General features: G+C 62.4%; 190 protein-coding genes and 2 tRNA genes (1 of these 192 running past the window's edge). 81 read left to right on the top strand and 111 right to left on the bottom strand.

Annotated features, from left to right (window positions below; translation table 11 throughout):
- Positions 1-44 precede the first annotated feature (44 nt).
- Positions 45-629 carry an outer membrane beta-barrel protein gene (locus WKV53_RS12595; RefSeq protein ID WP_341404951.1) on the top strand — a complete coding sequence of 195 codons (585 nt, stop codon included), beginning with the start codon at positions 45-47 and terminating at the stop codon, positions 627-629.
- A gap of 109 nt (positions 630-738) precedes the next feature.
- Here WKV53_RS12595 and WKV53_RS12590 read toward each other — a convergent pair whose 3' ends face one another.
- From WKV53_RS12590 to WKV53_RS12580, 3 genes are all read right to left on the bottom strand, one after another.
- Complete coding sequence (locus WKV53_RS12590; RefSeq protein ID WP_341404950.1) at positions 739-3168, bottom strand: serine/threonine-protein kinase; 2430 nt, start codon at positions 3166-3168, stop codon at positions 739-741.
- A gap of 21 nt (positions 3169-3189) precedes the next feature.
- Complete coding sequence (locus WKV53_RS12585; RefSeq protein WP_341404949.1) at positions 3190-3924, bottom strand: RNA polymerase sigma factor; 735 nt, start codon at positions 3922-3924, stop codon at positions 3190-3192.
- A 450-nt stretch (positions 3925-4374) separates the two neighbouring features.
- Positions 4375-5106, bottom strand: coding sequence for an HAD-IB family hydrolase (locus tag WKV53_RS12580; RefSeq protein WP_341404948.1), 732 nt, complete (start codon positions 5104-5106; stop codon positions 4375-4377).
- Between the two features lie 118 nt (positions 5107-5224).
- Here WKV53_RS12580 and WKV53_RS12575 point away from each other — a divergent pair, with 118 nt between their 5' ends.
- A complete protein-coding gene (locus tag WKV53_RS12575; RefSeq protein WP_341404947.1) occupies positions 5225-6586 on the top strand; it encodes a hypothetical protein in 1362 nt (453 codons plus the stop codon).
- 6 nt (positions 6587-6592) lie between these two features.
- Here WKV53_RS12575 and WKV53_RS12570 read toward each other — a convergent pair whose 3' ends face one another.
- Positions 6593-7531, bottom strand: coding sequence for a DUF6807 domain-containing protein (locus tag WKV53_RS12570; RefSeq protein ID WP_341404946.1), 939 nt, complete (start codon positions 7529-7531; stop codon positions 6593-6595).
- A gap of 141 nt (positions 7532-7672) precedes the next feature.
- Here WKV53_RS12570 and WKV53_RS12565 point away from each other — a divergent pair, with 141 nt between their 5' ends.
- Positions 7673-8008, top strand: coding sequence for a hypothetical protein (locus WKV53_RS12565; RefSeq protein WP_341404945.1), 336 nt, complete (start codon positions 7673-7675; stop codon positions 8006-8008).
- 303 nt (positions 8009-8311) lie between these two features.
- The gene (gene secA / locus WKV53_RS12560) at positions 8312-11230 is read left to right on the top strand and encodes a preprotein translocase subunit SecA (protein WP_341404944.1); all 2919 of its coding nucleotides are present in this window, start codon (positions 8312-8314) and stop codon (positions 11228-11230) included.
- A 185-nt stretch (positions 11231-11415) separates the two neighbouring features.
- On the opposite strand, the gene WKV53_RS12555 is transcribed toward secA, so the two are convergent.
- Together WKV53_RS12555 and WKV53_RS12550 are read right to left on the bottom strand one after the other, a co-directional pair.
- Positions 11416-12720, bottom strand: a complete 1305-nt coding sequence (locus WKV53_RS12555) for a DUF1501 domain-containing protein (protein WP_341404943.1) — start codon at positions 12718-12720, stop codon at positions 11416-11418.
- Between the two features lie 22 nt (positions 12721-12742).
- Positions 12743-14287: a DUF1800 domain-containing protein gene (locus tag WKV53_RS12550; RefSeq protein ID WP_341404942.1), complete on the bottom strand. Its 1545-nt coding sequence runs from the start codon at positions 14285-14287 to the stop codon at positions 12743-12745.
- Between the two features lie 122 nt (positions 14288-14409).
- Between WKV53_RS12550 and WKV53_RS12545 the strand changes: the two genes are divergently transcribed.
- Positions 14410-15870, top strand: coding sequence for a sulfatase (locus WKV53_RS12545; RefSeq protein ID WP_341404941.1), 1461 nt, complete (start codon positions 14410-14412; stop codon positions 15868-15870).
- A gap of 266 nt (positions 15871-16136) precedes the next feature.
- Complete coding sequence (locus WKV53_RS12540; protein WP_341404940.1) at positions 16137-16565, top strand: hypothetical protein; 429 nt, start codon at positions 16137-16139, stop codon at positions 16563-16565.
- Position 16566: 1 nt separating this feature from the next.
- Here WKV53_RS12540 and WKV53_RS12535 read toward each other — a convergent pair whose 3' ends face one another.
- The 5 genes from WKV53_RS12535 to WKV53_RS12515 all read right to left on the bottom strand — a co-directional run bounded on the left by WKV53_RS12535 (position 16567) and on the right by WKV53_RS12515 (position 22643).
- Positions 16567-17154 carry a SprT family zinc-dependent metalloprotease gene (locus tag WKV53_RS12535; RefSeq protein WP_341404939.1) on the bottom strand — a complete coding sequence of 196 codons (588 nt, stop codon included), beginning with the start codon at positions 17152-17154 and terminating at the stop codon, positions 16567-16569.
- A 66-nt stretch (positions 17155-17220) separates the two neighbouring features.
- On the bottom strand, positions 17221-17475 hold the full coding sequence (locus WKV53_RS12530; protein WP_341404938.1) for a DUF167 domain-containing protein: 255 nt from the start codon (positions 17473-17475) through the stop codon (positions 17221-17223).
- 9 nt (positions 17476-17484) lie between these two features.
- The gene (locus WKV53_RS12525) at positions 17485-18171 is read right to left on the bottom strand and encodes a hypothetical protein (protein WP_341404937.1); all 687 of its coding nucleotides are present in this window, start codon (positions 18169-18171) and stop codon (positions 17485-17487) included.
- Between the two features lie 64 nt (positions 18172-18235).
- The gene (locus WKV53_RS12520; protein WP_341404936.1) at positions 18236-19003 is read right to left on the bottom strand and encodes a hypothetical protein; all 768 of its coding nucleotides are present in this window, start codon (positions 19001-19003) and stop codon (positions 18236-18238) included.
- Positions 19004-19025: 22 nt separating this feature from the next.
- The gene (locus WKV53_RS12515; protein ID WP_341404935.1) at positions 19026-22643 is read right to left on the bottom strand and encodes a hypothetical protein; all 3618 of its coding nucleotides are present in this window, start codon (positions 22641-22643) and stop codon (positions 19026-19028) included.
- Positions 22644-23195: 552 nt separating this feature from the next.
- Between WKV53_RS12515 and WKV53_RS12510 the strand changes: the two genes are divergently transcribed.
- On the top strand, positions 23196-25634 hold the full coding sequence (locus WKV53_RS12510; RefSeq protein WP_341404934.1) for an MFS transporter: 2439 nt from the start codon (positions 23196-23198) through the stop codon (positions 25632-25634).
- A gap of 103 nt (positions 25635-25737) precedes the next feature.
- On the opposite strand, the gene WKV53_RS12505 is transcribed toward WKV53_RS12510, so the two are convergent.
- Positions 25738-27288 (bottom strand): hypothetical protein, encoded by a 1551-nt coding sequence (locus WKV53_RS12505; protein WP_341404933.1) that lies wholly within the window; start codon positions 27286-27288, stop codon positions 25738-25740.
- Positions 27289-27538: 250 nt separating this feature from the next.
- Here WKV53_RS12505 and WKV53_RS12500 point away from each other — a divergent pair, with 250 nt between their 5' ends.
- From WKV53_RS12500 to WKV53_RS12475, 6 genes are all read left to right on the top strand, one after another.
- Positions 27539-28144, top strand: coding sequence for a CDP-alcohol phosphatidyltransferase family protein (locus WKV53_RS12500; RefSeq protein WP_341404932.1), 606 nt, complete (start codon positions 27539-27541; stop codon positions 28142-28144).
- A 207-nt stretch (positions 28145-28351) separates the two neighbouring features.
- A complete protein-coding gene (locus WKV53_RS12495) occupies positions 28352-28564 on the top strand; it encodes a hypothetical protein (protein WP_341404931.1) in 213 nt (70 codons plus the stop codon).
- Between the two features lie 125 nt (positions 28565-28689).
- On the top strand, positions 28690-29235 hold the full coding sequence (locus tag WKV53_RS12490; protein ID WP_341404930.1) for a helix-turn-helix domain-containing protein: 546 nt from the start codon (positions 28690-28692) through the stop codon (positions 29233-29235).
- Positions 29214-29948, top strand: coding sequence for an AzlC family ABC transporter permease (locus WKV53_RS12485; RefSeq protein ID WP_345789654.1), 735 nt, complete (start codon positions 29214-29216; stop codon positions 29946-29948). Before WKV53_RS12490 ends, WKV53_RS12485 begins: the two co-directional genes overlap by 22 nt.
- On the top strand, positions 29941-30285 hold the full coding sequence (locus WKV53_RS12480; protein ID WP_341404928.1) for an AzlD domain-containing protein: 345 nt from the start codon (positions 29941-29943) through the stop codon (positions 30283-30285). Before WKV53_RS12485 ends, WKV53_RS12480 begins: the two co-directional genes overlap by 8 nt.
- A gap of 103 nt (positions 30286-30388) precedes the next feature.
- Entirely contained in the window at positions 30389-31537 is a 1149-nt protein-coding gene (locus tag WKV53_RS12475; protein ID WP_341404927.1) for a DUF4062 domain-containing protein, read from the top strand.
- A 338-nt stretch (positions 31538-31875) separates the two neighbouring features.
- Here WKV53_RS12475 and WKV53_RS12470 read toward each other — a convergent pair.
- From WKV53_RS12470 to WKV53_RS12450, 5 genes are all read right to left on the bottom strand, one after another.
- Positions 31876-31962 (bottom strand) — tRNA-Ser (locus tag WKV53_RS12470).
- Positions 31963-32002: 40 nt separating this feature from the next.
- Entirely contained in the window at positions 32003-32872 is an 870-nt protein-coding gene (locus WKV53_RS12465; RefSeq protein ID WP_341404926.1) for an HvfC/BufC N-terminal domain-containing protein, read from the bottom strand.
- Position 32873: 1 nt separating this feature from the next.
- Entirely contained in the window at positions 32874-33719 is an 846-nt protein-coding gene (bufB, locus tag WKV53_RS12460; RefSeq protein WP_341404925.1) for an MNIO family bufferin maturase, read from the bottom strand.
- Between the two features lie 81 nt (positions 33720-33800).
- Positions 33801-34100, bottom strand: coding sequence for a hypothetical protein (locus WKV53_RS12455; protein ID WP_341404924.1), 300 nt, complete (start codon positions 34098-34100; stop codon positions 33801-33803).
- A gap of 89 nt (positions 34101-34189) precedes the next feature.
- A complete protein-coding gene (locus tag WKV53_RS12450; RefSeq protein ID WP_341404923.1) occupies positions 34190-34696 on the bottom strand; it encodes a DoxX family protein in 507 nt (168 codons plus the stop codon).
- Positions 34697-34850: 154 nt separating this feature from the next.
- Here WKV53_RS12450 and WKV53_RS12445 point away from each other — a divergent pair, with 154 nt between their 5' ends.
- Positions 34851-35399, top strand: coding sequence for an RNA polymerase sigma factor (locus WKV53_RS12445; protein WP_341404922.1), 549 nt, complete (start codon positions 34851-34853; stop codon positions 35397-35399).
- A 6-nt stretch (positions 35400-35405) separates the two neighbouring features.
- Entirely contained in the window at positions 35406-36149 is a 744-nt protein-coding gene (locus WKV53_RS12440) for a hypothetical protein (RefSeq protein WP_341404921.1), read from the top strand.
- A 5-nt stretch (positions 36150-36154) separates the two neighbouring features.
- Here the strand turns inward: WKV53_RS12440 and WKV53_RS12435 are convergent, their stop codons facing one another.
- A complete protein-coding gene (locus tag WKV53_RS12435; protein WP_341404920.1) occupies positions 36155-36703 on the bottom strand; it encodes a GNAT family N-acetyltransferase in 549 nt (182 codons plus the stop codon).
- 260 nt (positions 36704-36963) lie between these two features.
- On the opposite strand from WKV53_RS12435, the gene WKV53_RS12430 reads away from it, so the two are divergent.
- Positions 36964-41079: a beta strand repeat-containing protein gene (locus tag WKV53_RS12430; RefSeq protein ID WP_341404919.1), complete on the top strand. Its 4116-nt coding sequence runs from the start codon at positions 36964-36966 to the stop codon at positions 41077-41079.
- Positions 41080-41291: 212 nt separating this feature from the next.
- Here the strand turns inward: WKV53_RS12430 and WKV53_RS12425 are convergent.
- Positions 41292-41381 (bottom strand) — tRNA-Ser (locus WKV53_RS12425).
- A gap of 324 nt (positions 41382-41705) precedes the next feature.
- Here WKV53_RS12425 and dnaK point away from each other — a divergent pair.
- The 3 genes from dnaK (at position 41706) to groL (ending at position 45740) form a co-directional block, all read left to right on the top strand.
- A complete protein-coding gene (dnaK, locus tag WKV53_RS12420; RefSeq protein ID WP_341404918.1) occupies positions 41706-43637 on the top strand; it encodes a molecular chaperone DnaK in 1932 nt (643 codons plus the stop codon).
- Between the two features lie 143 nt (positions 43638-43780).
- Positions 43781-44071, top strand: coding sequence for a co-chaperone GroES (locus WKV53_RS12415; RefSeq protein ID WP_341404917.1), 291 nt, complete (start codon positions 43781-43783; stop codon positions 44069-44071).
- A 40-nt stretch (positions 44072-44111) separates the two neighbouring features.
- Entirely contained in the window at positions 44112-45740 is a 1629-nt protein-coding gene (gene groL, locus WKV53_RS12410; protein ID WP_341404916.1) for a chaperonin GroEL, read from the top strand.
- 292 nt (positions 45741-46032) lie between these two features.
- Here groL and WKV53_RS12405 read toward each other — a convergent pair whose 3' ends face one another.
- The 5 genes from WKV53_RS12405 to WKV53_RS12385 all read right to left on the bottom strand — a co-directional run bounded on the left by WKV53_RS12405 (position 46033) and on the right by WKV53_RS12385 (position 62428).
- On the bottom strand, positions 46033-46713 hold the full coding sequence (locus WKV53_RS12405; protein ID WP_341404915.1) for a hypothetical protein: 681 nt from the start codon (positions 46711-46713) through the stop codon (positions 46033-46035).
- Positions 46714-46725: 12 nt separating this feature from the next.
- Positions 46726-50271, bottom strand: a complete 3546-nt coding sequence (locus tag WKV53_RS12400) for a helix-hairpin-helix domain-containing protein (protein WP_341404914.1) — start codon at positions 50269-50271, stop codon at positions 46726-46728.
- 302 nt (positions 50272-50573) lie between these two features.
- The gene (gene asnS / locus WKV53_RS12395; protein WP_345789660.1) at positions 50574-51947 is read right to left on the bottom strand and encodes an asparagine--tRNA ligase; all 1374 of its coding nucleotides are present in this window, start codon (positions 51945-51947) and stop codon (positions 50574-50576) included.
- A 54-nt stretch (positions 51948-52001) separates the two neighbouring features.
- The gene (locus WKV53_RS12390; protein WP_341404912.1) at positions 52002-53417 is read right to left on the bottom strand and encodes a hypothetical protein; all 1416 of its coding nucleotides are present in this window, start codon (positions 53415-53417) and stop codon (positions 52002-52004) included.
- 185 nt (positions 53418-53602) lie between these two features.
- Positions 53603-62428: an InlB B-repeat-containing protein gene (locus tag WKV53_RS12385; protein ID WP_341404911.1), complete on the bottom strand. Its 8826-nt coding sequence runs from the start codon at positions 62426-62428 to the stop codon at positions 53603-53605.
- A gap of 292 nt (positions 62429-62720) precedes the next feature.
- Here WKV53_RS12385 and WKV53_RS12380 point away from each other — a divergent pair, with 292 nt between their 5' ends.
- Positions 62721-63293, top strand: a complete 573-nt coding sequence (locus WKV53_RS12380; RefSeq protein ID WP_341404910.1) for a hypothetical protein — start codon at positions 62721-62723, stop codon at positions 63291-63293.
- Here WKV53_RS12380 and WKV53_RS12375 read toward each other — a convergent pair.
- The 4 genes from WKV53_RS12375 to WKV53_RS12360 all read right to left on the bottom strand — a co-directional run bounded on the left by WKV53_RS12375 (position 63250) and on the right by WKV53_RS12360 (position 66648).
- Positions 63250-64194, bottom strand: coding sequence for a glycoside hydrolase family 43 protein (locus tag WKV53_RS12375; RefSeq protein ID WP_345789659.1), 945 nt, complete (start codon positions 64192-64194; stop codon positions 63250-63252). The two genes, WKV53_RS12380 and WKV53_RS12375, sit on opposite strands and share 44 nt — an antisense overlap.
- Before the next feature lie 119 nt (positions 64195-64313).
- A complete protein-coding gene (locus WKV53_RS12370) occupies positions 64314-65336 on the bottom strand; it encodes a hypothetical protein (RefSeq protein ID WP_341404908.1) in 1023 nt (340 codons plus the stop codon).
- Between the two features lie 20 nt (positions 65337-65356).
- Entirely contained in the window at positions 65357-65899 is a 543-nt protein-coding gene (locus WKV53_RS12365) for a hypothetical protein (RefSeq protein ID WP_341404907.1), read from the bottom strand.
- A gap of 26 nt (positions 65900-65925) precedes the next feature.
- Positions 65926-66648: a hypothetical protein gene (locus tag WKV53_RS12360; protein ID WP_341404906.1), complete on the bottom strand. Its 723-nt coding sequence runs from the start codon at positions 66646-66648 to the stop codon at positions 65926-65928.
- A 430-nt stretch (positions 66649-67078) separates the two neighbouring features.
- Here WKV53_RS12360 and WKV53_RS12355 point away from each other — a divergent pair, with 430 nt between their 5' ends.
- Entirely contained in the window at positions 67079-67630 is a 552-nt protein-coding gene (locus WKV53_RS12355) for a hypothetical protein (protein ID WP_341404905.1), read from the top strand.
- A 4-nt stretch (positions 67631-67634) separates the two neighbouring features.
- On the opposite strand, the gene WKV53_RS12350 is transcribed toward WKV53_RS12355, so the two are convergent.
- The gene (locus WKV53_RS12350; RefSeq protein WP_341404904.1) at positions 67635-69635 is read right to left on the bottom strand and encodes an ATP-dependent helicase; all 2001 of its coding nucleotides are present in this window, start codon (positions 69633-69635) and stop codon (positions 67635-67637) included.
- Positions 69636-69788: 153 nt separating this feature from the next.
- Here WKV53_RS12350 and WKV53_RS12345 point away from each other — a divergent pair, with 153 nt between their 5' ends.
- Positions 69789-70595 (top strand): glycoside hydrolase family 16 protein, encoded by an 807-nt coding sequence (locus tag WKV53_RS12345; RefSeq protein ID WP_341404903.1) that lies wholly within the window; start codon positions 69789-69791, stop codon positions 70593-70595.
- An 8-nt stretch (positions 70596-70603) separates the two neighbouring features.
- On the opposite strand, the gene WKV53_RS12340 is transcribed toward WKV53_RS12345, so the two are convergent.
- Positions 70604-71353 (bottom strand): zinc metallopeptidase, encoded by a 750-nt coding sequence (locus WKV53_RS12340; protein WP_341404902.1) that lies wholly within the window; start codon positions 71351-71353, stop codon positions 70604-70606.
- A 92-nt stretch (positions 71354-71445) separates the two neighbouring features.
- Between WKV53_RS12340 and WKV53_RS12335 the strand changes: the two genes are divergently transcribed.
- Positions 71446-72123, top strand: a complete 678-nt coding sequence (locus WKV53_RS12335) for an SDR family oxidoreductase (RefSeq protein ID WP_341404901.1) — start codon at positions 71446-71448, stop codon at positions 72121-72123.
- An 18-nt stretch (positions 72124-72141) separates the two neighbouring features.
- On the top strand, positions 72142-72630 hold the full coding sequence (locus WKV53_RS12330) for a hypothetical protein (protein ID WP_341404900.1): 489 nt from the start codon (positions 72142-72144) through the stop codon (positions 72628-72630).
- A gap of 1340 nt (positions 72631-73970) precedes the next feature.
- Here the strand turns inward: WKV53_RS12330 and WKV53_RS12325 are convergent.
- The gene (locus WKV53_RS12325) at positions 73971-75176 is read right to left on the bottom strand and encodes a hypothetical protein (RefSeq protein ID WP_341404899.1); all 1206 of its coding nucleotides are present in this window, start codon (positions 75174-75176) and stop codon (positions 73971-73973) included.
- Between the two features lie 93 nt (positions 75177-75269).
- Here WKV53_RS12325 and WKV53_RS12320 point away from each other — a divergent pair, with 93 nt between their 5' ends.
- Complete coding sequence (locus WKV53_RS12320; RefSeq protein ID WP_341404898.1) at positions 75270-77978, top strand: ATP-dependent DNA ligase; 2709 nt, start codon at positions 75270-75272, stop codon at positions 77976-77978.
- Between the two features lie 569 nt (positions 77979-78547).
- Positions 78548-79255 (top strand): hypothetical protein, encoded by a 708-nt coding sequence (locus tag WKV53_RS12315; protein ID WP_341404897.1) that lies wholly within the window; start codon positions 78548-78550, stop codon positions 79253-79255.
- Positions 79256-79401: 146 nt separating this feature from the next.
- Here the strand turns inward: WKV53_RS12315 and WKV53_RS12310 are convergent, their stop codons facing one another.
- Entirely contained in the window at positions 79402-81141 is a 1740-nt protein-coding gene (locus tag WKV53_RS12310; RefSeq protein ID WP_341404896.1) for a putative Ig domain-containing protein, read from the bottom strand.
- Positions 81142-81357: 216 nt separating this feature from the next.
- Here WKV53_RS12310 and WKV53_RS12305 point away from each other — a divergent pair, with 216 nt between their 5' ends.
- The 3 genes from WKV53_RS12305 to WKV53_RS12295 all read left to right on the top strand — a co-directional run bounded on the left by WKV53_RS12305 (position 81358) and on the right by WKV53_RS12295 (position 84999).
- Entirely contained in the window at positions 81358-82737 is a 1380-nt protein-coding gene (locus tag WKV53_RS12305; protein WP_341404895.1) for a class II fumarate hydratase, read from the top strand.
- Positions 82738-82801: 64 nt separating this feature from the next.
- Complete coding sequence (locus tag WKV53_RS12300) at positions 82802-83806, top strand: hypothetical protein (RefSeq protein ID WP_341404894.1); 1005 nt, start codon at positions 82802-82804, stop codon at positions 83804-83806.
- Positions 83806-84999, top strand: coding sequence for an OmpP1/FadL family transporter (locus tag WKV53_RS12295; protein ID WP_341404893.1), 1194 nt, complete (start codon positions 83806-83808; stop codon positions 84997-84999). Before WKV53_RS12300 ends, WKV53_RS12295 begins: the two co-directional genes overlap by 1 nt.
- A 116-nt stretch (positions 85000-85115) precedes the next feature.
- Here WKV53_RS12295 and WKV53_RS12290 read toward each other — a convergent pair whose 3' ends face one another.
- From WKV53_RS12290 to WKV53_RS12270, 5 genes are all read right to left on the bottom strand, one after another.
- Complete coding sequence (locus WKV53_RS12290) at positions 85116-85508, bottom strand: helix-turn-helix domain-containing protein (protein ID WP_341404892.1); 393 nt, start codon at positions 85506-85508, stop codon at positions 85116-85118.
- Positions 85509-85583: 75 nt separating this feature from the next.
- Positions 85584-86627, bottom strand: a complete 1044-nt coding sequence (locus tag WKV53_RS12285) for a response regulator (RefSeq protein ID WP_341404891.1) — start codon at positions 86625-86627, stop codon at positions 85584-85586.
- Positions 86624-89338 (bottom strand): ATP-binding protein, encoded by a 2715-nt coding sequence (locus tag WKV53_RS12280; protein WP_341404890.1) that lies wholly within the window; start codon positions 89336-89338, stop codon positions 86624-86626. Before WKV53_RS12280 ends, WKV53_RS12285 begins: the two co-directional genes overlap by 4 nt.
- Entirely contained in the window at positions 89331-90749 is a 1419-nt protein-coding gene (locus tag WKV53_RS12275; protein ID WP_341404889.1) for a class I SAM-dependent methyltransferase, read from the bottom strand. The genes WKV53_RS12280 and WKV53_RS12275 overlap by 8 nt, the downstream gene beginning before the upstream one ends.
- An 85-nt stretch (positions 90750-90834) precedes the next feature.
- On the bottom strand, positions 90835-91299 hold the full coding sequence (locus tag WKV53_RS12270; RefSeq protein ID WP_341404888.1) for an NUDIX domain-containing protein: 465 nt from the start codon (positions 91297-91299) through the stop codon (positions 90835-90837).
- Positions 91300-91404: 105 nt separating this feature from the next.
- Here WKV53_RS12270 and WKV53_RS12265 point away from each other — a divergent pair, with 105 nt between their 5' ends.
- Together WKV53_RS12265 and WKV53_RS12260 are read left to right on the top strand one after the other, a co-directional pair.
- The gene (locus tag WKV53_RS12265) at positions 91405-91977 is read left to right on the top strand and encodes a hypothetical protein (protein ID WP_341404887.1); all 573 of its coding nucleotides are present in this window, start codon (positions 91405-91407) and stop codon (positions 91975-91977) included.
- Positions 91978-92213: 236 nt separating this feature from the next.
- Complete coding sequence (locus WKV53_RS12260) at positions 92214-92627, top strand: hypothetical protein (protein WP_341404886.1); 414 nt, start codon at positions 92214-92216, stop codon at positions 92625-92627.
- 60 nt (positions 92628-92687) lie between these two features.
- Here the strand turns inward: WKV53_RS12260 and WKV53_RS12255 are convergent, their stop codons facing one another.
- Positions 92688-93428, bottom strand: a complete 741-nt coding sequence (locus WKV53_RS12255; protein ID WP_341404885.1) for an SDR family NAD(P)-dependent oxidoreductase — start codon at positions 93426-93428, stop codon at positions 92688-92690.
- Between the two features lie 90 nt (positions 93429-93518).
- Between WKV53_RS12255 and WKV53_RS12250 the strand changes: the two genes are divergently transcribed.
- The 4 genes from WKV53_RS12250 (at position 93519) to WKV53_RS12235 (ending at position 97776) form a co-directional block, all read left to right on the top strand.
- Positions 93519-94124, top strand: a complete 606-nt coding sequence (locus WKV53_RS12250; protein WP_341404884.1) for a TetR/AcrR family transcriptional regulator — start codon at positions 93519-93521, stop codon at positions 94122-94124.
- A 215-nt stretch (positions 94125-94339) separates the two neighbouring features.
- The gene (locus tag WKV53_RS12245) at positions 94340-95023 is read left to right on the top strand and encodes a vWA domain-containing protein (protein WP_341404883.1); all 684 of its coding nucleotides are present in this window, start codon (positions 94340-94342) and stop codon (positions 95021-95023) included.
- A complete protein-coding gene (locus WKV53_RS12240) occupies positions 95020-95844 on the top strand; it encodes a PP2C family serine/threonine-protein phosphatase (protein WP_341404882.1) in 825 nt (274 codons plus the stop codon). Before WKV53_RS12245 ends, WKV53_RS12240 begins: the two co-directional genes overlap by 4 nt.
- Positions 95845-95859: 15 nt before the next feature.
- The gene (locus WKV53_RS12235) at positions 95860-97776 is read left to right on the top strand and encodes a hypothetical protein (RefSeq protein WP_341404881.1); all 1917 of its coding nucleotides are present in this window, start codon (positions 95860-95862) and stop codon (positions 97774-97776) included.
- A 120-nt stretch (positions 97777-97896) separates the two neighbouring features.
- Here the strand turns inward: WKV53_RS12235 and WKV53_RS12230 are convergent, their stop codons facing one another.
- From WKV53_RS12230 to WKV53_RS12220, 3 genes are read right to left on the bottom strand one after another with little or no spacing between them, the layout of a single operon-like run.
- The gene (locus tag WKV53_RS12230) at positions 97897-98400 is read right to left on the bottom strand and encodes a hypothetical protein (RefSeq protein WP_341404880.1); all 504 of its coding nucleotides are present in this window, start codon (positions 98398-98400) and stop codon (positions 97897-97899) included.
- A gap of 47 nt (positions 98401-98447) precedes the next feature.
- Entirely contained in the window at positions 98448-99095 is a 648-nt protein-coding gene (locus WKV53_RS12225) for a phosphopantothenoylcysteine decarboxylase domain-containing protein (RefSeq protein ID WP_341404879.1), read from the bottom strand.
- A gap of 48 nt (positions 99096-99143) precedes the next feature.
- Positions 99144-100763 (bottom strand): tetratricopeptide repeat protein, encoded by a 1620-nt coding sequence (locus WKV53_RS12220; RefSeq protein WP_341404878.1) that lies wholly within the window; start codon positions 100761-100763, stop codon positions 99144-99146.
- 195 nt (positions 100764-100958) lie between these two features.
- On the opposite strand from WKV53_RS12220, the gene WKV53_RS12215 reads away from it, so the two are divergent.
- From WKV53_RS12215 to WKV53_RS12185, 7 genes are all read left to right on the top strand, one after another.
- Positions 100959-101711, top strand: a complete 753-nt coding sequence (locus WKV53_RS12215; RefSeq protein ID WP_341404877.1) for an ABC transporter permease — start codon at positions 100959-100961, stop codon at positions 101709-101711.
- A gap of 5 nt (positions 101712-101716) precedes the next feature.
- Positions 101717-103300: a DUF7088 domain-containing protein gene (locus WKV53_RS12210; protein ID WP_341404876.1), complete on the top strand. Its 1584-nt coding sequence runs from the start codon at positions 101717-101719 to the stop codon at positions 103298-103300.
- 14 nt (positions 103301-103314) lie between these two features.
- Positions 103315-105246 (top strand): DUF4340 domain-containing protein, encoded by a 1932-nt coding sequence (locus tag WKV53_RS12205; protein ID WP_341404875.1) that lies wholly within the window; start codon positions 103315-103317, stop codon positions 105244-105246.
- A 126-nt stretch (positions 105247-105372) separates the two neighbouring features.
- A complete protein-coding gene (locus WKV53_RS12200; RefSeq protein WP_341404874.1) occupies positions 105373-105645 on the top strand; it encodes a BrnT family toxin in 273 nt (90 codons plus the stop codon).
- 12 nt (positions 105646-105657) lie between these two features.
- Complete coding sequence (locus WKV53_RS12195) at positions 105658-105930, top strand: CopG family antitoxin (protein ID WP_341404873.1); 273 nt, start codon at positions 105658-105660, stop codon at positions 105928-105930.
- 14 nt (positions 105931-105944) lie between these two features.
- Entirely contained in the window at positions 105945-106334 is a 390-nt protein-coding gene (locus WKV53_RS12190; RefSeq protein WP_341404872.1) for a VanZ family protein, read from the top strand.
- An 82-nt stretch (positions 106335-106416) separates the two neighbouring features.
- Complete coding sequence (locus WKV53_RS12185) at positions 106417-111429, top strand: hypothetical protein (protein WP_341404871.1); 5013 nt, start codon at positions 106417-106419, stop codon at positions 111427-111429.
- Positions 111430-111491: 62 nt separating this feature from the next.
- Here the strand turns inward: WKV53_RS12185 and WKV53_RS12180 are convergent, their stop codons facing one another.
- From WKV53_RS12180 to WKV53_RS12165, 4 genes are all read right to left on the bottom strand, one after another.
- Positions 111492-111722, bottom strand: coding sequence for a hypothetical protein (locus tag WKV53_RS12180; RefSeq protein ID WP_341404870.1), 231 nt, complete (start codon positions 111720-111722; stop codon positions 111492-111494).
- A gap of 80 nt (positions 111723-111802) precedes the next feature.
- Positions 111803-112108, bottom strand: a complete 306-nt coding sequence (locus WKV53_RS12175) for a chaperone modulator CbpM (RefSeq protein WP_341404869.1) — start codon at positions 112106-112108, stop codon at positions 111803-111805.
- 4 nt (positions 112109-112112) lie between these two features.
- Positions 112113-113075: a DnaJ C-terminal domain-containing protein gene (locus WKV53_RS12170; protein WP_341404868.1), complete on the bottom strand. Its 963-nt coding sequence runs from the start codon at positions 113073-113075 to the stop codon at positions 112113-112115.
- A 112-nt stretch (positions 113076-113187) separates the two neighbouring features.
- On the bottom strand, positions 113188-114438 hold the full coding sequence (locus WKV53_RS12165; protein ID WP_341404867.1) for an autotransporter domain-containing protein: 1251 nt from the start codon (positions 114436-114438) through the stop codon (positions 113188-113190).
- 193 nt (positions 114439-114631) lie between these two features.
- Here WKV53_RS12165 and WKV53_RS12160 point away from each other — a divergent pair, with 193 nt between their 5' ends.
- Positions 114632-116143, top strand: coding sequence for a hypothetical protein (locus WKV53_RS12160; RefSeq protein ID WP_341404866.1), 1512 nt, complete (start codon positions 114632-114634; stop codon positions 116141-116143).
- A 4-nt stretch (positions 116144-116147) separates the two neighbouring features.
- Here the strand turns inward: WKV53_RS12160 and WKV53_RS12155 are convergent, their stop codons facing one another.
- Positions 116148-118715: a c-type cytochrome gene (locus WKV53_RS12155; protein WP_341404865.1), complete on the bottom strand. Its 2568-nt coding sequence runs from the start codon at positions 118713-118715 to the stop codon at positions 116148-116150.
- Positions 118716-118848: 133 nt separating this feature from the next.
- On the opposite strand from WKV53_RS12155, the gene WKV53_RS12150 reads away from it, so the two are divergent.
- Positions 118849-119898 carry a Ca2+-dependent phosphoinositide-specific phospholipase C gene (locus WKV53_RS12150; protein WP_341404864.1) on the top strand — a complete coding sequence of 350 codons (1050 nt, stop codon included), beginning with the start codon at positions 118849-118851 and terminating at the stop codon, positions 119896-119898.
- Positions 119899-119908: 10 nt separating this feature from the next.
- Here WKV53_RS12150 and WKV53_RS12145 read toward each other — a convergent pair whose 3' ends face one another.
- Together WKV53_RS12145 and WKV53_RS12140 are read right to left on the bottom strand one after the other, a co-directional pair.
- The gene (locus WKV53_RS12145) at positions 119909-120352 is read right to left on the bottom strand and encodes a CBS domain-containing protein (RefSeq protein ID WP_341404863.1); all 444 of its coding nucleotides are present in this window, start codon (positions 120350-120352) and stop codon (positions 119909-119911) included.
- Positions 120353-120384: 32 nt separating this feature from the next.
- Positions 120385-120738, bottom strand: coding sequence for an arsenate reductase family protein (locus WKV53_RS12140; RefSeq protein WP_341404862.1), 354 nt, complete (start codon positions 120736-120738; stop codon positions 120385-120387).
- A gap of 52 nt (positions 120739-120790) precedes the next feature.
- Here WKV53_RS12140 and WKV53_RS12135 point away from each other — a divergent pair, with 52 nt between their 5' ends.
- Positions 120791-121249 (top strand): hypothetical protein, encoded by a 459-nt coding sequence (locus WKV53_RS12135; protein WP_341404861.1) that lies wholly within the window; start codon positions 120791-120793, stop codon positions 121247-121249.
- A gap of 2 nt (positions 121250-121251) precedes the next feature.
- Here the strand turns inward: WKV53_RS12135 and WKV53_RS12130 are convergent, their stop codons facing one another.
- Positions 121252-122811: a thiamine pyrophosphate-binding protein gene (locus WKV53_RS12130; RefSeq protein ID WP_341404860.1), complete on the bottom strand. Its 1560-nt coding sequence runs from the start codon at positions 122809-122811 to the stop codon at positions 121252-121254.
- Positions 122812-122959: 148 nt separating this feature from the next.
- On the opposite strand from WKV53_RS12130, the gene WKV53_RS12125 reads away from it, so the two are divergent.
- Positions 122960-123406 carry an NfeD family protein gene (locus WKV53_RS12125; protein ID WP_341404859.1) on the top strand — a complete coding sequence of 149 codons (447 nt, stop codon included), beginning with the start codon at positions 122960-122962 and terminating at the stop codon, positions 123404-123406.
- An 81-nt stretch (positions 123407-123487) separates the two neighbouring features.
- Positions 123488-124429, top strand: coding sequence for an SPFH domain-containing protein (locus WKV53_RS12120; RefSeq protein WP_345789658.1), 942 nt, complete (start codon positions 123488-123490; stop codon positions 124427-124429).
- 61 nt (positions 124430-124490) lie between these two features.
- Here WKV53_RS12120 and WKV53_RS12115 read toward each other — a convergent pair whose 3' ends face one another.
- Positions 124491-125141, bottom strand: coding sequence for a dioxygenase family protein (locus tag WKV53_RS12115; protein WP_341404857.1), 651 nt, complete (start codon positions 125139-125141; stop codon positions 124491-124493).
- A gap of 111 nt (positions 125142-125252) precedes the next feature.
- Between WKV53_RS12115 and WKV53_RS12110 the strand changes: the two genes are divergently transcribed.
- Positions 125253-125717, top strand: coding sequence for a very short patch repair endonuclease (locus WKV53_RS12110; RefSeq protein WP_341404856.1), 465 nt, complete (start codon positions 125253-125255; stop codon positions 125715-125717).
- A 4-nt stretch (positions 125718-125721) separates the two neighbouring features.
- Here the strand turns inward: WKV53_RS12110 and WKV53_RS12105 are convergent, their stop codons facing one another.
- The 5 genes from WKV53_RS12105 to WKV53_RS12085 form a co-directional block, all read right to left on the bottom strand.
- A complete protein-coding gene (locus WKV53_RS12105) occupies positions 125722-126189 on the bottom strand; it encodes a hypothetical protein (protein ID WP_341404855.1) in 468 nt (155 codons plus the stop codon).
- Between the two features lie 63 nt (positions 126190-126252).
- Positions 126253-127020 carry a rhomboid family intramembrane serine protease gene (locus tag WKV53_RS12100; protein WP_341404854.1) on the bottom strand — a complete coding sequence of 256 codons (768 nt, stop codon included), beginning with the start codon at positions 127018-127020 and terminating at the stop codon, positions 126253-126255.
- Positions 127021-127079: 59 nt separating this feature from the next.
- Positions 127080-127940, bottom strand: a complete 861-nt coding sequence (gene purU, locus WKV53_RS12095; protein WP_341404853.1) for a formyltetrahydrofolate deformylase — start codon at positions 127938-127940, stop codon at positions 127080-127082.
- A gap of 134 nt (positions 127941-128074) precedes the next feature.
- Positions 128075-128395 carry a thioredoxin gene (trxA, locus tag WKV53_RS12090; protein WP_341404852.1) on the bottom strand — a complete coding sequence of 107 codons (321 nt, stop codon included), beginning with the start codon at positions 128393-128395 and terminating at the stop codon, positions 128075-128077.
- Between the two features lie 197 nt (positions 128396-128592).
- Positions 128593-129264, bottom strand: coding sequence for a hypothetical protein (locus WKV53_RS12085; protein WP_341404851.1), 672 nt, complete (start codon positions 129262-129264; stop codon positions 128593-128595).
- Between the two features lie 181 nt (positions 129265-129445).
- On the opposite strand from WKV53_RS12085, the gene WKV53_RS12080 reads away from it, so the two are divergent.
- The 3 genes from WKV53_RS12080 to WKV53_RS12070 all read left to right on the top strand — a co-directional run bounded on the left by WKV53_RS12080 (position 129446) and on the right by WKV53_RS12070 (position 132821).
- A complete protein-coding gene (locus WKV53_RS12080) occupies positions 129446-130804 on the top strand; it encodes an alkaline phosphatase PhoX (protein WP_341404850.1) in 1359 nt (452 codons plus the stop codon).
- 13 nt (positions 130805-130817) lie between these two features.
- Positions 130818-131699 (top strand): DUF1444 family protein, encoded by an 882-nt coding sequence (locus WKV53_RS12075; protein WP_341404849.1) that lies wholly within the window; start codon positions 130818-130820, stop codon positions 131697-131699.
- 78 nt (positions 131700-131777) lie between these two features.
- Positions 131778-132821 carry a 3-deoxy-7-phosphoheptulonate synthase gene (locus WKV53_RS12070; protein WP_341404848.1) on the top strand — a complete coding sequence of 348 codons (1044 nt, stop codon included), beginning with the start codon at positions 131778-131780 and terminating at the stop codon, positions 132819-132821.
- A 26-nt stretch (positions 132822-132847) separates the two neighbouring features.
- On the opposite strand, the gene WKV53_RS12065 is transcribed toward WKV53_RS12070, so the two are convergent.
- Together WKV53_RS12065 and WKV53_RS12060 are read right to left on the bottom strand one after the other, a co-directional pair.
- On the bottom strand, positions 132848-133729 hold the full coding sequence (locus WKV53_RS12065; RefSeq protein ID WP_341404847.1) for a hypothetical protein: 882 nt from the start codon (positions 133727-133729) through the stop codon (positions 132848-132850).
- A 365-nt stretch (positions 133730-134094) separates the two neighbouring features.
- The gene (locus WKV53_RS12060; RefSeq protein ID WP_341404846.1) at positions 134095-134796 is read right to left on the bottom strand and encodes a hypothetical protein; all 702 of its coding nucleotides are present in this window, start codon (positions 134794-134796) and stop codon (positions 134095-134097) included.
- A 221-nt stretch (positions 134797-135017) separates the two neighbouring features.
- On the opposite strand from WKV53_RS12060, the gene proS reads away from it, so the two are divergent.
- The 3 genes from proS (at position 135018) to WKV53_RS12045 (ending at position 138054) form a co-directional block, all read left to right on the top strand.
- Positions 135018-136535 (top strand): proline--tRNA ligase, encoded by a 1518-nt coding sequence (proS, locus tag WKV53_RS12055; RefSeq protein ID WP_341404845.1) that lies wholly within the window; start codon positions 135018-135020, stop codon positions 136533-136535.
- Between the two features lie 76 nt (positions 136536-136611).
- Positions 136612-137325 (top strand): hypothetical protein, encoded by a 714-nt coding sequence (locus tag WKV53_RS12050; protein WP_341404844.1) that lies wholly within the window; start codon positions 136612-136614, stop codon positions 137323-137325.
- A 12-nt stretch (positions 137326-137337) separates the two neighbouring features.
- A complete protein-coding gene (locus WKV53_RS12045) occupies positions 137338-138054 on the top strand; it encodes a hypothetical protein (RefSeq protein ID WP_341404843.1) in 717 nt (238 codons plus the stop codon).
- Here WKV53_RS12045 and WKV53_RS12040 read toward each other — a convergent pair.
- Positions 138038-138925 (bottom strand): transglutaminase family protein, encoded by an 888-nt coding sequence (locus tag WKV53_RS12040; RefSeq protein WP_341404842.1) that lies wholly within the window; start codon positions 138923-138925, stop codon positions 138038-138040. The genes WKV53_RS12045 and WKV53_RS12040 overlap by 17 nt on opposite strands.
- A complete protein-coding gene (locus WKV53_RS12035; RefSeq protein WP_341404841.1) occupies positions 138922-139767 on the bottom strand; it encodes a transglutaminase-like domain-containing protein in 846 nt (281 codons plus the stop codon). Before WKV53_RS12035 ends, WKV53_RS12040 begins: the two co-directional genes overlap by 4 nt.
- Before the next feature lie 94 nt (positions 139768-139861).
- Between WKV53_RS12035 and WKV53_RS12030 the strand changes: the two genes are divergently transcribed.
- From WKV53_RS12030 to WKV53_RS12020, 3 genes are read left to right on the top strand one after another with little or no spacing between them, the layout of a single operon-like run.
- Positions 139862-140578 (top strand): hypothetical protein, encoded by a 717-nt coding sequence (locus WKV53_RS12030; RefSeq protein ID WP_341404840.1) that lies wholly within the window; start codon positions 139862-139864, stop codon positions 140576-140578.
- A gap of 17 nt (positions 140579-140595) precedes the next feature.
- On the top strand, positions 140596-141312 hold the full coding sequence (locus WKV53_RS12025; protein ID WP_341404839.1) for a hypothetical protein: 717 nt from the start codon (positions 140596-140598) through the stop codon (positions 141310-141312).
- Positions 141313-141329: 17 nt separating this feature from the next.
- On the top strand, positions 141330-142049 hold the full coding sequence (locus WKV53_RS12020) for a hypothetical protein (protein ID WP_341404838.1): 720 nt from the start codon (positions 141330-141332) through the stop codon (positions 142047-142049).
- Positions 142050-142067: 18 nt separating this feature from the next.
- On the opposite strand, the gene WKV53_RS12015 is transcribed toward WKV53_RS12020, so the two are convergent.
- The 4 genes from WKV53_RS12015 to WKV53_RS12000 all read right to left on the bottom strand — a co-directional run bounded on the left by WKV53_RS12015 (position 142068) and on the right by WKV53_RS12000 (position 149936).
- Positions 142068-144446, bottom strand: coding sequence for a PQQ-dependent sugar dehydrogenase (locus WKV53_RS12015; protein ID WP_341404837.1), 2379 nt, complete (start codon positions 144444-144446; stop codon positions 142068-142070).
- Between the two features lie 268 nt (positions 144447-144714).
- Complete coding sequence (gene pheT, locus WKV53_RS12010) at positions 144715-147090, bottom strand: phenylalanine--tRNA ligase subunit beta (protein WP_341404836.1); 2376 nt, start codon at positions 147088-147090, stop codon at positions 144715-144717.
- Positions 147091-147141: 51 nt separating this feature from the next.
- Positions 147142-148158: a phenylalanine--tRNA ligase subunit alpha gene (gene pheS / locus WKV53_RS12005; protein ID WP_341404835.1), complete on the bottom strand. Its 1017-nt coding sequence runs from the start codon at positions 148156-148158 to the stop codon at positions 147142-147144.
- Between the two features lie 59 nt (positions 148159-148217).
- The gene (locus WKV53_RS12000; protein WP_341404834.1) at positions 148218-149936 is read right to left on the bottom strand and encodes a cation:proton antiporter; all 1719 of its coding nucleotides are present in this window, start codon (positions 149934-149936) and stop codon (positions 148218-148220) included.
- A gap of 218 nt (positions 149937-150154) precedes the next feature.
- Here WKV53_RS12000 and WKV53_RS11995 point away from each other — a divergent pair, with 218 nt between their 5' ends.
- Both WKV53_RS11995 and WKV53_RS11990 read left to right on the top strand, forming a co-directional pair.
- A complete protein-coding gene (locus WKV53_RS11995) occupies positions 150155-150685 on the top strand; it encodes a GNAT family N-acetyltransferase (RefSeq protein WP_341404833.1) in 531 nt (176 codons plus the stop codon).
- Positions 150682-151119 (top strand): GNAT family N-acetyltransferase, encoded by a 438-nt coding sequence (locus WKV53_RS11990; RefSeq protein WP_341404832.1) that lies wholly within the window; start codon positions 150682-150684, stop codon positions 151117-151119. The genes WKV53_RS11995 and WKV53_RS11990 overlap by 4 nt, the downstream gene beginning before the upstream one ends.
- Here WKV53_RS11990 and WKV53_RS11985 read toward each other — a convergent pair.
- Entirely contained in the window at positions 151082-152296 is a 1215-nt protein-coding gene (locus tag WKV53_RS11985; protein WP_341404831.1) for an MFS transporter, read from the bottom strand. The genes WKV53_RS11990 and WKV53_RS11985 overlap by 38 nt on opposite strands.
- Before the next feature lie 76 nt (positions 152297-152372).
- Here WKV53_RS11985 and WKV53_RS11980 point away from each other — a divergent pair, with 76 nt between their 5' ends.
- Complete coding sequence (locus WKV53_RS11980; protein WP_341404830.1) at positions 152373-153242, top strand: LysR family transcriptional regulator; 870 nt, start codon at positions 152373-152375, stop codon at positions 153240-153242.
- Positions 153243-153244: 2 nt separating this feature from the next.
- Here the strand turns inward: WKV53_RS11980 and WKV53_RS11975 are convergent, their stop codons facing one another.
- Entirely contained in the window at positions 153245-154024 is a 780-nt protein-coding gene (locus tag WKV53_RS11975) for a thiamine pyrophosphate-dependent dehydrogenase E1 component subunit alpha (RefSeq protein WP_341404829.1), read from the bottom strand.
- 306 nt (positions 154025-154330) lie between these two features.
- On the opposite strand from WKV53_RS11975, the gene WKV53_RS11970 reads away from it, so the two are divergent.
- The 7 genes from WKV53_RS11970 to WKV53_RS11940 all read left to right on the top strand — a co-directional run bounded on the left by WKV53_RS11970 (position 154331) and on the right by WKV53_RS11940 (position 160581).
- Entirely contained in the window at positions 154331-154693 is a 363-nt protein-coding gene (locus WKV53_RS11970) for a winged helix-turn-helix domain-containing protein (protein WP_341404828.1), read from the top strand.
- 82 nt (positions 154694-154775) lie between these two features.
- Positions 154776-155270, top strand: a complete 495-nt coding sequence (locus WKV53_RS11965; RefSeq protein ID WP_341404827.1) for a molybdopterin-dependent oxidoreductase — start codon at positions 154776-154778, stop codon at positions 155268-155270.
- A gap of 9 nt (positions 155271-155279) precedes the next feature.
- Positions 155280-156530 (top strand): hypothetical protein, encoded by a 1251-nt coding sequence (locus tag WKV53_RS11960; RefSeq protein WP_341404826.1) that lies wholly within the window; start codon positions 155280-155282, stop codon positions 156528-156530.
- 95 nt (positions 156531-156625) lie between these two features.
- Positions 156626-158572: a TonB-dependent receptor plug domain-containing protein gene (locus WKV53_RS11955; protein WP_341404825.1), complete on the top strand. Its 1947-nt coding sequence runs from the start codon at positions 156626-156628 to the stop codon at positions 158570-158572.
- Positions 158573-158657: 85 nt separating this feature from the next.
- The gene (modA, locus tag WKV53_RS11950) at positions 158658-159386 is read left to right on the top strand and encodes a molybdate ABC transporter substrate-binding protein (RefSeq protein WP_341404824.1); all 729 of its coding nucleotides are present in this window, start codon (positions 158658-158660) and stop codon (positions 159384-159386) included.
- Positions 159387-160055: a molybdate ABC transporter permease subunit gene (modB, locus tag WKV53_RS11945; protein ID WP_341404823.1), complete on the top strand. Its 669-nt coding sequence runs from the start codon at positions 159387-159389 to the stop codon at positions 160053-160055.
- Positions 160056-160065: 10 nt separating this feature from the next.
- Positions 160066-160581 carry a hypothetical protein gene (locus WKV53_RS11940; protein WP_341404822.1) on the top strand — a complete coding sequence of 172 codons (516 nt, stop codon included), beginning with the start codon at positions 160066-160068 and terminating at the stop codon, positions 160579-160581.
- Here the strand turns inward: WKV53_RS11940 and WKV53_RS11935 are convergent.
- The 6 genes from WKV53_RS11935 to menA all read right to left on the bottom strand — a co-directional run bounded on the left by WKV53_RS11935 (position 160544) and on the right by menA (position 166107).
- The gene (locus WKV53_RS11935; RefSeq protein ID WP_341404821.1) at positions 160544-160828 is read right to left on the bottom strand and encodes a ribonuclease III domain-containing protein; all 285 of its coding nucleotides are present in this window, start codon (positions 160826-160828) and stop codon (positions 160544-160546) included. The genes WKV53_RS11940 and WKV53_RS11935 overlap by 38 nt on opposite strands.
- An 18-nt stretch (positions 160829-160846) precedes the next feature.
- Entirely contained in the window at positions 160847-161428 is a 582-nt protein-coding gene (locus tag WKV53_RS11930; protein WP_341404820.1) for a hypothetical protein, read from the bottom strand.
- A 73-nt stretch (positions 161429-161501) separates the two neighbouring features.
- Positions 161502-163034, bottom strand: coding sequence for a PhoH family protein (locus WKV53_RS11925; RefSeq protein WP_341404819.1), 1533 nt, complete (start codon positions 163032-163034; stop codon positions 161502-161504).
- Positions 163035-163186: 152 nt separating this feature from the next.
- A complete protein-coding gene (locus tag WKV53_RS11920; protein ID WP_341404818.1) occupies positions 163187-164278 on the bottom strand; it encodes an AMP-binding protein in 1092 nt (363 codons plus the stop codon).
- On the bottom strand, positions 164260-165222 hold the full coding sequence (locus WKV53_RS11915; protein ID WP_341404817.1) for an enolase C-terminal domain-like protein: 963 nt from the start codon (positions 165220-165222) through the stop codon (positions 164260-164262). The genes WKV53_RS11920 and WKV53_RS11915 overlap by 19 nt, the downstream gene beginning before the upstream one ends.
- 9 nt (positions 165223-165231) lie before the next feature.
- The gene (gene menA / locus WKV53_RS11910; protein WP_341404816.1) at positions 165232-166107 is read right to left on the bottom strand and encodes a 1,4-dihydroxy-2-naphthoate octaprenyltransferase; all 876 of its coding nucleotides are present in this window, start codon (positions 166105-166107) and stop codon (positions 165232-165234) included.
- 297 nt (positions 166108-166404) lie between these two features.
- Here menA and WKV53_RS11905 point away from each other — a divergent pair, with 297 nt between their 5' ends.
- Positions 166405-171513, top strand: coding sequence for a glycosyl hydrolase (locus tag WKV53_RS11905; RefSeq protein ID WP_341404815.1), 5109 nt, complete (start codon positions 166405-166407; stop codon positions 171511-171513).
- Between the two features lie 215 nt (positions 171514-171728).
- Positions 171729-172868, top strand: coding sequence for an SGNH/GDSL hydrolase family protein (locus WKV53_RS11900; RefSeq protein ID WP_341404814.1), 1140 nt, complete (start codon positions 171729-171731; stop codon positions 172866-172868).
- Positions 172869-173036: 168 nt separating this feature from the next.
- Here WKV53_RS11900 and WKV53_RS11895 read toward each other — a convergent pair whose 3' ends face one another.
- The 3 genes from WKV53_RS11895 to WKV53_RS11885 all read right to left on the bottom strand — a co-directional run bounded on the left by WKV53_RS11895 (position 173037) and on the right by WKV53_RS11885 (position 175898).
- Positions 173037-174188 (bottom strand): autotransporter outer membrane beta-barrel domain-containing protein, encoded by a 1152-nt coding sequence (locus WKV53_RS11895; protein WP_341404813.1) that lies wholly within the window; start codon positions 174186-174188, stop codon positions 173037-173039.
- Between the two features lie 169 nt (positions 174189-174357).
- The gene (gene menB, locus WKV53_RS11890; RefSeq protein WP_341404812.1) at positions 174358-175173 is read right to left on the bottom strand and encodes a 1,4-dihydroxy-2-naphthoyl-CoA synthase; all 816 of its coding nucleotides are present in this window, start codon (positions 175171-175173) and stop codon (positions 174358-174360) included.
- Between the two features lie 17 nt (positions 175174-175190).
- Positions 175191-175898 (bottom strand): alpha/beta fold hydrolase, encoded by a 708-nt coding sequence (locus tag WKV53_RS11885; RefSeq protein ID WP_341404811.1) that lies wholly within the window; start codon positions 175896-175898, stop codon positions 175191-175193.
- Between the two features lie 86 nt (positions 175899-175984).
- On the opposite strand from WKV53_RS11885, the gene WKV53_RS11880 reads away from it, so the two are divergent.
- Entirely contained in the window at positions 175985-176374 is a 390-nt protein-coding gene (locus WKV53_RS11880) for a hypothetical protein (RefSeq protein ID WP_341404810.1), read from the top strand.
- Positions 176375-176382: 8 nt separating this feature from the next.
- Here the strand turns inward: WKV53_RS11880 and WKV53_RS11875 are convergent, their stop codons facing one another.
- The 9 genes from WKV53_RS11875 to WKV53_RS11835 all read right to left on the bottom strand — a co-directional run bounded on the left by WKV53_RS11875 (position 176383) and on the right by WKV53_RS11835 (position 180631).
- Positions 176383-176826 (bottom strand): hypothetical protein, encoded by a 444-nt coding sequence (locus WKV53_RS11875; RefSeq protein ID WP_341404809.1) that lies wholly within the window; start codon positions 176824-176826, stop codon positions 176383-176385.
- 87 nt (positions 176827-176913) lie between these two features.
- Positions 176914-177330 carry a hypothetical protein gene (locus WKV53_RS11870; RefSeq protein WP_341404808.1) on the bottom strand — a complete coding sequence of 139 codons (417 nt, stop codon included), beginning with the start codon at positions 177328-177330 and terminating at the stop codon, positions 176914-176916.
- Positions 177331-177388: 58 nt separating this feature from the next.
- Positions 177389-177748: a nuclear transport factor 2 family protein gene (locus WKV53_RS28620; protein WP_345789657.1), complete on the bottom strand. Its 360-nt coding sequence runs from the start codon at positions 177746-177748 to the stop codon at positions 177389-177391.
- 357 nt (positions 177749-178105) lie between these two features.
- Positions 178106-178537: a DUF1330 domain-containing protein gene (locus WKV53_RS11860; RefSeq protein ID WP_341404806.1), complete on the bottom strand. Its 432-nt coding sequence runs from the start codon at positions 178535-178537 to the stop codon at positions 178106-178108.
- A gap of 87 nt (positions 178538-178624) precedes the next feature.
- Positions 178625-179401 carry a C1 family peptidase gene (locus WKV53_RS11855; RefSeq protein ID WP_341404805.1) on the bottom strand — a complete coding sequence of 259 codons (777 nt, stop codon included), beginning with the start codon at positions 179399-179401 and terminating at the stop codon, positions 178625-178627.
- 122 nt (positions 179402-179523) lie between these two features.
- Positions 179524-179718: a KOW motif-containing protein gene (locus WKV53_RS11850; protein ID WP_341404804.1), complete on the bottom strand. Its 195-nt coding sequence runs from the start codon at positions 179716-179718 to the stop codon at positions 179524-179526.
- 29 nt (positions 179719-179747) lie between these two features.
- Positions 179748-179999 carry a YdeI/OmpD-associated family protein gene (locus tag WKV53_RS11845; protein ID WP_341404803.1) on the bottom strand — a complete coding sequence of 84 codons (252 nt, stop codon included), beginning with the start codon at positions 179997-179999 and terminating at the stop codon, positions 179748-179750.
- A gap of 20 nt (positions 180000-180019) precedes the next feature.
- Entirely contained in the window at positions 180020-180358 is a 339-nt protein-coding gene (locus tag WKV53_RS11840) for an MmcQ/YjbR family DNA-binding protein (protein ID WP_341404802.1), read from the bottom strand.
- Positions 180359-180370: 12 nt separating this feature from the next.
- Positions 180371-180631, bottom strand: coding sequence for a hypothetical protein (locus tag WKV53_RS11835; protein ID WP_341404801.1), 261 nt, complete (start codon positions 180629-180631; stop codon positions 180371-180373).
- Positions 180632-180955: 324 nt separating this feature from the next.
- Here WKV53_RS11835 and WKV53_RS11830 point away from each other — a divergent pair, with 324 nt between their 5' ends.
- Positions 180956-181462 carry a DUF1801 domain-containing protein gene (locus WKV53_RS11830; RefSeq protein ID WP_341404800.1) on the top strand — a complete coding sequence of 169 codons (507 nt, stop codon included), beginning with the start codon at positions 180956-180958 and terminating at the stop codon, positions 181460-181462.
- A gap of 93 nt (positions 181463-181555) precedes the next feature.
- Here WKV53_RS11830 and WKV53_RS11825 read toward each other — a convergent pair whose 3' ends face one another.
- The 3 genes from WKV53_RS11825 to WKV53_RS11815 all read right to left on the bottom strand — a co-directional run bounded on the left by WKV53_RS11825 (position 181556) and on the right by WKV53_RS11815 (position 183792).
- Positions 181556-182050, bottom strand: a complete 495-nt coding sequence (locus WKV53_RS11825) for a hypothetical protein (RefSeq protein WP_341404799.1) — start codon at positions 182048-182050, stop codon at positions 181556-181558.
- A gap of 131 nt (positions 182051-182181) precedes the next feature.
- On the bottom strand, positions 182182-182688 hold the full coding sequence (rplQ, locus tag WKV53_RS11820) for a 50S ribosomal protein L17 (RefSeq protein ID WP_341404798.1): 507 nt from the start codon (positions 182686-182688) through the stop codon (positions 182182-182184).
- 21 nt (positions 182689-182709) lie between these two features.
- Positions 182710-183792: a DNA-directed RNA polymerase subunit alpha gene (locus tag WKV53_RS11815; protein ID WP_341404797.1), complete on the bottom strand. Its 1083-nt coding sequence runs from the start codon at positions 183790-183792 to the stop codon at positions 182710-182712.
- 254 nt (positions 183793-184046) lie between these two features.
- Here WKV53_RS11815 and WKV53_RS11810 point away from each other — a divergent pair, with 254 nt between their 5' ends.
- The 3 genes from WKV53_RS11810 to WKV53_RS11800 are packed head-to-tail and all read left to right on the top strand — an operon-like array spanning position 184047 to position 186742.
- Positions 184047-184334, top strand: coding sequence for a hypothetical protein (locus WKV53_RS11810; protein WP_341404796.1), 288 nt, complete (start codon positions 184047-184049; stop codon positions 184332-184334).
- A gap of 47 nt (positions 184335-184381) precedes the next feature.
- Positions 184382-185797 carry a cryptochrome/photolyase family protein gene (locus tag WKV53_RS11805; RefSeq protein ID WP_341404795.1) on the top strand — a complete coding sequence of 472 codons (1416 nt, stop codon included), beginning with the start codon at positions 184382-184384 and terminating at the stop codon, positions 185795-185797.
- A gap of 21 nt (positions 185798-185818) precedes the next feature.
- Positions 185819-186742 (top strand): ATP-grasp domain-containing protein, encoded by a 924-nt coding sequence (locus tag WKV53_RS11800; protein WP_341404794.1) that lies wholly within the window; start codon positions 185819-185821, stop codon positions 186740-186742.
- 7 nt (positions 186743-186749) lie between these two features.
- Here WKV53_RS11800 and WKV53_RS11795 read toward each other — a convergent pair whose 3' ends face one another.
- From WKV53_RS11795 to WKV53_RS11760, 8 genes are all read right to left on the bottom strand, one after another.
- A complete protein-coding gene (locus tag WKV53_RS11795; RefSeq protein WP_341404793.1) occupies positions 186750-187757 on the bottom strand; it encodes a S1C family serine protease in 1008 nt (335 codons plus the stop codon).
- Complete coding sequence (locus WKV53_RS11790) at positions 187747-188742, bottom strand: S1C family serine protease (RefSeq protein WP_341404792.1); 996 nt, start codon at positions 188740-188742, stop codon at positions 187747-187749. The genes WKV53_RS11795 and WKV53_RS11790 overlap by 11 nt, the downstream gene beginning before the upstream one ends.
- A 20-nt stretch (positions 188743-188762) precedes the next feature.
- Positions 188763-189395, bottom strand: coding sequence for a methyltransferase domain-containing protein (locus WKV53_RS11785; RefSeq protein WP_341404791.1), 633 nt, complete (start codon positions 189393-189395; stop codon positions 188763-188765).
- Between the two features lie 4 nt (positions 189396-189399).
- Positions 189400-190404, bottom strand: coding sequence for a hypothetical protein (locus tag WKV53_RS11780; protein ID WP_341404790.1), 1005 nt, complete (start codon positions 190402-190404; stop codon positions 189400-189402).
- A 2-nt stretch (positions 190405-190406) separates the two neighbouring features.
- The gene (locus tag WKV53_RS11775) at positions 190407-191060 is read right to left on the bottom strand and encodes a TPM domain-containing protein (RefSeq protein ID WP_341404789.1); all 654 of its coding nucleotides are present in this window, start codon (positions 191058-191060) and stop codon (positions 190407-190409) included.
- A gap of 81 nt (positions 191061-191141) precedes the next feature.
- A complete protein-coding gene (locus WKV53_RS11770) occupies positions 191142-191531 on the bottom strand; it encodes an RNA-binding S4 domain-containing protein (RefSeq protein WP_341404788.1) in 390 nt (129 codons plus the stop codon).
- 64 nt (positions 191532-191595) lie between these two features.
- Positions 191596-192069 (bottom strand): type II secretion system protein GspG, encoded by a 474-nt coding sequence (locus tag WKV53_RS11765; RefSeq protein WP_341404787.1) that lies wholly within the window; start codon positions 192067-192069, stop codon positions 191596-191598.
- A 61-nt stretch (positions 192070-192130) separates the two neighbouring features.
- On the bottom strand, positions 192131-192520 hold the full coding sequence (locus WKV53_RS11760) for a type II secretion system protein GspG (protein ID WP_341404786.1): 390 nt from the start codon (positions 192518-192520) through the stop codon (positions 192131-192133).
- A gap of 171 nt (positions 192521-192691) precedes the next feature.
- Here WKV53_RS11760 and WKV53_RS11755 point away from each other — a divergent pair, with 171 nt between their 5' ends.
- Complete coding sequence (locus tag WKV53_RS11755; RefSeq protein ID WP_341404785.1) at positions 192692-195145, top strand: peptidase U32 family protein; 2454 nt, start codon at positions 192692-192694, stop codon at positions 195143-195145.
- An 18-nt stretch (positions 195146-195163) separates the two neighbouring features.
- On the opposite strand, the gene WKV53_RS11750 is transcribed toward WKV53_RS11755, so the two are convergent.
- The gene (locus WKV53_RS11750) at positions 195164-195736 is read right to left on the bottom strand and encodes a nuclear transport factor 2 family protein (protein ID WP_341404784.1); all 573 of its coding nucleotides are present in this window, start codon (positions 195734-195736) and stop codon (positions 195164-195166) included.
- A 228-nt stretch (positions 195737-195964) separates the two neighbouring features.
- Here WKV53_RS11750 and WKV53_RS11745 point away from each other — a divergent pair, with 228 nt between their 5' ends.
- On the top strand, positions 195965-197509 hold the full coding sequence (locus WKV53_RS11745; protein WP_341404783.1) for a type II secretion system protein GspG: 1545 nt from the start codon (positions 195965-195967) through the stop codon (positions 197507-197509).
- A gap of 214 nt (positions 197510-197723) precedes the next feature.
- On the opposite strand, the gene WKV53_RS11740 is transcribed toward WKV53_RS11745, so the two are convergent.
- The 3 genes from WKV53_RS11740 to WKV53_RS11730 all read right to left on the bottom strand — a co-directional run bounded on the left by WKV53_RS11740 (position 197724) and on the right by WKV53_RS11730 (position 205201).
- On the bottom strand, positions 197724-203744 hold the full coding sequence (locus WKV53_RS11740) for an alpha-2-macroglobulin family protein (RefSeq protein WP_341404782.1): 6021 nt from the start codon (positions 203742-203744) through the stop codon (positions 197724-197726).
- A gap of 124 nt (positions 203745-203868) precedes the next feature.
- Entirely contained in the window at positions 203869-204543 is a 675-nt protein-coding gene (locus WKV53_RS11735) for a dicarboxylate/amino acid:cation symporter (protein ID WP_341405172.1), read from the bottom strand.
- Positions 204544-204559: 16 nt separating this feature from the next.
- On the bottom strand, positions 204560-205201 hold the full coding sequence (locus tag WKV53_RS11730) for a dicarboxylate/amino acid:cation symporter (RefSeq protein WP_341404781.1): 642 nt from the start codon (positions 205199-205201) through the stop codon (positions 204560-204562).
- A gap of 127 nt (positions 205202-205328) precedes the next feature.
- Here WKV53_RS11730 and dusB point away from each other — a divergent pair, with 127 nt between their 5' ends.
- From dusB to WKV53_RS11715, 3 genes are read left to right on the top strand one after another with little or no spacing between them, the layout of a single operon-like run.
- Complete coding sequence (dusB, locus tag WKV53_RS11725) at positions 205329-206336, top strand: tRNA dihydrouridine synthase DusB (RefSeq protein ID WP_341404780.1); 1008 nt, start codon at positions 205329-205331, stop codon at positions 206334-206336.
- Positions 206337-206378: 42 nt separating this feature from the next.
- Positions 206379-206879: a phage regulatory CII family protein gene (locus WKV53_RS11720; RefSeq protein ID WP_341404779.1), complete on the top strand. Its 501-nt coding sequence runs from the start codon at positions 206379-206381 to the stop codon at positions 206877-206879.
- A 29-nt stretch (positions 206880-206908) separates the two neighbouring features.
- Positions 206909-207217: a hypothetical protein gene (locus tag WKV53_RS11715; RefSeq protein ID WP_341404778.1), complete on the top strand. Its 309-nt coding sequence runs from the start codon at positions 206909-206911 to the stop codon at positions 207215-207217.
- Between the two features lie 22 nt (positions 207218-207239).
- On the opposite strand, the gene queC is transcribed toward WKV53_RS11715, so the two are convergent.
- The 7 genes from queC to WKV53_RS11680 all read right to left on the bottom strand — a co-directional run bounded on the left by queC (position 207240) and on the right by WKV53_RS11680 (position 222407).
- Complete coding sequence (queC, locus tag WKV53_RS11710) at positions 207240-207920, bottom strand: 7-cyano-7-deazaguanine synthase QueC (protein ID WP_341404777.1); 681 nt, start codon at positions 207918-207920, stop codon at positions 207240-207242.
- The gene (queF, locus tag WKV53_RS11705; RefSeq protein ID WP_375341830.1) at positions 207917-208276 is read right to left on the bottom strand and encodes a preQ(1) synthase; all 360 of its coding nucleotides are present in this window, start codon (positions 208274-208276) and stop codon (positions 207917-207919) included. Before queF ends, queC begins: the two co-directional genes overlap by 4 nt.
- 156 nt (positions 208277-208432) lie before the next feature.
- Positions 208433-211540 carry a beta strand repeat-containing protein gene (locus WKV53_RS11700; RefSeq protein ID WP_341404775.1) on the bottom strand — a complete coding sequence of 1036 codons (3108 nt, stop codon included), beginning with the start codon at positions 211538-211540 and terminating at the stop codon, positions 208433-208435.
- Positions 211541-211742: 202 nt separating this feature from the next.
- The gene (locus WKV53_RS11695) at positions 211743-216530 is read right to left on the bottom strand and encodes a beta strand repeat-containing protein (protein WP_341404774.1); all 4788 of its coding nucleotides are present in this window, start codon (positions 216528-216530) and stop codon (positions 211743-211745) included.
- Between the two features lie 172 nt (positions 216531-216702).
- Complete coding sequence (locus tag WKV53_RS11690) at positions 216703-218880, bottom strand: serine/threonine protein kinase (RefSeq protein ID WP_341404773.1); 2178 nt, start codon at positions 218878-218880, stop codon at positions 216703-216705.
- Positions 218858-219436, bottom strand: coding sequence for an ECF-type sigma factor (locus tag WKV53_RS11685; RefSeq protein ID WP_341404772.1), 579 nt, complete (start codon positions 219434-219436; stop codon positions 218858-218860). Before WKV53_RS11685 ends, WKV53_RS11690 begins: the two co-directional genes overlap by 23 nt.
- Positions 219437-219503: 67 nt before the next feature.
- Positions 219504-222407, bottom strand: a complete 2904-nt coding sequence (locus tag WKV53_RS11680; protein ID WP_341404771.1) for a BNR-4 repeat-containing protein — start codon at positions 222405-222407, stop codon at positions 219504-219506.
- Positions 222408-222543: 136 nt separating this feature from the next.
- Here WKV53_RS11680 and WKV53_RS11675 point away from each other — a divergent pair, with 136 nt between their 5' ends.
- Positions 222544-223644, top strand: coding sequence for a DUF6607 family protein (locus WKV53_RS11675; RefSeq protein WP_341404770.1), 1101 nt, complete (start codon positions 222544-222546; stop codon positions 223642-223644).
- 183 nt (positions 223645-223827) lie between these two features.
- Here WKV53_RS11675 and WKV53_RS11670 read toward each other — a convergent pair whose 3' ends face one another.
- Together WKV53_RS11670 and WKV53_RS11665 are read right to left on the bottom strand one after the other, a co-directional pair.
- Positions 223828-224097: a type B 50S ribosomal protein L31 gene (locus WKV53_RS11670; RefSeq protein ID WP_341404769.1), complete on the bottom strand. Its 270-nt coding sequence runs from the start codon at positions 224095-224097 to the stop codon at positions 223828-223830.
- A 91-nt stretch (positions 224098-224188) separates the two neighbouring features.
- On the bottom strand, positions 224189-225166 hold the full coding sequence (locus WKV53_RS11665; RefSeq protein ID WP_341404768.1) for a metallophosphoesterase: 978 nt from the start codon (positions 225164-225166) through the stop codon (positions 224189-224191).
- Between the two features lie 124 nt (positions 225167-225290).
- Here WKV53_RS11665 and WKV53_RS11660 point away from each other — a divergent pair, with 124 nt between their 5' ends.
- A complete protein-coding gene (locus WKV53_RS11660) occupies positions 225291-225752 on the top strand; it encodes a bifunctional nuclease family protein (protein WP_341404767.1) in 462 nt (153 codons plus the stop codon).
- 20 nt (positions 225753-225772) lie between these two features.
- On the opposite strand, the gene WKV53_RS11655 is transcribed toward WKV53_RS11660, so the two are convergent.
- The 4 genes in view from WKV53_RS11655 to WKV53_RS11640 are tightly spaced (at most 47 nt apart) and all read right to left on the bottom strand, a layout consistent with a single transcriptional unit that may run on beyond the window.
- Positions 225773-226267 (bottom strand): hypothetical protein, encoded by a 495-nt coding sequence (locus WKV53_RS11655; protein WP_341404766.1) that lies wholly within the window; start codon positions 226265-226267, stop codon positions 225773-225775.
- Between the two features lie 29 nt (positions 226268-226296).
- Positions 226297-227619 (bottom strand): DUF1552 domain-containing protein, encoded by a 1323-nt coding sequence (locus WKV53_RS11650; protein WP_341404765.1) that lies wholly within the window; start codon positions 227617-227619, stop codon positions 226297-226299.
- 17 nt (positions 227620-227636) lie between these two features.
- Positions 227637-229541, bottom strand: coding sequence for a DUF1588 domain-containing protein (locus tag WKV53_RS11645; protein WP_341404764.1), 1905 nt, complete (start codon positions 229539-229541; stop codon positions 227637-227639).
- Between the two features lie 47 nt (positions 229542-229588).
- On the bottom strand, positions 229589-230686 hold the 3' portion of the coding sequence (locus tag WKV53_RS11640) for a FecR domain-containing protein (RefSeq protein ID WP_341404763.1). Its footprint extends 243 nt past the window's final position; 1098 of the gene's 1341 nt are visible here — the last part of the coding sequence; its start codon lies off the right edge, out of view — the gene reads right to left on this strand; the stop codon is at positions 229589-229591.

Below are 230686 nucleotides of genomic sequence, written 5' to 3'. Positions count from 1 at the left end.
TTTCCCTTGATTATAGATTCGGCTCATTGAACTCTCCGGGTGACATGAAGCACTCTACTTCACTTGCAATCGCACTCTGCCTGTTCTCCGCCGCTGCCGCTCAGGCCGGCGAGCCGGCAGCAGCTCCGACCTCCTACACCCAGACCGCCAGCAGCCCGCTCTATCGCTGGTTCGTCGGTGGCTCGGCGGGTTACTTCTTCGACAACGAGGAAGCCTACTACACCCTCCACTTCGGCGCCAAGATCGCCGAAACCGGTTCGGTGACCCACTCGCTCTTCGTGGAAGGCCTCTACACCCAGACGGAAAGCTTCGGCGGCATCGTCGAAAGCGACGTCATCCCGGTGACCCTGAACTACAAGGCTGACTTCGCCCTCAACAGCAAGCTCTCCGCTTACGTCGGCCTCGGCGTTGGCGCTGGATTTGTTGATTCCGATGCCGGTGTCTTCGACGACAGCTCCGTCGAACTCGCTGCCCAAGTCTTCGCGGGCCTCGGCTACAATGTGACCGACAACTTCGAGATCTACGGCGGTGCCCGCTGGCTCTGGGTGGACGACAGCTCCATCGGACCGGTCTCCGTCAAAGTCGGCGATGACGTGGGTGCCGAGCTCGGCCTCCGCTTCAAGTTCTAATCCGCTTTCATAAGAAGCACACGCCTAGGCCTTCCGGTTCACGCCGGAAGGCCTTTTCTTTTCAAGGGCTATCGACCTCCGGACGACGCGGCCGGCAGCACTTGAGCAACTAATGGGTATTCTGGGCGCGGGAATATTCATCCAGGGCACGGATCGAATCGCGGAAAGCGTCCTCGGACTGATGTTCAGTTCGCCACGCTTGGAACCCCGACGCGTCAGACTGCTGCCACCCGTCGAACGCGTCCAAGAGGGTGCGGCTGCGTGCTGCCTCGGGAAGCCCCACTGCCCAGTTCACGGCCTCGGTGCCATTCTGCTGTGCCCACTGGCGCGCGACCCGCGCAGGGAATCCTGAAGCCTGCATCCATGGCTCATCCGAGAACCGGTCGATGTACTGGGATTTCTTGTCGGGTGAGAGATTGACGATCGCATTCAGAAGCGAATCGAATCCCGCTTGTTTCAAGTTCGCGACATCGCCGCCATCCTGCGACTTCAATCCTTGCAGCCATTGCGCGGCGGACTCCGCGCCTTGGTCGCTGATCTTTTGGCGAACGAGGTCCCCCATGAACTGCGCCCGTTCCTCCTGCGGGAAGACGTCGAGGCTGACCCACGCGTGATCGCTATCCTTGGCCGCGATGCCGCTGATGAGGGATCTCGCGAGCTCGTTCTTTACCACGCTTTCCGGCATCGCGTTCCACCACTCGGTCGCCTTCTGCGGGTCTTCCGTGGCGAAGGCGGTCATCGCCGAGTGCTGTGCGCCGAAGGGCGAATGATCAAGGGGATCACCGGGCTTGAAGATCTTGTTCATCGCCTCCTCCCCGCCGAGGGTGGCGGCGGTCGAAAGGAAAAGATCATACTCCTGCGGGAACAGCCGTCCCTGTTGGTCATGCTCGGCGAAACTGGCGGCGATCGCTTCGAAATCGAATGTCTCGAACTTCTCGATGAACTCGGCGAACAACTGCAGCCGGCGCGCGGGATTCTTTTCGTTCAGGAGAGTGGTAGCCTTGCCGGTCACGGCGGCAGTGCGTTCCGGCCCCTGCGCAAGATTCTCCCACGCTTCCTTGGCACCCCGGCTCTCGCGCCCGGGAGAGGCACCCGCAGATGCAGGCCTGCGGCGATGGCGGGTGGAGTCCTCAGCCTGCGCTACGGCGGCTCCCGAAGTGTCCCGCTTGGAGATGTTCTTCGTGACAGGACTTTTCCCCGCCGCGATATCCGACGCCGAGCCTTGAGTGTAGCGACCAAGCGTGAAGCCGCCAACCAGCACCAGCAGTGAGGAGCCGACGATTGAAAGAGAGAGGTTTTTCATGATGTGCAAATAAGGGCTTTCGAGATCCCTGCGACGGGTGAACCAAGCGAAGACGACCAGCGCGAAAAGGAGTGCAACCTCGGCAAGCCGGAAGCCGCCGCGAGGATCCTGAAAGGGATGGAATCCTCCGCCGGACTTCAGGATCATGAGAATTTCCAACAGCCAGCGCCCGAGAAACGCGGCGGCAAGGAGCGCGGCAACGAACCACAACAGCCGCTTTGCACGATCGCCGGACCCCGGCGACTGCTTCATCTCAGCCGCGGCTGATGGAGGGGCGTAGACCGCCAGGGTCTCGATGCGGGTGCGCATTTCGCCGGCGGTCTGCCAACGCTGCTCCGGTGAGCTTTCGAGTGCGCGCATCACAATCTCGTCCAGCCTCACATCCACCGCGGCCTTCCGTGACGGTGCCAGCAACTGCGGCCCCGGCAGCTCACCGGTGAGCATCTCGTAAAGCACCACACCGAGGCTGAAGATGTCCGCCCGGTGATCCGCCGCGAGCGGCGTGTCCCGCTGCTCGGGAGCCATGTAATGGGGCGTGCCGACGGTCTGACCCTCCGGCTCGGCGAAATTGCCCGGGTGCACATCGAGCATCTTCGCGATGCCGAAGTCGGCAATCTTCACATGCCCTTCCCGATCTAACAAAAGGTTCTCCGGCTTGATGTCGCGATGCACGATGCCGCGGTCGTGCGCGTACTGCAGGGCATCGCAAACCGGCGGGACGAGCGCGAGCGCCACCTCCGGTGTGAAGCGGCCTGCGCCGAGCGCCTGGCGGAGATTCACGCCGTCCACATACTCCATGAGGAGAAAGAAAAAATTCCCCGTGTGGCCGAAGTCATGGACCGTGACGATGTGCGGATGGGAAAGCCTTGCGAGCGCCTGGGCCTCACGGGTGAAACGCGCCGCGAACTCCGCATCCTTTTCGCGCTCCGGGGAAAGCAGCTTGAGGGCGACGAGACGATTGAGCGTTTTCTGACGGGCCTTGTAGACCACTCCCATGCCGCCGCGGCCAAGACACTCGATGATTTCAAGCTGCGGAAAATGCGGTGCCAGATCCTCCGGCGGAATGGAAGGGCCGGCACGCACGTCATCGTCGTCAGCCAAGGTATCCGCGCAGAGATTCATCTGTCCCAGACAGCCGGGGCAGAGGCCCAGCGGGGCATCGCCCGGCAGTGGCCTGCCACATTTCGGGCATGCTATGGGATTGCGGACCTCCATCGCAGTGGGATTACCCTTCATGGGCCCTCTGTTACGAAAAAATCACGCCTTGCTCAAGATCGCCACGAGATGGCGCAGCTCTTCGTCGATGTCCTCGCCCTCAGCGAGTGTGTGGGAGACGGCTTCGCGGAAGATGGCGCGGAAGCGTTTCCTCATGCGGTGGACGGACTGGCGCACCGCGCCTTCGCTGGCACCGAGGCTGGCGGAGAGTTCGTGGTAAGGAATCGTGCCGCGCTCGGCCCCGAGCCAGTGCTTCATGACCGCAAACTCACCCGCCTTTCCCGCTGCGGTGAATTCCGTCTCCAGTCGCACCAGGGCTTGGTCGAGTAGCGTCATGGCCCATCGGCGCTCGTAGATCTCGTCCGGCGCGAGCGAGGAAACCGGTTCGCCGGCGTAGCGCTTCTCGGCGTCCGTGGTGTCGAGCGGTAGCAGGGCCTTGGGGCCGCCCCGTTTCAAGGCGGAGAGGCGACGCCATTCTTTCGCCATGAAATGCTTCATCGCCACCAAGAGGAAACTGCGGAACCGCCCCTTTTCCGCAGAGGCGGCTTCCAGCCAATTCTTCTCCAGCAGCCGCGCGAAGAATTCCTGGGTCAGATCCCGCGCATCATCCGGCGAGCGGCCAACACCTCGCACGTAGAGGTACAGGGGATACCAGTAGGTGCGGCAGAGAAACTCCAGTGCCTCCATCGATCCCTTGGAACTGTCTTCCCGTGCCTTCAGCACCATCGACCAGCGGGTGGTAAGGAAAAGCGGTGAGCGCGGGTCGGGTAGGGGCACGGGCGACGGCAGAGGGTTATCCGAGGATAATACCGGAAAGTCCCGGCTTGTGACAGGCTCGCGAGTGCGAAGCGATTTTTGAAAAGTTCGGGACGAAGAACACCCGGGCGGAGCCCGCCATTTTGAGATCCCTCGAGAAAACCGGAAACAAACTCCGCGTGGCCGGTAAGTGGAAAGCAAACCGACGTCGGTCCTCACTGAAGGCCCGACGTCAAAGCCGGAGAACAACATCAACCATGAATCCATCAACGAAACAGCAATGGGTCGTTCTCGCTGCGACCGTGCTGACACTTGTGCTTGGAGCGAGTTTCGGATTCGCCCATGCATCGGGGAATCCCCCGATTTGGTTGCTAACAATGATACTGGGTTCGCTGTGGGGCACGATTGCCATCTGGATCATTGGGAGGTCCCGCCGGAAGGGGTGAAAAGGCCGGGCAAAGATCCCTCCTCTCAGATCCCGGTGATCCTTCTCAGCACCTCCCCCACGTGCCCCGCCTTCCCGCTCCACGGCTTCTCCGGCCGCTGAATCTCCCATCCCCTCGCCTCCCCGATCGCCGTCAGCTTCGCCGAAGGATTCACCAGCGTATTCTCCTCACAGCAATTCAGCATCGGCAGATCCGCCGAGCTATCCGAGTACCCATGGCTCTTCGGCCACGTCCCATCCGGCGCCCCGATGATCTCCGAGAGTCGTCGTACTTTCTCCGCCCCCTTGTGATTCCGCAGCTCCGGCAATAGCGGCATCCCGCCCTTCCATTCCACCAGCGTGCCCAGCCCGAGATCGAATCCCAGCACGCGCCCCACCTCCTTCGCATAAAATTCCGGGCTCGCCGACGCCAGCACCGTGAGGTGCCCCGCATCGCGATGGCGCTGCAGCTTCTCCAGCATCACCCCATAGCAGCGCGCCGGAAAGAACTCTGCCACGAAGTCCCGCGCCCAGCCCTCGATCTTCGCGTGATCCGCCCGCCACAGATAGCTGAGGAACACGCGCTTCATCCCCTCGTCCCCGAGGATCTTCGCCGCCGGTAGGAACGCCGCGAAGAACGCCAGGTAGGCCCGCCGCCAGCCCTCGCGCCGGATCACATGATCGGCGAATAGCATCTGCGTGTCCCACGCGATCAGCGTCCCATCCAGGTCGAAGAGCCCCAGCCCCCGCTCCATCTTCGCCCGCAGTTCCTCCGTCACGCGCGCAGCTTCCCCTCGCCCTCTCGCCACCGTCAAGCGCGCCCACCGGCAGGTATTTTCCGCGGGCATTGAATAAAACATCCGGCCATCCCGACCAACATCGGTCCCGCTCCCGGCCATGAAATCCCTTCCCCTCCTCCTGCTGCTGTCTGCCTCGCTGCCTTCGATTTTTGAAGCGAAGGAAAAGCCAGGCCCCTCTGGCGATCACGAGATCGTGATCGAGAAGGAGCTGCTGATCACCGCGCTGGAAGTCGTGAACGGGCCGGAAGCGACCTACCCGGGACCTTGGTCGTTCGGCCACCTGATGGATGAAGCTCTTGGAGAAAAGATCTCGCGCAAAACCGTCGCCACCTGGCTGGACTCGTGGGCGAAGGGTTCGCCGGAAAATGCGACATTCCGCCTGCCGCCTAGGGAAGCGCTCGAAGAACGCCTGATCGCCCCATGGCGACAGCGCGATCAACTTGTCGACTGCGGCGATTGGCTGCCTGATTTCGCGCACGCGCCCTTCCGGCTGCTGGCGATCGTCAACCGCATGGATCTCGGCGAACACGCCCTTCCCACCACGCCTGTTCCCACATCCACCTTCAACGACAGCTCGGGCTATGGGCCGGCCGCTGGCAATCTGGTCGGGCGCGAAGCCGGGGAAGCCCGGTTCGTCTTCGCCGCCGTCGACTTAAGCGGCCAACCCTTGCCCGGCGGCACCACCATCATCCTCGAATACGGCCTCGATGCCCCAACCTCCTCTCCCGGGAAGCTCGCCGACTGGGCCAAGTCGTGGCACGCCCTCGGAGCCCAGCCAGCCTTCGACGATACCTACCGCGCCAAGCTCGTTGAAGTCACCCGTCGTTTCACCAAGCAACTCCTGCGCATCCGCGTGAACGATGGCGCCTTTGGCGATGTCCGCGAATTCCGCGAGTTCCACCTTCAGGATGGCAAGCTCGTCCCCGCCCAGCTGCCCGGCACTCCGAACGATTCCTACTTCGTGAAGGGCAGCGCCGATAACCGCTCGCTCACCGAGTGGGTCGCCAAGCAACGCGTCCCGCGCGAATCTGAAATCGATAACCCGCGCGCCGCGAAGACGGAGATCCCGGCCTCATTCCCACTGCCGGCTAGTTTCCAGGCCACCATCGCCCGGGTCCCGGACAATGACGCCAGTTTCCACTGGGACGGCTGGGGCATGCGCGATGAAGGATTGCGGCGGGCCTTCTCGATGCAGACCTGCTGCGGCTGCCACTGCGGAGATACCTCCACCGCCTTCTTTCACATCGCGCCCACCCCGGCCGAAACGGAAGCGACGCTTTCAAAATTCATGCGAACCGACGGCAGCCGTTGGCGTCCGAAGGACCCCTCGAATGGCCGGGGCTTCCTGTCTTCGGAAATGGAAGACCGCAAAATGCTCCTCGAAAGAGTTCTGAAACCGAACCCGACGAACCGCGAGCTCAACCGCATTCGCGAGGTCCGCAACGGCCGCTTCCATTGAGATTCTTTACTTCACCGCCGCATACTCCGTCGCTGCCTTCTTGAGTGCCTCCGCATCCGGCTCACCATCGGCAACGATCAGTCGGTAGCGCGCGACATACGGTTTCCCCGGCTCGATCGCCATGTCACCACCCTGCTGCGGCGCGTAGCAAAAGAACGGCTCCGTCGGATGCACCCGGATCGGCTGCGGCGCACGGAAGTTGGAAGGATGGCAAAGGATCGCCACCCCGCAGGTCTCGCCGTCCACCTTCCCGCCTACCCAGCACCACGGCTCCTTCGCCGTGTTCACCTTCAGCCGGTCGGTGAGCCCGGACGCGGTGAGACACTTGAGGTTCTCCGCACCATCCCATGCGCGATTCCCGCGCAGGCCCAGACCTCCGTAGTGATACTCCGGCAGCTTCAGCGGCGAATCGGTCGCGCAGGTCTGGGTGATCGTCATGTCGATCACGTAGCGCTTGTCCGCGCTCGAAACGGCCACCTCCCACGTCTCCAAAAGCGCCACCTTCTCCGGCTTCGCCATCATGTCGATGAAGCGGTGGCTTGCCTTGAATCCCGCCCGGCCATCCTTGCTCCACATCTGGTCCATCTTCACGAATTCCACCCGCCCCTTGCCGTCGCCCATGTTCCAGAAGTCCGGCGTCCGGCCCTCGAACTCGGTATGCGTCCACGGGCTCCACACCCCGTGATGGTGGATGTGATTCGGCGGAAAATCGTCCGTCACCAGCTTCCCGGACGGCGTGTGAATGGACTGGATGTAGCCGCCCCGCCTGTAGATCTCCTTGATGTCGGGCCGAGGAAATTCACCGGCTTCGCCCTGATAACGGAGGATCTCCTTGTCCCCCGCGACGATCACCACCTGATCACCATCCAGGGCGGCAGAGACGTTTTCCGCGGCAACCGGCAGGACCGTGGCGGCCAGCACGACAAGAAAAGACAAGGGCTTCATCGCAGCTACGCTCTACGTAATAAGACCCGCTGGCATCTCAAAATGCGCGGCGGCCCGTGTCATGCAATCGTTTGACAAATCCCGATTCCCCGCGACCCTCTCCCGGCCGCGCCGCCCCGGTCGCGGCCAGCAACTCTCCCGATGACCACCAGCGAGGACAAGATCGTCCCAAGCGCATGGATCCCATGGATCATGGCGCTCGCCGTTGTATTCGGGTGGAGCATCTTCACGCCGGACGAACTGGCGATCCGCAAGGAGAAGCTGCAGGACGGCATCGGGCTGATCCACCAGTCGGACGATCTCCCGGCCACGAACGTCACGCCTTATCCCCTCGTCGGCTTGGTGCCGGAGGTAGTCGGGCGTCATGTCTGGGGTGCCCCTGCCGTGCTCTTGAGCGTGGAAGCCGTTCACGAGCTTCCCGTCATCGCTTTGCTCCGGGAAGGAGTTCAGGGACGGGCCCCGCCGGCGCGGGCTTGATGGAATCCGGCACGCGAACCTTTCGCGAGAGTCGCCCCCCTGCGGGCAGACCCCAAGCCGGCATGACAATCCAATCGCACGACCGCTGATCCCATTGAGATCGCGGCGTTTCAACCGCCTCCCATGGCGGTGCCTCTCATTCCAAGAGGCATGGCACATGACACCGGGTCCCTGATGGGCCCGTGCATTCCATTCCATCCAAGTCCATTTCATGACTCTTTTCCCGATCCTTTCCCTTTCACTCGTCGCGCTGGCCTCGCCACGCCGGGTCCGCTTCACCTCCAACCTCAACTTCCGCCGTCCATGATCCAGTGGCTCTTCCCAAAACTTCTCGGCGGCAAGGATGAGCGCGAGCTCCATCGCCTGCGCCCCATCGTTTCCCGCATCAATGAGATCGAGGAAAAGCTCCAGCGCGAGCCGGCCGGGAAACTCCTCGAACTCACGAACTCCTGGCGCGAGCACCTCTCCCGCTACCATCCGCTCGAAGTCCCGACCCGGGTCCAACTCGATCTGATGACCAAGGCGGAACTCGAGACCGTCGCCGACTCCATCGGCAAGCGCTTCGAGCGTCTCGCCCGCGAGTTCTCCGTCCCATCGGTGGTCAACGCGAGCGTCCAGGGAATCGAAAGCGCCAAGGCCGCCTTCCTCGACGTCGAGGAAAACTTCGCCAAGCCACGCGCCAAGTATCTCGACAAGATCCTGCCCGAGGCCTGCGCCGTGGTAAAGAACGCTGCCCGCCGCCTCGTCGGCACCGAGGTCCCCGTCAATGGCCACCCGCAGCGCTGGAACATGGTGCACTTCGATGTGCAGCTGCTCGGCGGCGTCGCCATCCACCGCGGCATGATCGCGGAAATGCAGACGGGCGAGGGCAAGACGCTCGTCGGCACCATCCCCGTTTTCCTCAATGCCCTCACTGGCCTCGGCGTCCACCTCGTCACGGTCAATGACTACCTCGCCCAGCGCGACTCGGAGTGGATGGGCGCGCTCTATCGCTCGCTCGGCCTGACCGTCGGCTGCCTCCTGAACCAAATGCCGCCGTGGCAGCGCCGCGAGCAGTACAACTGCGACATCACCTACGGCACCAATTCCGAGTTCGGCTTCGACTACCTGCGCGACAATGGCATGGCCTCCACCAAGGACGAGCAGGTCCAGCGCGGCCACTACTTCGCCGTCATCGACGAAGTCGACTCCGTGCTCATCGACGAAGCGCGCACGCCGCTCATCATCACCGGCCCCGCGCCGGACTCGTCGCAGATCTTCGAGCAGCAGAACAACGACGTCGAACGCCTGGTGAAGCGCCAGACCGAACTCTGCAACCAGCTCGCCACCGAGGCGAAGAAGCTGCTGGAGGAAGGCAAGAACAAGGAAGCCGGCCTTGTGATCTACAAGCTTCACCTCGGCCAACCGCGCAACCGCCAGTTCCTCCGCCTGATGGAGAATCCGGAACTGCGCCGCTTGCTGGAAAGCACCGAGCTCCTCTTCCACCGGCAGATGTTCAAGAAGGATCTCCTGACCCTGAAGGAGGAGCTCTTCTTCGCCGTGGACGAGAAGTCCCGCGAGGCCGATCTCATGGAAAAGGGCCGCCGCTTCCTCGACCCCGAGAACCCCGACTCCTTCACCATCCCGGACTCGGGCGCCGAGCTCAGTGCCATCGAGGCCAACCCGGACCTCAATGCGGAGCAGAAGGCCATCGCCACCACCGCCGTGCTGAAGCGCCGCGAGGAGCAGGCCCTCCGCGTCCACGCCATCAACCAGCTCCTCAAGGCTCACTGCCTCCACGAGCGCGACGTCCACTACGTCATCCGCGATGGCAAGATCACCATCGTCGATGAAAGCACCGGCCGTGAAATGGAAGGCCGCCGCTGGTCGGATGGACTCCACCAGGCGGTCGAGGCGAAGGAACGCGTGAAGATCGAGCGTGAGAACCGCACCTACGCGACCATCACCATCCAGAACTACTTCCGCCTTTATAAGAAGCTGGCGGGCATGACCGGCACCGCTTCCACCGAAGCCGCCGAGTTCCACGACATCTACAAGCTCGACGTCCTGCCGATCCCGACCAACGCCAAGAACCTCCGGGTGGACGAGAACGACCAGATCTTCAAAACCCGCCGCGAGAAGTACAACGCGGTGGTCGCGAAGATCGAGGCCGCCCATGCCAAGGGCCAGCCAATCCTCGTCGGCACGGCCTCCGTGGAAGCATCCGAAACCGTCTCGCGCATGCTGAAGCGGTCGAAAATCCCGCACACGGTCCTCAACGCGAAGTTCCACGAGCAGGAAGCCGAGATCGTCTCCCGCGCCGGCGAAAAAGGCGCCGTCACCGTCGCCACCAACATGGCCGGCCGCGGCACCGACATCAAACTCGGCGAAGGCGTCGCCGAACTCGGCGGCCTCTTCATCATTGGCACCGAGCGCCACTTCACCCGTCGCGTGGATCGTCAGCTTCGCGGTCGTTGCTCCCGCCAGGGCGACCCCGGCCGAGCCCAGTTCTACGTCTCACTTGAAGACGACCTCATGCGGAATCACGCCGAGCCGGCGCAGATGGCCGCGATGATTGAACGCGATGGCAAAGGCTCATCCCTCGGCAAGCTCGTCGAGACTGCCCAGCGCACGCTCGAGCAGCGCGACTACAAGGGCCGCAAGCGCGTCCTCGACTTCGACGACGTGATGAATCTCCAGCGCGAGATCGTTTACGAATACCGCAACGACGTCCTCGGCACCGGCGACATGCGCCGCCTCGTTCACGAGGTCATCTCGGAATGCGTCACTGCCAAGGTGCAGGAGCACCTTGCCGAAAGCGACTCACAGGAGCCAGATCTCCGGCCGCTCCTCGGTTGGCTGCGCCAAGGGCTGAACCTGGAAGTCTCCGAAGAAGAGCTCGCCGCCGCCGGCACCGCACGCATCGCCCCACTCATCGAAAAGAAGGTCCGCGACGCCTACGACAGCAGCCTGGCAGCCCTGCCCGGCGAACGCGTGGACCGCGAGGAGCGCAATCTCGTTATCTCCGCGATCGACGGCTACTGGCAGGAACACCTCCGCGACATGGATGAACTCCGCGAAGGCGTCTACCTTCGCGCCCAAGGCCAGAAGGACCCGCTCATCGAGTACAAGATCGAAGGCTTCGAACTCTTCGCCACCCTGATGGGCTCCATCAAACAGCAAGCCCTCCTCAGCCTACTGCGCTTCTCCAGCGCCGTCGCTGCCCACCGCGCACAAGGATAAGACCACCTTTCATGGTAGCGCGGAATTCATCCGCCCGAGCCGCCCACGGGCGTCCGGCGCGGATGGGTTCCGCGCATCTTCTTTGGATCCGAGCGCAGCGAGTTAAGGAGTGTCGACGTTCCGTCGACACGGTGTGGACGGAACGTCCACACTCCTTACTTCCTCCCGCCGGCTTACGCCGCCCCTCACCCGATCATCCCCAGCTTCGCAAAGTCCCCGCGCAGAATCGGCTTGGACGATGTCTTCAGCCAGCCCTCAAGCACCGACGCATACACGCCCCGGAAATCCACATTGTGCTTCAGGTCACCCTGATCGAGTTCGGTAAGGCTCGGATAGGCACCAAAGAGCCCGCCCTTCACCGCATCACCGGCGAGGAACATGCACGAGGCACGACCATGGTCGGTGCCGGCGCTCGCGTTCTCCGAAACACGGCGGCCGAACTCCGAGAACGTCATCAGCACCACCCGCTTGTCATTCCCCTGCTCCTTCAGGTCCGCGAAGAATGACTTCAGCGCGCGATCCAACTGCCCAAGCAAGCGGTCATGCGAGTTCACCTGCTGGTTGTGGGTATCGAAGCCACCGTGGCTCACATAATACACCCGCGTCGGCATGCCACCGGCGATGAGACGTGACACCATGTTCAGGCTCCGCGAAATCGGCGTGCCTTCATAGTTCACCTTGGACTTGTACTTCGACGCGAGCTCCAGGATCTTCGCGGAGCTGACCCGCGCATCCATCGCCACGCGTTCCAAGAAGGCCAGATTGCTCTCACCCTCGATGCCACCCACCTTGCCGCCCGCGGGCATGTCGATCGAGGCGCCATCCACGGGATTGTCATCATCCTCCGGCGAATTGAGCGAGGCAAAGAACTCCTCCGCCTGCGCCTTCTCGCCACCGCCGTGAATCCACCGGTAAAGCTCGGGCGAACTCAAGCACACGCCCGGATTCTTCGCCGCCCCGAAGGACTCCGGCTGCGTTTTGTTCAAGCTGATGCCCACCGTCGGATCGGCACCATCGCACGCATTGTCGAAGTAGCGGCCGATCCACCCCGTGCTGGAGCGGTTCTGAATGTCCGCCGTCTCCCAAATCGAAGTCGACACGAAGTGCGAGCGGTTCGGATTCGGATAGCCGACCCCTTGCACCACGCCCAGGTTGCCCTCCTTGAACAGGCTCCCCATGAAGGGCATCGCGCCATTGAGGCCGACGTGATCGCTCAGCTTGATGATTTCCTTCTCCTTCTTCCCCAAACTTGGGCGGGCACTGTGATAGGCATCGTCGGCATAGGGCACCAGCGTGTTGAGCCCGTCATTGCCGCCCGCGAGCTGAAGTACGACGAGGATCGTACCATCTTTCCCGGTCACCGGCTGGGTCGCCAGATCCCTGGCACCCATGTGAAGGTCGGCGAAGGTTCGCTCGACAAACATCGGCACGGTCCACGTCGCCGAAGCACCGAGAATCGTGGAGCGGAGGAAGTCACGTCGCGTTTTCATCGGAGGAGAAGAGTCAAAGGTTTCAGTCGAGCTGATAATGCGGGGTGCTCAGCATGAGGTGGCAGAGCTCGCCGACCTCCTTGTTGGTGAAGATCGCGCCCTTCTTGGACACGGCGTATTCGATGAAGGCGCCGCGCTCCTTCCCGCCAAGCGGGGCCTGGAAAAACCGCTGCACCAGCGAGTCCACCAGCTTCTCGGGATCCTCCCGCAGAGGACGCGGGGCAATCTTCTCGTAATCGGGACCAGCCCAGGTTCGTTGCGCACGATCCAGAAGGTTGGCCACGCGCATCTGCTTCTTGTCCATTTCCTGGTCCATCATCGCGTCGCCATTGTCGGCGAGCTGTGAGGACTCCTGCGCGCCCTTGGTGATGAAGCCGGCCACGTTGTATCGGGTCAGCAGCGTGTTGGTATTGATCCACGCCTTGCCCCAGTCCCATCCCGCCACGTTCGGCGGCATGAAGAGCACCTGCCCGAGCTGGAGCTGCGCATTCACCGTATAGCCCTGCGGCGGGCTCTCCAGTTCCAGCTCCTTGAACATCTGCACCAGGAACTGGATCGGGCTCTTGATCTGGTTGCGGACGATCTTGTCCGAATAGAAAGCCTTCGAGCGGAAAATCTCCCGCAGCAGCGGCTCCACCTTGAAATCCGCGGCCTTGAATGACTTCGCCAGCGCATCCACGCCTTCTTCCGGCGGATCCTCCGCGGCAAAGTATTCCCAAAGCTTCTTCGGCACATAACGCGCCGCGGCCTCTTGCGCGAACAGCAGGTCGATCACATCGTCACCGTCAAACTTGCCCGACTTCCCGAAGATCTTCTTCTCACCCTCATCCCACTGCCGCTTGTTGTGCACCACCGTGCCATTCAGGCGATTGAGACTGTAGCCGGTGAACGCACGCGCCGCTTCCTTGATGTCCGGCTCGGTGTAATTCCCCTCACCCAGCGTGAAGAGCTCCATCACCTCACGCGCGAAGTTCTCGTTCGGCTGTCCCTTCTTCGAGGTCTGCGTGTCCAGGTAGAGCATCATCGCCGGATCCTTCAGGATCGAGTGCGTGAGCTCTTTGAACGAGCCCGTGGCGTTGCGGCGGAATAGCTCGTTCTGCATCACCATCAGCACCGGCTGCTTCACCTTCTGGAGCGAGGTGGCGAAATGATCGTGCCAGAACAGCACCATCTTCTCCCGCAGCGGCGCCTCCGTCTTCAGCATCCGACGGAACCACCAGCCCTGCGCCTCAATCCCGTGCTGCCGCTCGGTGCGCTGCTGCTTCTGTCGATACTCCTTGCGAACCTTCTCCGCTTCTTCCGGGGAAAGGTCGCGCGTCGCACGGCGGATTTCCTGGAATTGCTCCTGCCGCTCCTTCATGTCGGCCAGCGCCTGGTCGTGGGTCGCCCACGCCGGCAGGTTGAAAGCGTCCACGGGCTCGGTCGGCGCGAGCAGGCTTTCGACAGCCTTGTATCGGCCGAGCGCGTGGAAGCTCTCGATGTCCTTGGGGGATCCCCCGAAGCCAGCCCGTCGCAGCAAGTGCGCGGCTTCTTGGATTGTCCATTCGTCAGGTGCAGCAGGTAACATGGTCGGAGGAAAGACGGGTTACGTGGGAAGGAACCATCCCCACGTGGTCCGGGTTGCGGACCATCGCGAAGGTTTGGATTTTTCCCAAAGGTTTCCTGAGCCAAGTGCGTATCGCCCGGCCCATGACGCGCCTCTTCCTGTTCCTCGCCCTGTGCGGCATCGCCACCGCCGCGGATCGGCCTAACGTGTTGGTTTTCCTCGTCGATGACATGGGCTGGCAGGACACCTCCGTCCCCTTTCATCACGATACAGCAGGCAAGCCGGTCCCTTCCGACCTCAATCACCGCTACCGTACGCCGAACATGGAAAAACTCGCGGCGCAGGGCATGAAATTCACCCGCGCCTACGCCCACCCGGTCTGCACGCCCTCCCGCATCACCCTCATGACCGGGAAAAACGCCGCCCGCCACCGCGTCACCAATTGGACCAGCCCCGACGGCACCGAAACCGGCGACAACGACGTGAAAAACCTCCGCTCGCCTGATGGGTGGGGCAAGACCGGCATCTCGCCCGATGAAAAAGCACTGCCCGCCCTCCTCAAGCAAGCCGGCTACCGCACCATCCACTGCGGCAAGGCCCACTTCGGCAGCAAGGGCGCCTTCGGCCAATACCCCCAGGCACTTGGCTTCGAAATCAACATCGCCGGCAACGAAATCGGCCACCCCGCCTCGTATCTCGCCAAGCAGGACTTCGGCAAAGGCTCGAACCACGTCACCGGCCTCGACAAGTGGCAAGGCAAGGACGGCTTTCTAACAGACATCCTCACGCAGGAGATGAGCGCCGCCATCGAAGCTTCCGTGAAGGACAAGAAGCCATTCTTCGCCTACATGGCGCACTACGCCGTCCACGCCCCGTTTATGGAAGACCCGCGCTTCGCCGCGAACTACCCCGACCTCCCACCCGCCCAACGCGCCTACGCCACCTTGATCGAAGGCATGGACCGCTCGCTCGGCGACTTGCTCGCGAAACTGGACTCACTCGGCATCGCGGAGAATACCTTCGTGCTCTTCCTCTCCGACAACGGAGGCGATGGCCCGATCCCGAACAACAACGACAAGCCCATCATCTCCGGCAATGCCCCGCTGCGTGGCAAGAAGGGCATGCGTTACGAAGGCGGCATCCGCGTGCCGATGATCGCCTCATGGGCAAAACCCGGACCCGCCAACGCCTTCACCATCGCCCCCGCCTCTCACGAAGACGACCTCGTCGCCCTCGCCGATGTCTTCCCCACCCTCGCCGATCTCGCCGGCATCACCGACGCCAAGCCCTGGGACGGCCACGACCTGCTGCCCTACCTGAAAGGCGACACTACCTATCATCGCCCGCAGTGGCTCGTGACCCACTTCCCCCACGGCCACAACAACGACCACTTCTCCATCCTCCACGAAGGCCAATGGAAGTTGATCCGCAATTGGGCCGACGACTCCTCCGAACTCTACGACCTGGCCAACGATCTCTCCGAGTCCAAGAACCTCGCCACCGAACAGCCCGGGCGCGCGAAAGCCATGGCCGAAGAGCTCGACCGGCGGCTGGATGAATACGGCGCACTACGGTCCAAGGTCGTCGGAAAGGCCGATCAATAACAGCCCGTGGAAGCCCCAGACCCCCAGGGGCCACGTAAGTGACCGGATCGTCACAATGTAGGGGCCGCCCCCTTGACGTCCGTGGGAGGAATCCCTAGCGTTTCAATTGATTGTGAATACGGCCCTAACGTCCTCCCCGACTGGTCAAACCCAAGTATCAGGCATGTGCGTGGAGGTTGGGAAAATGTTCCCGACGAATGCGACCCGGTTGTCACCATCATCGGCTGGCCGATGGCGATGAAAACCGGTTCAAAACCCAACAAAACATGACCTCCCCGTCTTCCCGGAACCTGTCCATCGACAAGGCCTTCCTGCTTCGCAAGTTCCCCGAGCTCGCCCGCCTGCTCCGCCAAGGTTACGACCCTGACGAAGTGGGTCAGGCGTGGCTGAACCGCGCGCGGCAAGCCGCCTCCCGCCAGCAGTCCCAGCGCCGCCACATCGGCGTCGAGGAAGATTGGGAGCAAGCAAAGGAAGTGCTCCACCAAGTGCTGCACACCACCAATCCCGACTTCAATGTCATCCGCGGCCTCCTGTTTGCCCGCCCCGGCATCACGACTCCGGTCTTGGTTTCCACGCTCAGCCTCTGGCTGGCCGGCCACCTCGGCCTGTCGCTCACCATGGTCACGCCACTCGTCGCCGTGATCCTCTACGAGATCGCCACCGGAGAAGAAAGGTCGCTGGAAGCGACGGTCTGACTCACAGCTTCTCCTCCAGCAGTTGGAAGCGGCGGTCGTAAAGGCCGCCGCTGTATTTTCTACAGCAGGCGTAGCACGCAACGACCCGGGTGATGCGCTTCACCCGCCGGATGGTCGTCAGGCACTGCGGACAGACGTAGCCGAAGTTCCGCTTCATCCGCTTGCGCTTGAAGGGAAGCGTGTGGAAAGGCTGCTCGTTGGGAATGCCAAGCTCGGCACACGCCGCGCGCCACTCGGCGCCGTGGACCTCGATGCGGCGGCGGCCCGCACGTTCATAGGCCACCAGATGGGCCAGCTCATGGCGGAGCGTCCGCCACATTTCTTCCGGCGGCTGATCCTTGAGCTTGGGATTGAGTTCGATCAGGCGATCCGGCCACCACGCACGACCGGCGGTCGTTTGCATGCGCGCGTTCCACGTCACGTTCACCTTCCGCGCGAGTTCCGGAAGACCCAGGAATTCCGCCTTCTCACGGCACCACTCCGTCAAGCCACCATCAACCTTTGCGGGCTGCCGGCGAAGACCGGACGGAGGCGCGACCCGGGGATTGCTTCCCCAGTTGATTGACCATTGACGGAACAGCCACGCCATCCAACCGGCATCTAGCAAGTCGCTTGCCGACTGGCAATAGGACAGCAGTAAAACATCAGGAAATTTTCATGATCCATCACCAGCGCCATCCGGCAGCGTGAATACCTTCACCCGTGAGGTGCTGCCCTTCGCGAGGATCACCTGCGATTTCGCCACGCCGAAATGCTTCGCCAACACTTCGCGCAGCGCGGCATTCGCCTTCCCCTCGCTCGGCGGTGCGGCGACTTTCACTCGCAGCACTCGCCCGGCACGCGGATCATCTTCCCATCCGATGACCTCGCCGGCACGGGCGTTCGGCACGGCGAGGACGCGGATCTCCACGACTCTTGCTTACGGAGGCGTCGCGACATCGCGGAAGCCGCGGATATCCACGAGCTTGGTTTCCGGATTGTCGGTAATGACTTGCAGCACGCGCTTCCCTCCGGGATTCGGCCACGCTCCGGACGAGAACAATTCCCATTGGCCAGCGACCTCACAGGTCCCCTTCAGGGCGGAGGACTGGGCCTCGTTCACCGGTGGATTCTCGATGTTCCTGATCTCGCCCGGCTTGAAAGCGAATTCCTTCTTCTCAAGCTCCAGCTTCACCGGCAGCGAACTCAGGTTCGCGATCTTGAACGAGCCCGGCGGGAACGCCTTCTTGCTATCGTCGATCACCAGGATCTTCGAAGTCGGGCTGCCGGCCTTCTCGGGCACGAACAGCAGGATCACCGTGCCGCCCTTCGCGGGCAGCGTGCAGGAACCGATCAGCTGCGCCGGATCCTTCACACTGGCGGCACCCGCCTGCGTGGTGATCACGAGCTTCGGCCCCTTGAGCTTCAGCGCCACCCCGTCCTCGTTGAGGAAGGACTTCACTTCCAGCACTCCGGCATCGGGAGCGCCGCCATCCTGATGGATGTGGACTTCCGGACCGGGATTGTCCTGGCCCAGGGTGATGCCACGGACTTGGTACTCCTGGCCGTAGGCGACGGTGGCCGAAAAAAGTGCCGCGGCCACGGCGGCGAAAGAACGAGCATTCATGGGTTGCTTGGGTTGGGAATGAAAAACGCCGCCGTTCCCGAAGGAAGGCGGCGCGTGAGGCCGGTCAGAACTCGTCGCCGGCAACATCGCGGATACCGCGTATCTCAACCTGCCCGCTCGCTGGATTCAAGAACAGAAGCTGTAGCGACCGCTTCGTGCCGGGATGCGGCCAGATCCCGGAGGCGATACGCACCACCTGCCCGTTGGCCGAGGTGTATGCATTCATGGCGGAGGCATTGTTCACTCCCACCGGCGGATCTTCGATGAGCTTGGTCTCCCCGCTCGCGAAGTCGTAGTTCTTCGTCTCGAGCTGGATGCGGACACCGTGCGGGCTCAGGTTCAGCACCTTGAAGGAACCCGGCGGGAAGGCGCGCTTGGAGTCATCCACGACCAGCACCCGGAACGGCGTGTCGCCTGGCTTGCCGGTGCCGGGCAGGAACATGAAGATACCGCTCTTGATATTGGGTGGCACCTTCGCCTTCGCGACGATGTTAGCCGGGTCCTTGAGGCTGGCCGGGTCCGCGCTCTTCGAGAAGATGAGGCTCTCCGCCTGGGTCGGCTGCAAGTTGAACTCGTGGTTCAGATAGCTCTTCATGTCGATCTTCACCGCCGGGACCTTGCCACCGGTGGCGGGATCGTGGGCGTAGACCTCCGTCGGCGGGGTATCCAGTTGGAAGGACAGGCTGCGGATCTTGATGCCCGGCGCCTCGGGCTTGGGCTGGGCTTCGCCACCCGGGGCTGGGGCCGGGGCCGGCGCGGGTGCCGGCGGCTGCTGGGCATGAAGCGGAAGGACGCAGGCAGCAACGGCCAAACAAACGTGATGGATTTTCATGACGGGTCGATTCCTCAGAGCATCACACCTCCTCCGGAGAAAGCCAGCGGAACGATGTGATGACGAAACGACGGCCAAAGCGGATGTTCGACTCCTTGGTAAGCTGGGAAGTCTTCAGCTCCGGGTTGTCCTTGGTATCGAGATACTCCGGCACGCGCTGCACGATCGCCTCGCACCATGCCTTCGCCTCCACGGCGCCATCCTTCGACTTCGACTCGCCATAGGAGCGGATCCGGAAGGTATCGCCGCGGACAGTGATCACCGGCGCCAGCGCCATCAACAGGTCGCCCTGCGTGAGGATCGACGGTGCGCCTTCGGCCGACTTGCCCTGGCGGGCCGCAGCATTCGCGATGCCGGTGAGCGCCGCTGGGTTCGGAGGCGAGACCACGGAGAGATCCTTCGAGTCCTGATTGTGGTAGCTGTCGTTGATCTTCGACTTGTCGATCGCGGTCTGGAGCAAACCGGCAAGCACCTGCATGCCACTGGCGGCACCGAGACGGCGGTTGACGAATTCGGCCACCGAAAGCGACGGTGCATGGTCTTGCTCACCGCGGGCGCGGATCTCGTCCACGATCTTGTTGGCCAGCGTGTCGATCTGATCGTCGTCCAGGGCCCGGAAGCCAGCCCAGCGGACCGCTCTACCGGCGACGTCGAGGCCGGCGGTCTTCGAGGTCGCATCCGGGTTGCCGGCGATCGGCAGGCCGAAGCGCGAGAAGCCGGTCTTCTTCTCCTCGGACATGTCGACCAGCGACCAGCCCTTGAGGTCGGAACCCCGCAGCGAACTGAGCATGGCCTTCCATGCCGGCACCGAGTCGGAGTTCACGTTGAAGGGACCTTCGATTCCGAGCACGCTGCCGATCCGCTTGGAAAGCTCCTCGTCGGAAAGCGAATCGAGCTGGCTGGACTTGTCCTTGGCGGAGCCGTCGCCCTGGAGCATCGGCATCAGGCGCGGATTGAGCAGCTTGCGGGTTCCACCCAGGAACTCTTCCAGCATGCTCTTGCGGTTCGGGCCCTGCACCATCGAGTTGGAGAAGGTCGCCACCGTGGAGAAGTAAGAGGTATCCCACAGCGCGTCGTTGATCAGGAACGAGTGGTCCAGCATGTCATACGCCGTGCGGGTCGTAAGGCCGAAGCTATCCGTCGGAGCCTTGCGGCTCACCGCATTGGCCGGGATCAGCGGATGGGCGCGCGAGTTTCCGAGGGCGTGGGTCACACGTGGCAGGTTCGAGCTGGAAACTAGGTTCGCGGAAATCAGGTCACCCAGGCTGGAGGCCGGCAACAGCGGCACGCGGAACATCGGCACGTTCGAGACGCCGCCTTGTGAGTATGGAGTCGAGCCGTAGAAGCCGCGCTTGGTGGCGGGATCGAATTCGATGCCGCCCGGGTTGCTGTTGAAGTCCTGCACTTCCTCGAAGCGAAGGTCATAGGAGTCCAGGGCGTTGCCCACGCGGGTGGAGATCTGCTCGGCACCTTCCACCACCGGGTGGTTGTGAAGCCACGGCATCGAGAAATCCAAACTGGACTTGGTGGTCTTCGCCGTCATCGAGAGGATGGCGAAGGGCGACTTGCCGCCCACCGTCTTGTCCTTCGGGATTTGAAGGATGCTGCCGACGCGGAAGGTCCGCTTGATGGTCGGGTTGCTCGGGTTGGAACTGATCTCGGTGGTCGGATTGCCCAGCTTGAAGCGGTAGGACCGCAGCATGTCACCCGAGACGTCCTCGGTCGAGCTGGCAACCTGACCGGCGAGCAAGTCGACCTCGAAGTCGGGCAGGGTCGGGAGCGCCGTCGGGCGGCCCGGGCGGGCTTCCACGCTGAAGGTGTCCGTCAGCTTGATCAGGACAAAGCCATCACCCTTTCGTGCCGGATTTTCGAAATCATAGAGAGTGCTCAGCGGGCGCCGGTTGTCCGAGTAGCTCAGGTGGTCCACCTGCAAGCCCGCGCGCGGGTCCCAGCCGGGAACGGTTTCCAAGCCGAAGTTGTTGCCGGTCCGGTTGTCGCGGTTGCCGAAGTTGTTGCCCGCATTCCAGTCGAAGAAGGCGCGCGGGGTGTAGCCGCCGGCGGTTTCCTTTTCCCAGTTCCAGTCAGCCTCGACCCATGGCGAGAAGACCTTCACTTCGCCCGGCTGCAGCACGATCTTGTTGCCGGGCTGCGGATTGGTGGCGGCCCCTCTCGTGTCCGTCAGCAGGAAGGAGAAGTAGCGGCGGGCATTTGCGTCGAACTGGTTGCTGATCTGAAGTCTGCCCAGCCCATGGTAGTTTCCGGTAGCGTAGTCGTCCCGGAGCCAGGCGGCATTCTTCTTCATCCCGAAGAGCACCGGCGGATCCCAGATGCGCACCCGCAGCTTGGTCAGGTCCAGCGCCACGTCGTAGGGATTGTAGAGCGTGATGACCGGGTCATACGCCAGGTGCGGCACACCATAGTTGGTGTTGCCCTTCGGGTTGCCATTCGCGTTCCACCAGTCCACGCGATCCTGGATGTGATTGTAGTGCGAGACCATCGAGAACATGATCTGCAGCTTCGCGATCACCGGCATCATGCGCTCCACCGAGGGATTGGTCCGCAAGCCCGCGAAAGGGGTCTTCTGAATCGCCAGGTCCGTCGAGTTCAGCGTGATCTTCGGCTGTCCCGTGGCCGTGGCAGTAACCCGCTTGTTCAGCTGGTAGTGATACTTGAGATAGTCCCAGCGCGGGGCTCCGTCGTTCACCGTGTTGTAAAGTGTGACCTGGTTGTTGACCAAGTTTGGCGAGGCGGTCGAAGATTCGAAAACCGTCGTCAGGTCGGTCTTCAGGCCACCGTCGATCGTGTTCGTCAGAAGTCCCACCGAGCGCGAGGTGAGATCGGCCTGATACTTCAGGATGTCCTCACCCTGCTCCTTGCCGACCGCCACCACGGCGCTGTCGAGCGAGACGATCTTGGCCGGATCGCCAAGCTTTGCGGGCGCGAGCGCCGGCACGATATCCTCCGGACGGGCACGGCCGGGCGCGGTGCGCCGGGCAATCTTCTGGCCATCGGTCGTTGGATGGGTGTCAGGAAGCTGGATCGGAGCCTTCTGGCTCTCGTCCATCACCGCCCATGCGAAGGTTCCCAGTTGGCTGTCCGAGGTCTCGACCGGCACCTTGGAGGCGCGCAGGGCGGGTCCGGTGGCACCGTTGCCCTGCGGCTGGCCCACCGTATCCGGATTAACCATCCACACCGGGTCGGAAAGCGTGTTGCCCGGCAGCGAGGTATCCATCGCGCTCTTCGGATCCTTGGTGGAAACCAGCCAGCCGCGGAACTTGTCCGCCTTCTCACCATAGTTGGGGGAATTCGATCCCGGCGTCCAATGCCAGCTGTGCCAGGCACCCACCAGATTCGGCTCGGCGGAATTCTTGCTGATCGAGGAGGCGCGCGCCGAAATTGCCTGGTCCGGGCCAAGCGAAGTCTGCAGCTCGCCGATCGCCAGCATCAGGGCGAGCCGCGCATTCGACTGGGCCTCGGCACGTGCTTGGCCGTTGCCGCTGGCACGCAGGGAAATCGAGGACAGTCCCAACAGTCCAACCGCGAGCACGGTCAGTAGCACCATCAGGGTAAGGGAAATGACCAGGGCAAATCCCCGGTCTCTCGGGCGAAGACGGCGACGTTGGGCTACGTTGGGTTTCACGGGGAAAATCATGTACTTACTTTGAGCATACATCAAACCCGTTTTTCTGTCAGCGGGGGTTTTCCCGAAATCGCTGCGTGGGTTCGGACGGAATCAGAAATAAAGTGGGGCCACGTGACTGACGTGTTCCCTTGAAAGTTTTGACAAGGTACCACCGTTTCGCGCGGCCGCTTGTATCCTTGCGTGTTACGGGTGTATGAAATCACCAAACCCGGTTTTTCAGCAGCCTCGTCAACCGGATATTTGAACCTGCGGGCGGCAGACGGCTTCACGGGATTGCCAGATGGTGGCGAAAGGAGGCAACCGCCCCCCGGAATTCTCTCAACAGCGCGGCTCGCACCCGTTTTCTCGGTGCATTGAGACTCTAACTGCGCCTGCCAAAAAGTAATCAAGACGACCACCCTCCACCTCATTCCTAACCGCGTCCACTCGGGAAGCTACGCAGCCGGGAATTTGCACGATTTTACAGATATCGCTGCTTTTTCCCGCTCTGACACGGCGATGAATATCACGCTTCCCGCCCGCGGGGTATCTTCCTAACGTCCCGCCCGAATGGAAGAAGCGCCGGAAGTGGAAAAAGAGCCGACGCGGCGTGAATGGACGGGATTCTGGAGCTTGATCGCCCAGCAGACGCAGAGCGCCTTCAACGAGAAGGCCGCCCAGTTCCTGCTGATCCCGCTTGGCGGCTGGCTGATGGGGAAGGACTCCAAGATGGAGCTGATCGCCCCGCTCCTCCTGTCCCTGCCCTTCCTGCTCTTTGCCCCGCTGGCCGGCTGGCTGAGCGATCGATTCCCCAAGCGGAACGTGCTGGTGGCCTGCGCCGTCACCCAGTTGGTCATCCTCGTCGGACTCTGCGGAGCCATGGCGGCCCAGAGCTTCCAGGCGGCCATGGTGTGCTTCTTCACGCTGGCGGTGCTCACGGCTTTTTTCAATCCGGCCAAGACCGGCATCGTGAAGGAACTGGTGGGTTCCCGCCATCTCGGCTTCGCCAGCTCGATCCAACAGATGACCGGCATGCTGGCGATTCTGGCCGGGCAAATCCTGGCCGGTCTCGCCTTCGACCACCGCCTGCACGGCAGCAGCGATGGCTGGCAGGCCGCTCGCGGTCCCCTGTGGGTGATCACCGTCCTCGCCTTGCCCCCCTTATTCTTCAGCCTGCTGATTCCCCGCACACCCCGCGGAGAAGCCGACCGGCTCAGCCCCAGGCTGGCCTTCCAGCATTTCCACCAGATGAAGGATCTGTGGCGGAATCCCGAGCTGCGACGCAGCTCGGTGGGCATCGCCTTCTTCGTCGGCTTCGCCACCTTCATCCATGTCTGGTCGCTCGGCGTGGCCAAGGAACTCACCAGCGGCACCACCGGCTTCGGCACCGCCGCGTCGAAATACATGATCGCGAACTCGCTCGGCATGGCGAGTGGCTTCGGCGTGGCCTCGGTACTGATGCGGCGGCGCATTGAACTCGGCTGGGTGCCGCTCGCGGGCATCGCCATGACCATCGGCACCTTGTTGCTGGCGGTGCCGGATCCCTCCGGCCGCGGCTTTCTGCTGGTGCTCGGCTTCACCGCATTTTCGGCCGCCGTGTTCCTCGCTCCGCTGAATGCATTCTTCCAGGATCGCTGCCCGGCCGAGCACCGCGGCGAGCTTCTTGCAGCAGCCTACTTGCAGGAATGCGTGGGTGCCATCATCGCGGCCCTGGGGCTCACCGCCATCAGCTACATCCGCCCGCTTGCGGGGAACCCGTGGTGGCTCGGCATTCACTTCGCGCTCATCCCCACGGCGCTGATCTGCGGCGCCGTCACCGTCCACAGCGCCCGCCTGGTCCCGGCGGAATTGGTCCGCGTCGTTGGCCTGACCATCCTCCGCCTGATCTACCGGATCCGCAGCTCCGGCACGGAGCACTTCCCGCAAAAGGGCGGCGTGCTCCTGCTGCCGAATCACATCACCTGGGCGGACGCCTTCTTCCTCACCGCCGCCTGCCCCCGCCCGGTGCGCTTCGTCATGGAAGCCGGCTTCACCGGCAATACCGCCGTCCGGCTCTTCAGCCAGCTCTTCGACACCGTCCCCATCACCTCCTCCAAGCCTCGTGAAGCCCTCCGCGCCTCCGCCGAAGCGCTGAAGGAAGGACACGTGGTCTGCATCTTCCCGGAAGGCCAGCTCACCCGCACCGGCACTCTCCGGGAACTCAAGCGCGGCTTCGAAATCATCGCCCGCCAGGCCGGCTGCCCGCTCGTCCCAACATGGACCGATGGTGCCTGGGGCTCCATCTTCTCGTTCGAAGGCAATCGCTTCTTCACGAAATTCCCGCAGCGCCTGCGTTACGGCATCAGCGTCGGCTTCGCCCCGCCGGTGGACCCGAAGGACGCGGACCTGGAAGGCATCCGCCAGGGAATGATGAAGGCCTCGGCCATCGCTCTCGCCGAACGCGCCGGCGACCCCGCCCAGGCCAATGCCCTCCAGCTCTCCCACATCAACGCTCTCCAGCGCGGCGCCGACTTCGGAACCCTGGACTCCGATCCACTTCCCGACGCCCTCCCCGGCCTCGCGATCTTCGAGAAACAATTCGACGCGATCCGTCGCGAGTCACCCTATCCCGACCCCAGCTCGGAAAACCACTGGCTCGGGGGCAATGCCCTGCGCGAAAAGATCGAGTCCTCGAAGCTCCAGCCCGGCGGCGTGTTCTTCGACTTCAGCGACCGCGCCACCGAACCGCTCGCCCACCCCGGCTGGCTTCATTGTCCCTGCCTCGCCATCGGCGGCGTGATCGTCGCCATGTCCATGCCCGATCCCCCGAAAGCCCACCCCGGCAGCCAGGAACAACCGGGCCGCAAGCCCGGCTCCCACGGCATCCTCCTCCCCGGCTTCTGGCTCGACGGCACCACCCTCCAAGGACCCGCCGTTCCCAATGGCCTGCCCCTGCCCGATGGCACCACCGTCGATGAAGAAGGCTTCGTTTTTCTAACACGGGACCAGCGAAGCGCAGCCCCGGCCTAAGGGGTGTCGACGTTCCGTCGACGCGGATCTACTACGCGCACCGTAACTCGGCCAGCGCCTCCGCTGCACTGATTCACCATACATCCCGGCCCCTATTTTCGCCTCACGGCCCCACCGTATTCACCCGGAAAAAATCCTTCGCCCCCGCACTTCCCCCCGCATCAATCACCGGCCCGAACGTCGCCTGCCCCGAAGCATTCAGCGTGATCACGGCAATCGTCTGCCACGCATCCGAAACACCCAGATTGGATGACGCCTGAAGATACACGACACCCAGCGGCACCCCGCCATTGATCGTCCCGCTGACCGTGTAGTTCGCCCCAACCTTCCCAATCACCACGTTCTGCAACCGCAGCGTATCCCCTGGCGGAGCTATCACCCTCTGCAGCGCCAGCGAACCGGCACCACGATTCGACGCCCACAGAATCCCACCATTCGGCAAGGACGCGATATCATAAACGGCCGGCAGCCTCACCGCCGCATCGGAAACCGTCCGCTGCGCCGTCGCATCCGCCTCCGCCGTCCCGACCAACTTCGAGCGCACCGCCACCACCGCGCCCCCTTTCACCTCTTCCCAGAAAATCGCGGCGGCGTCCCCATAACGCGCGATCCGCGGAAAAATCGCGAAGGTAGTCGCCGGATAACTCGTCAACCACACCGGCGTTCCCGCCACGCCTGACGGCGTGATCTCCACATAGCGGACGTCGAAGTTATTCCGGGTGAGCTTGGTGCTATAGACCACACCGAAGTTCCCGTTCGCCAGCTTCACCATGCCGCCGGTCTGCGTGCTCGTGGTGTTGTTGCCCACCGTCCCGCTGATTGGGAAATACTCGGTGTTCCCCACGAACGAAGTCGCAGCCCCGTCCAGCCATCGCCCGAACACCAGCGCTCGCGGGAAAGCATCGCCATGAGCCAGCGTGTAGAAATTATTCCCGTCCACCAGCAACCGCTGCTCGAAGTTGTGGCTGCAGTACCACTCCGACGTTAGCGCGGGTGTGACCGTGCCCAACACCCCGCTCAGGCTACAAGTCACCACATGGCCACCCTGATGCCGCACGCCGTCGCTGTACTTTTGGGTGTGACCCGTATACGCGATCAGTCGTTGCGTCGCGGGATTGAAAACCATCCGGCCACTCGAAAACGTGCCCGGTTCGCCCTTCGCTCCCACCTGGTTCTTGTCCACCGTTCCGAACACGAGGGTGGAAAAAATCGTCGCCCCCGCGGAACTGACCCGCGCGATCCAATACTCGAAGTCAGCCCCGTTCGTCGCATTGTTCTTCGCATACGAGATCGCGAAACTTCCATCGCTCGGGATCCGCGTGAACCCCACCAGCTTCGTCGCCGACTGCAACACCACCGGATCGGTCCGCCCTGTTAGATTGCCCGCCGCATCCAACGACAGGATCGAGATCCCCGTTCCCGACGAGTTCAGGAAAGCGACGTTGCTCGTGTTGTCCGCATTCGCGGCCAGGATCACGGATGGCCTGAATCCATAATCGGAAACGACCGTATGCGAAGGCTCGGCACCGGGAAACCCGGTGACGGAGATCACCTTCGTCTCCACCGTGGTGATGGGTGTCAGTGCGGCCAAGCCCGCGCGCAGGGGCAGCAACAGAAGCGCGGCAAGCAGACCGGGATAGTGCAAGGGTTTCATGGCTTCAGCTGGGTGCTTCACCTTTCCCGCCCCTTGGCCGATGCGCTTTCACCGATGTTCCGATTGCCCATCTTCCAAGATGTAGGTTTGGCAATCTTGAAGTTCACGGGAAGTTCCGGAAAACGCAAACGACGATGATCTCCCGCCGTTTGTAACGACGGCCCGGCCTTCATCGAAAATCCCGATCCAGCCGCTCTCTCAATCGATACCCTCCTCGGATCGTCACCGGGATACAAGAGGGATCACCATCATGGCTCCCGATCTTCCCCGACGAAATCGCCTCCTGCTGAAAACCCCGCTGCTGCTCACCTTGCTCCGCGCTCTCCTCGCACCGGTCGTGGCGGCTCTCGCAATGCATGGTCCCCATCCCGCGGCCTTCGGCCTCTGCCTCACGCTCGCCTTTTTCTCGGACATCTTCGACGGCGTCATCGCCCGCCGCTTGCAGGTGGCGACACCCGGCCTGCGCCGGCTGGATAGCGCCGTGGACACGCTGTTCTACACCGCCGTCACCTTCGCCGCCTGGCATCTCTATCCGGAGGCCATTCGCGCCCACTTCCCCGCCCTGCTCACCCTCGCCGCCCTGGAACTCACCCGCTACGCCTTCGATTTCGCCAAGTTCGGCCGCGAGGCCAGCTATCACATGTGGTCCTCCAAGCTCTGGGGCATTTCCCTCTTCGCCGCCTTCTTCGCCCTGCTGGCCCTGCGCCAGACCGGGGCATGGCTGGCAGTGCCCGTCTACCTCGGCATCATCGCCGATCTGGAAGGGCTCGCCATTTCCTGTGTCCTGAGAAAATGGCGGTCGGACGTCCCCTCGCTCTTCCACGCCCTGCGCTGGCGGGAACCCGATCCCACCTGACCATTTTCCCGCATCGCGAGCACAGAACCCAAGCTCTTCAACACATCATTTCCTACGCGATAGCGTAACCTCGGAGGGCTTGAAATTCCGGAATTCTTTGCAAATCTTGCAGCCTATTCAGCAGGTCACGCAGCCCCCACTACCGTGCCAATCGAAAGCCTGATCAACTCCGGAAGACCCCTCGAGGCTTGGGAAGCAATCCAAGGATTGCCCCCGAGGCTCAAGTTCACCACCCAGACGATGCGCCAGCGCCTCCGCTGCGCCACGCTTCTGGGGTGGACCCGGCGCGCGGAGATGCTGGAGAAGGTGATCTCTTCGCCGCCCGCCGTTGATGGTGAGTTTTCGCTCTTGGAGAATTTCCCGGGCCGGGCCTCCAGCGCACGAGAGTCGACGACCCTGCAGCCAGCCGGCAGATCGTAAGCTGGCGGTTCTCTCCACTTTTCGCGGATCGGCTCCGCGTCCGGACCCATCCACTCGATGAGGGTTGACGGCCCCGATCGTTCCTTTTATCGAACGTTCCATAAATCGAACGCCACGCGTTTCCTATGGACCAATCGACTCGCGACATTCTCGGACGGCACCTTCAGGGACTCCGCCTTGAAAGCGGCTTGTCCCTGTCCCAGCTCGCCGCCGACGCCGGAATCGCCAAATCGAACCTCTCGCGCCTCGAACAAGGCCGCGGCAACCCGACCCTCGATACCATCTGGCGGCTCGCCATCCGCCTGAACGTCCCCTTCGGAACCCTCATTGGCCCCATCAGTGTGCCGATCGGCAGCGATGGCGTCCAGGTGAGGCTGCTCGATCAGGGAAAGGACGATCCGCACGTCGATGCCTACTGGATGTCCTGCGCCCCGAATACCCTCCGGGAGGCCGAAGCCCACCTGCCCGGGTCTTCCGAAGTCATCACCATCGTCAGCGGCCAACTCGAAGTCGGCACCATCGGGGACACGAAAATGCTCTCCGCCGGCGAGACCCACACCTTCCGGGCCGACGAACCTCACCTTTACCGCACCGGCGACACTTGGGCGACTTTGCTGTTGGCGATCATCTACGAGAAGCGAGGCAAGTCATGCCCAGCGCCGAAACAGTGACGCCAAGGACAGCTCCTTGGTTAGTGGGAGCGCGCGAAGCGGTCCCTCTGTTAGGCGGCTACATTCCGGTCGCGATTTCCTTCGGCCTGATCGCCGCACAAGCAGGCTTCAATGTCTGGGAAGCCGGTGCCGTCTCCGTCCTCGTCTACGCCGGTGCCTCCCAGTTCCTCTTCGTCGCCATGGTCGCATCCGGTGCTCCTCTCTGGCTCGTGGTCGTGATGAGCCTCCTCATCAATGCCCGCCACCTCGTCTACGGGCCCAACATTGCCCAATGGCTTCCCCGCAGCCGCTGGTGGCCGTGGCTGATGCATGGCCTCACCGATCAGATCTTCGCCCTCTCCCACACCCGCTTGCCGCTGCTGCCCGAAAGCGAAAGGATGGGCTGGTTCACCGGTGCCATGGTCGTGGCGTGGTTCAGCTGGATCGGCGGCACCATACTTGGAGTCGTCGCAGGTGCCGAACTCACCCACCGTTGGCCGCTGCTTGGAGAAGTCATGCCCTTCGCCCTCCCCGCCCTCTTCCTCGTCCTGTTGGCTCCGCGCTTCAACTCACGGATCTGGGCCATCGCCCTCGGCACCACCATTCTCTCAGCACTCCTTCTCAAGCTCTCCGGACTGCCTAATGCCGCGATCCCGATCGCCGCAGCATGCGGAGCCCTGCTTTATCTCGCGGTCGATGCGAAAACCCGGAAAGGAAAAGCAAGCCATGGATAAAGGACTCTGGATCGCCTTGATCGCAGTAGCCGTCGGCACCTTCCTCATGCGTACGCTGCCCCTCGTCTACATGCAGCGACATCTCCAACGGTCTGACAAAGACACTGCGGAGAATATGCCCGCGTGGCTCGGCGTCCTCGGCCCTTCCATGATCGCCGCCATGTTTGGAACGTCGCTGGTTCCACACACAAGCAACACAGCCTCCTGGTCCGCAACCGCCCTCGGCCTCATCGCCACCTTCCTCACCTGGAAGCAAACCAAGTCCCTCGGCTGGCCGATCATCGCCGGTGTTGCAGCCTATGGGATCGTGAAGACCTTGGTGACAGCCACTACTTGAGCCGTTGCGAAAGCCAGTCGGCGATCAGATCGAGCGTATCCTTATTCATCACCAAGGGTAAAGACAGCTTCTTCGCACCGTGCTGGGCCAAAAATGATCCATCTTGAATTTGCCTCATTTTGAATTCATTATCGGTCAACCCCCACCGCATCCAATGGCAATCCCGCGCGTCTTCGTTAGTTCGACCTACTACGACCTCAGGCATATCAGAAAAGGAATCGAACTCTTCATCGATAATTTAGGCTACGACAGCATTCTATTTGAAAGTGGAGACATCCCATTTTCACACGAACAGCCGCTGGATATTTCCTGCTACAAAGAAATCGGAACCTCTCACATGTTGGTTCTGATAATCGGAGGAAGATCCGGATCGAAGTCTTCGGACTCGACCGAGACGCCAGAGCCTGAGGTTGTCGCGGAACAATATCGCCACTACAATTCCATCACCCAACGAGAATTGGAGACTGCCCTGCAAGAGGACATTCCCGTCTATATTTTCGTCGAGCGGGGCGTCGCCGCGGAATATCTCACCTATAAGGAAAATCGCGAAAACGACACCATTCGGTATGCCCACGTCGACAATATACACATCTTCAAACTTTTGGACTTCATTTACTCAAGGGCTCGAAACAATCTAACCAAAGATTTTGAGCACTTAGAAGACATCACTAGCTGGCTAAGATCCCAGTGGGCTGGACTGCTCGGCGACTTCCTAACAAAGCGATCCAAGGAAAGCTCTTTTCAGACTCTCCGGCACCAATTGAAAGATCTCCACCGAATCACCGAAACCTTGAAAGGTTACTCGGAGAATATCATGAGAGGCGTTTCACGAGCAGAGGCGGAGGAGATCATTATAGAAAGCACTGCAAAACTCAGAGACTCCGCGATCCAGGAAGCAATCAAGGACAATCGCGTGGGCAAGCACCTCGTCAGTGACCATGGGGCCGACCCGACAGTTATTGCGAAGATTATCAGTGAGGCGGAAAATTCATTAGATCTTGTCAGAAAGTTCCGGGCATATCCCAACACGAAGCGTTGCAGTTACATTCATTCAGCACTTTCTCATCAAAGTGGAGTCGAGGAGATCAATCTTCTTCGATCAATGCTCGGAGTCCCTCTCTTGGAAGTTCTGCCTGAATCGCGGCGTTATAGGGAAACTGCGCCACCCGCAACGGCAGGGCCATCCCAATCCTCGAAAGCCAACACCAGAAATGGCGAGTCGGGGGGCGAAGCGAAACCCGCGAATGGCTAGAGAATATCAATAATTCCATTCACCAGCTAGCGAGTCGGCACATCGTCAGTCTTCTTCTCACTATCCCGGGTGGCATCTTTGATCGACTCTACGCGCCCGATCTGCATCTGCGACAAGGTCCGCGTCCAGAGCAAGGGCATCGTGAAAATTGTTTCTTAGACCCGCCCAGAGTAGTGACTTCGGCTTACGACCATTTAGCACCTCAATTCAAGTGGCTCAAAATCGACCTCCAAACCCCTCTGTCATTCGTGCCACTCCAAGAACCGCCAGTTACGGATGAATCACCGTCGGGAGTTCCGTTGGGAGCGAACCCAGTTTTCCTTGATAGATCAAGGAAGCGGACAGGGAGGGATTCGAACCCCCGGTACTATTGCTAGCACACACGCTTTCCAAGCGTGCTCATTCGACCGCTCTGACGCCTGCCCCTAAGCGAAAGATCGAGAAGCGGATCATGGAGGAAGCCCTTCACTCCTGATTGGTCCGCGCGCAAAGCCAGCCGAACGACATCCAGGCAGAGAACCACGTCTGCACCTTACCCGGGATTTCCTCCACGGCTTCAGCGGATCCGGCAAAAGCGATCTCGCACGCAGCCCCGAGATTTTCTCCCGCCTGCAATGCCGCGAGCAATCGAAACGCCTCGGGCTCCAGCCGCTTGTAATAGACCCGCAGCTCCGACCGGTGAACCACCAGATGAATCGGCGAAGAAGCTATCTTGGCCTTCAGCCGCACCGGCCTTGTCCTTGGTGATCCGGCCGCCGCTTGCCTCGATGAGTGACCCTCGGCGTGCTTGAGCCGCTTCAGCAGATGATCCACCGGATACTGCAACTCCAGTAGTGAAAGATGCGGCTGCAATCCCAGCACCATCCGCTCCGGACTCCGCGCCGAAAACTCCATCGGATCAATCGCCCGCCGCTGCTCACCATCGAATGCCAGCACCCGCGCCCACTCCACGCTCGCCATCTCAATCGCCAGCGAACCGTAAGGCTCGATCAGCTCCGGATGCTCACGAAGATACTTCACCAGGCCCTGACCGAGATCCCGCAGGTTCCACGAGGTCGATCCCATTTCCGTAAGGTACGCCATCGCCACCCGCTGAAACTTCCTTTCCCCCACCACCGCACGCAGCCCGCTGAAATCTTCCCCGAAGGAACCCAACAGCCGCCACCAGTACTGCTGGTTGTAAATCTGCAAGCGATCCGCGGCGGCAAGCCGGTCGTTCGGCTTCACCAGTTCATCGGCCACGCGCCGGTTCTCCCGGCGCATCGCATCGCCCGGCCCCAGCGGCCTCATCACGGCTTCCGCCATCGAGGCTTGGAATGATGCCAGCGTCTTCATTTCAAGCAGCGGCAGCAGCCTCGGGAAGAAAACGGTTCGCCTTCAGTGCTTCGTGATGCACTTCGTTGAAGCTCGGGATCTTGTCGTCCCACTCCAGCAGCGTCGCCACTCTCCCACAGCGTTGGATCGTCCGCTCGTAGAGCTTCCACACCGGGTCGATGACCGGGTGGTCATGGGTATCCAGGATGTATTTCTTGAACTCGGTGTGACCCGCCAGGTGCGTTTGCGCGACGCGCTCCGCCGGCACAGCATTGACGTAGTCCATCGGATCGAAGCCGTGGTTGCGCGAGGACACGTAGATGTTGTTCACGTCGAGCAGGATTCCGCAATCGGCGGCTTCCACCACCTCGTTGAGGAACTCCCACTCGGTCATCTCGGAAAGATGGAACTCGGCGTAGCTGCTGACATTCTCGACCGCCACCGGGAGCTCCAGGTAATCCTGCACCTCGCGGATATTCCGCGCCGTGGTCTTCACCGCCTCCCACGTGTACGGCATCGGTAGTAGATCGTGGGTGAAGCGCCCGTCGACGCTGCCCCAGCACAGATGATCACTCACCCACGGCGTCCTGGTGCGTTTGGTCAGCGCCTTCAGCTTCTTGAGGTGATCACGGTTCGGGCGCTCGCTGTTGCCGAAGTACATCGAGACGCCGTGCTGCACCACGCGGTACTGCTCCAGGATCTGGTCGAGCACCGCCAGCGGCCGTCCACCTTCCCCCATGTAGTTCTCGGAGATGATCTCGAACCAATCCACCACCGGCTTCTTCTCGAGGATGTGCTGGTAGTGGGGGATGCGCAGGCCGATGCCCACGCCGTAGTCGCAGTGGTTGGTGAATCGTGATCCTTTCATGGCAGTGAGTCCCGTGGTGAAATGAAAAAAAGAAGGAATGGCTCCGGCCACGGATGGCCGGAGCCTTGGACAGGCGTCGGATTACTTGTCCTTCTTCGTCGCCTTGCCATCCTTCATGGCGCAGCCACCCTTGCCCTTGCAGGAGTTCTTGCCGGCGCAGCCATTGTCGCCGCCCTTGCAACCGCCCTTGCCCTTGCAGGAGTTCTGGCCCTTGCAATCATGGGTCTCGCCCTTCTCGTCAGCGGCCTGGACGCCAGCGCTGAAAGCGGAGCCATCCTTGTGCGAACCGGTCGGCACCGAGGGCTTGGCGGCGAAGGCATAGCCTCCGCTCAGGATTCCTGCGATGGCTGCACCGGCGATGATGTTCTTGTTGGTCTTCATGTCTTTGTTCTGTGGTTTCCGGCAATCGCCGGGATGGTTCCGTCCGCGACGTGCAGCCCCCATGGCCGCATCGGGCGGTCGAAAGGGGTTCAAGTGGTCGCAGCTTTCAAAGCCGGCGACGCCAAGCCCGATTTCCGGGCGATAAGATGATCGAGGGAAAAGACCCCGGGTCCGAATACGAGGACCAGCAGCGAGGCCAGCAGGAAGAGGAAAGGCGCGGCGGAGACGAAGGAGTCCGGATCACTGAAGATCCCCTTCACCGCTTCCATGTCCGCCGTCAGGTAGGCCACGACCATCGTGAAGATCAGCGGCACCGCGACGACCCGCGAGGCAAGCCCGGCCAGCAACAGCAGCCCGCCGGCACATTCCGTCGTGCCAGCAAGTACGGCATTCATCGTAGGAAACGGGATCGACAGCCCTTTGAAAAAATCCGCGGTCTGCTCCAGGTTCGCCAGCTTGCCCTTGCCGGTCAGGAAAAACTCCCAGCCCCAATACAAACGGATGGCCAGCAGCAGCGGCGATTGGGCACGGCCTGCGAGAGCGGTGAATTTTTCATGACCACACCGGCCAAGGGAGAGAAGGGAAGTCGCATTCATCTATGGGAGGCGACGAACCAGCCCCGAGTTTGATTGCATCGTCGGAAAAAAAAATTTCCGGACCCGTTCACCACAGCGCCGGATTTGGGATTTGCGTCGCCGGAACCGCAGCGTTAGCCATCGTTGGCTCCCGGACCGGCAATCGCCTCCCCCTTTGGAAAATTCCGCCCCAGCTCCTGACTCCAGCGACGCCGAATTGCTCCAGGCGGGATACCGCTATGCCCTGGCCCTCTCGCATCATCACGAGGAAGCCGAGGACCTCGTTCAGGAAACCTGGCTGAATCTCTGCCGCCGCTATGGCCGCGTGGAAAACCGCGCCATCCTCTTCTCCTCGATCCGGAATCTCCACATCGACCAATGCCGGCGACGGAAGCTAGTCCACTTCGAGTCCATGGATCATCCCGATGTCCCCGAGCTCGCCGACATCCCCACCGATGAGCCCTGCATGAAGGGCGAGCTCGCCGCCATGCTTGGCCGACTGAAACCAACCGAGCGCGAGGTCATCTTCCTCCACTACTACGAAGGCCAGACCGCCGAGGAGATCTCCCAACTCCACGGCCAGAGCCGCGGCACTGTCCTCAGCCTGATCCACCGCTCGATCGCCAAGCTCCGCAAGCTCGGCGAAGCCGCCGCCGAAACGATTTCCCGCAATCAAATCCTCTTCCTGCTCGTCCTGCCCATGGTGTGGGCACTCTCCTACTGAAAAAAGATGTCCGATTTCCGCAAACAAGTCCGCGACCACTACGACGAGCAATCGCTCCCGGCCGACAAGGTCGAAGCGATCCTCGCCCGTGGCCGTGAGGCAGCACGCGATGCGGAAAAGATCGTCCCCCTGCCCGCTCGCAAGCCTTGGGGCCGCCTCCTCGCCATCGCCGCCGCCGTCGTCCTCGCGGTCACCGGCACCTGGTGGATGAATCGCGATATCGGCGATGTCTCCTACGCCGCCATCGCGCCCCGGGTCATCGACTTCTTCAAAACCAAGTCCGCCCTCCTGCCTCCCGTTCAAGACAAGTCGGCCCTGAAGACCTGGCTCGTCTCGCAAGGCGCACCCGCGGACATGCAGATCCCCGCCAGCCTCCAACCGCTCGAAAGCGCCGCCTGCCAGGTGCTGGATGTCCAGGGCCGCAATGCCTACCTCTCCTGCTACTGGCGCGAGAACAAGGCCGACCGCGATGGCACCGATCTCATCCACCTGCTCGTCGCCCGCACCGAGGATTTCCGCGACCAGCCGAAATCCGCCACCCCTGTCGTCAGTGAGCTGGACGGCTGGAGCTTCGCCTCATGGACCAAGGGCGAGACTATCTACACCCTCGCCACCGCCACGCCAAAGGACAAGCTCATGCCCTTCCTCTCGAAGGCCGATCTCCTGAACGACAAATCCCGCTTCACCGCTTCCGTGGACACCGGCCTCCACGCCGCATTCGTCGCGGCGATCATCGAGCAGAAGAAGTAGGCAGCTTAGCCGTCCTGCGGCTGCACCGGCGTTTCCAAGTTGAGCTGGTAAAACGCCACGTCCAGCCACTGCCCGAACTTGAAACCAACCTGGGGAAACGTGCCCGAGTGCGTGAATCCCAACCGCTGGTGCAGCTGAATGCTCGCGGTATTCGCCGCATCGATACATCCCACCAGCACGTGCAACTGCGCCTCGCGCGCACGCCGGATCAATTCGAGGAGCAGGGCTTTACCAAGTCCTCTCCCGCGTGCATCGGCATGCACATACACACTGTGCTCCACCGTGTACTTATAAGCCGGAAACGCTCGGAACGTCCCCCAACTCGCGAAGCCCAACAACCTGCCAGCAGCATCCACCGCTCCCACCACGGGGAAACCATGGGCCCGCTTGGTGGCGAACCAGCTCACCATCGCTTCCGGTGCCCGCGGCACATAATCATACAGCGCCGTCGAATGGAGAATCGCCTCATTCAGGATCTCCAGAATCGCAGTGGCATGCTCAGCCTCGCTGCAATCGATCAGGCGCACCTCGTCGTTCGGCTCGGGGGAAGTCATGGAAGTTCTCGGCCCAGAGGAGCCATATTGGGATTTCAACTATGGCGTATTTGGTGCCCCGGCTGCCGTCCAAGTATTCCAGCTACTGAAGACCATGGATCATCCGTGTGGAAGAAGAGACTGCTCTCAAATCAAGTGGACACCTTCCGGCTTTCTGGTTAGGAGAGGGGCTCGCTGTGGGTTTCCATTCTGCGTGACGCCGCAGCGGTGCATGCCGGGCAGGGTCTGATTCGCATCGTCATCGATAACGAATCTACTCCATGAGAATTCTGTCCTCCCTCGCGGCACTCGCATTTGCCGCAATACTGCTTCCCGCTGCTCTTCACGCGGAAACGCCTGCGACACCTGCCTCTCCCGCTCCCGGCATCATTCCGTGGAGTGAAATTGGAGCCAAGGCCGGAGCGCAATACCAAGGGAAGGCGTTGAGCGTGACAGCGGAGGGCGAGGGGGCGCTTCTGACCTGCGGATTTCAGAAGATGGAGGGCACGGCCACTCACGAGGGGCTCTGGCTCACTTCAAGCGCGGATGGCTCACACGGGGAACGATTCCGGGTCGCAGCCACCGTGCTGGGACGCGGTGAAGTACCTGGAACCGCGTTGCCGTTGACTGGCCCGGTGCGCGTTCTGGACTCGGTGGTGCGGTGGGAGCGCGCTGGCCTGGCGGAGGAATATTCCGTGAGCGTGGACGGCGTGCGCCAGGATTTCGTCGTCGCCCAGCGCCCCGCGGGTGAGGGCTCGTTGCGGGTAGATCTGGCTCTAACCGGGGCGCAAGCGGAGGCCACTCCATATGGGGCGAAGCTCACGCTGGAGGGATCGAATCGCGCCCTGGCCTACAGCCGGTTGCGCGTGGTGGATGCGAATGGCAAGGAACTCACCGCAACGATGCAAGTGCTGGCCTTGGACTGCCTGGCGATTTGCGTGGAGGATGCGGACGCCGCCTACCCCGTGCGCATTGATCCCACGATCAGCGATGCCAACTGGGTGAGCATCGACAACGCCAGCATCCCGGGCGTCAGCGGTTTCGTGAATGCCGCTGTCCTGGACGACAGTGGCAATCTCTACATCGGCGGTAGATTCGGTTTAGTCGTCACGACGTTTGCCAACAACATCGCGAAATGGAACGGCAGTTCGTGGTCGGCCCTCGGCTCGGGGGTAAGCCACCCAACGTTCAACGCCGAAGTCACTTCCCTGGCAGTGAGCGGCACGACGCTCTACGCCGGGGGAAATTTCAGCCTGGCGGGCGGGTTGCCGGTGAACGGAATGGCGAAATGGGACGGCAGCGCGTGGTCTTCCCTCGGCGCGGGGTCGGTGAATGGCTACATCAATGCGCTGGCGGTGAATGGCACGACGCTCTACGCCGCAGGCAATGTCTCGCAGACGGGCGGCTTGCCGGGGATCACCGGCTACATCGCGCAAATGGACCTGGCCACCGGCGTTTGGTCGGGCCTCGGCACGCCGGGACCCTCGGGCAGCAGGGGGGTGAACCTCCCGATCCGTGCGCTGGCGTTGCGAGGCACGAAGCTCTACGTCGGGGGGTATTTCTCCAAAGTGCTCGCGGGTGCTGAGATGCCAGCAAGCAGCATCGCGCTATGGGACATCAGCACCAGCACCTGGTCCGCCCTCGGCTCTGGGATCAATAATCAGAACCTCGGCGTCGCAGCGCTGGCAGTGAACGACACGACAGTCTATGCCGGTGGTATTTTCGGCACAGCGGGCGGAGTGTTCGCCGGCAACATCGCGCAATGGGACATCGCCACCAGCACTTGGTCGGCGATGGGCTCGCAGATGGCCATGGGCTACGGAGTGAAGGCGCTGGCGCTGAGCGGCACGACGCTCTACGCGGCGGGAGCGGGCCCGACGGCGGTCACTCGCGCCGCGAAGTGGGACGCCAGCACCAGCACCTGGTCGGCCCTCGGCTCGGCTACGACAGGCAACAGCCCGAATGTCAACGCGCTGGCAGTGAGTGGCACGACGGTTTTCGCCGGGGGAGAGTTTAGCAAGGCAGGAGGGATTGAGTCTCGCGGCATCGCGAAGTGGGAAGACAGCACCAGCACGTGGTCGGGGTTCGGGGCGGGAATGAACGGCCAGGTCACTGCGCTGGCGGTGAGCGACACGAAGCTGTACGCCGGGGGAGCTTTCAGCGCGGCGGGTTCGGTGTCTGCAAGCGCCATCGCGCAATGGGACGGGACCGCGTGGTCGGCGCTCGGAACGGGGATCTATGGGCAGGTGCTTGCGCTGGCGATTGATGGCTCGACGCTGTATGCCGGGGGAATTTTCACCGAGGCGGGAGGGACGCCAGCCAACCGCATCGCGAAATGGGACGGCAGTGCCTGGTCAGCCCTGGGCTCGGGGATGGACCAGCAAGTCAATGTGCTGGCCATGAGCGGCAGCACGCTCTACGCCGGGGGGCCTTTTACCACGGCAGGTGGGATTGCCGTCAATCGCATCGCGAAATGGGACGGCAGTGCCTGGTCGGCCTTGGGCGCGGGACTCGGCACGGGCCCGTTCGACTTCAGCATCCAAGTCACTTCGCTGGCATTCAGCGGCACGACGCTGTACGCGGGGGGATGGTTTGGCACACAGTTCTCGGTGGCTGCTGGCTCCGTGGCGAAATGGGACGGCAGTACTTGGACCCCTCTCGGCTCGGGGATGAACCGCCTGGTTACTTCGCTGGCGGTGAGCGGCACGACGCTGTATGCCGGGGGAAATTTCACCTTCGCGGATAATGCGCCGGCCAACTACATCGCCCGATGGAATGGCAGTAGCTGGTTGCCCCTCGGCCAGGGGATGAACGACCAGATCTCGGTGCTGAAAATGAGCGGCACGACGCTTTACGCCGGGGGATATTTCACCACGGCGGACGGGGCTCCTGCCAACCACATTGCACAATGGAACGGCAGTGCTTGGTCGGCTCTGGGTTCGGGCACGAACGGCCGCGTCTATGCAATGGCATTGACCGGCTCGATGCTCTACGCCGGGGGAACGTTTGGCACGGTCGGAGCCAATGCCTTATCGCCTTACATCGGGGCCGTGGACCTTGCGCCACCCACCGTCGCCGCCAGCACCGCAAACCTGGCGGCCACCGCTAACAGCATCGTCATCCATGGCACGGGCTTCGACTGGCAGGCCAGCCACAATACAGTGGTCTTCACCCCTTCAGGTTCGGGCGTGATCACGTCGGCCACCTCCACCTCGCTCACCGTTACCGGACTCACCGGACTGACGGTTGGCCCATTGAACGCCGTGGTCGGTACGGACGGCTATACCAGCGGTGCCGCGGTTCAAGTCGCCACCGTCATTCCCGTCGCTCCGGTGGTGACGACGCCCACCAGCTCTGACATTTATGCGACGAGCGCCACTCTCGGCGGCAAGATCGTCACCAACGGCGGGGCTGTGGTCACGGCCAGCGGCGTGGTTTACTCGGTGACTTCAACCAATGCCAACCCTCAGATCGGCGGCGCAGGCGTGGCCAATGTAACCGGAACCGGCTCCTCCGGCGTGTTCACGGTGGATGCCACAGGATTGGCGCCCAGTGTTCAGTATTCCTTTGCCGCCTACGCGACCAACAGTGTGGGCACCACTTACACCAGCCCGGTTTCGACGTTCACCACTCCCAACAATGTGGCGACGCTCTCCAATCTCATGTTGAGCAGCGGCACCCTGAGTCCCGTCTTCGCCAGCGGCACACTGGAATACACCGCGTATGTGACCAGTTCGACGAGTTCCATCACCTTTACTCCCACGACGACAGACAGCCATGCCTACGTGGTGATCGACGGGTGGGATCTGGTGACCTCCGGGAGCACGAGCGAAGAACTCGACCTCAGTCCCGGCAGCACCACCTTTCACATCGACGTGATCGCGCAGGACGAAACCACGGTGCAGACCTACACGGTCACCGTGACCCAACTGACTGGATACCCCGATTGGCGTCTCTCCCATTTCGGAACCCTTGAGAATAGCGGAAACACGGCGGACACCGCCTCCTACGCTAACGACGGAATCTCGAACCTCATGAAGTACGCGCTTGGCCTCGATCCACTCGTGGCCGCGAATCCCCCTGCTCTGACGGCGGCCGTCAGTGGTTCGAGCGATCCCTTGCTCAATGACCGCCTGGCGATCCGTTTCACCCTCCCCAATCCTGCGCCCGGTGATGTGACTTATACCGTGCAAGCCAGCCCGGACCTGATCACTTGGACCGACGTGGCGACGAATGTGCACGCCGGAGGATGGACGTGGGTGGCGGATGAAGGATTATCCGAATCCCACATCTTGGAAAACGATGGAGGCAACACTTCCACCCTCCAGGTGGGCGATCTCGTGCCCTCCAGCGGCAACCCTTCGCGGATGATGCGTTTGAAGGTGGATATTCCGTAGAGCGTGAGAAAACGAAGGCCGCAGCAGCCTCCGAAGCCCTGAATTGAAGGGTTTTCACGATTCCACGGCCGGAAATCGACCGGGACGGCGCCTCCAAAGGCCCGAAAGGGTTCAAACGGGGTTCAAACGGGGTTCAAACGGGGTTCAAAATCCCCGGAGCCCCCTCAAAACCACTTGTTATAACCATCTTCAACTCACTGGAAGTGAGAAGATGGCGGACAGGGAGGGATTCGAACCCTCGGTACTATTGCTAGCACACACGCTTTCCAAGCGTGCTCATTCGACCACTCTGACACCTGCCCTTCAGTGGAAGGGCGCGGACCCTAGGGACCACCCGCCGACTTGGCAACCCGATTTTGTGGGAGAAAAATGACCGCCGCACCCAGCGGCGGGCAGACGTGTCACACCGGGACAATTTGTCGCCCCATGGCGCGCCATCGTGACCAACTTTGACGCACCGAGCCGTACGCGTGCGGCGCATGACACAGCTGCTAACAGCTGGTTTTCAGCGCCCAAGGAAACCCACCGGCGGGCTGGCACCCGGCTTGCGAAAGGGGCGGCACGAAAATGCGCCCGTCACCAAGGACGGGGCTCGATCCATTCCACCTCAACCCACCCTACTTCTTATGTCCAAGATTCTCGGCATCGACCTCGGCACCACCAACTCCTGCATGGCCGTCATGGAAGGCGGCGAGCCGGTCGTGCTCGAAAACTCCGAAGGCGCCCGCACCACCCCGTCGGTGGTTGCGTTCACGAAATCCGGCGAGCGTGTGATCGGCCAGGCAGCCAAGCGCCAGGCCGTCACCAACCCCAAGAACACCATCTTCTCCGCCAAGCGCCTGATCGGTCGCAAATTCTCCGAGCTCTCGGAGGCCGACAAGAAGATGCCCTACAAGATCGTCGCGGCCGCCAATGGCGATGCCCACATCCAGGTCGAAGTCGGCGGCGAGACCAAGACCTACTCGCCGCAGGAAATCGCGGCCATGGTCCTCGGCAAGCTCAAGGCCGATGCCGAAGCCAAGCTCGGTGAAACCATCACCGACGCGGTGATCACCGTCCCTGCCTATTTCAACGACTCCCAGCGCAATGCCACCAAGGCCGCAGGCGAAATCGCCGGCCTCAACGTGCGCCGCATCATCAATGAGCCGACCGCCGCGGCCCTAGCCTACGGCCTCGATAAGAAGTCCGACGAGAAGATCGCCGTCTATGACCTTGGCGGTGGCACCTTCGATATCTCGGTCCTCGAGATCGGCGATGGCGTCTTCGAAGTGCTCGCCACCGATGGCGACACCCAGCTCGGTGGTGACGACTGGGACAATGCGCTGATCGCTTGGATCGTCGGCGAATTCAAAAAGGACCAGGGCATCGACCTCTCCAGCCAGCCGGACGCGCTCCAGCGCATCAAGGAAGAGGCGGAAAAGGCCAAGATCGCCCTCTCCTCCAGCCAGTCCTACGATATCTCGCTGCCCTTCATCACCGCCGACCAGACCGGCCCGAAGCACATCCAGCTCACGCTCACCCGCGCCAAGCTGGAGCAGCTCACTGATTCCCTCTTCGAGCGCACCAAGAAGCCCGTCCGCGATTGCCTCAAGGAAGCCGGCGTCGACGCCTCGCACGTGGATGAGCTCGTCCTCGTCGGCGGCATGACCCGCATGCCAAAGGTCATCGAGGTCGCCAAGGAACTCGCTGGCAAGGAGCCGCACCGCGGCGTGAACCCGGACGAAGTCGTCGCCATCGGCGCCTCCATCCAGGGCGGCGTGCTCAAGGGCGACGTGAAGGACGTGCTCCTCCTCGACGTGACCCCGCTCACGCTTTCGATCGAAACCGAAGGCTCGCGCGCCACGCCGATGATCGACCGCAATACCACCATCCCGGCCAAGAAGTCGCAGGTCTTCTCGACCGCTTCCGACAACCAGCCGGCCGTGGACATCCGCATCTGCCAAGGCGAGCGCCCGATGTTCTCCGACAACAAGCTGCTCGGAAACTTCAAGCTCGATGGCATCGCGCCGAAGCGCCGCGGCGAGCCGCAGATCGAAGTGACCTTCGACATCGACGCCAACGGCATCCTCCACGTCTCCGCCAAGGACAAGGAATCCGGCAAGGAGCAGAAGATCTCGATCCAGGGTTCCTCCGGTCTCTCCAAGGACGAGATCGAGAAGGCCAAGGCCGAGGCCGAGTCGCACGCCGAGGAAGACCGCAAGCGCGTCGAAATCGTCGACACCAAGAACAAGGCTGAGGGCCTCGTGTTCCAGGTCGAGAAGCAACTCGAAGAACTGCCCGCCGAAGCCCCTGCCGAACTCAAGTCCGGCATCCAGGCCAAGGTCGATGCCGTGAAGGACGCGCTCAAGAGCGACAACATCGACGCCATCAAGAGCAGCGTCTCCGCTCTCGAAAGCGCACTCCAGGACCTCTACAACGCCGCCCAGCAAGCCCAAGCCGCTGCCGGTGGTGGAGCCGGTCCGGCACCTGACGTGGACGTCGAGTCCCCCGAGTCCGGCCCATCCGAACCCCGCCAAGCCAAGGGCAAGGTCGTGGAAGCCGAAGTCGTCGATAAATAACCAATTCCCGCGTGATTGACGCCCGGTCTTCCGGGCGTCAATCACGCGTCTCCGCAACAAGCCCTTTTCGATTTTTTCTACCCCTTTCCGGGCCACCCACACGGTCCGGCATTCCAACCAACCGAAACCAAACCAAAGAACACATGGCTACCATCAAACCACTCGGTCAACGCGTGCTCGTGAAGCGCATCGACGCCGAAGCGATCTCCGCCGGCGGCATCGTGCTGCCTGACACCGCCAAGGAAAAGCCGCAGGAAGCGGAAGTCCTCAGCCTCGGCACCGGCGGCAAGGATGAAGATGGCAAGACCATCGAGTTCACCGTGAAGGTGGGCGACAAGGTCCTTATCTCCAAGTACGGCGGCACCGAAGTCAAAGTCGACGGCCAGGAAGTGCTGATCATTTCCGAGTCCGACATCCTTGGCATCGTCGCCTGATCCCGCTCCCAGAACTCAACTTTCTACTTTCAACCACACCATGGCCAAACAACTCCAATTCGACGAATCCGCCCGCCAGGCCCTTCTGCGCGGTGTCGAGAAGCTCGCCCGCGCCGTCAAGGCAACCCTCGGACCTGCCGGTCGCAATGTCATCCTCGACAAGAAGTTCGGCTCCCCGACTATCACCAAGGACGGTGTCTCCGTCGCCAAGGAGATCGAGCTTGAGTGCCCCTATGAAAACATGGGCGCCCAGCTGATCCGCGAAGTCTCCAGCCGCACCTCCGACATCGCCGGTGACGGCACCACCACCGCCACCGTGCTTGCCGAAGCCATCTACAAGGAAGGCCTCCGCAACGTCACCGCCGGTGCCAACCCGATCAGCCTGCAGCGCGGCATCATGAAGGCCACCGAGGCCATCGTCGCCCAGCTCAAGGTCATCTCCAAGGAAGTCAACGACACCAAGGAAATCGCCCAGGTCGCCACCGTCTCCGCCAACTGGGACACCACCATCGGCAACATCATCGCCGATGCCATGGACAAGGTCGGCAAGGACGGCACCATCACCGTGGAAGAAGCCAAGGGCATCGAGACCACCCTCGACGTGGTCGAAGGCATGCAGTTCGACAAGGGCTACCTCAGCCCCTACTTCGTGACCGATGCGGAGAGCATGGAAGTCGTGCTCGATAACGCTTACCTCCTCATCAACGAGAAGAAGATCTCGTCCCTCAAGGACATGCTTCCTCTCCTCGAGAAGGTCGCCAAGACCGGCCGCCCGCTCCTCATCATCGCCGAAGACGTCGAAGGTGAAGCCCTTGCCACCCTCGTGGTGAACAAGCTCCGCGGCATCCTCAACATCGCTGCCGTCAAGGCTCCTGGCTTCGGCGACCGCCGCAAGGCCATGCTCGAAGACCTCGCCATCCTCACCGGCGGCAAGGTCATCACCGAAGACCTCGGCATCAAGCTCGAGTCCGTCGAGCTCGCCGACCTCGGCACCGCCAAGCGCATCACCATCTCGAAGGAAGCCACCACCATCGTTGAAGGTGCCGGCACCAGCGAAAGCATCACCGGCCGCGTCAATCAGATCCGCCGCCAGATCGAAGACACCACCAGCGACTACGACCGCGAGAAGCTCCAGGAGCGCCTCGCCAAGCTCGCCGGCGGCGTCGCCGTCATCAACGTCGGTGCTGCCACCGAGACCGAGATGAAGGAAAAGAAGGCCCGCGTGGAAGACGCCCTGCACGCCACCCGCGCTGCGGTGGAAGAAGGCATCGTCGCAGGCGGTGGTACCGCCCTGATCCGCGCCCAGGCCGCCGTGGGTGACCTCGGCCTCGCCGGTGACGAGAAGACCGGTGCCGGCATCGTGGCTCGCGCCATCGAAGCCCCGCTCCGCCAGCTCGCCGCCAATGCCGGCCGCGAAGGCGCTCTCATCGTCGAGAACGTCAAGACCAACAAGGAAGGCCACGGCTACAACGTCGCCACCGACAAGTATGAGGACCTCATCGCCTCCGGCGTTGTCGACCCGACCAAGGTGACCCGTTCCGCCCTGCAGAACGCTGCCTCGATCGCCGGCCTGCTCCTCACCACTGAGGCGCTCATCACCGAGATCAAGGAAGAGAAGCCCGCCGGCGGCGGTGGCCACGGCCACGACCACGGCATGGGCGACTACTAAGATGGCCGCGGCCCCAAAGCCGCAAGCCATTCGCCAAATTCAAAAGCCGGACGGGAAACCGTCCGGCTTTTCTTTTACCGGGACCGCGGGATTCATCCCGCCCGATTCCTCCGAGGAACGCCATCACCGCTTGAGCCGCTCCTGCAATCCTACCCCAGCCAAAACCAAAACGACGAAGTCGCATCCGCTACAAAGCCACGAACGCACCCTTCCACAAAAGAAAAGCCAGACGGTTTCCCGTCCGGCTCTGAAATGAAATGATGGTTTGCAGCAGAAGGCCGCAGTGGGCGAATCAAGCCCCCGGCTTCTTCTCCGGATCCACGAATTCCTCCACCGCCCGGAAATCGAGCCGCTTGGTCGTCGGATTGATGAAGAAGAAAACATACGAGCGGTTCTTTGGCTCCAGCGGCCAGCGGGTCGTGCTCAGCGCGCGGTCGCCTTCCTTCTCACGGACGCCGAAGCCCACGTCGTAGTACTTGATCTCATCCTCGCCCTTCGCGCCCTTCGGCTTCAGCGATTTGCCATTGCCAGGCGGCAGGATGAAGGTCGCGGTGCCCACGTAGCCCACGATCGGCTTGTCGGCGTGATTGTAGAAGTAGACGTCGCCAGCTCCGAACGATGGATCACTGGCGGGCATCACGACCGCACTGTAGCCGGTCGCGGCGGGGAACAGCAGCACCACGAATTCCTTGCCCTCCGCAGGCAGGGTCACCGTGGCGAGCGAGACGGCCTTGCCCGTCGCCTGCTTCAGGCTGAAGGCCCGGGCAGGCGCCGCCTGCGGTTCGGAGACGAAGTTGACCGGCAGGTCGAAGGGCGAGGACTTCGCTTCCGCCGTGGCCATCACCACTTGGCCGAGATCGGCGGGCGCGCGTTCGGCCAGGAAGCGGACTTTGACATCGCCGCCTTTGGAGGACTCCTGGGCCGGAGCCACGGCAGCGAACAGCAGGGCGAATAGGGTTACGAGACGCATCATGGAAACGGGTTATCAAACTTCGTCCGGGTGAAGCCAGCGGAATGCCGTCATTTCGTAGCGGCGGCCGAAGCTCTTGTTGATTGCCTTCAGGCTGGCGATGGTAGCCTCGGGGGCATCGGCAGAACTCACGAAGTCCCTGCTGCGCTCCACGGTCGCTTCGCACCACGCCCGGGCCAGCACCTTGCCATCCTTGTCCACGCTCTCGCCATAGGCACGAATGATGAAGCTGTCGGAGCGGGCAGACAGGATCGGCGCGATCGGCGTCAGGATATCGGCTTGCTTGACGATTCCCGGCATCCCGTAGCCCGCAGTACCTTGCTCGGCTTCCGGGAAAGCAAAGCGTGACGTGACCGTCGTCGACATGCCGCGGTTGCCTTCTTTCCAACCGGAGTTGATGTCCACGTCGTTCGAGTCCAGCGCACTCTGGATCGCACCGGCACGGGCCAGCGCCTTGTCGCTTCCCGGACGGCGGTTCACAAAATCGGAGAGCGAAAGGAACGGGCCGCGCTTGCGGACTTCCTTCACGATCGCCTTGGCGAGTTGCTCGATCTCCCCTTCGGTGAGCACCCGGCGACCATTCCACTGCTTGCTATCGGCCAGGTTGGCGGCGTCGCCTTTCGGATCCGCGATCTCGGACGTCGGCGAAAACAGGCCGGTCACCGGAATCCCGTTTTCATCGGCACCCGAGACGGACTCCTTGCCATCCTGGGTGCGGACCACGATGCCGCGACCCTTTAGACCACCCAGCAAGGCCTTCCACGCTTCTACCGAGGTGGAATTTACGTTGAACATGCCATCCACCCGGATCAGCGAGGCTGCCAGCTGGATTGCCGTTTCAGTGGGGGTAGAGCCGGAGAAAAGCTTGGTCAGCAGACCATTGACCTCGGCACCACCGGTCTCCGGCAGATAGCGCACCGTCGGCAGCTTCGCGGTGCTTTCGAGGAATTCCTGGGCCACCTGGCGCTGGTTGCGCTTCTTGGTAGTGTAGGTGGCCCGATCCTGCGGCGAAATCCCGGAGAAGAACCAATCATCCCACAGGTTGAGATTCGCCAGGTAGGAGTGGTCGGCCAGCGGACGTCCGCCGGTGAGCGAGCTTTCGGTCTGGCCTGGTGCCAGCACTGATGGAGCCATCGAGTTGCCGATCGCGTGGGAGATCTGCGGCAGCATCGGCTCCCGGGCGCTGAGGGACGCGTAGCCGTCCTTCGGCTTGAGGATCTCGAAGCCATTGGCGCAGGAATGCTGCAAGGCGGCCAGCGAAACGGCCGGCTCCCTCGGGATCGAGTGGGTGGTCACAAAGGGGCTGCCGGTGTCTTGGTTCAGACCACCGCCGAAGAACCCGTGGACACCGTCACTGGAATCCAGGAAGCGGTTTTTCCATCCAAGCAGCGGCTCCACCACGAATTCGTAGGGCAGCATGTCGCGCTCCTTCTGGCTCAGGTCGTAGAAATCGGTGTGATGGGCGCGAGGATTGAAGCGGCTGAGATAGCGGGTGCGCGCCGCCGGATCGGTACTGGCCTCGGTCTTGGCATTGTACGAGATCATCATGATCGGCGCCTTGCTGGTGAGCGCTCCTGCAGCCAGCGGACGGCCCATCGCCTCGGTGATCTCCTTGAAGACCTCGGGACGCTGCGTGGCATTCAGCCGCTGATTGGTCGGCTTGGTTCCCGGGTCCGTCTTCTGCCGCGGCGCATCGCTCGGCTTGATCCGCTTGTTGCCGTAGTCGAAGTCCACATACAGGCCGCCATAGCCTAGGCTCGGACCATCTTCCTTCCGATCGTAGCCGATGTAGAGTTCGTTGTGCGTGGTCGAGAAGTGCCGGGAATGGTCAGTCCAGCCCTTGGGCACACTGCCGCTGCCATTGGCGGTGCCCGCGGTGAGCGTATTGGCCTTGGCGCGGTATTTGACCGTGGAACCGGACGGGACGTTGATGGTCATCAGCACATCCTTCCCGGAGGCGTCGGTCGCACCCGTCTTGGCTTTCAGCGGGTAGCGCAGCCCCTTGGCGGGGTTGAATCCCGCCTTGAGCTTCAGCTGGTGAGTGACCTTGCCCTGGGTGAGCGTGGTGGTTTCCTGGGACAGCTTGATCACCTCGCCCGGCTTGAAAACCAGCTGCTGGGTCTCTCCTGCATTCACCGAAAGGTAATTGCTGTCGCTGTCGGAGAACGACTGGATGATGGGACACGTATAGGTCTGCGTCCCGACAGTGACGATGAGATCGTAGGGAATCCCGAAGTACTTCATCGTGAAGAAGGACGAGGTCGGGATCACCACCGGCACATCAAGTGGATTCCACAAGGTGATAAGGGGATCCGCCACGATCTGGAGCTGGTTTTCAGCCTGGCCCGCTGCATTGGTCGCGCCCACGGTCATCAGCGAAAGGATCATCTGTGAGCTGACGACAACCGGCATCTTGTAGTGGAACTCGTCGTCCGCCGCACAGGCTGCCGCGCCGCTGTCGAGCGTGAGGTAGGGAGTGGTGGTGCTGCCGGTCAGGGTGCCACCGCTGGTATACTTGAAGCTGCCGCTGGTCTTCAGTTCCTTGCAGAGGTTGTAGTAGCACCACAGCTCATAGAGGTTGATGCCATTCTCCGAACCGACCTTGTAGAGGACGTTGGCCGCGTTGGTGGTGGCGAGACGGCTGCTCGCGGTGGTAGCGGGCAGCTCGAGCCTCATCGAGAGATCCTTGCGGAAGCCACCGCTGCGCTGGTTCGTCAGCAGGCCAGTCGAGAAAGGCGCGATGTCGTGGAAGAGACCGCGCGGAGCATGGGGATCCGACGCGAGGAACCCGGACTGCTGCCAATCCGTCATCATCGCCACCTTGGGATCCTTCAGATCCAGCTTGGCGAAAGGCTTCTTGGTGCCGTCGGAAGCGAATTCCACCGCATTCCGCGGTGCTCCGTGCAGCGTCGAGCGGGTCGCCGCAATCGAGGCGTCCTCGGAAACCGGCGGCGTGGCCATTGCGGCCTTGGTCCCCTGGTCACCAGTCCACCATCCCAAGCGCGCACTGCCGCCCGAAGAGGAACTCACCCGCAGGGCAGGCACCCGGACGGACCCGTTGGTGCTATCTCCCACGGTCCCGGTCCCCACCAATTCCACATCGTCCTTGCCGACGCTGCCCTTGGCCGTGTCGACCTCCTTCACATCATCGTACTCACCCGAAACCAGCCACGACCGGAACTGCGGCGTCGGTCGCGCAGTCGCGGTGGAACCCCACGAATTGTAAACCCCCGTCCAGTGGCTCTTGCCGGACCCGGCGGCAGTTTCCTCTCCACTGCCCGAGCTCAACTGATCCGCAGTCATCGTCACCCGCTGGTCCGGACCGGTGTGCTTCTGGAGCTGGGCAATCGCCAGCTCCAGCGACATCCGCGCGTTCGCACGCGCTTCGGCCAGATCCGTCTCACGCGTCGAGGTCCGCAGCGAGAGGCTGGAAAGACCGAGCAGGCCCACGGCCAGCACGGTCAGCAGGACCATCAGCGAGAGCGAGATGACGAGGGCGAAGCCACGGGGCTTGCGCCAGGGAATGGGAAGCAGGGATGCGCCTGCACGCGGATTCTTCATGGGTTTTACGCAGCGTGGGTTTTCAGATGTAAATACACATGAAAACCTGTCTGACAACTCCACAATTGGGTGATGGGCGAAAAAATTCCGCGCCACTCCAACAATCGTAAGCGATTTGCCATACAGATTTGGCATTAAAACCCCTACACCCACCCCCTCAATTGTGCAAAAATCCTCAGGCCGGATGAAATCACCCCGCTAAATCCAACCTCAGATCCTCCCCCAGTGGACAAAAATGACCATCCACGATCCTCGTGGCTTTCATTTCTGTGACAGAAAAACGCTTTTTACCCCTCCGTCCCTCAAAACTCGCAGTGCCCCGGCGTCCTCGCGAAGGGAATCACGTCACGGATATTCTGCATGCCGGTCACGAACATCAGCATCCGCTCGAAGCCCATCCCGAAGCCCGCGTGCGGCACCGTCCCGTACTTCCGCGTGTCCACGTACCACGAGTAGTCCTCCACGCTCAGGCCATGCCGCTCCATGTTCGCGAGCAGCACATCCAGCCGCTCCTCACGCTGGCTGCCACCGACGATCTCGCCGATCCCCGGCACTAACAGGTCCATCGCCGTCACCGTCTTGTCGTCCTCATTGAGACGCATGTAGAACGGTTTGATCTCCTTCGGGTAGTTGAAGACCGTCGTCGGCTTCTTGAAATACTCTTCTGTTAGCCAGCGCTCGTGCTCGCTCTGCAAGTTCAAGCCATACTCCACCGGATACTCGAAGCTCTTGCCGGACTTCTTCAGGATCTCCACCGCTTCCGTATAGGAGACGCGCTCGAACGGATGGTTCGCCACGAACTCCAGCCGCTCGCGCAGGCCCTTGTCCACGAACTTCTCGAAGATCGCCAGGTCGCCGTCCTGTCCTTCCAGCGCCTCTCTAACAAGATACCTTACCATCGCCTCCGCTAGATCCATGTCCCCCTGCAAATCACAGAACGCCATCTCCGGCTCGATCATCCAGAACTCCGCCGCATGCCGCGAGGTATTCGAATTCTCCGCGCGGAACGTCGGCCCGAACGTATAGATGTTCCCCAGCGCCGTCGCGAACAGCTCACCTTCCAACTGGCCCGACACGGTGAGATGCGCCGCCTTGCCGAAGAAATCCTCCTTGAACTTCTGCTTCGCCCCGCTCACCGGATCCAGCGTCGTCACCCGGAACATTTCCCCCGCTCCCTCACAGTCGCTCGCCGTGATGATCGGCGTGTGGACGTAGTAGAACGAGCGCTCCTGGAAAAACCGGTGCACCGCCTGGCTCATCCGGCTCCGGATCCGGAACATCGCCCCATAAAGATTCGTCCGCGGCCGCAAGTGCGCGATGCTCCGCAGGAACTCCTGCGAGTGCCCCTTCTTCTGCAGCGGGAAATCATCCGGCGCCTCGCCTAACAGACGGATCGAAGTCGCCTGCACCTCCCAAGCCTGGTTGCCCCCCTGCGACGCCACCAGCTTCCCCTCCACCGCCACCGAGGCCCCCGTGCTCATCTTCGCCAAGTGCTCCGACCCCGGAATCCCCACATCCGCGATGATCTGCAAATTCCCCGCACAAGACCCGTCATTGATCTCCAGGAACGAGAACGCCTTCGAATCCCGCCGCGTCCTCACCCACCCCGCGGCATGGATCGAGTCGGAAGGATCAGTCGAACGGAGCAAATCGCGGACGAGAATGCGCATGCACATTTCTAGCAAGCGCACCGCCCGCTGCAAGAGATCCGACACCAAACGACTGGCCCCCTACTTTGGCGAAAGCGCGGCCCGGTCCACCACGAACTCCAGCACCTCATCCGGCCACTTCGCCATCAGCCCGATCTCAACCTTCATCCCCGGTTTCAGTTCACCCCTCCAACTTCCCTTCCAGGTGAAATCAGTGCTACTCCCCGGCGAGGATTCTCCCGAGCCCTTGAACTGAACCATCCCCGAGGAATGTTCCGCATCGTCGAGAAAGACCACCGGAGTCCATCGGCCCCATGGCCCGATCGCAGCCTCCGAGGCGCTCTTTTCCGCAGCATCCGCCCAGGTGCCCTTGAATGAAATGTCGAACTCGTGCGACGCCGGATACCACGAATCCGCCGCCGCTCCAACAGGGCCGACATCCATCGACTTGATCCCCCTCCGTGCGTTTTGGGCGGAGAGCTCGATGCTCTTCCCGTCCGCCGATACCGTTCCCTCCGCAAGAATCGGAATCCCGCCCTTGGGGTACGGGAAGTGTCCCTCGTAACGGATTCGATAGAGAAATTTGAAGCAGCTTTCGTCCGGCGGCATCGGATAGGCCAGCTCGGAACGGGCAACATAAAGTTTGTGGGGTAGGACCATGCTGCGGGTGCCCAAGGCCCCGAGCACTCCCGCATCGAAACCAACTACCGGCCGCGAATCCCCGACCTCAGGCAAGTCGCTGCTGAACTCGAAGTCCCCGATCACACCCTTGCCGTCGCCGGCCATCGTCATCTCCCGCGCCTTCACCAAGCGCACTTCCCAATGCTTGCCGGTCCTCACCTGCGGCAAGGGAGCCGCAGCCCAAGACGCTGCCGCACTGCCCGCAGTCGGATTCGGCATCCGGAATTCCACCGGCGCTCGTCCCTTCTGCACCGCCTGAAAAACCAGTTCCTTCCCACTCCGCGGCCAACCCGCGAACGACACGATCCCTCGTTCCTGCGGATCATCATCGGCTCCCACAGGACCACTGCCATCGAGCCACAAGCCACCGCCATCAGAGAGACGAATGACCAGATCACCCGGCGTCATCGCCGCCGGCGACTCGACCTTGCCCGACCCCGTCACGTGACGCAGCGGCATTACCAAACGCCCCTCCCCCGGCTGATAACACACCCCCGCGAGCTTCCCGCCCATCGTGAAGCGCTTGATCGTCAGATCGCCATCTACGGACGTGCTCCCCCCGGTGGACTCCATGTTCCAGCTCCCCCGAGGCTTTGCCATCACCCCTTCCACCCACTCGCTTTCGGCCAATCCATAGATGTCGATCCGCGAGCCATCACCGAGCGAGACCGTGGCAATCGGGGCGTTGAGCACCATGATATTTCCAGCCGTCACACCGCCACCAGATGATCCGGACCGGGCAAACCACCACCCCGCGATCATCAGCACGATCAAGAGGACGATGACTCCGGCAATCCGCGACTGCTCTCTCTCCATCTCCGAGTCTGGTCATCACGCCACTCGATGACAAGCCGTCCCTCTCTCTCTTCCCTCATCCTTGATAGCTCTCCGAACAAAGGGTGGAGCCCGCTCTCCTCGCACATCCAAGACATCCTCCCCAGGTGCCTTCTAGCGCACGAAAAGCGGGCTCAACACTGCATTCCAGAGCAGGCAATCCAGGCCTAAGGGATCGTCACCTTCACCCGGCCAAAACGCCTTGTCGTCGGTGCCAGCGTCGCATCATCGGTGATGATGTGTTCACAGCGCCCATTGACAGGATCACCGATGCTACTGCTGGCCGCTCCATTCCATCCGGGCACTCCGGATTGGTCGGCGATCACGGTCCATCCTCCGAGATCATTCGTGACCTCCACTTCATAGAGCACATCCGCGGGAATGAACTCCGGCAGGGTGAACCGCAGGCGCAGGCGTTTCTTTCCTCCAATCTCCACAACTTCCGGCGTCACCCGCGCGAGGTCCAGATCCGGGTCCCCCTCACGCGGCTCGGAACCGAAGGCATACTCGATCACATTCACCATGCCATCCCCATCCGGATCCGCATCTTGTCCTACGATCGCCGGATCACCGATCTCCTGCTCGGTGAAGTGATCGGACACCCACTGGTTATACCCGCCCGCCGGGATCCAATTGACCCCATCCACCCACGCGGCATCCGAACCCGCGGTGCCGCTGCCATTCTTCACATAGCGCCAGCGCACGACGTGTTGGCCGGGATCGATCGCATAGGACTTGATCTGCCAATCCACCTCACCCGTGATGCGCCCGGCTCTCAGCACTCCATCGACGTAGAACTCAAGGTAGTCTCCGCCCTGCGAGGACACCTTCCACGCGAAGGCCATCTCACCGGGACCGCTCACGGTCGTTTCCATCCAAGCCTGTTGGCTATGCCCGATCGGCGCGCTCTGCGCCGCGTCCTCACCATCCAGGCTCGTGACCTTCTGCCCCATCCAGAGACCATCGCCGCCAGTGGTGAATGTCAGCGGGCTATCCAGCGCCACCGGCAAGCTCACCCCGAAGTTAGCCGTGATGTTCTTGTTCGCCGTGATCGCGAATGGCAGCGGATTCACCGTGCCCGTCGCACCCACCGACCAACCGGTGAAGATCAGCCCGACATTCGGCGTCGCCGTCAGCGTGACATTCGTGCCGCGATCATACTTCGGCAGGTCAGGCGATTTCACCACCGTGCCGAAATTCGCATTCACGGTGAGGAAATACTTCGCCGAATTGATGTCATTCGGATTAGTGCCATCGGTGAACTCCACCGAGTTCGCCACGCCATCGCCATCCGGATCCGCCGCGCCGTTGTGCGTGAGGCTATTGAAGTACTGCCGCTCCCACACATCGGGCAGGCCGTCAGCATCCTCGTCCTCCGTGCCAGCATTCACACCGGCAACATTCACCAGCACGCTGGCAGGCGAGGCTCCATTGTTGACGATGCGCACATAGTAAGTCTGCGCCGACTGCCAAGGCCAACCCGTCGGGGTTAGCGCCTGGTTCAAGCTGCTGTTCGCCGTGGTGCTGTTGGAGTGCTGATTACCGATGAAAGCCGGGATAGTCCCCTGCTCCACCCGAATCTGCACCGTCGCCGGATGCGTCGCCGTCCACTTCAATCGCGTGCCCTCGGCAGGCGCCGCGATCTTGTAGAGCGCACTGCCACCCGCCGGCAGGTTGGTGTCGATCACGCCATTGTAGAAGCTCACCGGAATCGCAGCAGGAAAACTGCCCGTCGTCGTGCTGGTCACGCTGAAGGTCGCATCACTGTTCGCACGGAAGCCCGCATAGTACGTGTGCCCCGGACGCAGCGGCGCCGTATTGAATGCATACACCTGGGGTGCATCATAGCCACCCGCCAGATACGGCCCCTGGTTCTTGTTGTCGTCCACCCAACTCTCAATGGAAGTATTCGCCGAACTCGTGCCCGTGTTCTGTCCCGAAGGCACCGTATCGCGCACCCACATCACCACATCGCCCACCTGCTGGGTGAAGCCCAGGTTCCACGCCGCCGGCGCATCCACCGGCACCGTGAAACGGTAGTAGCGCCAGTCACGCCCGATCAGCGTCTGGTTGTTCACGCTCGCATTCGTCAGGTCGAGGTCCGTGACATTGCCAGTCGAAACCAACAGGCGATACCGCGCGTTGCTGCCCCCACTCGCCTTCACACCCAGATACCAGCGCCCCGGACGGAGCTGACGCTCCGCACGACCATCGACCGGCACCCAGTTGCCATATTCCGATCCCGTGTCCTTCATCTCGCGGTTCACCAGCGAGGCACCGCCGAGGTCTCCCCCATTGGCATCATGATCGGTCGTCGGCACCCCATCCTCGCGGATGTAGAGATCCGGATTGCCGTTGATCGCGCGCAGCTCCGTGCGCAGCAGACCCGAGTTCCCCTGCGGCACATCGATCGCATAAATATGCCAATCATCCTGGCCGATATCCACACCCCGGTCACCCGGCAGCGGATTACCCGCGCTATCGTTGCCGCTATCTCCGAAAGTAAAGTTGTGACCCAGCGGCATCTGCCACACCGGCCGCTCCAGCGTTACCGGCTGGCTCGTCAGCGTGTAATTCGTCAGGCCCGTCGCCGTCACTTCCACGAACCACGTCTCATTGAAGGTGAGGAATGGAGGCACTATGAGCGCCGTATTTCCCGTGATCTGGATACCCGTGGCAGGATTGCCCCAGGTCTTGTAAATCTTCAGCGTCGTGTCGCCTGAAGAATGATTCACCTTCAGGATCCATCCCAGCACCGGCTGGTTCGAAAGCGTGGCCGGAACCGCCACCTCGTAGAACTGCTTCTGCCCATCCGCCAACTGCTTGGTATCGGCATTCGAAAGACCATTGCCATTCTGGCTGGCAGCGAAATTCAGCGCTGTCCGCGGCCGCGCAACAATCACCAGATCACCCGTCGCATCCGGATAAGCACTGCTCAAGTCATCCGCGCGGACCGTCAGGCTATACGTTCCAGCCGGCGGATTCGGCACCGTGATCAGGCTGTCCGCGATCACACGGGCCACGCCGCCAACCGGAGTCGATGACTGCCCACCACCCGTCGCGAATTCATTCACCGTCGTGTCCGGGAAAGGCAGACGGCTGCCCGAAATCAGCGCCATCCGCGGATTGCCCGTGCGATTGTTCAGCTGGAGCTCCAGGCTCACCACGCCCTCCGGCACGGTGAATTGATAACCCTTCACCTGCGCCCCGGCCAAGCTCACGGCCCGATTGATCGGCGTGAGCGACGCCGTGCCAAGCTGCGTCACCGCGGGCGAACCATTGCTGGCCAGCGTGCCGCTGCTGGTGCCGCTCCCGATCGTGCTGGCATTCGGCGGATTCACCCCTTCCGACACCACCGCAAGGTAGTAGTCACCGGCCACGATCTTGTCCTCATTGTTCGGCGGCAGCAGGAGGTAACGCTCGCCACCGGCCTTCTGGACCTTCACCTGTCGGCTTGAGGTCGGATCCTGAACATTGCCTCCAGGGGCGGCATTGAAGTCCGGAATGAACCCCTGGCGTGCCGCCACCATCATCTCGCCCGCACTCGGCGCCAAGGTGAACTCCCAGCTCGGAACATTGTCCGGAATACTAACCTTATAGTAGGCAGCTTCGCGTGGCACGAGATTGTTCACCGCCGCGCTGCTACCCGCCGCAAAGCCGAGCGTTCCAACTGGAATCGCCTGCCCCGCCCCGATGAAGCGGCTTTCGATCGTGTAGGACGACATTTGGTTGCTGCCTCCGCCAATCGGATCGGAGCCGCCATTCAGAATGCCGATGAAATAAGTGCCCGCCTCTAGTGGACGCCCCATCGCCATCACCAGCCGGTCATTCACCTCACGCTTGGCCGAAGCGGTAGTGTCGTAGTTCCGGGCGGTCCAATCCTTGTCCGCAGCCCACTGATACCCGCTCGGCCACGTCGCCGAGGCCGACGGAGTCCACGGCGTGCTGACCCCATTGCTTGTGCCAATGGCAGCGGGAATCTGATCCCGGCGGATCGCCCAGCTCACATCACCACCGGTGATGTCCTTCACTCGCAAATCCCAACCCGCGACCCCGGCAGGAACATCCACGCGGAAGTATTTCCACGAGTTCGGCCCGTGATTCGTCACCACTGTGCTTCCCCCGCCAAGCGGAAGATCCTGCGGCGCATTCGCGCGGATCACGAAGTTCGCGCTCGCCGGATTCGCCACATCATCCGCACGCACCGTCGCGGTATAGACGCCCGCCGGAGGGCTCGTGAAGGTCAGCAACCCAGTGCCATACTGACGGCTCAGACCACCACCCGCAGGCGCCGCAGTCTGCCCACTGCTCACGCCATAGTCCTGCGCCGAGCTATCCGGCTGTGGGATGCGAGTCCCGGAAATGAACGCCATCACCGGATTGCCCACCTTGTTCTCCAAGCCGATCTCCATGCTCACCGTCCCCACCGGCACCGTGAACTGGAAGGCCTTCACTTCAGCTGCCGCCAGTGAAACCACCTGCGTGATGCCGCTGGTGCTCACCGTGCCCAGATCCTTCACCGGCATCGGCGGCTGGATGGTGAAGACCGCACTGCTGCTGCCCGTGCCCACGACATGGGAAGCCGGAGGATTCACTCCTTCCGCCACCACCGCGACATAGTAGTCGCCAGCCACAATGAAATCCTGGTTGTTCTCCGGCAGCAGCAGGTAGCGCTCCATGCCCGCTCGCTGGATCTTCACCTCGCGGCTGCTGCTGTTGTCCTGCATGCTCCCCGTCTCGACTGCATTGAAGTCCGGCAGGTATCCACGGCGCACCACCATCATCGCCTCACCCGCCGTCGGACTGAGATTGAATTCCCAGCGCGGCGTATTCGCAGGCACAGTGATCTTGAAAAAAGCGGCTTCACGCCGGGGCTGGTCGGTCACCGTGACGTTGCTGCCCGCAGCAAAGGGAATCTCACCCACCGTCACCGGCTGGCCCACGCCCACGCCACGGCTCTCGATGCTGTAGTTCGCAGGCGTATTGCCCGTCCCGGTCACCGGATCCGTCCCTTGATTCAGGATCCCCACGATGTAGGTGCCCGCCACCAATGGCCGGCCCATCGCTGCGAACACACGATTCCCGATAGGTCGCTGCGAACCGCCCAACAGGTTGTGAGTTCGTCCCGTCCAATCGCTGCCACCCGCCCACTGATAGCCGCTCGACCATGAGGTGTCGCTCGAAGGACTCCAAGGCGAGCTCACCCCGTTGTTAGTCCCCACCGACGAAGGCGTCTGATCACGACGGATCACCATCTGCGGATTGCCGCTCGTGATGTTCGTCAGGCGAATGTCCCACGCCATGATCCCATCTGGCACCGTCACTTGGAAATAGCGCCACGCGGTGGCGGGTTGGCTGGTCACGTTCGCCGTGCCATTGAACGCCAGCGGCACCGGCGCATTCGCCGTGATCACCAAATCCGCACTCGCATCAGGGAAAGTCCCACTCACCTCATCGGCACGCACCGTCAGCGTATAAACCCCCGGCACGGGATTCGGATAGGTGCTCAGATTCGTAAGCGTGTCGCGATTCATCCCCCCCACCGGTCCCGTCGTTTGGCCACCCGTCACGCCATAGTCTTGCACGCCATCCGGCTGCGGGATCTTCATACCGGAAATCACGGCCACCAGCGGATTGCCCACCTTGTTGTCCATCCGCACCTCCAGCGCAGCGGTCCCCACCGGCACCGTGAATTGATAGGCCTTCACCTGCAGACCGCTCAGGCTGACCGGCTGCACGATCCCAGCAGCGCTCGCCGCGCCGAGATTCTGAACCGCCAGCGGTCCCCGGCTCGTCAGCGTCGCGCTCGAAGGCCCGCTGCCAATCACATCGGAATTCGGCGGATTGAGCCCTTCGCTGAAGACACCGATGTAATAGTCACCGGGAGTGATAGCCACCTCGTTGTTCAAGGGCAGCATCAAATAACGCTCGCTCCCCGTACGCTGCATCTTCACCTGGCGGCTCGCGGTGTTCGAGACGTTCTGCACATCCCCGTTGTAGACCGCATTGAAGTCCGGAATCGCACCCCGGCGCATCACCACCGCCGACTCTCCCACGCTTTGATCCAGCGTGAATTCCCAGCTCGTCGTGTTGTCCGGAATACTAACCTTGTAGTAAGCCGCTTCACGCGCCGCGAGATTGTTAATGGAGACGCTGCTACCCGTGGAGAAACCCATCGTTCCCACCGGAATGTCCAACCCGTCACCAATACCCCGGCTCTCCAAGGTCATGCTGGACGGCTGCGCGCTCGCACCAGAGCTATCGTTGCGGATGCCGATGTAGTACGTTCCCGGCACCAGTGGCCGTCCGGCTGCAGCCACGATCCGGTCGTTCATGTCCCGCCGCGGAGTGGTCGTCACATCGTAAGTGCGGCCACTCCAATCCTTGCCACCTTCCCACTGGTAGCCGCTCCCCCACGAGGTATCGGAAGAAGGCGACCAGGGAGTGCTCGCCCCATTGTTGGTACCCGTCGTCTGAGGCAGCTGATCTCGTCGCACCACCATCGTGCAGAGTCCACCGGTCAAGTTCGCGAGGCGCACGTCCCATCCCAGCATCCCGCTGCCGATGTCCATGCGATAGTAGCGCCACTTCTGCGACGGGATCGCCGTCACCGTGGTGGTGCTTTGGAAAGAAATCGTCGCCGGTGTGATCGGATGCACGTCCAGCGTGAAGGCGCCCAGCGGCTGCTGTGGAAGAAAGACGCCGACATACCACACGTCCGCCTGATGATTCATGCGCTGGATGAAGCCATTCGTGCTCGAGTCATCCATGTAGGTCGCATTCGTGTCGGACACCGAGCCATCGGTGCGCTTCTGCCAACGGCTCGGCACCTTGTTGCGGCGCAGCGCGAGCTGCGTGCCCGCCACCTGGTTGCTGAGTTCCAGCTCCCAACCCAACGCCCCCACCTGCGAAGGAATGTCAGTCAGCGCATAGAAGCGCCATCCGGAGCGGCTCGGCTGGTCATTGACCTTCGTGTCCGTGAAGGAAATCGGCGTGATCACCGGGTCGCCATTCTTCAGCGTGAAGGTATACGGTGCATCACTCCAGCTCGTGATGTACCACGTCCCGTCGGTGAGGTAATTCGGCACCAGCGTGATCCCTTCCGTCGCGTTCCCCGGCGTAGCGGAGAAGGCCTCATTGTCGAACTCCCCCGGCACACTCCCCTTGCGCACCGCAACGTCCGGATTGCCAGCCTGTGCGGTCACATTGATGTCCCACGCAATCTGATCCACCGGCACCTGCACCCGATAGACGCGATACAGCGGACCACTCACCGCCACATTCAAAACCGTGCCGTTGTAGGCTAGGTCGTTCACAAACTGTATCCGCGAATCCAACCCAATCTCCTCGCCCTGCGGCGCAACCACACTCGAATACCACGTGCTGCTCCCCACCCCGAGCGTCGGCGGCACCATCAACATCCGGCCCGCCTGCTTCTTCGTGTAGTTGCTCGTGGTATTGTGAAACGGCAGCTTGTTCGAACGCAGCGCGATCTCCCGCGTGCTGCCTCCAAGCCACAGGCTCCACGCCGGCGTGCCATTCGGCACCACCGTCTTGTAAAAGCGAATCCCCTCCGGAGGCATCGGCGTCGACGGCGCGTTCTGCGAAGCTACTGCTTCACCGATATCGTAGACACCATTGCCATTCGAATCGATAAACGGCAGCGCGCCAAGATCTTGAACGTAAGGCTTGCCGCTCACCAGCGACCACTGCGCGCCTTCCGTCGCATAAACCATCAGGTTCCACTCCTCGTTCGCGCCGAACTGATCATCGCGCAGCACGAGGCCATCCGAGCCCGTCTGCACCGAGCTGAAGGTGCTGCTCGCCGTCGTCGGCAACGCCGTCTTCGAGAAATAAAGCGCGGCCTCGCCCGACGTCACCGTGAGCCGCGTGCGCCAGCCACCGATATCGCTCGACTGCGTCGTCACCTTGAAAAGATGACGCCCACCACGCGTGTTCGTGTTGGAAAACACCATCGTTCCCGCCTCCGCGGTGCCCGGATCCCAAGCCAGCGGCGTCGTCACCGGTTGCCAGTCATCCAGCGTCACCGTCGTCGCCGTGTAGGTGATGCGGAACGATCCCCGGTCATTCGCCAGCGTGTAGCGCGAGCCGTTCGGCAAGCCCGTGAAAGTCCCGCTGATACTGGATCCTTGAACGATCACAAAGCTATTGGCCGTCGTGATCGTATCGTGGAAATTGTTCACGAACTCCACCTGCAATCCCCCGGCAATCGTCACCGCACCCGTGGACGTGATCTTGTCCCAACTCCCACCCGAGGTGCCTCCAATCTCGATGCCCGTGGTGGATCCCGCCTGAAGCGCCAACGCGCCATTCACCTGCAACGATCCCGCAACGCCCGGTGCCGCAGGCGAAATGATGCCAGCCACATTCAATGCGCCCGCTACTGTCCCCGGCATCTTCAAGGATGCTCCGGATGCCACCGACAAGGATGAAGCCGTGATCGTCGGCGAGGAAATCGTTCCGCGCAGAAGCCCGCTCTGCAATGTCACCGCTCCCGCACCGGCATTCACGTTGGCTCCGAGCAACAACTCTTCCACCGGATTGAACAGCACGCCGCCACCGTTCGTCGTGATCGCACCCGCAAGCGTGATCTTGCGCCCGGCATTCAAGGTCAGCGGGACCTGCCCGGCACTCGCTGTCACATTGAAGCCGACGGCAATATCGCGCACCGCATTGAGGACCATCGGCGCGGTGTTCGCGCCCGAGCTCTTCGTCACCGCGGTGGAAACCGTGATGTCACCGCTACCCGCGGCCGCACTGGCAGTCTCGATCGTCACTCCGGTGCCCGCATTGAGCTGCGTCTGGATCGCGCTCGCTTGCACGACTGCCGCCGCATTCACCGGCGTGAATACATTCGGATTCGCACCGCTGAAGGAACCGCCGGATGTGACCGCGGTGGAAATGGTAACGTCGCTCGCCGCGTGAAGTACAGCCGTCAGCAACAGTGACAAGACAATGGGGTGGGGCTTCATGATCTAACAAACCGGGAAGGGTCCGCGCACAAATGAGGTCGCTTGAATCAAGGCGCGCGAAATTCGGATTCCTTGGCAAATACCCCGAAAAAATTTCCACCGTCGACATCTAGATGGGCCGTTACACCTAAAGACCCAATCGCCCCACTTCAGCCGAAGTCTCCTCATCCGCCCTTTCTCACACCCTCGTAAATCCCCGCACATCAGCCACTTCCACACTCCATGAAAACGTGACCGGAATTTCTCAATGCCTTCATCGGGACCTCACTCCCGGCCCCCACTGTCGGGCCAAATGAACTCCGACTTCGTCGCAAACTTTCCTCGTCAGCTCCGCTTCTGGGCGCTTCACGTCCCATTGAATGCCCTGCCGAGCTTCATCATTGCCATCTCTCTCTTCCGCCTCGACAAGCAATCATTCGCCATCGTCACGATTCTCGCGGTCATCGTGCTATTCATCATCGCGCTCGCTACGATCGTGGCGATGGTCCCGGATCTCAATCGGGAGAAACATCCGCTCGCCCGCGGACTCCGCGCAGCGATGATCTTCCGGGCTTGGGTCTGCGGACTTTCAGCAGCGATGCTGGTCATCGCTCCACCGTTCCTCATGCTGACCCCCGACTTCTGGTGCGGCTACATCTCAGCCGCTTTGGTGAACGGACTTTCGCGCTTCCTTCACTTGGGCGCAGCGAGCGTCTCCACGGGCAGCTTCCTCCCCGTCATGCTCACCACCGTCACGGAAGGCGCGATCATCGCAACCGGGATCGCGATGCTCGCTTTCTTCCTCTCCCTCTACCTCCAGATCCGCGAACGCCGCAAGGCATTCACTTCAGCGGGCTCGCAGCCACACCTTCGAAGGTCATCTTGACCGGCTTGATAAGGCCTTTCTCGTCGAATTCCAGCTTGTCGACGCAGGTCACCCGGTGATTGCCGTCCTTGTCGCCGAGCGGGTGACGGTGATAGACGATGTACCAGGAGTCATCCTTCTTGTTGTGGATCACGGAGTGATGCCCCGCTCCGGTGCCGACAGCCGGATCCTGCTGGAGCACCACGCCGATCCGCTCGTGCGGGCCGATGAGGCTGTCGGAAATCGCATAAGCCACCTTGTAGTCCGGGCCCGTCCAGCCGCCCTCGGACCACATGAAGTAATACTTGCCGTCCTTCTTGAAAACAAACGGCCCCTCCACATAGCCCTTCGGCGTGATCTCCTTGAAAGTCTCGCCGCCCTCGAAGGGAATGAAACCGGTGAAGTCATCCTTCAGCTTGGTGATGTTGCAGTGACGCCAGCCACCGTAGATGAAGTAGTAGCTGCCATCGTCATCGTGAAAGACAAAGCCATCGATCGGCTGCGCGCCGTTGTGAAATTTGTCGATCAGCGGCTTGCCGAGGAGATCCTTGTAAGGCCCCTGCGGCTTGTTCGCCACCGCCACCCCGATGCCACCTTCCTGCTGGTCGTTCTGGATGTCGTTCGCCGCGAAGAAGAGGTAGTACTTGCCGCCCTTCTCGATGATCGACGGCGCCCACATCGCCCTCTTCGCCCACTTGATATCGCCGGTATCGAAGATCTTCTCGTGCTTCGTCCACTTCTTCAGATCCGGCGACGAAAAGGCATCGAAGTGGGTCTGCTGGTCGTAGGGCGCGGAATAAGTAGGGAATACCCAATACTCATTGCCGAACACAATCCCCTCGGGATCCGCATACCACCCTGGATCGATCGGATTGCCGGGCTTCTTCTCTTTTTCTTGAGCAGAAGCCAGCGGCGCGAGCATTACGGCGACAGAAAGGGCGAGCTTGGAGATCGGGTTCATAACAGGTTCCGCTTGATTAATGGAACACGTTTGAACCCCTTTCAAGGTTTAGAGCACTGACAGGGATGCTGCAAAACACCCTAATCCATCGTCATGATCGCTCCGTTCGAGCGGATGGTGCGCTTGAGCACGAAGGAAATGTTCGCCAGCAGCTCGGGAGCACCCCCGTTGAAAGGAGTGATCGTCAGCACTTCGATGGTGTAGTCCCCGTCATCCGTCAGCAGCGCATCCAGACCACTCAGCGCCAGCTGGGCATTCTGCGGAGCATGGGTATTGTAGGACAGCACCGTGGCCGGAACTGGCGTTCCCACCCTGCCGGTCGCCTGCTTGCCCTTGTAGACCTGGGCATAGGTCACGCTCTTCGGATAGAGATCGCGGAGGATGATGCTGCCATCCTGCGGCGCGTAGTTGTAAACCTTGCCCGCCACGATTCCCTGGATCGAGCCTTCCGCCACCGGCCAGATCGTCACCGTGGCCTTCGCCAGTTCAGACTGGGTCGCACTGGCATCGGGATGGGTATACACCGTGAAGGATTCTTCTCCCACCGCCTTCGTCGGCCGTTCAGCAGGCAGGCGCTGCAAGATCGCATTGTCCGTGAAGGTCCCGTTCTCACGGAATACGAAGCTATCTGCATAGGTGCCCGAGGCTCCCGTGGCCGCATAGGTGGTCGCATAGGTGGTCGCATCGTAGAGCTTGTAGCTTCGGCGCACCTGCACCTTCTTGAGATAATCCGCCACCGTCGCGGCGGTGGACATCCCTGCCACCGTGATGCGCATGCCATACGGCTTGTCCGCGCGAGTACGAGGCGGGTAGTAGGGATCTTCCGACAAGGCGGTGACCGTCACCTGCGGCAGGTAGGTTCCCACCGTCTTTTCATCCAGCTTCTTCAGCGTGGTGGTATTGTTCGCGGTGACAGTCGTGTAGAGCTGGAAGATCGCCGAATCCGCGGCCAGCGGCTTCGAGGTCACGCTGCCTTCGTTGGAAGTGACCGGGAGGTCATAGATCACCGAGGCATTGTTCACCGTCTGGATCTGCCGGATGAAATCCTGCCCGTGAACCGCAGAGGCCAGGGAAAGCAGGGCAAGAGAAAGGAAAGCTTTCATAATAGCGGTGCTTTGAGGGCTCAACGTGCTGCCGTGGCCGTCGCGGGCGCCTTCTTGGTCACGGAGACCGGATTCTGATTGATGGTGGCCACCAGGATCACCCCCGCCTTGCGCGCCGCTTCGAGACGCTCCGGCTTGATCTCCGCCTGCCCGGAAGCCTCGGCAATCGACACCTCGAAGGATACGACCACACCGCGGAAGCGGGTGCTGAAGTTGTTCCAGAGCGAGAAATTCCCCTGCAGTTCGGGAATCACATTGTTCTTGTAGCGATCGGGCACGTGAAGGATCGCTCCCTTCGGCACCAGGGTCACGGCTCCATCAAAGGTGATGAACTCGGAGTTCTTCTCCAAATCCCACCCCTTCGGCTCCTCGCCCGCTTGGGCGAAGCCACCGAACTTCTCACCATTCTGGCGTGCCTTCAGGTCCTTGTCGGAAATCGCCTTCCCGATCGGTGGCTTCAGGTTCTTGGGCAAGTGCTCGATGCCCAGACCACCAGCGTCTGGCGGTTCGGCGAGGGCAACGGAGGAAAACGTGGCAAGCACGATGAAGAGGGACGATTTCACGACAAGGAAAGGTGGGTGCGGATTGGTTATTGGCCGGCCAGGAAGACCACTTCCCCGCTCGGATCATAGCCGGTGAAGGGAGGCGTTTGATTGGTGCCGCCGGTGCGGTTGATCTTGTAGCCGACTGGCGTGACGTTGTTCCGCAGGACGGCGGTGTTAGAGACAGTCAGGCTGCCCGTTACCGTCGGCGCGGTCGCGTTGTATTCGGCCACCACATAAAAGAAGCCGTTCGGATTGCGGTTCGGGATCGCAGAGTCCTGTGAGCCCGCGAGGTGGAAGACCAGGGTCACTTCCGGATAGCCGAACTTCGTCGTGCAATCCCAGGTCTCACCGTAGAGGCGGACATTTCCAGAGGACTTGCCCGGACGATCGCCGGTCACTTCCAGCTTCCGCGGGTAGAATTGCGCCCAGTTCACCTGGAGCTTCACCGACGAGTAGATGTTCGTGTAAGCGCCGAGCCCACCGATCCACCATCCCTGGCGGAAGCGCTTCTGCGGATCGTTAGGATCAGGGAAGGCACCGTCGCACTGGTCGCCCAGCGTGATGCGGCCGGCCACGCCGAAGATCTTGTAGCCATACGGACGACCCGCGTAGCTACCGACCCCCATGCCATGGGAGTCGAGCAGGATCGGCGACGACAGGTGCGGTGCCCAGCAATAGACTTGGGCGCCGGTTCCCGCTTTCACAGCGGACAGTGACAGGAAGAGGCCGACGATGGCCCGGATGAATGTGCGTGTGTGTGTGTTCATGACTAGGGGGAGGCCTTGAACCGGAGCGCCTACAACGGTGTGTGTGCTGAGGGACCGACACTCCGGTTGAAGTGCCCGGAAGCACTTCAGCCGGCGGGAAATTATCAACGATTCCGAGACATCTAAGTACGTGAAGACGTAGTTTTTGTCCGATTTTCCCCCTCATGCGTAACGTGCTACGTATCGCACTGAAGTTAGCGGTGCATTATGCGACCGCAATTTGCCGCCAATCCTTCAATTACGAGGGTTTTAGCGTAACCACGGGTATCTGAAGGAGAAATCCCGAACCGGGAATCCCGCCTCCAAACAAGTCATACAATCCACAGGATTAAGTTATCTAATTCACAATCACCCGTCCCACCTTGCCAGGATTTTCGCTTCCACTTCACTAGGCCTTCACCGGTAGATGTGAGCCCTCCCACCCGCTCCCATGGACTTAGCCGCCTTCCGCGCCAACTTCCCCCGCCAGCTCCGCTACTGGACCCTGCACTCCATCCTCAATGCGCTGCCGAGCCTTGGCATCTCCTTGGGATGGCTGGAGCTGCGCAAGAGCCCGGCCGCTACTGCTGCGATCTTCACCGCCATCGCCACCTTCATCCTCCTATATGCGACAGTGACATCCTGGATTCGTCCGACCTCCGACCGGTCCAATCTCCTGTTCCGCTCCCTCGACCTCGGCCTGAAGATCCGGGTTTTGATGACGATCATGTCGCTGTTCGCGATCATGGATCAGAGATCCATCATCTTCGCGCCTGACACCTGGTGCGGCTTGGGAGCGGGATTCTGCATCGATTGGCTCAGCCGCTTGTTTGGATTCGGGCCGCTCAACAGCAATTCCCCCACGGACATGGGCTTCCTGGCGGTCTATGCCGTCACCATGCTGGAAGGATTCATCCTGTCCTTCCTGCTGCTCATGATCTCCTTCTTCGCCCTGATCGTCCTGCAAGCGAAGGACAAGCGGAAGGCCTTCGCGTCTGCCTGAACGCTCAGCTATCCAGGAAGCTCTTCAAGCCGCCGAAGAAATTGTCGAGCTCCGCATCATCCGCCTCGGCACCCATGATGTCGTCGTAGGTGGTGTGGATCAGATATTCCTCATCCAGCTCCGGAATGAAGCTGCTCGATTGGCAGGACACCTCCTGGCCCCACTTCATTCGGACGGTGCAGTAGGTCATCGCCAGCTTCTGCTGGGCGCGGGTGATACCCACGTAGAGCAGTCGGCGCTCCTCATCCTTCGTGCCTTCCGTCACGCTGCGCTGGTGCGGCAGCACGCCTTCTTCGAGACCCACGAGAAACACGCTGGGAAACTCCAGACCCTTCGACGCGTGCAGCGTGATCAAGGTGGCACCGCTCTTCTTCTCAAGGTCATCATCCTCCCGATCGGAAGCAAGCGCACTATCATCCAGGAACTTGCGCAAGGTCTTGCCGCGCTCGATCGCCTTCGCGAGTTCTGACACGACTTCAGCGAGACCTTCACCCCGCTGCGTTTTCTCCTGGTCGGTCTTACATCCGCGCTCCAGCCACGGGAGATACTCGATCTCATCGAGGAACTCCTTCAGCACCAGATTCGCCGGCATCACCTTTGCGTCGATCTTCATTTTCGAGGTGAGGATCTGCGTGGTGAAGGTTTCGATCGAATTGCGGACCTTGGTGCCGAGCTGACTGAGGAAACCCTCGTCGGTCAGGGCACGCCACACGCTCGCGCCGATCTCGCGGCTGTAATCCGTGGCCAGCATTGCGGTCGCCTGGCCAATGCCACGCGGCGGTGAATTCAGCACGCGCAGCAAGGGCACATCGGCCTCGGGGTCGTCTAACAATGCCGTGTAGGCCAGCGCATCCTTCACCTCGCGGCGATCGTAGAAGCTCTGCGCGCCCACCATCCGGTAAGGGATCTTTCGCTCGCGCAAGGCCTCCTCGATCTTGCGACTCTGCTTGTTCGTACGGAATAGCACCGCGAAGTGCTCCCACGGGAAATTTCCGCGCGCCTTGTCCGCCAAAATCTCCTCCGCGATGAACGTCGCCTCTTCCTCATCGCCAGGCATGCCGACGAGCCGAACCGGCTCACCACCGGCGATGGTCGACTTCAGCGACTTCTCGCGCCGTCCCACATTGCGACGGATCAGGCTGTTCGCCGTGTGCAGGATCGCGTGCGTGGAGCGATAGTTTTCCTCCAGCAGGATGATCTTCGGATTCGGGAAGAACCGCTCGAACTCGAGGATGTTCGCACTCTCCGCACCGCGGAAGCCATAGATCGACTGGTCGTCATCACCCACCACGCAGACGTGATACGGTGGCCCCACCAGTTGCTGGAGCAGCTTCATCTGCAGGCCGTTCGTGTCCTGGAACTCATCGACCGTCACCCGCAGATACACGCTGCGGAAATAATCGCGCACGTCGTGGTGCTCGCGCAGCAGTTGCTCGGCGAGCAGCAGCAGGTCATCGAAGTCGACCGCATTCTGCGCCCGCAGCTCGTTCTGATACGCCACACCGAGCGACGCGAAAAAATCATCCTCCAGATCCTGCGGCGGTATGCCGCGGTTCTTCGCGCGCGAGATCTCTGCCAGCACCGCCTCCGCCTTCACCTTCTCATCGCTGCCGCCCATGCGGACCACGAGTTGCTTCATGATGCCGACCTGGTCGCTGCCGCTGCAGATCGAGAAATTCTTCTTGTACCCCAGCTTGTGAATGCCCCCGCGCAGCAGCCGCACGCAAAGCGAGTGGAAGGTGCAGACCGTCATCTGCTCCGCCTTCTTCTTCGAAACCATCCCGCCGATGCGCTCCTTCATCTCGGCCGCAGCCTTGTTCGTGAAGGTCACCGCGAGGATGTTCTCGGGCGGAATGCCCCGCTCCAGCATGTTTGAGATCCGGCAGGTCACCGTCCGCGTTTTGCCCGTACCCGCTCCCGCCAGGATCAAGACAGGGCCATCCAGCGAAGCCACGGCATCCCGTTGGGCCTTGTTGAGGGAGTCGAAAGAAAAGCCACCTGCCATTGCGCGGGCGGGATGGAAGCGGGCCGGAGCGCCCTTGGCAATGCGCGGACGCTAACAGTCTCGCTTTCCCGCCGGAAGCAACTGGCCGGCAACGGAATTTTGTGGTGTCTCAGCCGAAATAAAATCCCCACGGGTGCCGTTTCTCTCCGCGTTATGAAATTTTATGCAATTTTCCTCCTCTCCGCCGCCCTCGGGAGCGCCCAGACGCCAGCTCCCGCCCCGGCAGGCTGGAAACTCGTCTGGTCCGACGAATTCAACGGCAAGGACATCGATTTCTCGAAGTGGGACGTCGAGGAAAACGGCCACGGTGGCGGAAATGGCGAGCTGCAGTACTACGTCGACCGCCCCGACAACATCCGTATCGAGGACGGCAACCTCGTGATCGAAGCGAAGAAGGAAAAGTTCAACGCCGCCGGAGTGCAGAAGGACTACACCTCCGGCCGCATGCGGACGAAGCGCCGCGCCAACTGGCTCTACGGCCGCTTCGAGATGCGCGCCAAGCTCCCCGCCGGCCGCGGCGTCTGGCCCGCCTTCTGGATGCTCCCGGCCAAGGATTCCTACGGCGGCTGGGCATCCAGCGGCGAGATCGACATCATGGAAATGGTCGGCCACGAGCCCTCCACCGTCCACGGCACCCTCCACCACGGCGGCACCTGGCCGAAGAACGTCCACACCGGCGCCCCCTTCGAGCTGAAAAAGGGCATCTTCGCCGATGACTTCCACACCTTCGCCGCCGAGTGGGAAAAGGGCGTGATCCGCTGGTACGTCGATGGCGAGCTCTACCAGACCCAGAACAAATGGAGCAGCGCCGGCGGCGAATTCCCCGCCCCCTTCGACCAGCCCTTCTACCTCGTCCTCAACGTCGCCGTCGGCGGCGGCTGGCCCGGCCCACCCGACGCCAAGACCGTCTTCCCGCAAAAGATGACCGTCGATTGGGTGCGGGTGTATCAGCGGCCCTGACCGATCCGTCAATTATTACGCCGCCCACCCGTCGCCATCATGATCAGGTAGACCAGCTGCGCCACCGCAGCCACTGCCCCGGCCACATACGTCATCGCCGCCCAGAACAGCGCGTTCTTCGCCCGCTCGTGCTCCATCTGGTTCGCGATCCCGCTTTTTTCCAGCCACACCAGCGCCCGCCGGCTCGCGTCAAATTCCACCGGCAGCGTCACCACCGCGAAGAGCGTGGTCACGCCAAACACCGCCACCCACACCCACAGCATCGTGACGCTGTGGAACATCGCGACGCCGATCATCGCGGCCATCATCAGGAACTGCTGCATCGTATTCGCGAACTGCACCGCCGGCACCATCTTCGAGCGGAAGGTCAGCCACGCATACGCCTGCTGGTGCTGCACCGCGTGACCGCACTCATGCGCCGCCACCGCAGCGGCCGCCACGGAGTTCATGCGATACACCGGCTCGCTCAGATTCACCGTCTTGCGGAGCGGATCGTAGTGGTCGGTCAGCTGGCCCGGTACGCTGACCACCTGCACGTCATTGATCCCGTTCTGCCGTAGCATCGCCTCCGCCACCTGCGCGCCCGTCATCCGGATCGGGATCTGCGAATACTCGGTGAAACGCTTCTTCAGCATCCCGCCGATCGCCATGCTCACCAGCATCGAGGCACCAATGATCAGCCAGTAGGTCATCCCGAGCCCACCCGGCTCAGGCTGCTGCTGGTATTGCGCGAGAATCTGGAGCGAATCGAAAATCATCCTCCAAGGTAGCGGGCATCATCCCCCCCGCAACTTTCCCCCGGGTGGAAATCCGGCCTGCATTTTCAAATCGACCGTTTAGCCTCTCCCCCGTGAAGCATGTTCTCATCACCGGATGCACCCGCGGCCTCGGCCTCGCCATGGCCCGAGCCTTCGCGGCAAGGGGCTGGACCGTCTCCGGTTGCGGCACCAATCCCATCCGCGTCGATGTCCTGGCCGCCGAGCTCGGCGAAAAACACCGGGTGGTCGTCGCCGACGTCAGCTCGGAAAAGGAAGTCGCCGGATTCGCCAGCGACATCCTCTCCGGCCCCGGCGCCCCCGACCTGCTCCTCAACAACGCCGCCATCATCAACCGCAACGCCGCCCTCTGGGAGATCGAGGCCGACGAGTTTTCCAAGGTCATCGACGTCAATCTCAAGGGCATCCACCACGTCCTCCGCGAGTTTCTGCCCGCCATGATCGCCCGCGGCAGCGGCGTCGTCGTCAATTTCTCCTCCGGCTGGGGCCGCTCCACCGCCCCCGAAGTCGCCCCCTACTGCTGCACCAAATGGGGCGTCGAAGGCCTCACCCAAGCCCTCGCCCAGGAACTCCCCGAAGGCCTCGCCGCCATCGCCCTCAACCCCGGCATCATCGACACCGACATGCTCCAAAGCTGCTTCGGCAAAGGCGCCTCCGACTTCCCCAACCCCGCGAAGTGGGCCGCCACCGCCGTCCCCTTCCTCGAAAAACTCGGCCCGAAGGACAACGGGCAGGCGCTGACGGCACCATAATCAAAACTCTCTACCACGATGAAGCTTCTAACACTCCTCCTCATCGCCATGGCGACGCGGTTGGCCGCCGACAATCTGGTTCTAGAGCCCCCGCTTTCAGCCACGTTCAAATATCAGAGCGGAGCCACCGTCACCCTGACTCAGGATGTCTCCTCGCTAGCCGAAGTGACGGTTTCGGCCGAGAAGATCGCAGCGAAAATTCCGCATGAAGAGTTGAAGGACATCGTCAATCCCGAACTCAACAAGGTCGATTTCACCGCATACACCGACGACGAGACGGGAAAGCCGCGAATGGATGTGACTCTCAGATACAACGCCCGCCCTTACGAGTGGGGCGACGGTGTCAGCAAAGTGACCTTCAGATTCATCGCGGGCGAGTATCACTCCCGCGCCACCACCATTCCCATCGGCAAGAATCTGAACAAGGACTTCGAAAAGAAGAAGGGCGAGGCCGAACAAGAATTTGGAGAGTCCGGCTCCGTGAAAGGAGTCTTGGAAAGCAAGTGACCCTGCAAGCGGACCTACTTCACCGCAAATCCTAGCCCACCAAAGTGGCCTTCTCCCCGTCCCAACGGGACGACTCATAAAAGCCTGGCACGAAGTACCAGGTGAAACGCCAAAACCATCGCATCCTGAATGGACGCCTCATGCGTCTGGCGGCGGTATCTCTCAGATTTGGGAGTTGGAGGCGCGTGGGTCGGACCTTCCCGGTAGATCTTGAAGCAAGCTCCCCCTCCGCTATTCGTCACTCATGGAACTCCGCTGTCCGCACTGTGGGGAAAGAATCATTGCCCGGGGATTCGGCAAATGCCCTGGCTGCCTCCGCGAGCTTCCTGAAGAGTTGAAATTGAGCTCGAAGGAAATTGAATTCGAGAGACTGGACCAAGAGCAGAGGCTGAGGGAGAAGCTGTTGGGAACATATGGTAGCGAAGGTGGAGATCAGACACCAATCTCTTGCCCACCAACTCCCCGACAGCCTCCCCGCCACCGTTGAAACCCAGACTCCGATGACTACCGCTACTCTCATCTTGGCGTGCAGTGGACCGGGAGCAGGGCAAGCGATCTCCCGAAGCATCGCCATCGGATACTTTTTCGCCGCTGGCACTGGGCTTGCCACGGCCTGCTATCTAGGACTCCGATCTTGGACCGGCAGGAATTGGCCCGCCTACGCATGTGCGCTGCTCCTCGTATTTCATCCGGCTTGGACCATAAGCGCGAGAAAAGGCGACTGCGGTGCCATCAAGGTGATGGCATCCTTGGCCGTGTTTTCGATCGCCTTCGGATTGTTGGTCCCTCAGGTGATGCCTAGTCAGCGGAACAAGAAACGAGCTCCGCAAGCCGCGCCATCCGACAGCGACGAGCCATTAATTTGAATCCCCACCGGGATTTTGCCTGTCCCTTTATAAAAGAAAAATGAGCTCTACCCAACAAGCGATCATCGGGACGTGGCACGCGGAACTCGCCTCGGACACTTCCAAGACCAGCATTTTTCGAATCTTGGAGGATTTCCGATTTGTATCCTTCGCCGAGGACGAGAGACCAGAAGCGAGACGTCGGTGGATTCCTATGCGGCTATGGGGCTCGTTCGACGAAGATGGCGCGTATAGATTACGCCCAAAGAAAGACGCTACAGGTTGGACTCGTCAGATTTCGTTCGATGGCGACGTCATGGTCATTGAAGCCGCAGAACCAGAGCACAGGGCTTGGCGGTGCAGGAAGTTAGATGAGTCTGAGATTCCGGAGTGGTTTGAGTCGGAGGCGGCATTCGCACTCGACCGGCCCTGGAAGTGAAGTGCGCGGACTTTCCGATCTCCGGCTTCAGCCAAATTGAAACAAAACATGCGTTTTCACCGATCCCCCGCCCAAATCTCCCGGATCGTATCCTCCTGACCATACCCTTCCGGTGTGGCGTCGCTTTTACGATTCACGTAGTACCACCACTTCTTATCCGGCGCACCCGCGAGGCAACGCCCACCCGGCATTTCGAGGTAGCCTTCGGCATCGGTCGTGCTGACCCATTTCCACGCATACTGTAGCCACGCATTCCGCGCCTCTTCCGTCTGTTGGGAAAACCAGGTGATCTCGTCCCAGCCCCACACCCAATTGACGCCTTGGCCCGCCTTGCCGGGTTGCTTGCTGCTGCCGTAGTTGTCGAGTTCCACCAGATACGGCAGGTGCTCGCACTTCCAGCCGCTCGGCGTGATGCCGCCCTTGCTGCGGCCATAGATGGAGTCGACGAACCCGACCCGAAGCTGCCCTTCACGCGGACGCTCGGGAACTTCCTCGATCCGCAGCGGGAACGAATGGAAGTCGTAGAGCAGCTTCCCATTCTTCACCAGGCCACCGCTTGGCACATGCGCATCGCAAAGCACGAAGTGCCGCCGCGCATGCGTCTTGGCATGGGCCCGCGCGTGCTCCAGCACCGAGCTCCAGTGAACCAGCTCCTTGTCATTGCGGTTCATCAACTCCGCCTGGCCGAAGTGGATCGCCTCGCAGCCGATATCGATGTAGGACGCCGCGAGGTAGTGAAACCACAGCCGCGTCTCCGGCCGGCTGACATCGGGAATGCAGGTGTCCTTCCCCCACTGATTCCGGCCACCGCCATTTTCATAGGCGATGTCATCGTATCGGAAGTTCCGCGCCTCCACCGGCAGCCCGAGTTCCTCGAACACCCACGCTGGCACCGCCAACTTGTTGATGTCGCTCGAGACGATCTCGAAAATGCACGCCTGCAGGATGATCTCCGGATCGGCCGCATGGATCTTCGCTGCATCCGCCTTCGCCCGCTCCAGTTTCTTCGGCATCGACGATTCCCCGCCCTGCTCGCGCCCCCAATTGTGCACCGCCCGGCCGGCGAATTTCACGCCGGTCGATTTCATCATCCGGATGTTGTCCTCCAGATTGCCCTGCCCCGTCAGCAGGTACATCTGCGTCATCGCGCGCGAAAGGTAGCTGCGCAACACCGGCTCCGGCATCGACCCATCGAAGGTGTAGTCACGGGCCTTCACACTGCCGGTTAGAAGGATGCAGAGGAAAAGACGGAGCAAGCGCATGGCCGGGCAATACGCATCTTCTCCGCCCGGAGTTTCGGTCGCGGACCTTGTTTGTTGCTGACCGGAATTCCCTAACGCAGTCTCGCCCCGTCGATGATCGAAGTCCGGTTCCAACGCGGCCTCCACCTGCCCGAGCTCGACCTGTGGCTCGACCCGTGGGACCCGAAGCCGTGGGCCTTCGTCTCGCACGCCCACGCCGACCACTTCGCCCGGCATGAAACGGCGCTGTGCTCGGACGTCACCGGCGCACTGGTCCGCTCGCGCTACGGCGTCGCGGAAAGCCGCATCGATGCCGTCGCCTTCCACGCCCCGATCGTGAAGGACGGCTTCCGCCTGCGCCTGCTGCCCGCCGGCCACATCGCCGGCTCCGCGATGCTCCACGTGACCCGCGTTTCCGATGGCGCCACGCTGCTCTACACCGGCGACTTCAAGGTCCGCAAAGGCCGCACCGCCGAGCCCGTCGTCTTCCAACAGGCCGACCTGCTCATCCTCGAAACCACCTTCGGTCTCCCGCAATTCATCTTCCCGCCGCAGATGGACGTGGAAGGTGCCGTCCTCCGCTTCGTCCACGACACCCTGGCCGACGGCGAGGTGCCCGTCCTCCTCGGCTATTCGCTCGGCAAAGCCCAGGAAGCGCTCGCCCTGCTCCACGCCCACGACATTCCCGCGGTGCTCCACCCGAACGTCGCGGAAATGACCGCCGCCTGCCGCGCCGCCGGCGTCTCCTGCCTGCCGGAACCCATTCTGCTAGAGGGACCCGTCCCGCCCGGCCACGCCGTCATCGCCCCGCCGAGTGCCGTCCGCTCGAAGCTCCTGCGCTCGGTCGGAAATCGCCGCGTGGCCATGCTCACCGGCTGGGCCCTCGTCTCCGGTGCCACCTTCCGCTACCGCGTCGATGAAGCGATCGCCCTCTCCGACCACGCTGACTACCCCGGCCTGATGGAGTGCCTCCAGCGCGTCCGGCCGAAGAAGGTCCTCACCGTCCACGGCTACACCCGCGAATTCGCCGCCGACCTCCGCCTCCGAGGACACGACGCTTGGTCGATCAATGGCAATGACCAGCTCGACCTGCCACTGGCCGCGCCGCCGATGCGGAATGCCGCCTCCTCCGGCATCCAGACCACCGCCAGCGCCCGCCACGTCCGCCCGATCTGCGCGCTGGCCGATTTCACCAGCGTCTGCCGCCTCGTCGGCGAAACCAGCAGCCGGCTCGAAAAGATCCGCCACCTCGCCACCTACCTGCGCGGCCTAGACAACGAGGACGATCTCGCCCTCGCCGCCAATTGGCTCACCGGCCGCGCCCTGCCCCGCGATGCCGACCGCCGCGCCGTCAATACCGGCGGCGCCACCCTCCGCCGCGCCCTGCTCAAGCTCCCCGGCGCCCGCGAGGAACGCTACCGCGAGATCTCCCTCTCCCAAAACGACGCCGCCCGCACCACCCGCCTGCTGCTTCAGGAACTCAGCCTGAAACCCGAGCGGCTCGATCTCGCCGGCCTCGCCGCCTTCTTCCAGGAGCTCGCCTCCGCCACCGGCTCGCTCGCGCGCATCGACCTCCTCACCGAGCGCCTCCGCACCCTCCACCCCGCCGAAGGCGAGACGCTGGTGAAGCTGCTCACCGGCGACCTCCGCATCGGCCTGAAGGAAGGCCTCGTCGAAGACGCCGTCGCCGAAGCCTTCGCCGCCGAAGCTCCTGCCGTCCGGAATGCCCACATGCTCACCGGCGATCTCGGCGAAACCGCCCGCCTCGCCAAGCGCAAGGCCCTCGCCGGTGCCACCCTCCGCCCCTTCGTCCCGGTCAAGGTGATGCTCGCCTCGCCGATGCCCGACGCCGCCGCTCTCGTAGCGGCATCCCCAGACTCCAAGCCCCTCTGGCTCGAGCCCAAGTACGACGGCATCCGCGCCCAGCTCCACAAGCAGGGCGACCGCGCCGCCCTCTACTCTCGCGACCTCCGTCCGCTCGACCGCGAATTCCCCGAGCTCCTCACCGCCGCCCTCACGATCCCCGGTGACTTCATCCTCGATGGCGAAATCATCGCCCACGCTGAAGGCCGCCGCCTCACCTTCCACGACCTCCAGACCCGCCTCGGCAAAATCACCACCGCCCAGACCGATCTCTTTTCCGCGACCGACACCTCGATCCCGCCGGTCCGCTTCATCGCCTTCGACCTCCTCCACCACGACGGCACCGAACTCCTCGCCAGCCCGCTGGAACAGCGCCGCGCGCTCCTCGAAGCCATCTCCGGTCTCCCATCCACCATCGCCCCCATCTCGGTCCACCGCGTGGAAGCAGACGCCGAAGCCGTCCAAGCCGCCTTCAAGCAAGCCCGCACCGATGGCCTCGAAGGCCTGATCGCCAAGGACCCCGCCAGCTCCTACTCGCCCGGCCGACGCGGCAAAGCCTGGCTGAAGCTGAAAACCTCCAGCACCCTCGACTGCGTGGTCGTCGCCGCCGAACAAGGCCACGGCAAGCGCGCCGAGGTCCTCTCCGACTACACCTTCGCCGTCCGCGATGAAACCAGCGGCCAGCTCAAGATCATCGGCAAGGCTTACTCCGGCCTCACCGATGCCGAGATCGAGGAACTCACCGACCACTTCCAGCGCCACACGATTTCCACCGAGCGCCGCAAGCACCTCGTGGAGCCGAACATCGTGCTGGAGATCGCCTTCGACTCCATCCAGCCCTCCAAGCGCCACGACTCCGGCCTCGCGATGCGCTTCCCGCGCATCCACGCCATCCGCCGCGACAAGACCGCCGCGGACATCGATACCCTCCAGTACGCCCGGACCTTGGCCGAGGCCTGAGCTATTCCCGTAATTCAGTATGTGTAGGACTGGAATTACGGGAGTGAATCCGAGGACCGGCTCCGTGACCGCTACGCGGTCGGCTTGGAACCCACGATTACCAGCCAGCCCGAACTCCGCTACTCCGGTATGTATAGGAGAGCGGAGTTAGCGGAGTCCTGCATGCAGCAGGTCGTGAATGGCATGGAAGTGCGCCTGTTTCGTCTTTCTCCCGTCCCGGATGGACCCATGGAAATCAGTCCCGGAGGGATCGATGGAAATTAGCCGGTGGCGTGAGCCACCGGGCACCTATCCGAAAGATCGATCAGCCCCGGCAGGGGCGATGGATACCTGCATTGCCAAGGTTGCTGTGAATCCGGCCGCTCCTGCCGGGGCTCAATTCATGATAGGCTGTTTTCCGGTGGCTCACGCCACCGGCTAATTTCCATCACCCCTCCGGGGCCCAGGCAATTCAACGAAATCGAGATCCAGCGCCATTCACATCGTCTACCACCCCCACGCGATTACGTAAGACGCGGCTGCTTGATATTCAGCGGAATTCGGAGATTCTAGGGTCCTCATTTCCCCCGATGAAACTCACCCTGCTCGCCACAGCAGCGCTCGCGCTTGCCCCATTGTCCGCCTCTGCCGCCGCCGCGCCCACCTCTCCGGTCGGCACGTGGGAAGTCGCCCTGTCCGGTGCCGACCAAGGCACCGCCTACGTCACCTTCGAGGATGACCACGACTTCACCGCCTACGGCCTGAGCCGCGAATCGCTCGGCCTCTTCACCCTTTCCGGCACGTGGACCATCGACGGAGCAGGCCAGCTCACCGGCAGCTACACCGAGACCATCAATGGCGGCGCGGTCACCGGCACCCTCACGGCAAAACTCGCCGCGAAATCGATCACAGGCAGCATCGCGGCCACGAACGGCAACTTCACCTTCAAGGCCAAGCCGGAAACCGTGACCCAGAACCTCGCCGGCTCGTGGAGCGGCATCTCTGCCGTCGGCAAGAACCGGCTCCCGGAAATCTACCAGATCACGCCGAGCGCCCTGGCCCACGTCTATCAGATCGAGGGCAGCGGCATCTCACCGCTCGGCGGCCAGTATTCCATCCTCGGCACCGTGCTCGCCGGAGCCAATGGCAAGGTCGAGCTCGTCGCCTTCAGCCTGGACGCCTGGGGCGCCCCGGGATTCTCCACCCTCACCGGCAACGTCAGCGTGACCCGCAAGCAGAACGTCCTGAAGGGCAATCATTCCAGCGGCACACCGATCAAGATCACTCTGCGCCGTTGAGATCCCCTTGAACGGGAAGGGAACTCTCTCCGAGCGGTCCGGCCTATGGCGGACCGCTTTTTCTTTTCCAAAGCCGGTTCCGAACCTCGGAAACCGGGCCTGCGATTACAGACACTTCCCGGAGGAAGATACCTGCCATCTCCTGATCAAGGCGCGATGGTTAGCACCAGCGTTTCACTGTCGGATCCACCGGCATTCGTCGCTCCAATGGTGACATTGAAAGTGCCCGCCACCGTCGGGGTGCCACTGATGATCCCCGTCGAAGTGGCAATATTCAGCCCGCTCGGCAGCCCCGTGGCACTGTAGCTCGTGGGGCTATTGGTCGCCGCGATGCTGTAGCTGAAGGTGGTAGCCACTTTACCGGTGGCGGTCAGCGAACTGTTGATGCTCGGAGGCGCAGGAGTGACCGTGAGCACGAGCGTCTTGGTGCCGGCACCTGCAGCATTCGTGGCGGTAAGGAGCACGTTGAAGGTTCCCGAGGCGGTAGGAGTGCCAGAGATCAGGCCGGTGGTGGTGTTGACCGTCACCCCGGCAGGAAGATTGGTGGCATTGTAACCCGTCGGGCTGTTCGTCGAGGTGATTTGGTAGCTGAACGCGGCGGTCGTGGAACCACTTGCGGTCGCGGCGCTGTTGATCGAAGGCAGGCCGATCTTGATGACGAGCGTCGCGGTGTCGGTTCCGGTCGCATCGGTCGCGCTGATCGTCACCGAATAGGAGCCGATCGTCGCCACCGAACCAGTGATGAGGCCGGTCGTGGTGTCGATCGTCAGGCCCGAAGGAAGACCGGTCGCATTGTAGCTGTCCGGATCCTTGCTGGCGAGAATCTGGTAGGAGAAAGCAGCATTTGGCTCTGCGGTCGCGATCAGCGAGCTGGTGATCTCGGGGGCACCTTCGGTGTCACCGTAGCGGATGCCGAACTCGGCCTCGGAGAGGAAGCCGCTGTCGTTCTTGTCCAGCTTGTCGAACTTCTTCTGGATCACCGCGTTCTGGGTGCCGCGATTCAAGGTCAACGCGAACTCATAGATGTCGAGGTAGCCATCTCCGTCACCGATATCGCTGAACACATCGGCCAAGGTGAAGATCTGGGCCTTCGAGGGGCGCTTCACGGTCTTGCCGCCGAAGTGGGCGATGTATTCGTCCACCGTCAGGTCGCCGCTGTCGTCATCGTCGCTGGAGCGGAAGCGGTGCAGCATGACGACCTCGGGAATATTGGTCGAAGCGTGGCCGGAGAGGTACTCGTTGAAATCCACGATGCCGTCGAAATCACCGTCAACCGCTTCGAAGGCGCGGGTCCAGACGGCTTCGCGCTGGCTGCCATCACCCTTGGTGGTCACAGCGACTTCGGCCGACTTGGAGGAATCACCCGAGGTGTTTGAGGAGGCGACGGAGTAGCGGTAGGTCGTGGCCACTTCCACATCAGAGTCGATGAAGGTATTCGTGGTGGAGGTGTCGAGTTCCGTCCCGTTGCGGAAGATGACGTATTCGGTGGCCCCGCTGACGGTGTTCCAGTTCAACACCACCCCGTTCGTTCCTGCGACCGCGCGCAGGCCCGTGGGCGTGCCCGGCGTATTCGGGGTGGTGACGGTGGCATCGGCGGATTGTGCCGAGGTTCCCGAGCTGTTCGAAGCGGAGACGTTGTAGGTGTAGGTCTGTCCCGGAGTCAGGCCGCTATCGCTGAAAGTCGTGGCGCTCTGGTCGCTGCCCACCTGGTTATTATTGCGGAAGATCCGGTAGGTGATACCAGCGCCACCGGTCGAAGCGGTCCAGGTGACCGTCACCGCGGTCCCGCTGGAGGCCGTGGCCGTGACACTGCCGGGAACGGTCGGTGCTTGCGAGAACGCGGGAATCGCCGTGAGCGCCAGCAGGAACAAGATGAGGAAACGCATATGCTTTGGAAAAACTCGGGACCGGGGAACTTGGGCTCCGCGGCACGGAACCTAGGAGCGGGAAACCCAGGCCCGCAAGCGCCGAGTCCACCGTCCCCCGCGTAAAACCGCCGGTCGCGGGATTTGTGTCTGACTTTCTCGCGGATGACAGGAACTGCCCGCGGGACGGCCATTTCGTGACATGGTCTTTCGGGCGAAAGGTGCTTGGTTAGAGGGATGAAGAACTCCCCCACCCGCACCGAGCGCGATTCCATGGGCGAAATGCAAGTCCCCGCCGCGGCGCTCTACGGTGCCTCGACCGCGCGGGCCGTGGAGAATTTCCCCGTCTCCGGCACCCCGCTGCCAACGGAACTGATTCACGCTTATGGCCGCATCAAGCGCGCCGCGGCCGAGACCAATGCCGAACTCGGCCTGCTGGAGCCCGCCATGGCGGAGAAAATCGCCGCAGCAGCGACCGAAATCGAAGCGGGCACGCACGACGCCCATTTCCCGATCGATATCTATCAGACCGGCTCCGGCACCTCCACGAACATGAACGTGAACGAGGTCATCGCCACCCTCTGCAAGCCGCTGGCCGTGCACCCGAACGACCACGTGAATCTCGGCCAGTCCTCGAACGATACCTTCCCGACCGCGATCCACCTCGCCTCGGCCCTGGCGCTCCGGGACACGCTGATCCCCGCGCTGGTCGATCTGGAAAACGCGCTGAAACGAAAAGCCGCTGAATTCTCCGCGGTGCTCAAGATCGGCCGGACCCACCTGATGGATGCCACGCCGGTGCGGCTCGGACAGGAATTCGGCGGCTGGGCCCGGCAAGCTGGCCTCTCCGCCTCGCGCGCCCACAAGTCACTCCACGCCCTGCTGGAGCTACCGCTGGGCGGGACCGCAGTCGGCACCGGCATCAATGCGCATCCGTCGTTCGCAGAGAAAACCATCGCCCGGCTGGCGGAGGACACCGGCATCCCCTTCAGCGAAGCGGCGGATCATTTCGAGGCCCAGTCCGCGAAGGACGCCTGCGTGGAAGTCCACGGCCAGCTCGCGACGATCGCTGTCTCACTTCACAAGATCGCCTGCGACCTGCGCCTGCTCGGCTCCGGTCCGCGCTGCGGCATCGGCGAGCTCCGGCTGCCAGCCACCCAGCCCGGCTCCTCGATCATGCCGGGCAAGGTGAACCCGGTGATCCCGGAGTCCGTGACCATGGTCGCGGCGCGGGTGGCGGGAAACCAAACGACCGTGACCTGGTGCGGAGCCGGCGGATTCCTGGAGCTAAATGTATCCATGCCGCTGCTCGGTGCCTGCCTGCTGGAGTCGATCCGCCTGCTGGCCAACGCGGCGAACACCCTCCGGGCCAAATGCGTCGACGGCATCGACGCCAACGAAGCGCGCTGCCGCGAGCTGATCGAGCTGTCACTCTCCATGGTCACCTCGCTGGTCCCCAAGATCGGCTACGACCGCGCCACGAAGATCGCCAAGGAATCCGTCGCCACCGGCCGGACCGTCCGCGAACTCTGCGAAGCCTCGCTCGCCGAGCTCGGACTGACTGCCGCCGAATTGGAGGACCTCCTTGATCCCCAACGAATGAGCGGTGGCGGTTGATCTGTAAAACTTGCAGGCATTTTTTGGTCGCCCCGGCCGGACAAAATTAGTAAGCAAAGCCAAAATGTCTGCCACTCCCCGGCCAGCCGATTCGTCCGATCCGATCCGACCGTGGTTCGAGGCCTTGGAATCCATGGGCGAATTCGTCGGTATCCGCTTCGGACACATCAAGCCGGGGTCGAGTGAAGTGGAGTGGCATTTCCTCTCGCACATCGAGGTCGATGGCATCGGTGGCTTTGCGAAGCTCCTGCGTGATCGGGGAGCGGATCTCCGCGACCTGCCGCGCATCACCCACCCCGCCCCTCTTTCCTGGGGAGCCTTCGTCCGCTCGATCCCGAAATTGCTGGGACCCCGCCGCAGGCTGAAATGGAAGGAGCTCCCTAGCGGCCCGCCACTGCCGCCCAAAATGCCCACCCCCGCGGTGGCATGGCATGTCTTCAACGAGGAACAGACGGCCAAGATCCGGCGCAGCGCCCGCAGCAGCCAGGTCACGGTGAATTCACTACTGCTCAAGTACCTCGACCGCACCGTGCGGCCCTACCTGGCGGATCCCTCGAAGGCGATCCCGTGGATGGTCCCGGTGAACATGCGCGGCAAGGCTGACCAACCGCAGGACACCGCGAACCACTCCAGCTACGTCGGCATCCGCGTGTTCGCCTCGGAGGGCGCCCGCGATGTCCAGCGCCACATCTACGAGTCACTGGCCAAGGGGCAGCACTGCGCGAACTGGAAGGCCTTCGATGCCACCCGCTTCACCTCGCCCGGCATGAAGCGCCACCTGATCCGCACCGACCGCGCCACCTCGCAGTGGAACCTCGGCAGCTTCTCCAACCTCGGCGTGTGGGACGCGGACAAGCATATCAATGCGCCCGGCTGCGAGGGCGATTGGCTGTTCGCGCCGCCGACGCTGGCCATCCAGATGATCGGGGCCGGCTGCGTCACCTTCCAGGGCAAGCTCAGCCTTACCCTCCACGTCCATCCCGACCTGACCACCGCGCCTGAAGTGCCCGCCGAATGGATGCGGCGCTGGGTGCGTGAGATTGAAACCGGCTTCCCCGAATCGTGCTAATGACTCCCAACCGCCTCCTCGCCCTCGCCGCCGCCACCGCCTGTGTCTCCCAAGTCCAAGCGGTCGGCTACCGACTGCCCAACCAGGACCCGGAAGGCATCGCACGCGGCAACGCCTTCGTCGCCACCGCCGACAATCCCTCGGCGATCTATTACAACCCGGCTGGCATCACCCAGCTCGAGGGGCAGGACATGAGCCTCGGGGTCTATCTGATTTCCACCGACGTCGGCTTCAACAATTCAAGCGGCGGCTCCGCGAGCACACAGACCGCTTTCCAAGCGGTCCCGCAGATTTACTACACCTACTCGCCGGCGGACTCGACGCTGTCCTATGGACTCGGCGTCTACGCCCCATACGGACTCGGCATCGACTACGGCCGCTACACCCCCTTCCCCACGGCAGCGCAGGACGCGGAGCTCGCCTACATGACCTTCAATCCGGTGGTCGCATGGGAAGTCACGCCATGCCTCTCGGTCGCCGCCGGTCTCACCGTGAATTACTCGCAGGTGCGGCTGGAGCGCCGCATCGGCCTGCTGCCGACGTTCGATGAGTTCCAGGTGGAAGGCGATGGCTGGGCGACCGGCTTCAATCTCGGCGTGCTGTGGCAGCCGGCGAAGGAGTGGTCCTTCGGCCTCAACTACCGCTCGCCTACCGAGATCGACTACGATGGCCGCTCGATCACCGCACCGGTCCCGCCCTTCGGTGGTGGCACTCCGACCGAAGCCTCGCTGAAGTTCCCGCAGTTCGTCACCGGCGGCATTTCCTACCGGCCGAATGATGACTGGAACTTCGAGTTCGACCTCGACTGGACCGACTGGGACTCGGTGGACGACACGACCTTCGTCGGTACCTTTGGCGGCAACCAGACCTTCCCGTTCCGCTACGAGTCGAGCTTCATGTACAGCTTCGGGGCCACCCGCCAGCTCGGCGACGGCTGGTTCGTCAGCGCCGGCTACATCTACAGCGAGAACTCCGCGCCAGACGCGACCTTCACCCCGCTCAATCCCGACTCCAACCTGCAGCTCGGCAGCATCGGCTTCGGCCACCGCGGCGAGAAGTTCGGCTGGGCCCTCGGCTACCACTTCGCCTACAACGGCGGACGCACCGTCAGCGGCAACTACAACCCGACGGTCAACGGCGAATACGAGACCTTCAACCACGCGGTCAACGCGTCGGTGCGGTTCCGGTTCTAAGGTAGCCGCAGCGCAGCTTCGGAATAAGGGGTGTCGACGTTCCGTCGACACGGTGTGGACGAAACGTCCACACGCCTCATGAGGCTGCGCCTGGAACCTCTGTTAGATCCAGCGCCTCACTCCAACCTCCGGTCCCGCTCCGCATCATGGCGGCGCTGGAACTCGGTCGGGGTGACCTCGTGCAGGATCAGAAACTCGCGGCTGAAATCCTTTGGCGTGGGGAATCCGAGGATCACCGAGACCTCTTTCACCGCCATGCCTTCCATCAGGAGCTGGCGGGCCTGGACGATGCGCTCGCGGCGCAGCCAGTCCTTCGGGCTGATGCCGAGCGAGTCGGTGAAAATGCGATGGAGCTGGCGCTCCGACACCTCGAAGCGCGCGCACAGGGGCGAGACCTTGAAGCCCGTTTCACGGGCGATCGGGCCGAGCGGTTCGGGCTCTAGCTCGCGCGGCCGCACGGCGACCACTCGGCCGGTGCGGTAGGCGATCTGAAGTTCAGGGCGCTTCATGGATTTGGGCGACGTCAATGGATCAGACAAGGGCCGGACGATTGACGGCGCGGAGACTAAACATCCGAGTTACGGTTAGAGAAGTCCCAAAGCAGACGAAATGAGAAGGTCGTCATCGAACAACCAGCGGCCGACATCGGAACCTGCCGATTTTTCCTCCGCGGCACCACCGTTACGAACGTGTAACACGAGCGCATCGCCTCGCTGGCGGCCCACAGAACCCCCGGCATCGTAGACCCCCATGAGAGCGGCCAGCACCGGCACCGCTTCCTCGCCACCCTGGCGGGAAAGACCGAGCAAGCCCGCAAGCAAGCGCGGGAAAGCATCGCTCGCCGCACTCAGCCGGAAGCCATCGCCATCCGCCGTCACCTCGAGGGCTTCACCGCCGGACAGGGATTGCGCCAGGGCATTCACGCGATCGCCTAGCGAACTGCCGGAAAACCCGCCCTTGAGCTTCTCTTCCAAGGCACCGGCCAGCTTCTTCTGCTCCTCGTAAACCTTCCGCCATGAGTCGACGCCCGCTTCCATCGTCCCGCTGCGACCACCGGCCGCGGCACCGAAGGCGCCGATGCGGACGAAGGATGCGACCGCTTCCGCCACGTGCTTCGCCGGCAGGCCCGCCGCAAGCGGCGCCAGGGCGAAGGCGGCGAGGCGCGACGAGTAGATGACATTTCCCATCGCCTGCAGCTTGGAACCCATCAGGCCATTGAGCTCGCGCTTCACCAGGAAGAACTCCATCGCGCGGCGCAGCGTGACTTCGAACTCGCTGACTTCCCATGGCTTCGTGATGTATCGATAGATACCGCCCTTGTTGACCGAAATGATCGCCGCCTCGAGATCGGAGTAGGCCGTGGAGAGGATCTTCACCACATCCGGCCATTGGTCCGCGATCTTGGAAAGGAAGCCGACACCGGTTTCATTCGGCATCCGCTGGTCGGTCACGATAATGCCGATTTCCGCGGCGTGGGCGCGGAACACGGAGAGTGCCTCGACACCATCCGACGCCTCCAGGATGCGGAAGGTCTCTCCATAGAGCCGACGGAAGTACTTCCGTGTCTTCTCTTCGTCATCAACGAAGAGGATGGCATAGCGTTGATAATCGTAGTTCAAGTCGCTCATGGTTCGGAATCGCTGGGAGTTTCGGGGTCGGAGCCGCCATCATCATCTGCATCGGGATCGGGCGGCGAAAAGAAAATCGTGAAACATGTAAACTCGCCCGGCCTTGTATCGACTTCGATATGGGCGCCGTGGCGATTGAGGATCTGGTGGGTGATACTGAGACCCAGGCCCATTCCCTTTCCTACGTCCTTGGAAGTGAAGAAGGGATCGTAGATCTTGTGAATGATTTCCCGCGGGATACCGGCACCATTATCCCACACCGTAACTTCCCAGCCACCCACCGCCGCGCGCAGGTTCACATCGATCCGCCCGGGGTCCCCGCCCTTCTCCGCGATCCGCTGCTGGATGGCGTCCACCGCATTCTGGAAGAGGTTCACGAAGACCTGCACCAGCTGGTTCGGATTGCCGGTGGCAGGCGCCTTCTCGGGGCCCTTGTAGTTGAAAGCAATCTTCTCACCGAGCTGGTGACTGACCAGACGGCGGGAGCGCTCGATGACATTCGCCATGTCGGCTTCACCGAGGATGCGATTGTCGTCGCGGGTGAATTGCCGCAGGTCCGCCACGATCTGGGCGACGCGTTCCACCCCTTCGCTGATGTCTCCCACGATCTCCGCGTAGTCCTCGTGATCGTCCGCCGGCAGCGAGCGCTTGAAGGAGTTCAGCGCGTGCAGTCCGGCACGGGCGTAGTTGAGCGGGTTGTTGATCTCGTGAATGATGCCGGCGCTCATCTGGCCGAGGCCGGAGAGCTTTTCGTTCCGCACCAGCAGCACCTCGTTCTCCTTGAGCTTCTCCATCGCCGCGGCGAGGTCGCGATTCAGATCCGCCAGCTCGCGGCGGATCGCCGCCATGGCGAGCTGGTTGCGCAGGCGCAGCACCAGTTCGCTACTGGAGAAAGGCTTTGTCAGGAAATCATTCGCTCCGGCATCCAGCGCCTGCAGCTTCGTCCGCTCGTCGGCGCGCGCCGTCAGCATGATGATCGGCATCTCGCGCGTCGCATGGTTCTCGCGGATCCCGCGGCACACTTCCACGCCGTCCATTTCCGGCATCATGTGGTCCACCAGCGCCAGCACCGGCACGTGTTGCTTGGCCAGCGCGAGCGCCTCCGCGCCATCCCGGGCTTCCAGCACATCGACATTGTCCAGCTGCATCACCAGGAAGCGGCGCATGTCCGGCTCGTCATCCGCCACCAGCACCAGCGGGCGGGTCGCTGCTGTCACCCGGCCAATTCCCCGCGCCGTGACGCTCACATCACCGGCATCCGCAGGGCGCGCTGCTGAAAGTGCAGCACGGCGATGAAGCTCCTCGATGTGCTTCCCGCTCTCGACTCCATTGATCTCGCTGTTAGGGAGCGGGACGGGTGCCTCGGAACCGACCACCGGCAGCTGCACCTCGAAGCGGGTGCCGACACCCACGGTGCTCTTTGCCTCGATGGAACCACCCATCGTCTCCACCAGGCTGCGGACCAGCGCGAGACCGATACCCGCGCCTTGGAACTTCCGCGTGGAGGACGAGTCCACCTGCCAGAAGCGCTCGAAAATGCGCGGCAGCACCTCCGTGGAAATGCCGACGCCGGTATCAGCCACGGAAAGCTTCAGCTTGTCGCCCTCGCGCACCGCATCCACATCGATCCGGCCGCCGGCCGGGGTGAACTTGATCGCGTTGATCGTGAGATTGAGCAGGACTTTTTCGATCTTGTCCCGGTCCAGCATCACGTGGCCCTGCGGTCCCATGGCTCGCCACTCCAGTGCCACGCCATTCTGGTCGGCCAAGTGACGCATCGACTGCATCAGGCCATCGAGCATCGCACCGACCTCGGTGGACTGGAGTTTCAAATCGGCATGGCCGGTATCGAAGCGGACCAGGTCGAGCAGGTCATCGATCAGCTTGAGCAGTCGCAGGCCATTGTGCTCGGTCATCGCGAGCATGTCCTTCACTTCCTTCTCCGTGGTCGGCTTGAAGCGCTCGGCAAGCCGCTCGGTCAGGCCGATCATCACGGTGAGCGGCGTGCGGAGTTCATGGCTGATATTGGCGAAGAAGCGGGTCTTGGCTTCATCGAGCTCGCTCAGCTGCTTGTTGGTCGCCTCCAGCTGTCCCCGTGCATCCTCGACCTCCTTGCGCAGGACGAACTCGCGGAAGCGGAGGCGCTCGTAGAAGTAGCTTCCCGCACTGACGAAGACCGCAGTGACGACCAGGAAGTAGGAATTGTTGAAGAGCCAGCGGAGGTCCGGGTGCTGGGTCGAAATCCTGACGCTGGCAAAGTAGCAGGTCAGGCACAGCAGGATCATCACCACCGAATCCTTGAACGAACTGCGCAGCAGCAGTGAAAGGCCCAGCAGCGCAAGATTCAGCCCGGCGTAGTACGGCGACTCCCCGCCCCCGGTCACCGCAATCATCCAGCAGATGCTGACGGTGGGCGCCATGAAGAGGCAGTACGCGATGAAGCGCCGCGACCGCTCGCTGGAGAACCTGCCGAGCAGCCAGAAGACGACGCAGAGCAGCAGCGCGACGACGACGCGGATCAGGAAGAATTTCCACGCCTGCTCCGGAAAGACCATCCAGTCGAGCGTGGTCCCCGCGAGCATGAAAAGCGCCGAAAGCAGGGCCGTACGACGCGCATTGCCCACGAACACGCCGTTCTCATAGCGCTTGAAGGCATCATTCAGCTCGGCCCCTTCGGCCGCCATGTAGGGAACTGTGGCGACGTCAGGCATCGGCCAGTTCGATTTCAAGGAAGAGATTCACCCCGGTCGCGTCTGCTTTCACTTCCACGCGCTTGGTGGGAAGCCCGGCAGGGACCAGATCCAGCATCTCCTCCCTGCTGCGGTAAATCAGGTTCCAATCCATCAGATACTCCATCCAAGCCTTGCGTGGATTGGTATCTGCCACGTTGGTGACGACGACGAGACCGCCGGGATTGGCGATCGAGCAGAAAAACTCGACCAGGCGCTTGCCGACGCGCTGGGACAGGTAGTCATACAGGCCGGCGCAATAGACCACGTCGTAGTTCTGGAGTTCCGGATCGCCACCGGGTTGCGCCGCGGCCTTCAGGATCTGGTGGACGGAGCGCGGGATGAAACGCATGCGGGTATTCCGGCCTTCCGCCATCCGCACCTTGTCGAGGCGCTCGCGGGTGTAATCCAGGGTCTCCGGGTTGAAGTCGAGCAGGTCGAACTCCATCAAGTCGGCGGAGTCGTGCTCGCGCAGGAAGCGCAGCACCTCTTCCGCCGGACCGCAGCCCAGGTTGAAGGCCCGCGCGCGGCCCTTCCCGACCCGCCGGTTCGATTCCCGGTCCAGCATGTCCACCAGGTAGTCGATGCGGTTGCGGTGGGCCACCACCGGCTCGGTATTGAGAATCGCGTAGTTGAGCATCTTCGCGAATGACGACGCGCCCTCGTAGGGATCGCGCATCATCATGTTCACCATCTCATAGTCGCCCGCGTAGCCGAGCGGCTTCGCGTAGGTCCGATAGACGAAGGGCGAGCAAAGGACGATCGGGTGCATCTCGCGGCGGATATAGGACCGGTGCGAGGGCACCTCATCCTCGGCAATCTGGCCCGCCACCTCCTCGAAGTTTTCCATCGAGGGGATCATCTGCTCCAAGACCTTCTCTTGGACACTGCTGAAGATCTCACGCTCCAGTTCGTCGCGCTTGCGCGTGGCAGTGGAGCGGATGCCCACGTCGATGCTGCCCAGCCAGTGCTGCACACCGGTGAGCGCGCTGGCCATGTCCGCCACGGCCACCTTGAAAGGATCCTGCACGTGGTTTGCAGCCCGCCACTCGGACATGAAGGCCGTGAACTGCGCGCCGAGATCGGCCTCGCCATTGACGGCGGACAGGAAGTCCACCTCCTGCCAGCCATCTTCCAGACCCGCCTCGCAGACCAGCACTAGGCCGGTATTGAGGATGTTGCTGACGACCGCCTTGCCGCGATAGATCAACCGTCTGTTAGCTAGGATGCGGAAGTCCGACAGGACCTCGGAAAGCTGGAGAATGCTATAGGGATTATAGACCTCGAAAACGACCGAGTAGCGCGTCAGACGCAACAGGTTCGCCTGCACCTCCAATCCCTGGCTATTCCGGCATTTGATGACACTCTGCGACTGGTCAGGGAGACTCTCCATCAGCTCTATTATTTCTTGGAATCCACCAGACTCAAAATCGGACAAAGGAGCAAGCCGAACCACTATCCCTGCAATAGTTGCAGGGTTATAGCCTAACGCCGAAGAAATCCAACATCACCTCCCGGTACACGTCGCGCTTGAACTCCGGCAGCCAGTCGAGATCGAACTCCTCCGGCAGGATCCATCGGTAGGCACCGAACTCGCGCGGCCGCTGGTTCACATCCACCTCCGGCGCGTCCGCCTTCACCAGGCAGTGGTAGTAGGTCTGCTCCTGGCCATGGCACCCGTGCTTGCGCATCTTCTTGAAGCGCACGTCCTCCGGATAGAGATAGCGGTAGCCGGCGCGATAGCTCAGCAGCTCATAGTGCTTCGGCAGCAGCCCGATCTCTTCCCGCACCTCACGGAAGAGCGCCTCCTCCAGCGTCTCCCCGTCATCCACGCCGCCCTGCGGAAACTGCCACGCCCCGGGAATGGTCCACCGCTCGCAGACGAGCAACTGCCCCTGCGGTTTCACCATCAACGCCGCAACATTCGGACGAAATCGGACCACGGCGCGTAACGTAGAATAATCACAACCCGGGTCTCAATCCTTAACTTTCCCGAAATAACGTCCACACTCGCCAAACGGCCAACCACCCTCCACGCTCTCACCACGATGAAAAAGACCGCCCTTCTTTACCTCCTCGCCGGCCTCTTCCTGGCCATCCCCACCCCCTCCTACGCCCAAAAAGGCGGCGGCGGCGGGGACAATACCGAAGACTCGCAGGACGGCGACGACGAGAAGTCGAATACCGAGGAGTCCGATGACCACAAGCGCTTCTGGCAAGCCAGCCTCCCCGGCGGCCACTACATGGTCGCCATCGACCGCATCGCCTCCATCAGCATGCACGAGTACCTGCTGGATGAGCAGCTGATCGTCCACGAGGTCGTCGTCGACACCAATGGCCGCGGTCTCGCCCGCTTCTACCACGTCGTCACCGTCGCCGAGAACAGCAACTCCGCCACCGCCCGCGAGCTCGTCGCGAAGGGCAAGGAACTCCTCGACAAGGCCGGCCAAAAAGCCGGCACCGATGTGAAGGACATGGTCCAGAAGAACTACCCCACCACCAGCCACGCCGGCATGGTCGAGTACCGCCTCATGGACCTCCGCGACCTCAACGCCCTCTACAAGAGCCTCAAGAACGCCTGGGAGACCGGGAAGGGGAGGAAGATCACGGTGAAGGAGTAGGCTCACTACGGGCTCTGCCTGCCAGCACCACTATTGTGAGGTCTCTCAACCCCGGCCACGGCCGGGGTTTTTCACGCTCCGACCAACACTCCCAACCCACCATTCTTCAGCTCCGTGTTGGTCCGGTTTGCCATGATCCCCAAACCGGCCTCATTCATAGCGTTCGATCCTCTCATTTGAGATTTCCAGTCCGCCACGTAACGTCTAGCTTGTTCAGCTGACTTCCCGAAAAAGCCGTGTCGCGATTCTCCCGCATCCTGAATGACGCCATCTTCCTCTGCGCAGGACTTGTGGCGTACTCCATGTTGGCCTTCGGAGCCTTCCAGCACTTCTTCTATGCTGCCGCCGTGGTCTGGATGCTGATCCTCGCAATCCTCGGCTACCAGATTCACCGGAAACGCTGGAAGACATTTGCCACCACCGCGGCCGTCATCGGCCTCGGTTCCGTCCTCTTCTTCCTGGGCTGCATCATGCTTGCGCTGACCTCCAGCACTCCGATGCCTCTCACCCGCGCTTTTTCGTCAGGCGGGGAACTCTTCCTGACCATCTACATCCCCTTCTTCTGGCTACCCTTTGCTCTCGGAGCTGTCACCGCTTGCGTCGTTCCTCCTCTCGCTAACAACCCCGGCACCGCCGGGTCGCATCAGTAGCCGGAGGCAAAAGCCGGCATTTCCGAACAGTGGAAATGCCAGCCTCTCATTCCTCATGCTTCAAGCAATCGCCCCGCCATCGACCGTGATGGTCGTGCCGGTGATCTGCTTGCCACCGGGACCGGCGAGGAAGACCACAGCGGCGGCGATGTCCTCGGGAGTTCCGTAGCGGCCGAGTGAGGTCACGCTCTTCTGCGCGGCCGCACCTTCTCCATCCGCGCGGTTCATGTCCGTATCCGTGGAACCCGGCTGCACCAGATTCGCGGTGATCCCGCGCGCGCCGAGTTCACGGGAGAGACCGGCGGTCAATGACCTGAGCGCGGACTTTGTTGCGGAGTAAACGGTCACGCCGCCGAAGAGCACTCGCTCGCCGAGAACGCTGCCGATATTGATGATGCGCCCTCCTTCCGTGAGATGTGGAATCGCGGCCTGGCTGGCCAGGATCACGCCCTTCACATTTACGTTCAGCAAGGCGTCGATATCCTCCAGCGAGATATCCTCCACATTGCCATAGCGCGCGATGCCCGCGTTGTTCACCAGGATGTCCAGACCGCCGAGCTTTGCGACCGTCTGGTCGATGGAACCACGGACCGCCTGCGGATCCGCGCTGTTCGCCGCGAAGGCCACCGCCTTGCCACCGGCGGCCTCGATTTCCTTCACCACCTCACCGGCCTTTTCGGCCGACTTCTCGTAGGTGATCGCCACGCTCGCGCCTTCCGCAGCAAGTGCCTTCGCGATTGCAGCGCCAATTCCACGGCTCGCTCCCGTGACCAATGCCCGTTTGCCTTTCAGTGTGCTCATGTTATTTTTGTATCGTTCGACACAGAAGTCATATCCGCTTGCAGCGGCCCGTCAACGGATTTATAGATCGATCAGCACAAAATTCATTCCGTGAGCGAAAAGACCACTACCCGGGGACGCCCGCGTTCCTTCGACCGCACCGCCGCACTCGATGCGGCCACCCGGGTATTCTGGCAAAAGGGCTACACTGCCGCCTCCATGAATGACCTTTGCGAGGCCATGGGAATCGGCTCCCCCAGCCTCTACGCCGCCTTCGGCAGCAAGGAACAGCTCTACGCCGAAGCCCTCCGGCACTACGGCGAACGCGGAGCCCCGCAACTCTTCGAAGCCCTCGAATCCGCGCCCACCGCGAAACTCGGCATCGAGGCCTTCCTCCGCTTCGCCGCCCGCGTCCTCGCCTGCCCGGACAACCCCGCCGGCTGCATGGTTGTCCTCTCCTCCGTCGCCAGCGAGGGCGTCACCAGTCTCGCGGAAATGGTCGTGCAGGCGCGGAAAACATCACTCAAGCTCCTCGAAGCCCGCCTCCAGCGCGGCATCAAGGAAGGCGACCTTCCCAAGGGCACCAACGTCAAGGCGCTCGCCCGCTTCTACGTCACCGTCCATCAAGGCATGTCCATCCAAGCCCGCGACGGAACCTCCACCAAGGACCTTGATGCCATAGCCACCACCGCCATGCAGGCTTGGCCGGTGGGTTGAGGCTGTTAGATAAATGCTCGAATACCGGACCGGGCTCACGCTCGTTTCCAGCGTCCCCGCACCGCTCCACCGGTCACGGATCACCCGGCAGCGTCGCGAACTTCCCTCCGCCGTCACGGAAGTGGATTGCATCCCCGCATGAATCCCTCAATCTCGCCCTCATCTTGCCGACCTATCGGCTCCACCTCTTCCCTCCTTCTCCCTATCTCCTCCCCATGACCAGCGAATACGACCAAGTCCCCTTCGACATCTCCATCTCCTTCGCCGAGAACCCCGAGAACCGCTGCCCCTGCCTCCTCCTCCTCGACACCTCCGGCTCCATGCAGGGTGCTCCCCTTGAAGCCCTCAATGCCGGCTTGGTCCAGTTCAAGGATGAACTCACCGCCGACGCCATGGCCGCGAAGCGCGTCGAGGTCGCCATCGTCACCTTCGGCCCTGTGAACGTGGCCGCCGACTTCACGACGGCGGATACCTTTCATCCCATCCAACTCGCCGCCACCGGCGACACTCCCATGGGAGCGGCAATCGTCCAAGGCCTCGAAATGGTCCGCAAGCGGAAGGAAACCTATCGCCAGAATGGCGTCGCCTACTACCGCCCCTGGGTCTTCCTCATCACTGATGGCGCACCCACGGATACCTGGGACCATGCCGCCGCACTTGTTAGAGAAGGCGAAACTTCCAAGAGCTTCCAGTTCTACGCCGTCGGAGTCGAAGGTGCGAACATGGAGATCCTCCAGCAAATCTCCGTCCGCGCCCCGCTCAAGCTGAAGGGCCTCCAATTCCGCGAGCTCTTCCAGTGGCTCTCGAATTCCATGAGCGCCGTCTCCCGCTCCACCCCCGGCGATGCGGTCCCGCTTGAGAATCCCACCGCACCGGAGGGCTGGGCCACCGCGGGATGAGCTCCCCTGGCTGGCGATTCGCCGGCGCATCCGTCGCAGGCACTTCCCACGAACGCACCGGCACCCCCTGCCAGGACTCCCACCTCGCGGAGCTCATCGGCATGGATGACTCCGTCCTCGTCCTCATCGCCTCGGATGGTGCCGGCAGCGCCTCCCACTCCCACCTCGGTTCATCCATCGCCTGCCAGCTCCTCATGGATGAGCTCAAGTTCGCCTTCGAGGAAGGGCTTGATGTCTCCCGCATCACGAAGGATCTCGCTCTCTACTGGCTGGCAGAAATCCAAGCTGCCCTCCACGAAGCCGCCACCGCCGCGTGCCTCGATGTCCGCGAGTTCGCCTGCACCCTCCTCGCCGCGATCATCTCGCCCACTCATGCCGCCTTCCTTCAGGTCGGTGATGGAGCGATCGTCGTCCGTCACCAGAGCGATTCATGGAGCTACGTCTTCTGGCCCCAGCACGGCCAATTCATCAATACCACCCACTTCATCACCGAGCCCACCGCGCACGAGGTCCTCGATTTCGACATGATCGAAACCCGCATCGACGAAGCCGCCGCTTTCACTGATGGCATCGAGTCCCTCGTCCTCCAGTTCGATACCCAGACCGTCCACGCACCGTTCTTCGATGGCATCTTCGGCCCGGTCCGGAGGCTCGGCTCCTCCGGCCCCAGTGAACCACTCGCGACCGGACTCGGCCGGTATCTCGCCATGCCGCACGTCTGCGAGAAAACCGATGACGATAAAACTCTCGTCCTCGCCACCAGGATCGCCGTCCCCCTCGCGGACTCCACCCCCGCATCGCAAAACCCCCACCACGAATAGAATAGGAATAGCGCCATGACCCTGAATGGCCGGAATGGACCCATCCGCCTCGGCGACCTGTTAGGCAAGGGCGGCGAAGGGGCCGTCTATGCGCTCGCCGATGACCCCCACTCGGTCGCCAAGGTCTACCTCGCCGACATCACCCGCGAGCGCACCGAGAAGCTCGCCGCCATGCCCGGCCTCCTCACGAAAGAGATCGCCGCCCTGACAGCCTGGCCGAAGGACGTCCTCTACAAGCCGGATGGCCGCATCGGCGGCTTCCTGATGGACCGCATGGGCTCCTCAAAGGACATCCACACCCTCTACAGTCCGAAGAGCCGCCTCGCCGAGTTCCCCCACGCGGACTGGCGTCTCCTTGTCAGGGTCTCCCTGAACCTCTCCCGCGCCTTTCACATCCTCCACCAGTCCGGCTGTCTCGTCGCGGACGTCAATCACGGCGGCATCCGCGTCGCGCCCGATGGCACCGTCCGCATCATCGATTGCGATAGCTTCCAGATCTCATCGCAGGGAAAGACCTACCTCTGCGAGGTCGGCACCGACCAATTCACCCCGCCCGAACTCCAGCAGAAGTCCTTCAAGCAAACCCCGCGTACTGCGAATCACGATAACTTCGGCCTCGCCATCCTCATCTTCCAGCTCCTCCAGATGGGCCGCCATCCCTTCGCCGGCCGCTACCGCGGCACCGGCGAGATGCCGATCCCGAAGGCCATCGGCGAATTCCGCTACGCCTACAGCGGCCAGGTCTCCCTCACCCAGATGGAGCCGCCCCCCTACACCGCTTCACCCCACTCTGCCTCCCCCGGCATCGCCGCCCTCTGGGAACGCGCCTTCAGTCGCGAAGGCTCTAACAGCCAGCCCCGCCCCACCGCCGCCGAGTGGGTCGCCGAGCTCTCCAGCCTCGAGAAGAGCTTGGCCCAGTGCGCCATCAATCCCACCCACTACCATTTTCGCGGGAATGCCAACTGCCCCTGGTGCCCCATCGAGAGCATCGGCGTCATCCTCTTCGGCATCGCCACCGGCACCACCACCGGAGGTGCGGATATCCCCGGCATCTGGCAGCAAGTCCTCACCATCCCGAATCCCGGCGTCGTCTACTGGGCCCCCGCCACCGCACACGCTCCGGTCAAGCCATCACCCCAGGCTACCGCCGCCCGGAAGAAACGCACCGAGCGCCGCTCCATCGCAGTGCTCGCCGGCGTGCTCCTCTTCTTCGGCCTCGCTTTCATCTCCGGCTCCCTGTGGTTTCTCTGGCTCATCATCGCCACCGGCGTCGGCTTCGCGATCGCCTACCTAACAACTGACAGCCTCAAACCCTTCTCCGAGACTCACGACTCTCTCGATGCCCAGATGACGGCCCTCGTTGCCGATTACGCCGCCAAACCCGAAGCCGAAACCTTCGAGATCCAGCGTAGTCAACTCACCCGCACCTTCTGGGAATGGGAAAACCTCCCCGATGAACGCAAGCGCCGCTACGACCAACTCGTCAAGGACCGCGAGCAACACGCACTCCGCGCCCACCTGGATAGCCACCTCATCGCCAAAGCCTCCATCCCCAACATCGGCCCCGGTCGCAAGGACATGTTAGAGTCCTACGGCATCGAAACCGCCCTCGACCTCAACGTCCCCGCCATCCTCCAGGTCCCCGGCTTCGGCAACTCCCTCGCCGCCGACCTCATGCACTGGCGCCACCAGATCGAGCAGCAATTCCGATTCAACCCCGCCGCCGAAGTCGACCGCGCTGAAGTCCTCGCCCTCGACCGCGCGATCGCCATCAAACGTGCCGACCTCGAACGCAAGCTCCGCGCGGCCCCCGCCCTCCTCAATGAGCCCCGGCAGTCCGTCCTTAACCGCCGCACCTCTCTCGAAGCCTCTCTCCAACAACTCTCCGAAGCCCTTCATCAGGCCAAGGCCGACCTCGATGCCCTGAAATAACCGGAGGCCCGGCAAAGGTTTCCGCTGCTCTCCATCACTCTCCTGCTTGAACAGTGCGCAGGGTATGAAAGGGCCAGATTTAGCGCGATCAGGACGGGCCCCTTCGACCAATCCAGTCAGTCAGCCTCCGAACAACATAAGATTCTCATAGACCTTCCTCTTCTCCACTGAACTAAACTGATGCTTCCCCTCCCGGCTTTCCACCTTCAATCGCCACAAACGACCATTTCTATCGACTGCGTTTATCTCACACATTGAGGAATCCGCCTCTTTCTTGACTGAAAAATTATCACCGTCGGGACACGGGGAATATCCACCTTGAAAATATAAATTTGCCACGCCGCGCATCATACTTTCGCGAGGAACAAAATTACTCGAATTCAGTATAGAATTCATCACCTCCTGACTCAACGGGATCCCACATGACGAGACCTTGCCGCGGTCATCGCGATATTCCACCTTGAACGGCTCAGAAGGCCTAGCGCGAGGAAACACTCGCACAAGCCCGGGAAACTTTAAGTCTTCACGCTTTTGGCTCATCTCAACGATGCCATTTTGAGCCACATGATTACTGCACGACGCCAACATTAGGGACAGTAACAAAATTTTCATCTTACGTGCCATGCGGGTCAGTCCTTGAGATTTGAATCTGCTAGCCGGTTGCCCAAGCTCTACTTCGCGCCACGCTCCGCCACCAGCCGCTCGATCTCACGGACGATCCTCGGAGCGAGGTGATGCTTCTCATCCTCCGGCAGAGCTTCCACATGCTCCGGGAAGACCAGGATCACCTCATTGCGATCCGAGTCGAAGCCGATGCCGGGCTTGGAGACGTCGTTGGCGATGACGAGGTCGCAGCCTTTCCGCGCAAGCTTGGCGCGGGCGTTTTCTAACAAGTTCTCCGTTTCCGCGGCGAAGCCGACGAGGGTGCCGGTGAAGCCGAAGTCTTTTCTAACAGAGCCGAGGATGTCCGGCGTGCGGACGAGTTCGAGCGTGAGGGTTTCGCCGGTCTTCTTGATCTTCTGATCCGCGACCACGGCGGGGCGGTAGTCGGCGACCGCGGCGGCGAAGACCGCGGCGTCCATGCGGCCGATGTGGCGCTGCACTGCCTCGAACATCTCTGCCGCAGATTCAATCGGCAGGAAATCCACGCCTTCCGGGATGTCCAACACCGTGGGGCCGGACACCAGCAAGACCTGGTGCCCCGCGCGCGCGAATGCATCCGCCATGGCATAGCCCATCTTGCCCGACGAGCGATTCGTCAGGTAGCGCACCGGATCCAACGCCTCGCGGGTGGGTCCGGCAGTAACGAGAACGCGCATGGCGGAGGTGGGAGATCGCAGATCGCCGATGGAAGATCGTAGCGAGGGTTACTCGCCCTTCTTCTTTTCCTTCGGCGCGTCAGGCGCGGGGACTTCGATCGCGGGCGTGACTGCCTCCTTCTTCCCGGCGGCGGGCTTGATGGGGGCAGCGGGCTTGTCATCGGCGGACTTTGGCTCCGCCGGCTTCTTGAGGGTCTCGAGTTCCTTCTTCCCTTCGATGAGTTGGTCGCCGCTCATCTTGCTGGTCAGGTCGCCGAGCAGCGTCTTGGCCTCCTTGTCGTCTCCGCGCTCGATGGCGAGCGAGGCGAGCGCCCAGGCCTTCGGCAGATTCTGGTCAGTGCCGTGGCCGGTGGCGTGCAGGCGGGCGAGGCCGGTGGTGGCAGCGGCGTGTCCCTGATTCGCGGCGAGCGAGTAAAGCTGGCCAGCATTGTTATAGTCCACGGGGACTCCCATGCCGCGCTCGTAGAGGGTGCCGAGATTGTTTTGAGCGGCAGCGTGACCGGCCTTGGCGGCGGCGGTGAACCACGCGACGGCAGCGGTAGGATCACTCAGACCCATGTTACCGGAGACATAAAGCAGGCCGATCTCATTCTGGGCGACGGGCATACCGGTATTCGCGGCGGAGAGCAGATACTTGTAAACGGACATCATGTCCGGCTTCTCTTCCTTGGACAGGCGGGAGGCCATTTCGAGAGCGGCCATCGCGTTGCCCGCCTCGGCGGCCTTCACCAGCTGCTCGCGGCCCTTTTCCTCGCTCTTCTCGAGCCCGCCCTTGCCGTCGAAGTAGAACCCGGCGACCCGGAGCAAGCAATCCGGCTGCGCCTTGTCGGCACCCTTCTTGTAGTTCGCCAGCGCCTCCTTCTCGTTCTTTTTGACGTTCTCCTCGAAGTCGCCGAGCGCGAGATAGGCGGCCCACTGTTCCTTCTCGATCGCCTTGGCGAGCCACTCGCGGCCCTCCTTCTCGTTGCGGATGGACTCTTCGCCATTCAGCAGGCGCGATCCGAGCGGGATGAAAGCGGAGGCGTCGCCCAGTGCGGCGGCCTTTTGGTAGAACTCCAGCGACTTCTTCGCATCGGCCTTTTCCTTGAAACCGAAGGCACCCTCGTGGAGGCGGGCGAGCAGCAGGATGGAGGGGGTATCGCCCGCGTTCGAGGCCTTGTTCCACCACTCGGAGGCCTTGTCATAGTCCGCCTTCTCGCTGAGCAGGCCGCGGAGCCATGCCTCGCCGAGGATACGACCGGCGTTGGCGGGATCGGTCTTCGCGGCGGACTCCAGAGCCTCGCGACCCTCCTGGCGGTCCTTTTCCTCTTTCGAGTTCAGCAAAATCAGCGCGCGCCGATAGGTCGCGTCCTTGTTACCGGCTGCGGCGGCCTTCTTGTAATTTTCCAGCGCCGCGTCGCGGGATGCGGGCATGCCCTGGCCGGTTTCCGCGGCGAACCCGAGCAGGAACAGCGCGTCCGCATTCCCCTTCTCCGCCAGAGGCTTGGCAAGATCGACCCCGACATTGTGGCGGCCTTCGCGGAAGGCATCGAGCGCCGCCTTGGCCGGGCCGTCGGCAATCTCCGGCACGGTGGCAGGGGCATCGGTGCCGAGGCTGATCGCGGCCGGAGCCGAGGTGGAAACGACGGTCGCGAAGGCGAGGGCGAGCAGGAGGGTTTTTGCAGTCACGCCCGGCATTTAATGGCGGGATCGCCGGTAGCAAAGGGGAAATCCGGGGAAATCCGGGAGCGGGGCCCTACATACCACGTGAATACAGGGCCTCCACGGGACCGGAGCGGCCTCCCGACACCCCCGATTTTTGGTGTTTCCGCCCGCGGGAGCTTCCCCTACACAAGCGGCCCCGCGCGGGCGGGCCCGATTTCCATGCGACTCTTGTTCATCATGCTCCGCAAGGAGCTGAAGGGGTATTTTCTCAATCCCTTCGGCTGGGTGGTCCTCGTCTTTGTGACGGGCATGCAAGGATTCGCCCTGTCGACGGCGATGAAGGGCTTCCGCGATACCCCCAGCCAAAATAGCCTCGTTTACTCGGCCTACAATACCACCCTGTTCTGGTTCTGGTTCCTCTTCATCTTCCCGCTGATCACCATGCGCCTCTTCGCCGAGGAAGAGAAAAGCGGCACGCTGGAGGGCCTGCTCACCGCCCCGGTACGAACCTGGCAGGTGGTGCTCTCGAAGTACGGCGCGGCCATGGTCTTCTACACGCTGCTGTGGATCCCCAGCTACATCCAGTTCCGGATGTATGAATGGGTGACCGACGTGCCGCCGGCCTACGCTCCGGGCGCGATGCTCGGAGCCTACTCCATCCTGCTGCTGATGGGTGCCGCCTTCACCGCCGTCGGCTGCCTCGCCTCCGCGCTGACCTCCAGCCAGATCATTGCCGGCCTGCTCACCATCGGCCTGCTGGTCATCCACTACTTCCTCGGTTACGTGACCGCGATCTGGGGCGAGAATTTCAAGGCCGCCGAGATGTTCCACTACATCTCCAGCCAAGAGCACCTGCACTACTTTACCAAGGGCCTGCTGGATACCCGGCCGGCCGTCTATTACCTGAGCCTCGCGGCCTTCATCCTCTTCATCACCTATCAGGTGATCGATTACCGCCGCTGGCGCCGCTAATACCCATGAGCAACGAATCCGATCCCAAGACGGAAAAGCCGGCGAAACCCGTGCGGCGCTTCGGCACCGGCGTGCTCTCGCTGCTACAGGTGGCCTGCGTCACGGTCTTGTTCGCGGCGGCAAATTACCTGGGCTCACAGCACTACATCCCGAAGGATCTGAGCGCGGATGCCGCCTACACACTCTCATCTGCCACGCAACGCTACCTCCAATCGCCGGAGGTGAGGAACCGCGCGGAGCCCGTGCGCCTCTTGCTCGCCTTCCGCCGCAATAGCCCGATCGCCGAGCGCGTCCGTGCGCTGGGGGAGGAATACAAGCGCCTCTCCGATGGAAAGGTGAAGCTGGAGCTGCTCGATCCCGTCCGCTCTCCCGACCGCACCCAGCAGGTGGCAAAGGAGTATGGCGAGGTATTCCGGACGTCCTTCAACAAGTCGATGTTCACCAGCGACCTGGCCATCGTCGATGCCCGCACGGCGGAACAGAAGCAGGCCAGCCTGACCGAAGAGGCCGCCGGCAATGCCAGCTCGCACGTCCACTTCATCGAGGCGGAGCGGATGATGCGCTACGAGACCGAGTTCAAGGGCGAGAACAGCCAGCGCAAGATCACCGGCTTCCTCGGCGAGGATGCCATCACCACCGGCATCGTCTCCGCCCTCGAAGGCAAACCGCGCAAGGTTTACCTGCTGGCCGACAAGAGCGGCTTTAACGGCGAGGGCGCGGAATCCCCGCTCGCCAACTTCGAGTCAACCCTGCTCAGCCAGAATGCCGTCACCATGCGTGCCCGTATCTCCGGCATCGACCGCATTCCCGACGACGTGGCCGCCGTGGCAATCGTCAATCCCACCTACGACTTCACTCCCCAGGAGCTGGAAGTGCTGATGGAATACTGGGAGCGGCCGAAGTCCTCGCTGCTCATCACGCTGGGCGGCACTGATACGCCGCCGCGCCTGCGCGCCTTCCTCCGGAACGTGGGCATCACCCCGCGCAAGGACCGCGTCATTTCCCAGAAGGGCGACCAAGTCCACACCGATGTCCGCGCCAACTTCACCGCGGGCATGGAATTCACCCAGGACTTCGCCAGGAAAACCACCATCTTCGAAGGCTCCACCTCCAGCCTCGAAATTCGCGAGAAGGACAACGAGGATCTGACCTCGAAGGGCATCCGTCCGTACGTGCTGATCGAAACGGGCAATGACTTCTGGGGTGAAACGAAGTTCTCCACCGCGAAGCCGACCTTCGACCCGCGCGAGGACAATCCCGGTCCGCTCAGCATCGCAGGCGCCGTCATCCGCGGTGCCGCCAATCGCGATGATCTCAGCGAGCGCATCTCCCGCATGGTGGTGGTGGCGAACTCGGACTTCCTCGCACCGAAATACTTCTCGGATATCAACAAGGACTTCCTCGCCAGCAGCGTGAACTGGCTCATCGGTCGCGAATCCCTCGCCGGCACCGGCCCGCGCACGCTGGGCAGCTACAAGCTCCCGCTGCTGGATAGCCAGATCGCCTTCATCAACCGGGTGAACTGGATCTTCCTGCCCGCTTTCGGAGCCCTCATCGCCGGCCTCGTCTGGTCCTCGCGCCGCGCCTGAACTGAAGAACCGCCATGCGCTCGATCTCCTTCACGCTGCTGCTGCTCGTGGCGACCGCTGCGGTCGCCCTGACCGCTGCGATGCGCTTCAAGGAAGGAAGCCTGGACCGCCTGCTCGGGCCGAAGGCGACCGCCGTCGGCGAGCGCATCTACACCTTCAAACCGGAGGATATCCATCGCATCCTCCTTTCCGGCAATGGCGTGAAGGTCGAGTGCGTCTTCGAGAAAGGCATCTGGCGCGTGGTCAAGCCGTGGTCCGACCGCATGGACCAATCCGTGGCGGACGGCATCCTGAATTTCACCCTCGGCACCCGCGTCGAGGATATCATCCCGGAGGGCAAGATCGACACGGCCAAGGTGGGCCTGGTCGAGGGGACCATCGGGGTGCGCATCGAGGACAAGGATGGCAAGTCGCTCGCCACCTACTTGCTAGGCCGGAAGACCGAGTGGGTCCACCGCGACCCCAAGACCAAGGATGAAGTCGCCACCGTCTTCCTCCAGCCGCAGGACGGTGCACACGGGGGCCACATCTACGCAGCCACCGGTGACATCCATTACCTTTTCCGCGAAGGGCTGCGCCACCTGCGCGATCACCATCCGCTGTTCTTCAATCCCGTGGCCCTCCAATCCGTCCGGATCAAGAACGCGGAGACGGAAGTGGTACTCTCTCGCACGGGAGGCAAGGCCCCGTGGATGATCACCAAGCCACTCGAGCTTCGCACGGACGAGACCGCGGTGAAGAAACTCCTCACCGACCTCTACCTGATGCGCGCCGAGAAGATCGCCGAGCGCTCCGAGGTCACCCTGCCATCGGACGACGTGAACGGCCGCGAGAAGATCGCGATCAAGCACTTCGGCCAGACCGAGGAAGTGATGATGGAGATCATGCCTCCCGCCACTCCGGAAGCTGATACCGTCTTCGCCACCGTCAGCGACCGGCCCGGTGCCGTCTTCGAGCTGCGCCTCAAGCCATTGGCTCCCACCGTCGCGGCCAACGGCAAGCCAGCGACCGATATCCCACCCGAAAACCTCGTCTCCGTCGCCGGCCTGCCGGACACGGTCAATGAACTGCGCGACCCGCGCCTGACCGACCTCAAGGTCGAGGACATCGAGGGCTTCCTTATTTCTCCCTCCACTGCGGAGGAAATCGCGCTCGCCCGGCCCAAGGGCGCCCGCTGGCAAGTGCGGGGTCCCTCCGGCCGCATGGAGCCGCTCAATGAGGTGTCTCTCTACAAGCTGCTGAAGGTGGTCACGGAGACCAAGGTCACCGGGTTCCCCAGTGATGCCGCCGTCGATTTCGCTCCCTACGGCCTCGACCGCCCCGCGCTGAGGCTCCGGATCGCGACCACTGGCGACAAGCTCATCGAGCTGCACTTCGGCCAGGGCCGCGATGGCACCTGGTATGCGAGGCGTGCCGATGTGCCCCGGGTCATGAAGCTGGAAGACAGCGTCGTCAACGAGATCTGCACCAAGCCCTGGCAATGGCGCCTCACCGACGTCTGGAGTGTCGCCTCCATCGATCTCGCCTTCATCGAACGCGAGATCGAAGGCCATCCCAAGCTGAAGCTCGAATACAACTGGGGTGACGAAACCTGGGCCGCCCACGAGGGCGAGACGGATCGCAGTGCCGAACTCATCACCGAACGCGCCAACCGCCTGCTGGAACCGCTGCTCAAGCTGCGCGGTGACACTTGGCTCGCGCCCGACGACGCCGGCGCCCTGAGCGCCCTCGCCAGGCCCTCCATGCGCTTCACCCTCGGCATCCACCAGCTCGATGGGGATGGGAAGAAGATCGGCATCCAGCGCCGCGAATTGATCATCGCCCCCGCAAGTGACGCCCCGGGGAACCGCCTTTTCTTCGGCCGCGTCAGTGGAGAAGCCCTTCCCTTCATGATCAATGCCGAGACTGCCACCCGCCTCGCGGTTGACCTGTTTGGCGACGATTGAATGGTCATTGTAAATTCACGGATTCAGGGCGTTAGATGGCCTGAAATGCGGCTTTCCCCCTAATTTCCAATTTCCCATTCCCAAGCCCGCGATTCTCGTGTTTTCTGCGGGCCGCAACCGATTCTCATGGAACTCGACCTCATCGACGTCCACTTCGACCTGAAGTCCATCAAGCCCCGCGAACTCGAGGAGGCCCTTGAGGACCCGTTCGGTTTGCGCCTGCTGCCCGACCAGGAGTCGGGTGAAAGCCGCTTCTACGCCCTCGGCCGCACCGTCGCGGACCGCCTCCTCTTCGTCTGCTTCTGGACGGATGGCAAACGCACCCGCGTCATCGCCGCACGGCCGATGAGCGAGGGCGAACAACGTTTCTACGAGCGCAAGTACGCCGAGTTCAAATAAATGAGCCAGCCCATGCAGCCTATCGCCCGTTGGTCGGACATTCCGGCTTTTGATGACGAGGAAGCGGAAGCCCGCTTCTGGGAAACCCATGAGCTGGAGGCCCGGCTCATGTCCGGCTCCATCCATGAGCCCGACTCGCGCGAATCCACGACCATCACCCTGCGCTTCGACCCGCGGATGCTTTCCCGCATCAAGCGCATCGCCCGCTCCCGCTTCCTCAACTATCAGTCGATGATGAAGCAGTGGCTGGCCGAGCGCCTCGAGGACGAACTGCGCAAGCAGTAAGCTCACGTGGGATCATGCGTCGCCTGATCCGCTCCCCGTGGTTTTGGCTCACCGCCTATGCGGTCTGGTTCGGCACCCTCTGGTGGCTGTCCTCCCAACCGAATCCCCTCCCCGCCGAGTTTCCGTTCCATGTGAACGACAAGCTCGAGCACCTGGGCTACTTCTTCGGTGGCGGCGGCTTGTTCTCCGCCTTCCTCTTCCGCCTCAATCCCGGGAAGCCGGATTGGAAAAAGATCTTCTGGTTCACCGTGCTCGCCGCTGCCCTTGTCGGCGCGATCGACGAGCACCATCAGTCCTACACGCCCAATCGAAGCGCCCACGATCTCGGTGACTTCACCGCCGATGTGTTAGGCGCGGCATGCGGAGCGCTGGTATTCCGCAGGGTGCACCGGGTGCTGGCCTAGCAGCCGGCCCACGATCCCGCAGTCATGATATGACTTCTCAACTCGGGATTCGTCATTCAGTGCTGTCCTCGTCCTCCCCTTCATGATTTTCCCCCGCCTCTTCGCCCGGATCTTGCTCGCGTGGCTCGCCGCTTCCTCGGTGGTTCGCGCCGATCTGACGCAGGAACAAATCCGCACCGCGCTGGGAAGTCCGCCGGAGCTGACGTGGGCCTTGACCGGCGTATCCGCGGCAAGCTGGCGAACTGATGACCGTGGACTGTTTGCCTCCACCAGCTCCGAATACGGCGTCGAAACCACGGTCAATGGCCCGGGCCTGATCTCGCTGAATACGAAAAGCGATGGTGGGTTCAGAACAAGGGTTTGGATCGATGGCGTCATGTCCGGAGGCGAAGCCACGGATCACGACCAGGCCGTGAGAGCGGAGGTCCCAGTAGGAGCCCACGTCGTCCGGTGGAGCGCCAGACGCCAATTCAGCGATGGTCGCCCAGCTGCCTTTTCCAACGCAGGCTGGGAGCCATTCTCGGAGGTCCCGCTCGACAAGGCCAAAGCCGGGACTGGCATCGCACTCGCTGCCGGAGGAAACAAGCCGTGGCGGGGGCAGAATGCCTGGCATCGTGGAGACGGTGGCGCCGCGTGGTCTGGATTGCGGATTTCGAGAAGCACCGGTGCCACTCCGGAACCGCAGGAACCGCTAACCGCAACGGTACGGGGTCCAGCCGTCTTGAGCTATCATGCGAGGTTCCGCGGCTATGGACCATCCACCTTTCGAATCGATGGAAAGAAAAACGCGCTCACGCTCGGCGCGGAAGGCGATTGGAAGCGAAACCTTTCGTGGGTGGGCCCCGGCACTCACATCGCGACGTGGGAAGCCGGATACTATCTGGCGGGAAGTCGTTACGATTTCGATCTGGCCGTGGATGACGTGGAGTTGCTTCCACTGATCCCCTATGCCACGGCTCTGGATACATCCGAAGCCGGGTGGACCGCCACGGCGAACTCCACCAGCGGGCAGGAGCCATTCGGGATTTCTGATCCCCAGGCGGTCAACGGCTCGCTGGTGATTCTACCAGTCGCCACCTCGCTCACCACCCGCTTGGCTGGTCCCGCACTGCTTTCCCTTCGCACGGATAGCGGGCCGGTGATCGAAGTGGATGGGAGTGAGATTCGACCGGTGCTCATTGGAGAAGCATCCCTCGGTGCTTGGCGGACGCTGGTTTGGACGATCGGGGCTGGCGACCATGAGCTCAGGATTGGCAACCCGGGGATCGAGCAAGGGGTGCAGATCGATCAACTGAAGATCAATTCTCCGCCAGAAACCCTGGAGCAGACGCTGGGCTTGCCGAAGGACTCACTCACCACGGGAGGAAACGCCAGATGGGAAACCATTCCGATGCCGACTCTCAATGGCTACGTCGTCCGGGCGGTGCTCGATCGAGAGCACCCGGTAGGATGGCTGGAGACCACCGTGGATGGCCCGATGGAAATCTCGTTCACCCTCGCGGATACACGGGGATCCCAAGCCCTCAAACTATTGGTGGATGGAGTCCCGCTCATCGTGGCTGACGACTTCCATGCTTCAGCACGAGCCGTGTTGGAGACTCCACAGGGGACCCATGTCATTCGCTGGCTCGCGGAACTTCCTCCCGGATACGATTCCGACGATCCCCTGGAAGCCTCTTTCTTCGGAGTCCAGATGCTTCACCTTGATCCGCCGGGCAAGCTTCTGGCGGCCTTGGACACCAACCTTCCTGTCGTGACCTTGCCTCTCTGGCACGTCACCCGGGATATCCCCGGCGCGGAGGGTGGAGCATCCGTGCAACCTGGGAACACCGGAGAATCGACGTGGTGCCAGATCAACACCGGCTTCGTCGGTCCCGGCTATTTGGAATTCCGCTGGCACGCCTCGTTGGATGAAGGAGGCATTCCAGAGGGCAATTGGTGGTTCGATTGCCTGACGACAGGACTTTTCAGCACCTTTGGGGATGACGATTCATCCTCCGACTGGCGAACAGCGCGGTATTGGTTGCCCCCCGGTTACCACCGCGTGCAATGGGAGTTTTTTGGCACCGCCGGAGACTCCGAACAAGCAGCGCTGGATGGGGTGCACTTTACTCCCACCCCGACCGTCGATTTGGCCGCTTCACTCGATGCCGAGGAGATCCCATGGGAGAACGACGTGAACGCCCCTTGGATCGGCTCGAGACGAGACGACCCGGAAGATGATTTTGCAGTCTCGCCCGCTCTGACAGGTGAAGAGACATCCCGGCTGGCCACCACCGTCACCGGACCCGGCGAACTCTCGTTCGTGTGGAAGAACATCGGTAGCCTCCACTACGGCTCGGCCGAGCTGCGGATCAATGGAATCACATGCGCCGAGCTCTACGATCCCTATCACGCCCAGACCGTCACGGTCCGTTTGCCCGATTCCGGCGCTTCCGTTGTCGAATGGATCGTCACTGGCGAGATCTCCCGGGATAACGTCAACATGCGAGTGGAGCTCGATCAAGTACGATGGAGCCCGTACTTCACGAGTCCGTGGGCCGAAGCCCTCGATACGGGAAGGGGTGTAAAATGGCACAGTGGCGGGGATGCACCTTTCGGCGGCAGCAATCTTCCGGGAGCCATGGGCGGGACAGCGGCAATCGCGATCGTGAAATCCGGCGAAAACGCTTGGCTGGAAACCACGGTGAATGGCCCGGGCCTGTTCGAATTTTCGCTGCTGGAGCCCGCCTACTCCAATCTCTACGGCAATCCTTGGATCTATTGGACGCTCGCGATCGATGGCACGCCGGTGGCCGTGGACGGTGCCGCAAGCCGGGAGCCATTTTGGATCACAGGCCCCGGCAAGCACCGTGTCCGCCTGACCCTGCGAATCCCCGACTGGAAGGAGGGCGACCAGGAGTGGATCGCGGGAGCGGTGGACCAAGTGACGTGGCAGCCAATGAAGCGGGTGGGGCTGAACAAGGGCGGCGGCCTGCCGCGATTGAACTGGAAGTCCAGTAGCTCCGTCTCACCTGTCGCGCTCTCCCGGGCCGGACGGCAAAACGAGCCAGCCATCGTCTTGAACACCCTGGACGATAGCGGCTGCTGGGTGGAAACCAAGGTACATGGCCCGTGCGAGCTATCTTGGGATTCCGCGCTATCAGAGAACTGGGGGACCTTTTGGCATGCACGGAACTCGCTGCAGATCGATGGAGCCGCAGCCATTCCGATGACCGCCCACGCGTGGCAACGAATGCGGCTGACTCTCCCGCCCGGTCCTCATTCAATCCGCTGGAATTGCGACCCCTACGAAGAGCCGTGGGAAGGCGGAGAAGAAGGAGAAGAATCCCCGGTGGCATTCGACGCGATGTGGCGCATCGGAAATCTATCAGTCCGCCGAGGCTATTCCCAGCTGTCTGCCGCGGTCGATGTGCCGGAACTCTTCGCCTTGGAAACGGGAGACAATGGCGGCTCTACGGTCACCGTGGCCGGTGAGGACGCATGGCAGCCGGGATATGGATCATCGCTCTATTTTTTCCACCCAAGCCGTGCAGAAGAAGTCCGGGCCCTGTGGGGCCGCCCGGGTAAAATGAGCGGCACGTGGAGATATCAGGATCAAGATGGCTACGGTGCGAATCTAACAAGCAATGGAGGCTCATGGGAATCCCACGTCTCAGCCATGGCGCCCGGCAGGTTCAGCCGATGGACGTATCTCTCCAAGCTGGGCCGCGAAACCCCCTTGCTGGCATCGCTTTCCATCGACTCAAGCGTGGCGAAGGCGGTGGCTGAAGCTGCCGAATTTCCCACTCCCGTCACAGCAAACGGCTGGGTTGGTCGCGATGATGGCGGTTCGCCGGTCGGAGGTGACAGCGCTTGGTCGTTCCTCAGTCGCACCGGCTACAACTCGGACCAAGTCGCGGAAACCACCGTCGTCGGCCCGGCGCGGCTGAGTTTCTGGTGGAAACGCCGGGGTTCCAGCATCCTGAGCGTAAGCCTCGATGGCGGACTGCTTCCCATTCCATCCGCAGGAGAGGCGTGGACCCGGGTCGAGTTGGCCGTCAATGCCGGCAGCCATGTGGTTCGCTGGTCTCACGAGCCCGGTCCCGGCACCAGCTACAGCGACCCTTCGGAAGCTTGGCTGGACGGACTCCTTCTAACGAACGCAGCCGCAAGGTCCCTCGATCAGGCCGCTTCGCTCGATCCCGCCGTCTTGCTCTCCACCAACGACGATCTCCCGCTTTCCTGGCATCCGGTGGCTCACGCCGAGGCGGATGGCTCGTGGACAGAAGCCGTGCGCGCCATTTCCGGATCGCGCGTGCTGAAGACGACGGTGAACGGGCCGTCGATACTTTCCTTCCGTGCCCGCGCCTTCACCGGTCTACCTATTGCCGGCCTCGCTGAAGTGAGCATTTCCATGAGTGGCGGGGGCAGTGGCCCACCTCACGGCGGCGGCGGAGTGATACCCACGGTGCTGGGATTCTTTCTAGCGGCCCAAGTCGATGGAACCACCGTCGAGCGGCTCGACGCGACAACCACCGGCGAATGGGAGGAGATGAGTGTCCAAGTGCCGGCGGGTTCTCACGAGGTCTCCTTCCAGCTCATGGCCAGTCTCGAATCCTGGCTGTTTGACGAGTATGAGGCCGAGGCGACGCAACCGGACCTGCAAGGCTGGCTCGATGACTTCCGTCTGGAGCGAATCGCCTCGCCTCTCAGCGCAAGCAGCCCGCAGACAGCAAGCCATCAAAGCCCCGGCAACGATGCGGATCACGACGGTGCCAGCGATGATCTCGAATACTGGTTCGGCACCGACCCCGAAAATCCATCATCGGTCCCACCCGCGCTCGAAATCCATACGGCCCCGGGCCAGCCCCTCGCTCCCGCGACTTGGCTGATGATTCCCTATCTTCCCTTTCACGCCAGTGGTGCCGTCTTGGAAGCCAGTTCCGACCTTCTGGAATGGCAGCCCCTTGACGTGCCTCTCTTGCACGAGCCACCCTCGCCCATTTCTTCCCTGCCATGGGCGCAAGCGACAGCCACCCACTATCCATGGGTCATCCCTCCCGGCGGCTCGCAGCAATACTTCCGCCTGCGATTCCCCGATCTAACAGATTGAAGCCATGAAAAGCCCCGCGGCCATCGACCGGCGGGGCATCAATGGGGCGGGGTATCAATGGTTCAGCGCGTCGCGTCCTTCACGTCCTTCTTAAGGTCTTTTGCGGCGTCCTTCACATCGTGACCGACGTCTTTCGCCGAGTCCTTGATGTCTTCCGCGGCATCCTTGATGCCTTCATTCGGACGGCGATCCAGCGCATCATCGATCTTTTCCTTCACGGCAGGCGTCTCTTTCTTTTCGCAAGCGCTGAAGGTGACGAGCGAGGCGGCGGCAATCAGGTAGGTGAGTTTCATATCGTGTTGGGGTCGGGGGTTGTCGCCGACCCCTAACAGGTGCGCGGGTTTCATTCCCGGTCAAACGACTTCTCTCCGGCTCACCTCAGCCGCTCCCTCATTGCCCGCAACTCCCGTTCGGCGGCTTCTAGGCGATCGAACAGATCCATCACGAAACCAATCGAGCGCGGTGCCATGCTCCATTCGTGATGCAGCGTCTCGATCTGGCGCAAGCGATGGAGGCACACGGTGTCGAACTCCGGCGCATCCGGATCGCTGCTGCGGACCACGGAAATGACCTGCGTGCGACTGAACTCGAGGATCATCTCCGTCGGCAGGCCGCACAGACGGGCAGCGGTTTCGAGATCGACGACGTCGTCATCCGGAGATTCGGAAGAAGGGGTCATGGCTCTAGCGCGTGTTGGATTTCGAGAGATCGGCGAGTGCCTGCCAGTGCCGCTTTTCCTCATCGCTCACCGTCGCGGGCATGACGACTTGAACGACGGCGAAAAGATGGCCGAACTCGCCGGACTTGCCCTTCGGAAGGCCCTTGCCGGAAAGCCGTAACTCGGTCCCGGGTTCCGTGCCTGCCGGCACCTTGATCCGGGTCTCACCATGCGGCGTCCGCACCGCCACAGTCGCGCCGAGCACCGCCTCCCACGGTGCCAGCCGCAGGTCCAGATAGAGATCATGCTCCACCACCCGGTAGTCCGGATGGCGCTCCAGTCTCACGTGGAGGAAAAGATCGCCAGGCTCGCCACCCGAACTGCCCGGCTCGCCCAAGCCCGCGGCGCGGATCATCTGCCCCTCCGCCACGCCCTTCGGAATCCGGATCGTGACCGTGCGCTTCTCTGCCGCATGGCCGTGATGTCGCGGCTGGATCACCAGCGACCGCTCGGCTCCATTCATCACCTCGTCGAGCGTGACCAGGATCTCCGACTCGATGTCCCGCCCACGCCGCGCCCGCGAACCACCGGCAGCAGCGCCACGCCCGCCAAATCCACCACGCCCGGCGCGGTTGCCGAAGAAGTTCTCGAAGAAGTCACTGAAGCCAGTCCCTTCGAAGTGATAGGCGTCGCCCGCATCGCCGCCTTCCCATCCTCCGTAGCCGCCGCTTTCCGGCGGAGGCGTGAAGCCTTCGCCATGCTTCCAGTGCTCGCCGAAGGCATCATACTTCTTCCGCTTCTCCTCATCGCCGAGCACCTCGTAGGCCTCATTGATCTCCTTGAAGCGTTCCTCCGCTCCCGCCTTTTCGGTCGCCACGTCGGGATGATGCGTGCGGGCCAGCTTGCGGAAGGCCTTGCGGATGTCCTCCTTGCTCGCATCGCGAGGGACTCCCAGCACCTCATAGTAGTCTCGGAATTTCACGGCCATCTTCAGTGATCTTCCCTCGCACTCGATCCCCTCCGGCGCAACTCCGCTCCAACAAAAAACCCCGCCCGGCAACCAACCGGACGGGGCAATGATGCGCAGGGAAAAATCAAACTTAGAACTCCTTGCCAGCGGTCACAGCGCCATAGTGGGCCTCCGTGTCGCTGCCAAAGCGGCCTTCATACTCGAGGCCGAGATGCCAGCCGTTGTCCCACCAGTAGCCGATGCCGGCACCGACCACGCCGATGTCTTCGTCAGCAGCTGCATACGGGATGCCGAAGGCGGTCGTATTGCCATCTTCAAACTCGTGCTCCCAGCCCACGCGAAGCTGTGGCACCCAGTAGCCACTGCCACCGCGAAGTTTCCAGGACACCTGGTAGCCGAGGATCGAGACCAGCGAGTCCACATCCTGCTCGCCGAAGAAGGTCGCTCCGGGACCCACCTCGGTGTAGGCGTCCACCTGGCCGGTGATGTAGCGCAGGCCGGCGTATGGGCCGTGGACGAAGTCATCTTCGCCGAAATTCAGGCCGACATTGAACTCGATCGTATGGGTATCCGCATCCGGCTCACCGGTGGCGATGCCTGCGCCGGTGTAGCGGTGGGTCTCATAGGAGTGCATGCCGTAGGAATACATCAGGCCCGCCCACAGGTCGGCGGAACCCACGGTATCGGCACGGTAGTAGGAAACGTACGGCGAGATCGCGACGGAATCGATGTCGGCGCTGCCAGCCGAACCCATGTCGAGATCGCCTTGCGCGGCACCGATGCCGACGCCCACGCTCCAGTTGCGATTGACGTGATACTCGGCTCCGACGCTGCCGCCGAAGACTTCAAGAGAGCTATCCGTGGAGGACGCGAAGCCGGGAACGGCCACCAGTGCAGCGCCAGCGCCGCCACCACCACCGCCGATCCGACGGATGTCGTACTTCTTGTCGTACTTGTCGTCTTTCTCGTACTTGTCGTCCTTCTTTTTCTTCCGGTTCACGACGCGATCGCCGTCGCTGTCCTCGCTCTGATAGTAGATGGAGCCGAAGACTTCCCAGCGATTGGGAACGGGCACGGAGATCGCGGCGACTTTCGCGCCGCCCTTGGCAGACATGCCGCCTTTCGAGTCCGTGGACACGGGCGCGGATTCCTCGACCAGGCGGCTGCCCGGGCGGATACCAGCGCGGTTCCGATACAAATGGCTGCCGACATCGCGAGAGGTCGCCCAAGCCATGCCGAGCGTCCCTTTACCAAGCGCCGTCGAGGTGGCGTTGCGGTTGTCGGGGTAGCAGGTCTCGTCTTGGCCTGCGCGAACGTGTGGGGTCACGGCTGCCGATACGGCAAGCAGTACACCAAAGAGCCTTCCGGCTTGAGTGTTCATGGGGGGATGTAGGGGGTGAAGCCGTTCCGTTGGGTTGCGGAACGTGGGGATGAGAGCGTTAGCAGCATTCCCTAACCTTTTGCAAGAAGAGAATGATTAGCTAACTCTTTGAGAAAGATTAGGTTTCTTAACTTTTAACCCCGTCTGCGCGGCCCTTCCTTGACCCCGGGCGCGAGACTCCTAGCCTGAGCGCGTGAGTTCGACCCCGGAGGCTCCCCTGCAATTCGACTGCCCGGCTTGTGGTGCCGTGCTCACCGTCCCTGCTTCCATCGCCGGCATGCAGGGTCCCTGCCCGAAGTGCTGGCAGGAAATCGTCAGCCCGGATCCGGCGATCGGCATGCCCGCGCGGCTGCCAGCCCTACCGAAGGCTGACGCTCCCTTTTCGCCTCCGGAGCCGGAACCAATAGTACCTCCCGCACCAGCTGCGCCTCCGGAACCGGCACCCGAACCGATCGGGCTCTCCAAGCCGCCACCGGTTTTTCCCCGTCGACTCGATCCGCCACCTTCAGCCGACCTGCCGCTCGAGCCTGAACCCGCCAAGCCACCCGTCTCACCGCCCGAGTCTGCACCGGTCGTCCCACCCAAGCTGGATCAAGGGCCCACATCTACTCTCCCGCCGAAGCTTGAGTCAGCTCCCTCGCCGGTCCGACCGCCTGAGGATGCGCCGATTTGGCCACCCAGACTCGATCCGGCGCCCACACCTGGTTCGATCACACCGCCACCACCTCCGGTCCCGGCGCCTATCAGCGCAGACGACATTCCGGCCCTCAAAGAACGGAAGGAGACCGAGTCGGCTCCGCGCCGTCGTTCGAAAATCCCCCTCGTTCTTGGCATCAGCATCCCGGTCCTGGCACTCGCCGCGGTCGGCTATCATTTTGGCAAAGACTTCCGGCCCAATTTCGTCGAGCCCTCGGCGATGACCCAGCCCGGCGGCGGATCCCCGGCCCAAGCTCCTGCCCCCGCACCTGCGCCACAGCCCGCTCCAGCTCCCACCCCGGATGAAACCGGCATGGGGCTACAGCCGCCTACCACACCCGTGCCGTCCGAAGCTGCCGATGCCCAGGAAGCGCTCATTGCTTTCCTCGGAGCGCCCGATTGGCAGGCCCGCAGCGCCTTCGTGCTCTCACCGGATGAAGTCAGGCCGGCGATGGAAAAGTACGCGACCGCAAACGGCGAAGGCCCCATCCCCGCCAGCGCGGTCTATTTCAACAAGAACGAGTCCACGCCGCCGGTCTTCGTGTTCAACGTCTGCACCAAGGCCATGCCGGATGGCTTCCCGGTGCCGGTGACCCTCACCGACGAAGGCCCCAAGATCGATTGGGAGGCCTTCATCGCCTTCAACGACGATCACTTCCGCAAGCTCCTGGTGGGACCTCCCGATCAAAGCGGAGTCTTCAGCGTGCTGGTCAAGCCCGAGGTCGGCACCGAGCCAAGCCCGCACTGGGTCCGCTATCGCCTCAGCGTCCCCATGCCGGGTCGCGAAGCCACCGCCTGGGTGCGCAAGGACTCCGTCGCGCTGGCCCGCCTCAAGTCCATCTTCCAAGGCGAGAACGGCGTAACCAAGGAAACCGTCGATCATTTCGTTGCGGCAAAAGGCATGCCACTGCAGTTGGCGATCACGAAACGCCGCACCAATGACGGCCGCGAGTTCATCGAGGTGACGGAAGTGGCCGCCGTATGGTGGGCCCGCAAGACGGAGGATTGATCCATCACTTCAGCGACTTGATGAAGAGCACGATGCTCTGCTGCTCGGAGTCGCTGAGCACGCCGGCATAGCTGCCCATCCCGAGCGAGTAGCCTTCGACGATGGCCTTGCCGGGATCCAGCATCGACTCCAGCAGGTAGGCATCGTCGGCCTTGCGGGGCTCGCCTTTCGTGAAGCGGCGCTCGGAGCCGTAGAGGCCCTTCCATGTCGGACCGCTGTGGCCTTCCTTCGTGCCATCAAGCGAGTGGCAGGCGATGCAGCCGTAGCGGGTGGCCAGTTCCTTGCCGAGTTCCGCGGTGGGCGTGGCGTTCGCCGTCGGGCTGGCATGGACGCTCGCGGCGGAGGCATCGAGCTTCGGTGCATCGAAGCCCAGCGCAGCCCATGTCGCGGCAGGAGGAGCAGACACCGTGAAGAATACCGACCGCACCTGGTCCTTGCCGCCCTTTACGCAGAAGCGGTGGGAAACTTCGAGCTGCATCGTCGGCTTCAGGTCCGGGATGTGAATGAAGACACTCTTGCCATCCTTGGAGAGGAAGGTGCCGCCGGTCGCGACGGGATCGGAGCCTTGCTTGCCATCGCGCTTCAGGCGGGGCGAGCCGTAGTTGCTGCTGCGCAGGTACTGCCACTCCTTCGCCTGCACCACCTCGGGTTTCACGGAGGATGGATCAAGCGGAGCATCGAAGGAAAGCACCACGCCTTCCTTCACCACGCGGGCATCGACCGGTGTGGCGAGCGGTTCCTTCGCGGGGCGCAAGCGAGCAAGGGCCTCAAGATCCGGCGCGCCCGAATCATAGACGCGAAAGCCAGCGAGCCAGATCGATCCATCCGCCGGATGGACACGTGCGTGCAGCATGGGAATGCCGGTCTCGATCCCCAGCGGGATCACCGCGCCCTCCTTCGCCGGCCAACCTTCGCCATGACGCACGAGGAACAGGCGGCCGGTGCCATACGAAAGCTGGAGAATGCCACCTTCCCACGACTTGAAGGCGCTGCCATGCACCCACAAGGGCGATGATGACGAGGTGTCCTCCTCATGCGGAATATATACGGCCGGTGGCACCATGTCCGACTCGCTCGCATACCCGAAGCCGAACGTCGCGCCGGCCGTCACTGGAAAGCTGCCGGACGAGGGTTCCCAGTGCCCCTGCTGTTCGGACATCACGATGTGCCCGGTCTGCGGGTCGCGACCGAAGAACGGCTCGCGGGCGTGCTTGCCGAATACCTCCACGCTCTTGCCATCGGCCGAGATCTTCACGATCGCCCCGGCATGCGGGTTCGGCGACGGCTTGTTTGTCAGGGATTTGTCGTCGGTGACGATGCCACCGGTGGATGCCCAGGTGTTCCCCTCGTCATCCACCTCCATGTCGAGTGGATAGCCGCGTAGCCCGGCAGTCTGGATAAGCAAGCTACTATGGTTCTCGTAGAAATCGGTCTCGCCGTCGTTGTTGAGGTCCTGCAAGCGGATCAGGCCATTGCGGGTATGGACCTGAAGCACGCCCTTCACCTGCTCGATCGACAGCGGCTCGCACAGGCCGGCCGCGATGCGTGTCCAGCGGACCCGCCCGCTCGCGAGATCGAGTCGCCACACATCACCCTCGAAGGTGACCACCGCGGCTTTCTCCGGCGACAGGAAGAGAACATCCGCCGGGCGCACGCGCCGCTTCCACGGGTTGCTTTCCGGCAGGCCGATCTTGTCCAGCACCCAACCCGGGCCAGAGCGCGTGGCTTCATCGATGCGCGTGTCGATCCCCTGCTTCCAGCGCGGCGGATAGGCGACCGGGGTCGCCGGAGTCTTCACGGTCGCGCTCGTACGATCCGCACCGTAGTTCAGCGTAACGCGCCGCTCCTGCTTCGACGCCGCCAGACGCGCGAAGAGATGCCCATCGCGCGCCTCCAATTTCAGACCGGGATGATTCGTGGAAACCTGTAGCACGGGCGAAGTGGCGGTACTGCCTTTGATCTCGAAATTCCCCGCCGCCACCAGGAAAAGCAATTCCCCTCCGCCTGCGGCCGCGAGGTGCCGGCTCAGGTTGCTACGATCTCCCTCGTAACATTCGCGGACCACCGTTTCGCCACACTGGTAGGAAAGCACTCCCGCATCACCCGCCAGGTGATAGCCGAGGAAATGCCGGCCGCTGCTCTCCAGCCCACCACGTCCCGCATCGTTGCCAAAGACCGGCCGCGGATCCTTCAGCAAGTCATCGGGAGCCGCCCCCACACCCGGCAATGCGGGCGATAGCGCCAGCCCCGCCGCCGCAGGCACTGGCTGCTTCACCCCGCCCTTCTGCGTCGCCTTTTCCCATGAGGCCGATGACATCATCGCCAGCGAAACCGGCGGCTTTCCTCCCGGAGCTTGGAACCACAAGGCGGGCCGCAGCAGGTCTTGGTCGAATACCAGCCAGCCATCGCCACCGGTCCGGATCAGCAGACCGCGCGCGATGCTCCCCGACGCTCCGGCATCGACCGGCGTCGCGTAAATCGGCACCCCGGGGTCGAAGAACGGCGACGCTCCCGCCAACCGCCCGGCAAGGGCAAGCAAGGTGACAGCCAGCAACGGGAAGGTGGGTTTCATGGGAATCAGCATGACCAAGCGCCCCAATACGGCAAGCCATCGCCCATCTTTTGCATGCAAAATTTTACCTCCCCGCAAATCCGTCACTGCTTTCGCCTCGCGACTCATCACCGTCCCCGCTAACCGAAGGCTCATGCGCGTTGCCCTGCTGACTTGCCTCCTCCCGACCCTGGCCATCGCCGGCCCCCGGCTGAACGAGATCCAAGCCCTCGGCAGCCACAATTCCTATCACCTCGCGCCGCCCAAGGAGCTCCTCGACACCCTGAAGGCCTTCAACAAGGACGCCAACGAGTGGAACTATTCCCACCCGGCACTTTCCGCCCAACTCGACCTCGGCGTCCGGCAATTCGAGCTCGATATCTTCTCGGACGAAAAGGGCGGCCTCTTCGCGAATCCCCTCGGCCTGAAGCTCGCCGGTCTGAAGGGCACCAAGCTTCCCCCTCACGATCCCGACGGCCTCCTCAAGAAGCCCGGCATCAAGGTCCTGCACGTGCAGGACGTCGACTGCTGGAGCAATAGCCCGCTCCTCACCGGCGGCCTCACGGAAATGCTCGCATGGTCCGACAAGCATCCGCGCCACCTCCCGGTGATGATCCTGATGGAGTGCAAGGACCAGCCCGAACCGCCGCTGCCGACCAAGCCGGAGACCTTCACTCGCGACCGCTTGCTCGCCTTGGAAAAGGAGATCCTCTCCGTGATCCCCGCCAACCGGATCCTGCGGCCGGATGACGTGCGCGGCAACTCCCCTACCCTGCGTGAGGCCGTGGTCCAAAAAGGCTGGCCCGACGTGGACACCCTGCGCGGCAAGTTCCTCTTCTGCCTCGATAACACCGACGCCATCCGCAGCCGCTACTTGGAAGGCAATCCTTCCCTCGAAGGCCGCGTGATGTTCGTCAGCGCGCCGAAGCCGGAGGACCCATGCGCGGCATGGTTCAAGTGCAACGATCCGGTCCGCGAGTTCGATGACATCCAGCGCCTCGTCAAAGCCGGCTTCCTCGTTCGCACCCGCTCCAACGTGAACAAGCCGGACGACAAGATGCGCGACAAGGCCTTCGCCAGCGGCGCCCAATGGGTCAGCAGCGATTACTTCACCGCTGGCCCTGATCGCGTGGCCTTTCCCGATGACCGCACAGTCCGGGGAAATCCACTGAGCGATAAGAAGGACGCCAGGGTCGATCCCTGAGTCATTCCCTTCACGCGGGATACGTCCCTTGGATGTAGTCCATCAGCGAGTGAATCAGGCCCTCCTTCTCGGCCACGGTCCAGCGCGTCAGGTCACCGCTGGAAATGATGCCGAGCAAGCAGCCGTCCTCCACCACGGGCAGGTGGCGAACCCGCTTTTCGGTCACGACTTGCATCGCTTCTCCCACGGTTCGGGTAGGCTTCACCACGACGACTTCGGTCGTCATCACATCGCCCACCTGCGTGGCGGCGGGACTGCGATCTTCGGCGACCACGCGGCGAAGCAGATCGCGCTCCGTGAAGATCCCGACGATCGTATCGCCGCACATCACGAGCAAGGCGCCAACCCGCTCGCGGTTCATTTGCCGCACCGCGTCCTGGACGGTGGATTCGGGAGCCACCCGGCTGACATGGCTCCCCTTGTGCCGCAGCACGTCTGACAGAGGGTTTTCCATCCTTAGACCCTAACGCCAGTGCAGCGAAAGGGTCAAGCCAGCGTCTGCCGCCATTCGTCCTCCTTGAAACCGATCAGCACGACGCCGTCACCGAGCACGAACGGGCGTTTCACAAGATTGCCATTCTTGGACAGCAGCGCGACCGCCTCCGCCTCGCTCATGGAGGGCAGCTTGTCCTTCAGGTTCAGCTCGCGGTAGTCGCCACCTGCCGTATTGAACAGCGGCCGCAGCTCGCCGCCCAGTGCCTTCACGGCGGTCTTCAACTCGGCGGGAGACGGCGGCGTCTCGCGGATCGCCTTCACCTCGTGGGAAATTCCCTGCGCCTTCAGCCACTTCAGCGCCTTCCGGCAGGTATCGCAGCCCTGGTAGGCATACACGGTCAACATGCTCCCGATCTTGCCTCGGTCGCCCCGACGCGCAAGGCTGCACGCCCGCCCGATGAAAGAGCAACTCCTCGACGCCGTCCGCGCCGAACTCCGCGCCCAATTCGACCGCTTGAGCCAAGCGGCCCGCGACAGCCATGCCGCGGCGACCGATCCCGGCAGCAAGGCGGAGAGCAAGTACGACACCCGTAGTTTGGAAGCCTCCTACCTCGCTGCCGGTCAGGCCAAGCAGGTCGAAGATCTCGCGCGCGACGTGGCCTCCTTCGACTCGCTGCGGCTGCCGGAATTCGGCACCGATGATGCCATTGATGCCGGTGCCCTGGTCGAAGTCGATTTGGATGGCGAGAACCAGTGGTTCCTACTCGTCCCCGCCGCGGGTGGGGTCTCGCTCGAATGGGAAGGCCGCGAAATCACGCTGCTCACTCCAGCCAGTGCCCTCTATCAGCGGCTGCTCGGCCTGCGCATGGGCGACTCGCTCGACGAACCATCGCTCTTCGTGAGCGAGGTGATGTAGCCTCACTTCAAGGCATCCCAAGCCTTCCAAAACGCTTTCGTCTCCTCGGCATCCGGGATCACCTCCACGAGAAGCGGCACCTCGCCCGGCTCCAGTTCATCGAAGCCATCCTCGTTCGTGATTTTCAAATAGCGCATCCCCCACATCGCCGCCCACCCGTCGAGGCGGACATCGTGTGGATTCAGCATCAGGTCCTTCGCCCGCTCGCTCATCGCTTCCAGACGCGGCAGGCGGGAAAAGATCTGACCACCGCCATTGTTCACCACCACGAAGACGCGGCCCTTCGTTTCGATCTGCCCGAGCCATGCCGGAGCGGCGAGATCGTAGAGAGCAGTGAGATCACCGACGAGGCACCACGAGTCCTCCACATCGGCGGTCCAGCCAAGCCACGTCGAAAGCTGGCCATCGATGCCATTCGCCCCGCGATTCGCGCGAACGTCCGTCACCGGCTTGTCGCGTTGGGCGAAGAGGTTCCACTCGCGGATCGGCAGGCTATTGCCGAGATACAGCGACGAACCCGTCGAGGCATATGATGAAAGCACGCGCAACAAGCCCGGCTCGCTCTCGGGATAGGCTTCCAGGAAATTATCGATCTCGTCGGCACGACGCGAAGTACGACGGAAGTAGTCGAGCGCATCGCCGGCATTCTCCACATCGCCTAGCCCCTTGATCACACGCCCCACGGGTGAAGTGATCGTATCGCAATTTCGTGCCAAGCCGGGAAAGCCGGTCCGAGTGATATTCCACACTTCGGTCTCCGGCAGGTCTTCCAAATCGCGCCAGAAGCGACCGCTCGGCACGCCGCCGAGACGCAGGACTTTCCCCGGTGGATGCTCTTTCAACATACGGTCAGAGTCCGGCAAGACGAGCGCACCCAGCGCCTCGCGCATGCCACTCGTCGCCTCCGCTGCCACCGGCACACCGAGATCGAGGCAGAAGTGAAAGACCGTTTCATGATCCTCCGGCTCCAGATCGCCGATCATCACGACAAGCCCGCGATACAGATCCTCCCTGAGCCAGCGAGCCAACACCGCCACCGAGTAATTCGGCAAGGGTGCCCGGAAATTCTCAGGCACTTCAGCCGGGGTCCATTCGCCGGGCTGGAAGTCTTCCTCCAGCTCCACGTTCCAATGCCAAGGCCCACGATGATTCCACTCCGCGACATCGCCGCTGCCAGCGTGCTCTCCAAAGATCCCCGGCTGGGAAATCGCCTGCGGTGCCCCGGTGCCCCTAAAGCGCTCCGGCCGATCCGCCGTCAGCGCGAGCAATGGCCGCCCTTGATAAAAAGCCTCAATCACCGCGGGCAGCAATTCCGCCACCGCCGTGCCGCTGGTGGTGACCACCGCGCACGCCTCGCCGGTCGCCATGGTGCGGCCCAGCGCGAAAAAGCCGGCACTCCTCTCCTCAAAATGCCGCCAAACTCGCGCCAAGCCCGCGGCCTCAGCCCGGGCCAGGACTTCCACCAGCGAGGCATTTCGCGCTCCGGCGCAGACGACGAATTCGCGGACGCCGCGCGCGAGGCAGCTTTCGATGATGGAACAGGCGGTTTGCCAAGTGGTCACGGGCGGAGCGTGGGAGAAGAACCCGGTCTCGCCAAGAAGCCATTCTGCGCCATGTTTTCGGGCCTAAGCCTATAGCTTTCGGACGAGATTATAATTCGGCGGGGCGTCCGCCCGTGTTAGAAAACTCTCGAAACCCTGCCATACACGCATGCCCCCTGACTCGGAAATCCTCTGGCTAGTCGCCGGTGTCGTTTTGATCCTCGCGGAATTTTTCGCGCCGGGCGTGATCATCGTGTTCTTCGGCATCGGCGCGATCATCACTTCGGTCACGACGCGGTTCGGATTGACGACCGGCCTCGGTTCGCAGGCCGCGACGTTCGCCGTCAGCTCGGTGGTCCTGCTCTTCGGCCTGCGCCGCTACGTGAAGAAGTGGTTCGTCGGTCACTCGGCGAACTCCGGAGGTTCGGTCGATGACGATTTCACCGGCCGCGAGGCCCGCGTGATCAACGCCCTGCCCGGCCGCGGCCAAGACGGCCTTGTCGAAATCAAGGGCGCGAACTGGAAAGCGCGCTGCGAGGCCCCGGTCGCCGCCGGCGAAACCGTCATCATCGAGCGCCGCGAAGGTCTCACCTTTCACGTCCGCCCCCGGCACTAACGCCACTCTGACTTTCCCCACCCAACCATGAATACACCGCTCGCATTCAATGTGCTCGCCGCAGACGGCAGCAACTTCGGCATGATTTTCATCGTCGGCCTGGTCGTCCTGATCGTGGTCGCGTTGTTGAAAACCGCGCGCGTCGTCCCACAGCGGCAGGCGTTTGTGGTCGAGCGTCTCGGCAAGTATCACAAGACGCTCGAGGCCGGCTTTCACATCACGGTGCCGATCCTTGACCGCGTCGCCTACAAGCACTCGCTGAAGGAAGTGGCCATGGATGTGCCGCCGCAGTTTTGTATCACCAAGGACAACATCGCCATCGAGATCGATGGCCTGCTCTACATGCAGGTGCTCGATCCCAAGCTCGCGTCCTACGGCATCGAGAACTACTACTACGCTGCCAGCCAGCTCGCGCAGACAACGCTGCGTTCGGAGATCGGCAAGCTGGAACTCGACAAGACCTTCGAGGAGCGGGACACGATCAATGCCGCGGTGATCGAGGCACTCGACAAGGCGTCCGAGCCATGGGGACTCAAGATCACCCGCTACGAGATCGCGAACATCAAGCCGCCGCAGTCCGTGCAGGACGCGCTGGAAAAGCAGATGCGTGCCGAACGCGAGCGCCGCGCCCAGATCGCGCTCTCGGAAGGCCAGCGCGAGTCCCAGATCAACGTGGCCGAAGGCTTCAAGCAGGAGGTCATCAAGCAGTCCGAAGCGAAGAAGCTTAGCCAAATCAACGAGGCCGAAGGTAAGGCCCGCGAGATCGAGCTGCTCGCCAACGCCACTGCTGAAGGAATCGTCCGGATCTCCCAAGCCATCCAGCAACCCGGCGGCAAGGACGCCGTGAACCTGCGGATCGCGGAACAGTACGTGATCCAGTTCGGCAACCTCGCGAAGACAACCAACACCATGATCCTGCCACAGAATCTCAGCGACATCGGTGGCACCGTCGCAGCGCTGGCGAAGATTCTTGATACCGGGCGTGGCACTGCAGGTGACTCAGGTCCACCGCCGCTGCGGTAAGCGGTTATCCTTCTATCTCTATCCGTAGGCGCGTTCGTGAGAACGCGCCTACGTTCAGATTTCACGCCGCCGGGGTGTAGCCCATCACGATGTCAAACTTCGCCGCCAGCTCACCGGTCTTCACATCGGGCAGCGCCAGGAAATCCACGATCACCGAGGCACGCTGCGTCTCGTCCTTGATCCCCTGCAGCACCATGTCGCCGTCGTTCTGCTTCTCGCCCTTGATGTAGCACTGCGTGGTCCACTTATCGCGGCCCTTCATCTTGATCGCGAAGTGGATGTGCGGGGTGCGGCCGGGATAGGCCACCGGCTTGATCGTGCGGAAGTAGTATTCGCCGGTGGAGCCGGTCAGGAAGCGACCGAAGCCTTGGAAGTTCTTGTCGCGCTTGTCCCCGCCATCGCTGCCCTTGTGCAGATAGACGCCATTCTGGTCGCACTGCCAGATCTCGACCAGTGCGTTGCGGATCGGCTCGCCCTTGGCATCGGTCACCCGGCCGGTGAGGTGGGTGATGTTCCCGAGCGCAGGGGTCAGCCCGTCATTCAGGATGATCAGGTCATTGTCCGTATCCAGCGGCAAATTGACCGGGTAAAACGGCCCCTCGGTCTGCTTCGGCGTCAGCGTCAACGCTTCGGCGAGCGCTCCGGGCACCCACAGGCCCGCGGCACCGAGGGTGAAGTTCTTCAAGAGACGGCGGCGATTGGGAAGGTGCATGGCGCGACTTGGGTTGGGTTGGCGGTGGAGTGATCTTGAGAGAAACGAAGCCACTCGTCGATTCCCGTCTATCCGCTTGCGCTAGGCGCGAGTCTCCACCCTATTGCCCGCATGGCCGATATTTGGTCCGCGGAAAAGCGCTCCGAAGTGATGTCGCGGATCCGTGGCAGCAATACCAAGCCGGAGCTGCTGGTGCGCTCGCTGGTTCACCGGCTGGGCTACCGCTTCACCGTCGCCGGGCCGAACAACAAGCGTCTGCCCGGCAAGCCCGACCTCGTCCTGCCGAAGCACCGCGTGGTCATCTTCGTCCACGGCTGCTTCTGGCACGGCCACGAGCACTGCTCCGACTTCAAGATGCCGAATACCCGCCGCGACTGGTGGATCGCCAAGATCGCCGGGAACAAGGCCCGCGACGCCCGCGTGGAAACCGAACTTCGCACCCTCGGCTGGCATGTCCTCACCCTGTGGGCCTGCGCTGTGAAGACCAAGGCCGCCCGGGCATGGCTGGAGGAACGCCTGCCGGTACTGATTGAAGGCAAGCCACGGATGTCCTCGCTGAAGGTAGCTGAGGAGTAGCCCTCTACTTCACTTTGTCCGCGGGAGTGACCTTCCGGATCGCGATCAGCCTGTTCACAAAACAAAAGCCATGACCTTGAGGAAGGTGCCCGTCCGAATACTTCCCCAAGTCGTCCGGCAAGCCGCGAAAGGAGCCGGTTTCATAAGCCCACACTTCAATGCTTTCTCCCACCGGTGGCTTCGGAAGTTCCTTGGGACTTCCCCATTCAATCCGGATGGCGGGATCAATCGGCTTTCCTTGGATCGAGGTGATCTCAACCTGGCGCTCCCAAGGATCGCCCTTGAGCTTGGCCTCCTCCTCACTCGGCTCAAAGGACCGGCAAGTCACCCGCACGATGGTTCCAAACGGTAGTGCCAGCTTTCCGACCAAAACCTTCGAGTCATTGTATTCTTTGAGAGGGACTTCCCTCTTTTCCTCATCCGCTTGAACCAAGGCGGCTAGACTCAGGAGCGAGAGCAGAATGCGTTTCACGGCGATTGAGATAGGATGGCTTCCTCCATGGGTAGCATCCCGACCTGCCCGGTCACCCCAATTTCACCAATACCGCCGCACCTTCGAATCTTCCTGGTAGATCCGGCGGAACACCGACTCCGGCTCGGTCTTCATCGTCACCCGGGAAATCACGCCCATCACCACCCCGGCAATGAAGCCGCCGATGTGCGCCGCATAGGCGACACCACCTTGATGACCGATGGTGGAAAACGATCCAGCTCCTTGGACGAATTGCATCAGCCCCCACATCCCGAGCACAAAGACCGCAGGCAGCGAAACGATCGTGAAGAAGAACACCGCATTCACCCGGTTACGCGGGAATAGCACGAGGTAGGCACCGAGCACCCCGGAGATCGCGCCGGAAGCCCCGAGATTTGGAATCACGCTATCCGGATTCATCGCGATCTGTGCGAAGGTCGCGACGATCCCGCTGACCAGATAGAAGGCGAGGAACTTCAGCGCGCCGAAGCGGTGCTCCACGTTGTCGCCGAAGATCCACAGGTAGAGCAGATTGCCGCCGAGGTGCATCCAGCCGCCGTGCATGAACATGGCGGAGAAGATCGTGAGGTAGATTGGCGAGGGACCTGCGGTGAGCGTCAGCCCTTGGATTCCCTGCGGAGTCTGAATCCCGATCGTTTGGTTAATATCCACCCCATGGGTGATCTCATACGGAATGACGCTCCAGCCGTTGGTGAACTCAGGATTCAACAGTTGCCACAGGAACAGCACCACGTTCACCACCACCAGACCGATGGTCACCCGGGCCGGATGCATCAGGTGGCGGTCGTCATCGCTGATCGGGAAGAGCACTAACGCATCTTCAGCGCGGGACTAGGGAGCGTCGACCGGAAAGTAGTCAGCACACTATCTCAATCCGGAAACACAATCGCCCGGTGCCCATCAATGATCGTCCGGTCATGGACATGATAGCGGATCCCCTTCGCCAACGCGATCCGCTCGCAGTTGCGCCCCAGCCGCACGAGATCATTCGGCGCGTGGAAATGCTGCACGCGCTCGACCTCCTGCTCGATGATCGGCCCGGCATCCAGATCGGCCGTCACGTAGTGACAAGTCGCGCCGATCAACTTCACCCCACGCTCGTAGGCCTGCTTGTACGGGTTCGCCCCGATGAAGGCCGGCAGGAAACTGTGGTGGATATTGATCAGCCGCCCCTCGAAATCCCGGCAGAAGTCATCCGGCAGGATCTGCATGAAGCGCGCGAGCACGGCCAGCTCCACGCTTTCCTCCGCGAGGATCTCGCGGATGCGGGTAAAGCCAGCGGCCCTCTTCTCGCCATCCATCTCGATCAGGTGGAAAGGGATGCCTGCCCGCTCGGCGATACCGCGACAGGCGTCGCGATTGCCAATGATGCTGGTGATCTCCACCGGCATCTCGCCGATCTCGGCGCGCCACAGGATCTCGTTCAGGCAATGATCCGTCTTGGTAACGAGCACCGCGGTCCGCATCTTGTAGGGCAGGCGGCGGAAGTGCCACTTCGCCTTCATCGACCGGCCGAGCGTGCCGAAGCCCTCGATGAAATCCTCCGGGTCCACATCCAGCTCCCCGGTCTCGATCTCCAGCCGCGCGAAGAAACGCAGCGACAGCTTGTCGGTGAACTGGGCGAACTCGATCAGGTTCCCACGGTGGCCGGCCACATAGCTGGCGATCTTCGCCACGATCCCGGGTTGGTCGGGGCAGCTGAGCTTCAGGATCAATCCGGGACGGGCCATGCGCCGCGGATTGAGACCCGCCACGGCCTCGCTGGCAAGACAGCGGCGTGTCGCACCGGTGGCGACCGGTTAAAAAAGAAAACCGGCCGGAGCGGTTCGCCCCGGCCGGTTTTCGAAAAAGTCAGTCAAGCGGCTCAGGCCAGCGCGAGCAGCTTCTGCTTGAGCATGTCCTTGGTCACGTTGGCGCCGACGATCTGGTCCTTGACCTCGCCGTCCTTGAAGAAAAGCAGCAGCGGGATACTACGCACGCCGTACTTCACGGCCAGGTCGCGGGCTTCGTCCACGTTGACCTTGCCCACCTTGGCCTGGCCTTCCAGTTCGCCGGAGAGCTGGTCGATGACCGGGCCGATCATCTTGCAAGGTCCGCACCATTCAGCCCAGAAGTCCACCAGGACCGGTTGGGCGGAGTCGATGACTTCGGATTGGAAATTGCTTTCGTTGAATTGCTGAGCCATGGGCGGAAGGTGGAGAGGGCCCCGGAAAAGTCAAGGACCGCACCGCCCCGGGGGGCCATGCGGTCCTTGCAGAATCAAACGGACTTGCCGGACTGAAGTGCTCAGGTCGGCGTGCCGCCGGTCATGAACGCGATCGCGAGGACCGCTGCAGCAAGCAGGAAAGTGATGATGGGATAGATCATGGTCGGAAAATGGAATTATTCGAACAGTTGGCCGATGCCTTCGGTGCCCCAGAGCTTGAAGGTCATGAACTGGATCACCAGCACGGCAGCGGCGGCGAGGAAGCCGACGATCGAGAGGATGTTCGCGATGCCTTCGCCCTTTTCCTCGTCGTCATCCGTCTGGATGGTGGGAGAGGTGGAGAAGGCCGGGGTGGCGGTGCCAAGCGGCTGGGTCGGCGGCTGAAGCTGCACGGTCGCCTTCGGCAGGGAGACGGTGGCACCACCAGCAGCCGGGCCGCCAAGCGGAACGGTGCGGGCCGGAGCGCCGGCAACGGTCGGGGCACCCGGGGTATTCAGGCGGATCGTCGGGGCCGGAGCTGGAGCCGTCGGGGCGCCAGCGGGGCGGAGAGCGATGGTCGGGGCCGGAGCCGGAGCCTTCGGCGCGCCCGTGGACGGAGCCGGAGCGGTCGGAGCGAGGGACGGGGCTGGCGGAGCACCCATGCCCGTCGGCGACGGTGGCTTGGTGGCGGCCACCACTGGCGCACCCGGAGCAGCCGGCGGCGCGTCAGAAGCCTTGAGGGTCACCCGCACGGTCTCCTTTTTCAGTGGGATGGAGGAAGTCTGCTTCGGCGCCGGGATCGAAGACGTTCCGCGCGGGGCGGGAATCGACGAGGTGGACTTCGACGGTGGAATATCGTTTTCGCTCATTGGCGGGGCGTTTTTTTGAATGAATTGCTAGGTTGAAGGAAACAACCAGCCGCCTGCGGACGTGTCAAACCTCCATCTCGCGGACGGCCGGGGATTTTTTCCGGCCCATTCGGGAACGAAAACGCCACACGGCACCCGGGTGCTTGACCCGCCGGGGATCGGACGTTGAGTGGAAAACAATATGATCAGCCGCCGCTCCTTTCTCGGCACCACCGGCCTCGCCTTTTTCGGCCTCCAGCGCTACACCATGGCCGAGCCTTCGGGACGTGTCATCGAGCCCTTCGGCCCGCTGCTGAAGGACCCCAAGGGCATCCTCGACCTCCCGGAGGGCTTCTCCTACCGGGTCCTGGCGACCCGCGGTGAGCCGATGGACGACGGCTTCAAGATCCCCGGGCAGGCCGATGGCATGGCCGCTTTCGCCGGCCCGGACGGCAAGCTGGTGCTCGTCTGCAATCACGAGCTGGGCCTGGAAATGACCGCCATGGGTCCCTTCGCCAACAACACCAAGCTACCGGAGGATTTTGACGCGGCCCTCTCCTTCGACCCCGGCGACAACCGCGAGGAGCCCTCGTTCGGCGGCACCTCGAATCTCGTCTTCGACCCGGTGAAGGGGGAAAAGATCGCCCATTTCCTCTCCCTGACCGGCACCGACCGGAATTGCGCCGGCGGCGCGATGCCCTGGGGATCGTGGATCACCTGCGAGGAGCCAGCCGACCTGACCGTCGACCGGGGCCAGCGCCACGGCTGGTGCTTCGAGGTGAAGGCCACCGCCGAGCAGGGCCTGCAAAAGCCCGTCCCGCTCAAGGCGCTCGGCCGCTTCCGCCACGAGGCCGTCGCCCTCGATCCCGACACCGGCATCCTCTACCTGACCGAGGACCGCGGCGATGGCCTGCTCTACCGCTTCCTACCGGAGAAAAAGAACGACCTCACCAAGGGCAAGCTCCAGGCGCTCGTCATCGTCGGCAAGCCCTCCGCCGACCTGCAAAACTACGATCCCACCTCGAGATGGCCCGCCGCCGGTGAGGCCATGAAGGTGACCTGGATGGATCTGGAGGACATCGAATCACCCAAGGACGACCTCCGCGTCCGCGGCTACAAGGCCGGTGCCGCCCGCTTCGCCCGCGGCGAGGGCATCCACCGCGTCGGGAAGTCCTTTTTCATCTGCTGCACCGATGGCGGCCCAAAGCGCCGCGGCCAGCTCTTCAAGCTCGACCCCTCCGGCGACGCCGCGAAAGAAGACACGCTCGAACTCTTCCTCCAGCCCGAGGAAAGCGACCTGCTCACCAATGGCGACAACATCTGCCCCGCCCCGTGGGGAGGCGTCGTCATCTGCGAGGACCTCATCGACCCGACCTTCTCCCCCGCCGCGCACGTCCGCTGCGTCACGCCGGAAGGGAAAGTCATCACCCTCGCCCGCAATTCCAGCGCCCAAGGCGAATTCGCCGGCTGCTGCTTCTCGCCGGACGGCAAGTGGTTCTTCGTGAACCTCCAAGCCCGCGGCCTGACCGTCGCGGTGACCGGGCCGTGGGAGAAGGCGTGAGCGGATTTCGTTCATGAGACGCCTTTTCCTAGCCTTGCTCCTGTCTCTCCTCTCCGCTTGCTCCGAAAAGCCAGCGGGCAAGGGCGCGCCGGGAGCCGCAAGCTCGCCAGCCGACTTCACGCGCGAGGTGGCGGAGATCTGGCGCCGGGCGGATCCTTCGCTCACCGTCGAAATCAGCGGCGACCTCAGCTTGAAGGTTTCAAACCCGGCACGTGGCAAGATCTCCAGCTTCCTCGACAATACCTACAAGCTCTATCAGGCCGATCCGGCGCGAAAGGAAGAGGTCGTCCAAGCCTTCATCGCCTCCGGCAACGAGGCCTTGGCGCACGGCGATAAACCCATCGACCGCACCCGCATCGTGCCGGTGGTGAAAGATCGCGCCTGGCTGGCGGATTCCCGCAAGGCGCTGATCGGGCAAGGCTTCGAAAAGCCTGTCGAAAACGTCTTCGAAGACCTCAACAAGGAGTTGGTGGTGGTCTATGGGGAGGATTCGGAAAGCGGCATCCGCTACTTCGGCGCCGAGGACCTGGCCGAGATCAAGATTGAGCAAAAGGACCTCCGGAAGCTCGCGTGTGAAAACCTTGAGAAACTCTTGCCGCCGGTAAAGACCGAGGAGCTTGCAGCTGGCTACTTCTTCCTGGCAACGGATGGCAACTTTGAAGCCAGCCTGCTGCTGCTCGATCGCGTCTGGACCTCTGGCGCCCCGAAGGTGAAGGGCGAAACCGTGGTCGCCATCCCGGCCCGGGACACGCTGTTGGTGACCGGCAGCGAGAACAAGCACGGTCTTGAGAGGATGCGCGCCGACGTGAAAAAGGTGGTGGGCGAGGATCCCTACCGCCTCAGCGACAAGCTCTTCGTCTACCGCGACGGGAAGTTCGAAGAATACAAGGAATAGGGGCAAGAGAACCGGCTGCGCCCTTCTCTGCCCTCATTGGCACTTGGCACCCTTGGCGCGACGCTCCTACGTTCGGACATGTCCTCGCGCGTCACCGACCTCCACGTCGCCCGCAATATCCCGCTGCCCTCGCCGGCGCGCCTCCAAGCGGAAATCCCGCGCGGCGATCACCGGGCGGATTTCGTCTCCCAGTCGCGCATGCACCTGCGCACGCTGCTGTCAGGAAATGACTCGCGGTTCCTGGTGATCGTCGGGCCGTGCTCGATTCACGACACCGAGGCCGGACTGGAATACGCCCACCGCCTCGCCGCCCTCGCCGAGCGCCTGCGGGACAAGCTCTACCTGGTGATGCGGGTCTATTTCGAAAAGCCCCGCACCACCGTCGGCTGGAAGGGCCTGATCATGGACCCCCATCTCGATGGCACCGATGACATCCCGGAAGGCCTCCGCCGCGCCCGCCACTTCCTGCGCAGCGTGATCGACCTCGGCCTGCCGACCGCCACCGAGTTGCTCGACCCGATCACACCGCAGTACATCGCCGACCTGATCTCGTGGTCGGCCATCGGCGCCCGCACTGCGGAAAGCCAGACGCACCGCCAGATGGCCTCCGGCCTCTCGATGCCGGTCGGCTTCAAGAACACCACGTCCGGCGACCTCGTGGCCGCCATCAATGCGGTGAAGGCCGCCTCATTCCCGCAGACCTTTCTCGGCGTCTCAGAGGAAGGCATCGCGTCCTCGGTCATCACCACCGGCAATCCGGACTGTCACGTCATCCTCCGCGGTGGCGATCATGGCCCGAACTACGACGAGAAAAGCGTTGCCGCCGCACGCGAAGCGCTGCTCGCCGCGAAGCTGCCGCCCGGCATGATCATCGATGCCTCCCACGCCAACTGCGGCAAGGACTGCAAGAAGATGCCGGACGTCTTCCGCGAAATCGCCCGCCAGCGCGCCGCCGGTGATCGCTCAATCACCGGTGCCATGCTCGAAAGCAACCTCGTCGCCGGCAATCAGCCCTTTCCCCGCCCGCTCGACCAACTCATCCGCGGCCAGTCGATCACCGACTCCTGCATCGATTGGGAGACGACGGAAGCGCTGCTCCACGAGGTGGCGGAGAAGCTGTGACGGACGATCGTTCGCCGAACACAGCATCACCTCTTCTCCACCACCTGTTTCGCCTCGGCCTGATCACGGAGAGCGGGATCTTTGATCCGATCCAGCAAGGCGGAGGCTGCCTCTGACTTGCCGCGTTGCAGGTAGACGCGTGCGGTCGCGGCGAGGATGGCATCCGTTGCCCGATGATCCGGGTTCAAATTCACCCAATCGAGGGCGGACTCCGGATTTTGCGCGGCCATGTTGCTGGCGAGGGCGAGCGGGTTTTCAGGGTTCGGATACTTCTCCATCGCCTTGCTCACATACTCCCACGGCGAGCCGCCGTTGTTGGCGATCATGGTCGCGGCGAGGCTCTGCAGTGCGGGGTTGGAAGACCAGGATTCGTCCAACCGCTGCGTGACGAATTTCTCGACACCTCCCGCTTCGGAACGGCGGCACATGCTCTCCAATAGAAGGCCGATCGCTTCCTTCTGGAAAACCTCCGGCTTGGCCGGCAGAGCATCGAACCACGCCTGAGCCTCTCCAATCCCTGACTCACGAACGACAAAACCCGCGATTTGGCGAGCCGCAGTGCCTTGGAATTCCTCGGGCAATCGAGCGGCGAAATCGACTGCAGCTGTGGGGTCCGACCCGGCGAGACCGTCTGACAGGCCGATAAGCGCAGATCTGCCCAATGGTGAATCGCCCAAGCCGGCAAAAGCCTTGGATGCCTCGGCAGGATCGAAATAGGCCCAAGCCTTCATTAGATTCCACATTTCAGTCTGCCCCTGATCCCCGTGCCCGCGGAGATAGGCCAGCGCACCCTCGGCATCGACCTTCGCCCATGTTTGCCAGAACATCGTGGTCCCCACCGGGTAGGTGCGGCCCTCCAGTTTTTCCGCTTCCAAGAACTCCGCGATGGCATCGGCATTCTGGGGCATGTTTTTCTCGAGGAACTCGAGCCAGCGCTCGATCCTTACGCTGTCCAAATTCGAGGAAAGCACCGCCTTTGCCGCGGCAGGGATGCCTGCTCTTTCCTGCTCCGAGAGGCTACCGATCTGGTCTCTTGCCCCCGTTCGCAATCTCCGATCATTGCGCTGATCTACAGAGCGATCGGCACCGCCAAAGGCTGCGCTTGAAGAGTCCTTCACCCGGAAGCCGCCCCGCCCCGCAAGGAACCCGGCGCACCCCATCAGAATGCAGAGAAGGACCACGCGCGATAGTTTCACCCCAACCAACTGCGCAATGCCTCCTGCGGCATCAAGATATTCCAGAGATCATACGGTGAATTTACCCGGGGCGATCTTCAATCCCCCGCGAAATAGATCCCTTCGATCTCCGCATTGTCGGCCATCACGCTGGTATTCGCCTTCCACCAGCCGAGCAGGCCGAAGTTGGTCTTGATGAGCAGGTGCTCGCCGTCGCGGAGGACGACTTCGAGTGACTCGCCCGTTGGGATGTTGGCGATAACCTCGCCCCCGTCCTTCTTGGCGAGAAGCTTGAGCGGCACCTTGGCCTTCGACTTGAGGCCGACGTAGGAGAAGGGCTGCACGATCTCCACGACCTTCCCAGCGCGGATGGTATACTTTGCCTGCTCCTGATGCAGGCGGTTGGCGCGGCCGCTGGCATAGAGAAAGCCGTTTCCGGGAACCGTGAGGCTCTCGCCCGCGATGCTGCCGAGGATCACGCCCGTCTTTTCATCGATGATGACGAAGGACGGGTCCGCGCTCGGGCCGGAGTCGAAGTCGATAATATAGCGGGTTTCATTCTCGCGGTTGAGCCGGGTTGAAACGAGACGGTGGCACTCGGGAGCTCCGTCCTCCATTGTCATCTCTTCATCGAGGACTTTGGTAAGGGCGGGATCGTAGGAAAGCTTGCCGGGGAAGGGCGTCAGGTTCTCCGGCACCGGCAGGGATTTCAGGTCCGGAAACGAGCTGGCCGCCTCTTCCGCGCGGGCGGAAATCAGCGTGAGCGAGAGGGCGAGGACGGCGAGGCGACGCGGGTTCATGGAACGGTTCGGGATGAGGCTTCCCATCTCTAACGCGATTCCGGTTCCCGGCTAATGAAAATCCCCGCCTCACGTGGCCCAGGTTTCCAGCCCGCCGGACTGCAAAATAGACGTGCAAATCCTCCCGTCAGCCGCTCCAAATCCGCGCGCCGCAACCCTAGCCGCCTTTCATTCGACATTCTTCGGAAGGCACTGGATATTCGGCGTTCGCATTCAATCCCATGTCCGATAAAACAGCCATCACCCCGACCCGTGCCCAGGATTTCCCCGAGTGGTACCAGCAGGTCGTGAAAGCCGCCGATCTGGCGGAGAATTCGGAAACCCGCGGCTGCATGGTGATCAAGCCGTGGGGCTACGGCATCTGGGAACTCATCCAGCAGCAGCTCGACCGCAAGTTCAAGGCGACCGGCCACCAGAACGCCTACTTCCCGCTGCTCATCCCGATCTCCTATCTGGAGAAGGAAGCCGAGCACGCCGAGGGCTTCGCCACCGAGTGCGCCGTGGTCACGCACCACCGCCTGGAGCCCCAGAAGGACGAGAAGACCGGCAAGGTGAAGATGGTCCCCTCCGGCGAACTCGCCGAACCCTACATCATCCGCCCGACTTCCGAGACCATCATCGGCGCGGCCTTCTCGCGCTGGGTGCAGAGCTATCGTGACCTGCCGCTGCTGATCAACCAGTGGGCGAACGTGATGCGCTGGGAAATGCGTCCCCGCCTGTTCCTCCGCACCGCTGAGTTCCTCTGGCAGGAAGGCCACACCGCGCACGAGACGAAGGAAGAGGCGATCGACGAGACCCGCCAGATGCATCGCGTCTATGAGGACTTCCTCCGCAATCACCTCGCGATCCCGGTCATCCCCGGCGAGAAGACGGAGAACGAGCGCTTCCCCGGTGCCGACATGACGCTGACCGTCGAGGCGATGGTGCAGGACCGCAAGGCGATCCAAGCCGGCACCTCCCACTACCTCGGCCAGAATTTCTCGAAGGCGCAGGACATCTCCTTCACCGGCCGCGATGGCGTGAAGCAATTCGTCCACACCACCTCGTGGGGCGTTTCCACCCGCATGATCGGCACGCTGATCATGGCGCACTCGGACGACGATGGCCTCGTGCTGCCACCTCGCGTCGCGACCCAGCAGATCGTCATCATCCCCGTCACACCGAAGGAAGACTCCAAGCAAGCGGTGCTCGATGCCTGCAAGGCCCTCGCCGAAACGCTGCGCCTCGAGAAAAACTTCCACGGCGACCCGCTGCGCGTGCACGTCGATACCCGCGATCTCCAGGGCGGCATCAAGAAGTGGGAGTGGGTCAAGAAGGGTGTGCCGATCCGCATCGAAATCGGACCGCGCGACATCGAGACCCGCAAGGTCTGCGTCCAGCGCCGCGACCGCGCCAGCAACGAGAAGGAGTTCATGGACAAGGAGGACTTCCTCCGCGTCGCCAGCGATCTCCTCCAGGACATCCACGAGACGCTGCTCGCCCGCGCCACCGAGTTCCGCGACGAGAACATCGTGCCCTGCGACTCGATCGACGAATTCCACGCCCACTGGGCGAAGGACAATCCCGGCTGGCTGATCACCCCATGGGCCGGCACGCCCGACGAGGAAGACGAACTCTCGAAGCAGCACAAGATCACCATCCGCTGCCTGCCGCTCGACAAGCAGGACGAGCTCGAAGCCAAGTGCCTCCTCACCGGCAAGCCGACCAAGTCGCGCGCCATCTGGGGACGCAGCTATTGATGAAGGATTGATGAATTCGGTTCGATAACCCCGCCCTTGCTTGCAGGGGCGGGTGAAGTGGTGGAGCTTTGTCACGATGAGCTCCTCCGGTCTGCCTGATATGCCATCCGGGGCAGACCGTGCCCGGCAAGACGAGCCGGAGACTCGCAAGTTTCGCCTTTCGAAGCTTGAGATCGTAATCTCGGTGCTACTGGCAGTGGCGCTCGTGGCTGTCGTTGCAGCGCTCTATATCATGAAGAGTCCCGCTGCTGATCGTACCTCTGCGCTCAGCAGCCTGAAAGTCATCAACCTAGAGTTGACCCAGTTCGACCAGGACTACGGCCGCTTCCCGGATACCTCCACCATCGCAAGTGTGAGAGCCGCCACCGGCACCACGATTGCCTTGGGAACTCGAACCTCGAACGATTTTTTCCGCCAACTCGTCGCCGACGGAAAGACCAGCGAAAAACTCTTCTGGGCTCCGGTCTTGGACAATCGCCGGGGGCCCAACGACATCCTCGGCGACAACGCGCTGGCCAAAGGCGAGTGCATCCACAGCTATGTCGCCGGCCTTTCCGGCAATGATGAGCCCGAAACTCCCATCGCCATGGCGCCAATGATTCCCGGCACCACGCGCTTCGATCCTGATCCTTACAACAGCCAGGCCGTCATACTTCGTATCGACGGCTCCGCCATGCCGGTGCCAATCAAGACCGATACCAACGAAGTGCGCCTCAACGGCAAGAACCTCTTCGATCCTAGCCAACCCTACTGGAACGGCAAGGCACCCGACCTAAAATGGCCGGAGTAATCGCGTGTCCTCATGGAACCCCACCTCCCGCCCCAGCCATCGCCCGATGCTCCCGCGCCACCGCCGGGACCGGAGGTGAGAGCATCGAGGACCAAGATTCTCCTCTTGTTCGTGGTCGGGACGCTCTCGTTGATGGTGGTCTTCGGCTTTCTGGCCTCGGTGATTTTCAGATCAAAGAAGGCAACAGAGCGCACCGAAGCGATCAACAACATCAAGCAGCTCAATCTCGCCTTGATCGACTTCGATGCGGACTACGGCCGATTCCCCGACGACACCACGATCGCCGATGTCCGGTCCAAAACCCACACCACCTTGGCCTTGGGCACCACCACTTCCAACGACTACTTCCGCCAATTGATCGCTGCATCAAACAAGAGCGAAAGGATCTTCTGGGCTCCCATCCCGGCCACTCCTCGCAAACCCAATGAAGTTCTTGGTTCCGATGCCTTGAAGAAGGGCGAGTGCTCCTTTGCCTACATCCCGGGGCTCACCTCCTCGGATGATCCCGCAACTCCGGTCGTCATGACCCCGATGATCCGGGGCTCCTATCAGTTTGATCCCAATGTCTTCGCCGAAAAGGCGGTGATCCTGCGGATCGATGGCTCTGCCAAGCCCGAGACCATTCGATCCTCCGACCGCAAAGTAGTGATCGGCGGTGGCAAGACTCTTTTCGACCCAAGCCTGCCGCACTGGCACGGCAGGCGGCCCGACCTCAAGTGGCCAGAGTAGCTGCCTCCGGCGTCGAAAACTCCACCGCCACGTTCATGCTGAGAAACGCACCGCTCGCCCCGAAGTAGCGACCACTCACCGGCATCACACCGCGTGGATGATGACTCGTGCCGGTGACGATGTGCCGGTGATCGCAACGCCGCCCAGTGGTCGGATCGAAGCCACACCAGCCAAGCTCCGGAAAGTACGCCTCCGTCCATGCATGCGTGGAGCCCCGCGCCGCACGGGTCGCCGGACAATCGAGATAGCCGCTCGCAAACCGTGCCGCGATGCCGAGCTGCCGCAGCGTCTCCATCATCAGCGTGGCCACGTCGCGGCATGATCCGGTGCCAAGTGAGAGCGTCGTGGCCGGCGTTTGCACGCCCTTCTGCTCACGGCGCTCGTAGCCGATCTTCTCGTGAATGATTTCCGCCAGCTTTAGCACGAAAGCCTCCGCGCTAGGGAAGTCGCCGGGATTCGGCAGCGTGCCGATAAAGTCCTTCACCGCCGCCGTTTCCTCGCCAAACACCGGCGTCAAGTAGCCGACCACGATGCCGTGCTCCATCGTATCATATTCCAGCGGATAGGGACTCGGGCTGTGCACATTCAGCGGCGGGGCATCGGGATCGAAGAAGCGCCGCACCACCACCTCCACATCGAATTTCAGCTCCTCGCCCGGTTCGCGGAAATGCGCGTGCACCACCGAGTTGCCGAAGATGTCCCGCGTCCACGTCACATCCGCCTGCGGCGTGATGCCGAGCAGCAGGCTCTCCACCCGCAGGTCATGCCCCTCGCGCGGACGAATCACCAGCCGGTGCGTCTGAAAGGTCACCGGCGCCGCATAGCGATAGTGCGTGCGGTGGACGATCTTCAGCAGATGGCTGTCACTCATGAGTCGAGCACGATGGCTTGCCCCGCCAAGTCATCCGGGCCAAGCGGTTGGAAATCCGGTGAGGTGCAAGATACCATCATTCCCGTGAGCTGCATCTTCCCGAAGATCGTGGCGACCGACGCGTCCGCCGCATCGCGGCCGGTGGCAATGCGGACGAGGCCATTCAGCGCTGAAAGCCGGGTGGGATCGAAGATGATCCAGTGATTCCCAATGCATGCCTCGAAGCAGGCATGGAAATCCGGCGGCTGCATGTCGCAGGCGTAGCCGGTGAAGTAGCGCGCGGGAATCGACAGCGCCCGGCACAGCGCGATGCCGAGATGCGCGAAGTCCCGGCACACCCCGGCGCGCTGCGTCACCGTATCGAACGCCGAGGTCCCGGCATCGGTGCTGCCGGAGAGATAGTCGATGTTCTCAAAGATCCAGTCGGTGATGGCCACCACCTGATCGTAGGGATGGGCGATGCCACCGAATTCCTTCCCTGCGAGTTTCCCCAAGCGATCCGACTGACAGTAGCGGCTGGGAAAAAGAAACGGCAGCGCAGAGCGGCGAATCTGCGAAACCGACAAGTCATGGAGAGCCTCATGGCTCACCATTTCGTGCCGTGTTTCCGCGGTCACCGAATAGGTGATATCCAGCTCGGTCACGTCGCCCGTATCGAGGCGGATGTAGCGATTCTCCCCCGAGGTCTCGATCGGCAGCTCCTCCCACGCCACGCCGGGAGTGATCTGGAAGGACTCGTCGGAGAGCTTCTGATTCGCCGTCGCCAGCGCGTGCAGGTTCAGGAGCACCGTGGTGCGCTGGAGGACCTGATAGTGAAGCTCGGCGTGGATTTGGAATGGCATGACGCCGCCATCCTCGGCCCAGTCGCGGAAATGTGCAAACGACGTCGAGCGAACTTGCGTGAAACCGGCTCATCATGAAAACTAACCAAGGCCCATGGAAACCACTCTCCCGCCGCAGCCACCACCCGACGCCCCTGCTCCACCGCCGGGCCCGGAGGCGGAGGAGTCGCGACGCAAGATGAAATGGATCCTCAAAATCGGCGGAGGCTGCGTGCTCGTGTCAGCACTCGCCGGCCTAAGCAGGCCCGTCATCCACAAATCACCCATGGCTGCCGACCGCGTCGAAGCCACCAACAACATCAAGCAAATCAATCTGGCCCTGATCGACTTCGAAAACGAATACGGCACCTTCCCAAACTCCTCGACGATCCCTTCAGTCAAGGCAGCTACAAGCACCACACTCGCCCTAGGCAACAAAACCTCCAACGACCTGTTTCGCCAATTGATCGCCGCGGGAACCAAGAGCGAGAAGATCTTCTGGGCCAAGACGGCAGGAACTCCGCGTAAGGGAGACGACATCCTGGGAGCCGACGCCTTGAAGAAAGGCGAGTGCGCCTTCACCTACATCGCCGGCCTCTCCACTTCCTCCGATCTGAACGCCCCCGTGCTCTTGGCCCCCGTCATCCCCGGCACGTGGAAGTTCGATCCAAAACCCTTCCAAGGAAAGGCGGTCGTCCTCCGCATCGACGGCTCGGCAAAACCCGAACCCATCGACAAGAACGGCGATGTCATGATCAACGGCATGAACCTCTTCGATCCCCACCAGCCCTACTGGCACGGCAAGGCTCCCGACATCAAGTGGCCGGAGTAGTCCCTGCGCATCCTCCGATGGAACCCCACCTGCCACCTCAGCCACCACCCGATGCTCCCGCTCCGCCGCCCGGCCCGGAGGCATTGGAATCACGCCGTAAGATGGGGTGCATCCTCTGGGGCGGCGGAGGCTGCGCTGCCCTCCTCCTGTTAGGCTTCCTTTCGTCTCCGGTCATTCTCAGGTCAAGGAAGGCATCCGATCGCACCGAGGCCATCAACAACGTCAAGCAGGTCAACCTGGCGTTGATCGAGTTCGACCACGACTACGGCTCCTTTCCGAACGCCTCGACCATCCCCGCCGTCAAAGCCGCAACCTCAACCGCGCTCTCACTCGGAACCAGCAGCTCCAATGACCTGCTCCGCCAATTGATCGCCACAGGCAACAAGAGCGAAAAGATCTTCTGGGCCAAGACCGCCGGAACCCCGCGCAAGGGAAACGACATCCTGGGAGCGGATGCCCTGAAGAAAGGCGAGTGCGGCTTCACCTACATCGCCGGACTTTCCACCTCGAGCGATACCGACACTCCCGTGCTGATGGCCCCCGTCATTCCCGGGACACAGAAGTTCGATCCCAAGCCCTTCAAAGGGGTGGCTGTCGTCCTCCGCATCGACGGTTCGGCCAAACCCGAATACATCGACAAAAACGGCGACGTCATGATCCACGGCATGAACATCTTCGACCCCCGCCAACCCTACTGGCACGGCAAGCCGCCGGACATCAAGTGGCCGGAGTAATCCCTGCGCATCTCACGATGGAACCTCATCTGCCACCGCAGCCACCACCCGATGCTCCCGCCCCACCGCCCGGGCCGGAGGCATTGGAATCGCGGCGGAAGATGGGATGCATCCTCTGGGGCGGTGGAGGCTGCGTTGTCCTCCTGCTGTTAGGCTTTCTTACGGCTACGGTCATCCACAGGCCGAAGGGGCCAGCCTACCGCACTGAAGCCATCAATAACATCAAGCAGGTCAACCTGGAACTGATCGACTTCGACAATGACTACGGCTCATTTCCAAACGCCTCGACCATCCCTGCCGTCAAGGCCGCAACCGCCACCACACTCTCACTCGGCACCAGCAGCTCCAATGACCTGCTCCGCCAATTGATCGCCACAAGCACCTACAAGAGCGAGAAGATCTTCTGGGCCAAGACCGCAGGAACCCCGCGCAAGGGAAACGACGTCCTGGGAGCGGACGCCTTGAAGAAAGGCGAGTGCGCCTTCACCTACATCGCCGGCCTCTCCACTTCCTCCGATCCTAACGCACCCGTGCTCCTGGTCCCCGTCATCCCAGGCACTTGGAAGTTCGATCCCAAGCCATTTAATGGAAAAGCCGTCGTTCTACGCATCGACGGCTCGGCTCGGCCTGAAACCATCGACAAGAACGGCGACGTTATCATCGGAGGCATGAACATCTTCGATCCCCGCCAGCCTTATTGGGGAGGAAAGGCACCCGACATCAAGTGGCCGGAGTAGCCGCAGCTCACCTGCACCTCACTTCACCGTGACTCGAAGGAACGCCTTCTGAGCGGACATCGGATAGCTCGCAGTCTTGGTGCTTCCGTTGGTGGTAATTGTCACACCACTGGTGGTCCACGTCTCCATGTCCGTGCTGACCTCCGCGCCGTAGATCAAGTCGGCGCGTGATGCAGGAAAGCTCAGCGTCGCGTTCGATCCGTTCTTCCCGAGCTTTGGCAACTGCGCCGCCGAGTTCTTCTCCGGATCGAAACCGAAGGCATACTCCAGCAGGTTCACGATGCCATCCCGATCAGGATCCGCCATGTCACCCGCGATCAACCGGTTCGCGCGCTCCGTGGCGGTGAAATAGGTCGTGAGCCACGTCGTCGGGACAATCTTCATCTCCAGCATCGCGGCATACGAAGCGGCTTCGGCACCAGTGCAGGTGGCCACGCAGCGATAGAGATCGCCCGAGCGCTCCCGGCCGGGAGCCTGCACGTGCAGCGTGCCCGTGGCCGTGCCGGTGCACACGCTGTCATCGGAAAGATCCTGCCAGACATTGCTACCGACCGCCAGCCGCTGCCAATGATAGCCCGGCGAAGGATTGCTGGTGGCGACCGCCGTGAAGTCGACGCTCGTCCCCACGGAAATCCACTTGTCCACCGGCTGCGTGCTGAAGGCAGGCGGGATCACGACGCCAAGGCCGCGAATCACGCCATCGCTCTTGCTGGTCACATACAGCTCGCCACTCGCATCCACGGCCAAGCGGATGTCTGCCCGGCCATTGCCTGAAATGGTCGCACCACCCGGCAGGTCGGAATCCACTCCACCGCGGAAATCATAACCCTCCTCGACGATCTCGAAGAAGCGGTCGTAGCTCTGCGGACCCAGATCCGGGCTGTCATTCGGATCGTCCCACACCAGAGTGACCGGCTGCATGTTGGCGAGCGTGGATGCCACGCCATCATCGGCGGCGAGCATGTCGCTCCAGTCGCAGCACCACACCCGGCCGGTGGTGATGTCGGCGAAGACGAACTTCCCCTGAAGCGCCGGGACCGCGCTGCCCCGGTAGAAGACACCGCTCGAGATCGCATCGCCGTAAGCCGCAGCATGCGGATAGGCGATCACCGGATATTCCGGCACGAACTCACCCGGGAAATTCTGAAGATTGCTGAGACGCACCGGCAGCGAGTCCGGCGAGGGCGGGTTGCTCAGAGCCGGTGAGCCTGACGAGATGACCAGCTTCTGCGGCCCCTCGCGTTCGCTGTAGCCGTAGTTCTTGCCCGGCTTCAGCAAATTGACTTCTTCCCAGGAATTCAGGCCGATCTCGGTGACCAGCAGCCGCGGCTCCACGATGCCATTGTCGTACCAGCAGAAGCGATGGGGGTTGCGATGACCCAGCGTCCAGATCTCCTTGCGCGCTCCATTGAAATTCGCGCTGTTGGCGAAGGGATTGTCGTTCGGAATACGATAGCGGCCATTCGTCGATACCGTGCTGTCGCTCGTGTGAAGCGAGAGATCAGGGATGATGCGAAGGATCTTTCCGACGATGGTGTCCAGCCGCTGGGGATTCAGCTTGGTCGTGTTATTTTCCCCCGAGCCACCATCACCGCACGCCAGATACATCACGCCCCATTCCGGAGCGCCCGGCACGGCGGCAGGATTGAAGGTGATGTCGCCGAGCGGATGGATGTGCGAATTGAAACCGATCCGCAGCAGTTCCCGCGCGGTGCCTTCAAAGGTCAGATTGGAGCGATTGGTATCAGTCCACTCGATCAGCACGGCCTGGCGAGTTGTGCTGCCCACCAGCGGATTGATCACCGAGGTCGACGTGTAGCCGGCGGTATTGAAGCCGGGGAACTTCGTCTTCACCGGCAAGCGGCCCGCGTCGCCATCGCTGCTGACGCTTTCAATGTGGATCGTGTAGAACTTGCCATTGGTCGCATAGCCCGGATCAAACTCGAAGGTGACAAGGCCGTTGGCATAGCCCGACTTCTTCGTGAAGAGCGGGAACAAGCCGTTCGGTGCCACCTGGCTGGTGGACGTGCCGGTGGCATTCGGCAGATTGACCAGCTCCGCAGTGTCGGATTTGGTCGGGCCACCATTGAAGTCGAGATAGGCGCTGCGGTTTTTCGCCTGGGTCAGCAGCTCGGCCGTGCGGGTCGCCGGAGTGCCGCCTTTCGAAAAGATGTGAAGGTTCCCGTTCAGGTCGCAGGTCCACATCCGGCCGGTATTGCCCGGCTCCTCCTTGGTGAAATTGATCCGCGCCATGTAGCCCGGATTGCCGGCGGTGGTGGACACGTTTCCCGAGAACGGCATCGACGCCCAGTCGGAGACGCGCACGGTCACCGGCGTGGTCGCCGCATTACCACACGCGCCAACGGCAGCCGCCGCGGCAATCAGGAGTCGGATCAACTGGGGTAAGGGAACGGGGGAGGACTTCCGCGGAGGACGAAAATAAGGCATCGACGGTATTCGGATGCCCAAATTACGGGCTTCCTGAGAAACATCAAGGCATTGGCGTTCAACCGCATCTAACCGCTTGAAATAGGGACTAACGGTGCATCGCGCGACGACCCGTTTCTCTCTTTTTTGCAATGTGCCCTTCAGAACTGAGCACGAAAAAGCCGGCACTCGCGCGCCGGCTTCTCGAACGATGATTTGTCAGACTGAACCGGAGAAATCATCGCTGGCTCACCGGCAAGCCACCGGTCAGAGCCGTGACCACCACCTTGTGCGCGGCATCGATTTCCTCCGCCTTCAGCGTGCGATCAGCGGCGCGATAGTGCATGCGATACGCGATCGACTTGCGATCGGCGGCAAGCTTCTGGCCGCTTTCGTCACGGAACACGTCGAAGCATTCGAAGCCCGTCAGCAGTGGCTCCTTCACCTTCGCCAGCACGCGCTCGATCTCGGCATTCGCGAGCGTAGCCGGTGCTTCCAATGCAAGGTCACGTGACGAGCCCGGGAATTGCGGCAGCTCGGCAATGTCACGGCTGCCAGCCACGAACTTGCGCAGCTTCGGTAAATCCAGCTCGGCCACGAAGACCGGCGTGGGCGCATCCAGCTCACGTTGGCGTGAAGGCAACAGCATCGCAAAGGTGCCGAGGTTCTGGCCATCCGCCTGAATATCGGCGGCCAGCGCGAAGCCTTCGCGGGCACGCGGCACGAGCTGCAGCGCAGCGGTCGGCACCAGCGCGGCAACGATTGCCTTCAGGTCGTAGAGGTCGGCGGCCGCTTCGAGATTCGCCCAGCCGACGGACGACCGGTGACCGGAAAGCAGCAGGCCGAGCGAGTCGCTTTCAAGATCCTTCGCCTTGCCACCGCCGGCATTGCGGAAGACGCGGCCGATCTCGAAGAAACGCAGCGCCTTGTTGCCCTGGCGCACATTGCGCTCGGCGGAAGCGACGAGCCCGGGGATCAGGCTCGGGCGCATCACCGCGTGGTCCTCACTGAGCGGCAGGCTCACGCGAATCGTGTCACCGGGAAGCAGCGGCTTGAGCGGAAGGGCATCCGTCACCTGCGCGTCGGAAATCAGCTTGATCGTCTGGCACTCGTGGAAGCCGAGGCCGGCGAGGCGTTCACGCACGCGCATGTCAGCATCGTAGGCGGCATCCACCGTAGTCGAGGGCACGTAGGTTCCGCGCAGGCGCGATGGCACCGCATCGAGTCCCTTCACGCGCACGATTTCTTCGACGAGATCGATGTGACGCTGCAAGTCGGCGCGGAACGAAGGCACCGCCCATGTGTTATCCGCGCTCTTCGAAAGACCGAGGCGCGTGAGAATGGTCGCCGCTTCATCGTGCGGAATGCTGGCACCGGTGAGTTGGTCGAGCTTGGCAAGATCAAGCTCCACCGGCTTCGTCAGCACGGGTGCTTCACCTGCCTTCATCGTGACTGCCTCGGCAGTGCCACCGGCGATCTCGAGGATCAGCTTCACCGCCAGCGCCGAGCCCGCGAGCACGCCATCCGGGTTCACGCCACGCTCGAAGCGATACGACGAATCCGACGAAAGCGCCGTGCGTCGCGAGGTGCGGCGGATGCGGGATGGCGTGAAGTACGCCGACTCCAGTAGAATGTCCGTGGTGGTCTCAGTGACACCGCTGTCGGCACCACCCATCACGCCGCCGAGGGCGAGGGCATTGCCAGCTTCGTCCGAAATCACGCAGTCCTCGGCGAGCAGCGAATAGGTCTGGCCATCGAGCGCGAGGAACTCCTCGCCATCCTTCGCCGTGCGAATGACCAGCGCACCGGAAACCTTGGCCGCATCGAAGGCATGCAGCGGCTGACCCAGCTCGTGCAACACGAAGTTGGTGATATCGACCACGTTGTTGATCGGACGCAGCCCGATCGACTCCAGTCGCTCCACCAGCCACGCCGGGCTGGTGCCAATCTTCACGCCGGAAATCCGCACCGCCGTGTAGAACGGGCACGCATCCAGCGCCTCGATCTTCACACCATCGGCAGTGAATCCCACGCGAGCCGGAATTTCCAGAGAAGCCAGCGGCACTTCAAGCAGCGTCGCCATCTCACGGGCCATGCCGTAGTGGCTGAGCAGGTCCGGACGATTCGGAGTGACCTCCACTTCCAGCAGCACGTCGCCATGGAAGAGTTCCTTCACCGGCTTTCCGATCGGCGAATCCTCGGGCAGAATCATCAGCCCGTCCTCCGCATCCACGAGTCCGATCTCCGAAGCCGCCGCAAGCATGCCCTTCGACTCCACGCCACGCATGGTCGTCTCACCGATCGTGAAGCTACCCAGATTCGCACCGGGCAAGCAGCACGGCACCTTGTCGCCCACCTTGTAGTTCTTCGCGCCGCAAACGATCTGACGAAGCTGGCCTTCACCCGCATCCACCTTCGTCACCTTCAGCTTGTCGGCATTCGGGTGCTGCACGGCCTCCATGATCTGCGCGACCACGATCTTGTCCGACACCACGCCCTTCACCTCGATCCCTTCGACTTCGACGCCAGCAAAGGTAAGCAAGCGGTCCAACTCCTCCGGAGTCTTCCCCTTGAGATCCACATGCGTCGCAAGCCAATTCAGCGAAACGTTCATAGCCAAAAAATTTCCGTGTATTCCGTGTGTTCCTTCCGTGGTGCCTCTCAATCAAGCGAACTGCTTGAGGAAGCGCGCGTCGTTCTCGATCAGCAGGCGGATGTCCTTGATGCCCCAGCGAATCATCGCCAAGCGATCCAAGCCCATACCGAAGGCGAAGCCCGTCACCTTCTCAGGATCATAGGCACCATCCTTGCGCGCCCCATTGATCTGCGCGAACACCGCCGGATCGACCATGCCGCAGCCGGCGACCTCGATCCATCGCGGAGCCTGTCCCTTCGCATGAAGCTTCACATCGATCTCGAAGCTCGGCTCGGTGAACGGGAAGAAATGCGGTCGGAAACGGACTTCCGTTTCGGAGCCGAACATCTCCTGGAAGAAATACTCCAACGTGCCCTTCAGGTCACCCAGCGAGACATCGGTGTCCACATACAGACCTTCGAGCTGGTTGAAGACGGAAAGGTGGGTCGCGTCGATTTCGTCACGGCGATACGCCGATCCGGGAGCGATGATCCGCACCGGCGGCTTCTGCCCTTCCATCGTGCGGACCTGCACCGACGACGTGTGCGTGCGGAGCAGCTTGCCGGAGTCGAAGTAAAAGGTGTCCTTTTCGTTACGAGCCGGGTGATCGGCGGGCGTGTTCAGCGCATCGAAGCAGTGGAACTCGTCCTCGATCTCCGGTCCCTCGGCGAGCGCGAAGCCCATGCGCCGCAGGATCGCAATCGCCTGATGCCGCAGGATCGTCAGTGGGTGCAGCGAGCCATGGTGCAATGCTCGAGCCGGGAGTGTGGAATCGATTCCCTCCAGTGCCTTCTTGTCGGCAGCGTCCTGCAGGCCGAGCTGCTTTTCCTCCAGCGCCGCGGTGATCGCGGACCGGGCGGTATTGAGCAGCGCTCCGATCGCGGCCTTTTCCTCCTTCGGAACGTCGCGCATGCCGGCGGAAACCTCGGTGAGAGTGCCTTTTTTCCCGAGCACGGCGACGCGAGCGTCGTCCAGCGCACGGGCGTCGGTGGCTGCGGCGATCCGGGCGAGTGCCTCGGCCTGAATGGCTTCGATCTGATCCTTCATGGCAGGGAAAAGCGGGGCGCAGGGCTTACCCGCTGCCGGAGGCGGAGTCAAAGGCAGTTCTAGCCCGCCTGCGCAAACAGTTCCCGCCGGATCCGTTCGCTCTCCCGCTCGATCTGCTCCGGCGTCGCCCCGAAACTGCCCAGAATGCTCTCCGTCATCGACAGCGCCACCTCCCCTTCCCCCGAGAAAACCGCATTCGCGCCCGCCGCCAACAGCTCGTCCGCCTCCTTCAAGTACGACGTCCGGGCCACCACCCGGATCTTCGGATTCAGCGACCGCGCCTCCTTGATCACCTCGCAGCCCATGTTCACGCTGGATGCGCTCAGCACGAGGATGTCCGCCTTTTCCGTCCCCGCCGCATGGAGCGTCGCCGGATGGCTGGCATCGCCATACTGGGCCTTTTCCCCGGCGGCATTCAGCTCGCGCACCGTATCGACGTTCATTTCGACGATCACCGGCGAGAAACCATTGTCCTTCAGCAGTCGCACCACCGTCTGGCCTACGGGACCGTAGCCCACCACCACCGCACGACGGTGAATTCCGTCGCCTTCCTCGGCCGCAGGCCCCCCGACCACCCGCCGGTTGAGGAATCTCCAAAGCGCCGGCCGCTTCGCCACCCAGCGCTCGATCGGCTCCACCGATTTATAGAACAGCGGTGCCAAGGTGATCGAAACGATCGCGGTCGCGACCAGCGCATTGAACGCCTTTTCCTCCACCAGCTTGTACTGCATCCCAAGCGTGGCGACGATGAACGAAAACTCGCCGATCTGCGCGAGCACCGCGCCCACCGACAGTGCCGTCTTCAGCGGATAGCCGAGCACCGAGGTGATGATGATCGCCGCCAGCGGCTTGGCCACGATCACGATCCCGATCGTCGCCAAGGCCAGCCACGGGTCTGCCAGCAGCCCTTTGAAGTCGAAGAGCATCCCGACTGAAACGAAGAACAGGACCGCGAAGGCATCCTTCATCGGCAGCGCATCGGTCGCCGCCCGATTGCTGAATTCCGAGCGGCCCACGACCATGCCCGCGAGGAAGGCACCGAGCTCCATCGATACGCCGAAGAACTTCGCCGCGCCCATCGCGATGCCGAGCGCCAGCACCAGGATCGCCAGCGTGAAAAGCTCGTGCGATCCCGTCCGCGCGATCCCCGTCAGCAGTCGCGGGATCGCCCAGCCACCCACCACGAAGGTAAAGGCGACCAGCGCGCCGATTTTCAGCGTGGTCCACACCAGCGCCATCGTGATGGCACCCGCTCCGGTCGCCTCCCCGCCGAATATCGCGGGGATCAGCACCAGCACGAAGACGGTGAAAATATCCTCCACCACCAACCAGCCGATCGCGATGTGCCCCACCGGCGTGTGCAGGTGCTTGTGATCCACCAGGATGCGGGTGAGCACCACCGTGCTCGCCACCGCGATGGCCATGCCGAAGATCGCGCCTTGCGTCCAGGACCAGCCGAAGGCCCGCATGACCAGCATGCTCAGCAGCGTGGCCACCGCGCTCTGGACAATCGCGCCCGGCACCGCGATCCGCTTCACCGCCAGCAGCTCCTTGAAATGGAAATGCAGTCCCACTCCGAACATCAGCAGGATCACCCCGATGTGCGCCATCTGCTCCGCCAGATGCCGATCCGCCACGTAGCCCGGCGTGTGCGGGCTCACCACGATCCCGGCTAACAGGTAGCCGACGATCGGCGAAAGTCCCAGCCGGTGAGAGATATAGCCAAGGATGAGTGCCACTCCGAGGCCGCCAGTGAATGTGAGGATGAGGTCATGCATGTGGGGATGAGGGAAAAAACGCCGCCCCACCCTACGGACCGATGCTGTCTTGTCCGTGTTTTTTTGACTCGTTGGAAAATTTTCCCGTTTGCCGAATCAGGAATCCAACAGCTGCATCATCTCAATGCCCCTGTCGTAGTGGCCACCCCTTACAACTCCTGTCTCGTTTGGGATCATAGTCATCGACCGTCCGGCGCGATTCTGCCGAAATCCCCGCGATGGCCACTGGCGCTCCCCTCATCGATCAAGTCATCCTCCGCAGCCTGCGCGACGACGACTCGATCCCGGAGATCACCCGGCTCCTGCACGCAGCCTACGCGCCGCTCGCCGCAATGGGGCTGCGCTACACCGCGACGCATCAGAGCGACGAGACTACCCTCAGCCGACTCCAGCGTGGCGTGCCGTTTATTGGTGAGTTGAACGGAGAGATCATCGCCACCGTCACGCTCTATCCCACGGCCGGCGAGAATTCATCCTGCGCATGGTATCGCGAACCCGGCGTCTTTTACTTCGGCCAGTTTGGCGTGAGCCCCCGCCTTCAGGGTCACGGCCTCGGCTTGCGCATGATGGAAATGTTGGAAAAGGAATCCGTCGCTCGCGGCGGACGGGAACTCGCACTCGATACCGCCGAGCAAGCGCATCACCTGATCCAGTGGTATGAGAAAATCGGCTACCGCTTCATCCAATACGCCGACTGGTCGACCACGAACTACCGCAGCGTGATCCTTTCCAAGTCACTCGTCCCATGACCTTCCGCGAATCCACTCCGGCTGATCTGTCCGCTTGCTCCCGGTTCTTTGCCGAGGTCTTCAACGCGGCACCTTGGGACGAAAACTGGAGCCTCGAAAGCTCACTCCAGCGACTGTCCGATTGCGCCGCGACGCCGAACTTCCTCGGCATGGTGGCCGAGGACGACACTGGCATCGCCGCCCTCGCCTTCGGCTACTGGCAACGCTACCAGGAAGAGCAGCACTACTACCTGCTGGAGTTCTGCGTCGCGAATGACCGGCAAGGCGAAGGCATCGGCGCGCGCCTGATGGAGGCACTGCATGCCCGCCTTCAAAACGACAACGTGAATCGCATTTACACGCTGACCGCTCGCGAAACCCCTGCTCAGGACTTCTATGAAAAGGCCGGCTTCTACGTCAGTCCGAAGATGATCCTGATGGCCCGCCGCTATTGACCGAGGCTCTCCCCAAGACTCCCGGTCCCCACACCGCCAGCAGCAGCGCGAACACGACCACCACGCCAAAGGCACCGGGCAAGCCGATCCAGTGGCTCAGCCCGCCGATCGCCGGCGGCCCGGCCAGGAAGCCGAAGTAGCCGATCATTGAGACCATCGCCACACCCTGACCGATGCTCTCCTCATGCGCCCGCCCACCGGCACCTAACAGCACCGGCACTAGGTTCGCTAGGCCGAGGCCAGCAAAGCCAAGACCAAGGAACGTCACCGGCCACTGATGCACCGCAATGATCAGCAACAGACCGACAAAGGTCAGCAAGCCGCTCACTCGCAACACCGCCAGCCCGCCATGCCGCGCCGTGACACGATCACCCATGAACCGGCCAGTTGCCATAGAGAGGGAAAACATCCCATAGGCCAGCGGCGCCAGCCACGCCTCTGCACCGGACACCGTGCGAGTGTACACCGCACTCCAGTCCATCATCACACCTTCCGCGAACAACGCCAGGAAAGCCAGCGCTCCGACCCGCAGGATCCTGCCATTCGGCAACGAGAACCCGCGCTTGCGTTTGCCGGGCGAAGCATCACCTCCCGCCAACGCACCCGAACTCGTCAGTGCGGCAATCAGCAACACCGCTGCAATCGCCAACGTGATCACCAGCGGAGCCATTCCCTGCTTCAAAGCGAGCCCCACTAGCAACGCCGCGACCAAGCCACCAATACTCCACAGCGCCTGAAAGGTCGCCATGATCGGCTTCTGCCCGGCATTCTCGATCGTGATCGCCTGCGCGTTCACCGATACGTCCAGCGAGCCCTTGAACGCCCCGAAAATCATCGCCGCCCCGAGCAGCCATCCGAAACCCGGCGCAAGCGCGACCAAAGCCAGCGCCACCGCATAGCCCGGAGCCAGCCACGAAAGCATCGTCCGACTCCCATGCCGCGACAGCGCCCGGCCAATCAGCGACATCGAAATCAACGCGCCCGCCACGATCGCCAGCAGCACAATGCTCAGCCCGGATTCGCTCAGGCCAAACTTCTGCTTCACCGACGGAATCATCGCCGCCCACGTGCCGAAGCCAACGCCATCCACCAGGAACAACACCGATGCAGCCCAGCGCGCCCGCGACTGATCAAGCCGCACCTCCTCCAACCCCGTGCAAGCCGCTTCCCGATTCATGCGCCCATCATCCCGGGAAACCGCCGATTCTTCCAATGGCATGATTTCATAACCGTGATAACCTCCGGCTATGGAGATGCGCGAATTGAAGTCCTTCATCCTGCTGGCGGAACAACTCCACTTCGGCCGCGCCTCGCGTTTGCTGAATCTGAGCCAGCCCGCCCTGACCAAGCAGATCCACCGCATGGAGGACGAACTCGGCGCGCCGCTCTTCGAACGCGGACGCCACGGCACCACGCTGAGTTCGCTGGGAAAACAGTTCCTCAAGGAAGCGCGCGGCGTCGTCGCGGGCTTCGATCGTTTGCTGGATAGCGCCCATGCCTCGGCACTCGGCGAATCAGGAAAACTCTCCCTCGGCTTCGGCTTCCACACCCTGGAACTCGTGCCGCGGGTCATCGTGAAACTGCGCGAAACCTCACCCGGCATCCAGATCAGCCTCCGCGACATGTCCACTGCCGAACAGACCGAAGCACTGCGCAAGGGCGAGCTGGACCTCGGCTTCGTGCGCCTGCCCGCCCCAGCCGAGTTCAAGCTGCTGCCGGTGATCAAGGACCGGCTCACCCTCGTTTCCTCAGCAGCCTTCCCGCTCCCCGCAAATGCCACGCTCGCCAACTGCCGCGACCTGCCCTTCGTCAGCATCCTTGAAGCTCGCTCTCCCGGCTTCTACGGCCACGTCCTGCGTCTCTGCAGCAAACACGGCTTTCACCCACGCGTCATCCAGCAGGTTCCGGAATTCACCACCGCCCTCGCCCTCGTCCAAGCCGGCCTCGGCGTCACCGTCATCCCCCAATCCGCCGGCACCAGCCGCTTCTCCGGCCTGCGCGAGCACCCGATCCGCGACAAGGACGCCACCTGGACCGTCGCCGCCGCATGGCGCAAGGGTGACACGAACCCCGCCTTGGCGAAGTTCCTCGCGATCTTGAAAGCCGAAGTGAAAGCCACCTGAGGCTACTCACCGAAGAAATGGCGCCCGATCCGCGAGGCCTCGGTATCGTGATCGGATTCCCAATAAACATCGCGAACGATTTCCGCGACCGTCGGAGCCTCTCCCGCCTCCGCAAACTTCGCCGCCTCGCTCGCCTCATCCTTCGCCCGCAAATCGATCTCCTCCGCAGCCGCTTCGCTGAGAATCCCTTCGGCAAGCAAGTGCTGCCGCCAAAGCCTCAGCGGATCCCGCTTCTTCCGCTCCTCGATCTCGTCGACAGTCCGATACTTCTTGGCATTCGCGTCCGCCACCGTGAAGCCGTAGTAGCGATACGTCTCCACCTCCAGCACCGTCGGCCGCCTCTCGCGCCGCGCTCGTTCCAGCGCCGTCCAGACCTTCGCGCGGAGCTGATAGATATCCCCATCGCCGCATCTGTCCCAATCGATGTCGTATCCTTCAGCGCGCCGGGCAAGGCATTCCTTGAAGCGCGATGAACGCGACACCGACATGCCCATCGCGTACCCGTTGTTCTCGATCAGATAGACCACCGGCAACCCGAACAAACCGGCAAGATTCAGCGACTCGTGATACACGCCCTGATTCACCGCACCATCACCCAGGAAACACACCACCGCCCCGGCGATCTCCCGTTGCTTGAGCGCAAAGGCGAGCCCTGCCGCCAGAGGCGTCTGCCCGGCGGCAGTTGCATGGCAACCCCAGTGATTCCCCAGCGGATGGTAGAAAGAAAACATCCCGCCCTTCCCTTTCGAGCAGCCATTGGTCTTTCCAAAAAGCTCTGCCATCCCCGCTCCCATTGGCAGGCCCGCCGCAATGGCATGGCCCGCTGATCCCGTGATCCTCGGGTCCCATCAGAGATCGTACGCTCGCCGACACCGATTCCTGCCCGATGCTCAGGATGAGGAAGCCGCCAATTCTGCCTCCGTTGTAGTAGTGCAAGGCCCGCTGCTCGAATCGCCGGATCCGCATCATCTGCCGCAGCAAGTCGATCTTGCCCTCCGCGGACCAGTCCCGGTTGATGGCGTGCTCGCGATAATCCATGGCCACCGATTCTCTTGCCCGATCGCCGGGCAATTGGCCAGCATGGAGACATGCCCGATGACCGCCCGATCCGCCTCCTGCTCTCCGGCGAACTCTCCTTCGGCCCCGGCAAGGCCGAGTTGCTGGAAAAGATCGACGCCCTCGGCAGCCTCCAAGCCGCCGCCGGGGAAATGGAAATGTCCTACATGAAGGCATGGAAAATGGTGAAGGGCCTCAACGAACGATTCCGCGAGCCGCTGGTCTCCCTCCAGCGCGGCGGCAAGGAACAAGGCGGCGCAGCGCTCACCGACACCGGCCGCAAGGTGCTCGCGCTCTATCACGAAGCCGTGGCCGCCGCCGAAAAGGCCAGCTCCCCGGTGCTGCGAAAAATGCGGCGGCTCCTCGCAGGCGATGAGACGAATTCATCCTCCTGACGCCGGAATGACGCCCGATATCCTTTCGCAAATAGATCGAGGATGATCCACTATCCATGGCGAACGCGATTTCATTCCTGCCATGCACCAGCGCCTCATCCTTCCACTCGTCCTGCTCTTTCTTTCGATCGGCTCGGTCCTCCGCGCCGCCGAACCGGTTCTCACCGTCCGCTTTGGTGAAAAGACAATCACCCTGACAGAAGCCGAGTTCGCCGCATTGCCCCATACCGAAGTGACCGTACCCGAGCAAGGCGATGAACCCGAGCGCCGCTACTCAGGCGTGGCGATGCGCGAGCTTCTCGCGAAGGTCGACGCACCGCTGGGCGACAAGATGCGCGGAGGTGGCCTGATGGTTGGCGTGATCATCCGCTGCAAGGACAACTACGCCGTGCTCTTCTCGCTCGCGGAGTTCGATGAGAACTTCAGCAACCGCACCATCCTCCTCGCCGACAAGGAAAACGGCGAAATCCTCCCGCCATCCGCCGCCCCTCTCCGCGTGATCACTCCCGGCGACAAGCGAGGCGCACGTTCCTGCCGCCAGGTCGTTTCGATCGAGCTCGTCTCCTTGGCCAAATAGGCGGGCGTCATGAAACGCGTCCTCTTCTGCTTCCTGGCCGCATCGCTCGCCGCAGGCAATGCACAGACCCGGAAGTCAGCCTATGAATTGCCACCAATCCAGTATTCCAGCCGCAAGCCGGACGACGCCGTCGCGCGCCTCCTGAAAAAAATCGAAGCTCACGAAGTCTCCTTCAAAGGCACCGATGCCGAGATCCTCCGGGCCGTCCTGCAGGAACTCAACGTCCCCGTCGAAAGCCAGATCGTCGTCTTCTCCAAGACCAGCCTGCAGGGCTCACTGATCGATCCTCGCAATCCGCGGGCCCTGTATTTCTCCGACTCGATCTACGTCGGCTGGATGCCCGGTGGACTCATTGAGGTTGCCTCGATCGATGCCGAACTCGGGCCCATCTACTACTCCCTCGATCCACAGGACGCGCGCAATGACCGCCGGACCTTCGTGCGGGAAACCGAGTGCCTGCGCTGTCACGGCGGCGAAACCGGCCGCGAGATCCCGTCCTTGATCGCGCGCAGCGTCGCAGCGACCGAGCGCGGCGAGACCGTGGCGGGCCAGGCCTTCCAACTCACCGATGACGCCACACCCTTCGCGCAGCGTTGGGGTGGCTGGTATGTGACCGGCTACACCGGCATGGCCGATCATCTCGGCAATGCTTTCAACAACCAGCCAAACCCAACCCCGAGCCCCATACGTCCCACCGATCTCACCGAGTTCTTCGACACCTCGAAATACCTCGCCGCCACCAGCGATGCCGGCGCGCTGCTCGTCTTCCAGCATCAGGTGACCATGCACAATGTCCTCACGCGCGCGTCCCATCGCTCCCGCCGCGCGCTGATGGAAGCGGCAGCCGATCCGGAAGCGACGCAATCTCCCCTCGCTAGCATCGCCGATGAAGTCGTCGATCACCTGCTGTTTAGAGGTGCCGCGCCCCTGCCAGGCGGCATCGAAATCAGCGAGACCTTCCGCGAAGCGTTTTCCTCCAACACTCCGCGCACCAGCGACGGCGATTCCCTCAAGGACTTCTCCAACAGCGACCGCCTGTTCGCCAATCGCTGCAGCTTCCTGATCTATTCGGAGTCATTCTCAGCCCTGCCTTCCCCGCTCAAAACACTGATCTTCGAGCGCCTTCACACCGCCTTGCAGGGGGGCACAGCCGGGGAACGTTACGCCTACCTGGAACCCGAGGAACGCCGGAAGATCCTCGCTATCCTCAATGAAACCCTCCCCGAGGCCCGTGAGGCATTTCTCCAAAACGCTCAATAGCGTTCTAGCCATGATGAAGCGAATTCATCACCGCGGGCCGGGATGACGCTCGTTATACTTTTAGAAATATAACGATCCCGCTTTCGTCCCCCACGATGAAAGCACTTCCCCTTCTCTGCCTCGCTCCCCTCGCCGCTTCCGCGGCCACTTCCGAGACGGAACTCGGTGAAATGGTCGTCGAGGCCATGAAGCCCGGCATCACCCACCGGATCACCGCTGAGGAGGTGCAGGATTTCGAGCGCCGCAATCTCGCGGAATCGCTGGATCTCCTGCCGGGCGTCAGCCTGACCCGGATGGGCGCACGTGCCGAGAGCATGGTCACCGTGCGCGGCTTCGACCTGCGCCAGGTGCCGCTGCACATCGATGGCATCCCCGTTTATGTCCCCTACGATGGCTACGCGGACCTCGGTCGCTTCCTGATGCCGGAAGCCGGCGAGATCGAAGTGGCAAAGAGCATCAGCCCCGTGCTCGCGGGACCTAACACCCTCGGCGGCCTCATCAACGTCTTCACCCGCCGCCCCACCGAGAAGCTGGAAGGCGCCGTCCACGCCGGTGCCTTCTCCGGCGATGGCTGGGACGCTGGCCTGAGCGCGGGCGGCCGCGAGGAAAAGTTCTACTGGCAATTCGACCTCTCCTGGATCGAGCGCAGCGCCTTTCCGCTGTCCGATGATTTCGTTCCTCGTCCCACCGAGAACGGCGGCCGCCGCAACAACTCCTACAGCGAGGACTGGCACGTCTCCGGTCGCATCGGCTGGACGCCGGCCGTTGACGATGAATACGTCCTCGGCTTCTGGTCGCAGCGCGGCGAGAAGGGCACACCACCCTATGCCGGCTACGACAAGAAGGTCGCGCCACGCTTCTGGCAATGGCCGTATTGGGACAAGGACACCGTTTACATCCTCACCCGCACCGCGCTCGGCACCGAGACCACGCTGGAGACCAAGTGGCACTACGACACCTTCCAGAACCTGCTCCGCTCCTTCGACGACGCGACCTACTCGTCCCAGACCAAGGGCTACACCTTCAATTCCTACTACGACGACTGGATCGCCGGCGCCTCCGCCACCATCGAGAATCGCTCGCTGAAGAACACCCGCCTCGCCGCCGCGGTCCACTACGAGCGGGATCACCACGAGGAGACGAACCTCGGCGCTCCCACCTACACCTTCGAAGACGAGACCGCCTCCGTTGGCTTCGAAGCAGAATACGACTTCGGCCAGGGCGGCTCCCTGACCGGCGGCGTCAGCTACGACTGGCGCGATATCCGAGAAGCCGTCGACACGAACAGCGGAGCCCCGCTCTACGGCGACAAGAACTCCTCATGGAATCCGCAGCTCGTCTATCGCCAGCAGTTCAACGATTGCCTTGAAGGCCACCTCGGCTGGGCGGAAAAGAGCCGCTTCCCCACCATCAAGGATCGCTACTCGTATCGCCTCGGCCAAGCGATCCCGAACCCGAACCTCGATCCTGAAACCGTCAATCACTTCGACCTCGGCATCGGCGGCAAGGCCAATGACAAGCGCATCGAATGGGAAGCGAACCTCTTCTTCTCCCGCATCGATGATGCCATCCAGCGCGTCGACAATGTCGCCTTCACTCCCGGAGGCGCCGGGCTCTTCCAGCTCCAGAATGTCGGCGAGGTCGAGCACCGCGGCTTCGAGTTCGCGATGGCTTCGAAATTCACCGATACCATCCAGGCCGGCTTCAACTACGCGTGGATCTCCGCGGAAAACCGCACCAACCCGGCAATCAGCATCATCAACGTCCCCGAGCACGAGGTGACGCTCTTCTCGAAGTTGGATCTCATGGAACGCCTCCGCCTGATCCCGTCCTTCACCTGGTCGGACTCGCGCGTGGTCTCCAGCACCGGCAAGCGCGTCGGCATCTACGCGTCCGCCGACGTGAAGGCCGAGGTCGAATTGCCCGGCGACGTAAAGCTCGGCTTCGGCGTCCTCAACATTCTCGATCGCAATCAGCAGCTGGACGAAGGCTTCCCGGAACCCGGCCGCACCTTCTTCGGCGACATTCGCTACGAGTTCTGATTCGAACCGGAAAACCGCTGGATGATTTCCAATATCTATTCATGGTGATATCGACTCTCGTCACTCGCGCCACCGCCCCTGAATCATGAAATCCCTGTTTCTTCTCCTGTTCGCCTCGCTGGCCGCTGCGGCCGGTGAACTCCGCGTCGCCGCCGCCGCCAGCCTCGCTGAATCCGTCAAGGAAGTCGGTGCCGCCTATGAGAAGGCGAACGGCACCAAGATCACCCCGGTGCTGGCGGCATCGAACGTCCTTGCCCGCCAGATCGAGGAAGGCGCGCCCATCGATGTCTTCATCTCCGCCGACGAGGCGAACATGAAGAAGGTCGAGGAGGCCAAGCTGGTGAATAACGTCACCAAGCTCCTCACCAACGCACTTGTCGTCGTGGTGCCCAACGAATCCGAAGCCAAGGTCTCCGGCGGCTCTGATCTCGCGAACTTCAAGCGCATCTCCATCGGCGATCCCGTGGCAGTCCCCGCCGGCGTCTACGCCAAGAACTGGCTCACCAAGCAAGGCCTGTGGGAAAGCATCGGCCCCAAGTGCGTCGGCAGCGAAAACGTCCGCGCCGCCCTCGCCGCCGTCGAAGCTGGCAATGCCGACGCCGCCATCGTCTACAAGACCGACGCCGCCGTCTCGAAGAAGGTGAAGGTTGCCTGGACCGTCCCGGCCGGCGAGGCCCCCGCCATCATCTACCCGGTGGCCGTCTGCACCGCCACCAAGCAGGCGGATGAGGCAAAGAAATTTGCAGACTTCCTGAAATCGGAAGAAGCGTCGAAGATCTTCACGGCCCGCGGCTTCGGGCTCGCGAAGGAATAAATGACGGCGGACGATTTCAGGCTAATCCTCTTCACGCTCGGCGTCTCCGCGGCGGCGATCGTCCTGTCGCTGCCCTTCGGCCTCGCGCTTGGCTGGCTGTTGGCCCGCAAGCAGTGGCCGGGCAAGGCGTTCGTTGAGACGCTGGTCATGTTGCCACTGGTGGTGCCACCCGTGGTGACCGGCCTGGTGCTTCTGAAGCTCTTCGGAAAGAAAGGGCCCTTCGGCGCGCTGTTAGAACGATCTGGCATTGAGATCATCTTCACCTGGAAGGCCGTCGTGCTGGCCCTCGCCATCATGGCCTTCCCGCTCCTGCTCCGCTGCATCCGCACGGCCTTCGAGGAAGTGCCGCGTCACTTGGAAGAAGCCGCTTCCACTCTCGGCAAGACCCCATGGCAAGTCTTCTCCCGCGTCAGCGTCCCCCTCGCCCGCCGCGGCATCGCCGCCGGCCTCGTGCTCGGCTTCGCCCGCGCCCTCGGTGAATTCGGCGCCACCATGATGGTCGCCGGCCTCATCCCCGGTGTCACGGAAACCATCCCTCTCGCCATCTACCGCAGCTTCCACGCCGGAGATGATGATCGCGTATGGATGCTCGCCGGCGTGTCCGCGGTGATTGCCTTCATCGCGCTGTGGATCGCCGGACGTCTGACCAAGGGCCGGCATCCATTCTAATGCGGCTCCCATGCTGATCACCTTCGACATCGACGACACGATTCGGCTGCATGGCAGTTCGCAGCCATCGGAGCCACCGGCCAAGGCTTGGCTCGCCCGTCTACTGTATCGTGAACCGTTACGTCCGGGCTTCCGCCTCCTCTGCCATGATCTTCGCACACTCGGCTGGCGGATTGGCATCTACACCACCTCGTCCCGTTCCTCAGGCTACATCCGCCGCTGGATGCGTTGCTACGGCCTCACTCCCGATTTGATTGTGAATGCCGCGATCCACGAGGCCGCGGTAGCGGGGCGACATGGGCAAGGTCGCCCTCCCAGCAAGCATCCGGGATTATTTGGCGCTGATCTTCATATCGACGACTCCGAGGGCGTTGCCATGGAAGCCACGCGATTCGGCTTCCACGCGCTCATCATCGATCCCGAGGATCTGAAATGGGGTGACACGATCCTCGAAGCGGTCAGATCATTCGCCCCCGGGCCCGGCAGCCTCACCGATTCGCCATCTGCTTCCGGAACAGCGGAATAAACTCCGCCTCCATCCACGCAAACGCCGCCTCCAGCCCCTGCTCGCGATAAATCTTCCCGATCTTCGCCTCCACCGCCGTCGGCGCACCGAAGGCACTCAGGAAACCGTTCGACGTCAGCCGGGTGAACCACTCGCCATCCATCGACCCCCGCTCCTTCAACACCCATGAGCGGGCGAAGAGCGCCAGCACGGCATCGCCGATCCAGGCGGCCTCGCGCTCGATACGGATTTCCTCGGTCTTGTTCATCGCCGCGGCAGCCTGCGCTCAGGGAATCGGCCGGGCCAGCTTTTCCATCCGCTGACGCTCGATCTTGTCCCGCAGCGCGGATTCGGAATCGGCATTCCAGTAGCCCGGTTGCAGCTCCATGAAGACGCTCGTGTAGGGCAGCGCCGTATTGGTGCGGATCACGAGCACCTCGAAGGTCTTGTTCGTATCCTCCATCAGCGTCAGCAGCGATTGCTGCTCCAGCTCGGTGGTCTCATGCGCGTGCATGGACTGCTTCAGGTTCTTGCGGAAATCGTCGATCCCCGGCGCGTAGTCGTTCTCGAGGGAGTCCAATTCCCGCGCGGTGTAAATCCGGGGCGTCACATGCTCGGTCCGCTCCAAGGTCTTCAGCACCTCGTCCACCACCACGGGAATCTCCTCGTTGGCATTGATCTGGCGGAGTCCCGGCCGGTTGTAGCCGGGAAACGACGCCTCCGCGATCACGATCCAGTTCCGGTAGCCGAGCTGGGATGCCCGCATCGACAGCTCATCGCGCCACCCACCGTGCTGCGGGATCACCGCGCACCCCGCCATCACCGCGATCGGAGCGAATACCAAGCAGCGGCGGAGCCAGGGCGACATCGGCATGAGTAAAGGATGGCCCCGATTGCCTGTCAACGGGGGCGCTTTCTCACGCCCCCGTTGAATGGCCAAATCACATGAATTGCGCGCCGGCATCCGCCAGCTCGGAACGCTCGCCACGGTTCAGGGAAACGTGGGCGACAAAGGGCAGCCCCTTCAGGCGGTTGCGGGTATAAACAAGGCCGTTGCTGCGGCTGTCGACATACGGATTGTCGATCTGCGCCGGGTCGCCGAGCATCACCAGCTTCGAGCCGCGTGACATGCGCGTCACCACGGTCTTGGCCTCCTGCGGCGTCAGCTGCTGGGCTTCATCCAGCACGAAGAAGCGGTTCGGAATCGAGCGTCCGCGAATGTAGGCAAGTGCCTCGATTTCGATGATTCCCTGCTCCATCAGGTGCTCCCAGGGCTTTTTCACCGGACCACCGCCCTCGCCGCCTTCCTTCTTCGGCTGCTTGCGGCGCGGGCCGAGCGGCGTCGTGGGGCGCATCAGCAGGTCGAGCGCGTCGTGGATCGGCTGCAGCCATGGCCGCATCTTTTCATCGAGCGTGCCGGGCAGGAAACCGAGCTGCTCGCCCATCGCCACCACCGGGCGGCTGACGGTGAGACCATTGTAGCGGCGGTTGAACATCTCGTGGAGACCCGCGGCCACCGCTACCAGCGTCTTGCCGGTGCCAGCCTGACCATAGCAGGTCACCAGGGAGATGTCGGGATTGAGCAGGGCATCGATCAGGCAACGCTGGCCGAGGTTCATCGGCTTGAGCGCGGTGCCGTCCTGGATCTTGAGCGCCTCGGGAATTTGCAGGCGCACCAGTTTGCCACCGGCAGCCATGCGCGCCGGCATCGTCTGCCGTTCGCCAGCTTCCAGCAGCACATATTGGTTCAGCACCAGCTCGGAAAGCCGGTCGGCCTCGATCTCGATCTCGCCGGAGCTCGCGAAGCGCTGCATCTCCGATCCCTCGACCTCGATACGACGGACATCGTAGCTGGAGACCTCGCGGGCATCGACCTTGTCATTGAGATAATCCTGGCAATCGATGCCGACCGCGCGGGCCTTGAGCTGCATGTTGAGGTCCTTGGTGACGAGCACCACGGGAGCCTTGTTGTAGGCCATCAGCAGCAGCGTGCAGGCGAGGATGCGGTGATCGACTCGCTCCTTGTCGGGAAAGATACGGTGGAAGCGCTGCAGCATTTCCGAGTTCTTCGGGCACAGCGCGGGATCATACACCACCAGTCGGATCGTACCGCCGCCATCGGTGTCCACGCCTTCAGTCACCCGCTTTGAGCAGGAGAACATCTCCGTCAGCTTGCGGTGGATCTTGCGGGCATTGGCACCACGCTCGGATTGCTCGGTCTTGAAGCGATCCAGCTCGGCCAGCACATCCACCGGGATACAAATATGATTGTCCGTGAAGCGACCAAGGCAGGCCGGGTCATGGAGCAGCACATTGGTATCGAGAACGAAGCTCTTGGCGGTTTGCGTGGGGGCCTTGAGTCCTAGATCGCCAGGTTGGGATCGCGGCTTTCCTGCACCGTTGGATTTGCGGACGGAGCCCCCATGTTGAATTTCGATAAGGCGAGCTTGGACGTCCTCGGCACGTTGGAGCATGGCAGGTTTGGTTTTGGATCGGGCGGAGAAAGAGGGGCTGAGCACCGGTCCGCCACCGGTCTCTGGCAAGCCACCACGCGGTGGCAAAAAGTGGAGAGGTCTTTTAATCAAGACTCCTGAACTATTCGCCGCCGTCGAGCTCTTGGCAATCTTCAAATCGCTCGATTCTCGACGATCTGTGACAGCTCTTTCCGCAGGGTTTTTCCCAGCGGGCTGCGGGCGATCCGCCCCACCGCCAGACAACCCGAAATGCGCCGGAACCCGGGGCAAGCGAGATGATAAGCATCAACGGCTTCCGAAAGCCCTTCAGCATCGCCTTCATGAACCAAAACCAGCCGATTCCCAGCCCTCTCATCGGCCACCGCGACGACCGCGAAATCCCTGCGTGACGAAAGCGCCAGCAACTCCGTCTCCACCGCCACCGGATCGACCAATTCGCCCAGGATTTTCACATGCGTATCAGCCCGGCCAGTGAGGAAAACATCCCGTCCCTCGATCCTTCCCGAGTCGGAAGTCACGTGCCATTCGCTACGACGTTCCTCGTACTTCCAGCCATCTTCGCCGGAAACCAGCATGCCACTGAACAAGGCCTCACCTTTCAGCAGGATCCGCCCATCATCATCCACGCACGCCTCCCAGCACGGGAGCAACGCAATGGGCAGGGAATGGTACGACGAATCCAGTAGTTCAAGTCCCTGCGTTGCCACCTGCGAACAAGTTTCAGTCATCCCGTAGCTCGCCAGCACCGGCCAGCCAAGATCCCGCGCCGCCCGACCCGTGGCCTCCGCGAGGGCACCACCACCGACAACGATCGCCCGCAGGCTCTCCGGTGCACGCAGCCCGGCAGCCACCAGGTCATGGACCTGCGTCGGCACCAGCGAAAGATGAGTCCCACCGGAACTCGCTAGCCACGCCGCGAACTCCGCAGCATTCCACTTCCGCCCAAACTCCACCAAACGGCAGCCGGACTCGAACACCCGCGCCGCCACCCCGAAGCCGCCAACATGATCGACCGGCAACGCCAGCGCCCAACAACTCGAAGCCGAAACATCCAGATGACGATTCACCGCCGCCGCCGAAACCAGCAGCGACCGCCGGCTCAGCCCGATCCACTTCGGTGTCCCCGTGCTGCCAGACGTGCGAAAGAACACCAGCCCCGGCACGTCCGCATCAGGACCGCCGCCCATCATCACCGGGGCGTCGCTTTCCCAAAACCCCGCACCGGTCAGGAGAGACGCTTCCATGGCAACTTCGCGAGCAAGTCATCGAAACCCAGGCCATTCCCCGGCGCCGCACGAAACTCCGGCTTCCACGGCCCAAGCGCCTCCGTAAAGGCGTCCGGCTCGAAAAGATGGTGCGTCTGCAAGCCACACAGCCCCACCAAGCCCGGGAACTGCAGCGCCAACCGCCCCGCTTCCCACGCCGCGAAAGACTGCCCCAGCGGATGATCCATGTAGCTCGTCACCACCACCCGCTGGCCGGATTCCTGCGCCGCTTCCGCCAACAGCCAAGGCTCATCAATCGCCGGCTTGATCACGGTATACTGCGCCTCCGAACGATGCGGCGCCGCCTCGCGATCCACCGCCAGCGGCACACGCGTCTTCAGGAAAAGCTCGCGCCACTTCGTGTCTGAGAACGGACACGGGTCTTCAATGAAATCGATGCGACTCCTTTCTTCCACCGACAACGACATCAGCCATTCCGCGAGTTCACCGTCATCGCCGGTCTCGTTGAAATCGAGCCGCCACTTCAATTCAGGGTATTTGGAAGACGCCACCGCTATGAACTTCCGTTCGTCCGGGAAGTCCCTGCCGCACTTCAGCTTGATCGTGGTAAACCCGGCCATCACCGCCTGATCCACCATCGCGGCATCGCGGGTCGCCAGAGTCGCATGGCTCAGCGGAACCTCCAGATCCTCGAATAAGGCATCCGGTATCGAACGCGCCGCACCATCCATTTCCAGGCAGCGCAGGGCCCTTCGCACGAGCGGCCAGCGCCGTGCTCCGGCCAAATCACTGAGGCATTTCTGCAATGATGGATCACCGAGCTCCGGCCACGGCTGGAGGCAAGCGTGCCCACCCTCCGCATCCTTCAAAAGCACGCCCTCGATGTCACCACGAGTGGACCGGGCATTGAGCCCGCGGCGGCTTTTCAGCCGATAGTGCCAGTACCAGAGCAGAGTGGACATGAGATGAGATTAGAGCTTCACCGCCAGGAAATGGAATAGCACTGCGAAGGCCACCAGCTGCCCCGCCGCCATCGCCAGCAGGCGGTTCATGCCGCGGTCTTCCGGCATCGTCAGCGCGCCCCAGCTCAAGCGCATGCCGAGGCTCAGCATCGGGATGGATGCGAGCACCTGCCACGGGAGCCCGAAGACGAGCCACACCAGCCCGAGAAAGGCCGCCAGCTTGATCTCCATCCAGATGATCACGCGCGCCGGCTTTGAGCCGAATCTCACCGCAAAGGTCCGCTTGCCGGTCGTACTGTCTTCCTCGCGATCGCGCAGGTTGTTGATGGAAATCAACGCCGCCGAGAGCAGGCCGACCTGCGCGCCCAGCAGCAGCGCCTCCTTCCGCCACTCCAACGTCTGGACGAAAACCGTGCCGCACACCGCCACGAGGCCGAAGAAAAGGATCACGAACAGCTCCCCCATCCCACGATACGCCAGCGGGAACGGCCCGCCGGTATAGCCATACGCCAGATAGAGAGAGGGAATCCCGATCGCCAGGATCGGCCAGCCCGCCGCTTGGTAAAGCACCACGCCACAAGCGATCGCCAGCCCCAGGAACACCGCCGCCGCCGACATCACCGCGGTTCGCGAAAGCAAGCCGCTCGCCGTCACCCGCTGTGGCCCCAGCCGGCGCTCGGTATCCGCGCCCTTCGCCGCATCGATCGCATCGTTGAAAAGGTTCGTGGCGATCTGGATGAAAACCGCCCCGCCCACCGTCGCAAGCGCCAGCGGCAGGCTGAACTTTCCCGTCAGCTTCCACGCCAGCACGCAGCCCACCCACACCGGCACGATCGCGGCGGGCAGGGTCTTCGGGCGGGTGGCGAGCAGCAGCGGCGCGATCACGCCCGGAACAAGCCCGGCACCGCTCCCCCACGCAAACAAAAAGCCCGCCCCGGCATCACCAATGTAGCGTCGGTCTGCAACTGCGGCACTTCAGTGGCTCAAAGCGCGTAAATCTTCCACAGGTAACAGACGTGCAATCAAAGCCTTAAAAGCCTGGGACGCTTCATCTTCACGGTTTTTCGTTGCATAAAATTACATACCGTGTCGGACTTATTCCAACTCGATCCCCGTTCCACTTCAAAACCCTTCGCATTGGTGGTCCGCCTTCATCCCACCGATCCTTCACGCTCCTGACGCATGAAAACCCGGATATTTCGTTCATGGGCCCTGGCTCTCGCATGTGCCGCTGCTCTGCCTCCTGCCCGGGCACAGAATGGTGAAACCGACCCCGCGCCCGGCTACACGGCTCCACCTCCCATCGTCAATATCGGCGGCAATGCCACCGTGGCCGCTTACTCCCCGCCCCACGAGCAGATCGAAAACCCCGCGGACGATACCGACGACATCAACGAGAGCCGCACCCGCGAGGCATTCACCCGGCCGATCTACGTCACTCCGGACAATCTCAATCCCGCTGGCAATCCCATCCGCCCCCTACCCACCACCGACTGGTGGACCAGCGTCCTCATGAGCGGCGATGGCGGCACCCTCTGGCAGTATCCCATCACTTCCAAATTCATCGCCGCCGGCATCGAGCTTCAACACATCCTCGGTCCCGGAAGCACTTCACCCGGCACTCCTGCCACCGGCTTCGCCACGGGAGGCGTCCTCCGCGTCGAGGCCTTGGAGAAACCGAATACTTCCGGCCTGCCCGACTATCCACTCCCCGGTTCGGACTTCGAGGGCAATGGCCCCAGCCTCCCCGCTGGTTGGACGATCTCGACCATCCCCGGTGCCACCGGCGTGGTCCTCATTACCAATCCCGTGAAGAACGTCGCGGAAACCCCGGGGCTCGATCCCACGGGTTTTTCCGGCGAGCGCTTCCTGATCACGAAGAACATCAACCCGGACAATAGCAACACGCCCCGTGGCATGGTCACCAGCCCCGCCTTCACGGTGGATCGTGGCTACCTTCACTATCAGATCGGCGGCCAGGCAAACACCGCCGAGCTCCGCGTCGAGCTGATCGACAGCGCCGGCACGGTCCTGGATAGCCAGATGCGTGGCACCACTCCCACGTCGAACACCACCACGCTGATCTGGCAGCGCTTCGACCTCACCGGCCGCACCGGGCAGAGCCTGCGGATCCGCGTGGTGGATAATTCCACCGGCGCTTGGATCGTGGTCGACCAGATGTTGTTGAGCAATGAACCGCTCTCTCCCGTTACCCGCCCCGGCTCCCGCCTCATCTCCGGCGGCGCCCTCGTCCGTGATTGGTCGGACTGGATGGTAAAGGTCCGCAAGACCGACTCCATCAATCCGAACATGACCATGGATGTCTCGCTCGCCCGCAACATGCCCTTCGCCTGGGTGCAGCTGGCCAATGCGAACCCCCGCGTCAGCTTCGATGTCGCCCCCGTCATCCGGAATGCGGCCGGGACCACGCTTTCCAGCGGGGATCTGGGCATCCATGAGAAATTGTCCGTTGAGGTTTCCGGCCGCTTTTACGGCCTGCACGCCCCGGCCGGCACCTCCTTTGCCTACGACTCCACCACCCGCAGGCTCACCGCCTTCCTTCCGGACACGGCGGGTTCCGATTACCTCGTGGTCAGCGCCATGCTTGCTGCCAACCAGCTCGCTACCCTGGACACCTATGCCTACGCCCGTCCGGAAAAAACCACCGTCACCTACGCCTACGATCCGGCCCGTCCCACCGGCGGTGCCGTGCAATCGAACTGGAGCTATCAGATCACCTCGCTGAAACCCGGCGCTAACAAGGTTCTCCAGGGCTGGCTGCCACCGCACTACCGGGACACCGGGGCAAACCTCGGCTTCGTGGCAGGTCTGGAATACGCCACCCCGCGTGGCCTCTTGCGCTGCGGCGAAGCGGTCGCCTCCACCGGCTTCACCATCAACTACGGCTTCAATGGCATCCTCGGGAATTTCGCCACGCCCACCGTGCGGAACCTCCCGGACGGCTTCGATCCCGCCTACATGGAGACCCTCCTCCGCGACTACGACCGCACCAACAACGGCGTCTGCGATGACACCTATTTCGGCGCCAAGAACCTCGTGAAGCATGGCCGCGCCATGCACATGGCCAAGGAACTTGGCCTCACCGACGTTTATGAAAACCTGAAGGCCGAGCTGAAAGCCTCGCTCACCGACTGGTTCACTTACGACGGCACCGAGCAGAACCACTACTTCGCCCACAACGATCGCTGGGGTCACATCATCGGCCATAACTTCGTGCCGGATTTCAATCTCGCCGGCTTCACCGACGTCCATTTCCACTACGGCTACTACACGCTCGCCTACGCGCTCCTCGCGCAGGAGGACGAGGCATTCCGCGATCAGTTCAAGGACATCGCCGTGGAGCTCGCTCGTGCCTACGCGAACTGGGAGCACCCGACCACGATGCGGAACGCCCAGAACCAGATGCAGTATCCCTGGATGCGCACCTTCGAGCCCATGGTCGGCCACTCCTATGCGGGCGGCAGCGGTGGCAATAACCAGGAATCTTCCTCCGAGTCCATCCAGGCATGGGCCGGCATGTTTTTGTTAGGCGAGGTGTTGCGCGGAAACGATCCCCGCGCCGCCGATATCCAGGCCACCGCCGCCTTCGGCTACGCCATCGAGACCCGCGCCGTTTACGAATACTACTGCGACTACCACGGCAGCCCCTTCTCCGCCAAACCGCTCGACCGCAACGGCCAACCGGCCGTCGGCAACCTCCGCTATGGCAACTGGCCGGACTCGTTCCGCTACGGCAAATACGCCTCCGAATATCCCGACCATCCCGCGTGGATCTTCACCAACGGCATCATGAGCGACAACGGGAACTCCTTCGCCAACTACTTCTCCGGCGAACCCGCTCACACCTACGGCATCCAGTGGCTCCCCAATGCGCCGCACATGATGTTCCTCGCCCGCGATCCAGACTTCATCCGCGGCCAGTTCAACACGCTCTTCAAGTATCGCGGCGATCACTATGCCATCGGCTCGCTCAATCCCTTGCGGACCTCGATGCAGAACAGCCGGAACAAATGGTACAGCGCTCCCACCGCCGATGATCCGGACCAGCGCGTCGTCGCCATCAATGAAGGCTGGCCGACCTATGGCATCAAGTGGGCCATCCAGACGGTCTATGAACTCAATCCCGCCTACGCCCGGCAAACCGCCAACAACCCGCTCTACCGGAACGGCCAGTGGCTGGTCACTTTCCCCGCCACCGACACCTTCGGCGCGCAGGTCACTTTCCCCGCCGCCATCTGGACACCGGACGCTCTCATCGCCGACAACCCTCATCTCGTCCCACCCGCGAACTCCGCAGATCTTCCCAACTACTCCCTCGTGCAATGGATCGCCGGCATGCACACGGCCGGTGGTGGACCCGGCCCCGACTGGGCCCGTTACAAGGCGGCCTACAGTTGGGATCCTGCCGACTATTCCTCGCGTGACAGTGCCGCGAGCATCACCGGCTTGCTCAAGTCCATGCAGGACATCGGCGGCAATTCCTGGCCGCTCATCGCGCTCTGCTACGACGGTTTCGCCGAGCCGGAATTCGCCCTCAAGGTCATCGCGGAATACCGCCGCCGCAACCTGTCCTTCGCGACCGATACCGAGTCGAACATGTTCTTCTACAACTACCTCACCTCGCTGCAAGGCCTGGGCACGATCCAGACCGACCAGCATCTTGGCATCGGCACCAGTGCCGTCTTCAAGACCGCCGGCGGCGAGCGGAATTACATGGTCCAGAACATGTCCGCTTCCTATCGGCTGGTCGACGTCTTCGAAGGTGGAGCCGTGATCGGACAGGTCCTGGCCTATCCGAAAACCACCACCCTGCAAAAGGGCCTCTTGGAAGCCACCGAGGACTTCGCGCCCATCGGCACCGTGCCGGAAAACAACGCCACCAATGTTTCCGTCAATCAGGACAAGATCGCCGTGATCTTCAGCGAACCTTTCAACCCGGCCACGCTCGATACGGAAGTCACCATCTCCGGTCCCGGTGGCCTCACCCTCCAGTATCTCGCCAGCCCCTCGCCGCAGATCGCGGAGTATCGCATCGTGGGAAATTGGACGCTCGGTGCCACCTACACCATCCACGTACCGGCCACCGTTGCCAATGCGACCAATACCTCCACGGTGGGCACCGCACGGCAATTCTCTTTCACCATCCAGGGCCCCTTCGGCTTCGACATCACCGGCACCACTCCGGCCACCGCTGCCACCGGCGTGGACCCCGGACTCGATACCATCGAAGTCACCTTCAACAGCCGCGTGAATCCGGCCACGCTCGGCGCGGTCACCTTGGCTGGCGCGGGCAATCCAGCCCTCACCTACAACTCATCCGCCAGCACTCCCCGCAAGGCCGTCTTCAATATCGGCTCCGACTTGCAGCCCGGAGGTTCCTACACCCTGACGATCCCCGGCAGCGTGGCCGACGTCTACGGCCAGACCTTGAGCACCGCGGAGACCTTCACCTTCATCACCCGCCAGGCGGATACCGTGCTGGCCAGTTGGCCCACCACCTTGGACTGGAGCAAATTCACCCAAGTCGCCAGTTCGGGTGAAGCCACCAGCACCGTCTCCGGCGCGCGGATCTGGGCCTTCGACGCCGTGGGTGATTTCGTGACCCTCAGGATCGCCGCCGAGCAGGCAGGAATTTATAACCTGATGGTCACCTACCGGCAGAATCCCGGCCGCGGTATCGTCAAGCTGGTCCTCAATGGCACGGATGTGCCGAACAAACTCCTGGATGAAACCCTCGGCATCACCCCCGCCGGCTTTGACTTTGGCAATATCACGCTCAACGCGGGGGACAACCTCCTCCGCTTCGAGGTCGTGACCAAGAAGGGCACCGCCGCTCCCCAGTTTTCGCTCATCAACGCCACCTTCACCCCGGTGCAGATCTTCCCGGTCGCTTCCGGCTATGCCGCTTACCAGCAGGAAAACTTCGGTCCCGGCCAACCCGCCAACAGCGGAGCACAGGATGACTACGACAAGGACGGTGTGGTGAACTTCCTTGAGTTCGCCTTCGGCACGCCTCCCAAGTCCGGAACCCAAGCGCGCTATCCGCTGGTGACCAGGAATACTTCCACCGGAATGGTCACCGTCGCCTATCCGAAAGCAGGCGCGGACCTGCATTACCAGGTAAGGCGTTCGTCCAACCTCATCGACTGGTCGCCAGTCCCCATGGCAGGCGAGTCATTCAACCCCGGCACCGGCCTCTATGAAACGACCGTGGAATGGCCTGCTCCGGTATCCCAGCCTCTCTTCATCAGCATCGAGGTCACCGAATAGGTTACCCCCTCCCCGGGATTTGAGCACTTCGCACCACGGCGACGAGAGGACTGTCGGGAAGCTTGTTTTCACCGCTCATGCTCAGCTGAAAAGGCAGGAGACGCAAATTCCGACCTGGACGTCGTTTGACGGCATTTCACCATTGCCTTGATCAAGCCGGGCAAGCGTTCGCAGGATTGGATCGTATTCCCGTGCAATCCTGACTCCAATCAGCCATGCCACGCCGCTTGATTTGCCACTCCTTGCTTGTCCTCTCACTCAGCGGCGTCAGCTTTGCCGATCCACAGGAACCTCCCGCCTCGCCCGGCAAGGAGGCTCCAGCGGTGTCCCACGAGGGCAAGCTCGTTCCTATGACAGATGAGGGGCTTATCGCGGGATTCTCGCCACTCAATTGGATCCGCAGCGGGGGAGCCATGCATTCGCCGGTCTGCGGGGCTTCCTTCAAGTTCGCCTTCGTGGACACCAAGCGGGTGGTTCTCAACGTGGATACCTCACGCCTGAAGTATCCTTCACCATCCCGCTTTCCCATCCTGGCATGGACGGTGAACAACGGTCCTCTCCAGAGCCACCAGCTTGCCGCAGGGGAATCCAGCGTCATCCTGTCAGACGCGGTGGCGAACCCGGTCATCGACTTCTACATCAAGGGTCTCTCCCCATTTGAAGACCGCTTCCATGGAGATGTGCCTGCCAATGCGGTCACGCTGACCGGCTTCACCGTGGCTCCGAAGTGCACGATCAAGGCCCCGCCCGCCGCGCCGCTATGGCTGAATCTGGGTGACTCCATTCTCTCGGGAGATGCGGCGGCCTATGAGTCGAAGCAAGGTCGCCCCCCCGATGACCAATGGGCCGCCTCCGATGACGCACGGGCGAGCTATGGCTACCTGCTGGCCAAGCAGCTCGGCTATCGCGAATCACGCTTGGCCTTCGGCGGCTATGCCTGGTCTGGAGGTGGCGGAAACAACCCTCAGGTGGCCGATCTCGTGGATCAAATCACCAGCACTTCATCCCGCTTGACCGGGGGAAAGCTGGAGCCTTGTCCCAAGGTGGTGCTCATCAACCTCGGGGAAAACCGAGCACCCGAGCCGGAGACCGTCATCGCCGCTCTCGTGAAGTTGCGTGAGCGCTGCGTGCCGGAGACCCGCATCATCGTGATGATCCCCATTTCCGGCAGGGCCCGTGCGGAAGTTACCGCGGCTGTGGAAAGCTACCTCGGATCTAACAAGGATGCGAAAACCCAACTCCTGGATCTTGGTTCCATCGAGTTCGATACGGCGGATGGCCAGCATCCTACCGCGGCGGGTCACCGGTCGATCTACGAGGCCGCCCTTCCTCGACTCAAGAAGCTTCTCAAGTAATGATCCGCTGTCTTTCCTCCTTCAAAGGTGCCAGTCCTTGAGTTTTGAATCTGTTAGACGCGCTTCGCGCTCCCAAATCTCCCCCCAACCGAGCGCACTCCCATCAAAAACATGCCCGCCCCGGCAGTCACCGGGACGGGCAAAAGCAATCCGAACAACGCAAGGAAATCAGAATTCCTTGCCGATTTTCAGCGAGACGTAGTGTCCCTCGATATCGCTGCTGAGGCGGGCTTCGTAGTCGAGCACCGCGTTCCAGCCGCTCTGGCAATAGAAGCCGAGGCCAGCACCGAGCACTGCCACATCCTCGGCAGGCTGGCCCAGCGGAATGCCGAAGATGGTGTTGCCATCCTCGAACTCATGCTCCCACGCACCGCGCACCTGCGGCACCAGCGTGCCGTGGCTCAGGGCGATCGGGAAGGAGAGCTGGTAGCCGAGCGTGCTGACCAGCGAGTCGATGTCCTGCTCCGGGAAGAAGCCACCGCCGGCACCGATTTCGTTGTAGGAGTCGATCGTGCCAGTGATCCAGCGCAGGCCGGCGTACGGGCCATGAACCAACTTGGCGGAACCCAGGTTGATACCGGTGGTGAATTCGACCTCGTCGGTGTCAGCTTCCGGCGAAGCACTGGTGAAGCCACCGCCGGTCAGGCGATGGATGTCGAAATCGTTGAAACCATGCGAATACATCAGGTCCGCCCAGTAGTCGGCAGAGCCAAAGGCATCCGCCTTGTAGAAGGAGACGTAGGGAGTGATCGAAAAGGTATCGATGTCGCTGGTACCGGCGAAGGCCATGTCCGCATCGGTATTCGCATAGCCGAGGGCGAGGCCAGCGCTCCAGTTTTCGGTGAAGTGACGCTCGATGCCGATGTTGCCGCCGAAGATGTCGACGTCAGTGCTTGGGTGCACCGGCAGCAATCCGCCATTCGGACCGCCCACGATTCCGGGGATGAAGCCCAGTTGGGCGGCCTGCTCCTCGTTGTAGTAGTAGAGCGAGCCATAGACTTCCCAGCAGCGCAGGCTGCTGACAGTCCGGGTGATCGGGCTCTTGGCCATGCCACCCTTGGGATCGGCGGCAGCGGCTTCGGATTGCACTGTCTCTTCCATCGGGCGAATGCCCGCGCGCATCGCGAACAGGCGGTCACCCACATCGCGGGTGGTGGTCCGTGCGGTGGTCAGCGCCGCATTTCCGATACCGGAAGCGAGGAGGAGCCCGGTGTCGAAGTCGGGCTCTGGTGGTCCCTTGCCCGCATGTGCCAACGGCGTGGCCGCGGCGAGTGCCAGCAAGACACTGCACAGGAATTTGGAGGAGTCGTTGTGTTTCATGGTTGTGCGAATGGGATCGGGCTTTCCCGACCATCCGCTTTCTAGCAGCTTCAAACGTCACGGCAAGCCTGACCTTTGACACCTACCCGCGCAAAACCGCCCGCGCGGCGATGACCGGAGCGGGCGGAGATCAATCAATTCTGAAACTCCGGAAACTCGGACCACTTCCTCACGGGACCCGCGGGAACTTCGAAAAGTCCGGCTTCCGCTTCTCGACGAAGGCCTGTTTGCCCTCCTTCGCCTCCTCGCTCATGTAATAGAGCAGCGTGGCATTTCCGGCCAAATCCAGCAGGCCCATCTGGCCATCGCAGTCGGCATTCAGCGCGGACTTCAGGCAGCGCAGCGCCAGCGGCGAGTGCTGGAGCATCTCCCGGCACCACTGGAGCGTTTCCTTTTCCAGATCGGCGAGCGGCACCACGGTATTCACCAGGCCCATGTCCAGCGCCTGCTGTGCATCATACTGGCGGCACAGGTACCAGATCTCGCGGGCCTTCTTCTGGCCGACGATGCGGGCGAGGTAACTGGAGCCGAGGCCGCCATCGAACGAGCCCACCTTCGGACCGGTCTGGCCGAAGCGGGCATTGTCCGCGGCGATCGTCAGATCGCAGACCACGTGCAAGACGTGGCCGCCGCCGATCGCATAACCCGCCACCATCGCCACCACCGGCTTCGGCAAGCCGCGGATCTTCTTCTGGAGATCCAGCACGTTGAGGCGCGGCACCCCATCGTCGCCGACATAGCCGGCATGGCCGCGGACCTTCTGGTCGCCGCCGGAGCAAAAGGCATCCGGCCCCTCGCCCGTGAGAATGATGACACCCACCTGCGGGTCCTGATGCGCCATCTCGAAGGCCTGCAGCAGCTCATTGACCGTCTGCGGGCGGAAGGCGTTCCGCACCTCCGGGCGATTGATCGTGATCTTGGCGATCTGACCTTCGTCGGTCGTCTCGTAACGGATGTCCTGGAATTCGCAAACGGGGCTCCACATGGCGGCGGAGTCTTGGCTCAGGAACCCACCCGCTCAAGAAATTCCCCGACCCGCTGCTGGAACGCCGCCGGCGCATCCCACGGCACCCGGTGCCCCGCGCCCGGCGCCACCCACAGCTCGCCGTCTTTCAAAGACCGCACCGCCCGCTCGCCCAGCGCCGTGAATTTCCCATCCCGCTCCCCCGTGCACCACAGCACCGGACAGCCGATCTCTCCGAGCCTCCCCCACAGCGGCTCCTGCGCCCCCAGCGACCAATCGATAAAGCTCCGCGCCACCTCCCGCCGGAAATGCGCGGACAGTCCCTGCCTCCGATCCGAGGCCGCCAGCACCGGCTGCGCATTCCACGCCTCCAGAAAATCCGCCCACTCCCCGGACAACGCCCGACTAGCCCACTCCGCATCGCCTTCCCGTCGCGCAGCACGTTCCACCTCCGACTCCAGCCCCGGATTTGGCGCGACCAACACTGCCGCATCCCAAGGCCCGCCATTCAACAGCGCATGCAAGCCCAGCCGCGCCCCCATCGAGTAGCCAATGAGCACCTGCTTCCCCTCCACCGCCCGCGCCTCCTCATTCAGCGCCCGCCCGAACTCCGGCATCGTCATCGGGCAACAGGCGAGGAAACGCCACAAGTCCACCCGCTTCACGGCCCAGCCCGGCACGGCGAACCCCTGCCAGTCCGCCGCCTGGCCGACCGCCCCGTGCAGGCACCATAGCGTTCCCTTCACGCCCGCCGTTCTAACGCGAAGCCCGCACCCGGCGGAAGACTTTCAATCCGCTCGCCGCCGCGATTTCGCCCGCTAGGCTCGCCGCCATGAACCGCCGCCTGCTCCTTTCCTGCCTGCTCGCCACCGGCCTGCTGCCATCCTGCGGGCTGATCAAGCTCCCCTTCCGCGTCGTGGGGGCCGCTGCCGACGTCGGCAAGGCCGGCTACAAAAGCACGAAGAAAGCCTTCAGCAAAAGCGACGAGGAAAAGGCCAAGGAGAAGAAGGAAAAGGAAGAGAAGGCCAAGAAGGAGGCCGATGAGGACAAGGCCAAGCGCGCCGCCGAGATCAACCGCCACTCCGACGCAACCCAGCAACAGCGCCAGCACCTCGACCAGCCGGCAACCTCACCCACCCAGACCGGCGATACCTTGCCACCACTTCCCCCGGACAGCCCTCCGCTCCCAAAGGACGCACCGCTTCCCTATCAGGGGCAGTGAGCCATCGTTCAGCCTCCGGAATATTGGATGTAAGCCTTGGAGAAATCCTCGCTGACCGAAATTTCACAACGAGGGGAATCAGCTACTCCCGGAGTTGGCTCCCACTCCCAGCGGTGCTTTGTCTCGAAGCGAGGAACCTCGGGAAAAAAATAGAAACCCGCCGGCTTGGATGAAGGGGCCGCTCGAATCTTCGTTTTAAGGATCGAAGGCGTCACAACTTCCTCATAGGGGCGGACCGCTAGCAAGCACCGCATATCCGCAGGATCGATCTCGAAGTAGGAATCCACTAGGTAGTCGGTCCAATTGTCGACCCTGACCCGTTCGTGTTTCAGCGAGCCGGGCAGTCGCTTCACGCCCAACGCCACTTCCAGATCGCGCTTCGGAGAGAATAGATAGAGCAACCCGACGGCTCCCAGCAGGGCGATCCCAACGACGATCCAACGCTTCTTCACTCTCCTCCGCAAAACCAGCATCGCTACTTCAAAGCCGCTGGCTTCCGCTTCCGTCGCAACCTTCTTTCAGAAGGCGAGAAGACCCGCCTACTTCGGCGTAACCACCTCCTGGCGTCCGTCCTTGTTCGTCAGCTTCACCGTGCTGCCCGAGCCTTCGGCGAGAAGTTGAATGCCGCTCCACTCCCTGCGCTCGGAATCTCCGCCGAGACTGATTGCCGAGCCATCCACCGACCCGCCGATTTTCACGACCGGCCGTCCATTCGGATCGATCAACCGGAACAACGCTCCTTCCGGATAGCTCTTCCCATCGGGCATCGTCGTTGGCGTGGTCACGAGGATCTGCGAACGCACTCTCCCCTGCTCATCGACGATCTCCAAAGAGCGCGCTCGCAACACAGGCACCACGCCCTGCCCTGCCGCCGCAGGACGCAGACGGATCAGAATGAAGACGAGCAGGACTAAGTTGATAGCTGTGAGCGCGAGCGCGATGCGTTGGGTTTTCATGGCTTGTTCTTCAATTCTACCAGCCCGAGCAAACTCCCGCTCATCAGAAATTCAAATTTCAGCCATCAACCTCCATCCGCTGGATCAGGCCACCCTCCAAGGTGAACCGATGCCTCACCCGCTCATCAGCCAGCACGCTGCCGTTCAAATCGCGAACCACCTGCTGCACCTCCACCAGGATGCTCCCGTCATCCTGCGGATGAAAAGCGACCGGCTCCACATGCGGATCGATCTCGCTCCACTGCTCGGTCCAATAAGCACGGACTTCCTCCGGACCACGGACAAACCCGCCCTTGAACGCTCGCGGCCAGGCCACGTCGGAAGTCATGAGGGCAAGCGCGGCATCAATGTCACGCGCATTGAAAGCCACATAAGCGGCGAGGAGCAGTTCCTTTTCAGGCAAGAGGGAATCAGGCATGGGATGGATCGCCTTTTCACGCCAAAGCACCCAGATCTCACCAGCAATTTTTGCGTAATTCCTTATCGGCCCCGCCTCACCAAACCATCGGCGGAACTCGTCATGCACCACCGCGAGGACATCCGCCTCGGATTTGCACTCGGGAAGTCGCGGTAGAATGGTCCGCGCCTCAGGATCATACTCGTCGCCATTCGACTCGAAATTGATCCCGATCGGATCGTGCCGGAAAAGCAACGCGCTGACTTCATCGAAGAGCGTGCCATACTTCTTCCGAAGTTCTTCCTGTGCGATTTCTCCTGGAGTCATCTTATTCTGTCAAACGTGCCAAACCGCGGCTGCATGGAGAAGCGGGCTTCCTCAGGGACGAGTCTCCTCCTCGATGATCGGCAGCAAGCGCGAGTCTTCCAAAGCCGCGACGCGATGCCCCATCCCCGCGAGATAGGCCTCGTTCGAGGCGAACTCCAGAAAGGAAGCCATGCTGGATTGGCGCACCAGCATCACCGCATCCCATCGTTCCTCACTCGGCCCGATCAGGAACTCACCGCCACGGCCGAAGAAGACAATCTCACCACCGGACTTCTCCAGATGCGGCAGCGTGTGCTCCATGTAGAGGCGGTAGGCTTCTTCTCCCGTGATCGGCGAGGCCGGCGCGAGATCCGGTGCAGCCGAGTAATCCGCAATCGCGCGAAAGCGCAGCAGATTCAGCATCACGACACTTCCAGAAATCTGGCGGGAGAAAAACGCGCGGCCCGACTCCTGGGTCGGCTCTAGGTAGGCTTTGGTAAGCATGGTCGGTTTCGCAGGCACACAATTCCCACGTGGATCAACCCCGGTGAAACCCGCCTTCAAGTCATCGCCAAAATTGAAACCAAACGATCACTTCCCCGAACGGATCCATAGCGCATCGTTCATGAACGCCTTCGCATAGCCATAAGGCATCGCGCGGTCCTCACCACTTCCAGAATCCCGGATCAGGAAAACCCCGCCGCCCGGCTGCGCCGCATCATCACGGTAGCCGACTAACAGCACGCTGTGCCCATCGAACACCTCGTCCGCCCCGCACACCTGGAGCACCCCGTCTTTCCAAGCCGCATGATTCGGCCAACGAAACCCGCCACATACCGGCCAACCCGCATTCAGCGTCCCCTTGATCGATGCGAGCTCCTCTTCGCTCAATCCCGTCTTCGGATTCCACGCCTTGAGCCAATGCTCGGAAAGCCCCAGCGCCATCGTCTCTTTGGCAAAAGCCGCCGCCTTCTCATCCGGCTTCCGCTCCGCATCGAACTTCCTCCCATACGGCATCTCGTCCTCCGCACACACCCCGTGCCGCGCGAAGCCCTTCCACATGTCCGAGAAAAATCCACCGTCCCGCGCCTTCTCCCGCTCCTGATTCGCCGCCCAGTTCACGTAATCCACGCTCAACCGCGCTCCCTTCTTCCGCGCCTTCCCCAAGGCGAATTCCAGTCCGCCCGTAAAGGTGAAGACCGAGCAAGTCGGCCGCCCGCCCTGAGATCGCGGCCCCAGATCCCATGCCTTCATCTGCGGCCGTAAATCCGCTTCCGCAGGAAGTTCCGCCGCCCTTGCCCCGGAAATCCACCCGATCAGTGCGGAAAGGACGACGAAGCGAATCCATGAGTAGCGCGGCAACATCATTCCGCCATACGTCCGGACGATGCGGCGGGTTTCATTCTTGATCGTGCGAATCTCTCCGGCGTGTCCTGTCGCGATCCCGGCTCAAGGTGAATTCCTCGCAGGGTTCCCAGCATCCGACATCGTCAGGAAATGACGGTGTTCTTGGCCAAGGTCTTGAACCTTTCCCCATCCTCTTGGACGACCGTGATCGTAACGAATCCCGACTTGCTGGTCTTGATGTCTGCCACGATCCCGGACTTCCCGGCATGCGTGCCGGCTACAACCCGGCAATGGGCACCATCCTTCAGGTTCGCCGGTGGATTGTCTTTTGGATTCATGGTGAGTTCAAGTTGGTGGCGATCGCACTTCAGCGGTGGGGACAACCCGGCCAGCAGCACGGCCTGCGCATGCCGCCCTGCATCTTGTCGATGCCCACCTTGATCCGCCGCTCCCGGGTGGCTTCCTGCTTGGGCGACGTCACCCAGCAAATCCACTCGTTTCGTGCCAGCGGCGTGATATCGCACCACAAGCTTTTGGCTTTGGCATTCGCCTCGATGGCCTTCCGGAAATCTGCCGGCAGTGAATGGACCGTGCCGTCCCCAAGCTCTTGCGTGCTCATGCTTTGAGAGGTTGGATAGACTATTCCTTCGCCTCCCTCAAGGCGCGCAGCCGCTTGGGTGCCTTGTGGCTCCACGCCTGTTCCAGCAGCGCATGGACTTCCACCGCTTTCGCCGCCGGCAGGATCACCCGCAGACCGACGACGCGCTTGCCCCAATGAAGCTCCTCAAGAAAGTCCGACCCTCGGGCAAGCGCCGCCTCGCGGAACTCCTCCGGGACGAAGACATGGAGGTATTCGCTCTCCGGCGGAGCCGAGGCGAAAATCTTCCCGCCGACCCGGAACGAGGTGAAATCAAAGTGCGGCTCCTCCGTCGCTTCCGGAAGCGACAGCGCGAACTTACGGGCTTCTTGGAGGGTCATGAGAATCGAGATTCAGGGGTCAGGCGGCGTCAACAATTGCTCCACGATGCGGAGCCGCCGGACCACCAGCTCATCAATCTCCAGCCGCCGGATCCGAGCCCGCCCGATCACCAAACGGCCAATGGCAACCGCCCCGATCGCCAAAGCCCCCACCGCCACCGCCCCGAGCACCGCCGTTCCAATGGCATAGGCTCCCGTAGCACTCGCTCCAATCGCACGCGCACCGACGCGCACACCGTATTCGCGCGACAAAGGTTTGGAGCAATACCTCATGATGGTCGTTTGTTAGGGGCTGTGTGGACAAATGGAATCGAAGTCCCGATCCCGCCAAGTCTCCAAGGCAACGGCCTCTATCAATCACCTCTCTCAAGCGGCAGCAAGAACTCAGCGGGATCACTTCGCTATCGGCGAGCACCCACCTCGGAGACCGGCCCCTGAATTCAACCAAGCCCCCTCGGCTCATACCGCATCGCCACCGCCGCCGATCCTGACTCCGGCCGGCCCACGAGCTTGACGCCCGTCAGCAGCTGCGACTATGGCTTCATGCTATCGAACAAGGAGAACGGCGAAAGCCGTCGAGGCCTACAGGATACCACCATGCCCGCTCGCAAGATAGACGAGACCCCCAAGCCCGCAGTCCGGAAAGCGGCCAGGCGCACGGCGACACAAGGCCAAGCCGCGACGGCGCTGCCGGAGTCCATGACCACCGGCAAGGCAAGCTCCGCGAAGGCGGCAGCCGGTGACAAACCGGTCTTCGCCTACATCGCCAGCCTGCCGCAGCCACAGCGCGGCATCGCCGAAAGCATCGATGCCCTAGCGGCCAAGACGCTGCCGAATCTGGAGCGTTCCGTGAAGTGGGGCATGGCCTACTATGGCGTCGGCGATGGCTGGTGCTTCTCCTGCGGCGGCTTCGCCAGTCACGTCAAACTCATGTTCATCAACGGCGAGGCTCTCAAGCCAGTGCCGCCGGTGACACCGGTGGCGATGGGCAAGGCCACGCGCGGCGTGGAGCTTCAAACCTTGGACGACCTAGACGAGCGCCAGATCGCGGAGTGGATGAAACAAGTCACCTCCGTGCCCGGTCTCGGAGGCAAGAAGCGCTAGGTCCGAAGTCGGCCGCCGAGCCAAATGGCACCAATCACTTCTCGCTGACGGCGGCAAGGCCATCACGAGATCTCCTCAATCGCCAGCGGCCGATCATGTATCGTAGCCCAAAAGGTAAAGGACGCCGCTCTCCCGGTCATATCCGAACCAGTATCCTTCCCGGGTCGACTTCCAAAGAAGACCCTCCACCGAACGAAGCGACGTAACGTCCCACCACTCGGGAATCTTCAGTCCCTTCGGCCCTTGTGGGGACGACGTTCCAAATCCTCGTGGGCACAGCTTCAAATCATCCCCATCATCCAGCTTCACGCCCTCTGCCTTGCTGGCCAGGACCGCCCGCTGGAGATCGGCGAATTGCTCCGGGGAAAGCCGGATGCGATACAGGCTGGTGTGGTCTTGAAATCCCTCGATCCACACCTTCTCGAGACCGTTCCCAGGCAGCCCGGCCCAATGGAAGTGCGACTCAAGCTGTTGCCGGAGCCACGCCTCCGTCTCCCGCGGCGGATACTCCTTTCCAGACACTGTTAGGACCGCCTCGTGGTTGAACCACACCAGGAAGCCTCCAGCTCCTGCCAGCAAGGCAATCACGAGGACCAGACATCCCCATCGAATCGGTCGCGCACCTTCCATGCTCCCCTAGAAACCCGCCCAACGAAAAAACACCCGCCGGTTTCCCGGCGGGTGTCTTCAGAATCTCGATCGGGTCGAATCCCAGCCGATTACTCGGCGTCGGCTTCGGCCTTGGCCTTTTTGGTGGCCTTCTTCTTCGCAGGCTTGGCAGCGGCCTCTTCAGCAGCAGGAGCCTCTTCCACGACCGGAGCCGGTTCAGCGGCGACGGCGGCGGGAGCCTCAGCGGCTTCTTCCACGATCGGCTGATCCACCCACTCGATGACGGCCATCGGAGCGGAGTCGGTCATGCGGGCGCCGAGCTTGGTGATACGGCAGTAGCCGCCCTGACGGTCCTTCGAGAGAGGAGCCACTTCATTGAAGAGCTTCTTCACGGTGTCCTTCTGGCGGAGGAATGCGACAGCCTGGCGGATGGCGTGGAGATCTCCACGCTTGCCGAGGCCGATCATCTTCTCAGCGACCGGGCGCAGGGCCTTGGCCTTGGCGAGCGTGGTGCGGATGCGGCCGTGCTCAATCAGGCTGCAGGCGAGGTTTGCAAGCAGCGAGCGCCGGTGGGCGGCGGTGCGCTTGAGCTTGGTGGTATTGCGGCGATGTCTCATCGGGTGCGGTCCCTTTCTTAATTAGTCGTCGAGGTTCTGGGCGATCAGGTCGGCAAGGCCCACTGGGGCTTCTTCCTCGACACCGAGACGCGGGCCGCGAACGGCCGGCACCGGGCCGGAGAGGAGGGACGGATCGAGGGACATTCCGAGGCCGAGGCCGAGTTCGGAAAGCTTGTCCTTGATCTCGTTAAGCGACTTCTTGCCGAAGTTGCGGTACTTGAGCATCTCCGCTTCCGACTTCATGGCCAGCTGGCCGACGGACGTGATGTTCGCGTTGTTGAGGCAGTTGGCGGCACGGACCGAAAGCTCGATCTCGTTGACGCTCATGTTGAGAAGCTTCTTGAGAGCGGCGTTCTCTTCGTTGGATTCGGTCGGCGCTTCTTCGAAGTCCACGGCGTTCTCGTCATAGTTGACGAACACGTCGAGGTGGTGGCGAAGAATTGCGGAAGCTTGGAGCAGCGCATCCTGCGGGGTGATGCGGCCGTCGGTCCAGATATCGAGCACCAGCTTGTCGTAGTCGGTCATCTGGCCGACGCGGGTGGTGTCGACCGCGTACTTCACGCGGGTGACCGGGGAGAAGATCGAGTCGATGGCGATGACGCCGATCGGCTGGTCCTTGCGCTTGTTCTCGTCGCCGGTGGAGAAACCACGGCCGACGCGGACTTCGAACTCGCAGTCGAACTTCACCTTCTTGTCGAGGGTGCAGATGACCTGGTCTTTATTAACCACGTCGTAGAGGTTGTCGCCCTGGATGTCACCGGCGGTGACCACGCCTTCCTTCTCCACCTTGATGGTGAGGATGCGGGGCTCCTTGTCGTTGTGGGCGAATTTGACCTTCTTCAGGTTCAGGATGATGTCGGTGACATCTTCCACCACGCCCGGGAGGCTGGAGAATTCATGCTGCACGCCGGCGATGCGGACGGAAGTGATGGCGGCGCCTTCGAGGGAGCCGAGCAGCACGCGGCGGAGCGAGTTGCCAAGGGTGTGCCCGTAGCCGCGCTCGAAAGGCTCGGCGGTGAACTGGGCAAACGTCTCAGTGGCGGTGTCCTCGTGCTTGACGAGGCGGTTCGGGAGCTCGAAACGAGCAAGTTTGGTGGCTGACATGTCGTATTTGGTGGCCGGGTTACCCTCCCGCGAGCGGGTCACGTCGCGGTTGCGGCGTGGCTGGAGGACCTACGGCGGCTTGTCGGGGCTCGCGCGGGCGGGGACTTAAGGAGAAGCCCCCGCCATTGGCAACGAATTTTTTTAATACGCGGAAACCCCGTAAAACCGCGTAGTTAGGGCGTTTTTCACGGTCTCTAACATTTCTCAAACAAAAATGGAGTGGCCATGAGGGCAAATCGGTGGAATGCTTTCACATGAATGCTCTCGAAACAGCCCCCGCAATGAAATCGAAGCGTAACCTGACTCGATTCACCTACGAGAACACCGCATTCCAAGGCTGGCGGCTTTGCCTGAGCCGCGGAGGTGTTACCTTCACGAAGTATTTTTCGGACAAACACTACGGTGGTGGCCGAAAAGCACTGGATGCAGCCGAGGATACCCTGGAGCAGCTGAAAGGGCTCCTGGACGGTTCTAAAAAGGTGAACGGCCGCCTTAGCAACGTCACCGTCAAGAAGGCGGAGAAGTTGCTGGGAACGCCGTAACGCATCAGACGCTTGCGTAGACGGAGGGTCCGGCTTTGTTAGCCCGGATGGCTCCCCCGTACCGCCTTGCGATCCACTGGTTCCGCCGCGATCTCCGGATCTCCGACAATACGGCTCTGTACCATGCGGCAGCCGCCGCCGGAGCTGTGGTCCCAGTCTACGTCCTGAGCGATTGGAAGAAGCGCCACCTGTGGACGGGGGAAAAACGGCAGATTTTCCTGTGCCGCTGCCTTGAATCGCTGGGGAAGGATTTGGAATCGATCGGCGGGCGGCTGATCTTCCGGAGCGGTTCTGCCGAGGCGGAGTTGGAAAATTTAGTAAAGAAGACCGGAGCGGACGCCATTTTTTACAACCGCGACCCCGATCCCTTCGGCCGGGAGGCGGAAAAGAGGGTCGAGGCCATGGCCGCCCGGCTTGGAATCGCCTGTCATGGCCACCACGACGTCACCCTTCACGGCCCGGAAGAAGTCCTGACGAAGGAGGGCAAGCCCTACCGGGTCTACACCCCCTATTCGAGAAACTGGCTTTCCTTGGAAAAGCCGGCTCCCCTGCCCAAGCCGAAGGCGCTCCACACTCCCGCCAAGATCCCCTCGCTCCCCCTGCCCGGCAATTCCCACTGGGGCTGGAAGAATCCCGACGCGGATCTGGTCGAAGCCGGCGAACACGCCGCGCACCAGCGCCTGAAGACCGCCATTTCCAAGCGGCTCGCCACCTACGGCGAGACCCGCGACATCCCCTCCGTCCCCGGCACCTCCCGCCTGTCCCAGGATCTCCGCTTCGGCCTGCTCTCGCCTCGGACCATCTACGCCGAGACCTCCAAGGCCATGGCGAAATCCAAATCCGCCTCGGCGCGATCCGGCATGGAGAAGTTCATCAAGGAGCTCGCCTGGCGGGAATTCTACATGGCCCTCCTCTGGCATTTCCCGAACGTGCTTCATGAGGAGTTCAATCCCGACTGGCGCGGCCTCTGGTGGGCGGAGCCGGACGAGAACTTCGAGGCGTGGAAGGAGGGCCGCACCGGCTTCCCCATCGTCGACGCCGGCATGCGCGAACTCCTCGCCACTGGATTCATGCACAATCGCGTCCGCATGATCACCGCAATGTTCCTCACCAAGGACCTCCACATCGATTGGCGGCTCGGCGAGCAGCACTTCATGCAGCACCTCATCGACGGCGAGATCGCCTCGAACAACGGCGGCTGGCAATGGAGCGCCGGCACCGGAGCCGACGCCGCGCCCTACTTCCGCATCCAAAACCCCTGGTCGCAGGCCAAGCGCTACGATCCCGACGGCATCTACACCAAACGCTGGATCCCCGAGCTGGCAAAAGTGCCCGCGGAAAAACTGTTAGCCCCACCCAAGGACGGCCAGCCCATCGCCCCGGGCTACCCGGTGCCCTGCGTCGATCACTCCGCCGAGCGCGACCGCACGCTCGCGATCTTCAAGAAGCACCGGCGGCGGTGAAGGGTATCTTGCCCCCTGATCTTGCTGCCGCTAGCCTCGATCATTCGCTCTAACATGATCGCCCTCAGCGAAGCATCACCCCAGGTTCCCGACTCCGCCAGTTTGAGGGACATCACCCTCGCCACCGAAGCGGCGCGTTTCGCCGGATGGCAGGTGTATTCCATCCCTCAGGATCTACCCGAGGGCGTCAGCGCGGACGACGCGATGTGGCACATCCCTCGCCAGCCCGAAATCGTTCCCGGAGTGTGGATCGGCTACATTCCGCTGCCGTCCCACTACGAGCAAATCTACGAAGCCGCGCTGAGCCGCAATATCCGCCTGCTCAATTCACCGGGCCAATACCGCCGGGCGGAAGAGTTCGACCGCTTCTATCCCTTCATCGAGGATCTCACCGCGGAGAGCCGGTGCGTTTCTAGCATGGCCGAGTGTGAGGAAGCCGCGCAACAGCTTGGCTATCCGGTCTTCCTCAAAGGCACCATCCAATCGCATAAGGCGAAAGGCATCGGATCTTGTGTGGCGCACGACGCTGAACAGCTCGCCACCATCGCCACCGCCTTGCTATCCAGCCATCGGCGCTCGCTGGGAACGGTCATCGTGCGAAAGCTTCTGGATCTGCGCTACAGCCGGATCGGCCCCGGGGGATTTCCCTTCGGACGCGAGTATCGCGTTTTCGTCCATGCCGGCCACGTCGTGGGACTCGGCTACTATTGGGAAGGCGAGGATGAACTGGCCTCACTCGATGCGTCCGAACGCGACCAAGTCACCCGCCTCGCCCTTGAAGCGTTCCGTCGGCTGGAAGTCCCCTACCTCACGGTGGACATCGGCCAGACCAAGCAAGGCGATTGGAGGGTGATTGAGGTGGGCGACGGGCAATTCTCCGGCTTGAGCCAGATCCCGGTTCACCAGCTATGGGCGCGGCTGACCGAAGTGGTGCGCTCAGCCTAGGGCCCGCTCACTTCGCCTGCGAAATCAGCCGGTCCGCCAGGCTCTTCAAATCACTCGCCGGAATCGCAAACGTCTCGGCGCGATTCGCGCGGGCGATGTTCATTCCGAGGCAACGGCCGTCGAGATCCAGCACCGGGCCGCCGATCCGCTGGCGGTCCGCAATGATATCGTGCTGAATGACCCGCGGGAAACCACTGCGGCGCTCGGAGAAACGGCCGCTCATCATGTCATTCCGGCTCATCTCATCCGGGTTGTCGCCGAAGACATCCACGCGTCCCTTCAGCTCGATCTTCATCTCCATCGTCTTGCCCGCGCGCTCGACGGTCAGGGTGACCTGATCGCCCACGTGGTGCTTGCCGATGATATCGCCCAGCACTTCCGCGCTGGCGATCTCCTCGCCATCGGCCCGCAGGAGCACATCATCCTTCTCAACGCCAGCAGTCGCGGCACCGCTCTTTTCAGCGACCTGGGTGACGACGAGCTTCTTGCTCTTTTCCTCGAAGGCGACGCCGAGCACCGGTCCTCCCTCGTGGGGAATCTCACGGGCAGTGGCGGCGATGATACCGATCTGCACGCGGCGGTGGATCCGCGTGGTCGCGCCATTGGCGATCACCCACGTGCCACGGGCAGGATCAGGCTGATCGAGCGCCAGGGAAACCGGCTTGAGGTCCGAAGCCGGGATCTTCAGCAGCGTCACGTCCCAGGTAGGATCGGTGGAAACCAGTTCTGGATCGGGATAAACTTTTTCGCCCACGGTGACCGTGATGCCATTCCCATCGCCGATCTCGCTGGCCTTCGTGAGGATGAAGCCATCGGCGGACATCACCGTGCCGTAGGCGATCTCCGTCCGCCCGCGCTGAATCACGGCGCTGCAATCCTGCAGCACCGCGCGCACGGACTCGAAGGTCGCCTGAACGGTCGCGCCGTTCGTGCGGTAGGTCGTTTCGAGCGTCTGCGCCGCCGTGGCCATCCGGGTGGCCAGCAGCACGATGAAGGCGATGGATTTAGCGTTCACCAAGTCGCAGGGTGAGAGTTTCGGTCTTGCCCTCACGGAGCAGTTCGAGGGCCACCCGGTCATCGGGCGCCTTCTCCTTCAGCAAATCCTGGAACTGTTCCTTCGTTTTCAGGTCCACGCCGTCCATCTTGAGCAAGACATCGCCCGCCTTCAGGCCGGCCTTTTCCGCAGGAGATTCCCGGCCCACCTTGTGCACGCTCAGGCCGCCCTCGGCCCGCGGCTCGGTGCCGATCCCCAGGAATCCCTTCCCTTTTTCCGGCCTCTTCGCGAAGGGACCATCGCCGACGAATTCGCTCTTCTGCAGCGCATCCCAGTTCTTCAGGAACTCGCGCACCGGCACGTGCATGTTCTCCTGCGTGCGCTGGCCGACGCGTGAATGGATGCCGATCAGCTTGCCATTCAGGTCGAATAGCGGGCCGCCTGAATCGCCGCCGATCAGCGAGCAATCCGACTGCACCGTGGAATCCTTCACCTGTACCAGCCGGCCGAGGCGCACGTTCACGCCGCGCTCCTTGTCGAAGCCGCCGGAGTGACCGAGCGAATACACCCAGTCGCCGAGCTTCGAGGAATCATCACGGTCGATCTCCACATACGGCCAGGTGCCGTGCTCGGTGATCCGCGCCATCGCGCAGTCGGTGGTGGAAATCACTCCCATCGACTCGGCCTTCACCTTCTTGCCGTCTTCGAAAATCACGGTGAATTCCTTCCCCACCCCGCCGGTCACGTGCGCGGCGGTGAGGATCAGCCCTTCCGGGGACACCACCACCCCGCTGCCGGAGCCGTCGCCGAGGTCGATGCACACCGTCGCCTTGCGAGCCGCAGGCAGGGTGTCCATCAGATGCTTCTGGATCACCTCCAGGTCATGGCGGTTCTCCGGCGCCTTCTTGTCATCGATATAGGGCCGGGCAGCCTCGGCTTGCGTTGAAAACAACAACAGCAAACCGGTGAACGCGCCAAGCAGCAGGCCAGAGGAGTAATCCGTCATTCTGGGAAACACCTCGCAGCTTATACAGAAGGAGCCGCCTCCGCAACTCCGGGGTTCGCGCGGCGCTCTAACACCGCCAGCCATTCCCGTCCTTCCCTGCCGGGATAGGCCCGATCCGGCACCCGCCCGCTTTTCAGCACGAACCACGGGGCAAACAGGGCCTCGATTTCCTCCCGGGAAGCCCCAAACGGCGGGCCTTCCCCGGGATCGCCGGGGTCCCGCGGCGTCAGGAAAAACACGCCGACCAGATGCCCGCCCGTCGGCAGGATTTCCGCCATCGCCTTGGCATACGCCGGGCGCATCGAGGGATCGATTGCGCAGAAACACGTGTGCTCCCACACCGCGTCGAATTCACGCCCGATCCGCCATTCCGCATCGAAGAGATCGCCGTCCACGTAGTCCTCGCGACCGGCCGGAGTTTCGCTGCGGGCCCGCTCCACGGCCGCCGCCGAGAGATCCAGGCCCGTCGCCCCGATTCCACGGCTCGAAAGTTCGCGCACGTCATGCCCGCTACCGCAGCCCGGCACCAGCACCCGCCGGGCGCGGTGCAGCTCCGTGGCGCCGGATTCCAGATACTCGCTGAGCGGCGGCGCGGCGTAGCCCTTGTCCCACGGCGTGTCGCCCTGTCGCCAGCGCTCGTCCCAGTCAGTCATCGCCTCAGAGTCCGAGGTAGTCCGGCACGTCATTCCGCTGCGAGGACGGAGACTGGGTGGTGCTTCCAAAAGAAATCACCGCCCCGATCCCCGCCGCGTGGGCACCACCCATCCGCGGCGCGACTTCAAACACCGGGAAACGATGCCGCGCGCGGCTCCGCACCAGCGCCAGCCCCGCGACCACCGTCAGAATCGCACCCGCCATGATCCCCGCGGGCGGCCCATATTGAGCCCCCAACTCCTTGGCGCGGAGCACGATTTCCGGGGATTCCTTCTTCTCTGCCTCATGGGACTTCGAACGACGCGGCAGTGGTGCCGGCGTCGCCTCCTCGGTCACCAGACCGGCGGCCTTCTCCATCCAGAAAATGCGGATCGAAAGCTGCACGCAGAATGCCTCGAACTGCGCCATCGAGTCCGGCTTTTCCAAGGCCTCTTCCACCGAGCTCGTCAGCGCCCGCCGCTGCTCCGCCGCGGACACCGCGTCACTGAGCTGCGGGCTCACGTAGATGTCCGATTTCTGCGGCGCGCCGAGGTAGTAGTAGACCACTACCGCCGGCTTCCCTTCGGAAAAGAACCGCTCCACGATTTCCTCCTCGCGCACTTCCGAGGGGATCGATTGGTGACCGTCGAAAAGGTAAACGAACAGGTCCACGTGCGAGTCACCCGAGTGGTACTTCAGGAAGCTCTCACGGTCCCGCGTGTCCTTCGTGCCCAGCAGTCCCTGGGGATCGACGAGGAATGACGTGGGCCGCTCGCCGAAGTAAGCATCCCAGTACTTCTCCGGCACATCCGGCGAGGCCTTTTCCTTCTCCACCAGCTCCTCCGGCGTCGGCTGGGGCACTTTCGCGCCGGCCTGTTCCTCCGCGGGATCCTGTCGCAGCAGCGCCAGCCCCGGCACCAGTTCGCCTTTTTCCAGCGCCGTCTTGTCGGCGGGGCTCCACTCCGGCAGCGGTGCCTTCACCGCGCCCGCAGCCAATCCGGCCGAGAGCATCCAAACCAGGCTCTTCATCTTCACGGAATCACCTCCGTCGATTTCACCGGCATCTGCCGATGTCCCTCGCGGATTCTCCGCGCGATCTCCCCGGTGCGCGGCGGCGGTGCCACCTTGCGCTCGAATTTCTCCGGATCACGACGTGCCTGGGCAGCTCGCTTGCGCAGGATTTTCCCCAGCTGCTCGGCAAGCACCACGGTTCCATCCGCAAAGCGTCCTTCGATGAAATAGGCGTGCGCGCGGCTCAGGCAGACGAAGGTATCCTCCTCCGTCAAAAAGGGATCGAGATGATAGCCCCAGGTCAGCGTCGCCGACTTTGATTCGGGATCGATCACCAGCAGGATGCCCGCCTCATTCGGACGGTCCACCGGCACGTCCTCGAAGGCTGCGCGATTCAAAAGCCAGAATCCGAACTGCCGCAGATTTCCCCCGCCCTGCGCCGAGCCGGTGTACACCGCGAAAAACAACTGCGGGAAGCGCCGGGAAAATCCATCGAGCGCCGACTGCACCTTGCCGCGCTCACGGCTGCGCATCAGGCCCGCGACATCCGCCAGCCGGCGCAGCGAGACATTATCCTTCCCATGCCGCGCATCCATTTCCGCGATGCCAAATCCGCAGTGCGGGCACAGACCCGCCCCACGGTGGATCACTTGCACGCAGCGGGGGCACTTCATCTCTCCGTTACCGTAGAAATCCCGCAGTATTTCGTCAAAACGAAATATCAATCAAACCGCATTAGCCTGCGGTTTTGTCGCTCATTCGAAGAACCCACGGTTCTTCTCGATCTCGCGCCGGTTCTTCTTCGTCGGCCGCCCTTGATCGCCTACCAGGCGATGCATCCGGCTCTCCGTCCAAATCTTCCGCTGCTCGATCACCTCCGGCGGCGTGATTTCCTCACACGCCAGCCGTGCCTCCGGCGCCCCCACCCGCTTCTCGATCAGACCAAGCACCCGCACCGTCCGCGTTCCCGGGCCTTCCGACCATGGCAGCTCCAGCAACTCGCCCCCCTTCAACTCCGACGATGGCTTCAGGATCTTCTCCCCACACTTTACCCGGCTCGCCTCGCAAGCCTTCGCCGCCTGACTACGGGTCTTGAAAAGCCGCACCGCCCACAGCCACTTGTCCACACGCACCGCCTCGCTCATGCGGTGAGGAATTGTCCGGAAGTCATGGGGCGAGGCTAGCGGGATGGAGGCGTTCTTCAATCGTTCAATACGAAGGACGTGAGTTCGATCCCGCTTCCGGCGCTTCCGGGATCGATGCCATCATCCTTCCTGACTCCTCTTCGATCGCTTGGTCATCGCTGCTGCCGAAAACACCATCCGGCCCCGCACTACGAAGCTCCCAGCGCCATTCATATTCTTTCGGAGACAGCAGCGAGTAGCGATACGGATTCAGCCAAGCATCACGAGGCAGCTTCTTCATGATTTGAACCCAGCGCTTTGGCTTGGGTCCTGAAGTAGGCACGCTGACAAGAGCGGCCAATCCTTGGGCGGTGGTGGGCGGCTGTCCTGCGTTGATCTGGTAGCTCTTGAGGGCATTCCCAATCGCCAGGAAGTCCATATCCACGCGACTGCAGTGGCAGCTACCGACCGCGAAGAACCTCTCCCTTGCCACATAGGCACAGACCATCGCGCACACACCACTGAACGCAGCCAAACCATAGAATGTGGACTTCCTCATCAGTCGAAGCTCCTTCCACGACGAAAACCCGCCCGACTCCGTTCTTGCCTGCGCATCATCGCTACCAATCAATCTCCTTCGCCCAATCGTCTTCGGTCTGGAGGATTCCATCCTTGCCGGCACTGCTAAGCTCAAAGCTCCGCTTTCCCCTTTCCTCCGAAAGAAGGCGGTAGCGATAGGGATTTCCCCATGGGTCCGTGGGAAGCCTCTTCATGAGTTGAGTCCAACGTCTGGGCTTGGGGCCGGTCTTCGGCTCTTCCACCAACGCCATCAGCCCTTGCTCCGTCGAGGGAAGCCGCCCCGCGTTGATGACGTAGGCCTTGAGAGTGTTTGAAATTACCGCGCTATCAGGAGGCGCGTATGCGAGCTTCGCTCCCTCAGGTCGACCCAAAGTCATGAACCATACCAGTGCCAAGGCACCCATGAGGACAAATGCGCCGACGATTCTCATGAGAAGACTTCACCGGTAGAAAAACCCTCCACCCGCCAAATTGCCTCCCCTTCTTCTGCCTCTCCAATTTCGCCATTTTCGTTCGTTTCGTTGTCGATCATCTTCCCCCGTTAGGCTCCCACACCCCGCACAACCCTTCCCAAGCCCGCAAATCCGTGGCATCGGTCCCCCATGCACGCCGATTTGACGCCCGAACTCCTCAGCCCCGCCGGCAATTGGGACTGCGCCCGCGCCGCCGTGGCCGCCGGGGCGGATGCGATCTACTTCGGCCTGCCCAAGTTCAACGCACGCCTCCGCGCCGACAATTTCACCGAGGAAGACCTCCCCGAGCTGATGGCCTTCCTCCACAAGCACGGCGTGAAGGGTTTCATCGCGATGAACACCCTCATCTTCACCGGCGAGCTCGAAGCCGCGGAACGCCAGCTCCGCCTCATCGCCGATGCCGGTGTAGATGCCCTCATCATCCAGGACCTCGGCCTCGCCAAGATGGCCCGCGAGATCGCGCCAAAGGTCGAGCTCCACGCCTCGACCCAGATGACCATCACCTCGCCCGAGGGACTGCGCTTCATCGAATCCCTCTTCCCCCTCGAACGCGCCGTTCTCGCCCGCGAACTCTCCGTAAAGGAAATCGAGCGCTTCGGCGGCTCACCCTCCACTCCTCTCGAGGTCTTCGTCCACGGCGCCCTCTGCGTCGCCTACTCCGGCCAATGCCTCACCAGCGAGTCACTCGGCCAACGCTCCGCCAACCGCGGCGAATGCGCCCAAGCCTGCCGCATGCCCTACGAGATCGAAGTCGATGGCGAACGGCGCGAACTCGGCGAAGTCCGCTACCTGCTCAGCCCGCAGGACCTCGCCGCCGTCGATCTCATCCCCGATCTCGTCAAAGCCGGCGTGAAGTCCTTCAAGATCGAAGGCCGACTCAAGACACCCGAGTACGTCGCCGCCGTCACCCGCGTCTATCGCAAGGCCCTCGATGCCTGCCTTTCATCTACCATCTCCGATCTGCCATCTCCCATCTCCAGCGACGACCGCTACGAGTTGGAAATGACCTTCTCCCGCGGCCTAACAACCGGCTGGCTCGGCGGCACCAATCATCCCCTGCTCACCCACGGCCGTTTCGGCAAAAAGCGCGGCCCACTCCTCGGCACCATCTCAGCCTGCGGCGGCACCTGGATCGAACTCACCGACCGCACCGCCATCCCCCTCAAGCCCGGCGACGGCGTCGTCTTCGATGCCGGTGAAAACCGCGACCTCGAACAAGGCGCCAAGATCTGGAAAATCGAAGGCCCGCGCATCGTCTTCCACCGCACCTTCAGCGGCATCAATTTCACCCGCCTCCGGCCGGGCCAAACGCTCTACAAGACCTCCGACGAAAAGCTCGAGTCCGACATCCGCCGCTTCTGGCAAAACGCCAAGCTCAGCGAAAAAAAGACGCCTCTCCATCTCACCATCACCGGCAAACCCGGCGAGCCGCTCAAGGTGACGAGCGGCGACTGTGAAGCGATCAGCGAAATGCCGCTCGAACCCGCATCCAAGCGCCCGCTCTCCCAGGAAACCCTCATCGCCCAATTCGGCCGTCTCGGCGACACCCCCTACGAACTCGCCTCCCTCGATTGCCAGCTCGAAGGCAACTGCCACCTCGCCCTCTCCGAACTCAATCGACTCCGCCGCGAACTCGTCGATGCCTTGGATGCCCGGGAAACCGGCACCCAACCCGAAGCCCCACGCTCCACCATCACGGTCCGCGATTTGTTGCCGGCTTCGAACCCACGATCCGACGCCAGCAACCCGCAACTCTCCGTCCTTTGCCGCAGCCTCCCCCAAGTCGAGGCTGCCCTCGATTCCGGCATCGCCACCATCTACTGCGACTTCGAGGACCCGCGCCGCTACAAGGAAGCCGTCGCTCTCAAGTCATCTGCGACTTCCTCGATCTCCCTCGCCACCCCGCGCATCCTCAAGCCGGGAGAAAATGGCTACCTCAAACTCATCGAGCGCGCCGAACCCGACGGCGTCCTCCTCCGCAACCTCGCCGCGCTCGACTACTACAAGGATCGTAGCGACCTCCAGAAAATCGGCGACTTCTCGCTCAATGTCGCCAACCCCATCACCGCGAAGCTGCTCAAGCACGCCGCGAACCTCGACACGCTGACGATCTCCTACGACCTCAATATCGGCCAGGTGATGGACCTCCTCCACGGCGCACCGCCCGAGTGGTTCGAGCTCACGCTCCACCAGCACATGCCGATGTTCCATATGGAGCACTGCGTCTTCTGCACCTTCCTCAGCAAGGGCACCACCTACAAGGACTGCGGCCGCCCCTGCGAAAGCCACGTCGTCCACCTCCGCGACCGCGTCGGCCAGAAGCACCGCCTCATGGCAGACGTCGGCTGCCGCAATACCCTCTTCAATGGCCGCGCCCAGACCGGCGCCCGCTTCTACGATGACCTTCGTACCACGGGCCTCGCGAAGTTCCGCATCGAACTCCTCGACGAAGACGACCTCGGTGCCCTCCGCACCATCTCCGCCTACCAGGACCTCCTCTCCGGCCGCACCGATGCCGCCACGCTGCTCGATAACGTGAAGGCCTTCGAAAAACTCGGCGTCACCGAAGGCACACTCGTCTGACCACGGACTCTCTCCGGCTCAGGCGAAATAGCTGAGGGAGTGGTGAACCACATGCCACCCGTCGTCGCGCCGCTCCAGCAGATAGGTGGCAGCCGCGCCATGGGGAGTCGGCCCGAACATGAATCGCACCACCGCCTGCCTGCCATCCTTCGTGAAACCCGGCCGCCACATGGACACCCAGGCGCATGTCCCGGGGTGACGGTTCCTGAACTGGAAATAAGTGTCCTCCTCCGTGAATTCGAACAGCTGCAGGGTCGGCGGAAGTTTCGCAAAGGACACACGGCCCTCACCCCGCGCACGCCGCTCCAGGTCTGCGCGTGCCTCCTCGGGAATCGTCCAGCCTTCTTCAGACAGCTCACTCCTGAGCTGGTCTGCGGAGAGGAAGCCCGACTTTCCCCCGTAATACTTTTCGACCAGCAACACCCCGTCATCCTTGGGTCCCGGCAGATCGGGAAGGGAGCGGAAATGGTTCAATGCCGCGAGAAGCGGCCCCGCATCCCCGGGCTTGGCGACCTTCGGCTTCGCGGGCTTTTTCACCACCTCCGGCGCGGGAGAGGGTGGCTTTGACTGCTCCGCCGGTGCCGACTTCACAGGAGCGGCACACGAACCCAGCAGACCCAAAGCACCCCACGCAGCACCTCGCACTACGGATCGCCACGACGACCGGAGACATAAAATCGAATCGGCTCGGAGCGGCGGCTTTGCAGGCATAGGTTACTGAGCAGGCTGATCCCGCGTCGATCCCGCAGCAAGGAAAGGAATCGCTTTCGTCCGTCCGAAGCGCTGCGATTTTTCCTGTAACTCTCACGTAACAAGGTCATGCGTCTCCCCTCCCCAGTGATCGCCCTGATCACCCTCGGCTGGCTCGTTTCCCGCGCCACCGCCACCAACGTCGGCGTCAACACCGTCGAGCAGCCGGTCAACCTCGGTGCACTCGCCGATCCCGCCTCCATTCCGCTCGGCCCGGTTCCAGTCGAGTGCAACTACAACTACGGCCTCCACGCCGTGATCAGCCAACCCCGGCCCTGCCAGTTCGGAGCCATGGAGTGGAAGGCAGGCACGGAACTCGATCAGAACCTCGCCCACGTCTTCGGCATCATCGTCGATCCGAAGGATTCCACCCAAGTCCCCGCACTGCCCGTGACCCTGCGGGTGAAGGCATGGCCTGCACCGGCCTACAGTCCCTACACCCGCGAGCAAGTGATGGCGGCCACCTTGCAATGCCTGCTGCGGGGAACCTACGCGCGCCCGAAGCTTCCCCTGCGGATCGAAGTCGTCTGCGACGCACCCGAGGACAAGTCATGGGCGGACAAATTCGCCGGCAATTACATCACGGAGCCTGAGCCCGATGGCCCGCCCGTCGAGCCAACACCCGTCCCCGGTTGCCACGTCGAAACCAACCGGTTCGGCATCGCCCGCGTCGTCTTCCCCGGCGTCACCAAAACCGCCGCCGCTCCTGCTCGCCCGCCAGTGCTGATCCCCTTCAGCCCGCCCAGCGAGTATGACCCCGAGCGACCAACATGGCTTCTCCTGCCAGTCTGGGCGGGAGACACCTTTGAAAATCCCCTCGAAGTTCTCGGCCGCCCCTACACGCTTTACTACGACCTCTTCAATCCTTCCGACTCCGAGAGCCCCCAGATCAACGCCCTGTTCGATCGAAGCACGGCGCTGCATTGGTCGATCGGAGAATCGCCGGAAGGAACCTCGGCGAGTCTCATGTTCGGAGCCATTGATCCGGGAAATCTGGCCGCATTCCTCCAAGCGGTCGTCTTCACCGTGCAGCCCACCGCTTCCAAGCCGCTGACCATCACGCTGATCGCACTCGCTCAACCACCGGACTTTTTCCAAGAGTGCCTTGACGCAGGCGGCTGGATCCTCGGCAAACAAGGCGGCGAACCCTCGATCACCGGCAGCTTCGTCCTCGACCCTGACACCACTCGCCTCGTCAAAGGCACCATCCCCGGCATCAAGATCGTGAGCGATGGAAAGAAGCTCCTGCGAATGACGGCCCCGACCGTCGAGGAAGAAAAAGCCACCGGCTCCCTGGAAGCAAAGCGCGAGCAAGTTAAGGACGACGCCGAAGCCCTCGGCGCCGCCTTGGAAACCTATCGCGTCACCAGCGGCAACTATCCCACCGAGCAACAAGGCCTCGCCGCCCTCGTGGAAAAGCCACGCCTCGCACCGCCTCCGAGACGATGGCTGAAGCTCATGGAAAAAGTCCCCACCGACCCATGGGGCGGAGCCTATCGCCTCGTCATCCGGGAAAAGAATGGAAAGCCCCTGGCCATCATCGTCAGCCAAGGGCCTGACGCCACGACCACCAACGACGACATCCAGGTCGAGGTCCCGGCCGGGCAGGAGTAGTCACTTTTTCGAATCCACCGGCGCCACCGGGTATCGCGCGCTGGATCAGGAAGATCCCGCTCTCGGCGGACAACGTCATCCTGATGCTCACCGACGGCATCCGGTCAACGCAGACGCACTCGCCTGAAATACCGGGAGCGCGGGATTTATCCCGCCCGACGAAACATTCGGGCGGAATGAATTCCGCGCTCCTGGTAGGCCCCATCTCGCCCGTTCACTCCACCGTCACCTCCAGGCTGCCGCTGTGCGCATTGAACTCCGGCGCATACATGCACCCGATTTCCGCAATACCCGTCTGATATTTCCCCGCATGCTGAACCCGCACGCTCGTCTCGAAGACGTGCGTCCCGGGTGGCAAGCGATCGATGAAGAAGTGGCTCGCGGTATCACGGGTCACCTCATAGTAGCCGAAACCATCCTGCCAACGGTAGCCACTGAGGACATTCAGCGGCTCCGTGCCGCTGCCGCGAAGATCCTTCAGATGGACATACTCCATCGCGCGATCGTTCTTCAGCACCACGCGGGTCACCAGCTCATCGCCCACCTTCACCGCGCCGTTCAGCGGTTCCAGCACCGGCCCCTTGTCGGTGTTCTTCCGCAGGAAGAGTGACTTCTCCAGCGTCATTGCGCTCTGGCCATGCGAGGTCACCTTCGCCATGTCCTCCAGATACTGCCAATGCACGCTGGCCCAGCTCACGCCCTCGTCTTCCTTCTTCAGCTCGATCTTCCCGAGTTCCGGCTTCACCGCTTCACCCACGAAGCGGCTTTCATAGAAGCCCGTGCCAGCCTCCACGCTCTCCGGCTTCACCTCCGTGCCGCCCAGTGAAATCTTCAGCAGGGCATCCGAGGCCAACCAGTTCTTCCCGCTCCGCAGGATCGAGTAAACCGCATCGGAAGTCGCCTTGGTGGTCTTCCAGTTGGAAACCTGCTTCTGCTTGATCAACCAAACCTGGCAATCCTCGACCGCCTTGGTGTCAGCGTCGATGTCGCGGAAAGCCTCGATCATCATCGCCTGCGTTTCCACCGGCGCCTGCCACCACCACCAGCCATCGCCCTCGCTGTCCTTCCAATACATCCCCTGTTCTTCCTCCACCGTCGCATGCTCCTTCAGCGAGCGGGTGATCAAGCCCGGCACTTCCTTGTCGCCGATGCGATTCAGAGCCAGCGCGACATGCGCGCGCGACATCCGGCTGCCCAGCTTGGTCCAATGCTTGCGCGCTTGGCCGGCGAAGTAATCGAACGCCACCTTGTCGTCCGCATTCAGCGCCTTGTCCTTCAGGAAAAAGGTCCGCATGTAGAGGTGGAAGGCCACCTCGGCATCGAGATTCTCGTGGTCCAGCAGCCTGTGCTCGCGAAGATACTCGTAGCGCTCCGTAAGATCGGCATCCAAGGCGCCCAGCGCCTTCATGGCCGCCGTGATGTCCGTCGCCACGCCCAGCGAACGCAAACGTGCGAAACCGGTAACGACGTAGCGCGTGATGTACTTGTCGCCACGACCGCCCGGGAACCACGGCCACAAACCATTGCCAAGCTGCATCGCCGAAAGCTTCGCCATCGCCTTCTCCAGCTCGCGATCCATGTGGTTGTCATCGAACAAGAGTCCCACCCGTCGGCGAGCCGCCGATTCATCCTTCGCCTCGCGCAACCATGGCGTCTCGTCCAGCAGGATGCCCTTCAGATCCGCATTCTTTTCCAGCGGACTATCCAGCGCCGTACCACCAGCCTTCCAACGATCGAAGACCTTGTGGATCTTCGGATCAGACCCTGCGATATGCCGGGCCAGCGCATTCGCATAGTAACGATTGAAGGTCTGCTCCGAGCACTCGTGCGGGAACTCCATCAGGTAAGGCAGCGCCATCACCGCATACCACGCCGGCTGAGAAGCGACCTGCACGTGAAAGAAGCGATTTTCTAGCGTCGGCGAGCCTCCGCTCTTCACCAGCTTCTCGAATTCGAAAGCCTTCGTCCCCGCATTGCGGATCGGCAGCGAAAGCGATTCCGTGACGAGGATCCGTCGCGGAATCACCGGCAGCCAACCCTCCTCACCATCGCTCAGCGCACCACTGCTCGCGACCGCCTTGTAGCGCAGGAAGCCCGCACCATCCGGCACCACCAGCTTCCACTTCACACTGCGGCTTCCCTTCGCCGGCACGGTGAAGGGCTGATCCGGCGCGGCGACACCGAGCGCAGCCGTCTTGTCCGCATCCGTCGCCGCATCCGCCAGCGTGAGCCGCGCGGTTCCCGCCTGCTCCTTATCGCTGGTATTGGTGATCTTCACCGTGAACCACAGCTCATCGCCCTCGCGCAGGAATCGCGGCGGATTCGGCTGCACCATCAGGTCCTTCGCCGTCACCGTTTCACCATCTAACAAACCACTGCGCAGATCCTTGTCATGGGCGAGGCCGAGGAAGCGCCACTTCGTCAGAGCCTCCGGCATCGTGAAAGTCATCCGCACCTTGCCATCGTCACCACTGGTGAGATCGGGAAAGAAGAATGCGGTCTCCTGCAAGTTCGCGCGCGCAGTGATCTGCCCCACGTCCACCGCTGGCGCCTGCTGCTCGCGACCGCTGTTATTAAGGATGGCATCGATGCTGTTGCGGTTGATCGCACCCAGCCCGGAACGATTGCCGGCGGTCGTGATGTCGCTGGCATCCATCGCCGCCGGCATGGGGAGGGCGGAAAGAGTCGCGGGCGCCCCGGCACTCTCGGCGAAGAAGTCGGCATTGGAGCGGAACCGTGACTTGGCGACAGCCCCGCCCATCGCAAAGCGGACGCCATGCCCAATACCAGCACCTCTTCCGAAGGAGACGCCGCCCCCGTAAATTTCAAGCTCATCGCGAAAACGCCGGAACGGTTCGCCGGGATCGAAACGATTCCACCCCGGAAAGCCCCATCGTTCTTCGAAGCCCCGTTGCTCGCTGCTGAATTGCCAATAGGGCGGATCGCTCGACTCCCGGCGCAACAGGTTCGCTAGGTTCTGGAAAGAGTGCGGCGCGAAGGCATCGAGCGAAGCGTCATAGAGTGTCGCCACCATTTCCGCTGCGACGGCTTCACCACCCGGCCCCTCGATCACCGCGGTCCACGTTTCCTTCGCACCAGGCTCAAGCTTCGAAACGAGATGCTCCCAGCGCAGCTTCAGCTCCTTGTTCGTCCACGGGACCTCCACGGAGTGATCGATTTGGTTCAGGCGGTTCATCGTCACCTGCGTGATCGCGACCGAGATTCCGCCGCGATACTTCTCCTCGATGGGAAAACGGAATACCTGCTGGGTCCGCCCTTCGGCCGACCACTCGCGTTTCAAAACCTTGCCCCCCATCCGCCATTCGATGAAGGCCCGCGCCTTGTCGTGACCGCTACCCCACAAGAGCACCGCCTCCTTGCCCGGCTCGACCGACTCCTCGGACAAGCGGGTGTAAAACGGCATCATCGTCGGAAAATCCGCCGCGTCCGGCGCGACGACCTGGATGCCGAGGATCGCTTTCACCGCACGCCCGTTCGCATCCTTCGTCTCATAGATCAGGCGATAGGCTCCCGCCTCGAGCGCGCGCTTCACGGACCCCTTGCCCTCGCCATTCGTTTCCACCGGCAGCTCGGCCACGACCTCACCAGGTTCCCACTTGTCCGGATCGATCGATGGACGCGCGGGGTCCTGCTTGTTCTCAGGATCTTGCCCCGACTCGTCTTCCTCCTCCGGCCGCGGACAAGTGGCGGGTTCCTTCAGCCGGTGAATCTTGATCACCCCCTTCGCCGCGCGGCCTTCGCCATCGTGTGAAGTCGTCTTTACCCGCAACTCCAGCTCCTTGCCAGCTTCGAGCCATTCATCCGCCTCGAGATCCGCCTTCAGCGCAGTATAGGCCACCGATACCATGCGCGTCGCCGAACGCGTCTCGCCATTGGCATCAGTCACATCGGCGGTGACCTGAAAATCGAAGACCGGCTCCACGTCCTCCCGCACCGAAGTATCGGGCTTGGCAGTGAACTCGATCATGACCGAGCCATCCGCAGCGGTCTCAACAGTTCCATGGCCGATCTCTTCCGAATCTCCTGAAATCGGCGGACACCACCAGCACCAGCGCAGCCAAACGGGAAGTCGCGTCATTCGAGTGACCCTCCACGAAACCTTCGCCCCATCGACCGGCGCACCGGTGTACGATTCTCCTCGTACTTTCACGCTCACCTTCTTCCCAAGCGTCGCCGGCTCCTTGGGCGCATCCACCTCCGCGAAAAACTTCGGCCGCTTGTATTCCTCCACGCGCACCCGAGCCACACCCGGCACGCCTTCCAACTGGATCGTGCACATTCCCAGCACACTGCCCTCCGGCGCGGTAAACGTGCCGCTGAATGATCCCTGCTCGTTGGTCGTCACTGGCAGCTTGCCGGCCTCCTTGCCATTCGGATCGCGCAAGATCACCGAGCCGCCTTTCTTCGTGAGCGTGCGGTATTTTCCGCCATTCACGTCCGCCTCGCACCAGATGCCCTTGAAGTGAATCGTCTGTCCCGGCCGATAGATCGCCCGGTCCGTGAAGAAGACTGCTTGCCGCCGCTCTTCTGGAGGCGGGGGCAGGACACCGCCGCCCCAACCTCGCACCACCGCCCGATCCTTTTCTCGCTGGGCGACCGCCAGGTAGCGGCTGTTGAGTTCGTCCTTAAACTCGAAGCGACCTTCCGCATTGGTCGTCGCCGATAGCTTGCGGGTGAGAGGCACCGATTCACGTTCCACCCACACACCCACCTCCACACCAGCCTGCGGCGTACCGGTGACCGCATCGACCACCATCCCTTCGATGCCGCCCGCTCGGTTGCCCCTCACGGTCATCGCCAGCGAGGTCACATGAACTCCGACCGCCGCCACGGTATTGTCGTCTTTCGAAAAGTCCTCCCGCGCACTCGCCGTGAGCACGTAGTAGCCCGGCGGCAGATCGGCAGGAGTCTTCACCCGCGTCTCCCGCTGGCGGAAATCGCCGTCATCCGGCAGATCGCTGTCCCACGCGCGAACTGGCGCCGTCTTGCCCAGCTGTGGCAGCGGGTCTTCCTCCAGCGTGGATTTTCCCGGCGTGAAGGTCACCGCATGCAGGCGGTACCAGACGTGCTTGAGGTTCTTGTGCGTCACCCGGATCTCCTCGCCAGCCGGGGTCCAATGCGTCTCTGTCTGAAGGGAAATCTCGCGCTGTTCCAATTCCCGCACCCCGTTCCCGCACAGCTTGCCGAAGGCATGCTCGGGGAAAGCAGCCACGCCCGCTTTCAGGATTTCATACGCCTCCTTCGTCGCCTTCTTCTGCTCCAGAATCTCCGCCAGCGATACCCGCGCCCACGCACTCACCGGACTCGCCGCATTGTCCGTGATGAAGCGCCGCAACGCTGCCTCGAACCGCGCCTCCCGGCCTTCGATGGTCGTCGCGATTCCACCCCAGCGGATCCGCTCCAGATCTGCCAGCAGGAAGGCTCCGCGATCCGCGTCGCCCTTATGGAAAGCCAGCAGCTCCTGGAAAATCTTCAGCGCCCGCGCCTTCGGAGAAGCCGCGTCCGCGATCTCCGGCTTCCACGCGATAAACTCATCCGCCGTGCCAAGCACCGCCGAATCCGCCGCAATCTCGAAGCTATCCTGCGGCCGCGACACTGCCACCTCCTCCGCCGAGTAAAAATCGAGCGCCGAGTGGGCGACAAAGTCATACAGCGTCGGCCGCAAGCCATCACCCAGCGAACCGGCCTCTAACAACTCCGCGAAATCCGCCACCGGGATTTTCTTCAAAGCCTCACCATCCGCCAGCGACCGCTGCAGCCGCACATCGATCTCCGTGAGAATCCGCGCGAGATCCCAGGTCTCAAGATCGTCCCCCACCGGCGCACCGGTCGAACTGCGCCGCATGAAGCGCCATTGATTCGCGCGATAGTAGCCGGCCATCCAGCGCGCCACCAGCGCCCGCAATACCGGCCGGGCCTGTTCGGGTGCCGTATCGATGGCGGCCTCGAGCTTCTTGATCGGCGGCGCCTGGCGCTCGATCGCAGCTTCCTGTGCAATCCGCGAGGCCAGCGCGCGGGTGCCCTCTGCCCAAGAGCCGTCGGCAAAGGCCGCCTTTTCGATACCGGCGAGTAGCTCGATCGCCGTCTTCGGCTGCTGTTTCTCCCGCGCCTCGGCGACCTTTTTCCACTCCCCGTCGCGGGGGCCGGCCATCGCCAGGGTCAGGGTGAGGCAGCAGGCTCCCAAAGCCCGGATCAGCGTTCGGATGGATTTCATAATCGTGAAGGCTCCCTCCACCTTGAATCGGGTGGCTCCAGTTGTGACACCCGAAATCCACGATTCTTGGGTTTTTCACAAATCGTGGCATCTCGCACGCCGAGCGCCCGTCCACCCCACCGCGTCACCTCACCAGGGTCGCCTCGCCCTCACTCCGGGCCACCAGCACGGCCACGCAGGTATCGCCGAAGACATTCACCGCCGTCCGGCTCATATCGAGGAAGCGGTCCACCGCCAGCAGTACGCCGACCGCCAACTCGGCATTCTCAATGTGCGAGTTTTTCAGAATCAGCAGGATCGCCACCAGACTCGCATGCGGCACCCCGGCAATGCCGACGCTGGTAAGCAACGCAGCAACCACCACGAAGAACATCTCCCCAAATCCCATGTGAGCCCCCATCACCTGCGCCACGAACATCACCGCCACGCACTCATAGAGCGCCGTCCCGTCGGTATTGATCGAGGTCCCGATTGGCAGTGTGAACGATGTCACCCGCGGCGACACCCCACACTTGTCGCGCACACATTCCATCGTCAGCGGCAGCGTGGCCGATGAGGAAGCGGTGGAAAACGCCATCACCAGCGCGCTCTTCACCGCCGCGAAGTGACGCTTCGGACTCACGCGAGCCACCAGCAGCAGCACGATCGGCATGGTCACGCCAAGGTGCAGGCCCAGCGCGAGCACCACGGTTACGACGTATTTCCCGAGATTCGCAAACAAGCCGAAGCCGGTGGAATAGACCACTGGAAGGATCAGCGCATACACCCCGATCGGAGCGAAGGACATGATCCAATGCACGATCGTCCCCACCGCTTCAGAGGCCGCGATGAAGAACTCCCGCAAGCTCTTCCCCTTGCTCCTCCGGCAAACGCGTGACCGCCACCGCAAACAGCATGCTGAAGATCAGCACTCCCAGCACCGACTCGTTCGACGATGCTGCGGAGAAGATGTTTTCCGGCAGCATCGAGCGAAAGATTCCCGAGATACTCGCCCAGATCCCCTTGCCCTTCGGGATGTTCCCGGAAGCCGCATGGACCTTTTCCATGTCGCTCTCACTGACGCCGTCGTGATGGGTGAAGGCATCGCGAATGGCTACGTTCGGCTGTCCATCGGTAAGCCCCGGCTGGATCGTGTTAACAAGAAACAGCCCGAGCAGGATCGCGAGCAACCCCGTGGACATATAGAACCCCAGCGTCTTCAACCCCAGGCGACCAAAGCCCTGCGCATCCTTCAACCCCGCAATCCCCCCCACCACCGAGGTAACGATCAGCGGGATAATGATCATCTTCAGCGCCCTGAGGAACAAATCCCCAACCAGCTTGCAGCCTTCCAGCGAGCCAGTGACGAAGGTCACATCCGACTTCTCGCCGAACAATCCGCGGAACGTCGCCGCCGTCAGCGTGGCAAGCAGCAGCGCGGTGAGAATCTGCCAGTGGAGGGCGAGGCGGCGTTTCATGATAGAGGATTGGCGAACTCGTGAGCACGCCTAGTACCGGTTAGACAAGGGACTGGGGCAAACCGGGGCAAGCACCATCGGGCGTCTTGGCACTTGGCACTTTCCACATCGCCCTTACCCTCCCCCCGTGCTCCCTTGGTTCCAAAACGGCGCGTTTCCCCTCTATCTGGCCCCCATGGCCGGGGTCACGGACGTGGTTTTTCGCCAGATCTGCAAGGAACTCGGCGCGGACGTGATGGTCACCGAGTTCGTCTCGGCTGAGGGCATCATGCAGGCCGACGACCGGACGCGGAAATACACCGAATTCACCGAGGAACAGCGCCCCGTCGGTGTTCAGCTGTTCGGTGGCGACGGCGAGCGCATGGGCGAGGCCGCCAAGAAGATCATCGGCTGGAAGCAGCCCGACTTCATCGACATCAACTTCGGCTGCCCGGTCAACAAGGTCGTATCGAAGAACGGCGGCTCCTCCCTCCTGAAGGATTGCCCCACCCTCGCCTCGGTCGCGGCCGGGGTGAAAAAGGGCGTCGGCGACGAGGTCCCCGTCACCGCCAAGATGCGGATCGGTTGGGATGACAAGACCATCAATGCCGTCGAAGTCTGCCGCATCCTCGAGGACTGCGGCATGGAAGCGATCGCCGTCCACGGCCGCACCCGCTCGCAGGGCTACTCCGGCGAGGCGAACTGGGAAGTCATCGACGCCTGCGCCCGGGCGGTGAAAATCCCTGTCATCGGCAATGGCGACATCTCCACCGGCGCCGACCTCGAACGCCGCAAGCGCGAAACCGCCGTCTCCGGCGTCATGATCGGCCGCGCCGCCATGCAAAACCCCTGGGTCTTCCGCGAAGCCAAGCACTTCCTCCAAACCGGCGAAGCCCTCCCCCCCGTCCCGCTGGAAGACCGCTGGGCCCTGGTCCTCCGGCACTGCCAGCTGGCGGTGAACAGCGCCCGCTACGGCGCCGAAAAGCACGCCATGATGTCCATGCGCGCCCGGCTGATGGCCTACTGCAAGGGCTTCCCCGGTGCCAAGGAGTTGCGTCAGCGGCTGGCCCAAGTCCAGTCGGTCGTCGAAGTCGAAGACATCGCAGCCCTGTCGCTCGCCACGGCGGCAGATATGGCGGCCGTTTCGGCGTTATAATTTCGCATTTGCAGCGTCCGCGCACCTGCTAGGGTCGCGCGCATGGAAAGCCACGAAGTCCTCCGCAACGCGTTCTCCAAAACCAGCCCGAAGGCGGTTGCCTCGGACTTGGGGATCTCCCTCTCACTCGTTTACAAGTGGGCGGAGAAGCAAAGCGACGACGGCAGTGGCAGCCGCAATCCCCTCGACCGGCTCCTTAAGATCATCGAGCTGAGCGACGACCTCCGCATCGTCGAGTGGATCTGCCAGCAGAGCGGCGGTTACTTCGTGCGGAACCCCAAGAGCTCCAGCCAGAAGGCCTACCAAGTCCTGCCGGCCACCAACGAAATCGTCGGCCAGTTTTCCGCGCTCCTTCAGGAGATCTCCACGGCCGCGCTCGATCACTCCATCACCAAACAAGAGGCGAAGGACATCCGCGAATGCTGGGACAAGCTGAAGAGCTACGCCGAAGGGTTTGTCCGTTGTTGCGAGGAAGGCGACTACGACCAGATGCTGCACATCCCGAAGCCTTCCGAAGGCCCGCCGCGGTATCAGGTGAAGTAAGGAGCGGCTGCTACCGATTGGGCGATAACATGCTTACAGGCTGGCCCCGGCTTTCTGACTTCAGCGCTACTGTGGGCAGGCTTGCCACAGCCGAGGATATTCGTGCAAAGCGGGCCGCCTTCCTCCTCGAATCGGAAGGAGTGAGAATCGGTGAGCCAATCGACCTGAAGCTCCCTTGCTACGCATGGATGGTGGACGATGAGACCGGAGACCGGGAGCGATGTATTGTTCTCCAAGCGGAAGAAGCCGACGGAATTCGCTATTTCGGGGTTTGGCTGATCGACCAGAAGAAACCATCGGTCGGCCTCGAGAGCGATTTTGAGATTGTCGAATCCTGAAGCCTGCCCACGAGAGCCCAGTTCAAGGTGCCTCGGGAATCTCCGGCGTCGCCAAATAAGCTGTCGGATCCGGCAGCTCGGCTAACAGAAACGCTTCACGCCGCTCCACACACGTGCCGCAGGTCCCGCAGTGGATTTCGCCGCCCTTGTAGCACGACCACGTCTCGGCGAAGTCGATCCCCAGCTCCACGCCACGCCGTGCGATGGCCGTCTTGTCCATCGCGATGAATGGCCGCAGCAGCTGGATGCGCGCATACGTCCCCGCCTCCATCGCGGCCGCCATACCCTGCATGAAGGGCTCCCGGCAGTCCGGATAGATCGCGTGATCCCCTGAGTGCGCCGCAATCGCCAGCGCATCCGCCTCCACGCTCTCCGCAAAGCCGCAGGCAACGGCCAGCATGATGCCATTGCGAAACGGCACCACGGTGCGCTTCATGTTTTCCTCGGCGTAGTGGCCATCCGGAATGTCGCCGCCGCTCTTCAGCAGATCGGAGGCGAAGCAGTCATTCATGAAACCAAGGTCGATCGTCCGATGCGGCACTCCGGCACGCTCGGCATGCAACTTCGCAAACGGAATCTCGCAGGCGTTGTGCTTCGACCCGTAGTCGAATGACAGCGCCGCCACGACCTCGTGCTGGCGACGCACCTCATAAAACGCGGTGACGGAATCCATTCCACCACTGAGCAGCACGACCGTTTTCATGCCTCGGGATGGCTTGCTTCACACGTGAGCTGGATCCCGCCACGCGCACCGAACTTTCCACTTACGGTGATCTCAACCGGCTCCATCGCCGCGACCAGATCATCCAGCACGCGGTTCACGATCTCCTCATTGAAAGCCGGCAGATTGCGATAGGACGCCATGTAGAACTTCAGCGACTTCGTCTCCACGCAGCGCTCGCCCGGCACGTAGCGGATCACGAGGTGCGCGGTATCCGGCTGGCCGGTCACCGGGCACAGCGAGGAGAACTCCGGGCAATCCAGCGTGATCCAGAACTTCCGGCCTGGCCGGCAATTCGGAAACGTCTCCAGCTTCGCCTCGTCCGGGCTTTTCGGCAGCCGGTTCTCGGAGTGGCCGAGCAAGGTCAGGTCGGAAGTTTGCATGCCGCGGACCATGAAGCCCCGGCGGCGGGCTGTCGATGGCGGGAATGCACGCAAAAAGCCGGGAATCGCTCTCGCGATTCCCGGCCATTCCATGATCCGAACCTAGAAACCTTACTTCCGCCGGCGACGCAGCAGCGCGAGCATCCCGAAGCTGCCGATCAGGGCAGCACCCGGCTCCGGCACCGCGGTCATGGTGACGAATGAGGTCCCTGCCGCATCCGCGGCGAAGTTGCTGCCAGCGAATGCATCGTTGTAGTCGAAGCGCCATTGGTTCGCCCCATAGGTATACACCGTGTCATCGTCGAAGCCGGTGAAGCCGCTGGTGATACCGGCTCCGGAGTAACTCATCAGCGTGAGCTTGTCGCCGATCAGCCAAGAGCCCGCGGAAAGATTCGCGCCCGAGAGGTCGAGCGTCACACCGGTCAGCGACAGGGTGCCGCCTACGGCCACCAGATCCGCGCCGGTGCTGCCATTGTTGGCCGCCTCATAGACAAAGGTCGTTCCGCTGCCCATCGTCAGCGCGCCGGTCGTCAGGCTTTCGATCGAGTTACCGGCCGCCAGGCTGCCGGTGCCGGAAACCGACACGGTGCCAGCGATGCTGCCGGAACCTCCGAGCGTGCCACCCGTGACACTCACGGCGGTATTCCCAAGCGAGCCATACACATAGAGCGTCCCGGCGGAAACCGTGGTCGCCCCGGTGTAGGTGCTGCTGCCGGAAAGCGTGAGCGTGCCCGAGCCGGTCTTGGTGATGCCCACCGTGCCGGCCGCGTTGCCTGCATTGTCGACAATCGCACCCGTGACCGCGATGGCACCGCTACCCCCGAGCGAAACCGTCCGGGCACTGCTGGCGTTCGTGGTGAGCGAGGTTGCATGACCCAGCGTGAGCAGGCCCGAATCCGATTGAATGGTGGTGTCGGTGCCGCCGGTTTGCACGGTCACCGTGCCATTGATGGAGTTGCTGCCGGATACGTTCAGCAAGCTCGCCGCCTGCCCCGCACCATTGCCCTTGCCGTTGATCGCGAAACTATTGTTCAGCGTGATGCCACCGCTCACCTCGAGGCGATTGGTGCCACCGTTCCCCGCGACGAAGACCAAGCCGCTTCCCAACGCACCGCTCGCGGTCGCTTGGATCACGGAAGCTCCGGCGTTCACACCGATGGTCGTGCCACCGCCGTAGTTGTTGGCGGTGTTCAGCACCAGCGCACCGGCCCCGAGATTGGCCACGATGCCCGTGCCAGTGATGGCCGAGCCGCTGAAATCCGTTCCCTGCGTGACGGTGTCGCTCTGGTTGAAGGCCAGCGTTCCATTCGCGATGATCGCGCTGGAGGTGGACAGCGAACCGGTGGCGCCGCCATTGCCGATCTGCAGCGTGCCCGCGCTAATCGTGGTGTTGCCAGTGTAGGTGTTCGCGCCGGTGAGCGTCGTCGTGCCGCTACCGATGAAGGTCATCCCGCCGCTGGTGTTCGCGGCGACCGCGATGCCCGTGACATTCGTTGCCGCGGTCGCCGCGCCACCGCCGACAAAGGTCGCTGTCAGCGTGTCGCCCGCCGTGTAGCCGGTGCCCGCGCTGGTCATCACGATGCTGGTGACCACGCCACCGGTTATCACCGCATAACCGGTCGCACCGGTGCCGGTGCCGCCGGAGAACTTCACCATCGGCGCGCCCGTATAGCCGCTGCCGCCGCTGGCCACCGCGACCGTCGTACCGCTCACGCCTTGGCCATCCGGCGCAACCAGCGCATTACCGATGCCAATCGCGGTGCCGTTGTTATCAATCGTGCCACCGCCGGCCATCACATTGACCCGGTCGATGCCCGCACTGTTGAGGAAGTTGGCGCCCGAGTTGGTTGCGCCCGCCTTGAGTGTGCCGCCGTCGAAATTGAGCGCGGTCACCTGATTGGCCTGGCTGGCTTGGACGATGGTCGTCGTCAGCGTGCCGCCCGTCAGCAAGTTGGCGACACCTTGCACACCGGCCGTGGTGCTGGCGCTGGCCAGGTTGAGACCCGTGCCCGCGCCACTCAGGTTCACATTGCCACCCGCGACATTCAGCACCGACTGCGCCGTGGCACTGGTCCCCCAGTTCATGTCGATGCGCGCCGCATTGACCGTGCCGCCGGTGAGATTGAGCAGACCCGAGCTGGTCGCACTGCCGCGGCCCATCGCGATCCAGCCGCTGGTGGTGACCGTGCCTGAAGACGAAACATCCACGACCCCCGTCGTATCGGCGAGGCTCGCGCCGAGCCCGATTTCATTCGCGGTCAGCGAGCCGCCGGAAATACTATAATAGCCGTAGCCGCCGGCATTCGAGCCAATGCGAAGGTTATCGACGCCCGCCGCCTGGGTCAGGGTCAAGGTGCCGCCAGTCTGATACACCGCACCACCACCGGTGCCACCACCCGCGTCGCCGATGAAAAGGTTGAGGCGGTTGGTGATGTTGGTCCCTGCAACGATTTCCAAACGCGCCGCGGTATTCGTCACGGTGCCGACCCGGAAGTTCGCGTTGGTCGTATTGGTGCCCGCCGTGCCGCTGAGACGCAGCGTTCCGCCCGCGGCGGTAATCGCCCCCGTGCCCACGCTGGACATCACCGCAGTGCCCGTGCCGCTCTTGGTCGTGGCCAGCGCCAGCGACCCCATCGCGTTGCTAAATGTGAAATTGCCCGATCCCGCCAAAGCCAGCGTATGGCTTCCACCGCCGCCGAGTCCGAAGACCACATCGGAACCCACGGTCACGCCGTTCGCCGAATTGTTCGTCCACGTGTGCGTCTGGCCACCCGCTCCACCGAGGGTAATGTTGAAGGTATTCGCGCCGTTCCCCAGGGAGAAGGCACCCGCTCCGCTGCCAATCGTGAGATTGTTCATGCGCAGCGACCCGGTGTTGGAACCGGAGTCGATGCTCACCGCATCGAGCTGCGTTGAAGTAAGCTCGAGATTGATGCCCGTATTGCCCGCGGCACCGGCAAAGGCGGTGTTGCTGTAAGCCAGATTCAGCGCTCCGGACACGGCACCGGTGAACTGCGCCGTATCTGGCGTCGAAACGCTCGGCAATACATCGCCGTTCCAATTGACGGCAGTGCCGAAATCCGTGCCAGTCCCACCAACGCCACCATCCCAGGTGATGTTCGCAGCCGACGCAGGATTCAGGGAAATACCCACCGTCAGCGCGGTGGCAAGCAGAGCAGTACGACCCACCGGAGAAGTGGTTCGAAATGGGTTTTTCATCAGGAGGTTTTTCTGGGGAAACGCGGGCCGCCATTCCGAACGGGCAAGACAGAATCGAGGCTCCGGCAAAAGAACGGGATTCGCCGGAAAACCCCGACACGCCCGCCGACAATTTTTTCTTCGTCACAAAAAAGAGCCGGGAACCGCTCCTACGGTTCCCGGCTACCCATTACCCAAGAGAAGGGATTGGCGATCGATCCGATCAGGGATTCGTCACGGTCACCTGCAGGAAGCCCCTGCCCGTGGCGCCATTCGATCCGCCGAGGCTGAAGGAGCGGTATTCATAAGTGATACCGCCTTGTGTTGGCGCTGCCGGCAGACCGGTGGTCACCGGAGCGACCGGGTTCACCGTCACCGGGAAGGTCGCGAGGCTGGTGCTGCCTTTCACCGTGATGCCGAAGCCTTCAAACGTGACCGAGGACGTCGGCGAACCCGCCGGGAAGGCAGGCGTGCCCTGCGGCACCGCGATCGTCATGATCAGCTCCTTGTCCGTTCCGACATCATCGCTATCGGCGACCAAGGCATAGATCTTCGGATTGTTCGAGCCGTTGAGCGGGTGGCCGCCGAGGATGTATTCGGTGCCGTTCTCAAAGCCATCGTTGTCCGGATTCTGCGCAGCGCCATCGTTCACACCCGCGGTGAGGCCGAGGGTAGTGGCCCACGTCGAGTAGCCACCGGCAGCCACACCATTGGTGGCGAGCAGCATGCCGGTGCCCGTGATGCGGGCCGTCTTGTGCGTGGCGGTCGAGGCCAAGCTGCCCCACGTTCCGGAAGCTTGCTCCACGCCGTCGATGTAGAAGCGATCCACCGTGTCGGTGAGAGCGTGAGTCAGGTTGAGCACGCCCGCTGAGGCGACGTTGACCGTGGCCGCGTCGGCAAGCACCGCTTGCGAGACATTGAGCGTGCCCGCGCTGACCACCGTGGCACCCGTGTAGGTGTTTGCTCCGGACAGGGTCCAGCTACCGGCACCTTCCTTGGTGACGCTGACCACACCCGTCGCAGTCGCACCATTGGAAATCACACCGCTCGCCTGGCCATTGCCTGCACCACCGAGGTGGAGGTTGCGGGCTACGGCGGTGGTGGTGGAAATATTGCCGGAAAGGCTGAGCAAGCCACCGTCGGAAGCGATATTGCCCGCATTGCCTCCCGCATTCAGGTCGATCGCTCCGGTCAGCGTGTTGTTGCCACTGACATTGAGGATGGCAGCGGAAGTATTGTTGCGCTGGCTGAGCGTGATGTTGTTCGGCAGCGTGATGTTGTTGGAGAGCTCCAGGCGGCTGGTCGGGCCGGGAGTTCCACCCGAGCCGTCAAAGATCATCGTGCCGGTGCCCAGCGCGTTGGTCGCGGTGGCGCGGAGAATGCCAGCTCCATTGGCCGTGCCGACCGTCGTCGTGCCCGTGTAGGTGTTGGTATTGGAGATCGTCCAGGTGCTGCTGTTGGACTTGATCACCGAGATGATGGCCGCGCCGTCGCCGTTGGAGATCACGCCGGAAACTTCGTTTTCAAGCGTGGTGCCTCCCAGCTCCAGGGTCTGGCTCAGCCCGGTGTTCGCCACCTTGGAAACCGGACCCACCGTGACATTGGCCGAAGTCGGGTTCAGCGCCGTGGTCTGAACAGTACCGGCGGACAGGCCGAGATTGGTGAAGGTGATCCGGCCCGCGCCCGAGGTAACATTGACCCCGCTGGTGATCGTGATGGTGCCGCCGCCGACACCGGCTGCGCCGAGCGTACTCAAGGTGTGATTGATTCCCGCCCCGGCAGTCGCCCGATCGGAGACGATTGTCGCAATCGTGCCGGTGCCCCACACGATGCCGTAGGCGTTGTCGCCCCCATCGGTCGCCATGTCGAAGGTCGAAACATTGTTCCCCGCGAGACGGATGGTTCCCGCCGTGCCAAACGCGGAAGGATGACCCATCACCAGCGTGCCCGACGTTACCTGGGCATTCGAGCCCGCGCCGGTATTGGCGACCGGGATTGTCAGGGTGCCGCCCTCGACCGTGGTCTGGCCGGTATAGGACAGGTTTCCGGACAGCGTGACGCTGCCCGCGCCCTGCTTGTTGAAGCCGAGGCCACCGGTGCCGCCGTTGGCAAGCGTGCCGGTGAAGGTGGAAGTGCCGGTGGTATTCAGGAGGAACCAGCGCTCGATCGCCGCTCCGTTCGTGATGGTGCCGGTGCCCGTGAGGCCGGTGGCCGTCAGGTCGCCGCTGTTTCCGGTGGCGCGGTTGATCTGGATCGTGCCAGCCGCGATGTTCAGGGTGCCTGCGAGCGTGCTCGCCGCGGCTCCCGCTCCATCCGAGCTGAGCACCAGCGTGCCAGTGCCCTGCTTGATCAGGCCGTGCGCGGCGGCCTTCACCTCGCCCACGGTCAGCGACCCGGAACTCACGGTGACCGTGCGATCCGTCCCGGCACCGGAAATCGTCACCGCGCCGCTGCCCACATCGAGGCTATTCGAACCGGTGAAGGTGAAGTCATCCGCCCACTGCTGGGTAGGATTCGTATTGAAGAAAACGTCCGCACCGGAGCCGTTGTTGAGGACCTTGGCACTGCCGGCTCCGATGGTGAACAGGCCGGAACCGAGTGCCGAGTCGCTGTTCAGGTTGAGCGTGCCACCGTTGAAGGTGGTGCCGCCGGAGTAGCTGTTGGTGGTATTGATCGTGAGACTCCCGGTGCCATTCTTGATCAGCGCCCCATCGATCAGGCCGCCGAAGGTCGTGCTGGAAATGCTGTAGGCCTTGGTGCTGTTGTTGAACTCGACCACGCCGGCGGTGATGCCACCGTCGAGGTTGAGCGCCGTGGTGCCGGTCGCGGTGTCGTCGAAGAGGACATTGTCACCTGAGATGAAGTCGGTGGCGGTGCCACCGGTGATGAGCTTCCAGTTCTTCGGTGAAGCCTGGGTCGTGGTCGTCCACAGACCATCGTTGCGCGCACCGGTCCACTTCGGCGAATCGCCGGCGACCTGCAGGGCGACGTTGTTGCCGCTCAGCACCAGCAAGGCGGACTGGCGGGTATTGAGCCCCGAGGTGACATGGGCGCTGAAGTTGGTGGCCGCGCCACCGAAGCTGCCATAGCTGATGATGTTGTGAGTGCCGTTCGCCAGCGGAACCGCGGACGCAACATTGAGCGTCACCTGGCCGTTGGCCGGCGTAGTGGCAAGTGCCCCAGTCACTGCCAACGCGGGCCCCGTGCCGCTGTAGTGCGCATTGACCGTCGCCGCACCGCCAAACGTCAGACCACCGAAGGTCAGCGCGGCGGAGCCACCATTGCCATTTTCCATGATACCGCCGCTCGCGATGGTAGCGGTGCCAGCCACACTGCCGGTGCCAGCAAGCGTGGCTCCGTTGGCCACCGACATCGCATTCCCCGCTGCAGTAAACCCACCGGTGAGCAGCAAGGTGCCGGACGAAACGGAAACACCGGCAGTATTCCCACTGCTACCCGAGAGCGTGAGCGTGCCACTTCCGACCTTGTCGATAGCGATCTTCGTGTTGGTCCCGTCGTTGAAGGTGCCCGCGAAGGTGGTGCTCGTGTTGAGATTGCCGATCCGCAGCGTGGCGATCCCCTGTGCGGTATTGCCGCCGCGGAACAGCGAGCCCGCCACACCGGTCAGCGATCCCAGCTCCAGAGTGTAAGTGCCGCTCGCGCTGCCGGTGTTGAAACCGGCGATCATGCCTTGAGCTCCCCCTTGCGTACTCGCGATGTTATACGCGGCAAACTTGCTGGTCGCGTTGGCGGCGTTGTAAGACGTCGAAGCGAGGGTGTTGTTGTGAGTGTAGCTGCCCGCGAAGTTGCTCCAGTTGCCAGAGATCGTTGCACCAGTGGAGTTGATCGTGCCGCCACCGGTCAAGACGTTCGAGTTGGTCGGCGCTCCGGTGATCGAAAGTATCGCGCCGCTGTTGAGCACGGCATTCGAGCTCGCGGCGCCCAGGTTCTGGGTGGTCGCCACCGTGCCGCTGTTGATCGTCGTGCCGCCGGTGTAGGTATTGGCAACGTTCAGCGTCACAGTGCCGGGACCGTTGACCGTGACCGATGATGCATTCGCACCGTTGTTGATGATCGGATCGAGAATCGAAATGTTCCCGCTGGCCGCGTGCAGCACCAGCTCCGTGCCGGTGCCCACACCCGCCTTGATGTTCAGCACTTGGTTGCCCGTGTCACCCAGCGTCAGCAGGCCGGTGCCGGCATTCATCAGGCCATTGAAACCCCAGGTCTGGGCAGAGTTGGAGATCAGCGTCGCTGCACCACCGATATGACGCACGGTATTCGCGTCGCGGCTGCTGCCGAAGGTCTGGTTGCCGGTGAAATTGACGTCGTAGTTCGCCGTCGTGCTCGTGGCATATCCGTAGTTCGCCGAAGCGGTGGCTCCAAGGTAAGCGTCGAGAGCCGCGCCATTCGCGGCATACGTGTAGCCCGCGGACGAGGCGTTCGCGGCGGCACCCGTGTTTCTCACCGACATCCACGGACCGACGATGCCGTTGGTATTCGAGATATTGGAGGCGGTGATCGTTCCGGCACCGAGCGTCTTGTCGATCACCACGCCCGCCGCTGCGGCACGAGTGAAGGTGCCGGTTTGAAGGCTCAGGGTCTGGCCGCTGATCACGCTCCACGGCTGGCTGCCGGCTCCGGTCGCCACGTTCGCGTTGATGGTGAGATTCTGCGTCGATGAACTCAGGTCGAGGCCGGAGCTGCCGATCGTCAGCGTGTTCGCACCGTTCAAGGTCACCGCGCCGCCAGTCGAGCTGATCGCGATCCCCTTCAGGCTGAGGTCGGCTCCGAGCGAAACGGTATTTGCGCCGGTCAAATTGAACCACGAGGCAAGGTCATTGCTGCCCGGGACCACGCCGCCATTCCAGCTGGAGGTGAGGTTGAGATTGTCGGCGTTGTCGGCCTTGTCGATGAAGGCCGCGTAAGCGGTCTGGCAAGCCGTCGCCAAAAGCGTGGCAACGGTGGTACGGGCAACATAGGCGCCGAGGCGGGAAGAAGTGGGCTTCATGGGGTTTGTTGTCGGTTTTCGCGAGTCACCACCGTTTCTCCGAGGGCTGGAAACGGCGACCGGGCGGGCAACCCGGAGCGAAGGATTCGTCAAACAAACGAGATCCCCAAAAATCCCCCGACACGGGGACCGCACTTTTTTCAGACTCTCCAACGTACGGGGGAGCCGCCCCTCAGTGCGCCTGCCCGGCGAGCATCCCCTCAGCCTCCCGCAGGAAAATCCGCACGTTCCCCCAGTCGAACCACAAATTCGTGCCGGACCCGAGACCAAAGGGTGCCGATTCCCAATCGGCAAGCTGCTTGCGGACGCTCTTCAGTGTCTCCGGCACCTTCTCAGCCCGACCCTGGCGCAAATCGATCATCGCCAACAAAGTCTGATTCGACGCCATCAACGGCGGGCTGGTGGCGGTCGATGCCAAACTCAGGCGAGCCCAGTAGCCCGCCGTGTCGAAGTGTCCCTGACGATAAGCCAGCACCGCCAGCGAGAACTTCCGCCACGCTGCCACATAGAGGCTGCTCTTCTCCTCATCCTTCATCTTGTTCTCCAGAACGGCAGACATCGGCGCGAGCGCCTTCAGCGTCTTCTCGTCCGCCGGCTGCAGCAGACATGACTTCATGACCTGCGCAACCACTCCCGGATTCTTCGAGCTTTCAAAACGGCGGATCACCAATTCGCGGAAGCGGTCGTATTCCTCCGGCTGCCCCCACTCCTTGATGGCGGTAGCGGCAGGCATCAGGATCCGCGACATTTGGTCGGTATCCGTCAGGTCGACACTGGTGATGACCGGCGCCAGCGCACTGAAGCGCGCCGAAGCTGCCTTCCAACGCCCCTGCAGCAGGTTCCACTCGGCGACCTTCCTCAGCATCTCGGCGACCTCCCCCAACTTGGGAACCTGATCCGGCTTCACTCCTTCCAGCAACTGGTCGACCTTGGCGATTTGTCCTTCGTCGTAGCGCATCAACACCGCTGCCTGGTTCACCCGGTCCGCCGCCTCGGCGTTCTTGCGGAGGGTCTCTTCATTGGCACGAGCCTCCTCGGCATTCGCTCGAGCCTCCTTCTCGCGAAGAAACAACCACGTCGAAACTCCAAAGCCCGCGAGCAACCCGAACATCGCCACACTGCCTGCAGCGAAGGCGATGCGATTCCGCCGCACCAGCTTCATCAGCAGGTAGCCCTGGCTCGGCGGACGTGCCAGCACCGGCTCCTCATTGAGATAGCGCTGCACGTCCATCGCCAGACCATTGGCGGTCTCATAGCGGCGGCGGCGATCCTTCTCGATCGCCTTCATCACGATCCAGTCCAGGTCGCCGGCAAGCTGACCCGGCAAACGCAGCGGATCCGCCGCGCGGTGCTCGGCGACCTTGCCAATCTCATCCTTCGAGACGCTTCGCAGCCGGATCGATGGCATGCCAGTCTCCTCGCCGCGCAGGATGCTGCGGATCTCATCCGGGCCACGGTCCTTGAACTGCTCCGGACTGAACGGCGCGCGACCGGTCAACAGCTCGCACAGCATCGCACCCAAACTGTAGATGTCGCTCCGCGTATCAATGTCCACCCCGCCTTCCGCCTGCTCCGGACTCATGTAGGCCGGCGTCCCGACAAGCTGCCCGACCTTCGTGTAGGTCACATCGCCCTCGTACCCACCCGCGGTGGCCTTCGCGATGCCGAAGTCGATGACCTTCGGTTCCGGCCGGTCATCATGATCCCGCACCAGCACGTTCGAAGGCTTGATGTCGCGGTGAATGACGCCCTTCTGGTGCGCATGCTGGATCGCCTCGCACACGCGCGTGAAAAGCTCCAGCCGCTCGCGCAAGCCGAGCCGTTTGCGGTCGCAGTAGTCGGTGATCCGCTCACCATCGACCAGTTCCATCACGAAAAATGGCCGCCCCGACGAAGTCGTCCCCGCATCCAGCACGCGCGCGATATTCGGATGATCCATCAGCGCCAGGGCCTCGCGCTCCATCGCGAAGCGCGCGATCACACTCTCCGTATCCATCCCGAGCCGGATGATCTTCAGCGCCACCTTGCGCTTCACCGGCTCCAGCTGCTCGGCGAGATAAACCACGCCACAACCGCCCGCCCCGATCCGGTCAATCAGCCGGTAAGGCCCGATCCGAGCCCCCAATCCACCTTCCCCTTCACCCGGCGTTTCCTGCACCGGCTCCACCGCCGGCTGGAACTCGAAGAACTCCTCCGCCTCACCCCGTGCCTCTAACAAAACCTCCAACCGCTTCAGCCGCGCTTCGTCGTCACGGCACGCAAACTCCAGGAACGCGCGCCTTTCCTCCGCCGTGGAGAAGTTCGACGCCGCCACGAAGAGCAGCCGGTTAATCGACGGAGGCTGCTTCATCGCCGGTCTCCTCACGGATCATCTGATAGAGCAACGCCTTCGCATAGGCCCAGTGGCGCTCCACGGTGCGCTCGGTCACCCCGTCCATCGCCGCGATCTCCTGATTCGTCAGCCCACCGAAAAACTTCAGCGTGATCAGCCGCACGCTGTCCGGCTCTTCGGCTTCCAGACGAGTCATCATCTCGTCGACCAGCAGCACTCGCTCATCGAGCGTCGCGTCCGCGAGGTCGAACTGTTGCTCGAAAACCTCCGGATTCACCGCCCGCTTGCGGGTCGCCTTGGCCCGCGCCCGGTCCACCAGGATCTGGCGCATCGCCTGGGCCGCGGCGCGGAAGAAATGCGCGCGATCGTTCCAAACCCGGCCCTCCTCGCTGGAAAGCTTCAGCCACGCCTCATGCACCAGCGCGGTCGGCTGCAGCGTCTGCCCGGGTGCCAGGTTTGACATCCGTTCGCGCGCCACATTGCGAAGCTCGTCATAGACCAGCGGCAACAGCTCCGCCGACATCGGCAGTGCGTTCCCGCCAGCCGTCTCGAGGATGCGCGTGAGTTCGCTCAAAATTGGGTTTTTCACAGCGTAAAATCCCGGGTGAAACTTGTCGAGATGGGAAGATTGGCCGTGCTCATCACTCGGTCTCGACACGGAAGAACGCCTTCGGCTGGTTCTGGAGCGGCGGCGGGAAGGCAAACGTGTGGCTCGTCGTTCCACCCTGCGCCTCGATCCCAGTGCCCACCTGGTAAGGGAATCCCGTGAGGTCCGCCGACCCTGTGATCCGGTAACTGTGCCCCGGCGAGGATTTCCAAGTCAGCGTGCCGGTGTTCCCGCCGAAGGCCATCGACTTCACCGCGAGATCGTTCTCCAGCACCGCCAGCACCCGCGTGCTGAAGCTGGTGTAGGAATTGTAGGTTCCATTGAACCACAGCAAGGCACGGTCATAGCCATGACTCTCCGGTACAATCGGCCTCAGGTTGTCGCTCTCCGAATTGGTGGTGAGCTGCTCCCACGTGAAGCTCTGGCCACCATCGTTGGTGACACCGCGGTAGAGCTCGAAACGCGCGTTCGCGCGAAGCGGCACGTTGCTCACATCGCCAAGGCTGAAGGGATTCGCCGCGTTCGAGGAAATGTAGATCACGTTTGGATGCGAAGGATCAATCGTCATCCCTCCACCATAATCCGACTCCGCCGCATAGATGCCCCGACCTCCTTGCGCGATGAACTTCCTTTCCCACGCCGTCCCGTTCCACCGCGCGAAGTAATAGTAGATCCGCGAGGTCGACCAAGTCGCGTCGGTGCCGGTCTGCACCTGGAACACGCACACCGGATTCCCGTCCTTGCCGTAGTGAACGTCCCAAGTCCACCCGCGTGCACCGGGGATCCAATTGTCCGGCCCCTGACCTACACCCCACGCGGCATTGGAGAATTGATAGATCACCGACCCGCGCTGCCCTCCTTCATGGTCGAGCGGCAGGTTGGCGAGCGAATCGATCAGCGTCCCGTCGGTTTTGTAGAGCGACCCGCCCTTGTAGTACATGTGGTAGACCGAATTATCCACGTCACGCGGATGGCCGTCCGTGTAGATCAGGTCGATCCGGTCGGTGTGGTTCGAGCAGTAGCGCGGGTAAGGCCGCACGTTGTTGTTCCCGACCTCGATCAATTGCTGCGGCGTCTCCCAAGTGACGCCCTGATCCAGCGACTTGGTGACGGTCGGATTGAAATTGATGCAGCGCGAGAAATTGTAGATCGCGTTGTTCTCACCGGTCAGCAGGTAGGCGTTCGAGTAGGTGTGATTGTCCGGCATCGCCACCGTGATTTCCGGCCCCCAATCCGCATTTGTGGAAGGCAGAGCCACCAGCGACGTGCGCTTGTAGAACTGCGAGCCGCCGAGGTGCTTCGAATACATCACCAGCAGCTTCCCATCCGGCAGCTCGGTGATGGAGCAGTTGTTGTGATCGTCCTGCTGCTGTGAAGCCGCGGTGCTGATGATCATGTGGAAGACCTCATGCGCCACCGGATCGTAGCGCGTGATGCCATACTGCCCATTCGCCTTCACATACCCGCTGAAAAGCGAACCCTGATGAAAGATCGCTCGCTCGTCATTGAACCACGTCCAAGCGCCATCCGGAGCGATCTGGAGTCCGTTGCCAGGCAACGGCGGAATGGAGGAGGCATTCAGCGGATTGGAACCCGCATCCACCTCCACCTTGTCGCCATAGGAGTCCCCGTCCGTATCGGCCAGATACGGATCGGTGCCATAGGAAACCTCCTGCGCATTCGTCAGCCCATCGCCATCCTCGTCCAATGCCGGATCCAAGGTCTGCGCAGGCTTGTAACCCACACCATCATACCACGTGCGCGGCACCGCACTGCCATCAGCAAAGTCATCGATGTAGACCTTGAGCGTCCCAGTCGAGTCACTCGTCGCCACACCAAGGTTCGCCTGCATCAAGGTGCGATTTCCTTCCGTCAGCAGCGGCGTGGTCGTAAAGGTCGTGCCCGCCGCCAAGACCCCGGCCGTTGCGGTTCCACCGGCGTTGTTGTCCGCGGCGAAATGAGTTCGCGGCGTGCTCGGCAGGAAGTCGTCCGTTAGATTTCCCGCCGTCCCATTGGTCTGGATGTCGGCAACCTTCGCGGATGCCTTCAGTCGCCAGTTCCCGCCATCGGTCCAGAAGTAGCAGTAGAGCACATACGAACTCGAAGGAGTCAGCCCGGTAAGCGTCGTCACTAACAACGGCGCATTCTCTGGCGCTTCGAAGTTCGCCTCGAAGGCCGAGCCGCCATTGCCCAGCGTCCGCTGCTCCCAGTTGTTGTCAGCACCCGTCACACCCTCGGCCGCCGGCGCGAAGGTCGCCCCGTCCCAGTGCGTCGTGTTCGCCGTCGTGGCATCCACATAACGGACCGCATTCACCGGCGTCGCCACCTCATACGAGAGACCGTCGAACCACGTCCGGTCATTCGGCCCGAGCACCGGCGCGAGGTCATCAAGGAACACCGCGATTTCGCCACTCCCATTCGCGAGCGTCGTGCCCAAATCCGCCGAGAACATCGTCCGGTCTGCCTCCGCAAAAACCGTCGGCGCCACCGCATAGCTCAGCGTGCTCGCTGCGACCGCCCCGATAGCCCCGATCCCCGCGGCCTCCGCTTGGTTCGCATACAAGGTGTTAGATCCCGCCGCGGAACTGAACCCCGCACGAATCCTCCAAGCCGGACTCGCGTCCCAGAAGTGAACCCGCACCCGGTAGGTCCCTCCCGGCGTCAGGCCGGTGAGCTTCATCCGCAGCTCGGGAGCATTCTCGGCGACCTCGCCGCCGGACTCGTAGACGTTCCCACCCGAGCCAAAGACCGTGCGCTGTTCCCAGTTGTTGTCCGCCCCGGTGGTCCCATTGAGGGGCGGCGTGAAGGTGCTGCCATTCGCCAAGGTCGTATTTCCACCCGAACCGGAAGTCGCATCCACATACGTCAAACCAGCCTGAGCCGCCGACAGGCAGGCGAAAAAGGAAACAATAGGTAGCAGGGCGCGGGCGAAAGGCATGGGTTCAGAGATTAACGGGATCGCCCGCTGAAACCCGACAGCCTCCTCCCTTCGGATTTCCACTAAGGACAGCACACCGCCGCTAAGATCTCCCGTTGAGGAAATCGCGAAGCCGCCTAGGATCTCCGCCATTCTCATGAAGCGCCCCTCCTACATCCTCTGGCTCGCCGCCTGCGCCGGCTTGCAGACCCTGCCCGCCCAGGAAGCCAAGCCCGAACCCGCCGGCCACGTCTTCGCCTGGGGCTTCATGGACTGGAAGGACATGTCCACCCGCGGCGGCACCACCAAGGGCTCGGACGCAACCCTCCTCGAAGGCTCCAAGGAAGCATGGAAAAAACTCCAGGAGCCCGGCCTCTCGAAATTCGAGAAAGACCGCCGCGCCATCCTCGCCATGGCTGGCAACTATCGCGTCAGCTTCGACTTCACCGAAACCCTCGGCCTCGCCGAAAACTTCAAGCCCACCCGCCCCTACTTCTCATGGGGCACCGAGAACGTCACCCTGCTCGAAGACCGCGGCGAATTCATCAGTCTCCAGCACTCGCTGGTGATGTATTTCAAGAACGACAAGGGCGAGACCGACGGCCCGCACGTCATGAAGCACTGGCGCCAGGACTGGACCTGGCAGGATCCGGAACTGCAGGTCTATCAAGGCGACCTCACTTGGAAAAAGCTTCCCACTCCGAATCCACAAGGCCGCTGGTCCCAAGCCGTCTTCCAGGTCGATGACTCGCCGCGCTATGAAGTCGCGGGCACTTGGACCCACGACGGCGGCCTCTCCACCTGGCGCAGCGATGACTGCCCCCGCCCCCTTCCGCGCCGCGAGTTCACCATCCGCAAGGACTACAATGTCCTCGAAGGCACCCACGAGATCAGCATCACCCCCACCGGCTGGGTCCACGTCCAAAGCAACCGCAAGATGCAAGTCGACAAGGACGGCACTCGCACCTGCCGCGGCAAGGAACTCGGCGTCGACCGCTACGAGGAAATCACCTCACCCGACCTCGCCACCCCCTTCAACGCCTACTGGGCCAAGACCGGCGACTACTGGAAAGACGTCCGCGACACCTGGGCCACCGTGCTCAAGGAAAAGGACACCTTCTCGATGAAGAACACTTACGACGACAAGCAGCTCTTCGAGATCCACTTCGACCACGCCGACAAACTCGAAAAAGGCGAAGACGCCGGCGACGACCTCCAGCACGCCAAGCAGACCATCGCGAACTTCTTGAATCCATAGTGGCAGGGACTGCTCTCCGAGCAGTCAGGCTGGGGGCGGCAGGTTTCGAGCTAAGATGATCCTAGCTAAATTCGCGGACCGCCATCCGCCGGACGCCTTGGAAAGGCGTCCCTGCCCCGCACAAAAAAAACGCCCGGCCGCAGATGCGGACGGGCGCTTGGGAAACTTGGCGCGAGAAGCGGCTTAGCCAACCTTCGGCTTGGCGACGCGGCGAACCGCACCGAAGCGCTTCTGGAACTTGTCGATACGGCCTTCGGTGTCGACGAAGGTCGACTTGCCCGTGAAGAACGGGTGCGAGTCCGAGGTGATACCGATCGAGATGATGGCGTGTTCCACACCGTCGATGACTTCCTTCTTGTCGGAAGACTTGGTCGAGCGGCTGACGAAACGGGCACCGGTGGTCATGTCAACGAAGACGACCGGGTTGTACTTGGGATGAAGATCCTTTTTCATGGCGTAAGAGGTCCCGAACACGTTTCCGACGCGGCGGGAGGGCGGAGGATGCACGGCAAACCGCCCATGTCAAGCGGCCAGCCGGGGTCCGTCAGCCGAGATTCTGCCACTCGTAGCGGGTATTTTTGGCGAACGCGTGGACGATTTTCCCGTTCGGATCGATGTGGCGGATGGTCATATCGCCCCCCGAGATCGAAATGTGGGTAAAACCAAAGACATCAAAGACTTTCGATCCTTTCCGGGGATGCTTTTCGTCATCATAGAGCCGCGCCCCGCCACCCCCGGACAGCACGAAGGACGTCCGCAGTCCATCCAGCTCCATGTGCTGCAGATCGTGGTCGTGGCCGCAGAAATAGGCATGCACCCCATGTTTTTCGAGCATCGGCCCCAGGATTTCCACCAGCTCCGGGGTGTCGCCATGGTTGGCATCCGAGTAGAGCGGGTGGTGCCCGCAGACGATCGTGAAGGGTGCCCGCTTTGAGGAAAGCTCCCGCTCCAGCCACAACAGTTGGGCCGACTGCTCGTCCGCCTGCATCCAGCAATTCACCCCGTCGTTGTTGTGGACCCGGCGATTGATCGTCTCCCAGTTGGTGTCGATCATCAGCATCGTCACCTGCGGCAGGTCCACGCGGTAGAACTTCGCCGGGAAGGTCCAGCGGGTCTTGCGGTTCAATGACTTGGCATACCCGATCTGAACCAGCTCGCCGCCCCGGTTGTCGTGATAATCGTGGTTGCCCAGGATTGGCCAGCAGGGACCGGGAAAGTCCTCACCGGGATAGACTTGCGAGAATCCGGTCTGCCAGCGCGGCGAGGTCAGGCCACCGGGCATCGCGCTGTAGAAATTGTCGCCGAGGAAGATCAGACCATCCGGCTTTTTCCCGAGGCTGGCAGCATAGCGCGCCATCCCGCGCGCGACCGCCCTCTGCCGCTCATCCCCCGTCCCGAAGTCCCCCAGCGCCAGCAAATCCAGCGTGCCGGCAACCGGCTCAGCCTGCCCGAATGCGCTCAGGTTCAAGTTCATCAGGGCGCTGGAGCAAAACAGCGTCTTCAGGGCTCGGCGGCGGTTCATTGGCAAACTCATGGGCAAAATCGTCAGGAAGCAGGACCTTTCTACGTCTTTCCTACAGGGCAGGTTTACAGGTATCCCGCGCTTTCATCTTGGATTGCCCCGGCGATCCGGCGAGAAAGGCCACGTGCCTGATTTGGTCCGCGTCGAACCCATCGCCCTGCTCCCCACCCCCGCCGGCTGCGCCGTCTTCCTCGGGGACGGCAAGAAATCCATCGTCTTCTACATCGATCTCGCCATCGGCGCCTCGATCAATGCCGCCCTCGCCGGCGAGACCCCGCCGCGACCGCTCACCCACGATCTCTACCTGCTCACGCTGGAAGCCTTCGGCGCCAAGGTCCGCCGCGCCGTCATCGTCGCCATCGAGAAGGAAATCTACTACGCCCGCCTCATCCTCGAGGCCGAAAACGAAATCATGGAGCGCAAGATCGTCGAACTCGACGCCCGCCCCAGCGACTGCATCGCCATCGCCGTTCGGGCAGGAGCGCCCATCTTCGTTCTCCGCGAGCTCTGGGAAACGCTCGAGGACATGACCAGCGTCCTCCAGGACATGCGCGACAAGGGCATGGACCTCGGCGGCGGCGCGTGAGGAAAAAGCCCGCGCCCTGATCAACGGAGTTCCACCCTCTGCAGGTAAAGGATGCGTAGCCCATCGAGCCGGTTCACGAACCACACCGCTTCGACAGTTCCTTGCCTGGGCCCCGACTTGGCGGTGGCGCCCATTTGTTTCAGCCGGAGCACGATGCCGGGCTCGTCGATGGCATAGAGCTGTCCGGTCGTCCGGAAAACCAGGCTCCTTCCCTGCCATTCGAAGGTGCCCGTGATGTTCTTCATCCGCCCCATCAAGGGATAGTGCAGCGGAAACTTTTTCAGCGCCTCGGCGAGCGGCGGCGCCTCCCCGGCAATGCACTCGTCCAAGGGACCGGTAATTTCGTCGCCCAAGGTAACGCGATCAAGCATCTCCCGATCAGCCGGGTAAGCTTTGTAGAACGCCTCGACCTCATCCTTCTTGAGCCGCTTCCACTCCACCTTTTTGATGCCTTCCTTCGCCAGGTCGGCGTACTGGAGGGGAGCATCCAAGGCGAAGGCCGCGGACAAGGTCATGACGAGAGCGATCAACCTCGGGAACATCTTCATGCGAGCAATTCCGGAAGAGTTCCGACCTGCGCCGCCATCGGCACGGTTTTGACCAGTTGGCCGAAGGAATCCATCTCGATGCCGCCGGCACGGAGCAGCGTGTTGTGCAGCGCGTTCAGCGTTCGCTGCCCGTCTTTGCCATCCTCCGGATAGTAGAGATAGCGACCATCGAGCCGCAGGTTGGGCTGATTGCCGACGATGACATGCGGCCATTCCTCCCCATTGCTGTGATGCTTCTCCGCGGCGTCGGAGGTGTAAACGACCACGAGATTGTCCACCTCGCCGAGCGTGCGGGCGATCAGCTTGAAAAGATAGCGCCGGACCCGAGCCGCCTCCTCGTGCGACTCTTGGGGGACCAGGCTGTCCCGGCCCTTCATGTTGGCGTGCCCCAGACCGTGACGTGGCGTGTGCACACCCTCGAGCGACTCCATGTTAATGATGAAATGCTCGAAGCCGACACCGACGGCGATCGTGGCGGAGTCCGTCAGGTTTCCGCTCAGTGCGGCAGAGGCGATCTCGAAATGCGCATCTAACATCTGCACGTGATCCTCCGAGCGATACTTGTCGGTGAGCTTCGGGATGTGATCGAGCTTCAAGCCGCCGATCCTGCTGTTCCTCTTGTCGATCGCTTCGAATGCCTCGCGGTATTTCTGCAATTTCCAATCCGGCTTCGAAGTTCCCAACTCTTGTTGCGAGCGATCGATGTCGCCCTTGAGATACTCAATCAGCGCCCGGTCCCTGGCGATCTCGTCGGGATTGCCAAGCGCGCCAAAGAGCCGGTTATAGGCCGTGACCGGATTGCAGATCGTGGCGATGGGCCGGTCGGCACCTTCGGCGGAAAGATTGAAGACCACGTCCTTGTTGTTGCCATTGATCCCAAGCACCACGTTCTCGAAGATCCGCTCCCGGTTCTGCGCTCCGAGCAGGTAGTCGATGGTGGGACCCGCGATGAGTCGCCCGTCACGTGCATTGTAGGACCCGAGCGTGCCGTGATCATTCGAGTGCCCGCCACCGCACACCCTGCCGGTGATGCCCTGCACGATGCACATCTTGTCCATGTAGTCGCCGATCGGCTCCAGCGCCATGGGCAGGCCCTTGATCTTGTATTCGCGGAAAGTCTCGCGCTTGCCCAGGGGAATGAAGGGCACACCGGACGGGTGAATCTGGCGACCGGGCAAGCCGTTGCTTTCGACCACGAAGAGATACTTGGTCCGTCCGGGCACCACCGGCGTTGTTGCCGCGAGGAGCGAACTCAGCGGGCTGAACATGCCGGCCCCGAGGGCGGCAGCGCTGCTTTGAAGGAAATGGCGGCGGTTCATGAGAAGGAACTCGGGATTCAGTGGCGGAGGCGGAAGTTGTCGGAAAGGAACAGCACCTTCAGTGCGGCCTTCAGCGAACCTTTCGGCTGAAAGGCCTTGTCCATCGCGATGAGTGTGTTCGCATCGTTGAGCGTCTCGTTCCGTCCCATGAAGAAGCGGAAGACATGGCGCAGGAACACCTGCTGCACCCGGCGGGAACTCGCCAGTTCCTCGACGTAGGTGTACGGATTCTCGATCTTGTTACCCATCGCAAGGCCTGTCGTGTCCACTGGACGGCCAAGCTCCTGCGTGCGGAATTTCCCGAAGAAATCGAACTGCTCGAAGGGCAGCCCCAGATCATCCATGTGGCTGTGGCAGGCCCAGCATTTCGAGGCATGCGTGACCTTCGCCATCTTCTCCCGGAGGGTAAGCGCCGGATCATCCGGCAGCGTGGCATCCACCTCGACCGGCGTGTCGGGAATCTGCCCGCCCAGCAGCTTGGTCGTGACCCAGCGCCCGCGTTGGATCGCCTGGTTCTTTTCTTTGTCGGAGAAGGCAATGAGCCACGCGGGGTGCATCAGCATTCCCTTGCGGTCCGGCAAGTCGTAGTCCGCGCGCCACGGCGCGAGATCCTCCGGCTTGAGCCCGTAAACCCCGTGGAAGCCGGCATAGTAGCCATTCTGCCGGTTGCGCTGGCCGAGATTCGTGTGCGCGGTGTTCAGCCCGCCGCGGATCGAATAGCGGTTGGAGGTCAGCAGTTGCCGGAGCACGTTCTCGTCCTCCCGCAGGATGCGGAGACAGAATTGATCCGCGTCCGCCACATGCCAGTCGGGATGATACTCGACTCCATGGGGAACCAGCGTCGGCGCTTGCGTCTCCGGATCCTTGAACACATCCGGCGCCCGGTCGTATTCGAAATATTCGCGCAAGAAGCGCACCAGCCGCCACTGGAACGCCTCGGTCTTCATGCGCTCGTCGAGCACCTCCCCCAGCGGCCGCCTGGCGACGTCTTGATAGAGCGCCGGATCAGCACCTTTCTCATCCAGTGCGAAGCCCAGCGTCCGCGCCAGCTCGTAGTCATCCATCCTGCCCTCCATGCGGAAAACGGAATCGCACTTCAGGATCAAGGCGGTCACCGCCGACCGCTCGTCGAGAGCAGCGAGTTCCTTTCGCTCCTTATCGGTGATCTCGCGATTGAACAGCAGACGATACGTCGTGCCCACCCGATCCACCGGGCCGATCAGCTTCTTCCGTTCCTCACGCTTCGCCTTGTTAGGCAACTTGTCCGCTTCATCCAATTGCTTCTGCTGGGGCGAAAAGCGGAACTGTTCCATGTAGCCGGCGATCTGCTTCGCATAGGCAAGTGCCAGCTCCGTGGTCGTATCCTCGAAGTAGCTCGTCGCATCGTAGTCGCGGAAAGCGTGCGCCGGGGCACGATAGGTGAAGGACGGATCCTCCTTGCTCACACCCTGCCTCTTGGGACGATAAACATCTCTTCCCACCAGCCGGTTTCCAATCTCCGCCATCGCGCTCGCATCCACCCGCCACACGCGTTTCGCCGAAACAGGCTCAAGGTGGTTCGGCGTGAACAACGCGTCGTGATCCACATAGTTGCCAAAGCCCGGCTCCAACTTCCGGTCGTGCCCTGCATCTGCGAGCCACTGTTCCAATTGGGCGGTGAATGCGGCCCGCTCTTCCGGGCTCGGTTGCTTCTTCTTTTGCGGCGGCATCGCCTCCAGCACCGTCTGGTCATAGACATCGAAGAGCTGGCGCAAGTCGTGTTCCCGATGGAACTCCTCGAGGTTCACCTTGCCCTTCTGCGTCTCGGCATCGTGGCAACTGAGACAGTAGCTTTCCAAATACGCCTCGACCTTTGCGACTGGCTCCGCCCGCGCCGCGATTGCTGCCAGCCACAGCACGGCGGGCGGAAACAAGGAACGCATGGAAAAATGACAACGCCGGATCATTGGATAGGGAAAAAAGTCCGCGATCACTTGGAAGGCAGCGCCTTCACCGCCACGCCATACATGAAGGGAAAAGGCATGTCCTTCGATCGGCGCCGAAGCGCACGACCGAGCACGATATCCCCCGCCTCCGCTTCCGCGCGCCACACCGAGAAATTCAAATAGGGCAATCCATCCTCGCCCAACTCAACGCCCGGCTCACCCGTCAGGCCAGGCATCCACGGCCCCACCCGGACGCTCTCGCCGGTGTTCCTGAAACGCTGCTTCAACCACGGCGGCAGCTCTTGCCGCGCATCGATCAGCACGAACACCGCAGCCCTTTCCCGCAACGTCAGCGTAAGGGAATACTCGCGCTCCAGCCGGAACTGATGGTAGGTCCGAACTAAATCGGCCCCTAACAGCCCGGCTGGAAGCGCGTCTCCGGTCCGGGGGGCCCATCGGGGATTCGGCTTGTCGGTGAATGCCAGCGCGCCCGGCCGCATGCCCCCGCGCACGATTCCATAAAACGGGTGCAATTCCTCATCACCAAGGTTGTCGCGCACGGACTCGATCACGCCATCCGCCGGAGTCCGCTCCAAACCCGCCGCATCCACCGCCAGCGCCACCTGCGTCCATCGCCGCAGCCCCGCCAATGCCGTGAACTTCACCGCTTCCCCCTCGCGCAGCGTGGTGAACTCACTTCCCTTTCCACCAGAGCGCACCTTCACCTCTCCGGAAAAAACCGCCACGCGCGACTCACCGCTCGCATCCGCCTCCACGCCGAACCTCGTCCCGAGATCCACCGTCTCGCCCGCGTCCGTCACCACCGTGAAGCCTTTGCCATTCGTCCCCACATCCGCGCTCATCCGCCCGTGCCCGAGCCGCATCCGCATCCCGCTCTCAAAGTTCGCCGCCAGCGGCCCGTTCAAATCCAGCAGCACCCCATTCTCCAAACGCACCCGCAGAAAGCCACTCTCCAACTCGATCTCCCGCAGCGACAGCGTCTCACCCACCGACACCGCCTCTCCGCGACCGTGCAGCCTCGCGGCCCCTTCCACATGCACCACCTGAAGGTCCACGCCGTCCGCCTTCGCCCGCCACCACATCGTCCCACCGATCAGCAACGCCAGGCACGCCGCAAGGGC

The organism is Luteolibacter sp. Y139, assembly GCF_038066715.1.
In the GTDB taxonomy this organism is placed as follows: domain Bacteria; phylum Verrucomicrobiota; class Verrucomicrobiia; order Verrucomicrobiales; family Akkermansiaceae; genus Haloferula; species Haloferula soli.
The sequence above is the reverse complement of the archived record's forward strand: the minus strand, read 5'-3'. Positions and strand labels throughout refer to the sequence as shown.

Coding starts and splice junctions, on each gene's coding strand:
- WKV53_RS12265 (WP_341404887.1), top strand. CDS start 91,405: ATGAAAAAGACCGCCCTTCTTTACCTCCTCGCCGGCCTCTTCCTGGCC.
- WKV53_RS12400 (WP_341404914.1), bottom strand. CDS start 50,271: ATGAAGAATCCGCGTGCAGGCGCATCCCTGCTTCCCATTCCCTGGCGC.
- WKV53_RS12065 (WP_341404847.1), bottom strand. CDS start 133,729: ATGCCCCAGAATGCCGATGCCATCGCGGAGTTCTTGGAAGCGGAAAAA.
- WKV53_RS12525 (WP_341404937.1), bottom strand. CDS start 18,171: ATGAATGCTCGTTCTTTCGCCGCCGTGGCCGCGGCACTTTTTTCGGCC.
- WKV53_RS12075 (WP_341404849.1), top strand. CDS start 130,818: ATGAGACGCCTTTTCCTAGCCTTGCTCCTGTCTCTCCTCTCCGCTTGC.
- WKV53_RS12325 (WP_341404899.1), bottom strand. CDS start 75,176: ATGCGCTTGCTCCGTCTTTTCCTCTGCATCCTTCTAACCGGCAGTGTG.
- WKV53_RS11855 (WP_341404805.1), bottom strand. CDS start 179,401: ATGATGTTGCCGCGCTACTCATGGATTCGCTTCGTCGTCCTTTCCGCA.
- WKV53_RS11965 (WP_341404827.1), top strand. CDS start 154,776: ATGCACCAGCGCCTCATCCTTCCACTCGTCCTGCTCTTTCTTTCGATC.
- WKV53_RS12175 (WP_341404869.1), bottom strand. CDS start 112,108: ATGACCCCTTCTTCCGAATCTCCGGATGACGACGTCGTCGATCTCGAA.
- WKV53_RS12435 (WP_341404920.1), bottom strand. CDS start 36,703: ATGACTTCCCCCGAGCCGAACGACGAGGTGCGCCTGATCGATTGCAGC.
- WKV53_RS12550 (WP_341404942.1), bottom strand. CDS start 14,287: ATGTTACCTGCTGCACCTGACGAATGGACAATCCAAGAAGCCGCGCAC.
- WKV53_RS12290 (WP_341404892.1), bottom strand. CDS start 85,508: ATGAAGCGCCCTGAACTTCAGATCGCCTACCGCACCGGCCGAGTGGTC.
- WKV53_RS12000 (WP_341404834.1), bottom strand. CDS start 149,936: ATGCATGACCTCATCCTCACATTCACTGGCGGCCTCGGAGTGGCACTC.
- WKV53_RS12170 (WP_341404868.1), bottom strand. CDS start 113,075: ATGGCCGTGAAATTCCGAGACTACTATGAGGTGCTGGGAGTCCCTCGC.
- WKV53_RS12110 (WP_341404856.1), top strand. CDS start 125,253: ATGGCCGATATTTGGTCCGCGGAAAAGCGCTCCGAAGTGATGTCGCGG.
- proS (WP_341404845.1), top strand. CDS start 135,018: ATGTCCGATAAAACAGCCATCACCCCGACCCGTGCCCAGGATTTCCCC.
- WKV53_RS11905 (WP_341404815.1), top strand. CDS start 166,405: ATGAAAACCCGGATATTTCGTTCATGGGCCCTGGCTCTCGCATGTGCC.
- WKV53_RS12510 (WP_341404934.1), top strand. CDS start 23,196: ATGGAAGAAGCGCCGGAAGTGGAAAAAGAGCCGACGCGGCGTGAATGG.
- WKV53_RS11930 (WP_341404820.1), bottom strand. CDS start 161,428: ATGTCGCCCTGGCTCCGCCGCTGCTTGGTATTCGCTCCGATCGCGGTG.
- WKV53_RS11830 (WP_341404800.1), top strand. CDS start 180,956: ATGCCCGCTCGCAAGATAGACGAGACCCCCAAGCCCGCAGTCCGGAAA.
- WKV53_RS11935 (WP_341404821.1), bottom strand. CDS start 160,828: ATGAACAAGACCGAGGAAATCCGTATCGAGCGCGAGGCCGCCTGGATC.
- WKV53_RS11715 (WP_341404778.1), top strand. CDS start 206,909: ATGCTTACAGGCTGGCCCCGGCTTTCTGACTTCAGCGCTACTGTGGGC.
- WKV53_RS12375 (WP_345789659.1), bottom strand. CDS start 64,194: ATGCTCGCGCCGCTGGCTTCTGCTCAAGAAAAAGAGAAGAAGCCCGGC.
- WKV53_RS11880 (WP_341404810.1), top strand. CDS start 175,985: ATGAACCGCCGCCTGCTCCTTTCCTGCCTGCTCGCCACCGGCCTGCTG.
- WKV53_RS12165 (WP_341404867.1), bottom strand. CDS start 114,438: ATGAACACTCAAGCCGGAAGGCTCTTTGGTGTACTGCTTGCCGTATCG.
- WKV53_RS12455 (WP_341404924.1), bottom strand. CDS start 34,100: ATGAAGACCAACAAGAACATCATCGCCGGTGCAGCCATCGCAGGAATC.
- WKV53_RS11765 (WP_341404787.1), bottom strand. CDS start 192,069: ATGAGGAAGTCCACATTCTATGGTTTGGCTGCGTTCAGTGGTGTGTGC.
- WKV53_RS11775 (WP_341404789.1), bottom strand. CDS start 191,060: ATGAAGTGCCCCCGCTGCGTGCAAGTGATCCACCGTGGGGCGGGTCTG.
- WKV53_RS12440 (WP_341404921.1), top strand. CDS start 35,406: ATGTCCGATTTCCGCAAACAAGTCCGCGACCACTACGACGAGCAATCG.
- WKV53_RS12125 (WP_341404859.1), top strand. CDS start 122,960: ATGCCCCCTGACTCGGAAATCCTCTGGCTAGTCGCCGGTGTCGTTTTG.
- WKV53_RS11955 (WP_341404825.1), top strand. CDS start 156,626: ATGAAAGCACTTCCCCTTCTCTGCCTCGCTCCCCTCGCCGCTTCCGCG.
- trxA (WP_341404852.1), bottom strand. CDS start 128,395: ATGGCTCAGCAATTCAACGAAAGCAATTTCCAATCCGAAGTCATCGAC.
- WKV53_RS11740 (WP_341404782.1), bottom strand. CDS start 203,744: ATGAAATCCATCCGAACGCTGATCCGGGCTTTGGGAGCCTGCTGCCTC.
- WKV53_RS11770 (WP_341404788.1), bottom strand. CDS start 191,531: ATGAGCGAGGCGGTGCGTGTGGACAAGTGGCTGTGGGCGGTGCGGCTT.
- WKV53_RS12555 (WP_341404943.1), bottom strand. CDS start 12,720: ATGAAAACGCGACGTGACTTCCTCCGCTCCACGATTCTCGGTGCTTCG.
- WKV53_RS11670 (WP_341404769.1), bottom strand. CDS start 224,097: ATGAAAAAGGATCTTCATCCCAAGTACAACCCGGTCGTCTTCGTTGAC.
- WKV53_RS12185 (WP_341404871.1), top strand. CDS start 106,417: ATGATTTTCCCCCGCCTCTTCGCCCGGATCTTGCTCGCGTGGCTCGCC.
- WKV53_RS12190 (WP_341404872.1), top strand. CDS start 105,945: ATGCGTCGCCTGATCCGCTCCCCGTGGTTTTGGCTCACCGCCTATGCG.
- WKV53_RS11745 (WP_341404783.1), top strand. CDS start 195,965: ATGCGTCTCCCCTCCCCAGTGATCGCCCTGATCACCCTCGGCTGGCTC.
- WKV53_RS12300 (WP_341404894.1), top strand. CDS start 82,802: ATGTCTGCCACTCCCCGGCCAGCCGATTCGTCCGATCCGATCCGACCG.
- WKV53_RS11720 (WP_341404779.1), top strand. CDS start 206,379: ATGGAAAGCCACGAAGTCCTCCGCAACGCGTTCTCCAAAACCAGCCCG.
- WKV53_RS12295 (WP_341404893.1), top strand. CDS start 83,806: ATGACTCCCAACCGCCTCCTCGCCCTCGCCGCCGCCACCGCCTGTGTC.
- WKV53_RS12540 (WP_341404940.1), top strand. CDS start 16,137: ATGACCTCCCCGTCTTCCCGGAACCTGTCCATCGACAAGGCCTTCCTG.
- WKV53_RS11960 (WP_341404826.1), top strand. CDS start 155,280: ATGAAACGCGTCCTCTTCTGCTTCCTGGCCGCATCGCTCGCCGCAGGC.
- WKV53_RS12210 (WP_341404876.1), top strand. CDS start 101,717: ATGAGCAACGAATCCGATCCCAAGACGGAAAAGCCGGCGAAACCCGTG.
- WKV53_RS12595 (WP_341404951.1), top strand. CDS start 45: ATGAAGCACTCTACTTCACTTGCAATCGCACTCTGCCTGTTCTCCGCC.
- WKV53_RS11760 (WP_341404786.1), bottom strand. CDS start 192,520: ATGAGAATCGTCGGCGCATTTGTCCTCATGGGTGCCTTGGCACTGGTA.
- WKV53_RS11860 (WP_341404806.1), bottom strand. CDS start 178,537: ATGCTTACCAAAGCCTACCTAGAGCCGACCCAGGAGTCGGGCCGCGCG.
- WKV53_RS11915 (WP_341404817.1), bottom strand. CDS start 165,222: ATGTCCACTCTGCTCTGGTACTGGCACTATCGGCTGAAAAGCCGCCGC.
- WKV53_RS12520 (WP_341404936.1), bottom strand. CDS start 19,003: ATGAAAATCCATCACGTTTGTTTGGCCGTTGCTGCCTGCGTCCTTCCG.
- rplQ (WP_341404798.1), bottom strand. CDS start 182,688: ATGAGACATCGCCGCAATACCACCAAGCTCAAGCGCACCGCCGCCCAC.
- WKV53_RS12385 (WP_341404911.1), bottom strand. CDS start 62,428: ATGAAGCCCCACCCCATTGTCTTGTCACTGTTGCTGACGGCTGTACTT.
- WKV53_RS12035 (WP_341404841.1), bottom strand. CDS start 139,767: ATGCCATTCCAAATCCACGCCGAGCTTCACTATCAGGTCCTCCAGCGC.
- WKV53_RS12060 (WP_341404846.1), bottom strand. CDS start 134,796: ATGAACCCGCGTCGCCTCGCCGTCCTCGCCCTCTCGCTCACGCTGATT.
- secA (WP_341404944.1), top strand. CDS start 8,312: ATGATCCAGTGGCTCTTCCCAAAACTTCTCGGCGGCAAGGATGAGCGC.
- WKV53_RS12040 (WP_341404842.1), bottom strand. CDS start 138,925: ATGAGTGACAGCCATCTGCTGAAGATCGTCCACCGCACGCACTATCGC.
- WKV53_RS12255 (WP_341404885.1), bottom strand. CDS start 93,428: ATGAGCACACTGAAAGGCAAACGGGCATTGGTCACGGGAGCGAGCCGT.
- WKV53_RS11990 (WP_341404832.1), top strand. CDS start 150,682: ATGACCTTCCGCGAATCCACTCCGGCTGATCTGTCCGCTTGCTCCCGG.
- WKV53_RS12490 (WP_341404930.1), top strand. CDS start 28,690: ATGGACCAATCGACTCGCGACATTCTCGGACGGCACCTTCAGGGACTC.
- WKV53_RS12480 (WP_341404928.1), top strand. CDS start 29,941: ATGGATAAAGGACTCTGGATCGCCTTGATCGCAGTAGCCGTCGGCACC.
- WKV53_RS12575 (WP_341404947.1), top strand. CDS start 5,225: ATGAAATCCCTTCCCCTCCTCCTGCTGCTGTCTGCCTCGCTGCCTTCG.
- WKV53_RS12085 (WP_341404851.1), bottom strand. CDS start 129,264: ATGAGCGAAAACGATATTCCACCGTCGAAGTCCACCTCGTCGATTCCC.
- WKV53_RS12225 (WP_341404879.1), bottom strand. CDS start 99,095: ATGCGCGTTCTCGTTACTGCCGGACCCACCCGCGAGGCGTTGGATCCG.
- WKV53_RS11785 (WP_341404791.1), bottom strand. CDS start 189,395: ATGACTGACTGGGACGAGCGCTGGCGACAGGGCGACACGCCGTGGGAC.
- WKV53_RS11975 (WP_341404829.1), bottom strand. CDS start 154,024: ATGGCAGAGCTTTTTGGAAAGACCAATGGCTGCTCGAAAGGGAAGGGC.
- groL (WP_341404916.1), top strand. CDS start 44,112: ATGGCCAAACAACTCCAATTCGACGAATCCGCCCGCCAGGCCCTTCTG.
- WKV53_RS12390 (WP_341404912.1), bottom strand. CDS start 53,417: ATGGAGAGAGAGCAGTCGCGGATTGCCGGAGTCATCGTCCTCTTGATC.
- WKV53_RS28620 (WP_345789657.1), bottom strand. CDS start 177,748: ATGCCTGATTCCCTCTTGCCTGAAAAGGAACTGCTCCTCGCCGCTTAT.
- WKV53_RS11870 (WP_341404808.1), bottom strand. CDS start 177,330: ATGAAAACCCAACGCATCGCGCTCGCGCTCACAGCTATCAACTTAGTC.
- WKV53_RS12120 (WP_345789658.1), top strand. CDS start 123,488: ATGATTTTCATCGTCGGCCTGGTCGTCCTGATCGTGGTCGCGTTGTTG.
- WKV53_RS12230 (WP_341404880.1), bottom strand. CDS start 98,400: ATGGCACGTAAGATGAAAATTTTGTTACTGTCCCTAATGTTGGCGTCG.
- menB (WP_341404812.1), bottom strand. CDS start 175,173: ATGTGGAGCCCCGTTTGCGAATTCCAGGACATCCGTTACGAGACGACC.
- WKV53_RS11650 (WP_341404765.1), bottom strand. CDS start 227,619: ATGAACCGCCGCCATTTCCTTCAAAGCAGCGCTGCCGCCCTCGGGGCC.
- WKV53_RS12020 (WP_341404838.1), top strand. CDS start 141,330: ATGGAACCTCATCTGCCACCGCAGCCACCACCCGATGCTCCCGCCCCA.
- WKV53_RS12140 (WP_341404862.1), bottom strand. CDS start 120,738: ATGTTGACCGTGTATGCCTACCAGGGCTGCGATACCTGCCGGAAGGCG.
- pheT (WP_341404836.1), bottom strand. CDS start 147,090: ATGAACGTTTCGCTGAATTGGCTTGCGACGCATGTGGATCTCAAGGGG.
- WKV53_RS12115 (WP_341404857.1), bottom strand. CDS start 125,141: ATGCACCTTCCCAATCGCCGCCGTCTCTTGAAGAACTTCACCCTCGGT.
- dnaK (WP_341404918.1), top strand. CDS start 41,706: ATGTCCAAGATTCTCGGCATCGACCTCGGCACCACCAACTCCTGCATG.
- WKV53_RS12135 (WP_341404861.1), top strand. CDS start 120,791: ATGAAAGAGCAACTCCTCGACGCCGTCCGCGCCGAACTCCGCGCCCAA.
- WKV53_RS11895 (WP_341404813.1), bottom strand. CDS start 174,188: ATGAAACACAACGACTCCTCCAAATTCCTGTGCAGTGTCTTGCTGGCA.
- WKV53_RS12070 (WP_341404848.1), top strand. CDS start 131,778: ATGTCCTCGCGCGTCACCGACCTCCACGTCGCCCGCAATATCCCGCTG.
- bufB (WP_341404925.1), bottom strand. CDS start 33,719: ATGAAAGGATCACGATTCACCAACCACTGCGACTACGGCGTGGGCATC.
- WKV53_RS12245 (WP_341404883.1), top strand. CDS start 94,340: ATGACCAGCGAATACGACCAAGTCCCCTTCGACATCTCCATCTCCTTC.
- WKV53_RS11730 (WP_341404781.1), bottom strand. CDS start 205,201: ATGAAACGCCGCCTCGCCCTCCACTGGCAGATTCTCACCGCGCTGCTG.
- WKV53_RS12320 (WP_341404898.1), top strand. CDS start 75,270: ATGATCGAAGTCCGGTTCCAACGCGGCCTCCACCTGCCCGAGCTCGAC.
- WKV53_RS12045 (WP_341404843.1), top strand. CDS start 137,338: ATGGAACCCCACCTCCCGCCCCAGCCATCGCCCGATGCTCCCGCGCCA.
- WKV53_RS12285 (WP_341404891.1), bottom strand. CDS start 86,627: ATGAGCGACTTGAACTACGATTATCAACGCTATGCCATCCTCTTCGTT.
- WKV53_RS12360 (WP_341404906.1), bottom strand. CDS start 66,648: ATGAACACACACACACGCACATTCATCCGGGCCATCGTCGGCCTCTTC.
- WKV53_RS12370 (WP_341404908.1), bottom strand. CDS start 65,336: ATGAAAGCTTTCCTTTCTCTTGCCCTGCTTTCCCTGGCCTCTGCGGTT.
- WKV53_RS12195 (WP_341404873.1), top strand. CDS start 105,658: ATGCAGCCTATCGCCCGTTGGTCGGACATTCCGGCTTTTGATGACGAG.
- WKV53_RS12080 (WP_341404850.1), top strand. CDS start 129,446: ATGATCAGCCGCCGCTCCTTTCTCGGCACCACCGGCCTCGCCTTTTTC.
- WKV53_RS11690 (WP_341404773.1), bottom strand. CDS start 218,880: ATGAAGCAGCCTCCGTCGATTAACCGGCTGCTCTTCGTGGCGGCGTCG.
- WKV53_RS11995 (WP_341404833.1), top strand. CDS start 150,155: ATGGCCACTGGCGCTCCCCTCATCGATCAAGTCATCCTCCGCAGCCTG.
- WKV53_RS11655 (WP_341404766.1), bottom strand. CDS start 226,267: ATGACCTTGTCCGCGGCCTTCGCCTTGGATGCTCCCCTCCAGTACGCC.
- WKV53_RS12380 (WP_341404910.1), top strand. CDS start 62,721: ATGAACTCCGACTTCGTCGCAAACTTTCCTCGTCAGCTCCGCTTCTGG.
- WKV53_RS11845 (WP_341404803.1), bottom strand. CDS start 179,999: ATGAGCACGCAAGAGCTTGGGGACGGCACGGTCCATTCACTGCCGGCA.
- WKV53_RS12180 (WP_341404870.1), bottom strand. CDS start 111,722: ATGAAACTCACCTACCTGATTGCCGCCGCCTCGCTCGTCACCTTCAGC.
- WKV53_RS12405 (WP_341404915.1), bottom strand. CDS start 46,713: ATGATGCGTCTCGTAACCCTATTCGCCCTGCTGTTCGCTGCCGTGGCT.
- WKV53_RS12415 (WP_341404917.1), top strand. CDS start 43,781: ATGGCTACCATCAAACCACTCGGTCAACGCGTGCTCGTGAAGCGCATC.
- WKV53_RS12450 (WP_341404923.1), bottom strand. CDS start 34,696: ATGAATGCGACTTCCCTTCTCTCCCTTGGCCGGTGTGGTCATGAAAAA.
- WKV53_RS12050 (WP_341404844.1), top strand. CDS start 136,612: ATGAGCTCCTCCGGTCTGCCTGATATGCCATCCGGGGCAGACCGTGCC.
- WKV53_RS11900 (WP_341404814.1), top strand. CDS start 171,729: ATGCCACGCCGCTTGATTTGCCACTCCTTGCTTGTCCTCTCACTCAGC.
- WKV53_RS12275 (WP_341404889.1), bottom strand. CDS start 90,749: ATGGAGAGTCTCCCTGACCAGTCGCAGAGTGTCATCAAATGCCGGAAT.
- WKV53_RS11790 (WP_341404792.1), bottom strand. CDS start 188,742: ATGACGGATTACTCCTCTGGCCTGCTGCTTGGCGCGTTCACCGGTTTG.
- WKV53_RS12025 (WP_341404839.1), top strand. CDS start 140,596: ATGGAACCCCACCTGCCACCTCAGCCACCACCCGATGCTCCCGCTCCG.
- WKV53_RS11815 (WP_341404797.1), bottom strand. CDS start 183,792: ATGTCAGCCACCAAACTTGCTCGTTTCGAGCTCCCGAACCGCCTCGTC.
- WKV53_RS11840 (WP_341404802.1), bottom strand. CDS start 180,358: ATGACCCTCCAAGAAGCCCGTAAGTTCGCGCTGTCGCTTCCGGAAGCG.
- pheS (WP_341404835.1), bottom strand. CDS start 148,158: ATGAAGGATCAGATCGAAGCCATTCAGGCCGAGGCACTCGCCCGGATC.
- queC (WP_341404777.1), bottom strand. CDS start 207,920: ATGAAAACGGTCGTGCTGCTCAGTGGTGGAATGGATTCCGTCACCGCG.
- WKV53_RS12150 (WP_341404864.1), top strand. CDS start 118,849: ATGCGCGTTGCCCTGCTGACTTGCCTCCTCCCGACCCTGGCCATCGCC.
- WKV53_RS12535 (WP_341404939.1), bottom strand. CDS start 17,154: ATGGCGTGGCTGTTCCGTCAATGGTCAATCAACTGGGGAAGCAATCCC.
- WKV53_RS11695 (WP_341404774.1), bottom strand. CDS start 216,530: ATGAAGCCCACTTCTTCCCGCCTCGGCGCCTATGTTGCCCGTACCACC.
- WKV53_RS12305 (WP_341404895.1), top strand. CDS start 81,358: ATGAAGAACTCCCCCACCCGCACCGAGCGCGATTCCATGGGCGAAATG.
- WKV53_RS12240 (WP_341404882.1), top strand. CDS start 95,020: ATGAGCTCCCCTGGCTGGCGATTCGCCGGCGCATCCGTCGCAGGCACT.
- WKV53_RS11920 (WP_341404818.1), bottom strand. CDS start 164,278: ATGGAAGCGTCTCTCCTGACCGGTGCGGGGTTTTGGGAAAGCGACGCC.
- WKV53_RS12500 (WP_341404932.1), top strand. CDS start 27,539: ATGGCTCCCGATCTTCCCCGACGAAATCGCCTCCTGCTGAAAACCCCG.
- WKV53_RS12570 (WP_341404946.1), bottom strand. CDS start 7,531: ATGAAGCCCTTGTCTTTTCTTGTCGTGCTGGCCGCCACGGTCCTGCCG.
- WKV53_RS12590 (WP_341404950.1), bottom strand. CDS start 3,168: ATGAAGGGTAATCCCACTGCGATGGAGGTCCGCAATCCCATAGCATGC.
- WKV53_RS11680 (WP_341404771.1), bottom strand. CDS start 222,407: ATGCCTTTCGCCCGCGCCCTGCTACCTATTGTTTCCTTTTTCGCCTGC.
- WKV53_RS11675 (WP_341404770.1), top strand. CDS start 222,544: ATGAAGCGCCCCTCCTACATCCTCTGGCTCGCCGCCTGCGCCGGCTTG.
- WKV53_RS11780 (WP_341404790.1), bottom strand. CDS start 190,404: ATGAAGAGCCTGGTTTGGATGCTCTCGGCCGGATTGGCTGCGGGCGCG.
- WKV53_RS11645 (WP_341404764.1), bottom strand. CDS start 229,541: ATGCGTTCCTTGTTTCCGCCCGCCGTGCTGTGGCTGGCAGCAATCGCG.
- WKV53_RS12145 (WP_341404863.1), bottom strand. CDS start 120,352: ATGGAAAACCCTCTGTCAGACGTGCTGCGGCACAAGGGGAGCCATGTC.
- WKV53_RS12565 (WP_341404945.1), top strand. CDS start 7,673: ATGACCACCAGCGAGGACAAGATCGTCCCAAGCGCATGGATCCCATGG.
- WKV53_RS11805 (WP_341404795.1), top strand. CDS start 184,382: ATGGCTCCCCCGTACCGCCTTGCGATCCACTGGTTCCGCCGCGATCTC.
- WKV53_RS11700 (WP_341404775.1), bottom strand. CDS start 211,540: ATGAAAAACCCATTTCGAACCACTTCTCCGGTGGGTCGTACTGCTCTG.
- WKV53_RS11980 (WP_341404830.1), top strand. CDS start 152,373: ATGCGCGAATTGAAGTCCTTCATCCTGCTGGCGGAACAACTCCACTTC.
- WKV53_RS11970 (WP_341404828.1), top strand. CDS start 154,331: ATGCCCGATGACCGCCCGATCCGCCTCCTGCTCTCCGGCGAACTCTCC.
- modA (WP_341404824.1), top strand. CDS start 158,658: ATGAAATCCCTGTTTCTTCTCCTGTTCGCCTCGCTGGCCGCTGCGGCC.
- WKV53_RS11810 (WP_341404796.1), top strand. CDS start 184,047: ATGAATGCTCTCGAAACAGCCCCCGCAATGAAATCGAAGCGTAACCTG.
- WKV53_RS12465 (WP_341404926.1), bottom strand. CDS start 32,872: ATGAAGACGCTGGCATCATTCCAAGCCTCGATGGCGGAAGCCGTGATG.
- WKV53_RS12030 (WP_341404840.1), top strand. CDS start 139,862: ATGGAAACCACTCTCCCGCCGCAGCCACCACCCGACGCCCCTGCTCCA.
- WKV53_RS11835 (WP_341404801.1), bottom strand. CDS start 180,631: ATGAGGTATTGCTCCAAACCTTTGTCGCGCGAATACGGTGTGCGCGTC.
- WKV53_RS12430 (WP_341404919.1), top strand. CDS start 36,964: ATGAGAATTCTGTCCTCCCTCGCGGCACTCGCATTTGCCGCAATACTG.
- WKV53_RS12330 (WP_341404900.1), top strand. CDS start 72,142: ATGAAGCTTCTAACACTCCTCCTCATCGCCATGGCGACGCGGTTGGCC.
- WKV53_RS11925 (WP_341404819.1), bottom strand. CDS start 163,034: ATGCTCCAACGTGCCGAGGACGTCCAAGCTCGCCTTATCGAAATTCAA.
- WKV53_RS12340 (WP_341404902.1), bottom strand. CDS start 71,353: ATGATTTTCGATTCGCTCCAGATTCTCGCGCAATACCAGCAGCAGCCT.
- WKV53_RS12310 (WP_341404896.1), bottom strand. CDS start 81,141: ATGCGTTTCCTCATCTTGTTCCTGCTGGCGCTCACGGCGATTCCCGCG.
- WKV53_RS12315 (WP_341404897.1), top strand. CDS start 78,548: ATGAAACTCACCCTGCTCGCCACAGCAGCGCTCGCGCTTGCCCCATTG.
- WKV53_RS12355 (WP_341404905.1), top strand. CDS start 67,079: ATGGACTTAGCCGCCTTCCGCGCCAACTTCCCCCGCCAGCTCCGCTAC.
- WKV53_RS12235 (WP_341404881.1), top strand. CDS start 95,860: ATGACCCTGAATGGCCGGAATGGACCCATCCGCCTCGGCGACCTGTTA.
- purU (WP_341404853.1), bottom strand. CDS start 127,940: ATGGCCCGTCCCGGATTGATCCTGAAGCTCAGCTGCCCCGACCAACCC.
- WKV53_RS12485 (WP_345789654.1), top strand. CDS start 29,214: ATGCCCAGCGCCGAAACAGTGACGCCAAGGACAGCTCCTTGGTTAGTG.
- WKV53_RS12505 (WP_341404933.1), bottom strand. CDS start 27,288: ATGAAACCCTTGCACTATCCCGGTCTGCTTGCCGCGCTTCTGTTGCTG.
- asnS (WP_345789660.1), bottom strand. CDS start 51,947: ATGTGCATGCGCATTCTCGTCCGCGATTTGCTCCGTTCGACTGATCCT.
- WKV53_RS12345 (WP_341404903.1), top strand. CDS start 69,789: ATGAAATTTTATGCAATTTTCCTCCTCTCCGCCGCCCTCGGGAGCGCC.
- WKV53_RS11755 (WP_341404785.1), top strand. CDS start 192,692: ATGCACGCCGATTTGACGCCCGAACTCCTCAGCCCCGCCGGCAATTGG.
- WKV53_RS12205 (WP_341404875.1), top strand. CDS start 103,315: ATGCGCTCGATCTCCTTCACGCTGCTGCTGCTCGTGGCGACCGCTGCG.
- WKV53_RS12545 (WP_341404941.1), top strand. CDS start 14,410: ATGACGCGCCTCTTCCTGTTCCTCGCCCTGTGCGGCATCGCCACCGCC.
- WKV53_RS11850 (WP_341404804.1), bottom strand. CDS start 179,718: ATGAATCCAAAAGACAATCCACCGGCGAACCTGAAGGATGGTGCCCAT.
- WKV53_RS12200 (WP_341404874.1), top strand. CDS start 105,373: ATGGAACTCGACCTCATCGACGTCCACTTCGACCTGAAGTCCATCAAG.
- WKV53_RS11940 (WP_341404822.1), top strand. CDS start 160,066: ATGCTGATCACCTTCGACATCGACGACACGATTCGGCTGCATGGCAGT.
- WKV53_RS11665 (WP_341404768.1), bottom strand. CDS start 225,166: ATGAACCGCCGCCGAGCCCTGAAGACGCTGTTTTGCTCCAGCGCCCTG.
- modB (WP_341404823.1), top strand. CDS start 159,387: ATGACGGCGGACGATTTCAGGCTAATCCTCTTCACGCTCGGCGTCTCC.
- WKV53_RS12280 (WP_341404890.1), bottom strand. CDS start 89,338: ATGCCTGACGTCGCCACAGTTCCCTACATGGCGGCCGAAGGGGCCGAG.
- WKV53_RS12155 (WP_341404865.1), bottom strand. CDS start 118,715: ATGAAACCCACCTTCCCGTTGCTGGCTGTCACCTTGCTTGCCCTTGCC.
- WKV53_RS11985 (WP_341404831.1), bottom strand. CDS start 152,296: ATGAATCGGGAAGCGGCTTGCACGGGGTTGGAGGAGGTGCGGCTTGAT.
- WKV53_RS12350 (WP_341404904.1), bottom strand. CDS start 69,635: ATGGCAGGTGGCTTTTCTTTCGACTCCCTCAACAAGGCCCAACGGGAT.
- WKV53_RS12215 (WP_341404877.1), top strand. CDS start 100,959: ATGCGACTCTTGTTCATCATGCTCCGCAAGGAGCTGAAGGGGTATTTT.